Genomic DNA, 230,686 nt, shown 5'->3' on the forward strand with positions numbered 1-230,686 from the left:
CGAAGGACGTCGTCGCCCGCGTGGGCGAGGTCCACAACGAGATGCCGGAGGGCTTCCAGGTTCACAAGAAGCTCGGTCAGCTGGTCAAGAAGCGCTACGAGATGTCGACCAACGGCAACATCGACTGGGGCTTCGGCGAATTGATCGCTTTCGGTTCACTGCTCATGGACGGCATCCAGGTCCGCATGTCGGGTCAGGACGTCCAGCGCGGTACGTTCGTCCAGCGCCACTCGGTTCTTCACGACACCCAGTCGAATGCCGAGTGGGTTCCGTTGCGGAATCTGGCAGACGACCAGGCCAAGTTCATGATTTACAACTCCCTGCTCTCTGAGTACGGCGTCATGGGCTTCGAGTACGGCTACTCCGTGGAGCGTCCGGACTCGTTGGTCATCTGGGAAGCTCAGTTCGGCGACTTCTTCAACGGCGCACAGACCGTCATTGACGAGTTCATCTCCTCGGCCGAGCAGAAGTGGGCACAGCGTTCCTCGCTCGTACTCATGCTCCCGCATGGTTACGAAGGCATGGGCCCGGACCACTCGTCGGCACGCATGGAGCGTTTCCTGCAGATGTGCGCCGAGAACAACATGACGATTGCCGTGCCCTCCACCCCGGCCAATCACTTCCACCTGCTTCGCCGCCACGTGTACAGCAGGCCGCATCGGCCGCTGGTGATCATGACGCCGAAGCAGTTGCTGAGGCTGAAGGCCGCGACGTCGAGCGTCGAGGACTTCACGGAAGGCGATTTCCAGAGGGTCATTCCGGACCAGGCTGGACTCAACGATGCGGACGTCAACCGCGTCATCCTGGTCTCGGGTCGTCTGTACTACGACCTGATCGCGCGGCGGGAAAAGAAGAACGCGAATCGGACGGCCATCGTCCGGGTCGAACAGCTCTATCCGCTCCCGCTCGAGGAAATCAAGGAGCAGCTGTCCCGTTATCCGGAGGCGGAGGTTCTGTGGGCACAGGACGAGCCAGCCAACCAGGGCCAGTGGCCGTACCTGACGACGTCCTTGCTTCCTCTCCTGGACCGCGACATCCGTCTGGTGTCCCGCGCGGCCTCCGCGTCGCCTGCAACCGGTACCGGCAAGCGCCACCAGGCCGAGCTCGAGCATCTCGTGCAGCAGGCCGTCGAGCAGTAACCGGCATGTCGCCGTCGAGCCCCTGCTCTCGCCGTGGTTCCATGGTGGGAGCGGGGGCTCGGACATGCGGAGACCTCAAAGAACGTTTATCGTTACGTTAGATGCGATCGTTGGACTCCCCCTCGACGGGTTCCCATCGGTCTGACGCCGGAAACAACAGAAAGATTCTCGTGGAGCAACGAAACATTCGGATCGTGGCGGTCGGAGACGACTTGCTGGCAGGTATTGGTGACCCGCGCGCCCTCGGGTGGTTCGGTCGTGTCATGGCGCGCACACCGCAGAATGTGGCACCCGTGGTCTCGTACAACCTGGCAGCTCCCGGTGAGGGCAGCGAGACGCTGAACGAGCGCTGGTTCGAGGAGGCGAGTCGGCGTTTTGCCAGCGGAGCTGACAATCGTCTCGTCGTCGCCCCTTCGACCTTCGACATCGATACGGGCCTCACCAGCGCGCGCAGTCGCCTGAACCTCGCCAACATGGTGGATCTGGCCTCCCAGAACAACATCAAGGTCCTGGTCGTCGGTCCCCCGCCGACCCTCGACTCCGAGCGCAACCGACGCATCGCAGATCTTTCCGCGGCCTACGCGGATGTGACCACGCGCCGCCGTCATGTCTACGTCGACACGTTCAACCCCTTGCAGCACCACGAGCAATGGCGTCAGGACCTGGCGGCGAATGACGGCCGCCCCGGGCAGGCCGGGTACGGGTTGATGGCGTGGCTGGTCCTGCACCGCGGCTGGTACTCCTGGCTGCAGCTGCCCGAACAGCACTGAACGCACATCACACCCGGACCCCGGGTGAGAATGTGCACCCGGCTCGTAGGATCTGGCACAATTGAACACAGTGCCCAATGTCCCGTGTCCGTGCCTACGCACGGAGACGGTCCGCACTGGGCTGACCAGCACCATGGCCGCACGTCGCACCATCGGGCGACGATGCGCGGAAGGAGGCTCATATGAGCAAGCGTGGACGCAAGCGCAAGGATCGCCGTAAGAATTCAGCCAACCACGGCAAGCGCCCCAACTCCTGAGCAACTGACCTCAGGATCCCGGCCAGCCGCGGAGCCGCTGATCACCTCGTGACCAGCGGTCCGGTTGAAAGCGAAGGGCTGAGATGCATTCATGCATCTCAGCCCTTCGCTGTATCCGGGCCCGCACCATTGCGGCCCTCTTCGAACCGGAGGCCCCGAGGGTCGAACCGGAGGCCCCGAGGGCCCGTCATGGACCGGCCCGTTCCCGCGTCACGAAGCCATCGGGCGATCCGTGGGGTCGGACGGCTTCTGTGTCCCGAGACCGGAGTGGTCGTGTTCGGTGGACTCGGTGCTGTCCCGGAGGGAGTCGATCCTGTGCAGGATTGACTGCTTGAGCTCGTCCGGGGCGTGCTCGCAACACGACCGCTTGACCGCGGTACGGATCACGCACTCGAGGTCGTACTCCCTCGCACAGGTCTCACACTCGTTGAGGTGGGTGCAGATGTCTTCGATGTCTTCCGCGGAAAGAGCGCCGTCGAGGTATTCGTAGATCCGTTGGATCTGTTCGTCGCGGCACCCGCCGCTTTCCTGGCAGTCTGTCATAGTCCTTTCCTTCCTCACGATGGGCGTTCTCACCGCTGTTCGGCGCCCTGGGCGCCGCTCGAATTCTTGTTCTTCCGGGTTCCCGACGACGCCTTCCGGCCGCCCTCGGTGCTGAAACCCAAACCGGAGGCGTATTCCGCCAACTGCTCGCGCAGGAGCCGCCGTCCCCGGTGCAATCTGGACATCACTGTCCCGATCGGAATGTCGAGGATCTCCGCGATCTCCTTGTAGGCGAACCCTTCGACGTCGGAATAGTAGACGGCCATCCTGAAGTCCTCGGGCAGGGACTGCAACGCGCTCTTGACGTCCGAATCCGGCAAATGTTCGAGGGCCTCGGACTCTGCCGACTTCAGCCCCGACGAGGTGTGAGCCGAAGCCTGGACCAGTTGCCAGTCTTCCACCGAGTCGGTGTTCGCCTGGTGAGGTTCACGTTGCCTCTTGCGATAGAGGTTGATGTACGTGTTCGTCAGGATCCGATACAGCCACGCCTTGAGGTTGGTCCCGGGCTTGTACTGGTGAAAGGCGGAGAAAGCCTTGGTGTACGCTTCCTGGACCAAATCCTGCGCATCCGCCTGGTTGCGAGCCATGCGCAAGGCGGCAGCGTAGAGCTGATCGATGTACTGCATTGCTTCCCGTTCGAAACGAGCCTTGCGCTCCTCGTCCGATTCACGGGACAGATCGACTGAGTCCACGGATTCCTTCCGCTTGGGCCTGCTGATGAATTCACCCCAGTCTAGAAGGTTTGGCGGCTCAGATGCTCGGCGCGTCGGATTCGACGGCGTCTCGACGGTGGCGACCACCTAGCACCCCTTCCCCAGTTCGGTTCCATAAGCTTGTCGTGGATTGCAACGGCACCGGACCGCGTTGTATTCCGACACATTCGGCCGATGTTCGCAGGAGAAGAAACGGCACGGCAGCTTGTACGTTCGTTGGCCCCATCACATAGGATGATGGAGAACCCACGGGTTGGCGTGCGGCATCCCATCGATGCCGGGGCGCGTCAGCCCACGTTGAGGAGGAAACATGACCATTGTTCGCAAGCTCGCTCGTCCCATCCTGGCGGCTTCTTTCATCTACAACGGCGTCAACCGCCTTCGCACCCCCGAGTCGACCCAGCACCTGAAGCCGGCGATCGATGCCGCGGCGAAGGCCTCTCCGCAACTCGCGCCGTTGCGCGGCCAGGAACGCCTCGTCGGTCAGGCCATCGCCGCCACGCAGGTCGGTGCGGGTGCTCTCTTCGCCCTGGGCCGCTTCCCGCGTCTCTCCTCCACGCTGTTGCTGGCCGCCGGTACGATCAACGCTTATGTCGACTTCGTGAGCGCCGAAGCCGACACGAAGGAACAGAAGGAAGCCCGCATTGCCGACGGCGTCAAGAACGCGTCCCTGGTGGGAGCGGTCGCGCTGACCTCGGTCGACACCGAGGGCAACCCGTCGCTCGCGTGGCGCGCCGGCAAGCTCAGCGAGGACGTCAAGAAGAAGTCCAACAAATTCGGTGACGATCTGAAGAAGAAGTCCGACGACGTCTTCGGAAACTGATGCACGCCGTGCTCGGACGCGGTGATCGTCCGTGATGCCATCGGGGGCCCGTCTTCGTACGGGCCCCCGATGGTGCTTAAAGTAAGCCATGTGCCCTGACGCAGACATCGACACCGAGGTAGATTCTTGACCCTTCCCGCAACCGGCGATTGGCCCGCTCCCCAGGTCCTCCCGACCACTTCCTGGAATGCACGAGTCCGCGTGCCCGGTTCCAAATCACTGACGAACCGGTATCTTCTTCTCGCCGCTGCAGCGGACGGCCCCAGCACTCTCCGCGGGGCCCTCGACTCCAGGGACTCCGCGCTGATGATGACCGCCCTGGAGAGTCTCGGAGCGAAGTTCTCGAAGGACGGCGGAACGGTGCGGGTCACGCCGATTCCGGCCGGAGCCAACACGCGCGGTGATGAGATCGTCGACATCGATACCGGCCTCGCCGGAACCGTCATGAGATTCGTGCCCCACCTGGCCGCGGCCCTGAATGTCCCGGCCGCCTTCGACGGGGACGAGGGCGCACGCCGTCGCCCGATGGCTCCGATCATCGAGGCCCTCCGCCAGCTGGGGTGCGAGGTCGACGACGCGGGAACCGGGACCTTGCCCTTTACCGTTCGATCACGACCGGCAGAACCTGTCCCCGAGGACATCTCCCCTCCCCCGAAAACGGTCCGGATCGACGCGAGCGCCTCGAGCCAGTTCCTTTCCGCGGCCCTGCTGACGGGATGTTTCCTGAGCGGCGGGTTGCGCCTCGAGCATGTCGGCAATGACGTCCCTTCCCTCCCCCATGTGGAGATGACCGCGCAGACGCTCGCCGAATACGGCATCGAAGTGCGTACCGAGGGACCGACCGCCTGGACCGTGCTTCCGGGCGTACCGCACGCCCACGACGTCGCCGTCGAACCGGACCTGTCCAATGCGGGCCCGTTCCTTGCCGCCGCCGTGGTCACGGGCAACAGCGTCGTGATTCCGGACTGGCCGTCGGAGACCACCCAGGGTGGCGACCAATGGCGCCGGATCCTCCCCGAATTCGGCGCCCGGGTCCGCACCGACGGTTCGGACCTGGTCGTGACCGGCCCGGAAGGCGGCGCTCGGGAGGGCAGCGTGCCCGGCGTCGACCTCGACCTGTCCGAGTGCGGTGAGCTCGCACCGACGGTCGCAGCCATCGCGGCGGTCGCATCCGGCCCGTCGCGGTTGAGGGGTATCGGCCACCTGCGCGGTCACGAAACGGACCGGCTCAAGGCTCTGGTCACCGAAATCGATCGACTGGGCGGCGAGGCCGAGGAAACCACCGATGGTTTGCGGATCACCTCACCCGCACGGCACGGAGACTTGTTCAGAACCTACGAGGACCACCGCATGGCCACGGCGGGGGCGGTGATCGGCCTCGTGGTCCCCGACGTCGTCGTCCAGAACGTCGAGACAACCTCCAAGACCTTGCCTGGATTCACCGGAATGTGGGAGGCCATGCTCCGCGGAGGGGACGTGTGATGCGTCGTCGTTCGTCGGGCAATTGGGACGAATCGGATGTACGGATCCGTGCCAATAAGCGGGGCTCTCGCCCTCGAACCAAGGACAGGCCGGCCCACGAGGACGCCGTGGTGGGTCGGGTCGTGACCGTGGACCGTGGCCGGTACACGGTCGACCTCGGCTCTGACGGTCCGGGAACCGAAGTCACGGCGGTCCGCGCCAAGGATTTGCGCCGCGTTCCTGTGGTTGTGGGCGATCTGGTCGGACTCGTGGGCGACACCTCAGGTGCGGAAGGGTCTCTGGCCAGACTCGTCAGGGTCGAGGACCGTGCCACGGTCCTCCGTCGCAGCGCCGACGACACCGACCCGGTCGAACGGGTGGTAGTCGCCAACGCGGGACAGCTCGTCATCGTGGTCGCCGCGGCCAACCCGACGCCGCGCACGGGGTTCATCGACCGCAGCATCGTCGCGGCCTACGACGCAGGTCTTGAGCCCGTGCTGTGCGTGACCAAGACGGACCTGGGCGACCCGACTCCCCTGCGCGACTACTACGCCGCAACGTCGTTGAGGATCCTTTCGAGTTCGCCCGAACGTCCTGAGGAGGCGGCGGCTCCGGCGGGCCGACACGAGAGCCTGCCCCTCAACCCGACCATGATCGAGGCCATGCGGTCGCTCCTCGACGGCCACGTCAGCGTGTTCCTGGGGCATTCCGGTGTCGGCAAGTCGACGCTGGTCAACGCGCTGGCCGGGACTTCCCGGTCGACCGGCGGGGTCAACGAGGTCACCGGACGTGGACGTCACACCTCGTCGTCTGCCCTGGCCATATCTCCTCCCTGGGGCGGCATCGGCACCTGGGTCGTGGACACGCCCGGCGTCAGGTCATTTGGTTTGGCGCATGTTCCCAAGGAATCCATCGTCGAGGCCTTCGAAGATCTGGCCCCCGGATATGCGGACTGCCCCAAGGGGTGTACGCACGCGGCCGACGCCGCCGGGTGCGGGATCCAGGGGCTCGTGGATTCGGGACGCGCAGGATCGTGCGGAGCGCGGCGGCTCGAATCACTACGTCGCCTCCTGGGTGTCGCGGCCGAGGACGGGCTGGACCAGATGAAGGAGCTCGGCACGACGACCTGACCGGGTGGTGTCCCACGCATGGGATAGCCTGGAATTTATGAATTCAGTGAGCCCCTACAACGATGACATGCGCCTGGCGCACGTCATGGCCGATGCGGTCGACCGCTACACGCTCGGGAAATTTCAGGCTCAGGACTTCACGGTCGAGACCAAGCCGGATCTGACTCCGGTGACGGATGCTGACCGTGAGGCCGAGGAGCTGATCCGCTCCCACCTGTCCCGGGCACGTACGCGGGACGCCGTCGTGGGCGAAGAATTCGGTTCGACCGGTTCCTCACCCCGCCAGTGGGTCGTGGACCCGATCGACGGAACAAAGAACTTCGTGCGGGGTGTCCCCGTGTGGGCCACCCTGATTGCCCTGATGGATGAGGGAAAGCCGGTCGTCGGCCTGATCTCGGCCCCGGCGCTGCAACGTCGTTGGTGGGCCGCCGAAGGCAGCGGCGCTTTCACCGGCCGTTCGATTGCCAAGGCACGCCGAATCGGCGTCTCCGAGGTCACCTCGCTGCGCGACGCGTCCTTGTCCTTCTCGTCTCTCTCCGGTTGGAAGGACCTCGGCCGACGCCAGCAATTCCTGGACCTTGCCGATGAGGTCTGGAGGGTCCGCGCCTTCGGGGACTTCTGGTCCTATTGCCTCGTGGCCGAGGGTGCCGTGGACATAGCCTGCGAGCCTGAACTGAGTCTCCACGACATGGCGGCGCTGGTTCCGATCGTGACCGAGGCCGGCGGCCGCTTCACGTCGCTGGATGGCACGGACGGTCCCCACGGAGGAAACGCCGTCGCGACGAACGGGCATCTGCACCATCGCGTCCTGGAAAAACTGGCCGCCGAGGGACCGGAGCCGGCGGCGTCCGAAGAAGTCGCCGAGGACGAGGCCTGACCCCTTCCTGAAACGGTCGGTTCGCACCGTTCCGTACCCGCAGACATAGCGAGGCCCCGTCACCGAGTGGTGACGGGGCCTCGCTGTGTCTGCGGGAAGCGAATGCTCGGAGAAATCAGTAATCCGATTCCATGTAGGAATTCACGCATTCTTCGAAGCCTGCGCTGTTGGCCGCGGAGTATCCGCCGCAGTGTTCGGCCGCCTCGTTGGCGACCGAGAAGCCGATCGCGAAGATCACGCCCAGAAGCACGGACAGGATGACGCCGATCGCGCCCAACACGATGCCGATGATCGGCATGGCCTTCCCCGCACCCGGGGTCTTGGCCAGTTTTCTGATGGCGACGATACCGAGGACGATCGCCACGATTCCGGCGAGGCCGGGGAGGACCAGCCAGCACAGAACCACGCTGGCAATACCGCAGATCAGGGCAGCCAGGCCCATCCCCCAACCGTTCGGGCGATCCCCGGCACGCGCTGGATACTGCTGGTAATTCGGTTGGGCGTAGTTGCCCGGCTGGTACTGGGGTTGGTTGTAGTAGCCGTTCTCCCCCTGCTGACCGTAGCCGTTGTCCTGAATGGGCTGGTAGCCACCCTGCTGGCCGTACCCGGACTGGCCCTGTTGCCCGTACCCGGGTTGGCCCTGCTGGCCATACTGTGGCTGAGCCTGCCCGGGCTCGCCGTACTGACCGTATGAGGGTTGCTTGCGCCCCGACGGCGAGCCCTCATTCCCGTAGGCGCCGTACTGGGGTTGCTCGCGGTTCTCCGAACCGCGCCACGGGGTGGAACCGCCCGCGGATTCCTGGGGGTCGTTCTGGCCGAACCGCGGGGCTGAGCTGCTGCCTCCGGACTCCGGTTCGTGGTTCTCAGATGAGGGGTTGTTGGTCACGGTGACTTCTCCTCGTTTCCGTTGGCTCGACGCCCGTCTTTCCATATGTCAACTATTTATTATTCAATCACACCGGCCCGTGGCCCGGGGTACAACAATGCCCGGCTCCCCCGAGGGGGAGCCGGGCATTGAGCGAGTGGAGATGCGGGGAATCGAACCCCGGTCCGATGCAGCTTTGCCAGGGTTTCTCCGGGCGCAGTTCGTGTCACGGTGTTTTCGGCTCCGGCACTCCCACGAACGGGTTGCCGCCGAACCTATCCGCACAAAATGTTCACCAGCCCCCTACGGAGAGGGACTGGAGCAGTGGCTTTCTCAACTGATACTAGGAACCGGGTCGAAAGCGAACCCGGGCTAGCAGACTGCTCTGGCTACTTACGCAGCGAGAGCGAAGTCAGTGCGCTTTTCAGATTTGGCACTTATTGTTTTGCAGAGAACGTTTACGAGATGACCCTGCATTCTCGGCCCGCTTCACCTGCCGCAACTGGCATCGTCGAAACCGATCATCCCCATATGCTATTTTCAAACATCCCATCGGATGACTGGGTTGCCTGTCGGCACCCGCCCCGTCCGGGCCTTTTCACTATACTCCGTCCACGAGCCCTTGAAAACCCCACGCCGCCAAGCCTCGATCCGTCGACCGAGGCCACGCGGAGACCCGGAGCCTTCGGATCGACTAGACTTGACGAATATGGCTTCCACCGATTTCTCCGCAGCGCTCAAGGATCTCCGCGCCACCTATGCCCAGATCGAGCAGGTCAGCGACGTCGAGGGTCTGCGCGCAACGATCGCGGACCTCTCTGAGTCCGCAGCCGCTCCGAACCTCTGGGACGATCCCGAGGCCGCGCAGAAGGTGACCTCCGAGCTCTCCCACCGGCAAACCGAACTGGATCGCTTGGAGAAGCTGTCCGGGCGGATCGACGATCTCGAAACGATGGTGGAGCTGGCCCAGGAGGAAGAGGACTCCGACCTCCTCGCGGAGGCGGAGTCAGAACTCGTTTCCGTGCGGAAGGCTCTGGCAGACCTGGAGATCGTGACCCTGCTGTCCGGCGAATACGATCCCAGGGAAGCCGTGGTGACGATTCGAGCGGGAGCGGGCGGCGTCGACGCCGCTGACTTCTCCGAAATGCTGATGCGGATGTACTTGCGCTGGGCGGAGAAGCACGGTTACGCCACCAAGGTCCTGGATACCTCGTACGCCGAGGAAGCCGGCCTCAAGTCCGCGACCTTCGAGGTCAAGGCGCCGTATTCCTTCGGTCGGCTGTCCGTGGAGGCGGGGACGCACAGGCTCGTGCGCATCTCCCCCTTCGACAATCAGGGACGTCGTCAGACCTCGTTCGCCGCGGTCGAAGTCATCCCCCTGATCGAGCAGACGGACAGCATCGAGATCCCCGAGAACGAAATCAAAGTGGATGTGTTCCGCTCCTCCGGCCCGGGTGGGCAGTCCGTGAACACCACGGACTCGGCGGTGCGCATGACCCACATTCCGACCGGCATCGTCGTGTCGATGCAGAACGAGAAGTCGCAGATCCAGAACAGGGCCGCGGCCCTGCGCGTGCTCCAGTCTCGGCTGCTCCTCCAGCGTCAGGAGGAAGAGAACGCGAAGAAGAAGGAACTCGCGGGTGACGTCAAGGCCTCGTGGGGCGACCAAATGCGGTCCTACGTGCTGAACCCATACCAGATGGTCAAGGACCTGCGGACCAATCACGAAGAGGGCAACCCCAGCGCCGTCTTCGATGGATCCATCGAAGAATTTATCGATGCCGGAATCCGTTGGCGCGCCAGTGGGCGCCACACGGATCATTCATAGACCATTCGCCGATGCCCCGACGGGCAGAAGAATCAGATCAAGACTCATGGCCACAAAGAACGACGACGGGCGCAAGGTCATCGCGACCAACCGCAAAGCCCGACACGATTACCACATCATCGAAACCTACGAAGCCGGAATCGCCCTCATGGGCACCGAGGTGAAGTCCCTCCGTGATGGAGGGGCCTCGATTGCCGACGGCTTCTGCCAGCTGACCCGCGGTGAACTCTGGGTCGAGAACATTCACATCGCCGAGTACGGCCGAGGCTCGTGGACCAACCACGAGGCCCGACGCCGCCGCAAACTGCTCCTGCACCGCCAGGAACTCAACAAGCTGGATCAGAAGTCCCGGGAGACCGGTTACACGATCGTGCCCCTGCAGCTGTACTTCCGTGATGGGAAGGCGAAGATCGAGATCGCGTTGGCCAAGGGCAAGCGCGAGTACGACAAGCGGCATGCATTGCGCGAGGCACAAGACAAGCGCGAGGCCGAGCGCGCCATGCGCTACCGCAATCTCGCTTAGGAGACGGTGGGTCCCGTGGGCGGCTCCTGTTGCGTGTACGCCCGTTGCCGCTCTCGGGCTCCCATGGTGATGTGCCGCAAGTCCGTCATCTGTTCGCCGAACCTGGACCCCAAGGCGAACACAAAACCCCTAGGTGGCCCTAGGTACCTGAGGAAAGGCGGCAGGCCGCCACACCTCAAGAATCTGGTCTATCTTGCGCAGTGCCAGCACAACGGTCAACACCGCGTAACCCACCGCTTCTTACTAATTGCCCTACACCTTGGCGCAAGGCCGACTAGGCTCAAACAAACCAATCTATATTATCACCCCCTCGAAAACAAAAAATTAGTTGCATATTGTCTACGACTAGTTTCGATTACTAATCGTCACATGAATACCACTAATGTCACGACCGCGTTTCGTGCATCCACCACTGTCCATCATCATGCACTTCACATTCCCCCTTACCCACAGCTGCCGCCGAGTATTGGCAGGTTAGCTTATCATCGTACGGTCCATGGATTACTTCTTCTGAAGCGCTAGCAGGCGAAAGCGCAACGAATCCAAGCATCGTAGCGCCAGCAACCACAGCTGAAGTCTTACCAATTGCTTTAAGCATCCCAAACTCCTTAACTATTGGCGATCTATCATTACGATGCCGACAGTATCTGATGCCACTCGTGACGTCAATCCTGACTCGCGTATCAGAATGATTAAATATTGCAGATTTTGGCCCCACGCGATTGGTCAATTCGTAAATAATTCCCACTTCAAGATTTCCATGTACTGGAATCGATGACGATTTCACATTCCTAAGTTTGGGATCACATATACTCGCCCACCCTCGAATTCATCTCCCTCTAGCCAACCCCTCCCTTCTAATCCGATGCCCAAATCCAGAACCACGCAGTCAGAAGGAGCTCCGCATCGCCTGGACGAATGGAGGGGAGCACGACACAAAATGCGCTTGCATCGCACACAAGGACGCATCGCGTCTTACTCCATACATCTAGATATTCTCAGTGAAACCGGCCAATGACCTATCCACCTCTCCGTGCCCCATCGACTCCACCTTGGCCCACCCAAAACGCAGTGTGTTTACTTCCGGGTTTGCCTCGTTCACCGAGCCGAATCACCTGCACGCCACGCCCAAACAGAAAACTACCCGGCTATAGTCACCCATGCACAAGTTTTCCAAGATTGCATTCGGGCACGAATTTAATCAGAAATAATTCGCAGAGCACGACTCCTTCACCAGCTATCGAAACACTCTGATTTGTTTAAACCATTCTCACATTAGGTCGGTTTGTTCCCAGAGAACGGATTTGCGCACTGGCCACCCCGATCACCCTTGCCATAAACAATATCCGAACAATTGTGGTTCCATCCAACTTAGGATTGAAAGTGTTCATCATGCACCAGGACACCTCCCGTGCGAGACTAGATATAAGCACTCCGAGGTACTATAGACTATTAAGTGAATTTTGCTAGATATTTATGAATATTATGGAAACATAGCCACCATCCACTGGAAAAGAAATAATTTTTTATCCTAGTAACGACGGGCTGGCGAAATAATACCTTGTTATCTAATATCGAATGGTATGCAACCATCTATGCCGAGCATCTGGCGCTTTATCTCAAACTAGAGATCTAGTGCACTCATTTTTTCCTGTTCCAATGTCACCCAATTACTATAGCAAAGTGGTGAGAATATAATTTATTTTTGGAAGACATATCTCTGCATCGTCGAGTTCTATCAGCACATGCTATTCGATTCCTATCAATTTATTGTCAAGGAGTGCGCCCGAACGAAGATTCATTTTGTATCGTTGGTAAATTGGCGTTACAGAGGCTGTAGCTACCCTAGGAGGTCCCGCCTCAATCCTGCGAGAAATCTCCCTGAGTGTACGCCCGTTGCCGCTCTCGGGCTCCCATGGTGATGTGCCGCAAGTCCAACTGGTCATCGAACCCGGACCCCAACGCGCCCGCCACCACGCCCATGGACGCACTGAGCCACGCGATCGCCGAATAGTTGACCAGATCAACGTCACCGCCGATCACCGTGGCCATGAATCGCGGATCGATGACGATCACCCCCGCCACGAAGATGAAGACCCAGAGGACTATATACAGGGTGACCACGCAGAAGACAAGGGTCGTGACGGTCGATAGGTTGTACAGGAGCACGATGACCGACAACCTGTCGTATTTGGGTCGTTCCCACAGACGGTTGCTGACCAGCAGCCAGCCGACCATCGAAATGACGGCCAGCACCGAGATCACGAAAAGGCGCCCCGTACTGAGCGCCTCCGACATCTGCCAGATCGAATTGTAGAAAATACCGAAGGCCCCCGTGGCCGAGGCGGCCGCGAGCGCTCTGGAGAGTTTGGGTACGGTACGCCACGGTTCGTTCGCCATGATCACACCCATGACGGTCCGCGGCAGGCCCGTGCGAGGATCGGCCAACATGATCTGGCTCGCCCGGTCGTCACGGACGACCCATTTGCCCCAGCCGTCGTCGACATATGTCTCGGCAACATGCTCATCGCTCATGAGCCGGTACGCGCAGTCCGTCACGACCCTCATCAGCTTGGATTTGGTGGCCCAGGCCCCCAACGTGGGGCAGGAAATCACGGCCACGCGTTCTTCCGGGTAGGCCTCGGCAATGAGTGGGCGCTTGTCCAGATACCTCGGAATCTCCGTGAGGAGGATGACGACGTCGACCCGCCCTTCCGACAGATGTTCCACGACCCGGGTCTCCAGGGTGTTGTCGGGGCGAATCCTGATGAGCTCGCTCTGAGACTCGACCCGGACCTTCAGAGAGGAAAGGGCCTGGAGGCGGCTCTCCAGGGAATCCTGGATCGCCGAGACCCGCCCGGTGGGCAGGCCGGGGTCGGCAATCACGTACACAACCATCTCAGTCGGGCCCGGCACATTCGTCATTGCCAATACTTTACTCCTGCCCGGCGGCAGAATGAGAAGTGGCCCACTGTCAACATGACAGTGGGCCACAAAACGGTCGTTGCGATCCGGTGATCTACCCGTCGGGACGCAAGTGGCTGACGGCGTCACGGATGTCGCCGTCCTCCACGATCTTTCCGTTCTCGAGCACCACGCCGCGTTCGCACAGGCGCTTGACCATGTCCAGATCGTGGCTGACCACGATCAGCGTCTTGCCGCGCTGGGAGAGTTCCTTGATCTTCTTGATGCACTTCTTCTGGAAGGGTTCGTCTCCCACTGCCAGAATTTCGTCGACCAGGAAGATCTCGGGGTCGGTGTGCACCGCCACGGCAAAGGCCAGCCGCAGGTACATACCTGAGGAGTAGAACTTCACCTCGGTGTCGATGAACTGCTCGATCTCGGAGAACTCCACGATCGAGTCGAAGTTCTCGTCGATCTCGCTCTTGGTCATGCCCAGGATCGCGCCATTGAGGTAGACGTTGTCGCGCCCGGTCAGGTCCGGGTGGAATCCGGCGCCGACCTCGATCAGGCCGGCAATCCGACCGCGGGCGTGGATGTCTCCCTGGTCGCCGTGCATGACCCCCGAGATGAGCTTGAGCAGGGTGGACTTGCCGGAGCCGTTGAGCCCGAGCAGGGCGACCCTCTCCCCCTCGTGGATGTCCAGGGAAACCCCGTCCAGGGCGTTGAACTTTTCCGACAGGTCGCCCTTGCGCCCCTTGAGGAGCCAGACAAAGGCTTCCTTCATCGATCTTGTGTGCCGCAGAACGAAGCGCTTGACCAGGTTGTCGATCTTGATGACCACCGGTTCCGTCGAGGGAACGTACGGCGGCATCGGCTTCGAGAGTTCAGGATCATTGTCGAGCCAAGACACGATGAATCAGAGCTCCTGGGCGAAGTTGCCCTCGAACTTGCGGAAGAGCAAGTCGCCGACAACGACGGTGACGATGGCGATGACCACGGCAAGTGGCGTCCACAACGAAAGCAGATGCGGGGGAACGTGCCACTCGTATTCCAGGGTCGGATACCAGAAGGCGTAGTGGAACAGCTCCACGGACACCGTGATCGGGTTCGCGAGGTACAGGTGAAGAAGCCATTCCGGGGCCTTGTCGGCCACGCGCTCCCAGGCGTACATGATCGGGGACACCCAGGTCAGGACCATCAGGAGAAGATCCACCAGGTTCTCCGAGTCCCGGAAGAACACGTTGGCCACGCCGAAGATGAGCCCCAGTCCGTAGGCGAACGCGGTGAGAATGCACATTCCGACGACGGCGCACGCGACCTGAATCGGGTTCGGGTGCCAGCCGACCACGAAGTCCGCGATCAACAGGACCAGCAATTGCGGCGCGAAGTGGATGAGACCCACCCCGATGGTCGAGACCGAGAACAGTTCTCGGGGCAGATAGATCTTCTTGATCAGGTCACCGTTGCCCACGAAACAGCGGGCACCGTTCCCAAAGGCCTCACCGAAGTAGTTGATGAGCACGATTCCGGAGAACAGGTAGACCGCGTAGTTCTCGAGATTCTTGTTGAGGTCCAGGAACACGCCGAGGGCCAGATAGAAGACGATGAACTGCACGCCCGGCTTGACGTAGGACCAGAGAATGCCGAGGATCGAGCCCCGGTAACGGACCTGGAGTTCCTTGTCCACCAGGAGTCGGAGGAGGAAGGTGTGCTTGGGGACGTCCAGGATGCCTCGGCCACGGCCGGGCCTCCGGAAGTCTCTGTTGGCTATTTCTGTGGTCATCGTTTGAGTTCGGAATCCGTATGCTGATCGAAGGTTTGTTTCCAGGCTTCGAGTGATGTGATGCGGGATGCCGCCTCACGATACTGCTTCCTCAGGGAAGGCCAGTTCCGCAAGATGTCGGCGTGCAGCCGCGTCGCTTCGAAAAGCTTGTTGCGCAACTGCTCCGGCTGGCGACGGTACCACGACACGGCGGTGCCCTCCGCGTTGGAGACCAGGGCCGAATCGTATTGGGACATACGCCACCAACGGTTGTCCTGGTGCGCAATGTGTGCCTGAGGATGCTCGTGGGTTTCTTCGTCCACGGGCTTGACCAGCTGCTTGGTCACCGTCTTGAGCGCCCAGGGAACGAGCGTCTTGTACGACGGTGCCTTGAATCCCCGGCCGTTGCGCGGAGGCTTGTTCATGTGGGGTTCGGGGAACTCCTCGATATCCTCCTTGAACTGGGCGTCCGAGTACTGCTTGGTCAGTGCTCGAATCTCCGGGAGCCGCTGGGGCTGGATTTCGTGCAATCGGTCCGGACCGGCCAGCACATCGCGCAAGGCCATGATGCGACCGTGTTCGGTGAAGTACTGCATCGAGATCAGATGCTTCACGTCGGCGTAGGACGATTCCCGCAAGAGCCGGCCGCCACGCTCGTACGGCGAGTGCAGGAGTGCCGCGATGATGCGGTTACGAATATGGAAGTAGGCCTGCCACCCGACCAGGTCGTCCTTGTCGATCCAGGACACGTGCCACACTGCGGCACCCGGCAACGACACCGTGTGGTAGCCCGCCCGCTTGGCGCGGAGCCCGTATTCGGCGTCGTCCCACTTGATGAACACGGGCAACGCGAGCCCGAGCTCCTTGATGATCTTGGTGGGGATGAGATCCATCCACCATCCGTTGTAGTCCACGTCCACTCGGCGGTGCAGCCACGGGGTGCTGCGCAGGTTCGACTTCATGAAGTCGTGGCCGAGGGTCTGGTCCTCGTGCGGCAGGTCAGGCTGGAACCGGTAGGTGTTGACGATCTCGCCGAAGGTGTGGAGCACCGTGCGGTTGTAGAGGTCGAACATGTGCCCACCGACGATGGTCGGCTTGCGGCACAGGTCGGCAAAAGTCAGCAACCGGATGATCGACTCGGGCTCGACGACGACGTCGTCGTCCAACAGCAGCGCGTAGTCGCTGCCGTTCTGGACGGATTCGTACATTCCGCGGGAGAACCCGCCCGAACCGCCCAAATTGGACTGGTTGATGATCCGCAGCTTGCCCTTGAGGCTCGCCGCGACCTCTTCGAAGTCTTCCTCGTCCTGGACCTTCTTGTTGCCCTGGTCAACGATGAGCAACTCTTCGATCGCGTCCATGGCCTCGGGAGACTGTGCCAGCGACCGGAGGTTGTTGAGGCAGAAGTCAGGCTTGTTCAGCGTGGTGATCTCGAGGGTGATCCGGCCCGGTTCCAACGTGGCGTCCGTGTATCCCTCCCAGTCCGCCTTTTCCAGAGTGAGCGAGTCATTGCCCGCAATGAGGTCGAACCAGTACCAGCCGCCGTCGCCGAAGGGCTTGAGGGGAAGGTCGAAGGTCGAATGGGTCTTGCCCGCCACCCGGCGCGAGTCCACCCGCTGGAGCGATCCGCGAGCGTTGGACTTGTAGATGATGACCGTGCCTTCGCCCTGAGTATGGACGGACAGCCGGATGTCATCGATACACGTCCACCGCTTCCAGTAGGAGGCGGGAAAGGCGTTGAAGTATGTCCCGAAGGACAGGCGAGAGCCTGCGCGAATCAGGGTCGATCTCCGGTCAATGAAATCTTCCGCGTGGGCTTCCGACGAGGCCGACGAGGACCCCGAGCTGTCCTGGTCCGAGGACTTCTTCTTTCCCGTGGGAAGCGAGTCATCGGTTCCGAGGGCACCGTTCATGGTCGACAGCTGTACGCCCGCCGTCTGACCGGAGTCGACGTACAGCGGAACGGTGTCCATCTGTTCAGCCGGCGGGAAGATGACACGCTGTAGCGTCTTGATGATTTCGGGCTTGGATTCCGTCAGATGATTGCTCATGCGTCGACTCCCCCGCTTTCGAGCTTGGCCCCGCCTTGGAAGTGCGGCTTGATTTTGTTGTCGAACATGGACAGTGCCGAGCCGATGGCCATGTGCATGTCCAGGTACTTGTAGGTGCCGAGGCGTCCGCCGAAGAGGACGGACTTCTCCCCGCGAGCCAGGTCCCGGTACTTCAGAAGCTTCTGGCGGTCCAGATCAGTGTTGATCGGGTAGTACGGTTCGTCGCCCTTGTCGGCGAAGCGCGAGAACTCCCGCATGATGACCGTCGCGTCCTTGGTGTAGTCGCGCTCGGGGTGGAAATGGCGGAATTCGTGGATGCGGGTGAAGGGAACGCCCTCATCCGGGTAGTTCATGACGGAGCACCCCTGGAAGTCCTCGATCGGCAGAACTTCTTCTTCCAGGTCAATGGTCCTCCACGACAAGTCGCCCTCGGCGAAGTCGAAGTACCGGTCCACGGGGCCGGTATAGACCACGGGCACCTGCCCCAGGACCTTGGACCGTGAGAACTCGTGATTGTCGTTGAAGAAATCGGTGTCGAGACGGACGTCGATGTTGGGGTGGTCGGCCATGCGCTCGAGCCAGGCCGTGTATCCGTCGACCGGCAGTCCTTCGTGAGTATCACTGAAGTAGCGGTTGTCGTAGGTATACCGGACGGGCAAGCGATTGATGATCGAGGCCGGAAGGTCCTTGGGATCCGTCTGCCACTGCTTGCCGGTGTAATGCTTGATGAACGCTTCGTAGAGGGGCCGTCCGATGAGCTGGATGCCCTTGTCGTTGAGGTTCTCCGGGTCCGTTCCGGCGAGTTCTCCGGCCTGTTCCTTGATCAGGTCGCGAGCTTCCTGCGGGCTGTAGGCCGAACGGAAGAACTGGTTGATGGTCCCCAGGTTGATCGGCATGGGGAAGACTTCGTCATTGTGGCGCGTGTAGACGCGGTGGACGTAGTTGGTGAACTGAGTGAACCGGTTGACGTATTCCCAGACCCGCTCATTGGACGTGTGGAACAGGTGAGCACCATACCGGTGGACCTCGATCCCCGTCTTCTCTTCCTTCTCGCTGTAGGCGTTTCCGCCGATGTGCGAGCGACGGTCAAGCAGGGCAACCTTGAGTCCCAACTCGGTAGCCGCTTGCTCGGCGATGGTCAATCCGAAAAGACCAGATCCTACGACCACTAGATCTGCGTTCACGCAAAACTCCTGTTGCTCTTGAGCCGGTGCCCGAGGGAGGCCCCGACTGACCTGTCCGTTCCCGACCGGGGTGCGGGCACGGACCTCTCGACTGTGATCCTAGTAGAAAGCACGCGACGACCATTCATCTGCCGGTCCGTCACACCTCTTCACCGGGAGTCCCGACCTACCAAGCTACAACACGGCGAGGAAACTTGCCTCGATCCCCAGCGGATGGTCAGCATGAATTTCATCCGGGCTCCGACGTGCAGTAATGAGCCGGTTCATCCACAGTCCCGAATTCTCGGGGATTGCGGGGCGAAAATGCACAATCTCGCTCCCTCGCCAGGATGTCATCCCCCATTCATGCCTCACCGGCATTCAATCAGCATATGGAACTGACTCTTGCCGTGTTCGATCCTCAGACATCCCTCAGCTGGCCCCTCAGGATCTCCGGCCGCGCGGGGACCGCGGGAGCACTCGTCGGAGAAATTCTCAGCGAGCGCGTCGGCTGGAATGCTTCGTGGTACATCGGCGACCTGCCCCTGGACAGAACGAGCCTCGGAACGGCCCCACTGGTCGACGGAGCCGTGGTCCGGGCGCGTCCGCTCGCCGAGGACGGCGACCACACGGCCAGACTGTCCATCGCGTGCACGGAGGGATTCGGGGCGGGTTTCAGGGCACGCATCGGTCGAGGGACCCACGGTGTCGGGCGTGACGACGTCGAGATCCGATTGGAAAACCCTCACCTGCCGCCGTGTGCGGCTTTCCTCTCCGTCAGCGGAGAGAGCGTGACCCTTCGACCCGTGGGCCGTCTCAGTGGCATCAGGATCCTGCCCGGGCACCGTCTCGGGATCCACGGATCCTCGCTGGTCGTCGAGGACACGCAGCGGCACGTCACCCGCGCTGCTTCACACAGCCCCATCCCGGCCCAGGACGTCCGGTTTGCCGATCCTTCCCAGGGCTGGTCCCTGATGCTCGCGACGAGCCTGATGCCGGTTGCCTTCGGCGCCGTGGCCGCGTGGCTGTGGGGCATGTGGTTCATGATGCTCTTCGGCGCCATGAGCGCACTGGTCAGTGGGACTCATTGGCTCACGAGAGGCGGTGGAGCGGCACGGAACCGTCGTCGTCTGCATGAGGCTCGGGTCAGGGAGCTGGATGTCCTCGCGCAAGCGGTCCCTCCTGTAGGCCTCAGGCTGGCCGACGCGGTGGGCCGCATCGAAGGCACGTTGCCGACCGGGCTGAATGAATCGAAAGATACGGCATCCCCCACGTCAATGGGCAACGAGCTCTGGGTTCGTTGGGGACGCGGGAGCCGCCACCTGCATATCTCGCCGAATACGCCATCACCCGGTCCCCGGGTCAAGGACATGCCGCTGGTGACCAGCTTGTCTCTTCCGCATGTCCTGGTCATGAGCGACGGCGTGCGTACCGACGGTCTGCCGGCGCTCATCGGGCACGCCCTCGCCGAGCATCTCTCGATCGAGTGGGCCGGGTGTGCCGGGGATTGCACGATCTGCGCCGAGTTCTTGCGTCGCTGGGGCCGCATCTGCGTCTCGGCTTCCGGCAGAGGTTCAGGACGCACCGGCGCCGTCCTGCAATTGGCCTGCGTGCGCCGCGGGGTCCGTGCCGGCGAGGAAGATTCGATGCCCGCCTTGTGGACGGTTTATGTCGGTGTGGAAACGGATCCGGTCCCCGCCGGCCCGGGCTGGCGAGGAATAGTGATCGTACCGACACAGCGGGGCCTCAGGCTGGTACCGCACGGCGATGCGGGCGGACGGTGCCTGGGCCTTTCGAACGGGTCCAGTCTCGAATGCCATTCCCCGGACGTCCCGGCCTCGGGCGTGCTCGAACTCCTCGCTCAGGGACCCCTCTCGAATGGGTCGGCGCGTGGAGACGCGGTCTGTCTCATGTCATCGCGGGAAGATCTGGCCGTGGAAACGGCCCCGACCCGGTGGAACAGGACGCGTTTCGACCGCGCTCTGCACGCGGACCTCGGGCGGGCGCCGGCTTCGGGCACTCCCCTTGTGATCGATCTCAACGACGTCGGACCACACTGCGTGATCGCGGGGGCGACCGGATCAGGAAAATCCGAGTTCCTGAGGAGCCTCGTGCTGGGTATGGCCTTGCGCTATCCGCCCGAACGACTGAGTTTCGTGCTCATCGATTTCAAGGGCGGGGCGAGTTTCGGCCCCTTGTCCCGGCTGAAACATGTTCACGCGACCCTGACCGACCTGGATGAAACAGCTGTCCTGAGGGACTTGGCATTTCTGCGCGCCGAGCTGCGCCGCAGGGAAGCTCTGTTTGCCACGGTGGGCGCCCGCACCTGGATCGAATATCTCGAGCGCTGTGCGACGAAGGCTGGCCCGGAGGAGGTGCTCCCCGAGATCGCCGTGGTCGTGGACGAATTCCGAGTGCTCGTGGACTCATTTCCCCGAGCCATGGACCGGCTCCTCCATATTGCGACGACGGGCCGATCGCTTGGTTTTCACCTCATCATGTCGACCCAGAGGCCCCAAGGAGCCATCTCCCCCGACATCCGGGCGAATGTCTCAGTGAATGTCTGTTTTCGCGTAGCTTCGGATGCGGATTCCATCAGCGTGATCGGGACGCCACAGGCTGCGTCGTTGCCCTCCGGAGGTCCTGGACTCGGTCTCGTCAAGGCGGACGGCGTCGTCCTTGGATTCCGCGCATGGTTCGTGGACCGCTTGCCGGCCCTGCCTCCTGCCAGACCGCGCATCGTCGAGGACCAAACGCCTTCTCCCCCGGGCGACCCGGTCGTTCGAGGAGCTCCCCCAGAGGCCCTGATAGGCGACGATATTGCTCGCTTCGGGGACCTTCGTCACCCAGGGCGGGTCCCCCTGCGCCTCGTCGTCCCGCCCCGATCCACGCAGGTCGATTGCTCCGAGCGCCTTCTGCCCCCGCCGATCGGTACGGATCCGGGCCAGTATCCGTCCGGTCTGTTCCTCGGCCTCGGAGAGGCGCCGGCACAGGCATGGCAAGGTCCCCTGTTCTGGCGAGCGCGCGACCACGGAGTCCTCGAAGTGGTTGGAACGGTTCCTCAGCAACGAGCGTTTGTTGCACGTCTGGTCCTGTCCGCTACCCACGCCTCGTCCGTGGTGTACGTGCTTGCCGCTGACGAGGCGACTCGGCTCGTGTGCTCGAGTGCTCGTCACGCTGGTGCGGACCTCCGAGGCATCGCAGGTTTGGACGACCCTCTCTTCGTTCTCGAAGTCTTGCGGTGTCTGGAGACCGTCATCTCAGGGGGCAACCGACCCGGTCCGCTCGTGATCGTCCAGGGACTGGACCGGCTCCTCGAAGATTTTCTGTCACGAGGATACGATCTGAGCGCCGAGATCCTGAAGCTGCTCACCGCCGGGGACGCACCGTGTGATCTGGTCCTGCTCGGCACCAAGAGGGTCCCGCCGGAGCTGAGACCGTACTGCTCATCCCATGTTTTTGCGCACCGTCCCGAGAGCAATGAATTCAGGGTGGCACACCCCCGCGAGAGCCTGGACATCCTTGCCGAATTGTCGATCGTGGACGGACGGGTGTGTGAAAATCGCGGTCCCGTGGGTCTCAACGCCCCGCCCGAATCCTTGTTCAACAAGCTTTCCGAGGCCGTCAGCAGGATGTTCGCCCAAGACGATGCCGACCGCAGTCCGGCCCGAATGCGTCGTTCACGCCGCACTCCACCAGCAGACATGTGCGAGCTGCCCCGATTCAGGAGGCTCGACTCGGAGCTGTCCTGGACTCCGTCCGGCGATGCGGGGCGGGGCCGTGCCCATCCGTCGAGGGCGCTTCACGACCCGGCAGACGAGTCCACCGCCACGTCCGAATCGCCCCGAACAACGGAGGTTCTGCTCGGGGTCTCATCCCCACTCTTCGAGGAATGCAGAGCCCAGGTGCACCAAGGGGAAGGTACCGCCTTGGTCTACTCGACGTCCGGTGGCGAGCAGAGACTGATCGACGCGCTGGAAGCATTCAATCCACATCTTCAGCTCAGAGTTTTCGGTCCCCCGGACAACATCCGGCACGCGAAGCCGGCGGAGCCGGACTCGAAGAGGATCACCGGAGCGGGTGCCTGCTTGGCCGTCGTGAGGAATGTTCCCGCGTGGACGGTGGCGCCTCGTCACATCATTGCGGACATCATTGCCTCTCACGACGCGTGCATCATGACTTTTCCGATGGACTCTTCCGCCACCGTCGCCTCACCATGGACCGAAACAATCCGCAGTGCACATTCCGCGATCTTCGTGGGTCCGCTCAGTCATGGCTGCGCGAGCTTCCGGGCGGAACCGGTTCCTCCGCACAGACTGGCTCTCGACCAGACGGAAGGCCTCCTGGTGGAACGGGGATCTTGGACAAGGTTCAGGATTCCCGCTGTTCGGCGAGGAGGACCCGTGCCCCGGCATTCGTTCCGGTCAGCGTCTCGCGGGGAGGTCGTTGGCCCGCAACAGATGGTTCTGGACCGGAGAACTGAACAGCAGAATCCCCACGAGCACCCCATAGGCCACGGGAAGCAGCGCCAGGAACAGGCCCCACACGGAAATCATTTGCATCGAGATCACAATCAGGAAGACCTGGGTGAGCAAAATGAGGGCCCGCGGCCACAGGCTCCCCTTCGTGACGCTTCGGGCAGCTCCGAGGAGCCATAGGCCGTATCCGATGTAGAGAAGCGACATGATCACGATGGCCCCGAAAGGCATCGCGTGGTCCTGGAAGAAGACCTCGACGGTCTGCACCAAGCCGGCGACAACCAGCCCCAGACCCTCGAGCGCAACGAGTACCGCCAGTACGACAACAGGCAGAGACGGGCGCTGCGAGGAGGGTGATTCGGGCCCGGCATCAGGCCGGGTACGGTCCGAGGGGGTGTCAGTCATAACCTCATTCTAACGAGGTCATCCAGCCTCCCCTGTCGCACCGATTTCGGGACCGGATCCTATCTATGGCGCGGGACACACTTTCCGTGTCAAGCACTGCCGCGGGTGAGATAAAACATCACGTGTGGCGTCAACCTGTCGCTGGTTTCCCTTGTTCACGAGAAGTTTACGTGCGAACCTTTAAACAGTTCTCGGACAAGCCCCCTGATCTTGGGGGCTCTTTATTTGTATCACTCGCCCTGGGGTCCGCACTGGCCGCTCAGGGCGAGGCATCACATGTGAAACAAGGAGCGTGCATCGATGGATTGGCGCAGTCGCGCAGCCTGTCTCGAAAAGGACCCTGAGCTTTTCTTCCCGGTCGGGAACACCGGTCCGGCCCTCCTGCAGATCGAAGAGGCAAAGGCCGTCTGCCGCAGCTGCACCGTCATGGACACGTGCTTGCAGTGGGCCATGGAAACCGGCCAGGATTCGGGAGTCTGGGGAGGAATGAGCGAGGACGAGCGACGCGCCCTGAAGCGCCGCGCTGCTCGCGCCCGTCGCGCCTCCTAGGCGCTGCAACAGATCCTCAGCGCTCCTCAGGGAGCGAACGCCCCCGGCAGATCCTTTCTGCCGGGGGCGTTTCTCGCGCAGACAGGCGTTACAGTTCAGGACCGCCGCACGCGCTATGCTCTGTCGACCGAGCCCTCGGGGATGTGGGCCGTGATGACGACCTCCGTCCCACCGCCTGCACGCGGGCGCCACACGATGGAGCCCTTCAACTCGCTGGCCACCAGCGTACGAACGATCTGCATGCCCAATCCCTCGCCGTCGGACGGAGGGCGATACGCAGAGACCCCGGACTCCTCGATATAGCTGACGCCCATGCCGACGCCGTTGTCCCCAATCGTGACCACGAGCTCCTGCCCCTCGCCCGTCTCGGTCCGCTGACCGTCCAAGGTGACAGTCCCGGATTCTCCGTCCAACCCGTGCTCGACCGCGTTCGCGACGACTTCGTTGATGATCAGCGCCAAAGGAGTGGCCAGCTCACTGGGGAGGTGCCCGAACTCCCCCGTCATCTCCGTAGAGACTGCCTGTCCGGGGGAAGCGACTTCCGCCGCCAGGTGGAACTGCCGGTTGATCAGATCGTCGAAATCGACGTTCTGGGTCAGCCCCTGGGACAGCGCCTCGTGCACCATGGCAATCGTGGCCACGCGCCGCATCGCTTGTTCAAGCCCCTGTTTTCCTTCGGGCGATGACATACGGCGTGCCTGAAGCCTCAGGAGCGCCGAGACGGTTTGCAGGTTGTTCTTGACCCTGTGGTGGATCTCCCGAATCGTCGCGTCCTTGGTCATGAGCTCAAGTTCCCGACGACGCAGTTCGGTCACATCACGGCACAGGAGAAGCGCGCCGAATCGCTCTTCCCCTCGACGGGTCTGACGCCTCAGCGGGACCGCCCTGAAAGTGATGCTGACCTTTGTTGTGCTGACCTCCCCCCGCCACGGCATGCGGCCCGTCAGAACCAGGGGCAGGGTCTCGTCCGCCTTCTCGGCCGCAGGAAGCAGATCCCTCGTGAGCTCGGCCAGCAAATTGCCCGTGAGAGCGTCGGCAAACCCGAGACGCCGATAGACCGAAACCGCGTTCGGGGACGCGAAAGTGACTCGACCCTCCGCGTCCAACCGGATCACCCCATCGCTGACTCGAGGATTGCCCCGCGATGCTTCATTGGACGAGCTGAAGTCCGGCCACGCACCTCGAGCCACCATGCTGAGTATTTCGCGTGCGGTTTCCCGGAACACCGTGTCGAGCCGACCTTGCATGCGCCCCGACTGCTCACCGTGGTGCAGGGAGAGCAGAGCCACGGTGCGACCATTGCGAACCAGCGGGTAGAGCACGACCCTCATGGTCGACTCCGCGTTCCAGTCGACGCGGTCCAAAAACTGTGTTGCCTGGTCGAACCAGCACGCTCGAGCTGCCGCCTCGACCTGTGTGCTCATCCGCAACCCGACCATGTCCCGATGGAACACAGTCTGCGTCGTCGAGGGCCGGACGTGCGCCATACCGGAGAACCCCGCGTCCGGGGCCGGGCCGCCTTGCCCCCGCCCGCTCCTCTCGCTCGACAGGAACTTTTCCGGGAACCAGAGGACAAGGTCCCCCTGCGCCAGATCCGCGATCATCTGCCAGTCGCCCACCAGGAGGTGGAGCCATTCCGAATCCCCCGGGCCGAATTCGCCGGTCTTGAGCAGAGGTTCTGCGAGCGTCATGTCGTCCTCGGGATAGAAATCTGGCGGTCAGCCTCCATCTTAGGTGCCCAGCACCGCGCCTGTCCTCGCCCGTCCGCAGTCCGGCCTCCGGACCGCCTGGCGATTGCAACCAGCGACTTGCCGGACGGCACGGCCCGAGATATACACGACCTCAGCAATGGACTCGGAACCACAAGACTTCTCATCGAAGGGATTTCCCCCATGGTCGCGCAACGCTTTCTCACGCTGGTCGACGTCGCCGAGATCCTGAACGTCTCGGTGTCACAATCACGTGCCATGGTCCGTTCGGGCGAGCTGCCGGCCATCCAGGTGGGAGGCCGCGGACAATGGCGCGTCGAGCGTGCGGTCCTGGAGGAGTACATCGCCGAGGCCTACCGCCGGTCGGCCGCAGTCACGGGGTCCCAGCACGCCGACCAGACCTGAAAGCCCGCCCGAGCGGACGGCCCCGCCCGGTTTCTCATGATCAGCGAATCACCGCCTATTGTTGCACTTGCTGTATTGCATGACACTCTGATTTTGAGCGCTTACGGGTTATCCACAGGTCTTTACGAGGGGCGGGACTGGCGGTAAATATAAGGGGCATCTACTCGCATCAAACGGCATCAAAGGACTTCCACGATGGCCACGAGCTCTCCACGGCGCCATGTCCGACCAACCATGTCCAACCATCCGTGTCGAGAAATGCTCCACGTGGCTCGTCGTCCCAGTGGTGCCGCAGCAAGCCTCCGGTGCCGGGTCCCGGTACACAGATACCCTCGCTGCCCGCACCGTACAGTTCCGCCACGGTCGGCGGCCGAACCGGGCTCATCCAATGCGATACGAGCGCGGTCGTCCCCTCAGATACCACTTGGGCGGGCGTCCCGAACCGATCGGGACGCCCTGAGCGTTCGCCCGCAGGGTGAGCCTCATCAATCTCCTGTCATCACGAAAGGATCTCCGATGAGTTCACGACCGGAACACTATGGACGACGGCGAATCACCAGAAGGGGCACCGTCCTGTCCATCGAAAGTCTGCGGGGCACGCCTCGTGCACATCCTGAGGGTCCGCCCCCGTTCTACAAGTGGCGCAACCGCACCACGGACTACCGTGAGGAATTGCGCCGCGTTCACGCGATTGCGGGTGCCATGGGAGTCGCCATCATCGAGGTGGTCTCGGGCAAACGCTCCTCGAGCCAATTGAGCCGCTGGGTCCATCCGGAAGTCCTTGACCGCATCGAAAGACGGGCTCACCTCGAGACCGCCGAGCATGCCGTCGTCTCCGAGCCTCCATTCGGGGGCAGACGGTTCGACTCGGAGAACCTGAGGCCTCGGCGGGTACGGGCCATTCCGGTGGGGAATGACGAATACGAGGCCAGCGTGGTCGTGGACAACGGGGAGAGAAGCCGGGCTCTGGCCCTACGCATCCACAAACCCAAAGGACAGTGGCAGATCATTCAGGCGGAAATCGGGTAGGAAAAAGAGGGCCGGGACCCGAATGGTGCGGGTCCCGGCCCTCCTGGTTGGCCGTACGAGCGATGGATTCGACTCGAGCCAGCCGGCTACTTACGCTTTTTCCGGCCCTTTTTCTTGGCGCCGGCGCCGCGGGATGCTCCTGACACGGGGTTCTCCGTTTCCGAGGAGGACTCCCCGCCCTTCGAAGAATCGCGCGTCGAATCCGTCCCGGACGAATTCGCGCCCGCGCCATCCTCTTCCGGGTTGGCCTCGACGTGTGATTCCTCGCCGCCGTCCTCGCTCGGTGCCGAGAAGCGGAGGAACTTGGGCTGCTGCGGAATGGTCAGGGCCTGAGAGGACATCTGGGTACGTTGCTTGGTCAAGTCCAGGTTGAACAGGTACGCAACCGTCTCCTCACGAATCGCATCCATCATCGACTGGAACATGGCGTAGCCCTCGCGCTGGTATTCGATCAACGGATCGCGCTGGGCCATGGCCCGCAAACCAATGCCTTCCTTGAGATAGTCCATCTCGTAGAGATGCTCGGGCCACTGCCGACCGATGACGGACAAGACGACCCGACGCTCAATGTTGCGCATCGCGTCGGAACCGACCTCTTCCTCACGGGTCTCATAGATGACCTTCGCATCGGAGAGGATCTCCTGGATGAGTTTCTCCTGGGTGATCTTCGAACGCCCACCGACCGAGTCCTCGAGCTCCTTGATCGAAATGCTCACGGGGTAGATGGTCTCCAGGGACTCCCACAGGCGTTCGAGGTCCCAGTCCTCGGCATGCCCCTGTTTGGTCTTGTCCTCGATCGCCGAGGTGAGGACCTCTTCGATGAACTTCTGGATCTGCTCCCGGATGTCATCGCCCTCAAGGATCTTGGCTCGGTCCGAGTAGATGGCCTCGCGCTGACGGTTCAGAACGTCGTCGTACTTGAGGATGTTCTTGCGCTGCTCGGCGTTCCTGGCCTCAACCTGATTCTGGGCCGAAGCGATCACTCGGGTGACAATACGGTGCTCCAGAGCGGTATCGTCCGGTGCGCCGGCCATGAGACGGGCCGCGGCCGCACCATTGAACAGACGCATGAGGTCGTCCGCCAAGGAGAGGTAGAAGCGTGATTCGCCAGGGTCGCCCTGACGGCCCGAACGCCCACGCAACTGATTGTCGATGCGGCGCGATTCGTGCCTTTCGGTGCCCAGCACATACAGGCCGCCGAGCTCGGTGACCTCATCGTGCTCCTGCTTGGCCGCCTGTTCGCACTCGGCCAGGACCTCGGGCCACTTGGCCTCGTACTCCTCGGGTCGCTCCTGGGAGTCGTACCCAAGCTCCGTCATCCGGTCGACGGCATCGAACTCGGCGTTGCCACCGAGCATGATGTCCGTACCGCGTCCGGCCATGTTCGTCGCCACGGTCACGGCGCCCTTGCGACCCGCCTGAGCGACGATGGCCGCTTCTCTCGCGTGGTTCTTGGCGTTCAGGACGTCGTGCGGAACGCCTTCCTTGACCAGCAGTTTGGACAAGTATTCGGATTTCTCGACGCTCGTGGTACCGACCAAAACTGGTTGGCCCTTTTCATGGCGCTTGGCGATGTCCTTGACCACAGCCGCGAACTTCGCGACCTCATTCTTGTACACGAGGTCAGGCTGATCCTTACGGATCAGTGGCTTGTTCGGGTCGATCACGGCAATGCCGAGCTCGTAAGTATTGACGAATTCCGCGGCCTCGGTCTCGGCCGTACCGGTCATGCCGGAGAGCTTGTCATAGAGGCGGAAATAGTTCTGAAGAGTGACGGTTGCCAGGGTCTGGTTCTCGGCCTTGACCTCGACCTGCTCTTTGGCCTCAATCGACTGGTGTACGCCTTCGTTGTACCGACGGCCGGGAAGAATGCGCCCGGTGTGCTCATCCACGATCAGGACTTCGCCCTTGAGGACAACGTAATCCTTGTTGTTGATGAACAGTTCCTTGGCCTTGATGGCGTTGTTCAGGAAGCCGATCAAGGGCGTGTTCTCGGACTCGTAGAGGTTGTCGATCCCCAAGTGGTCCTCGACCTTCTCGATGCCGCTCTCGAGCACACCGACGGTCTTCTTCTTTTCATCGACCTCGTAGTCCTGATCCTTCACGAGGGTTTTGGCCACGCGGGCAAACTCGTTGTACCAGCGGTTGGCCTCTCCCGCGGACGGACCGGAGATGATCAACGGAGTACGCGCCTCGTCGATCAGAATCGAATCGACCTCATCGACAATGGCATAACTGTGGCCCCGCTGGACGCGTTCGTCCACGGTCCAGGCCATGTTGTCGCGGAGGTAGTCGAAACCGAACTCGTTGTTCGTTCCGTACGTAATGTCTGCCTCATACTGTTTGCGGCGGACCTCTGGGGTCTGTTGCGCAAGGATGACACCCGTCTCCAGACCCAGGAACCGGTATACACGGCCCATCAGATTGGCCTGGTATTCGGCGAGGTAGTCGTTGACCGTCACGACGTGCACGCCCTTGCCCGTCAGGGCGTTCAGGTATGCGGGGGCGGTGGCCACGAGCGTCTTGCCCTCACCGGTCTTCATCTCGGCGATATTGCCCAGGTGCAACGCGGCACCACCCATCAGCTGGACATCGTAATGACGCTGTCCCAGGGTCCTGCTCGCTGCCTCACGGACGACCGCGAAGGCTTCGGGAAGGAGAACGTCGAGGGATTCGCCCTCCTCGACACGCTTCTTGAAGGAGTCCGTTTCCGCGCGCAACTCCGCGTCCGTGTACTCCTTGAAATCATCTTCCAACGAGTTGATGGCATCGGCATAGACTCTCAATTTCTTGAGCAGTCTTTTGTCCCCTGTGCGGAGAACCTTTTCCAAGAAGGATGCCACGTGCACTTACTCCTAGTAGCTGATGAGATTCCGAGTTCGACGGCCGCATCCGCGGCTCGCCTGACGGCAACCGAAGGTTTGACCTCGACAGCCCAGTCTACGCAAGTGTAAACATGCCGGCTGGGTTTTGCCTCAGAAGAGAACAAATTTGTGGACCGCAGACGAATCGCCCGGGCCGCGTGGCCCGGGCGACGCGTCAGCCGTGATGAGAAAGGAATTATCCTTCGGGAACCGACTTGTAGAGCCGCGTCTCATTGAGACCCTCGGGAGGGGCGTCGTCGCCCAGGACGATCACTCCGTACGTCCAACCCTTGCGACGGTACACGGCAGCTGGCTGGTCCAATTCGGCGTCGACGAACAGGTAGAAATCGTGACCGACGAGCTCCATCCTGTCCACCGCCTGGTCAACGGTGATTTTCTCTGTGGGAAATGTCTTGCGGCGAATCTCGACCGGCGGAACATCGTCAGTCAGCGGGTATTCCGCATCGAACGCATCGCCCTCTCCATTGTCCGAATTCTTCTCGAGGACAATTTCCTCGATCGGGACCTCTCCCCCGGATGACCCATCGATCACGGGAATGGACCCCGTGGCCTCGGACACGGAGACCGGCCGGTGGTGGCCGCGGTGGATCTTCCTGCGGTCTCGGGCTCTGCGAAGCCTCTCCAGCAGCTTCGAGTAGGCGTCCTCGAAAACAGCGAATTTGTCCGAGCCCTGCGCTTCGGCGCGAAGGACCGGACCCTTTCCTTGGACCGTGATCTCAACCGTCATGGCCTGGGGGCCGTTCCCCACTTTGCTGACCTTGATGTCAATGACGTCCACGCGCTCGTTGAGCTTCTCGAACTTCTCGACCTTTTCCTCTGCATACTCCCGAAAACGATCCGGAACCTTGACGTTGCGTCCGTATACGTTGAGTTCCACGATGACCTCCCGTGGTTGGGCGAGGTGAGGTCTTACCGGCCTGCGAGCCGTGCTCGGGGTTCCTCGAGCCTCACGGGGAGAGGATCTGACCGTCTCCTTGACTCAACGTTAATCGACCGACGATCTTTCGTCACCCATCCGCAGGATGTGACGCGCTGAACATCGGGCAATTCTTCCCCGGTAGGCGAACACTCGCGAGCACGGCGGCTCCGACCACTCGGCCGCCGGCAGCCTCGACCGCTCGCACCGATTCCCGCAAGGTGGATCCGGTCGTCGCCACGTCATCGACGAGGATGCACGGACGGTTGCCCAGATCCGGGCGCAGCCCCATCACCCCCGCGAGGCCGGGCAAGCCGATCGTCATGGACGACGCCGCCCTGGCAGAGCGCTCACGTGCGCTCAATCCTTTCTGGCCCACGGCCCGGCGAACTCGGGAGTCGAGGACACCGTGCGTCGGACGACGCCGCGCCATCAGCACGGGGGCCACCTTCGAGCGTGCGCTGCCCTGTATTGCGCTGAGGGCCGATCTGGGGGCCGTCGCTCGGCGGGCCAGGACCTCACTGGGCACAAATCCGCGCCGTCGAAAGGCCCGTGCCGAGGAGGGCACCGGGATGATCACGGGCGCCTGCCCGGCCCGCGCTCCTGAGGACTGCGTTCCTTGTCCCTCGACCTGCCGAAGCAGGGCGGCCAGGCCCCGGCCCAGCGCCCGCCCCAGAACCGGCGCGGTGTCCAGCCGGCCCCCGTTCTTGAAAGCCAGAATGAGTCGGGCAAACTCGTGGCGGTAGGCACCAGAAGCTATACACAACCGGTCGGACGGCCAGTGCGGAAGCACCGGAGCAACATTGACGGGATCAGCCGACCATCTGTGCACGAGCGCCCTGCACACGCGGCAGACGGGGCCCCGACCGAGGCCGCACACGGCGCAGGGCTGAGGAAGGATCACCTCGATGGCGTCCGTCAGCGTACCGGCGACCGCCGCGGCAGCGGCGTCGTAGGTCCGTCCGTCACGCCACATTCCCACCTCACACCCCAGCCCATCAATGGATTGACGCCATTATGGCCTGTCGTGTGGTGCGGCCGTCAGAGATCGGCCCATTGTGGACGACTCGTTCACTCCGCGTAGGACAGGTCGCGAACCTTGGTATCCACCCGCGTCCAAGAGGTTCCCGTCAGAATGTACGTGTCCCCTCCGGTCTGCGCGTAGACGGATTCTCGCCCGTTGCCACCGGTGATGTGCTCGATGTCCGACAGGCCGTTGACATCGTGGGTGTCCCCCGAGAGAGACACGGTCTGCACGCTGCCGTCTTGGGTATTTGCCGTCACGACCTCGGTGTCGGAAATCCACGCGGCCTGAGTAGCATTATGGGTCGTCCCCACGCGCAGAGGCTCCCCCAGGCTTTCGGGAGCACCCTGGTCGTCCCGTTTGATCCCGCTGATCCACACACGTGAGTCGTCACCCTCGCCCGTGACGATCAGTGCCCTGGAGGCATCGCGGGAGACCTTGAAGGACTGGATGTGCTGGCCCTTGAGCCAGTCGGCGCCAATAGTCTGCGGGTCTTGACTGTCGCCTCGTGTGTTCCACGCGTACACGGAGCCTTCGGAACCACCGGCCCACACCCACTTGTTGGCATCGATGCTCGGGGCAGTGATGTTTTCGTCCGTATCGGCGTCCATCGACTTGCCGTTGGTCGACCGGACGCCGAGGTGGTTGCGGTCCGAATTCGTGTATGCGTACAGCCGGCGATCCGTGTCCATGGTCGGCATGCTGGGCTCGACGTCGTTCGGTTCGAGTCCCGAGACCTTGCGGGACTGCCCGTCAGCGTACGTCACGAGTTGCCCATCCAGGACCCCGACTTGAGGGCTGGGAACCTGGGGGTTCACGGAGGCAGGCCGGTAGTCGGCCACCTTCCCCGTTTCCACGGCTTTGTCGTCGACCGACAATCGCACGCTGTCGACCGAGCTCGTGCTCTTCAACGTCTGCTCGAGTTGGGTGTTCATCCTTTCGAGCGTCAGCTGGTTCGCGTCGGTGACCCCTTCACCGGACAGCCCCACCTCGGCGGAGGAGTTGCTGACCGGAACCGATTGCCTCATCAGATTCGTCCCCGCCGGAATCGCCGAGACGACCGAGCCTTCCAGATACGGTGCCGGGCCCTGAAGCAGCACGCGCACAACCGACGTCGCCACCGTCGAACGGTTGGCGAACCAGCGGATGTCCGGCACGGCGTAGCTGAACGTCGGATCGTAGAAGTAGAGCGTGAACGAACGGAACAGTTGCTCGAATTCCTGCCGCGAGACGATTGTTCCATTCGGAATTTCCGAAATGCGCCACTGCCCGTTGACCTGCTGGAACTTCGCGGTGATCTTCTGTTGGTCGGGGTCCCTGTACGACGTCGCGATGCCCCTCCCGTCGATCGACGTCGACACGTTGACCTCCGCCGTCGCCTGCTGATCGCCGTCCTTGGCGTCGATCGAGACGTCGTTGCTTCGCACGAGCGTCCGATCCTCGGGCTTCCACGTCCCGGCAAGCTCCGTGGTGAGATACTCGCGAGCCACGGAGTAGTCGTTCTCGACGCCGGTCCCGGCCTTGAGGAAGCCGCTGAGAATATCCTTCGGTGAGGCCCCCTTCTCCGGGCCCGAAGGGTTGAACGCGGGGGCCGTGGACGAAGCCTGGGAATCGGGTTCGTTGTAGTGGTAGACCGGCCCGCTCGTCGGGATACGTCCGCACCCGACGACCAAGAGTCCGATGGCGGTCGCACACGCGACGGCGCGTACGGCCGACGACCGACGCCGCCGGGGAGCCTGAGGTCTGTTTCCGCTCATCATTCGGTGTCCTCCTGCGAGCCTTCGGAGCCCTCGTCCTCCGCGCCGCGGTCCTCGACCTCGGGGAGCGAAGCGGGCGTGTCCGGTACGCCTTCGGGCGGGAGCCCCAGCGGCGAGTCACCGGCCGGGCGCCCTCCACGTTTGGGCAGGGTCAGCCGGAAGCACGCGCCGTGCTCGAGCTGTCCCCACGCTTCCAGCCGCCCTTGGTGCAATCGTGTGTCCTCCGCGGCGATGGACAGACCCAGGCCGGTGCCTCCCAAAGTCCTCTTGCGGGAGGGATCCGCGCGCCAGAACCTGTTGAACACTTCGCGAGTCTGCTCGGGGGTCATGCCGACACCGTGGTCCCGAACGGCCACGGCGGCGTCGAGCTCGTTGCAGGCGATGTAGACGTCGATCTGCCGCCCCTCCGAGTGCTCGATCGCGTTGACCAGCAAATTTCTCACGACGCGCTCGATGCGACGAGGATCCATCTCCACGGAGCACCGTTCCTCGGTCCCGTGGAGCCGCACTTCCAATCCCTGCTTGTCCAGGTGGGGCCGGACGGACTCCACGGTGTCTTCGACCAGATCTGCGAGGTCCACGGTGCTCGAGTCCAAGGTTGCGGAGCCCGCATCGAAGCGGGAAATCTCCAACAGGTCGGACAGCAGCGACTCGAAGCGATCGACCTGGTGGTACAGCAATTCCGTGGATCTTTGGAAGGAGGGATCCATCTCCTCCCGGCCCCCGTACAGCAGTTCTGCGGCCATCTTGACCGTGGTCAGCGGCGTCCGCAGCTCGTGGGAGACGTCCGAGACGAATCTTTGCTGCATCTTGGACAGGGTTTCGAGCTGAATGATCTGTTCCTGGAGGCTGTCGGCCATGTGGTTGAAGGAATTTCCCAGGACCGCGGCCTCGTTCTCGCCCCTCACCGCGACTCGTTCGTTGAGATCTCCCCGGGACAGGCGCTCCGCCGAACGCGCGGTCTGGGAAATCGGCCGAATCACGGAGCGCGTCACCCACCAGACGATCGTCGCAACGAAGATCAGAAGAATCGCGAACCCCGCCACGATCACCAGCTGGATGTAGTCCAGGGTCTTCTGGGAGGACGAAAGATCGTAGACAAGGTAGAGCGCGTAGTCGTTGCCCTGGTTCAGGTGCACCTTCGTACCCACGAAGAGGACCGGGATTTCCGCCCCGTCCCCGTTCGCCTGGACCTTGGACGACTGCCAGAAAACACCGTTCTGCGCCGCGACCTGTTTCTGCAGGTCCTGGGGAACGGAGGACGACGTCATCCAGTCGTTCTGGCTCAGGGGCCCGACATATCCCTGACCCTGGTGGTAGTCCACGGGGATGAGTATCCACTGACGTTTCGCGTCAGCACCGTGGTTCTCAAGGATGGTGAGTGTCTCGCGCATGAGCGACTGGACTTCGTTCTGGTCCGAGGCCACCGCATTGTCGAAAATTTTCTGCACATCGGAGAAACCGCTCGACGACTCCTCCAGGGCCTGCTCCTGGCGTTCTTTGAACAGGCTGTTGGCGATCTGGGTCGAAAGGAAGTTGCCGGCAAAGATGAACGCCACCAGGGCGAGCGAGGTCGCGACGATCACGGCGGAGAACTGGAGAGACTCCCGCCGCCGTCTGCGAATTCCTCGGAAGAACGCCGGAACAGCGCCCAGAAGGCGCCGTCCTGCGCTGCGTGGTGTGTGCTTTGCCATGTCCTCTTATCGACGCACCTGGCTGGCGTTCGCCTTGTACCCCACCCCGCGGACGGTCTGAATGAGATCCGGCTTCTCGGGGTCCTTTTCGATCTTTGCCCGGAGCCTCTGGACGTGGACGTTCACGAGTCTGCGGTCGGCGTCGGAATCGTAACCCCAGATCCGGTCCAGCAGCAGGTCGCGCGAGAGCACCTGCCCCGGTTCCTGGGCGAGGTTGACCAAGAGGTCGTATTCGAGCGGCGTCAAACGCACCGTGTCCTCACCGCGCGTGACGGCGCGGCCGGCGAGGTCGATGCTCAGGTCGCCGATATCGATGCGTTCACTGGATCGGGTTTCCCCAGTCCGCAACCGGGTCCGGATGCGGGCCAGGAGCTCTGCCGGCTTGAACGGCTTGGCAATGTAGTCGTCGGCACCGGCCTCGAGCCCGCGAACGACGTCTTCCGTATCGGATTTGGCGGTCAGCATGATGACCGGAACGTCGGAGGTCTCACGGATGCGTTCGCACACCTGGATGCCGCTCATCCCCGGCAACATCAAATCCAACAGGATGAGGTCCGGATCGTAGCTCTCGAAGGCGCTGACGGCGCGGTCTCCGGCGTCGCAGAACGTGGGTTCGTAACCCTCGTTGGTCAGGACGATGCCGACCATCTCGGACAGGGCTTCGTCATCGTCCACTACCAGAATTCGCGCCTTCACTCGCGCTCCTTTCAAGATCTCCTGAGGCTGACCGCGTCGGGTACAACACCACCAGGTTGAGGTCGACATGCTGTTCTCTTCAACATTACGCGACGAAACAGGCCAACGCTCCGACAGCCGCGCGGCCGCACCAGGACCGATCCACGGTCGGGGCACGTGGTCTCATTCACGCGACAGGTCGAGCAATCCTTCGGCAACCGTCGCGCTCCGCCGGTGAACTTCGGTTCCCCTGAGGGGAGACAGGGTCACGAGATCTTCGGCTTCCTCGATGGTGACGGAAGACAGCTCCTCCGCCCCCAGCCCGAGATCCCGCCAGGTTCGCCAGAAGGAACGGACGGTATCGACCGTGCGGTCCTCGTCTCCGATGCCGGTGATGCCGAGCCACGCTTCCTGCCCCCGATCCACGACGCCGGCGATGCCTTCCCACTCGGCGCTCCCCCGACCGAGTGGCCTCGCGGCCACGCCGTGAAAGTGCTGCCCGAATTCCGGGTCCGGGAGGGGGCCGTCGACGTCGAGCACCGCGTCGATTCCGAGGTTGTCGCACGCGACAGCAAGGTCGGAGAGGAACCTGTCGGCCTCGGCCCGTGGCACGGCGCGCAAGGTGCGGTATCCGCTCGATGTGGGAATTTGTCCGGCCAGGGCGTGCTCCAGGTGAGGCTCGAGCCACCTGATCACCAGTGCTTCTCCCTCGACGGCCGTCCTCAGCGCCTCGGACAGTGCGGCAACTCCTTCGGTCAAGGACTCGGCAAGTTCCCGCCGGGCCCCGTGATCGCTGAGAACAGCTTCCCCGTTGCTCAGACCGAGGTCCGCACCCAGGCTCACCGGCCCGGTGAGCGATACTACGGTCACCCCCTGGTGGCCGCTGCCTTCCGCGCCGACCACGTCAGCCAGTATGTTGATATCGCTCCGGAGTCGTGAGGCTGCGGCCACGGACTCGTGGCTCGGGCGCGAGGTCAGACGCCAGCCGAACGGCTGCCCGTCCGCGAACAGTTCCGCGAGGCATGACACGGTACGAGCCGTACGGGATGCCGCAAATCCTCGCTCTTCGAGCTCCGGAAACGGCGCCCGGTGCGGAGACCCCAGTTCGCCGCGTGCCGCAACCACGGCCTCGTGAAAATCGGTTCCCGCAAGGCGGCCTCGTGACGAGGCGACGATTCGACGCGTAGACGGCGCCGGATCAGTTCTCCCAGGCATCGCGTTCATTCTCTTTCACCCGTTGCATCGCGATCACGGTTGTGGTCCTCGGCGATGCGCTCATGGTGCCGAATGACCTCGCTGATGATGAAATTGAGGAATTTTTCCGCGAACTCCGGATCGAGCCGGGCGCTTTCGGCAAGCCTTCTCAGACGATCGATCTGGGCTGCTTCCCGGTTGGGATCACCTGGTGGCAATTGATACTGGGCCTTGAGGAACCCGACCCGTTGGGTCGCCTGGAATCGTTCCGCGAGCATGTGGACCAACGCCGCGTCGATATTGTCGATGGTGCCGCGCATCCTCAGCAATTCTTCGAATACGGCGGGATCGACGTCGTTCAGAGAACTGGCGCGGGCGTCGAAGGGTTCGCTGGGCTCAGAGTTCTGCGTCATAGTCAGACAGTCTACGGATGGTGAGGGGCCGGCCGCATGCCGGCCGTGCGGTCGGCGAACCCGAACCCCAGCTGCCCCGCTAGTGTCCCGCGATGTCCGGGCGGGAGAGCGAGTAGGCGCGGTTGATCGTCGCCTGCCCCAGGACGCGGGTCCCCTGGTAGATGACGACCGTCTGCCCGGGTGCTACTCCGCGCAAGGGTTCTTCGAGCCTGACGACCAGCTCCCGGGAGGGCTCACCATCGACATCCCCGATTTCCAGATGGGCTACGGCGGGAACGGGATCGGCATGCGCCCGCACCTGGGCGAGGATCTCGAAGGATTCCGACACCGCGCCGGGCTGGTCCGTCCCGGCGTCGAACCGCTGCGCCTCGGGCACCGGAAGCCCGGCCCAGGTTTCCCGGATTCCGCGGATCTCGTCGACGGCCAGCATTTCTTTGGAACCGACGACGACCTCGTTCGTCTTCGGTCGGATTTCGAGCACGAATCGCGGCTTGCCGTCAGAGGCGGGCCGTCCGATCGAGAGTCCCTTGCGCTGGCCCACGGTGAAGGCCCGGGCGCCCCGGTGGGTTCCCAAGACCTCGCCGGAGGTGTCCTTGATCTCGCCTTCTTCCAGGTCGATTCGCTCTTCGAGCCACCCCCGAGTATCGCCGTCGGGGATGAAGCAGATGTCATGCGAATCGGGCTTTTTCGCGATCGAGAAACCGCGTTCCTCCGCTTCGGCCCTGACCTCCGCCTTGGTGGGGGTCTCGGCCAGGGGGAACATCGAATGTTTGAGCTGCTCATGGGTCAGCACACCCAAGACATAGGACTGGTCCTTCGCCCAGTCCGCGGCACGATGGAGTTCCACGTTCCCGTCCGGGTCCTCAACCAATTTCGCGTAATGACCCGTGCACACGGCGTCGAATCCGAGGGCCACGGCCTTTTCCAGGAGGGCGGAGAACTTGATCTTCTCGTTGCAGCGCATGCAGGGATTGGGCGTCCGGCCCTGTGCGTACTCGTCGATGAAATTGTCGACGACGTCTTCCTTGAAACGATCGGAGAAGTCCCAGACATAGAACGGGATGCCCAGTTTGTCGCACACGCGGCGGGCGTCCATCGAGTCTTCGATCGTGCAGCACCCGCGGGATCCGGTGCGAAGCGTTCCGGGCATGCGGGACAGAGCGAGATGGACGCCGACGACGTCGTGTCCCGCATCGACGGCCCGCGCCGCCGCAACTGCGGAGTCGACTCCCCCGCTCATCGCTGCCAATACCCTCATGCGCCCTCTTCCTGCCTCAGTCTGGTCACGAGCCTCGCCACGGTACAACGTTCTCGTTCCGCATGCTATTCCTTCGATCACGTGCGAATTGTGTGCGGTTTCTCCGTACGGCGGGACGGTTCCGTCTCAGCTCCAGGGGCCGACCGGGGCATGGTCGGCCATGCCGGCCTTGGACGCTTGCTCGTAGGCCGTCGGCAGGGCGTTCAAGAGGGCGTCGACGTCGGCCTCCGTGGTGGCCGCCCCGACCGTAAACCTCTGGGCCCCGCGAGCCGTCACTTCATCCACTCCCATGGCCAGCAGGACTTCGGAGGGGCGGGGAACCCCGGCGTTGCAGGCCGAACCCGTGGAGGAGAGAACGCCGTTCATGTCCAGCAGGAAGAGCAGGGAATCACCCTCGCAACCCGGGAAAGTGAAGTGCGCGTTGCCGGGAAGTCGACTCCCCGGAGACAAATCGGTGGGACCGCGCAGAACCGCTTCGGGTATGCGTGACTGAACGCCGTCCACCAGACGATCGCGAAGCCTCCGGATCCGCTCGGATTCTTCGCCCAGTCGATCACTGGCTTGTTCCGCGGCGATACCGAATCCGACGATCGCGGGCGAGTCGATCGTTCCGGAACGCACATCACGTTCTTGCCCGCCCCCGTGGATGATCGGAGCCAACGGGGCATCACGGCGCGCGACCAGGGCGCCGATGCCCATGGGGGCGCCGATCTTGTGGCCCGAGACAGCCATGGTTGCGCACCCGAGGGCGGAGAAGTCCACCGGCACGGCCCCGAAGGCCTGGACCGCATCGGTGTGGAAGGGAACCTCCGCACGGGCACACACCGAAGCGAGCTCTGCGACCGGTTGGATGGTTCCGACCTCGTTGTTCGCCGTCATGACGGTGACGAGCGCCACGTCATCGGTGCGTGGGCTCAGCCGCGTTTCGAGATCCTGCGGGTCCACCCGCCCCTCGGCGTCCACCTCGAGCCATTCGACTCGTGCGCCTTGGTGTGCCTCGAGCCAGAGCACCGCGTCCTTGACGGCGTGGTGTTCCACGGTGCTCAAGAAGATGCGGTTGCGCTCGGGCCGGTTCTCGCGCCTCTTCCAGTACATGCCCTTGACGGCGAGGTTGTCCGCTTCCGTACCTCCGGAGGTGAAAATGACCTCCGCCGGGTCTGCTCCTACCGAACGGGCGATTCGTTCTCTCCCGGTTTCCACGGCCATGCGTGCCCGACGCCCTGCTGCGTGCAGGGACGAGGCATTGCCACCGATTCGCATCTGTTCGACCATGCCCTGCAACGCATCTTCGTTGACTGGTGCCGTGGCCGCGTTGTCGAGATAGACGCCCTGCACTGCGGTTGCTCCTTCGGTCGTGCCCTGGGAGATGTTCATAGCGGTCGCCGGACCGCTGTCCGCCCCCATTCTAGGTACCCCGTCCCGGGCTCGGGCCGCCAGGGCTCGAGGGGGCACGGCTAGAATTGATCGACGTGTTCAATATCCTCTTCTACACCCCCGAAATACCAGGCAACACCGGGAATGCCATTCGTCTCGCGGCAGTCACGGGAGCCCACCTCCACTTGGTCGAGCCTCTCGGATTCAACTTCTCCGACGCCCACCTGCGGCGCGCCGGACTCGACTACCACGATTTGGCGGCCATGACGGTTCACCCCGATGTGGAGACCGCGTGGCGCGCACTGGACGGGTCACGCATGATCGCTTTCAGCACACGGGGCACCAAGAACTTCGCCGATGTCCGCTACGAGGAAGGCGACACCTTGATGTTCGGTCCCGAATCGGTGGGCCTGCCCGACGAGGTTCAGGACAGCCCCCGTATCGATGAGCTCGTGCGCATTCCGATGCTCCCCGGACGACGTTCCCTGAACCTGGCAAACTCGGCTTCGATCGCGGTCTACGAAGCATGGCGTCAGAACGGGTACGGCGGCCTCCTGTAGCCGCGGGGCGGCCCAGATCCTGCCCAGGTCCTACTGGCCGGACTCGGCGGCGTCCCCCAGAGTCACGTCGCCGTCCGTGGCCTGCCCATTGCGCGAGTAGCTGATATCCACCTTCTTGCCCGCGGAGGCCTCGCGAACCGCGGCCGTCAAGGATTCGGCATCCGAGACCGCGTGGCCGTCCAGTTTGTTGACGACGTCGCCCGCCTTCAGCCCGGCCTTGTCCGCCGGCGACCCCGAAACCACGTTCTTGATCACGGCCCCGTTGGTGAAGGAGCTTTCGGAGGTGTTTCCTTCCGACGCGGGGCTGGACGACACGCTGGCTCCGAGGTAGCCGTGAGAGGCCTGGCCGTGATCGATGATCTCCTGGCCCACCCGCTTGGCGTAGTTGATCGGAACCGAGAAGCCCACACCGATGTTGCCCGATGCCCCCTGCTCGGAGCTGCTCCCGCTCGATTGTCCCGCGGAGGCAATGGCGACGTTGATGCCGATCACCTCGCCCTTCGAGTTGACCAGGGGCCCACCCGAGTTGCCGGGGTTGATGGCAGCGTCTGTCTGCATGACGTTCAGGGCAATGGTCTTGTCGGACTGGCTCTTCGAGGTCCCTCCGTCCTTGTCGGGGAACTGGAATCGGAAAGGAGAAGAGCTTCCCTCGGAATCGTCCTGATTCGCATCCGATTCGTCGGGCGCCGCCGATGAAGCGACGGAGATCGTCCTGGACAGGTTCGAGACGATTCCGTCCGTCACCGTGCCGTCGAGACCGAGCGGCGCGCCAATGGCAACGGCAATATCCCCGACGTTGAGATTGCTCGAGTCGGCCATGGAGGCCGGAGTCAGGTCGGCCCCCTGGGGATCGATCTTGATGACGGCCAGATCGGACGTTGGGTCCGTACCCGTGACCGTTGCCTTCTTGACCGTTCCATTGGACAGCTTGACCTGGATCGATGCGTTGCTCGTGGTCCCGTCCAGGGTCACCACGTGGGTGTTGGTCAGGATATGGCCTTGGTCGTCCAGGACGACCCCGGAGCCCGACCCACTCTGGGAGCTTCCGGAAACCGAGATGGTAGCAACGGACGGTGAAGCCTTCTGGGCCGAGGCCGAGACAGCGTTGACGGAGTCCTGGTTGTTGACGATGGTCGTCTTCGACGAGGAAGAATTCGACGCGGATGCAGAATTATGGTCGAGGAGGGCACCAGCCCCGACCGCGGTGCCACCTCCGACCAGTGCGGCCAGGACCATGCCGCCGATCAGCATCCCGGTCCCGAAGCGACGGGACCCGCGGCCTTCTCCCGCATTCTCGGCGTAATAGTTCTGATCGGGGTAGGCACCACCCGCGTAGAACTGACCATACTGGCTCGAACCGTACTGGTACCCCGGCTCCCCGCCTCCCGGTTGGCCTGCGTCATAGGGCTGGGACCCGCCCTGGTTCCGTCCCCTGGCCTCATGGCCGGATTCGTACTGGCTTCCCGTCGCCCAGGCCCCGGAGCCCGGAATCGGACGAGTGGACGTGTTCTCGTCCGTCCCACGCCCGGCGTCCGAAAACTCTCCCTGGCTCCCATCATGCGCGGGAGGCTGGTGGTCGGCACCCTCGTCGGCCCTCCGGCCCGGATTCTTGCCGTACTCATCGGGGTTCTGGGACATGTCATGCCTTTCATCTCAGCGATCGGAGCGCGACCCGGCCGCGCTGCACTCTCTGGTGCGGGAAGTGAGGATCTTCCTCGACTATGGCCCATCGGACTGAGGCCAACTTGTGCGAATTCTGGATGTTCCCTGAGACACGGTGGAGGCCGATTGCCAGCACGCTCTGGGCGAAGAAACTGTGGATACCCAGTCGGCCCGGGCGGGCCTTCACCTAGACTGGTTCCCAAGATCCGACAGGACCAACCCAGCGAGGTTCCCCATGAATCCGGCCATCCATCCGTTCCTCACGGCCGCATCCGGTCTCGTGGCATTGCCGCCAGACGGCTGGGGTGTCGGTGCGACCACGTTGGTGGGAGCACCCGCGGCCGCCGGCGTCGGCAGCGCGTTCGGAGCGGGAGCCGGCGTCGTCTTTGCCCTGGTGATCATCGGGGCGGCAGCGTGGTGGTTCCTCTCCTCCAGGAAACGGAAGAAGACGCAGCGCGAACGGTACGATTCGGCGCAATCCCGGTATGGCACCGCGGCTCCCCGGCAGACGGAAGAGATCGCCCGCTTGAGGTCGCGGGCCGGCAGCCTGCTCGTGGAGACGGACGACGTCATCGCCCGGAGCGAGCAGGAGATTGCCTTCGCCGGGGCCCAATTCGGTGAGGACCAGATCCGTCCCTTCCAGACGGCTGTCGAACAGGCCAAAGGGCACATGCGCCGGAGCTTCCAACTTCAGAAGCAACTCGACGACGAAATACCCGATTCCGAAGAGGATCAGCGCGCCTGGCTCGAGGAGATTGTCCACGGTTGCGAGGATGCCCAGGAATCCCTCAAGAAGCACGAACAGAATTTCGCCGACTTGAGACAGCTCGAGCGCAATGCGCCCGAAGCGCTCGAGTCCTTGCATCGGGAGATTCGGACCTGGCGGGACAGAATTCCCGATACGGAAGGCCGTCACACCGAATTGATGGCCTCGTACGCCCCCGAGGCAACTGTTTCCGTATCCGACAATCCCCGCCAGGCCACCGATCGTCTGGACTTTGCGGAGCATGCCGCGACCCGGGCACAGGACCTGCTGAATGAAGGAAACACCTCGGACGCGGTGGTCAGCATACGATCGGGCGAGGAGGCCGTGGGCCAGGCACAAACACTGGTGGATTCCATTGACCACGCCCGAAGGGATCTCGACCAAGCGGATACCGCCCTTCGCAAGGCAGTCGACCGGGCAACCTCGGATCTCGCGGAAGCCCGTTCCCTCATGGAGCGAGGGACCTTCGCCGACCTGGCAGGCCCGGCGGCGAACGTCGAGACCGTGGTCGCCGATATCGAGGAACAGCGCACCCAGGGGCCAATCGATCCGCTGACGCTCTCCAGCCGTTTGGCCGAATCGAGGAAAGAGCTCGATCGCGGTCTGGAGAGCGTGCGGAACCAGAACGAACGCGACCGAGCGGCCAGGGAAACGCTGGCCCACACCATGGTGTCCGCACAAGCACGCCTGACCTCGGCCTCGGACTATGTCAGGGCTCGCCGTGGTGGAATCCAGGCGGAAGCCAGAACGCGGCTGGGCGAGGCCGAGAGAAATCTCGAGGAGGCGGAGAGCTTGCGCCTGTCGGATCCTTCGGGCGCTCTGAACCGCGCGAACCAAGCCATCCGACTGGCGGAAGACGCGCAGCGGATGGCTTCCGGCGACGTCGACGACTTCACTCGCCGCGGGTACGGCCCGGAGCACTGGAACGGCTCGGCCGCTTTGGGCGGGATCTTGTTCGGGTCCGGGTACGGGAGGCCCGGTAGAACCGGCGGGATCGGCGGCCCAGGGATGGGCGGACCCGGGATCGGCGGCCCAGGATTCGGAGGAGGTTTCACCGGCCAGGGCCTGTGATGCCGATTCTTCGACACCCCCGAGTCCGCTGTCTCACCACTGACCCAGTACCAGAGCAACGACCCACGGAACGCGAGGCGTGCATTCGCCTCCACACCCAGAAAAGAGGAAAGCAATGACCAAGCAATCAATCTTCGGTCGCGTGGCCCAACTGGCGAAGGCCAACATCAATGCGCTGATCGACTCTGCCGAGGATCCTCAGAAGATGCTCGACCAGATGGTGCGCGATTACAAGAACAACATCGTCGAAGCCGAACAAGCGGTCGCCCAGACCATCGGCAACCTGCGCATGTTGGAAGAGGACCACGCCGAGGACATCAAGGAAGCCGAGGAGTGGGGGCAGAAGGCCGCGGCTGCGTCCTCGACCGCCGACCGGTACCGTGCCGACGGTGATACGGCAGGTGCGGACAAATTCGACAATCTGGCCAAGGTTGCGCTGCAACGCCAGATGACCTCCGAAAAGGAAGCGAAGGACGCCGAGCCGCAAATCGCCGCTCAGACAGAAACGGTCGAAAAGCTCAAGGACGGCCTGAACAAGATGCGGTCCAAGCTCGACGAACTCTCGAGAAAGCGCGACGAGCTCAACGCACGTCAGAAGTCGGCACAGGCCCAGAGCCAGGTCAACGATTCCCTGCGTGCCTTCGACATGATGGATTCCACGAGTGAGGTCAGCCGTTTCGAGGACAAGGTTCGCCGCGAGGAAGCCCGAGTGCGTGGCCAGGAGGAACTCGCCTCTTCGTCCTTGGATGCCCAATTCGAATCCTTGGAGGACTTGTCGCAGCAGTCCGAGGTCGAGGCGCGGCTCGCGGCCCTGAAGAACAAGGGCAACTGACCCAGCCACCACCCGCTTACCGTGGATCATGGGCGTCGGGAGCCGAGCGCTCCCGACGCCGCGCCAGCCACTCGCCCATGTCCGTGCAGGAGGAACACTGTGAATACCGACGCCGCCGTAGAGCTGGACGCCTACCAACCCGTCTGCGGGTTGTTCTCCGCGCTGTCCTCCCCCGCCAGGGCGGCCACGATCCATCTCCTGAGCGAAGGCGAGAAGACCGTCGGTGAACTCGTGGATTTGTTGGACATTTCCCAACCGCTGATGTCCCAGCATCTCCGCAGTCTCCGCGAGGCCCACCTGGTTACGGGGCGCCGATCCGGACGATCGATCTATTACAGCCTGGCGGACGAGCACGTGGCACACGTCTTCCTCGACGCCCTCAACCACAGCCGTCACGTCGAGGACTAGGGGCCCAGCCCGTCGTAGCGTGTCGCGCCGTGGCTGGGATCATTGGATACTCAGTCAGTACGTCAGGCAGTGCCCGAGCACCGCCGGCAACCATTCGTCGGCGTAGGTGTTCTGCGTGGCCGATCGTGGCCCGGTGTTTCCGCGGGCTCGCTGGGGCACCCTTGGTGTTAAAGCAAGAAGGTCACGTCAGCCGAAGCTGACGTGACCTTCATTTCGTTGCGGGGGCAAGATTTGAACTTGCGACCTCCGGGTTATGAGCCCGGCGAGCTACCGAACTGCTCCACCCCGCGGCGACCTGTTCTACTATACGCACGCTCCGCCACCGCCGCAAACCACAGGGCGGGATTGTGCCTGAGCTCACCTTTCGGGGCCTCGAACCCCGAGCTTCCCGACGGAGGCTCGGGGTTCGACCATCGACTATTTGCCGTTCTCTCCTTGGGCGCCATCGGCCTTGAGGGCGTCGTCGAGGGCCTTGTTCAAACGGTCCTGGGCCTTCCCGTAGGCCGCCCAGTCTCCGTTCTTCATGGCCTCCGAAGAATCCTGCATGGCCTTGTTGGCCTCGTCCAGAGACTTCTTCAGGTCCGGGGACTCTCCTCCGCTCGAACTGCCTCCCTCGGAGCCGCCTTCACCGGCGTCGGCTTCGGAGCTGTCCACGCCGGCGTCTTGCGCCGTCTGGGCACCGGACTCGCCGCCGAACAATTTATTGAGCGCTTCATCCAGGGTCGGCGCGAAACCGACCTTCTCCCCGAAACCGACCAGGACGCGGCGGAGAGTCGGGTAGGACGCGTCTCCGCTGGACTGGACGTACACCGGCTGGACGTACAGGATTCCTCCACCGACGGGCAGCGTCAGAAGATTTCCATTGACCACTCGCGAGGCACCCTGGCGGAGTAGGTTGAGCTCCGTCGAGACTTCCGTGTCCGAGTCGAAGAGGTTCTGCGCCTGTCCCGGCCCCGGGACCACGGAGTTCCGCGGCAGCTCCAGAAGGTCGATCTTGCCGTAGTCGGGGTCCTTCTCCCCGTCCTTTCCGGTACCGGCGTCACCATTGGCCGAGACGAATCCATACATGACGTTGCGGGTGTTGGAATCCGACTGCTGCGGGATGAACGAGCTCGTCAGCGAGAACCTGGTCCTCTGGTCCCCCGGCATCTGCAAGGACATGTAGTACGGCGGCAGGTCCTGGGCCTCGTCCTGAGTCGGGTCCTTCGGCGTCTGCCATACGTCGTCGTTCGCGTAGAAACTGTTCGCGTCGTCCACGTGGTACTTGTTCAGCAGTTCGCGCTGGACCTTGAACAGATCCTCGGGATACCTGACGTGATCGATCAGGTCCGCGCTCATGTCCTTGTAGGACTTGACGGTCGTCGGGAAGACCTTCTGCCAGGACTTCAGCACGGGATCCTGATCGTCCCAGGCGTACAAGTCCACCGAACCGTCGTACGCGTTCACCGTTGCCTTGACCGAGTTGCGGATGTAGTTGACCTTGTCATTGGGCAGAGCCTTGCTGCCTCCCGCCTCGGTCTGGGAGTCCTGCGTCGCGTCGCCCAGGGAGGTCGGCGTCGAGTACGGGTAACCGCTCGACGTCGTGTAGGCGTCAACCATCCAGACCACTTTGTTGTCCACGATCGCAGGGTAGGGATTTCCGTCCACGGTCAGGTAGGGAGCAACCTTCTTGACGCGATCGCCGGGATCGCGATTGTAGAGAATCTGCGAGTCAGGTCGTACGGCATCCGAGAGCAGCAGATCCGAGGACTGGTACTTGATGGCATACGCCAGGCGGTTGAACCAGTTCCCCAACTTCGGGCCACCGTCGCCCGAGTACGTGTACTTGGCATCGCCAGAGCCCTCGTCGTCGGCCGACTGGGGCCGGTCCAGCTCGAGCTTGGGGTCATCATCGGAGCCGCCCGCGATCGAGTAATCGGGCGAGGACTGCCCGAAGTAGATGCGCGGTTCGTAGTCTTCCGAGATGACGCCCTTGGCTGCGATGCCCTCCTGCATGAACTTCGGTTTTCCGTCCGCCTCGACTTGGTTGCCGTAGGCGGCCACGACGCCGTACCCGTGCGTGTAGACCACGTGCTGGTTGTACCAACCCTGGTTCTGATCCGGGTTGAGCTCACGGGCGGAAATCACCGTGTCCTCGTTCTTGCCGTCCACGTTGTACCGGTCGACAGCGAGGGTCTTCCCGAACTGGTAGTAGGGCCTGAACTGCTGCAACTGAGCGAACGAGTTGGACACGACATTCGGGTCCAGAAGACGAATATTGGACACGGTCGGAGTGTCACCGTCCAGGGCGCCTTTGTCGGTGTCCACGGTCGCGTCGTAGTCCTGCGTCTTCAGGTCGCTCAGCCCGTAGGCGCTGCGCGTCATGTCGATGTTCCGCTGGATGTACTCGTTCTCCATCGATTGTTCCGTCGGAGTCACCTGGAAGCGCTGGACGACCCAGGGATAGAGACCGCCCGCGACCAACGAAACGACCAAGAGCATGGCCGTTCCGATCAGGGGAAGCCGCCAGCGACCGGCGAAAGCCGAGTAGGCGAAGAGAAGTGCCACGATGAGCGCGGCGATGGCCAAGATGGCATTCGTCGGCATCACGGCGTTGACGTCCGTGAACAAGGCACCGGTCCAGGATCCCTTGTTGGACAGCAACGTCGAATACCTCGCGAGCCAGAAGTTGGCGGCAAGCACGAGAAGAAGAATTGCCGCGATGATTCCCATCTGGACCTTGAGGGCCTTGGTCGTGGAAATGCCTTTCTCGTGCACCACGATTCCGCCGTACAGGTAGTGGGTCACCAACGAACCCACGGCCGAAAGCACCAGCACCGTAATGAGGTAACCCGCAATCATGCGGAGGAACGGCAACGTGAACATGAAGAAGGACATGTCGAAGCCGAACTGCGGGTCCTTCTCCCCGAAAGGCTCCTGCATGAAGAACAGCGCGACGGTATCCCACTGGGCCAGCATTGTGAGCCCGCCGAATAGCCCCAGGACCACGGGGATCGCGACCATCAGGATCCGTCGCATCGGCTCGAGGGCCTGCTGGTACCTTTCCATGTTCTGGTTGAACACGGATTGCAGGTCCTCCCTCTCGGAACCTGCCTCGGATTCCTCGTCACCCTTCTTCGGCTGGGCCTGCAACTTCTCGGAGGGACGCCGGGTCCAGGCGAATCTCAGGCTCAGCCACAGGGCAAGACCCATGACGGCGGCGCCTACCGCGAAAACGGCGATCTTGATGATGTTTTCCCGGACGAACACCCCGATGTATCCGAGCTGCCTGTACCACAGGACTTCCGTGTAGACCTGGGAGACGTAGACGAACGCGATGACCAGAGCCACGACGATGATGAACGTCGTCAGAAGCGGGCGCTTCCTCCGGCCCGAGGCTCCGGACTTGTTGCGAGGTGTACGTGGGGCCGATGATCCTGTCGTCACGGGAATCCTCAACTAGCGGTGCGGTGGATGAGCGAAAGGGCGAATGCCGTTCTCACAACACGGTCGGCCCGATCTCACCGATCGGAAAACCGTGAATTAACATTTTGCCTTTTTTGTGTGCGCAACTCCACTTGTGACCTGGGGAATTCCGTCATGGAACGGCACGGGCCGACGTCGTCGTGATTCAGCCGGTGCACTGGGGCAAGGACGATGGGTCCTCGCCCTGCCCCACCTTCTCGACGGCCTGGGCGGCGTCGTCGATGGTCGAGACGCTGACGACGGAGAGTCCATCAGGAATGTGGCCCTTGACTTCGTCGCAATTCTCCGAAGGCGCCAGGAAAATGCTGGCACCGTCGTTCTTCGCACCGATCATCTTCTGCCGAATGCCTCCGATCGGCCCCACTTTCCCCTGGGCATCAATCGTGCCCGTACCGGCAAAGTGTTTTCCGCCGGTCATCTTGCCGTCCGTCATTTCGTCGATGATTCCCAATGTGAACATCATGCCCGCGCTCGGTCCGCCCACGGAGTCCAGGCCGTAGTCCACGTGGAAGGGGAAGTCGTAGTCGGACTTCAGATACAGCCCCAGTTGGTAGTCCCCCGTGGCGCCGTCCTTCTTCGGGGTCACCGTGACTGTCTTCTCCTCACCTTCCTTGCCGTGCGAATAGCCGAGGTTCACGGGGGCTCCCTTGCCGTCGGCGAGCGCCTGTTTGAGCTGGTCGTAAGTCTTAAGCCGCTCCCCGTCGATGGATCGCAGCACGTCACCCTTGGAAAGTTTCGCGGCGCCGTCCTGGGTGGAACCCTGAACCGTGAGTGTCGTCGAATAGTCCAGATGGAGATATTTGGCAGCGGCGGCCTGCGCTGAATTCTGCGAATCCGTCATGTCGGCCGTGTTCTGGGAACTGACCTGCTGCTGGGTCATTGTCGGCTCATAGAGTGCGGCCGCGGGAAGTGCCGTGGCGTCCTTGTTGAACCAGGCACTCAGCACGTTGAGGGCGCTGGTGGCGCCGTTCGGGCCGCCAGCAACGTAGACCGTCGTCATGTCGAGATTTCCGTCGGTCGGGTACGTGGGGTGTCCCGAGATGGACAACAGCTGTTTGCCCTTGTATTCGCCGATGGTATTGAACGTCGGACCAGCGCCCTCGGTCACGAAGTCCGGCGGAATCAGAGCCCCCGCCGCGACCAGTCCCAGAGTCGCCACACCAGCGACCGTTCCGAGCTGCGGACGGCGGATCTTCCTGGAACGCAGGAATCTGGTCTTCGGGTGGGACATCCGGGGGCTCTCTCGCATCGGTAGGACTAACGGCCTCGCCATGTTAACGCACCGACCTGTATGCTCGGCCCGGTATCGCCAGAACGGTTGCCCCAACTCAAGGCGTCTCTGTGCCATGAGCTGAAAATTGGGGCCCAGGACTGACGCGTTCGAGGTCGGTGCCGTTTAATGGGGACCGAGAAGACACGCCGTGGGCTTACGGCCTCACGGCAACCGACGACCACGAGGTGTCATGAGTACGAACAATCCGTACAACAACGGCAACAACGACGACAACGAGGACAACCCCTTGGAGGAGTTGTTCCGGAAGCTCTCCTCTGGTCAAGGCATCAACCCGGAGGATCTCCAGGGAATGGCCATGCCGGTGGACCCAGCGATGATGTCCGGGATGTTCGCCCAGATCCAGTCCATGATGTCCGGGATGAATTCTGACGGCTCAGCGAACTGGGGGCAGGCCCGCGAGCACGCACGCCGTCTCGCCTCGGCCGAGAAGGACCCCTCGGTGACCAGCACCCAGAAGTCCGCCGTGAAGGACGCCGCCCAGCTGGCGCAGCTGTGGCTGGACCCCGTCATCGATTTCGACCGCGCGGCTCTGGCCGACGAAGCGTGGTCGCGGAGCGAATGGATCGAGAACTGCTTCGACACGTTCCGTGAGATTTCCGAGCCCGTGGCGAATTCGGTCACCGAAGCCATGAGCGAAGCGCTGACGCAGCAGATGCCTGACGAGATGAAGTCGATGCTCGGCCAAGGGGCGTCCGTGATCGGTGGGATGAGCGGCATGATGTTCGCAATGCAACTCGGCCAGGCCGTTGGGGAACTATCGAAAGAAGTCGTGTCCTCGACCGATATAGGCCTTCCCCTGTCTCCCGGGCGATCGGCGTTGCTCCCGTCCAACATCGCGGACTTCGGCGACGGCCTCGACCTGCCGGCACAGGAAGTCATGCTCTTCCTGGCCGTGCGCGAAGCCGCCCACATCCGGCTGTTCCACGCCAATCCGTGGTTGCGGGAGAACATTCTGGACCTCATCACGCGGTACTCCCGGGGAATACACGTCGACATGGACCGGATCGAAGAGGCAACCCGGGACATGGATCCCATGAACCCGGAGTCCCTGCAGGATGCGTTGTCGGGAGACATTTTCAAGCCGACGCTGACGGAGGACCAGGAGGTCACGCTTCGTCGCTTGGAGACCCTGTTGGCCCTGGTCGAGGGGTGGGTCGATCACGTCAGCACCCAGGCGACCAAGAACCTGCCCAGCTCTGCCGCCCTGACCGAGACGTTGCGGCGTCGCCGTGCGGGCGGGGGCCCGGCGGAGAAGGCCTTCGGGTCTCTGATCGGTCTTGAGCTGCGTCCTCGGCGTCTGCGCGAGGCTTCCCAGTTCTGGAGGGGCTACGAGGAAGAGCACGGTGTCCAGAAGCGCGATGCCCTGTGGGAAGCACCGGAGAACCTGCCCACCGATGAGGATCTGGATCACCCGGAGAACTTCGGTTCGGCCAGGGACCTCTTGCACGCCAGCGACGAAGAGATGGACGCCGCTCTGGAGAAGTTGCTTTCGGGCGGCTACGACGACCAGCCGGGTGAGCCCGAGGACGGCGAGGATTCCGACCCGCAGGATGGCGACGACTCGGACGATCAGCCTCGAAACGACTAGACACGTAGAAGGGCCGCGCGGCGTCCCGACTTTTCCCTTCAGCGCCGGCCCCGTTCAGGCGGGGTCGGCGTTCGTGTCCTCGAAACGGTTCCTCTCGAACACCATCCCTTCCAGGAAGGCCTTGGCCTGATCTGCCTGCGGGAAGAGGGCTTCGAGTTTCCTGAAGCGCCCGTTGTGCGATGCCTCGATCAGGTGGCAGAGCTCGTGATGGATCACGTAGTCGAGAACGTATTCCGGCGCGGACCAGAGGTGATGGGAGATCCTGACCTTTCCGGTGGCCGGAGTGGTCGATCCCCAACGGGTGTTCTGATTCGTGACCCACGCGATAGAGACGGGTTTGACCCTGTCGTCCAAGTAAGACCGAGCCACATGCGCGGCCCTCTCCTCGAGGTACGTGTCTGTCCGCCTGGGGTCTTCGCGACGTGCCGAGCGCTCGGCCAGCAACTTCGGGAGCAACCGACGAAGATACTCGCGGGCCATGGACGTCGTCATCCCTGCCGGGGCGAGGAGAACGACCATCTGCCCTTCCCACCGTGCCGAGATCGTCTTGCGCCGCCTCGCGGAACGCCTGATCTCCACCTCTGGCTGTGCTCGGGTTGCGGCGAGCCGTTCGCGTGAAGGAAGTCCTGGCATCAACGCCAGTTTACCCGTCCGGATCAGCACGCGAAGTTCGCGATGCCGGGCTTCCCCTCCGATCGATCGGCAACCTGTGGAGAACCCCCATTGCCCGTCCGAACCCGGCAGAGTAGTGGTATGACCGTCCACCATTCCCCGACCCAGGATCGTCCGGCTGGAGGCCCCGGCGATCTTTCGTGGCGCCCCACGCGCCGGGGCCGGCTCGCACAACCCGTTCCGCTGTTCATCGGGTTACCTGGCGGGGTGGCCGACGCCGTGCTGGTCTACACGCGACTCACCGGCATTCTGCCTTGGGTGCTTGACCGTACGCCCGTGGACGAACTCGACCTCCTCTCGGCAAGCTACCGTCCCCTCCACCGAGGGCGGCCTCGCACCAAGTGCCTGATGTGGGCGTTGTCCCAGCACATTCCAGAAGTCCTCGCCCGGGGAGGATCTCGCCCTGAGGACCCCTACCTCCAGGCGCCTCAGCATGCCGACGAGGGGCGGCACGATGGATCAGCTCGGATGACCGGGCTGGTGGTCAGGCCCGACGTCGTCGTCGAGACCTGCTGGCCCGGTCAAGTCACCTCGTGGGACTTGCCTGTGGCCCCCGAGGTGCCTTGTCTCCAGCTCTTTCGTGACCCCGCAGGAATCATTGGCGCCCGATCTGCGACAACATGGGAACGTCGCCGATGCCCCGACTGTCTGGAACGTGCCCGGGCCGACCGCGAGGCCGCCCAGGCGGGGCTCTCGCCCATGAGCATCGTGGCGCTCATGTGCGCGGTGGCCACGGGCCAACGACGAGGTCCGGACGCACAAACAGATGTCGCGTGGCCAGACTGCGTATGTGCCTTGGGTTCCGGCGATCTGGGTCCGGATGCGGTGGGTCCGGAAGCAGTGAGCATGGCGGCGCCGAACGCCGGCGACCTGGATCTATCCGTACATCCGTGGGGCGATACCGTCGAGAAAGCGTGAACGCTTCCGATGTGCCCGTCCTCCGGGGGTCCGGGACAGTGACCAGGAAAGGGAGAGCCGTTCACGGGCGCGGGTGATGCCCACGTAGAGCAGGCGACGTTCCTCGTCGATTTCGTCTCCGGTTTCGGCGAAACTGATCGGCATGAGCCCCTCACTGAGTCCGCACAGGAAGACCGCGTCCCACTCCAGGCCTTTGGCAGAGTGCAACGACGCGAGGGTCACTCCGTTCATGACCGGTGCATCCTGATGCGCTATTCGCCGCGTGAGGTCCTCGACCAGCATGGACATGGTGAAGGCAGATTCCCCCGACCCGCTCTTCTCTTCGTGGGCCGCCGCAAGCCGGTCCGCCAGCGACACCAGGGCGGCCAAGGATTCCCACTTCGACCGCACGGAACCGGTGCTCGCCGGAGGCTTGTCCTTGTATCCGAGCGAGGCCAGGCAATCTCTGACCAACTGGGGCGCCGGCTCCTCCCCCGCGGCACGCGCCGACGAACGGATCTGGAGGATGGCCTGTTTGACTTCCGGGCGGTTGAAGAACTTTTCCGTGCCCCGCAATTGGTAACCGATGCCGGCATCGGTCAGCGCCTGTTCAATGGCCTGCGACTGGCCGTTGGTCCGGAACAGGACGGCGATCTCCGCCGGATCAATGCCGTCCTTCGAGATCAGGTCCGCTATGTCCTCCGCGATCCCCGCTGCTTCTTGTTCGTCGTCCGCATACTCGAACCAGTCGGCCTCGGGACCGCTCGGGCGCTGGGCCTGCAAGTCGAGGGGCGGCGCCCAGGCTCCCGGGGTCGCATCGCGCGCGGGCTTCCTCGTGGTGAGCAAGCGATTCGCCAGGTTCACGACCTGCGGCGTGGACCGGTAGTCCCGAACGAGTTTGATCACGGTGGCATCGCGGTGACGTTGAGGAAAGTCGAGAAGATGCTTGGACGTGGCTCCGGTGAAGGAATAGATGGTCTGCGAAGCATCGCCGACGACGCACAGTTCGTCGCGGCCCCCCAACCAACTGTCGAGCAACCTTTGTTGCAGGGGTGAGACGTCCTGGTACTCGTCGACCACGAAATGCCTGTACTGCTGGCGCACGGCCGCAGCGACAGCGGGGTCTTCTTCGAGAATCGCCACGGTCGCAAGGAGGACGTCCTCGAAGTCGATGGCGTTCCGCTCAGTCTTCAGGTCCTCGTACCCGCGCATGACGCGTGCCATCCCGACCGGCGTGAACCCGGTCGGCAGTTCCCGGTCGACCAGGTGCTCCTCCACCGTGTCAGGGGTCAGCATCGACACCTTGGCCCACTCGATCTCAGCGGCGAGATCGCGAACGATGGCCCGGTCCGTGGTGAATCTGAGGCGCGAAGCCGCCTCAGTGATCAGTTGCGCCTTTCCCGAGACGAGCTGCGGCGGCGTTCCGCCCACGGCTTGCGGCCAGAAGTATTGGAGCTGCCTGAGGGCCGCCGCGTGGAAGGTTCGCGTCTGAACTCCCTGAGCACCCAGCGAACGCAGCCGGTTCCGCATTTCGTTCGCCGCCCGGGAGGTGAAGGTCAGGGCGAGAACCCGCTGACCGACGTAGGCGCCCGACGCGATGCCGTACGCAATGCGATGCGTGATCGCACGCGTCTTGCCGGTACCCGCACCGGCCAGGACACACACGGGACCCTGCAGGCTCGTGGCTACTTCACGCTGCTCCGGGTCCAGCCCCTCGAGGATCTGATCGGGACTCGGAGGATCTCCCGGTAGCAACAGTTCGGTCGCGGTTTTCAGCGCTGAGTCGCCCCCTCGGAATCATTGGTGGGATCCTGCCCCGTCGTCCCGAAATCTTCCGATGTCTCCGGCGGCTGAGGCAAAGGTCCACCGTACCAATCGGCGATGAGGTGATGGGCAATCGAAACCCGGTCCGGGAGACGCAGCTCGCCGCTCCTGACAGCCACCTCCAACTCGTCCCGGGTGAACCAACGAACGCTCGAGATTTCCCGTCCGTCGGGTTCCGCCGAGTCCAGACTCTCCGCGCGGGCGATGAAACCCACCATGAGGGATCTTGGGAAAGGCCACGGTTGGGATCCCATGTACGTCGCCTCGCCGATCTCGACGCCGGCCTCTTCTCGGATCTCCCGCGCTACAGCGGCTTCGAGGGACTCTCCCGCCTCGACGAAGCCGGCGAATGTGGAGTACCTGTCTTCTGGCCAGGCCACCGAGTGCCCGAGCAGAAGGCGGTCGACGCCGTCGTCGTCGGTGTGCACCACGGCCGAGATCACGGCCGGGTCGGTCCGAGGGAACAGCTCCCGACCCTCGGCATCGCAGACGCGCGCCCACCCGGCGGTCTCGGGGTGGGTCGGAGACCCACAGGATGGGCAGAACGTGGAGCTCTGATGCCAATTCATGAGCGCGATCCCGACGCTCAACCACGTGCTCTCTTCCTGCGGGAGCACCGGGGCCGCATCCCGGAGCCCCAGCCAGTCCGTAGCGTCCTCCACGGCCCCCTGCGGATCGGCGTCCTCGGGCCATGGATCCCCCGCTTGGAGGTCTTCGGGCCTGGTGCGGGGAGCTCGGCCCAGGAGGATCGGAGACTGGTCTGCGGAGGTGCCCAGATACGCCACGATGTCGGCGTCGTCGGTGGTGCCCCACGCGATGCGGATGCCGCCGTCAACCTTCCGTGTGCGAACTTTTCCCTGGTCAAGGACCAGAACTCTGGTCGAGGGATCGCTCAGAGCTGAATCTACGAGCTCGCCCCTGTCCTGGGCGTCGTCAATGCGCCGAATCGGGTATGTCCCCAGCAAATCCGGCCCCAGCGGGGGTGTGGGCTGTGTGACAAAACGGGGGTTCACGTGATCAGCCTGCTTTCATGTGTCTCTAGTACCCTGAACGAGTGAAATTAACACCGTTAACGTTAGCCGCTATGGCCTCGGCAGGAGTGCCGGGCCTCTTCCCCGTGGCCGCGTACCCGTACGAGGACGACAACCCGGACTACGGTTCGGCGCTCGTGGTCGACTCCGCACGGCAGCGGTGGATTGTTCGTGCGCCGCAGAACCACGAGGCGAGTGTCCGGCTCGAATCCGAGCATGTCATTCTCCACTCCTTCTCGCCCGGACTGCGGGCACGGTTGCCCTTCCAACTGCCCACCGTGGTGGGTTCGGCCGACAGTCGTGGGCTCAAGACGTTCGTGTATCCCGAGGTACCTGGGGAGGTCCTCGACATCGAGGAGCTTGCCCGCCGCTCGCACGTCGTCTCCCCCGAACGCGAACCGTTGGCGACGCAACTGGGGAAGATGATCGCCACGATTCATACGCTCCCAGCGGAGATGGTCCAGGAAGCGGACCTCCCGATCTATTCCAATGAGCAGTGCCGGCGCAGGATGCTGTCGGAACTCGATCGGTCCGCGAGCACCGGCAGGATCCCCTCCGCGCTGTTGCGCCGGTGGGAAGCGTGGCTCGAGGACGAATCGATGTGGCAGTTCCGGCCCACCGCCGTCCACGGAGACCTCACCGAGGACAATCTGGTCCTGGACGGAACGCTCCTGACCGCCGTGCGAGGGTGGCACGACCTCCATGTGGGCGATCCGGCGATCGATTTCTCCTGGCTCATGAGTTGCCCTGACCAGGAGTTCACGGATGCCATTATTGAGGTCTATTCCGTCCAGTTGCCTCATGCTCCCGATCAGCACCTCCTCCGCAGGGCCTATCTCCACGCAGAATTTGCGTTGGCCCAGTGGCTGGTGCGCAGTCTCGAACAGGATGACCGGGAGTCCGTGGACGAAGCGGTCTCGATGCTCCGGGCCTTGGAATCCGATCTTCGCGAATCCGGTGCGCTGAGCCCTACGGCCCCTGGCACGACCTCCGGGTCCTCGGAGTCGGAGTCCTCCACCAGCCGGCACGAGGAATCAGAGAGCACTACCGGGTCCACCCCGTCCGGTTCCTCGGCTGGCACCCGGCAGGACGCATCGGACGCCGGTGGGACGGCTTCGGGTCGCGGCTCCTCACGTGCCACACCCAGTGAGGACCCGACCGGGCCGATGCCCACGGTCCATCGCGAGTAGCGCTTCCTTATTTGTTCGGGGGCGATCCTGCCCTGACCCGTGCCAGCAGTTCTGACAGTTCGGATTCGTCCGCGATCGACGGCGGGGTGACGGTTTCTCCGTGCGCCACGTAGTAGAACGAGGCGGAGATTTCCGAAGGATCTATTCCGTGCAGTCGGGCGAACCCCAATGTGTACACCGCCAGCTGGACGGCCTTGTGCGACAAGTCGTCTCCACGGGGCACCCGGCCGGTCTTCCAGTCGACGAGTTCCCAGCGTGTCCCGCCTTCGGGGTCCGAGGTTCGGAAGACGGCGTCGATCCGTCCACGCACGGTGAACCCTGCGACGGGTGTCTCGATCGGGTACTCGACCGCCCATGGCTGCCGGTCGTACCAGGGACTCTGACGGAAAAGTTCCTGGAGCGCCGACAGGCCGGCGTCGGCATCCTCTCCGGCCGTCGGGTCCTCCCCGAAGTCGAGCATGCCGGTCGTTCCGTAGTGGTGCTCGACCCATTCGTGAAAGCGGGTTCCCGCACGAGCCGATGTTTCGGGCCGGCGAGGCATCGGTCGACGCATCTGCTCAATGACCCTGTTCGGGTCCTGGGCGAGGTCGACCACCAGCGACGCACTGACGTGAGCGGGGATCTCGGGTTCGGAATCCCGTTCCCCGGTGGCCCGATGCAGGGCAAGAAGCAGATCGGTTTCCTCGGCCCAGGTCTGGCTGTCGGGAAGGCCCGCCGGATCCGCGCCTGAGGATCCCCCGGAGGCTCGTCCCGACGTCGCCGGTTCGGCGTCGTCCGGTATGTCCAGGTGGGCCATGACCAGGGAGGCTGCCCGTTCCACGTCCGGCCTCCTCGAGACGGCGGGCTCGTCGTCCATCCCGCCCTGTCCGGAGCCAGGCACGGAGGCGAGGGCGTCGAGTTCTTCCTCCGAGTCCCACTCTGTGACGACGGGTCGTGCCAATGGATCGAACGGCCACAGAGCGGCCTGAATCATTTCCCTCTGAGGATTTGATGCCCCTTCTTCCGGCATCTTCGCCTCGTGGATCGTCTCCGGGGTCAGTGAGTCGGGTCCCGAGATCTGCATCACCTCCTCCAAGAACCTCGAGACGGTATTCGGCGTGGATTTGGTCCCGCTCCAACGGCTCGAGGACAAGAAGAGAACATCGCGTGCCCTGGTCGTGGCCACGTAGGCCAGGCGGCGCTCCTCCGCGATCGTTCGCGCCAGGTTGTGTTCGCGGAATACGGCGCCGAATTCCTCCAGCTCTTGCGTCGAGCCACAATCCAGCTCGATCTGAGGCAAATACCTCGCGTCACCCCGCATGGACCAGGGCAGAGCGCCCACGCTGGAAAACCACGAGTCCACGGTGCTCGAGGGGAATCCACCTTCCGTGAGTCCTTGGACGTAGACCTCGTCCCACTCGAGCCCCTTGGCGGCGTGCGCGGTGAGGATCTGAACTGACGATGAGTCGGAGGGCTGCACGGGCATGGGCAGGCCGGACTCCTCGGCGACGGCCGCATCGAGCCACGCGAGGAAGGCGGTAACGCCCGTGGCCGAGGAGGTCACGGTGTAACGGTGCTCCTTGAGATCCGAGAATGCGGCGGCGTCATCCTCCGCCCCGGAGCCCACGCTCGCGCCGGCCTCGAGGCTCGCGGCCAGCCGAGGAGCGCTCGAACAATAGTCAGCGGCAGCCTGGTAGAAGGCATCCACGTTCTCCCTCGCCTGATGGACGTCACGGCCGGGTTTGGACGCGAGCTCAATGTCCAGCATGGTCACTCGTTCGATGTGATACATGAGGCTCATCAGGTCCTCCCCCAGGTACCCTCGGAGTTCTTCGAGCTCCGCGTTGAGTCGTTCGAGGCGCGTGCGGGCCTCCGCGCTGAGTGAGCGGCCGGCGGCCGAAGTCCATCCGGGTTCGGGAAGCGTCTCGAGGGCTTCCACAAGACTTGAGCCCTCACTCTGGTCTCCGCCGCCCCGGAGGAGGGCATCGAGGCGCTGCGAGGCCTTTTGGAATCGCTCGTCGGATGCGTCCCCGCCCGTCGGGTCCTCGCCCGGTCCTTGACCTTCGGGGGTCGTGAGGTCCTCTGCCATCCCCGAGAGCACCGCAGTCCGACGACGACGGGCCAGGAATCGGGCCCAGTCGTTCAATGCCATGAGGTCTCGAGGACCGATGCGCCACCGGGCACCGGCCATGATTCTCATCAGAGAATCCGACCGCGACGGATCCGAAAGGACGCGAAGCACAGCAACCATGTCGGTGACTTCGGGGGTCTCGAGAAGACCCCCGAGTCCGACGAGCTGATACGGGACGGCTTGACGTTCGCATTCTGCCCGCACGGTCTCCATGTGGCGGCGGGCACGGCACAGGACGGCCGCACTCGGTACGGGGCGACCTTCCCGTTGGGCATCCGTTCTGTGCTCGGCGATGGTTCCCACCATGGCTTCGGCCTCCCGATGGTCGCTGTCCCAGACACCGCACAGGACCCGTCCATCCGGCGCCTCGGGTCTCGGCGCGAGATCCGGCACCTCGACCATGGATTCGGCCCGCACCCAATCGCCCCTGGTCGACAGCGGCTGAGCGATGGTGTTGGCCGCTTCGAGGATACGCACTCCGTTGCGCCACGCCGTCGTCAGATAGTCGGCTTCCTCGTGTACCGACGGGAAGTACCGGTAGAAGTCGAAGAGTTGGCCTTCCGAGGCCCCCCGAAACCCGTAGATGGACTGTTTGGGGTCTCCGACGGCCATGACGGAGTGTCCGTTCCCGAAAAGATTGGAGAAGAGGACCATTTGGGCGTGGGACGTGTCCTGGAATTCGTCCAGAAGCACGACGCGATAGAGCTGGCGCTGCTCGGCGCTCATGCATTCGACTCCCTGTGCCATCGTCGCCGCGTGGGCCAGCAGGTCGCCGAAGTCCATGACCTGCATCGCCTGTTTCACCCGGTGATATCTCTCGACAAGGCGAGCGACCAGGAGTTTCTGCTCTAATTTTTCGACGAGGGTTCCACGCAGTTTCTCCTCCTTCTTGAGCCGCTTGGGGTGGTTGTTCGGCAGGTTCCTCAGGGTCACCAGCGAGTCCTGGCAGTAGGTCACCACCTCGGCCGGCGAGCGCAGGTGTTCTGAGCATTCCCCGGACAATTGCAAAACACTCGCGACCAGCGTCGAGGCAGCGGGGACCTTCTCAGGAAGGTCGCCGTCCCAAGCCTCCACAGTCTGTGCGACCAACTGGTAACACTGGGCTTGTCCGAGTTGCGTCGCATCCTTCTCTATCCCCATCCGCAATCCGTATTCCGAGACCAGTGACTTGGCGTACGCGTGGTAGGTGCTGACGGTCGGGTCGAGAATGGGTTCGTCGCTCTCCGTTTCGGGCTGGTACAGGCCCTGCTCCCGGAGTACGGCGAGCCTTTGCGTCATGCGATGGCGCAATTCCGCTGCGGCCTTCTTGGTGAAGGTGACCCCGAGGATCTCGTCGGGTCTGGCGTAACCGTTGACCACGAGCCAGACGACGCGGTCGACCATGGTCGCAGTCTTGCCCGACCCGGCGCCGGCGATCACGAGACGCGGGGCTGCGTCCGCGCTGATGATGGACGACTGTTCCGCGGTCGGCAGTGGCTGTCCGAGCGCCGTCGCGATGTCCTCCGGAGAGTACTTTGCCGAGTGTGTGAAAGCGGATTCGTTCACGGTTGAGTGACCTGCCTCCCTGATGAGCACAGTGGACAAATTTCGGGCAAACGGCATGTGAGACCGAAGCCTCCCGAGGACTCGTGGTGCCGGGCCTGGAACCTCTCGTGGGCCACCAGCTCGACGCAGGTTCGAATCAGTTCCACGGCCCAGGAGTCATCCTTGTCCAGGGCATCTTGGGACTGAAGCTTGTACCCCTTGGTCGAGGTGCCCAGGTGGACGAGCGCCGCCCCTCCGGACAGCTCGGTCAGTCCTGCGCCGTCGAAGACCAGGGGCTCCTCTCGCGGCCGTTCCCGGCCGCCCTCATCGAACATTTCCCTTCCCGCACCGGCCTCCAGCGCGACCTGGTATGCGGCCAGTTGCGGATGTTCCAGGACCTCCGCCGAGGTGGGCGCGGTCTTGCCGGTTTTGAGATCGATGACGACGTATCTGCCGAGTTCGTCGATTTCGAGCCGGTCGACCCGGCCGGAGAGCAATGCGTCTCGGGCCGGTCCCGGAACGAGTACGGTGAATCCGCCTTCGACCCCGACCAGTTTCCTGTGGAGGGAGAGTCGGGAATCCACGGCATACGCCGCGAATTTCCGGATCATGGTTACCGCGCGCTCGTAGAGGACCCGGGTCTCCCACGTATCGGGCAGACCGAGGTCGCCGAATCTCTCGCGCAACTCCTGCTCGAGTTCGTGTCCGGACGCTTCCGGCATGTCCCGGGCGAGCTCGTGGATGAGGTTTCCCACCGACCGAGACAGGTCGCTCGCGGGCTCGCCACCCGCGGAACTGACAAACCAGTCCACGGGGGATCTCTTGATCGTTTCGAGCTTCGAGGGTGACAACGGAACCGGATCGGCAGGGTTCAAGGGTGCCCGGTCGTCGGACAGCGGGGCCAAACCCCACCAGTCCCTGGGGTGCGCCCCTGGGATCCCGGCCCTTTCGCTCGAACCGTTTTCCCCGTCCGTGGGAGAGCTATCGGGCCGGTGTCCGTGGGACTCCGGGCGTGGCTCCGCCGGTTCACGAGCAATCTTCGCCAACTGCTGGGCCGCCCTCTCGGCCACCTCGGGGTGTTCGGCGGACTGGGCCCACAGCCGAAGTTCCGCGATCAGGCCTCTCAGCGTCATCGGCCGGCGCACCGGTTCTACCTCGACTCGGGACATGACACCGGGGTCGAGGATGTCGAGGAATTCACTCGGTTCGTCCTCGTCATTGGATACCGCACTGACTACGAGAGCTGAGGACGAACGACTGACCGCCGTGGCGAACATCCGCAGTTCGTCATACCGAGTTTCCCTGAGCCGATTTCGCCGTGTCACCCGTGCTGCTTGTTCGACGCCCAGGAGGGCGATATCGGATAGTTCAGGTGTGTTCAGAAGACCCCCACGCAGGGTGGTATTGGGCCAGGTGCCTTGCTGGACGGAGGCGATGTGAACCCATCCCCACTCGTGACCGGCCGAGGAGGCCGGGGTCACCAGAGCAACCGATGCTCCGCCAGCTGATCGGGGTGCCAACGTGTCCATCGGCAGATCCTGGCTGTCGATGTACTCCAGGAATTCTCTGGCTCCTGCACCCGGCTGTTGGTCGACGTAGCGCTCGGCCGCCTCGAACAGTGCAAGAACGGCGTCCAGGTCTCGGTCGGCCCTCTGGGCGGCCGGGCCCGAGCCCCGGGAGTTCCGAAGCCATTCCTGTGCCAGATCGCTGGCCTCCCAGAGCGCCCACAGGACGGTCTCCGCCGTCGAGTCCGTGGCCCCCATGGCTCGTCTGCCCGCGGCGAGAACCCTTCTCAGCCTGTCCAGCGGCACTTGGGCCCGCTCCTCGAAGGTCCCGGTCCGGGGGCCTCGCCGTCCCCGAGACGTCTCTGTGCCGTCCGGGGACGTGTTCAGCACGGCCAGAAGAAGTTCGTCGCTGGATCGAGTCCCTCCCGACCGCAATTCGGCGGCCCGCAGCGACTGTCGGATCCTGCGAATCGTCGTGGGACTGGCGCCGCCCAAGCGCGAGGACAAGAGGGACAAGACTCTGGGCAGATCCGCCTCGGTTTCCTCGCCCGCCGCGAGCCACAGTGCATCGAGGAAGGGCCGAACGGCGGGTTCTTCGCGCAATGGGGCTTCGGCCACCGGTATGGACACAGGGATGCCATCGGATTCCAGGTGACGTTTGATCCTCGACAAGGAGGCACCGTCTCGGACGATCACGGCCATGTCATCCAGCGGCCTTCCGCCCCGGATGTGTTCCTCGAGGATTCCCTGGGAAATCAACCGGAGCTCGTGCTGAGCGGAGGCGGTCAGTCGGATCGCAAGTTGCCCCGTGTCCGCACGAGCCGTCACGTCCGGCGCCGGCGACCGATCGTGCCGGGCCCTGGCCACCACCGGAATCCGCTCCGCAATTCGGCGGAATGCCTCGGCGAGCCGCGCCGGCATCCGGTGCTGGTGCTCGAGCCGCCGCGTGTGGATCTCAGGATAGGCCCGCAACCTCCGGGACAGATCGGACAGCACCTCAGGACGCGCTCCCCTGAATCCCTGGACCACGGTATCCGTGCAGGCCGTCATCACGAGTTCCGGCGGATTCGCGGCGCCCGCCGGCACGAGAGATTCGAGCAACCGCATCACCGCGGGTGTTGCCTCCTGCAGGTCGTCCACGAGAACCAGTCTGAGGCGCTCGTGCTCCTTGGCCAGAAAATCGCGGTGCTCCTCCAGGAACTCTGCGGCCTGATGGATCAAGGCCGAAGGATCATAGGCCTGAGGCATTCTCAGCCGCCTGAGCTGCTCGTACTCCACACGGAATTCCGAGGCCGCGATCCACTCCGGGTGATTCAGCAACTCGCCCAATTCTCGGACCCGTGCCGGGGTCAGATCGAATTCCGCACAACGATCGAGGAATTCTCGAATCTCCCTGCGGAACCCTCGCGTACTCATGGCCTCGGTCAGGTCCTGGGGCCATCCGGGCCGGGCGCCCAATCCCTCCGCATGGGCCCGAAGCATCTCGCCGATCAGCACGTCCTGCTCCGGACCAGCCAGCAGCCTCGGCTCGAAGTCGACTCCTTCCAGAAGCCCTTCCGCGTGGCCCCGCCGCAACAGATCGAACGCATAAGAGTGCCAAGCCCGCGCCGGCGGCGAGGACACCGTGGCCGAGAGTTTCTGGGAGAACTTTTCCCGCAGGGAATCCGCAAGCGTCCGCGTGGGTGCCAGGAGAAGGACCTGTTCGGCCGAAGATCCGTTGCCTTCGCCCCTGGAAACGTGGTCCAGTGCGCGATCGATCAAGGCGGTGGTCTTGCCCGTTCCGGGGGCGCCCAGAATCAGGTCCGCGGCCGAAGGGCGTGACCGCTGGTGGCTCATGGCCGGTTCGTTCAGGCTCATGTGACCATCACACCACGGCGGACCGACAAGTTAAGGCCCTTTGAGGTCAAGGCCCTGATCGGAACGAAATAAGTGACGCGCGAGTCAGGAGCGAGTCCGGGTACGGTGGTGATCATGACGAGCGACGCACCGGCCGGAACGCGGCCATGGACGCAGTGCCCACGTGCCACTTTCGATCTGGAAACCACGGGCCCGAATCCGAGGACGGCGCGCATCGTCACGGCGTCGCTGATCCTCATTGCCCCCGACGGCGAGGTCCTCCGGCACGGCGAATGGCTCGCCGATCCCGGTGTTCCCATCCCGGAGGAGGCCGCCGCAGTACACGGCATCACGACCGAACACGCTCAGGAACACGGTGCTCCTCTCAAACAGGTGGTCTACGAACTGGCATCGGCTATCGGCGGCCTGTTCTCCGACGGCGTCCCGATCTTCGCGTTCAACGCCGTGTACGACTTCACCGTGCTCGCCCGCGAACTCCGCCGCTGCGAGATGCCCGACCTCACCCCGTACCCGGTCCTCGACCCTCTCGTGTTCAACAAGAAGGTTGACAAGTACCACAAGGGGAAACGCACCCTGAGCAACCTCACCCGGGAATATGGGGTCGAACTGGAGAACGCCCACACCTCGGCGGCCGATTGCTTGGCCACCGAGAGGTTGGCCGGGGCAATGACCCGGAAGTATCCCCAGCTGGACATGCCAGCCGGGGAACTTCACGATCTTCAAATCGGCTGGGCCAGGGAACAGGCCGCGGACCTCCAGGCGTACTTCGACAAAATCGGCAAGACCTCGAAGGTCAACGGCGACTGGCCCGTCCAGCCGGACGGAGAGCGCTCCTAGCGGGGCCTCTCCGACGACGCCGCGGCGCGGGCCGCGGCCGGCAGTGCGGAGACGATGCGGTCCATCGCGGCGTCGTCGTGAGCGGCCGAGAGGAACCAGGCCTCGAAGGGCGAGGGCGCCATGTATACGCCCGAATCCAACATCGAATGGAAGAAAGCGGTGTAGCGGTAGGACTCGGACGCCTTGACGTCCTCGTAGTTCCGCACGCCGTTCTCGCCCGTGCCGAAGGCCACGGAGAAAATGTTTCCGGCCGTCTGGATCGAGTGCTGCACCCCTTCGGCGTCCAGAGCCGCCCCAACTTCTTTCCTGAGGTGTGAAGAGGCACGATCGATCGTCGAGTAGACCTGGCCGGTTGCGTTCCGCAACGTCGCGATTCCCGCCGCAACGGACAGAGGATTCCCCGAGAGCGTTCCGGCCTGGTAGACGGGGCCGTTGGGTGCCAGGTACTCCATGATCTCCCGACGCCCGCCGAGAGCGGCGATGGGCATCCCACCACCGATGACCTTGCCGAAGGTGTAGATGTCAGGGGCCCAGCCTCCCTCCTCGGCGGAGGTCAGGCCCCAGTATCCGGCCGAGGAAGCGCGGAAACCGGTGAGGACCTCGTCGAAGATCATGAGGGCGCCGAATTCCTGGGTCAGCTCGCGCAGACCGGCGTTGAACCCCGGTCCCGGAGTCACGACCCCCATGTTGCAGGGGGCGGCCTCCGTGATCACCGCGGCGATCTCGCCGGGGTACTTCTCGAAGGCGGTTCGGACCGCGTCCAGGTCGTTGTACGGGACCACGATGGTTTCGGCGGTCGTCGCCTGGGTCACGCCGGCCGATCCGGGCAGCGAGAGGGTCGCGACGCCGGACCCCGCCTCGGAGAGCAGAGCGTCCACGTGGCCGTGGTAGCAACCAGCAAACTTGATGACCTTGTCGCGGCCGGTATACCCGCGGGCCAACCGGATCGACGTCATGGTCGCTTCGGTTCCCGTGGACACCAGGCGAACCTGATCAATAGCGGACCCCTTCGTGGCCGACCGGTTGATGCGGTCGACCACGGTCTCGGCCAGCTCCGTCTCTCCCACGGTCGAGGCCCCGAAGGACAGACCATGGTCCACGGCGGTATGCACCGCTTCGATCACGGCCTCGTGCCGGTGCCCCAGAAGAGCGGGGCCCCACGAACCGACCAGGTCCACGTACTGGTTGCCGTCGGCGTCCTTGACGTAGGGCCCTTCGGCGTCGACGATGAACGGCGGCGTTCCGCCGACGGAGTTGAACGCGCGGACCGGCGAGTTCACCCCGCCCGGGATGACCCTCTGGGAGCGTTCGAAGAGTTCCTCGGATACGGTCAAGATGTCCTCCTGCTCAGTGTGATGGTGTTCTGTCGCGGACCCTATCGCTTGCCCTGGCTCAGCCACTGGGCAACCTCGGTCGCGTAATAGGTGAAAATGAGGTCTGCCCCGGCACGCCGCATTCCGGTCAGGGCCTCGAGCACGATTCGCTCACGCTCAACCCAACCGTTGGCCGCGGCCGCCTCGATCATCGCGTACTCGCCCGAGACCTGGTAGACCGCGACGGGCACGGTCGACAGGTCGGCCACTTCGCGCACGACGTCGAGGTAGGCCATCGCCGGCTTGACCATGACCATGTCCGCTCCTTCCTCGAGGTCCAGCTGGGTCTCGAGAACGGATTCGCGCCGATTGGCCGGGTCCTGCTGATAGGTTTTCCGATCGCCCTGCAAGGACGAACCGACGGCGTCGCGGAACGGACCGAAGAACGCGGAAGCGTACTTGGCGGAGTAGGCCATGATCGAGACGTCCTGGAAGCCCTGCTCATCGAGAGCCTGGCGGATCCCTGCGATCTGCCCGTCCATCATTCCGGACGGGCTGACCACATGCGCTCCGGCTCGGGCCTGGGAGACGGCCATGCGCTCGTAGAGGCGCACGCTGCGATCGTTGTCCACCACGGTCTCGCCCGTTCCGTCCACGGTCAGCGGTCCGCAGTGCCCGTGGTCGGTGAACTCGTCGAGGCACGTATCGGCCATGATGACCACCTGATCTCCGAATTCCCGCCGCACGGCCGCGATTCCGCGATTGAGGATTCCCTCGGGATCCCACGCGGCCGACCCTTCCGAGTCCTTGTCCTCGTCCCGAGGAACTCCGAACAGATCGACGCACCTGACGCCGGCATCGACGGCGCTTCGCACGGCCTCCACCAGGGATTCGACGGTGTGCTGGTACTGGCCCGGCATCGACACGATCTCAGTCGGCTGGTCGATGCCGTCACGGACGAACAGCACCTGGATCAGGTCTTCTGCGTGGAGTCGCGTCTCCGCGATGATGTCCCTCATGGCCGGGTTCGTCCGGAGCCGACGCGGCCTCCGGACCAGATCCAGATTTCCTGACGCGGTCGTATCGCTCACGGTCATCACTTCTTTCCTGCTCAACTCGTGTGTGTCGTTTGGTGTTCGTCGTACCCGAAGACCCGGGACACCGTGTCCGTCAGGTGCGCGGCCGATGTCCCCGGGGATCGGATGGCTTCCAGGCCCAGTTCCCGGGCCGTGCGCTCGGTGGTGCGCCCGATGCAGATCACCGGAACCCGGATGGGCCCCAAGCCCGCAAGCGTCTCGAGCAGTCGGGGCGAGGTTGCCACCACGGCGTCGATCGCATCCGGCCCCTCGGCCCGGAGGCACTTCGACGTCGCCTCCCGCCCGAGCACGGGCGCCGGACATGGTTGGTCGGTCTGCCCCTCGAGGAGAGGCCGCGCCGCGGGAAACGGTACCTGCTCGTAGACGGTGGCTTCCCGGACCCGATGTCCGCGATCGCGCAAGCCGTCCACCAGTTCCGTGCGGGCCGGTTCGCCGTGCACGCACAGCACGGATTGGTCCGCTCCCTCCCCCATAACTCTCGTCCATTCCTCCAGCATTCCCGCCGCGCTGTTCTCTCGCGGCGGATTCCGAACGGTCAGGCCCGAACTCATCGCGGCCGCTCTGGTGGCATCGCCGACGCACCAGACGCGGGCGTGCCCGAAGAGTTCTCCCAGCGAACGCGCCGAGTGCTCGCGCGTCAGGATGTCGGAGGCCCAGACGCCGTTGGCGCTGGTGAAGGTCACGACGTCGTAAGGCCCTCCGGACAGAAGGCCGAACGCGTCCGATCCGGCACGTCCTGAGACCGCTTGGGCCTCGGACAGGGGGCTCACGACGGGAGCGAATCCTTTGCCCGTCAGCCCCTCAACCAGCTCGGCCGACCGCGCCGGCGTGCGCGTCACCAGGACACGCGGCGCGGCCGCGCCCTCCCGGTCCGCGGCGTCGACCTGTCGGGTCACTCGATCGTCAGCTCCGTGAACTCGGCCGCGCCACGCTCCAAGAGAACTTCGGCGGTCTCGGTCCCGAGGGCCTTCGCGGCATGCTCATCGCGAACCGGCGCGGACCTCGTTTCCCGGAGGGTCTCCGTACCACGGGGGTCGGCGACGACGACGTCGAGCGTCAGCGACTCTCCGTCCACCCGTGCATGGGCCCCGATGGGTGCCGCGCAGCCTGCCTCGAGCCGCAGGAGCAGGGCGCGTTCGGCCTCCACGGTGAGCCGCGCCTCGGCATCATCGATCCGGGCAAGGGTCGTCATCAACTCCGCTTCGGTGTCCCGGGTTCGGTACTCGATGGCCAGGCAGCCCTGGCCCGGCGCCGGAAGAACCTTCGTGGGATCCAGGTACTCCGTGACGACGTCCTCGAGGCCCAGCCTCTGCAGGCCCGATGCAGCGAGGACGACGGCGTCGAGATCGCCGTGGGTTCCTCGGCCCACGCCCTTGTCGTTCGTGGCGTAGTGCTCGAGACCGGCGACTCGGGACAACCGTGTTCCCACGTTTCCGCGGATGTCGGTGACCGAGCAGTCGGGGCGCAGAACACGGATCTGCGCGGCCCTCCGGGGAGACCCCGTTCCGATGCTCGATCCTGGCGGCAGGTCGTCCAGACGCAAGCCGTCCCGAGCCACGAGCACGTCACGAGGATCGCCCCTGGGCGGGTAGACGAGCGACAATTTGCCTTCGAACAGGTCCTTGGTCGGCAGGTCCTTGAGCGAGTGGACCGCCACGTCCACGGCGCCACCCAGCAATTCCTGCCGGAGCGCCGCCGCGAAAACACCCGTCCCTCCGAGTTGGGCGAGCGGCCCCGAGGTGATGTCCCCCGTTGTGGTCACCGTTTTGAGCTGCGCGTCCTGTCCTGCCTCGACCAACATGTCCGCCACGGACTGGGACTGGGTCGTTGCCAGCGCGGAACCGCGCGTTCCCACCAGGACCCGGGTCATACGGCCTCGGAGTCCGCGGCCGCCCCGACCGGGTGGTCGGCGATGACAGGCTTGGGGTTCTTGAGCCGTGCCGGGAGGCAACAGTTGGAATCGCACTGATCGAACCAGCCCTTGCCCCCGCATGCACTGACGCGTAGGGCGTCGAGTTCTCGGGGGTCAGTGCTGGGGGCCGTCTCGACGAATCGGGAAGCGATGAGGTCGCGCAGTGACCGCACGTACGCCGGGTGCGTGCCCGGCGTCGGCGTCCGGACGGCCTCGAACCCGAGGTTCTCGCAGGTTTCCATGGCCTCGGTGTCCAGGTCCCACTTGACCTCCATGTGGTCAGAGACGAAACCCAGGGGAACCATGACCACGCCGTCCACGGAACCTTCCAGCGCTTCCAAAGCATCATTGATGTCTGGTTCGAGCCACGGAGTCGAGGGCGAGCCGGACCGGGATTGGTACGCCAGTTCCCAGTCGCAATCGGTGAGTAGTTCGGCGTCCGTTTCCTCGACGAGGCGCAGTACGGAACGAGCGGCCTGGAGGTGCTTCTCGACATAGGCCGAGCCTCCTTCGTACTCCACACCGCGTGGGCCGGCCTCGTTGGCCGCGGTCGTCGGCACCGAGTGGGTGCAGAACACGATACGCACCCGGCCGTTGCCGGCAGCGTGCTTGTCGCTCGCGCCGATCCTCGCCTTGACCTCTCGAATGCCCTGCGTGAGGCCCTCGGCGAAGGACTCGATGAAGCCCGGGGCGTCGTAGTGCTGACGGAGCTTGTCGATCCGGAGGTCTTCCCCGAGGCCGAGCTTCTCGAGGGCGATGCCGTAGTCCTCGCGGTACTGTCGGCAGCTCGAATAGCCGGGATAAGCGCTGGTGGCCAGGACGAGGAGCTTGCGATACCCCTTGTCGTAGGCTTCCTGGACGACGTCGGCGACGTACGGTTCCCAATTGCGGTTCGCCCACAGCACCGGCACGTTCGGACCGTTCTCGGCCAACTCGTCACGCAGGGCCTGGAGCAGCTGTCGGTTCTGTTCGTTGATCGGGCTGACCCCGCCATTGGCACGGTAATGGGTAGCGACTTCTTCGAGGCGCTCGTCCGGGATCCCGCGCCCGGCCGTGACATTGCGCAGGAACGGAATCACATCATCCTGGCCTTCCGGCCCGCCGAAGGACGAAAGGATCACGGCGTCGTAGTTCTCCGGAGCCTGCGAGCGCGTCCGGTCGATGGTCTCCTCGGAGACGAAGCCGTCGGCGTCCTCGAGTGACTTCGGGCCGTTGCTGGCCGTGTTGTCGGGATCGGTCCGGTTGGGAATCGGGTCGATGCGGGTCAAGCTCATCGGAGCACCTCCACCACATCCTCGGCACCGATCCTTCGACCGGTGTAGAACGGGGTCTCTTCGCGCACGTGCAGACGCGCCTCGGTGTTGCGGAAGTGGCGCATGAGATCGACCAGATCGACGAGCTCCGGGGCCTCCAGGGCCAGGACCCACTCGTAGTCGTTGAGTGCGAAGGTCGCGATCGTGTTGGCCAGAACCTGCGGGTAGTCGCGCCCCTTCATGCCGTGGTTCTTGAGCATTTCGGCCCGATGCTTCTCGTCCATGTAGTACCAGTCCCATGAACGCACGAACGGGTAGACGCAAACCCAGGCTTCGGGGTCCTTCCCGCGCGCAAAGGCCGGAGCGTGGTTCCTGGTGAACTCGGCGTCACGGTGGACACCCATGGTCGACCACACGATCTCGGTACCCTTGAGGGCCTCCGTCCTGCGCAGGTCCCTGACCGCGGCCTGCAGGTCCTCGGGGTTGTCCGCATGGGTCCAGACCATGATGTCCGCGTGGTCGCGCATTCCGGAGACGTCGTACAGTCCGCGGACGACGACGCCGTCGGACTCGAGCGACTCCACGGTCTTCTTGAGTTCCTCCGCAGCCCCATCCGACGGGGCCGTCTGAGCATCGTTCCGACGCGCGAAGACGGTGTAGAGCGCGTAGTAGAGGCGATCGTCCCCAGAGGCCGCGCGGTCCGCGCCTGCCTGCGAGCTGCCAGAGTTCTGTTCAGTCATCAACTGACCTGTCCTTTCACTGCGGGCGCCTTGGTCGCAAGGCGCTTCATGCGTCTGTGGTTACAAGATTCCGACCGGGCTCGGCCCCTCGCGGGCCGCCGGTCGACCGACCGTAGCTCACCCAAGATCGAGATCGGCGATCGTCTCTCGCGTGTCCGGAACCAGGGAGGCCAATCCGGTACCGGAGAGCCAGGCGCCGACGGAAGCGACCCGGCTGAGTTTCGTGAGGTTCTGGCGGAACGCCTTGACCTTTTGGGCGTGGCCGATCGAGACCTGCGGCATCGCCGTCTTCCACCGGACGACGTCGGCCCCCTGCAGGTATTTCCGGCTCAGGCTGGTGCCCATGATCCGGGAAGCATCGTGGAGTGCGAGGCTCATGAGCTGTTCGTCCGAGAGGGTCAGTTCCGTGATGGACTGCCCCTGCGACGTCGGGCCGCGACCATAGGAGAGCCGCAGAATGTGCCGGTGCTCCCCCACGCGGTCGGCGATCCACTGCCACTTGGCCGTCATGTGCGTCAGGGCCTTGGCCCGGACGGTCCTGACACGGTCGCTGACCAGAACGCCGGTGCCCCGCGGCGCGGAGTCGAGCGCGGGTGCGTCCAGGACCAGTGTCACGAGTGCGATCTCCGGCCCGCGGCGCACCTCGGGCAACAGGTCGCTGTCCAGGTGGGGCCCCAGCAGGCGAACGGTCGTGGGACCGTCCGTGGCCAGGACCAGGACGTCGGCGGTCAACGCGGCCCGTTTTCCCGCGGACCCCTCCTGACGCCGGATCGCGATCCAGTTCTGCGTGACCTCGTCACGATCCACCGCGATCACGTCGCATCCTGCCAGGAGGCGCACCCCGCGACGGGTCAGGTCGTTGACCAGCGCTTCGGAGAGTTGGTTCATTCCGCCCACGAGACCGGCCACCTGGGATCCGGCGGGCGAGTTCGCTCTGAGTACCGCCGCGGACGCACCCAGAGAACCGTAGGTGCGGATCCCCTCTCTGAGGCCGGGTGCCACGGCGTCGACGTCGAGCTCGTTCGGGTGGGTCGAGTGGATGCCCATGGTCACGGGGGCGACGAGGCCGTCGACGACGTGCTGCCCCATCCGTGCCTTGACCAGGCCTCCGAGGGTCTTCTGATGGGCCCCGACCGAAGAAGGCAGGTACCGGTCCATGGCTGCTCTGCGCTGGCCGGCAGCCGTGAGCGCGGGACGCAAATCGGAGTCCTGCGGATTCGCGGGAATACCGAGGATGCCCGAGGAGGGCATGGGGATCGGACCGCTGGGCAAGTACAGCCATGATCCTGCGCGCGAGGGGGTGGTCCGCGCCTCTCCCAGGCCGAGATCATCGATGAGTTCTGCAACCGAAGCATTGCGCGTCGCGTACGATTCGGCCCCCGAGTCGAGAACCGTGCCGGCTACCTGGTGCGCGCCGACCGCTCCTCCGAAGTGGTCCCGGGATTCCGTGAGCACCACGCGCAAGCCACGATCGGCAAGTTCGCGGGCAGCCAGCAGGCCGGATACACCGCCACCGACCACGAGCGCGGTCCGGGCCTTGCGGGAACGAACCGCGTCCGGGGCATGGGCCGATGAGGAATCGACCGACGCCTCGGGGCTCTTGAGGGTGCTGGCCTGGTCCGGGGTGACTTTCTGAGGTTGGGATGCCATCGACGCTAGCTTTCGTGTATGAATTCGACGAGCCGGGTCAGTACGGCGGGGTCCGTTCCCGGCGGGACGCCGTGCCCGAGGTTCACGATGTGGGCAGCGGCGGCCTTACCCTTCGAGAGTACGTCCATGGTGTGCTTCTGCAGAACACCCCACCCCGCGTCCAGCAGGGCCGGGTCAATATTTCCCTGCAACGGCGTATCGCGGCCCACTCTCTCCGCGGCCCGGTCCAGGTCAATGCGGTAGTCCACGCCGACGACGTCCGCGCCTGCCTCCTTCATCGCCACCAGGAGCTCACCCGTGCCCGTGCCGAAGTGGATCCGTGGGACTCCATAGGGTTCGACCGCGGCGAGGACCTCCGCCGAGTACTTCATCACATGTTCCCTGTAGTCACGCTCGGGCACGGAGCCCGCCCACGAGTCGAAGAGCTGAACAGCGCTGGCGCCCGCCTCGATCTGCGCGCTCAGGAACTGGGCCGAGACTCTGGAGACCCATCCGGCGAGTGCGTCCCAGGCCTCGGGATCCCGGTACATCATGGTCCGGGGGCCCAGGTGGTCCCGGCTCGATCCGCCCTCGGCCATATAGGCGGCCACGGTGAACGGTGCTCCGGCGAATCCGATGAGGGGCGTGCCGCCGAGCTGTTCGACGATCAGTGCGACCGCCTCGCGAATGGGGTCGAAAGCGGAGTTCGGAACCTCGGGCAACTCGGCGATCCGCTCCATCGTGTCGAAGGGCGTGCCCATGACCGGGCCCTTGCCCGGCAGGATGTCGACGTCGAGTCCAGCCACCTTGAGCGGGACGACGATGTCGGAAAAGAAGATCGCGGCGTCCACGTGGTGCCGTCGAACGGGTTGCAGTGTGATTTCTGACGCGAGGGAGGGTGTCAGACACGACTCGAGCATGTTGGTGCCTTCCCTGGCCGCCCGGTATTCGGGGAGGGAACGCCCGGCCTGCCGCATGAACCAGACCGGTGGGTGTTCGGGCCTGTCACCGAGCATGGCCCGGATCATGGGCGAGCGGTCCGTGCCCGCCGCGCGCAGAGGGTGTTCGGAGGGCAGGCGAGAGAGCTGCGCCTCGGTCAACATCGGCCGGGGCGCGTGGTTCGGAGTCGTCATAATGATTCCATTGTGCCAACTTGCCGGACCGTTTTTGTGGACAGGGTGTCATCACGGGAACGGAGTCGCGAGAGTCACTCCGAGCGTGTTTCGCGGTCTCTCGGGACGTGGTTATTATGAGTGAGTCGTGGTTTTGTTTTCGCTGGTTTCATCGCACAAGAACGTTGACCTGAATACCGTCGCCACGTTGACGACGGGCGTCGGGGCGGTCGGTTCTGCCCTCGTGCAGGAGGGTCCGCTCAAGGGCCTCGTGACGCTCTCGACCTGCAACCGACTCGAACTGTACGGTGAGGCACTCGCGACCGACGACGTCGACCGGGCCATGGACGCCATGGTTGCCACCATTTCCGACGCCACGGAGCTCGACGAATCCTTCGTCCGCGGGTCCTTCGAGATCCTCCGGGACGAAGACGCCGCATCCCATCTCTTCACCGTGGTCACTGGGCTCGAATCTGCCGTGGTCGGCGAACGAGAAATCACCGGGCAGGTGCGACGAGCCCTCATGAACGCTCGCGAAGAAGGCTCGGCGTCGGGCGAGCTCATCCGCCTGTTCGAGGCCGCGGCCAGGACCGCGCGAACGGTCGGGACCGAGACCGCCCTCGGCGATCGGGGCAGGTCCATCGTCTCCGTCGCCCTGGACCTCGCCGAAGAGGTTGCCACCACGCCGTGGCAGGAGGCCCGCACGCTGGTCTTCGGCACGGGCGCCTACGCGGGTGCCACCATGGCTGCGCTCAGCGCACGAGGTTGCCACAACGTCTGGGTGTACTCCGCATCCGGCCGCGCCGAGGAGTTCACCGCGAAGCGCGGGGGAACACCCGTGACTGATGCGGAATTGGCTCAGGCCATGACCGCGTCCGACGTCATCATCGGTTGCAGCGGCGGATCGGTCCCCTTCTCTTCGGAGACGTTCCCAGAAGGCAACCACATTGTCGTCGACATGGCCCTGACCAGAGATTTCGATCCTTCCATCGCTGACCTCGAAGGTGTCGAACTCATCACCCTCGAATCCGTGAGGCTCGCCGCGCCGGAGGAGGCCAACGAATCGGTGTCGGCGGCCCGTACGATCGTCGAGAAGGCCACCCGCGAGTTCAGGGCACACAGGAACCAGCAGAACGTGGACGATGCCATCGTGGCCCTGAGGCGTCACACCATGGCGGTTCTGGACGCCGAAATGGACAAGGTCAGGCACCAGTACGGATGCGGCGCCCAGGCGGATCAGCTCGAATTCGCGATGCGTCGCATGATGCATTCCCTGCTGCACACACCCATGGTCAAGGCTCGGAAACTGGCCGCGGAAGGGCGCGAGCAGGAGTTCATGGACGCGATCGAGGCTCTGTACGACATCACCGTCCCGGAGCCGGCCGCAGAGGATTTCCCTGTCGAGGACACCACACCAGCAGGACACGACGTCGCGGAGCAACAGAAAGCGTCCTGACAAGGGCAAACAAGTCTTATAGTAGTGTCCTGGACCCGGACGGCGTGGTCACGGGACGCCCATGGTCCGACTTTGCCGCCGCCACCCGCGGTCCTTGTTAATGCGGCCGAATCGCCATGAAAGGACTGCCCCCTCCCATGTCTGGCTCGTCAGAACTGTCGCCACGATATGAGTTCGGTACCCGAATGCCGGGGCCCCAACGACGTCGTCAACTGCTCTCCGTGGCCCGAGCGCACTTTGCCGCATACGGCTTCCACAACACCACGATGGAAGACATCGCCGAATCCGCGCGTGTGTCCAAGCCGGTTCTCTATCAGCACTTCTCAGGGAAGAACGAGCTGTACTGTGCTGTCCTCGAGTCGGCCATCGAGCTGTTCGAGAACCAGGTCATCACTCCCCTGCTTCGCGACATCGGGAACAAGACCCGGACCAAGGCCATGATCGCGAACTTCATCGACGTTGTCATCAATGATCAGGACGTGTACCGGGTTCTGTTCGAATCCGATGCGCGGGCCAATGAATCCGTCGCTGAGAAGCTCGACGGCCTCGTGGCGCGGGTATCGCGGCGCTTGGGTCGCACGCTCAGCGAAAACAGTGACCTCGACGACGAGGATTGCGACTTCCTGGCCCAGACCCTTGTCGGCCTCGCCATTTCTGCGGCCCGCATCGTCTCCACCACGGAGTGTCCCGACAAGCAATTGCGTCAACAATTTCTGTTGTTCAAACTCGTCTGGCGGGGCCTGGAGAACGTCGACAAGCCTTGGGAATGACTACCGCGCTCAGCGAAATCGGGGCGACCTTTGCACCAGCGCACTCGCGGGTTGAGTAGGCTGGGGCTCGAGTCTCGTTCCCGCCATGATCGCAGGAGGAATACGCATGGAAATCAAGATCGGTATCAAGGACGTTGCCCGCGAGGTCGTCGTCGAATCTGACCAGACGCCCGAGTCCGTCCAGAAGCAGGTCTCCGAGGCGCTGGCCAACGAGAGCCTGCTCGAACTTGCCGACTCGAAGGGCAACATCACCCTCGTCCCCGGCGCCTCGATCGGCTACGTCGAAATCGGCGCGGAGACGCGTCGCCACATCGGCTTCGGCCCGTTCAGCGAGAGCTGAGCAGCCTACCGCAATCCGCTGGCCGGAGGGAGGACCCGCCCGAATCGGGCCAGGTCCTCCCTTCGTTTCGTCCAGCGGGATAGAATGAACCCTGGATGCCCGGTCGTTTCCTGTTGAATTGACGTCCGCCTCGGGGCGCCACCTCGGATTTCGAGGAAGCGCGCCTCACCCGATGATTGTTGCGATCGGCTTCCTACCGATCCTTCGACCGTTGAGGCCGAACGCCCGCACCACGTGCGCAGCCGACCTCCGCGTGACGGTTCCCAACCGTCCGCCCTGCGGCCACCCCATCGACCGAGTGGAGCTCATCCCCGTGAACCAAGACAACGATCCGGAAACCACAGTTCTCGAAGAAACCCCCGACACCGTGCAGCGCGGCCTGGAAACCGAGGCCGGCGAGGCCCCAGAGGTCCGCCCGGAGGAAGACAAGACCTTCGCAGATTTCGGAGTCCGCGAGGACATCTGTGAGGCCCTGGCCGAGAAGGGGATCACCCACCCCTTCCCCATCCAGTCCATGACCCTGCCCGTGGCCCTGTCGGGCCAGGACATCATCGGCCAGGCCAAGACGGGTACCGGCAAGACCCTCGGCTTTGGCCTGCCGGTGCTCCAGCGCGTCGTCGGCCGCGAGGACGCCGCTTGGGCTTCCCTCAAGTCCCCCGGCGCACCCCAAGCACTCATCGTGGTTCCCACGAGGGAATTGGCCGTTCAGGTCGGCAATGACATCTCCGTGGCGGCACGGAAACGCAATGCCCGGGTCGCCACGATCTACGGCGGACGCGCCTACGAACCACAGATCGCGGAGCTCGAGAAGGGCGTCGAGGTCGTGGTCGGCACCCCTGGTCGCCTCATCGACCTCCACCGGCAGAAGTACCTCAACCTCCAACAGGTGGGGACCGTGGTCCTGGACGAAGCCGACGAAATGCTCGACCTGGGGTTCCTGCCCGACGTCGAACGTCTTCTCGCCTCGGTGCCCGAAGTTCGCCAGACCATGCTGTTCTCCGCAACCATGCCTGGCCCGGTCATCTCCATGGCCCGTCGCTACATGTCCCACCCGATGCACATCCGGGCTTCGACCCCCGATGACGAAGGCGCAACCAAGAAGGACATCCGCCAGGTCATTTACCGCGCGCACCCGATGGACAAGGACGAGCTGATCGCCCGGGCGCTGCAGGCCAACGGCCGTGGGCGAACCATCATCTTCACCAAGACCAAGCGCGCCGCCGCCCGCCTCTCCGACGAGCTCGTCAAGCGCGGTTTCGCCGCGGGAGCGATCCATGGCGACCTCGGCCAGGGCGCCCGCGAGCAGGCTTTGCGTGCGTTCCGGAACGAAAAGGTCGATGTTCTCGTGGCGACCGACGTTGCCGCCCGCGGCATCGACGTCGAGGACGTCACGCACGTGATCAATTTCCAGTGCCCCGAGGACGAGAAGATCTACCTGCACCGCATTGGGCGTACCGGACGCGCGGGCAACAAGGGCACGGCGATCACCCTGGTGGATTGGGACGACGTCCCCCGGTGGTCCCTGATCAACCGGGCGCTGGACCTGGGCGTTCCGGAGCCGGTGGAGACATACTCCTCGTCGAAGCACCTGTTCGCCGACCTGGACATTCCCGAGGGAACCAAGGGAAGACTGCCCCGCAACAAGCGCACCCACGCCGGCCTGGAGGCCGAAGAAGTTGAGGACATCGACGGCGATGACCGTCGTTCCCGTTCCGGCGGCGAAAGCCGTGGGAAGGATCGTTCGTCCGGCCGGTCTTCGGGCTCGCAGTCCAGGAACGGTGGCCGCGGTGGCCGTCGCCGCTCGGAGAATCCTTCGCAGGATCCTCGCGAGGGCAACGGGCGCGGTCGCCAGCGTTCCGACGGCGGATCCGCCGAATCCGCTGGCCGTGGCGGGGATGCTCCTCGGCGTCGTCGGCGTCGGCGTCGCACGGGTGGTGCGTCGGGCTCGCAGGCCTCGTCGGCCGAGTAGCCCCGGCTCCCGTGGGAATCGAGCTGAACGACCAGGACTTGGTGATCCGGGGCGACAACCGGGACGTCCTCGCGGATCTGCCGGCCGAGGCCTTCTCGATGATTTATGTGGACCCGCCCTTCAACACCGGGCGGGCCCAGGTCCGACGCGGCCTCCGGAACCACCGTGTGGATCCGGAGGACGCCGATCGGCTCGGCTTCAAGGGACGCGGATACAAGAGCGTCCTCGAATCCTTGTCGCGCTACGACGACGCCTTCGAGGACTACTGGTCCTTCCTGCTCCCCCGCCTGGAATTGGCTCGTGACCTGATGACGGAGTCCGGGACGTTGTATCTCCACTTGGACTATCGGGAGGTCCACTACGCCAAGGTCATGTGCGACATGGTTTTCGGCCGCGATTGCTTTTTGAACGAAATCATTTGGGCCTACGACTACGGTGCCCGGGCAAAGAGACGCTGGCCCGCGAAGCACGACAACATCCTGGTCTACGTCAAGGACCCGAATAAGTACCATTTCGACTCGGCCGAGGTGGACCGGGAACCTTATATGGCTCCGGGCCTGGTAACGCCGGAAAAAGCCGCCCGGGGCAAATTGCCGACCGACGTGTGGTGGCACACGATCGTGTCTCCGACGGGCAAGGAGAAGACGGGGTACCCCACGCAGAAGCCCATGGGTCTCTTGCGCAGAATGGTGGCGGCGTCCTCCCGGCCTGGAGACTGGTGCCTGGATTTCTTCGCCGGTTCGGGCAGCCTGGGGGCCGTGGCCTACGCGCTGGAGCGCCGTTTCGTATGCATTGATTCCAACGATCAGGCCATCGAGATCATGCGCAACCGGCTTCCCCACGCCCGCGTGATCGGGGACTGACCGGGCCCGGCCGCCTCGACGGTGCCTAGCGAGGAGACCGCGCCTGGGCTCTGATGGTTTCCAGAGCCTGCGGCTCGGTCGTGTTCTCGCCCAAACGATTCGGTTTTCCCGCGCCGTGGTAGTCGCTGGACCCGGTGACGATCAGCCCGTGTGTTCGGGCGAATTCCAGGAGCCACTGCCTGTCCTCGGGGCCGTTGTCCCGGTGATAGACCTCCACTCCCGCCAGACCGGCGTCGACCATTTCCTCGAAGACTTCCGGGCCCACGGTCCGTCCACGCTTGCTCGCCAGCGGGTGGGCGAACACCGGGACTCCCCCGGCGCGCCTCACGAGCGACACTGCGAGCGCCGGATTCGGCGCGTAGTGCGGAACGTAGTACTTACTTCCCGTGGTCAGGATCGTGGCGAAGGCCTCGGTACGGTTCCGACATACTCCGGCCGCGACCAGGGCGTCCGCGATATGGGGGCGACCGACCGTCGCGTCGGCGTTGACCTGGGCTTCCACGTCCGGCCATGTGATGGGAAAGTCTTCGCCGAGCCGTTCGACCATGCGTCGTGCCCGAGTCAGGCGCGCCGCTCTCGACCTGTCGATTTCGGCGCGCAGTTCCGGATCCTCGGGGTCGTGCAGGTAACTCAGGAGGTGCACCGAGATACCGTCTTCCGAGGCGCAGGTGACTTCCGTCCCCGGAACGAAGTCGATGCCGCAGGAAGAAGCTTCCCGTGCGGCCTCTGCCCACCCTGCGGTCGAATCGTGGTCTGTCAGGGCAACGGCGGTCAGGCCCGCCTCGGCCGCTCTGCGGACGACGACGGCCGGGGGCTCGGTTCCGTCGGAGACGTTCGAGTGGGTATGGAGATCAATGCACACGGGACCAATCTACTCGGTGCCCGGGAGGCGACGTCCGAACTCGGGCGATATTGTGGAGTCATGACTTCGAACAATTCCCCGGAAACCCAGGAATCCGCCGACCAACAGCCTCTCGAGGAACGGGTCGGCAACCGCTCGCAGCCGCCGCGATCGAGCGCTTTCAAGGATTTCATGGGCACCCATTGGGCGCCCTCGAACAAGCCGCTCCCCGAGCGTGCTTCGGTGGCCGATCACGCGGCCCGGCGTCGTGCGGCGTTGTCCGCGAAATTCCCCGGCGAGCGTCTGGTGATTCCGGCCGGACCGTTGAAGACGCGGTCCAACGACACGGACTACCGTTTCCGCCCCCACTCGGGCTTCGCGCACATGACCGGTCTGGGCGTCGACCACGAGCCGGATGCTGTGCTGATCCTGGAGCCGCTGGACGAGCCGGCGGCGGACGGCTCGAACCACGAGGCGACCCTGTACTTCCGTCCGCTGGCCGGGCGCGACTCCGAGCAGTTCTACGCCGACCCCCGCTACGGCGAGTTCTGGGTCGGTCCCCGGCCCACGCTGCAAGAGATCGAGTCCGAGTACGGCATCCGGTGCCAGGACCTGTCCGACGTCGAGGTGGCCATCACCAAGAACGCCGGCCCTCAGGCGCTGGGCGGCGTGCGCGTGCGTCTGTTGCGCGAGGTCGATCTGAACGTCGATGCCCTCGTGGACACCTCCCGCCTGAACACGAGCGTGGATCTCGAGGAGTCCGATTCGCTCGACGGCCAACTGACCGAGGCCCTGTCCGAGTTGCGCCTCGTCAAGGACGAGGAAGAGATCGCGAACCTTCGTCGCTCGATTACCTCGACCAAAGCCGGCTTCGAGAATATCGTCCGGGCTTTCCCTCAGGCCCGCGAGCATCACCGCGGTGAACGTATCGTCGAGGGCGCGTTCTTCGCCGCCGCCCGGGCCGAGGGCAACGACGTCGGCTACGAAACGATCGCCGCCTGCGGCAACAACGCCACGGTGCTTCACTGGATCCGCAACAACGGAGTCGTGGAAGACGGCAAGCTGATTCTGGTGGATGCCGGCGTCGAGGATGACACGCTCTACACGGCGGACATCACCCGGACCATGCCCGTCGACGGTACGTTCACCGCCGTTCAGAAGAAGATCTACGATGCCGTGCTGAAGGCCTCCGACGCCGCCTTCGAGGCCGCCGTTCCCGGCAACCGGTTCCGCGAAGTGCACGCGGCCGCGATGAAGTCCCTGGCTGAGTCCTTGGACGAGTGGGGGCTTCTCCCGTGCTCGGTCGAGGAGGCCATTTCGGACAACGGGGGCCAGCATCGCCGGTGGATGCCGCACGGTACGAGCCACCACCTGGGATTGGATGTCCACGACTGTGCACAGGCCAAGCGGGATCTTTACCTGGACGGAGTCATCGAGCCGGGCATGGTCTTCACGATCGAGCCGGGCTTGTACTTCAAGGAAGACGATCTGGCCGTGCCCGAGGAGTACCGCGGCATCGGCATCCGGTTGGAGGACGACGTTCTCATCACCGAGGACGGCCCCGAGAACATGAGCGCGGGGTTCCCGCGGACGACGGAGGACATCGAGTCCTGGATTGCCGAGTTGTCCCGGTAGCCCTTGTCCGTCACACACCAGCGCCCCCGGTCCTCGAGGACCGGGGGCGCTGGTGTGTGATCAGGAGTGTGGCGACTTCCGCTTGTCACCTCCGCATCGGGGCCTCAGAGGCCGGAAGAGTCGGGGCGCCGTCCGTCGTCGGGAGCGGATCCCCCCATCGGTGGCTCGTCCCGACGCTCGGTATCGCCGGTCCCGGCCGCATCGGCGTTCTTGGTCCCGGCCTCGTCGGAGCGGATGCCGAAGCGGGGACGCCCGTCGGGAAGATCTTTGAAATCCCGGGCCTGTGACCGGTCCGGGGTCTCCGCGGCTCCGTTGTTCCCGGCAGGGTTGTCCTGTGACGAGCTCTCCGTGGCATGCGGTGGCGGGGTCTGGGAATGATTCGGTTGCTGCTGTCCTGGGGCCGCCTGTCCCCATGGCCCCTGGGGCCCGTGCGAGCCGTGCTGATTGGTCGGACGGTCCCCCGAGCCCTGCGGACTTCCCGGAAATTCCGATTGCTCGTTCGCGGCGGGGCGGAAAGTCGGCGCCGAACGATGACCGCCCAACAGGCGACGCGCCTCGCCCGCCTCCTGGGGCGCGCACACCAGATCGTAGCTTCCGGCGACCAATTGGCCCACGGCAGTGAAGCTGCGCTGCCCACCGCGCCGTGAATAACCAACGATCGAAAGGATCATCCAGAACGCGACACCGAGCGGGATGGACGTCAGGAAGGCAGAGAGGGGCGATTCCCGTCCGAAGGCCATGAGCAAGGCGCCGAGAACAACACCGTAGAACAGTCCTTGGAGAGCCCCCGAGGCCGCAACCCTCGCGTAGGAGAGAGTCCCCACAACGTGTTCGACCTGGCGGAGGTCCGAACCGACGATCGCGAGGTTCTGGACCGGAAAGCCGCGTTCGGCCAAAAGGTCGACCGCGCCCTGGGCATCCTGGTATTTGGAGAACTTGCCCACGGTCACGGACCCCGCGAGTTGTTCGGTCCGCAAGGCGGCGAGTCTGGACTTTCCGGAATTAGCCATAAAAACCATTTTCCCTGACTCCAGCCTTGACCGCCAACCATTCTCGTGGGTATCGCCACAGGTGAACCGGCGGGATGATACTGGCCGGGATATGTGAGTACGCTGTTGCAGTGAGCAACGTTCCGAGCAGAATATTCATCGCAAGGCTCCTGGGCCTTGATGTCTTCGATCCCGTGGGCGACCGGTTGGGGCGCCTGCGGGACGTCGTCGTGCTCAACAGGGACGCCAAACGCAAACACCTGCAACCGCTCGTGGTGGGCATCGTCGTCGAGGTCCTGGGGAAGAAGCCCGTCTTCGTGCCGATGACGCGCGTCAACAGTATGGACGCGACCCAGGTGATCGTAACCGGCCTGGTGAATCTCCGCCGCTTCGAGCAGCGAGGGGCGGAGGCGCTCGTCATCGGTGAGCTCTTCGACCGCAAGGTCCACTTCAAGGACAATTCGGGCGAGGCAACCATCGAGGACTGCGCCATGGAGCAGACCAAGAACGGCGACTGGAAGATCACCGAGCTGTTTGTCCGCCGGGCCGGTACCACGGGCCGCTTCGTCCGACGCAAGAACGAGGCCTTGGTGGTGGACTGGGAGGACGTGGTCTACGGGACCGCGATGGACCCCCAAGGTGCTTCGCACTTCCTGGCGACCCACGAGGACACCCAGCCCGCCGACCTGGCGGATGCCCTCCACGACCTCAACGACAAACGCATGCTCGAAGTTGCCGAGGAACTCCGGGACGAGCGACTCGCGGACGTCCTCCAGGAGCTCCCCGAGGAGGACCAGGTGCGTATCCTCTCCAGCCTGGACATTCGCCGTGCGGCGGACATCCTCGAGGAGATGGAACCGGACGACGCCGCCGACCTGCTCAATATGTTCACCGACAACCAGCGCGAGGCGCTCCTGGAGCGGATGGAACCCGACGACGCCGAGGACGTCCGGAGGCTTCTCGAGTACGAGGAAGGAACCGCGGGCTCGCTGATGACACCGGTGCCGATCATCCTTCCCCCGGAAGCGACCGTTGCCGAGGCCCTGGCCCACATCAGGCAGGAGGAGATTCCCCCGGCCGTCGCCGCCGCGGTCTTCGTCTGCCGCCCTCCCCTCGAGGCTCCCACCGGCCGATACATCGGCATGGTGCACATGCAGGAGCTCCTGCGTCTCGCACCACCGGAACCCGTGGGAAACATCATCGATCGGAGCATCGAACCGATCCCTGACGTCGCCTCCTTGGAGGATGTCTCCCGAGTCCTGGCGACCTACGACCTGACCATCATTCCCGTGACCAATGAACACGATCGCCTCGTCGGCGCCGTGACCATTGACGACGTTCTCGACGCGCTCCTCCCCGAGGATTGGCGCACCAACGACGACGGCACCCCCGTCCGAAAGGTGGGACGCAAATTTGAGTGAGACGACCAGAAATCGCCGCACCCGCGATACCCACCGTGCCGGTCTGGACACGCCGCTCGCGAGCAAGCCCAAGTGGTACCAGAGGTACCAGCCGAACCCCGAAGCTTTCGGCGTGATGACCGAGTCCTTCGCGCGCTGGATGGGCACTCCCCAGTTCCTCGTGTGGATGACGATATTCGTGGCCGTGTGGCTTGGGTGGAATACGTTGCTGCCCGAGTCGTGGCAGTTCGACCCTCGCGCGCTGAACTTCACGCTGCTGACGCTCATGCTGTCCTTGCAGGCGTCCTACGCGGCTCCTCTCCTCCTGCTCGCCCAGAATCGACAGGACGACCGTGACCGTGTGGTCGCCGAGGAGGACCGTCAACGGACCCAGCAGAACCTGGCGGACACCGAATACCTGACGCGGGAGATTGCGGCCCTGAGGATCGCGCTCCGGGAAGTCGCGACCCGCGACTTCGTTCGTTCCGAGATCCGGGATCTCATCGAGGAGCTCGTGCAGGATTCCCGTGGCCAGGAAACGAACAGTGGTGGGGCCGACGGTAATGCCCCGCATTCGTCATCGACGGACTCGGACAGGCACCGCAGTTCCGAGCCAAGGACCTCGATTCTGGACATCGTGACCACGGACGGTGACGGCGGCAGCCATGCGAGTTCCACGACCGATCGAGATGCCCGGGACCCACACGTCCCACGGGAGACCCATGAATGACGCATTGCGTGCGGCGCTGTCCACCGTGATCGACCCCGAGTTGCGGCGGCCGATCACCGAGTTGGGAATGGTGACCGACGCCGAATTGGACGGGACCACGGCACGGGTCGGTATTCGGCTGACCATAGAAGGTTGCCCGCTCAAGAACACCATCCAGGACGACGTCCGTGAAGCCGCCCGGTCGGTGGACGGTGTCGAGACGGTCGAGATCGACCTCGGCTACATGGACGCAGAGGCACGCAACCGCCTCCGCGACCAGCTCGGCCATACGAAGACCAATCCCTTCGCCGACCCGGCCAATCTGACCCAGGTCTATGCGATCGTGTCCGGCAAGGGCGGCGTCGGCAAGTCGACCGTCACGGCGAATATCGCCGCGTCCTTGGCCTCCGAGGGATTGTCCGTGGGAATCGTCGACGCCGACGTGCACGGTTTCTCGATACCCGGGCTCCTGGACATCACTCAGCCGCCGACCAAGCTCGAGGACATGATCCTTCCTCCGGTCGTGGAAGTTCCGGCCTCGCGCCGGGTTGCGACGGGACAGGACGACGTCCCTGGATCGATCCGGGTCATTTCGATCGGAATGTTCCTCGAGGACAACCGGCCCATCGCATGGCGTGGACCCATGTTGCACCGTGCGCTCGAGCAGTTCCTGACCGACGTCCATTTCGGCGACTTGGATGTCTTGCTCCTGGACCTTCCGCCAGGAACCGGGGACATCGCGATCTCGATGTCCCAACTGGTCCCGAACGCTGGCCTCGTGGTGGTGACCACGCCCCAGCCCGCGGCGGTCAACGTCGCGGAAAGGGCCGGAACGATGTCGTTGCAGACCGGGCAGAAGGTCGTCGGCGTCGTGGAAAACATGGCGGCCATGGTCATGCCGGACGGGACACGCATGGAGATGTTCGGCTCCGGCGGCGGAGCCATGCTCTCGGAGCGCCTGGGACAGGCTCTCGGCGCTGAGACGCCCCTGCTCGGATCGGTTCCGTTGGACTCGGCCCTCCGGGAAGGCGGAGACACGGGCGTGCCCGTGGTGTGGTCTGCCCCGGAATCTCCCTCGGCCCGAGCTCTCTCCGATGTCGCAGACGGAATCAGGAAACAGAAACGAGGGCTCTCCGGGCGAAGGCTCCCCCTGGACCTGGGTTGACCCGGCGACGGCTCGCGCGGCGAACAGAGCGGGCAGAAAAAGACCGGACGGTGGATACCGTCCGGTCGGGCCCGAGTGCCGCAGTCCGTGCTGCGTAGGGGTCAGGTTGCTTCCGTGTCGTAGGGGGCGAGTTGTCCTGGGCTCAATCGTGTTGTGTTGGAAGCAGGCGGCGCAGAGACCTTGTCCTGTTCTTCCTGCTGTTCCTCGTCGTCTTCCAACAGTGCCTCGCGCACGATCCGGCGCGGATCGTACTGTCGGGGATCGTAGGCCCTCCAGTTGATGTCCGACAGTTCCGGTCCCAAGGTTTCCTTGAGATCATCCTTGGCACCCGCGGCCGTGCGTCGCAATGACTTGATGAGGTCCTTGAGCTGCCGAGCGTACTCGGGCATGCGCTCAGGACCTATCACCACGAAAACGATAATGGCCAAGACGACGAACTCGGCCCCGTTGATTCCAAACACACCAGCACATTACCAGTCCCCGATGGGCCGGAGCCGATCATTGTGATCGAGGTCCGAGTGCGCCTGATCGACCGCTGGGCGGCCGCTCCGTCCCCCTCCCTACTGCGTGATGGGGTCGAGACATTCCTTGAGGTCCTGGGCCTCGTCCTTCGTGATCTCGAGAACCAGGCGGCCACCGCCCTCGAGGGGAATCCGCATGATGAGGGACCGACCTTCCTTGGCGACTTCCATGGGTCCCTCGCCGGTCCTCGGCTTCATCGCGGCCATTGTTTCTCCTTGTCGGATAGACGCTATTCGCCGAGGAGGTTCGAACCTCGGTTCATCAATGATAGCTCGATCACCTTAACAACCGATGGTTACCTGCTCCGCCGGGCTTACGGCGGGTAGTCGCCTCCGCTGGGCAGTTCCTTCCAGTGCCACAGCCAACCGACCCAGATCAGTTGGCCCAGGGCCGCCCCGATGACCAGTGTTGCCCGGTATGCGCGCGATTCGGACAGGGCCACCAGCGGCGCGGCCAGAGGGAAAACCGGAAGGAGCAGGCGGAAGGTCGAGGACTGAGGGAAAAGGAAAATCAGCAGATATGTGACGTATGCGTAGCACCAATACCGGATGTTGCGCGGCAACGTCGTCAACACCACGCGGCTGTGCATGACCCAAAGGAACCCGAGGACCAGCATCAGAAGAATGAGTGGGCCGGGAGCGCCGAAGTAGTTCAGCGACTGGTCGATCCAGGGCTGCACGGGCAGCAAGTGCTCACCGCGCCAGGCCGTCTCGGTCGATGTGTAGGCGTCGTATCGCCCGGTCGCAATCCAGGCGATCCCGGGCCAGGCCAGGGCGCAGACGCACGCGAACAGCGCGACGCCCAGGTATCGAGCGGTTCGTCGGAAGGAGGCGGCGAAGCGAGCGAACCCTTCCGTCGAGGAGCGTTCGCGATAGGCCAGGACGAAACGGGTCAGCCACCAGAACCCCAGGGCGGCCGCCATGGGCACCCCGACCGGTCGGGACAAGCAGGTAGGGATCAGCACCAGCGAACAAATGACCAGATTTCCTCGCACCAGGGCCAGGAGGAAGCCGGCCAGGAACATGAGGTTCATGGATTCCGCGTAAGGAACCTGGAGGATCGGTGCGATCGGATTGAGCAGGACCAGCGCCGTGGACCACAGGGCGAACCGATCGATGCCGCGTCCGGGCTGCTTCAGTCCGAGGCCGTGGAGGATCCGACGCGGAGAAACGTACTGTTCCCCGCCGGCGTCCTCGGACCGAGAGGCCACGGCCCGAGCCGAGGTGAAGAGGCCGTACAGAAGAATTGAGGCGACGGCTCCGCAGGCGATGGACACCAGTCCCCCGGCGGCAGGCCACGAGAGCCCCGTGACCCTCATGAGACCGGAAACGGTCATCGGGAACAACGGGTAGAAGGCCCAGGGGTTCTGATCCACGCTTCCGGACAGGTCCACCGGAAGCGTGCTCGGATACCCGACCTGCGCAATGTGCCGGTACCAGTCCCCGTCCCAGATGGCGATGAATTCCAGGTAGCTCATCGGTCCGGACCCCCAGGGGCTGGACTGTTGCTGGCGCCCGACCAGGCTGAAGACGACCCAGCCCCAAATTCGGGTGGCGGCGTAGACGCCTACAACCCAGACGAAGATCGGAGACCCGAGAATGCGTTGCCGGATCCGTTCGACGCCGTCGGCGGCGAACCGGCGTACGGGCGTCACCTGGTGCCGAGGCGACCGGCCGGGCGGTCGACGTCAGGGGTCTTGCGACCGTCTTCCAACGGGCCTCGTTCGGGACCGGGGCAATCGATGCCGTCTCGGGAAACGTATTCAGATCCGGAGAGCCGGTCCGCGCCCAGGACGGCGCACGAGATGAGCACGGCCGCCAGAATGACGAAAGTCAGTCCCACCAGGATAAAATTCATGCCTCCATTCTGGACCATGAGTTCAGGAAGTGCCTCGATGGCCGGCCCGCCCGAGTCGGGTCAGCACCTCGCGTGCGGCGGTTCCCAAGGGCTGCCCCAGGAGACCGCGTGTGAGCCACAACACTGGTATAAATGATTCTCATCACCTTTCACTCGATCAGCATGAGGTATTCGATGAGCACTGCACCTCCAGACGGTGGCACCGCAGCCATTTCCCAAGCCGGCGCCGAAGTTCGGCTCTCAGGCGTCAACAAGTGGTTCGGGGACCACCACGCCCTCCAAGACATCAATCTGACGGTCACACCGGGTGAGGTCGTCGTGCTCCTCGGCCCCTCCGGTTCGGGAAAATCGACCCTCTGCCGGACCATCAATCGGTTGGAGACCATCGACTCGGGATCCGTTCAGATCGACGGCGCGGAGATTCCCGCCGAAGGCAAGGAATTGGCCGAACTTCGTTCGGAGGTGGGCATGGTCTTCCAGTCCTTCAACCTGTTCGCTCACAAGTCCGTTCTGGACAACGTGACCATGGGCCCCATCAAGGTCCGAGGCAAGTCCAAGCGGGAGGCCAGGGAACTTGCGGAGGCCTTGCTGAAGAAGGTCGGCGTGGTCGACCAGGCGGACAAGCTGCCCGCCCAGCTCTCGGGAGGGCAGCAGCAACGCGTGGCGATTGCCCGGTCCCTGGCCATGCGGCCCCGAGTCATGCTCTTCGACGAACCGACCTCCGCCCTCGACCCGGAAATGATCACCGAGGTACTGGACACCATGGCCTCCTTGGCGAAGGAAGGCATGACCATGATCGTGGTGACCCACGAGATGGGTTTCGCGCGTGAGGCGGCGGACCGAGTGGTGTTCCTTGCCGATGGCGTCATCGTCGAGGAGAACACCCCTGAGGAATTCTTCACCAATCCGCAGTCGGATCGCGCCAAGGACTTCCTGGGCAAGATCCTCAATCACTGACTACCGATCGTCATCGTGAAAGGAGGAATCGTGCGCCAACGCAAGCGGGTCGCGTTCAGGGCACTCGTCCTGGCAATGATTGGGTGTCTTTCCTTGGCCTCGTGCGGTGTCGGACACTCGGACCACCGCATCCGCATCGGCATCAAATTCGACCAACCGGGCCTGGGATATCAGGACGGCACCGGATACTCCGGATTCGACGTCGACGTCGCCACCTACCTCGCGGGGAAACTCGGTTACTCCCCGGACGAGATCGAATGGGTCCAGTCGCCCTCGGCCAACCGCGAGAATATGCTCTCCAACCACCAGGTCGACATGATCGTGGCCACCTATTCGATAACCGACAAGCGCAAGAAGTCCGTGGACTTCGCCGGTCCGTACTTCGTTGCTGGACAGGACCTGCTCGTCCAGGAGTCCAACGCGGACATCCACGGACCGGACGATCTCAACGGCAAGAACCTGTGCTCGGTCCAGGGGTAGACGTCTGCCGCCAAGATCAAGGAAAAATACGCCGAGAACGCCAACCTCGTGGAACTCAACAGCTACGCCGAGTGCATCGGCGCGTTGGAGGCAGGCCGCATAGATGCTCTGACGACGGATGACATCATCCTGGCGGGCCTGGCCTCGACCGGCACCAACAAGGGAAAGTTCAAGCTCACGGGCCAGACCTTCACCGAGGAGAAGTACGGCGTGGGACTGCCGAAGGGCACCCATCGGTGCCCAGAAATCTCGAAGGCCATCACCTCCATGGTCGATGACGGCTCCTGGGAGAAGTTCGTCTCGAAGAATACCGAGGGGTCCGGTTACGCATTCGACGCGAAAACCAATCCGCCGAAACCCACGGAGGGGTGCGCATGAGCTACTTCGACCAGTTCTCCCGTCTCTTTGCCGACTACGACGTCGTCGGAGCATTCTGGGTCAATATCCAGCTGACTTTCTGGGCGGCCGTCTTCGCGTTCCTGGTCGGCGCAGCCGTCGCGCTCATGCGGATTTCTCCGGTGCCCAGCCTGCGGTTGCTCGGCGGAGCCTACGTCCACGTTGTGCGCAACACACCGCTGACCATTCTCATGGTCATGGCCGTTCTGGCTCTGTGGACACAGATGCACATCACGCTCTCCGCGGACTTCAAGCAGAATTTCTTCAATTTCGCTGTGGCAATGCTGTCGATCTACCACGCGGCCTTCGTCTGCGAGGCGATCAGATCGGGGGTGAATACCGTGCCCCTGGGGCAGGCCGAGGCTGCCCGCTCGATCGGTCTGGGGTTCCTGCCCACGGCTCGCCTGATCATCTTTCCGCAAGCCATTCGAGGGGCCATCACACCACTGGGCAACGCCTTGATCGCTCTGACCAAGAACACCACGGTCGCGGCCGCCGCGTCGGTCGCCGAGGCCTCCGTGATGATGAAGAAAATGATCGAATTCGACTCAGACGTGATCTTCGCGATCTTCATGACCTTCGCTCTCGGGTTCGTGATCATCGTGATTCCCGTGGGCCTGATGACCACGTGGGCGTCGAGGAAATGGGCGGTGAAGCGATGAGCACCCAGAACGCACTCTTCGATGCGCAGGGCCCCAGGGCCCAACGCCTGACCCGGGTCTTCAATGTCATTGGCGCGCTGGTGATCGCTGGAATCATTCTGCTCGTCCTGGTCCGATTGGACCGGCAGGATCAGTTGACCTGGGACCGCTGGGCGTTCCTGTTCACCGGCGACGCGTGGGCGCATCTGTTCCTGCCCGGCCTTTGGGGCACGCTCAAGGCCGCGTTCCTTGCAGTCGTGACATCGGTGGTCTTCGGTCTGGTCTTCGGTATGGGCCGGCTCTCCCCGATCCTCCCGATCCGTTGGATCTGCACCGTGGTCGTGGAGTTCCTGCGGGCCGTACCGGTCCTGATCATGATGATCTTCTTCTGGCTGTGGTTGGGGCATACTTCCGTGATCAACCCGAATCATCTGCCGTTCTTCGCGGTGGTTCTGGGACTGACTCTGTACAACGGCTCGGTCATCGCGGAATTGGTCCGCTCGGGCGTCCACCAGTTGCCCAAGGGCCAGAGTGAAGCAGGGCTGTCCTTGGGGCTGTCCTCCGGACAGGTGCTGCGAATGATTCAACTGCCCCAGGCCCTCGTGGCCATGATGCCGGCCCTTCTGAGCCAGTTCGTGGTGATCCTGAAGGACACCGCGCTGGGTTACATCATCACCTACGGCGAACTGCTCGATGCGGCCAAACGGCTGGGAGCGGCCCATTCGATGCTTCAGGCCCTCATCGTGGCGGCCCTGCTCTTCATCGTGACCAATGTTCTGCTGACCACCCTGGCCCAGTGGCTTTCCCGTTACCTGAGCCATCGGGTGGGCGTCAGGGCCAAGATCTGATCCTGCTCGCTCAACCGGTGCGATGCCGCCCGTCCCCTTGCGGGGACGGGCGGCATCGTCAGTTCGTGCCTGTCAGTGTGTGATCGGGTCTCTCAGGCCGTCAGCCACCGTTCGAGGGCGTCCAAACATGCGTGGACTTCGGAGGCGAATACGTGTTCGTCGTCGGAGTGAGCCAGCAGAGCGTCGCCCGGGCCGAAGTTCACCGCGGGAATTCCCAGTGCGGAGAATCGGGCGACGTCGGTCCACCCGTACTTGGGGTGCGGGGTGGCGCCGACGGACGAGACCAGGTCCTTCGCCAAGGGGGCATCCAGCCCCGGCCGGGCCGCGGGCGAGGCATCCACGATGTCCAGCTCGTACCCGTCGAAGATCCGGTGCATCCGCGCCGTGGCTTCCTCCAACGTCTTGTCCGGGGCGAAACGGTAGTTGATGTGGACGTTGCACGCATCGGGAATCACGTTCCCCGCGACTCCCCCGTCGATCTGTACCGCGTTGAGTCCCTCTCGGAACTCGAGCCCTTCCACGATCACGCTCTCCGGCTGGTACTGCTCCAGAATGCGCAGCAGGTCTCCCACCTTGTGGATCGCGTTCTCTCCCATCCAGGCGCGCCCCGAATGCGCCGCGGTCCCGGTCGCGTGCACCCAGAATCTCATGGTTCCGTTGCATCCGCCCTCAATCCGGCCGTCGGTGGGCTCCAGGAGGACGGCGAAGTCGGCGTCGGTCACGAGTTCCGGCGCAACCTCAAGGAGTTTGCCCAGGCCCGAAGCGTCGCTGGAGACCTCTTCGTGATCGTAGAAGACGTAAGTAATGTCCCGGGACGGGTCGGTCAGCCGGGCGGCCAGAGCGAGCTGGACCGCGACGCCGCCCTTCATGTCGGTGGCCCCGCGGCCGAAGAGAACCTTGCGGCCGTCGATCTCGTCCCACTCGGACGGCACGGTGCCTCGCGCACCGTCGGTTCTTGGCAACGGGACGGTATCCACGTGACCGGCCAGGACCACACGTTCGGGTCGCCCCAGATCCGTGCGGGCCACGAGGGTGTCGCCGTGCCGGTGGACCGTGAGGTGCGCGAAGCCTTCCAATGCCCGTTCGATGGCTTCGGTCATCGGCCCTTCGCTGTCCGAGACCGAATACACGTCCAAGAGGTCGGCCGTCAGCTCGGCGACGTCCTTCGTCAGGTCCAAGTCGGGGACGGTTCCTTGATGCGGTGCGCTGTCGGGAGTCATGCACTCACCTTAGCGTCGTCTTACGTTTCGATATGAATGATTCCCGGTCTACGGATGTCGGGCGCGGTTTTCGTAGACTGGTCATTATGACTTCAAGTACGAGCGCCGAATACGCAGCCGGATTGGGCTTGGCCACCATCGTGGCCTCAGGTCCCGACGAAGGACAGGTCCTGGATGTCTGGTATCCGACCCCCTCCCTGTCCGAAACCGCCGACACCTCCGTACGGGAGGATCTTGAGGCCGCGCAGGGCTCCGACACGGCCCGCAACGTGGAGTTGCGCGTCGTGGAGACCACGGCGACCTTGCAGGAGAACCCCTCCGACGCGGCCGACGCCTACCTGCGGTTGCATGCGCTGTCTCACCGTCTCGTGCAACCCAACTCGATCAACCTCGAGGGCATCTTCGGCAAGCTCGCGAATGTCGCTTGGACGAACTTCGGTCCCGTCCTGGCCTCGGACCTCGAACGGGCCCGCCTGGCGCTGCGTTCTCGCGGTCACGTGACCGTCTATTCCGTGGACAAGTTCCCCCGCATGGTCGATTACGTGGTGCCCAGTGGCGTCCGCATCGGTGACGCCGACCGCGTCCGGCTCGGCGCCCATCTCGCCGATGGCACGACCGTGATGCACGAAGGCTTCGTGAACTACAACGCGGGGACCCTGGGGCACGCCATGGTCGAGGGACGCATCAGCCAGGGCGTCGTCGTGGGCGACCATACCGACGTCGGTGGGGGCGCTTCCATCATGGGCACACTGTCCGGTGGCGGGAAGGAACGCGTGCGTCTCGGAGAGCGCGTGCTCCTCGGAGCGAACGCCGGCGTGGGCATCTCGCTGGGCGACGACTGCGTCGTCGAGGCCGGCCTGTACCTGACGACCGGAACGCGGGTCACCGTGGTCACCGATCAGGAATCCAAGGTGGTCAAGGCCGCCGATTTGTCCGGAACGTCGAACCTGCTCTACCGCCGGAACTCCCAGACCGGAACCGTTGAGGCCATCCCGCGAGCCACCGGCACCGTGGAGCTCAACTCGATCCTGCACGCCAACTGAACCACAACCTTGAGGAATCAAACATGAAGATCATGGTGACCGGCGGTGCCGGATACATCGGCAGCCACACCGTCCTCGCCTTGCTGGAAGCAGGGCACGAGGTCGTGGTCATGGACAACCTGGCCAACTCGTCCCGTACGTCCTTGGAACGCGTCGGCGAATTGGCCGGAGGCAAGACGATCGAATTCCACGAAGTCGATCTTCTCGACGCCGCGGCGATGCATGAGCTCTTCGCCTCGACCCGGCCCGAGGCCGTCATCCACTTCGCGGGCCTCAAGGCCGTCGGCGAATCGGCCGAGAAGCCGCTGTGGTACTACACCACGAATGTTACGGGCACGATCAACCTGCTTCAGGCCATGGAGTCGGTCGGTTGCCGGTCGATCGTATTCTCTTCGTCAGCGACCGTGTACGGCGCCCCCGAAGAGATGCCACTCACCGAGAAGCTGCCCATGGATGCCCAGTCCTGCTACGGCCGGACCAAGGAACACATCGAGGACATGCTGATTGATTTGGCCCACGCGGACGATGCGTGGAACGTGGCGCTCCTGCGGTACTTCAACCCCGTCGGCGCGCACGCTTCGGGACGAATCGGAGAGGACCCCACGGGTGTCCCCAACAACCTGTTGCCGTTCATCGCGCAGGTCGCCGTGGGACGCAGGGACAAGCTGAAGGTCTTCGGCAACGACTACCCGACCCCGGACGGGACCGGGGTTCGGGACTACATCCACGTTGTCGACTTGGCCGATGGCCACATCAAGGCCTTGGACGCCATCTCGGACCGGGGCGGGTTGCACACCTGGAATCTCGGAACCGGCAATGGCTATTCGGTTCTCGAGGTCCGTGACGCGTTCGAGAAGGCGTCCGGCAAGGAGATCCCGTACGAGATCGTGGATCGTCGCCCCGGCGACGTCGCCGTGTCCTACGCCGATCCGTCCTCCGCCCTGGCCGACCTCGGGTGGTCCGCGACCCGCGACATCGACACGATGTGTGCCGATCATTGGCGTTGGCAGGAGAACAACCCGAACGGGTACGCGAGCTAGCACCCGCCCGACCCTGGCACCCGCCCGCCCCTGGACGGCCTCGTTCATGGGGCCGATCCGCACGCCGCTCCCGGAGTGCGGGGGCGGGGGGCGAGTGCGGGGGGCGGGTCCTGCCGCGGGCTGTTCAGTGGCGGTTACCCGATTCGGTGTCGCTTTCCCACCGTTGGAGGACGCTAAAACCTCACCTGTTGCGGGCTGTTCAGTGGCGGTTACCCGATTCGGTGCCGTTGTCCCACCGTTGGAGGGGGTTAAAACCCCACCTACGGGCGGAAAACGCCTCGCCATCGGGCAACCGCCACCCAAAAGCGCACCAACCCCACAAGCAACCGCCACCCAAAAGGGCTCCCCGATCTCATCTCACGGCCCGCGGCGCGCCCCCGCACGAAGCCCACCCTCCTTTAACGCACCACGGGCCGCCGTGTGCAGACCGGGTCATTCGGCGACCCGATGCGCACGCGACGGCCCGAAATCATCGGATGTGCGTCACTACCTCATGAATTACTCGACGCCGGGGTAACGACGCTCCGTTTCGCCCGTGTAGACCTGACGCGGTCGACCGATCTTGGTCGAGGGGTCCAGCATCATTTCCCGCCACTGTGCGATCCAACCCGGCAGGCGACCAATGGCAAAGAGAACCGTGAACATCTGCTCCGGGAAGCCCATGGCCTTGTAGATCAGACCCGTGTAGAAGTCGACGTTCGGGTAGAGCTTGCGCTCCACGAAGTAATCGTCCGCCAGGGCCTTGTCCTCGAGGCGCATGGCGATATCGAGCAGCTCGTCGTCGCCACCCATCTTGCGGAGGATCTTGTCGGCGGTGGCCTTGACGATGCGGGCGCGCGGGTCGTAATTCTTGTACACCCGGTGGCCGAAGCCCATCAGGCGGACGCCCTCTTCCTTGTTCTTGACCTTCTCCATGAAGTCTTCGGGGCTGATGCCCTCGGACTGGATGCTGCGCAGCATGTTCAGAACGGCTTCGTTGGCCCCTCCGTGCTTGGGACCGTACAGGGCGTTGATACCGGCGGAGACGGAAGCGAACATGTTGGCATCCGACGAACCCACCAGGCGCACCGTGGAGGTCGAGCAGTTCTGCTCGTGGTCGGCGTGGAGGATCAGGAGGAGGTTGAGCGCCTCGGCGATCTCGGGATCCACCTCGTAGTCCTCGGCCGGAACACCAAAGCACAAACGCAAGAAGTTTTCGGCGTAGTTGAGATCATTCTGCGGGTAGAGCATCGGCTCACCCTTGGACTTCTTGAAGGCGTACGCCGCAAGGGTCGGGACCTTGGAGAGCAGGCGGATCGTGGAGACCTCGACCTCGTGCTCGTCGTGCGGGTCGAGGGAGTCGCTGTAAAAGGTCGACAGCGCCGATACGGCGGAAGCCAGGACCGGCATCGGGTGCGCGGTGCGCGGGAAACCGGAGAAGAAGATCTTCAGGTCCTCGTGGACCATGGTGTGCGTGCGGATCATGTGGTCGAATTCATCCAGCTGCTGCTGCGTGGGCAATTCACCGTAGATCAGCAGGTAAGCAACCTCGACGAAGCTCGCCTTCTTCGCGAGGTCCTCGATCGGATACCCGCGGTACCGCAGAATTCCGGCCTCACCGTCGATGTAGGTGACGGCCGACTGGACGTTCGCGGTGTTCATGAACCCGGGATCGTAAGTGACGTATCCGCCGGTTTCGGAACGGAGCTTAGCGATATCGAAAGCTCCGAATCCGTCGGTCGGTTCGACGGCGGGGCAGTCGACGCTCGTACCATCAAAAGTGAAGGTCGCTTTATCGGTCATATTTCCTCCCGTTTGCGTGTGTCCTCCGTCGATCCGTTGGGGCTCGAGGGGTTTCCTGGGGCCGACACAAAATCGCCGCCCCTTCCGCAACGGTGAAGGCCGCGGGCGTGGGCGGGGACACAAATTTCCTCTGTATAGCCTACCCTTTGCCGACACATCGTCACGAATCATCCCAACGATATGCAGAGACATTTCGCGGCGCTTGACGCGCGGCTCCGACGCCTTTCCGTGGTACGCCGAAACGTAGCCGTGCGCACCGGAATCCTCGGGCCGGCAAATGATGCCGGCCACGGGGAATCAGCCGCGCGCCAACCTCCGTACGGCGGCGTCGATCCGTTCGTCCGTCGCCGTGAGGGAAATACGGATGCGTCCCTGTCCATGGTCGCCGTAGAAAACGCCGGGCCCGACGACGATCCCCAGGTCCGCGAAGCGGCCTACGCTGGTCCAGGTGTCCTCACCCATGGACCCCCACAGGTACAAGCCCGCCTCGGAGTCTTCAATCCTCATGCCGTAGTCCTCGACCGCGGGCTTCAACGCCTCGCGACGTCGCCGGTACCGGTCCTTCTGCTCCCGGACGTGCTCGTCGTCACCCAAGGCCACGGTCATCGCGTCCTGGACAGGCCTCGGGACGATCATGCCCGCGTGCTTGCGAGAGTTGATGAGGTTCGCGATGATGCCCGGGTCACCGCCGACGAAGGCAGCTCGATAGCCGGCAAGGTTGGACTGCTTGGACAGGGAGTACACCGAGAGCAGACCTGTCAGGTCGCCGCCCGAGACCGTGGTGTCCAGAATGGACGGCACAGCACGGCCACCGCGGGCTTCGTCCCAGTCTCCCCAACCCAGTTCCGCATAGCATTCGTCGGAGGCGACCACGGCGCCGAGCGCACGTGCACCTGCCACGAGCCGGCTCAGCGATTCCGCGTCCCGCACGCTGCCGGTCGGGTTGCCAGGAGAGTTGATCCACACGAGCTTGACCTGGGATCGGGTCTCGGCGTCGAGGGCCGACAGGTCGTCCGCCGCGACCGCCCGCGCCCCGGCCAGAGTCGCGCCGATGTCGTAGGTCGGGTAGGCAACGACGGGACGGACGACGACGTCGCCCTCCCCCAGCCCGAGCAGGTACGGCAACCAAGCCACCAGCTCCTTGGAACCGATCGTGGGCATGACCGAGGACTCGTCCACACTGTCTGCCCCACGGCGACGCCGGTACCACTGGGCAATGGCTTGGCGGACCTCCACGGTTCCCTGCGTGGTCGGGTACCCGGGGGCGTCGGCGCCGTCGGCCAGCGCGCGGCGGACGATCTCCGGAGTCGGATCGACCGGCGTACCGATCGACAGGTCCACGGTTCCGTCCGGGTGCGCGGCCGCACGCTCGCGATACGGCGCCAGAGCGTTCCAAGGGTAATCAGGCAGGCTGAGACCGAAATCGGGCATGGGTCGCGGTCCTACTCCTGGTTCTGGGGCGGAAGGTCCGCGATGTACTTGTGGTCGTAGTCGAGGGCACCGGTCCGGGCGGCTCCGCCCGGGGATCCCAGGTCATCGAAGAAATCCGCGTTGACCGAGGTGTAGGTCTCCCATTCTTCGGGGACGTCATCCTCGTAATAGATCGCTTCGACCGGGCACACTGGTTCGCAGGCACCGCAGTCCACGCACTCATCCGGGTGGATGTAGAGGGACCGCTCACCTTCGTAAATGCAGTCAACGGGGCATTCCTCGACGCAGGCGCGATCTTTGACGTCGACGCAGGGCTGGGCGATTACGTATGTCATTCAAACCTCTCATCGGTACCGGGTCCGCCGGTCGTCGCGGTTCGGTTCGTTGCTCCGCGGCAAGTCTGTTGAACCATCAGTCTAGTCGGGCTCGACGCGCCGTCCTACCCGGGTCCCTCCACTGTATGGGGTATCACTGACCGGGAGCCCGGCGGTTAAGATCCATGAAGTCTTGACGAAGATTAAGCGTCTCGCGACTTCAGGATCGTCCTGTTGGAAATCCACTGCCCGATCATGGTCATGACCAGGATCCCCAATATCCAGGCGATCCCGACCTGCCCGATCGGGACCTTCGGATTCGGGATCACCAACAACGAGTCGGAGCGTGCGTAGACGAAGAACCCGATCTCGATGAAAGCGACGAGCCCGGGCAGAACCGTGGCCCACGATCGACGGGTGTAGTGGGAAATCCAGAGGGTCCCGCTCAAAACCAGCAATAAGGCCAGACCCAGGCCCCAGGGCAGGTACCAGCCGGAGAAATAGCTGATCGAGGCATGGAACATGGTCCCGATGAATCCGACCACCAGCCCGACGCCGGCACCCGCGATCACGGAATTGACCGGCCCGGCGGCCACGTCATCGGGGTCCTCCTGGGACACGTCGATCGATTCGGCGAGGAGCCGGTAGGACTCCGCCGCACTGATGTTCTGCTCGATGTTGTTCGAGTAGTGGAAGCTCATGCCCTCGCCCACTTCGACCTGGGTCTCGTGGGCGGCCATCGCGGTCTTCTTGGTGGCCGCATCGCCCTCGACGACCGCTTGCCGACGGTCGTCGTCCGGATCGGCTTCTCCCTCGACGCCCCAGACCAGCAACGGCTGGGCCTTGCGGGAGAGCATCCCGAGGGCCTTCATGGTGGCCTCGTGGGTCCGCCGGTGGTCGGGGTGACCGTACCCGCCATCGACGTCGTAACTCACGACGACGTCGGGCCGGACCTTTTCGATCACCCGGGCAATGGCTGCCGCCGATTCCTTCAGCGGCGCCCGCGTCAGGCAGTCGGATGCCGCATTCGCGGCCGACGTCGCCCTCCCGTGCCTTCCCCAGGACATACCGGAATCCCGGAAGTATCCGGGGCTGCGCCGCCGTTCGGCGAACCAGTGGTTGCGAACACCGAGTTCGCGGCAGGCCGCTTCCAATTCGGTTTCGCGGAGCGCCCCCAGCGCGTCCCCGGAATCGTCGTCCGGACGCTTCCGGATGTCCAGGTCGGCATGCCGTTCACCGATGACCTCCCCCATCTCGCCGCGAGACATCGTCAGCAAGTCCACCGCGGCCCCTGCCCGGGCGTAATGGCTCATCGTCGCGCCCGTCGACGTGGATTCGTCGTCAGGGTGCGCGTGGATGAACAGCATCGTCACGTGCCGCGGGTCCATGGACTCCGGCAGGAGCGACGCCAGCGCGTCCGGCGCGGTGTACTCGGCTTGTTCGGGGTAGAACGGCTCGGGGTGGGAACCGTGCGTTGAGGGAGTTGTCATCGGTGAAGGCGTGCTGTCCGGTACCTCGATCTAGTTGGCGCGGTTGCGTGCTCGGAACGCACGCACGCGCTCGTGGGCGTCCAGGATGACCTTGCGGATGCGGATCGCCTCGGGCGTGATCTCGACGCATTCGTCCTCGCGGGCGAATTCGAGGCATTCCTCCAGCGTGAGCTTCCGCGGAGGCGTCAGGTTCTCGAAGCTCTCCGCGCTGGCCGAACGCATGTTGGTCAGCTTCTTCTCCTTCGTGATGTTGACCTCCATGTCGTCGGCGCGTGAGTTCTCGCCCACGATCATGCCTTCGTACACCTCGGAGGTCGGCTCGACGAAGAACGTGCCGCGTTCCTGAAGGTTCATCATCGCGTAGGGGGTCACCACGCCCGCGCGGTCCGCGATCAACGATCCGTTCGTGCGGTACTCGATGTCGCCCGCCCACGGTTCGAAACCGTCGGCGTACGAGTTCGAGATGCCCGCGCCACGGGTTTCGGTCAGGAACTGCGTGCGGAACCCGATCAGCCCGCGAGCCGGAACTCGGAATTCCATGCGGACCCAGCCGGTGCCGTTGTTGGTCATGGTTTCCATACGGCCCTTGCGGGCCGCCATGAGCTGAGTCACCGCGCCCATGTATTCGTCCGGAACATCGATCGTCATGTATTCGATGGGCTCGTGGACCTTGCCGTCGACAATCTTGGTGACGACCTGCGGCTTGCCCGCGGTCAGTTCGAAGCCTTCACGGCGCATCTGCTCGACCAAGATGGCCAGCGCGAGCTCACCACGGCCCTGGACTTCCCAGGCGTCGGGACGCTGCGTCGGGAGGACGCGGATCGACACGTTGCCGATGAGCTCCTTGTCGAGGCGGTCCTTGACCTGGCGCGCGGTGACCTTGGCGCCTTTCACACGACCCGCCATCGGCGAGGTGTTGATGCCGATGGTCATCGAGATTGCGGGCTCATCGACCGTGATCAGAGGCAACGGATCCGGGTTCTCGGCGTCGGTCAGGGTCTCACCGATGGTGATGTCCTCGATGCCCGCGACCGCGACGATGTCGCCGGGGCCTGCTTCTTCGGCCGGCACACGGTCGAGGGCCTTGGTCTTGAGCAACTCCGAGATACGGACGTTCTTGAGCTGGCCGTCCTGGCGCGCCCAGGCTACGGTCTGCCCCTTCCTGAGGGTTCCGTTGAAAACGCGCAACAGAGCAAGACGCCCCAGGAAGGGCGAGGAGTCCAGGTTCGTCACGTGGGCCTGCAGGACGCCTTCAGGGTTGTACGTCGGAGCCGGGACGTGATCCATGATCGTCTTGAACAGGGGTTCGAGGTCCTCATTGTCCGGAATCTCACCATCGGCGGGCTGATCGGTCGAGGCACGACCCGCCTTGCCGGAGGCGTAGACCACGGGGACGTCGAGAACAGCGTCGAGATCCAGGTCGGGGACCTCGTCCGCAAGGTCGGAGGCCAAGCCCAGGAGCAGGTCCATGGTCTCGGAAACGACTTCCTCGATGCGGGCGTCCGGACGGTCGACCTTGTTCACGACCAGGATGACCGGAAGCTTCGCCGCGAGTGCCTTGCGGAGCACGAAACGCGTCTGCGGCAACGGGCCCTCTGACGCGTCGACGAGGAGCACGACGCCGTCGACCATCGACAGGCCGCGCTCGACCTCGCCACCGAAGTCGGCGTGGCCCGGGGTATCGATGACGTTGATCGTGACCGTCTCGCCGTTCGAATGCTGACCCGAGTACTCCACGGTGGTGTTCTTCGCGAGAATCGTGATGCCCTTCTCGCGTTCCAGATCACCGGAGTCCATCACACGATCTTCGACGTCCGCATGGTCAGAGAATGCGTGGGTCTGCTTGAGCATGGCGTCCACGATGGTGGTCTTGCCGTGGTCAACGTGGGCCACGATCGCGACATTGCGGATGTCGGTGCGCGTAGCGGTGCTGGAAGTTTCAGTCATACGATAAGGCTCGCTTTGCTGGTCAGTGGCTGGGGTGACGTCATGGGATGCCACAGCGTCGGCATAATTTTCAGGCGCGATCTAGCGCGACCTCTAGGGCCAATGTCCATCATAGCCGCATCGTCAAACGCCGAGGCCCGGGCCCCGACCTGTGGTGGCGGGCGCCCGGGCCTCGGACTCGGCTCCAGACCTGGTGTCAGGCGGCTTCGGGCGGGATCATGAGTCCCGCACCCGGGATGGCCGCGAGCAACTTCTGGGTGTAATCGGTCTGCGGGTCCTCGAACACCGCATCGGTGGATCCGGTCTCGACCATCTTGCCCTTCTCCATCACGCACACCCGATCCGCGATCTGGCGGACGACCGCCAAATCGTGGGTAATGAACAGATAGGTAAGGCCCAATTCGGATTGGAGTTCGGCCAGAAGGTTCAGGATCTGCGCCTGCACGAGGACGTCCAAGGCCGAGACGGCTTCGTCGCACACCACCAAGTCAGGGTTCAAGGCCAGTGCCCGCGCGATCGCAACTCGCTGACGCTGTCCCCCCGAGAGTTCGTTGGGGTAGCGAGCCATCATCGATTGTGGGAGCTGCACCTGGTCGAGCAGGCTCTTGACCTTCTTCTCGCGTTCCGCCTTCGAACCGACTTTGTGGACACGCATGGGCTCTTCGATCGTCCGGAAGATGTTGTACATCGGATCCAGCGAGCCGTAGGGGTCCTGGAAAATCGGCTGAACACGTCGTCTGAACTTGAACATCTCCCGGCCCCTGAGCCCGGCGATATCCCTGCCGTCGAAGGAAATGCGGCCCCGAGTGATCGATTCGAGCCCCAAGAGCATCCGCGCGATGGTGGACTTGCCGGAGCCGGATTCGCCGACCACCGCCGTCGTCGTCCCGCGCGGGATCGTGAACGAGACGTCGTCGACCGCGGTGAACTGTTCGGACTTGCCCCAGGCGCCTCTGAGTTTGAACACCTTCGACAGGTTTTCGATCTGGACGAAATCTTGTTGCAGCGAGGCCTGGATTTCTGTTTTCGGTCGCTCGGCGAGCAGTTCGTCGGTCTCCTGTCCCGTCTCCCTCGCCACCTGAATGCGGCGGGAGGCCAGAGACGGTGCCGAATCCACGAGCTTCTTGGTGTACGGATGCTGAGGATTCTGCAACAGGTCCAGCGCCGGTCCCGCTTCGACGACCCGCCCTTTGTACATGACCACGACCTTGCGTGCGCGCTCCGCGGCCAGCCCGAGATCGTGCGTAATCAGCAGAACCGCCGTCCCCAGGTCCTGGGTCATCCCCTCCAAGTGGTCGAGAATCGTTCGTTGCACCGTCACGTCCAGCGCGGACGTCGGCTCGTCGGCGATGAGCAGGCGCGGCTGGCAGGAAAGCCCGATGGCGATGAGGGCACGCTGTCGCATCCCGCCCGAGAATTCGTGCGGGTACTGGCGTGCGCGACGATCGGCGTCCGGAAGTCCGGCCTGTTCGAGGACGCGACTGACATCCTTGTCCGACGAAGGAAGACCGTTGGCCTTGAGGGTCTCCTTGACCTGGAATCCGATCTTCCACACGGGGTTCAGATTGGACATGGGATCCTGTGGAACCATGCCGATCTGGTTTCCGCGGAGTTTGATCTTCTCCGATTCGTCGATGTGGGTGATGTCCTTGCCGTCGAAGAAAATCTGTCCGCCGGAGATCCTGCCGTTGCTGGGCAGGAGCCCGATGGCGGCCAGGGCCGAGGTCGATTTGCCCGAACCGGATTCCCCGACGATCGCCACGGTTTCACCGGGCATCACCGAAAAACTCGATTCCTTGACGGCCTCGACGTCGCCCGTGCTGGTGGAAAACGTGATTCCTAGGTTCTTGATGTCCAGGAGTGGTTGTGATGTTTGTTCGGTCATGGGTCACTTCTTCCGGGACTTGGGGTCGAGAGCATCGCGCAAGGCATCGCCCAGCATGATGAAGCTCAGAACCGTCAGGGACAGGGCCAGGCCCGGCCAGAACACGGGCATCGGGTTGGAGCGGAAGGCATCCTTACCGTCCGAGATGTCATTTCCCCAGCTCATGACTTCCGGTGGCAGGCCAATGCCCAGGTAGGACAGCGTCGACTCCGCGACGATGAATGTACCCAGGGAGATGGTCGCGATCACGATGACCGGCGCCATGGCGTTGGGGATGATGTGCCTCAGCAGTACGTTGAAGGAGGAGACTCCCAGGGATCGGGCGCTCGTCACGTAGTCGGCGTTGCGGACCTCCACCACGGCGCCACGCATGATGCGAGCGACCTGGGGCCATCCCAGTAGCACCAGGATGGCAACGAGCGTCCACACACCGCGGTTCTCCCGGAATGCCGGGAGCTGCATGATGACCAGCGCACCGAGGATGAGGGGCAGAGCGAAGAAGATGTCGCCCAGGCGGGCCAGGACGGCGTCGACCCAGCCACCGAAATAACCAGCGATCGCGCCGATGATTCCGCCGATGACGACGACGCCCAGCGTCGCGAAGAGCCCCACGGTCAGCGAAGCCCTGGTTCCGGCGATGACGCGCGAAAACACGTCGCACCCCTGGGCCGTGAACCCCATGATGTGGCCCGAGGACGCCTTGCCGTTGGAATTCTGGAGAAGACACTCGGCGCTCGAGGGGTCCTCGCTCCAGAACAGCTGCGGGAAGAACGCGATGGCAACCGCCAGGACGATCAGCAGAACCGAAATGATGAACGTCGGCTTGGTCCTCAACTGCCGCCAGGCATCCCGCCAGAGGCTGAGAGGCGCTTCATCGGTAACGGTCGAGTCCGTCGCAGCGACGGGGGTCTCGTCGATATCGGCGATGTAGTGTTCGACGGCGAGCGCGGAGCCCGGCAGGTCCTTTTGGTTTCCCGCGACGGCATGCTCGGCGGCCTCGGGCTGGAGCCGCTCGCGCGTCGATTCGGTCATGCCCTCGTTCTGGGAGGGCGCGGTGTCAGAGTTTTCGTATTTATGCATAGCGGATCCTCGGATCGAGCCAGGCGTAGAGCAAATCAACCAGGAGGTTGGCCACGCAGAAGATCAGGACCATGATCGACACGATGGAGACCACGGTCGGCGCGTCGCCCAGGGTCAGGGCCTTGTAGAGCTGTGAGCCGATTCCGGGCACGTTGAAGATGCCTTCCGTGACCACGGCGCCGCCCATCAGTGCCCCGAGGTCCGCGCCGAGGAACGTCGCGACCGGGATCATGGAATTGCGAAGAATGTGCACGCGGATCACTCGTCCGCGTGTCAGGCCCTTGGCCGTTGCGGTACGCACGTAGTCGGCGTTCGCGTTCTCCGCGACCGACGTTCTGGTCAGGCGCAGGACGTAGGCGAAGGACACCAGACCGAGCACCACGGCAGGCAGAATCAGTTCTCCCCAGCCGGCGGCTCCGGAGACTGTGGGCTTGGCGATTCCGAGCCGCACGCCCACGAAGAACTGGAGCATGAAGGCCAGGACGAAGATCGGGATAGCGATGACGATGAGGGAAATGACCAGAACGGTCGAGTCGAAGAGCTTGCCCTTTTTGAGCCCGGCGTAGAGGCCGAAGACGACACCGAAAATTCCCTCGAAGACGAGGGCTTCGATGGCCAGCCGCGCGGTCACGGGGAAGGCGTTCTCGAGGATCGATCCGATTTCTCGTCCGGAGAAGTTGACTCCCAGGTCACCGGTGAAGAGGCCGCCCAGGTAGTTCACGTACTGGACCAGGAACGGATCGTCGAGATGGTATTTCTCGGTCAGCGCCGCCGCGACGCCGGGGGTGCAGCCCTTCTCGCCGCAGAGGGCAGCCAGGGGGTCTCCCGGGAGCATGAAGACGAGGAAGTACACCAGGAGGGTTGCCCCCAGGAATACGGGAATGAGTTGGAGGATTCGCTTGAAGAGGTACCACAACATGGGTCAGATCGTCCCCTGCCCTGTCACGTCGGCGCATGGCCGCCCTGTGGTTGCTTTGATTGTCATAGATATCTGCCTCTGAGGGGAAGAGGAGATGGAGGGCCGCCGGGCGACCCTCCATCTGCTGTTTTGTCAGGCCGTTTCCGGCAGGGTCACGAGGACTTCTCCACGTCGAAGTACATCGGAGTGCCGTTCCAGGACGCCTTGACGTTCGAAACGCTCTCCGACCAACCGATGTTGGCCTGCTGGTACCACAACGGAATCGCGGGAAGGTCCTCGAGGAGCATCGAATCTGCTTCCTGGAATGCCTTGTTCGCCGCGTCCTTGTCCTTCGCCTGGAGGCCTTCGTTCAGCTTCTTCTCGAACTCCGGGTTGTCATACTTGGAGTCGTTCGAGTTGGCGCCCTTCGTGTACGTGGGCTCCATGAAGTTGTAGAGCGACGGGTAGTCGCCCAGCCAGCCGGACCGGACGGCACCGGTCAGTTTGCCGGAGGTCGCATCGGTGCGGACTTCCTTGAAGGTCGAGTAGGACTTTCCTTCAGCCTCGATGCCCAGGTTGTTCTTGATCTGGTTGGTCACGGCGTCGACCCATTTCTTGTGGCCACCGGCGTCGGCGTTGTAGGCCACGGTGAACTTCTCGGACGTGTCATAGGGCTGGATCTTCTCGGCCTGCTCCCAGAGCTCTTTGGCCTTGTCCTTGTCGAACTTGGTGTTCTCCGAGTTCTTGACGTCGTCCTTGTAGCCTTCCAGCACAGGTGCCGTCATGTCCGTTGCCGGCTTCCGGGTACCGTTCAGGATCACCTTGATGACCTCGTCACGGTCGATAGCCATGGACAGGGCCTGACGACGCAGCTTGCCGGCTTCGCCGCTCCAGTTCTTGAGGTAGTACGGAATCGCAATGGTCTGGTTTCCTGCGTACGGCTCGTCCAGGCTGCGGTCGCCCAGATCGTCCTTGTAACTGCCCAAGGCCGAGGTCGGGATCTGTCGCAGGACGTCGAGGTTGTTCGCCAGAAGGTCCTGATACGCGGTATCCGGGTTCTGGTAGAGCTTGAAGGTGACGCCACCATTCTTGGCCGTTTGCGGGCCGTCGTAGTCGTCATTCTTGACCAGGTCGATCTGGGTATTGTGCTGCCAGGCACCTTCCTTGGCCATCTTGTACGGCCCATACCCCACCGGGTTCTCGCCAAAGGCCTTCATGTCCTTGAAAGCGGATTCGGGCATCGGCACATACGCCGAATAGCCGAGCCGGAGGTTGAAGTCAGACTGCGGGGACTTCAGCTTGACGGTGAAGGTGTTGTCGTCCACCACCTGCAACCCGGACATCTTGTCCTCTTCGGCCCCTTCCTTGGACACATCGTCGTATCCTTCGATCGGGCTGAAGAAGTTCGCACCGGATTGTGCGTTCTTGACGGCGGCACCGTAGTTCCAGGAGTCCACGAAGCTCTGAGCGGTGACCGGCTCGCCGTTGGTGAACTTCTTGTCCTTCTTGATCTTGATGGTCCAGTTCTGGTTGTCGTCGGAGTCGATCGACTCTGCCAGGTCGTTCTGCGGCTTCCCGTCTTCGTCGTAGACGATCAGACCGCTGAAGATGCTTCCGACGACGACGCCGCCACCATTTTCGGATGTGTTGGTCGGGACCAGGGGGTTCTGGGGCTCGACGCTGTCAGCGGTGATGATCGCCGAAGAATCTGTTTCTCCGCCGCCTGCGGTGCCGCCCCCGCAACCGGAGAGAGCGAGAACGGAGATCGCCGCCACGCTCGCGAATGTGGAAATGCGCGAAAATCGCATTTCTCCTCCTAGGAGTGATTGATCAGTGTGACAAACGCGCTCGATGCACCCCTGGCGAAGAGGGCCAGCCTGCCGCTGACTAGGCGATAGTTGTGATGCATGACACGTATGAAAGAAGTGTAGACCACAACTGTTGCGCATTTGTAACCGCACGGTTTCCCGAATGTCTTCCGACCGCGCGGCAGGCGCGATACCGCGCCACACGGAGGCAGATGAGGATTTTCCCGGCGTGTCGAAGAGATTCCATGCGATCCCCAAGGTTCTCCGAAGCTCGGGCTCATGCGTGATCGAGGTGCCGCCCGTGCGACGCCTCAACCTCGACTTACCACCAGACACACGGAAGGCCCGCCCCCTGCCTCGGGGACGGGCCTTCCCATCACGTGCTCGACGGAACGAGCGGGCGGCGTGAGCCGCGATCAGTCGTCGAACGACCTCCACGGCAGCTTTCCGGATTTCTTCTTCTTGCCGTCAACCTTGGTGGTCATTCCCGTTCGCGCCTCCACCGCGTTCTCTGCGGCTTCGGCGGCCTCAGCCTCCATGCGGTCGTTCCACTGCTCCTCGAGCTGAGAGAAGCTGGCTTCGACCTGACTGTTCACGTTCTCCGAAATCTCGTCGGCGAGCTCGTTGCGAACCTGACGCCGCTGAGCCCGGATGAACAGCCGATGTTCGGCCTGCAAGGACTTGAACAGCGAGATGCACATGAACACGATGACGATCGAGAACGGTAATGCAGTGAGGATCGAGATCGTCTGAATCGCATTCAACGAGTTCTCTCCGCCGGCCCAGAGCAGGGCGGTCGCGGTTCCTCCGGCGATCAGGACCCAGAAGACCCGGACCCAGGTCTTGGGATTCGGCGATCCGGAGGACGAGATCATGCCCAGGACCAACGCGCCGGAGTCGGCAGAGGTCACGAAGAAGACGATGATCAGGATGACGGAACCGAAAATCAGCACCCCGGAGGCCGGCAGGTCCTGAAGCATCGTGAACAGAACGCCTTCGCTCTCCAGGTCCACGAGGCCGCCCTTGCCGAAGAGCTCGGTGTGCAACGCGGTGCCGCCCATCACGGAGAACCAGAAGAAGGACATCGCAGCGGGGATCAGGAGAACCGCCAGGACGAATTCACGCACCGTGCGTCCGCGGGACACTCGGGCAATAAACATGCCCACGAAGGCCGACCAGGAAATCCACCAGCCCCAGTAGAAGGTGGTCCAGGTTCCCGCGAACTCCTGGCCTTCGGAGCCGTCGAAGGCGAAGGTCGAGGCCGTCATCTCGATGACGTGCTGCAAGTAGTTGCCGATGGACTGGACGAACTCGCGGAGCAGGAAGACCGTCGGGCCCATAACCAACACGAACAGAGCAATGATGGCCGCCAGAACCAGGTTGCCGTTGGACAACCACTTCATGCCCTTCTCCAGGCCGGTGACCACGGAGAACAATGTCACCGCGGACAGCACGATGATGATCATCGTGTATCCCAGATTGCCGGTGGCCTCGATGTTGAGGAATCCGAGGCCGGAGGCGATCTGCATGACGCCGAGACCCATGGACGTCGCCACGCCGAAGAGCACGCCCACCAGGGCGACGATGTCGATGATGTCGCCCCAGACTCCGCTGATCCGGTCACCGAGCAACGGCTTGAGCGAGAAGCGAATGGACAGGGGGAGCTTCTTCCTGTGGGCGGAATAGGCGATGGCCATTCCGACGATCACGTAAATGGCCCACGGGTGAAGGCCCCAGTGGAGGAAGCTCCACGACATGCTCTGCTGGGCCAGTTGCTCCTTCGATCCCCCAACCTCGGGCGGGGGCGACGCGAAGTGGGCAATCGGCTCGGAGGCGCCGTAGAACACCAGGCCGATACCCATGCCGGCCGCGAACAGGAATGCCATCCAGGTCATAAAGGAATAATCCGGCGTGGAATCGTCCGGACCCAATTTGATGTCACCCAACCGACTGAACCCCAGGTACAGAGCAAATACCACGAAAATGGCCACAATAGCGGTGTAGTACCAGCCGAAGTATCCGATGACGTCCGTCTGGAGGGCCCCGAAGACCTCGTTGGCCTGGTGGGGAAAAAGCATAGTGATGCCAATAAAAAGGGCCATCACGATAGCTGCGGGAATGAAAACTCGCTTGTCGATCGCGCCGCGCTTCATCTTGTCGCGCAGGCGATCGGGCACTCCCCCAACCCGTATGTCAGGTTTTCTGGTTAAAAAGTTAGCCATGCAATCCTCTTTACGTACCTCATCAAGTAATGCGTGCAAGTGAGTTTTCGTCCCACCGAAATATTTAGTGATATATGCCACAAATTATCGATGGATGAAGCTTGCATAATGCAAGCACACTTACGAGTAGTGTACCCGGCAGTTAGATTAGTGTGTCAACTTTCGGGTGGCATGACGGACCCGCGCGGGCCCCTCCTCCCCCTGTCCGACAACGATCAACCTGTGGAATATCCGAGCCCGCCATAGGACAATGGGGGCATGAGTGCACCACAGATTCCCGACATCACCTCCACCGACTCGTGGAAGGAGCTTGAGCGGCACAAGGCCGAGTTGACACCCGACCTGAGGACCTGGTTCAACGAGGACCCGCGCCGGGCCGAGGAGTTCACGGTGGAAGCGGGCGACCTCGTCGCCGACCTTTCGAAGAACCTTCTGACCCCGCGCACACGCGATCTGCTCCTGCAGCTGGCCGATGCGGCCGACGTCGAAGGCCGACGCGACAGCATGTTCGCCGGTGAGCACATCAACGTGACCGAGGACCGCGCCGTTCTTCACACCGCCCTGCGGCGCCCGGAGGGAAGTGAACCGAGCCTCCGAGTCGACGGCCAAGACATCGACGAAGACGTCCACGAGGTCCTCGCAAAGGTCTACGACTTCGCGGATCGAGTCCGATCCGGAGAATGGACGGGAATCACCGGCCGCCCTATCGAGACCGTGGTCAATATCGGTATCGGTGGATCCGATCTCGGCCCGGTCATGGCGTACGAGGCGCTGAAAACTTTCGGTCAAGATGGTTTGACGGCCCGGTTCATTTCGAATATCGATCCCACGGACGCGGCCGAGACCGTCGCGGATCTGGACCCCGAGACCACTCTCTTCATCGTCGCCTCCAAGACCTTCGGCACGCTGGAGACCCTCACGAATGCACGCGTCTGCAGGACCTGGCTCCTCGATCGCCTCAAGGAGTCCGGAGCTCACGAAGGCTCGGACAATGACGCCGTGGCCAAACACTTCGTAGCCGTGTCCACCGCCCTCGACAAGGTGGAGGCCTTCGGGATTGATCCGGAGAACGCCTTCGGTTTCTGGAACTGGGTCGGAGGCCGTTATTCCGTGGACTCCGCGATCGGAACGTCCCTGGCGATCGTTCTGGGCCCGGACGCATTCGAAGAATTCCTCGCTGGATTCCACACGATGGACGAGCATTTCCGGACAGCGCCCGCGGAGAAGAATCTCCCGATCCTCATGGGGCTCCTCAACGTCTGGTACGTCAATTTCTTCGACGCATCATCGCACGCCGTGCTTCCCTACGATCAGCACCTGCACCGCTTCCCTGCCTACCTGCAGCAGCTGACCATGGAGTCCAACGGCAAGTCGGTGCGGTGGGACGGCACCCCCGTGACCACCCAGACCGGCGAAATCTTCTGGGGTGAACCGGGCACGAACGGCCAGCACGCCTTCTATCAGCTGATTCACCAGGGCACCCGGGTCATCCCGGCCGACTTCATCGCCTTCGCGAATCCCAGCCATCCCGTCAAGGATGGCGATACGGACGTGCACGAGCTCTTCCTGGCGAACTTCTTCGCCCAGACCAAGGCCTTGGCCTTCGGCAAGTCTGCGGATGAGGTCCGGGCGGAAGGCACCGATGAGGCTGTTGTTCCGGCCCGAGTTTTCTCCGGAAACCGGCCGACGACGTCGATCATGGCACCCGAACTGACTCCTTCGGTCCTGGGCCAGCTGATCGCCCTCTACGAGCACATCACCTTTGTGCAGGGCACGATCTGGGGCATTGACTCCTTCGACCAATGGGGAGTGGAACTCGGCAAACAGTTGGCCAAGGACCTGGCCCCGGCGGTCGGCGGCGACACCGCCGCTCTCGACAAGGAGGACTCCTCGACCAAGGGGCTGATCTCCTACTACCTCGAACGGCGCACGAGGAAGTAGTCACCCTCGTGACGAGAAGCCCGTGACCTGAGCGGACAACAGCGCGCCGGCCGTGGAGAGTTCTCCGCGGCCGGCGCTGCGTGTCACATCCCCACGGGTATCCGTGGCGCGAGGCGGCAAACGCGTGCGTCTTTCGCGACACCATCCGGACGAGACTGCCACGTCGCGCGGGAAGGACCCCATCCGGCGAGGCCAAAGGCTCGCGGCCGTACGGGCGGCAGTCTGGGCGGGCATTCGCCCACCCATCACATGAATCTCTCCATCACCACGTGCTTCGAATGCGCTCACGCATTCCGCGCGGCCCGCTCGATCAGCAGAGGGAAAACGCAGTCACGGGTCAACGGTGCAATATCACCGTCCCGAAGAGACTCTTCGGGGCGGCTCCACCTCAGTTCCTCGATCTCCGCCTGAGGAGAAATGTTGGCGAGGTCGTGGTCTCCCCCGGAGTTGTTCCACAGGAAGACCTCGCCCACCAGCTCATGCCCTGCCTCATTGGCCGCCTGGGTCTCCCACCGGCCCAGATACTCCAGCGCCTGCCGCGGGATGTCCACACCGAGCTCCTCACGGACTTCCCGAACTGCCGCGTCGAGCGCCGACTCCTGCGGTTCGGGTTTGCCTCCGGGGAACATGAAGCTGTGGGTTCTGCGCTTGCGAACGGTCAGGACCCGACCCTGCTGGTCCGTCACGACAACTGCTGAAACGGTGATTCGTGGCATGACCCCACCTTATTGCCCCACAAGGGGCCGGACGACGCCGCGTTTCGTCGGCGCACGTCTCGTCGTGGAGGTCTGCCGCTCTTGTCTCGCGCGGTGCCGCGCTTCGGCCACGGGCTCGAGGGACATGGCGCGAGGCGTCATCAACTGGTTCATCGATGAGGTCCGAACCGGCGGGTCCGGTATATTGGCCCATGGAAATAACCCTCGAAATCAAGCAGGGAGTACGCCGAAAACTCATGTCGAAGATCATCTACACCCACACCGACGAAGCGCCATTGCTGGCGACCTACTCATTCAAGCCCATCGTGGAGGCGTACGCGAACAGCGCTGGCGTTGATATCGAGACCCGGGACATCTCGCTCGCCGGCCGTATCCTCGCCCAGTTCAACGATGTCCTGCCCGAGGACCAGCGGGTCAATGATGCCCTGGCCGAATTGGGAGAGCTGGCCAAGACCCCCGAGGCAAATATCATCAAGCTGCCGAACATCTCGGCTTCCGTGCCCCAGCTCAAGGCAGCCATCAAGGAGTTGCAGGCTGACGGCTACGACCTGCCGGACTACCCCGACGAGATCAAGTCCGATGCGCACGCCGATGCCCGAGCTCGCTACGACAAGGTCAAGGGATCGGCCGTCAACCCGGTACTGCGTGAGGGCAATTCGGACCGCCGCGCCCCGCAGTCGGTCAAGAACTACGCCAGGAAGAACCCGCACACCATGGGCGCCTGGTCGAAGGATTCCAAGACCAACGTCGCGACCATGGGCGCCGACGACTTCAAGTCCAACGAGCAGTCCGTGATCATGCCCTCGGACGACACCCTGACGATCCGCTTCACCGGCGAGGACGGAACGCAGACGGTCCTCAAGGACGGCCTGAAGGTCCTCAAGGACGAGATCATCGACGGCACCGTGATGCGCGCGGCCGCTCTGGACGAATTCCTGGCTGCCCAGGTTGCCCGTGCGCGCGAGGAAGATGTGCTCTTCTCGGTTCACCTCAAGGCGACGATGATGAAGGTCTCCGATCCGATCTTGTTCGGGCACGCCGTCAAGGCCTACTTCTCGGACGTCTTCGAGACCTACGGCGACAAGCTCGCCGCCGCCGGCCTCTCCCCCAATAATGGTCTGGCCTCGATCCTGAACGGACTGGACCTCCTCGACGAGGAGACTGCCCAGGGCGTCAAGGAGGGAATCGAGCGCGGACTCGAGGAAGGCCCGTCTCTGGCGATGGTCGACTCCCGCAAGGGCATCACCAACCTGCACGTTCCCTCTGACGTGATCGTGGACGCGTCCATGCCCGCCATGATCCGCACGTCAGGCCACATGTGGGGCGCCGACGACGACGAACACGACACCCTCGCGGTGCTCCCGGACTCCTCGTACGCGGGCGTGTACCAGGCCGTGATCGAAGACTGCCGCGAAAACGGAGCCTTCGATCCGACGACCATGGGGTCGGTCCCCAACGTCGGTCTGATGGCCCAGAAGGCCGAGGAATACGGTTCCCACGACAAGACCTTCGAGATCGAGGGCAAGGGCGTCGTCGAGGTTCTGAACGCCGCGGGAGAGGCTCTGATTTCCCACGAGGTCGAGACCGGCGACATCTGGCGTGCGTGCCAGACCAAGGACGTCGCGGTGCGCGACTGGGTCAAGCTGGCCGTCCGTCGCTCGCGCGACTCGGGTACGCCCGCCGTGTTCTGGCTCGATGAGGAACGCGCCCACGACAGGAACCTCATTGCGAAGGTCGAGGAGTACCTCAAGGAAGAGGACACGGACGGCTTGGACCTCCGCATCCTCTCGCCGGTCGAGGCCACCAAGTTCTCGATCGACAGAATCCGACAGGGGCTCGACACGATCTCCGTGACCGGCAACGTGCTCCGCGACTACCTGACGGATCTGTTCCCCATCCTCGAGCTCGGGACCTCGGCCAAGATGCTGTCCGTCGTCCCGCTCATCAATGGCGGCGGCCTGTTCGAGACGGGTGCGGGTGGATCGGCACCGAAGCACGTGCAGCAGCTTGTTGAGGAGAACCACCTGCGTTGGGATTCGCTCGGTGAGTTCCTCGCGCTGGCCGCTTCCTTCGAGCACTTGGCCAGCACGACCGGAAACGACCGTGCACAGATCCTCGCGGACACGCTCGACGCGGCGACCGGCACCTTCCTCGAGGAGAACAAGTCCCCCTCGCGCAAGGTCGGGGAAATCGACAACCGCGGCAGCCACTTCTACCTGGCCACCTACTGGGCCGAGGAATTGGCGGCCCAAACTCGGGACAAGGACCTCGCGGAGCTCTTCTCCGGAATCTCCGAGAGCCTGAAGTCGAATGAGGACCAAATCGCGCAGGAGCTGCTGGCCGTACAGGGCTCCCCCGTTGAGTTGGGAGGCTACTACTGGCCTCAGGATGCCAAGGCCGACTCGGCCATGCGCCCGTCCGAGACCCTCAACGGGATTCTGGACCAGCTGACGAAGTAACAGTCCGAGCAACAAGGAGGGCCTCGAATGCCGCGGCATTCGAGGCCCTCCTTCGTTCTGCCGCCGCCAGGTCCTCAACGGTCTGTCCGCCCCACGGCAAGTGCCCCGGGGCTCGACATCACGAGCCCCGGGGCACTTGTTGTCTGGGACGAATCCCGGTTCCCTTACCGCTGGTCGCGGCGGTTGCCTTCCTCGTCCACCTCGATTTCTTCCTTGCGGACCTCGCCGGAGACGGTCTCGGTCTCCTCATGGGACTGCTTGCCGACGTGAACGCGCTCGGTCGCGACCGTCTCGGTGTCGACGACCGGCCGCTCCTCGTATGCCGTGACAGAAACTTCTTCGTCCTGGCCGAATTCGTTGCCATCGACCGGCTGGTGCGCCTCGGGCGAGTCCGGGTCGATCTTGGTGCGCTCGACCTGTACCTCCTCGCGGCGAACCGGGACCTCCACCGTTTCCGTATCCGTGGTCACGTGCTTGCGCAAGCGAACCTGGCCGGTTTCCTGGCGCTCGGTCTGGTCGGTCGCGGCCAGACGTTCTTCGTGGGCAACGACGTCGTTGTCCGATGCGCCGTGGCGACCGGTTCCGGCCTGTCCTGCATTTTCGGTCCTATCCGTGGTTTCGGACTGGCCCGAGACGCCGTCGCGGGTGTCCGCGGCCTCGGGCTGACCGCTGCTGTGACGTCCCGTGCCCGCCTGTGCCGAATCGCGGTTGTCCGCGCTACCGGCTGCCGCAGTGCCAGCGGCGGCTGTGCCCGCAGCGGCCGTGCCGGCTGCCGCGGTGCCAGCAGCGTTTCCGGTCTCGTCGCGGCTCTGCTCGGTTCGAGCGTCTGCGGACTGGTCGCCGCGGGCCCCGTCCTCGTCACCATGACCCGAGGCATCGCCGCGTCCGGAGGCATTGCCATCGAGCGAGTAGTACTCGTAGATGCGCTGTTCCTCGTCGGGGCTCAGCGAGCCATCGTCATCGATGTTCGGGGCGTCCTTGACGAAGTCCTTGTCGAAGGGGACCGTCAGTCCCTTGTCGGAGGCTTCTGCCTGGTTCAGTGGAACGAAGGTTTCCTTGGAACCGAACAGACCCGTATTGACGGTTGCGAACGTGGGCTCATTGGTCTGGTCGTCGAGATAGATCTCGCCAACCTTGCCGATCTTCTCGCCATTGTTTCCGTACACCGTGCTGTTGCGCAGGGACTCAATGTTCTGGTTATTGGTCATGGTCACTACCTTCTTTTGTTGGTTGGACGAAATTACCAATCCACATTTGAAATCAAATGACTTCGGCTTATGCGTTCAATCTATCCACATGCGAACCCGTGGTCAATGATTCGCCGAGCGGCTAGGGAAGATCCCAGGTTGGGGCATCGGATTCGCTGCGATATTCGCTCGCGTTCATCCCCCGGCCACGTGCCGGATACCCTCTTTGACAGAATGTCGATCTACGTCACACTGCCGCATATTTACGCGTTTGAGTCGGAACGAGTCGCTCGTCTTCGGGCAATTGTCAGACTTTGAAATCCACGTCACGATGCGCAAAAGAGCCCGGAGCCGCATCGACGAGGTCGTCGGTACGGTTCCGGGCTCGTCCCGCATTCGATCGGCGCTCGGCCCGCCCCTTAGTGCAGTTCGACGCCTTCGCGCGCGAGCCTCTTGCGCTCCAACGGCAGGAAATCTCCCTCGTGGAGGCTCGATTCGATGTCCTCGAGACTGCGCCCCCGGGTTTCCGGCACCCGGTAGTAGATCACGATCCACGCGATCACGTTGAGCGCCGCATACACCATCATTGCCCCACCCGGCGACAGGAAATTGACCAAGGTCAGGGCCGTGGAGGTGACCACCAGATTCGATCCCCAGAGCGCCATGGCGTGAAGGCTCGTGGCCGAGGTGCGAATTTTCAATGGATACAGCTCAGAACCCATGAGCCAGCCGACCACTTGGATGCCGCCCGCTTGGAACACCATGAACAGCATGAGGAAGATCAGCATCAGTGGGATGTTCGGGTGGTCGCCACCGATGAACAGGGTCAGGCCGAAGAGCGCAATCCACAGGGCGGCGAAGGGCAGGGTCCACAACATGAGGGTCCTGCGGCCCATCCGGTCGACGATGAACCTGCCGACTGCCGTCATGACCACGTACACGAGACCGACCATCACGTTGATGCTGAGCCCGATATCGGACGGCAGACCCACGTGCGTGAGGAGCGTCGGGGTGTAGTAGATCATCATTTCCAACCCGGTGATCTGGGTGAAGACGGCCACGGCGACGCCAGCGATGATCGCGGGGCGCATCCACTTCTCGCTCAGCATGGCCGACCATTCGCTCTTGGCGGCCTGCCTCTGCTCCTCTCGGCGGGTCTTCTCGATCTCGCGAATTTCCGTCTTCGCCGATTTTTCGCTCGGACGAACCCATTCGAGAACCTCGGTCGCCGTGTCGACTTCACCCTTGCTGACCAGCCAACGCGGACTCTCCGGCAGCGGAATCATCCCAAGCACCAGAACGATCGCCGGGATCGCAGCCACCACGATTTTCCAATGCCATTCGACGTCGCGGAGAAAGAAGTTGACGAGCGCCGCCGAGAGGATACCGACGCCGATCGCAATGTTGAAGAAGGTCACGTAGCTGCCGCGTTTGTTCTTGGGCGCCAGCTCGGAAATATACGTCGGGATCGTTTGGGTCGAACCACCCACGGCGAGACCGAGAAAGAAGCGGCTGGCCATCATGACGTATGGGTTCGGGGAGATGGCACAGAATACGACGCCGGCCACGAAGACGGAGGCCACCGCCATGATGGTCACGCGACGTCCGAAACGACGGGCGAAGAAGCTCGCCCCCAGTGCTCCGACCACGGCACCGGCGAGAATGAACGAGGTGATGAACTCGGCCGTGACACCGTGTTCACTGACGCCGTAGTCGTCGGCGATCTGGGCCAGGGTCCCGGAAATGACGCCCGTGTCGTATCCGTAGAGAAGCCCGCCGAGAGCCACGAGCAACGATGCGGAAATGACCCTCAGCCGTGCAGTCCGGCGAGGTTCCTGACTCATCGCTGCGGAGCGCAACTGGCCCGTGTCCGGGGAGTGTGATCCCTTCCCCTCGGGTGACGGAGAAGATGAACTTTCAGTAGTCAATCGTGTCCTCCTGACAGCACGTCGGACTGAATTCACTTCCGGACCGTACCGAGGAGCCGCCACTCTTCCGACCAACGGGCTCCACCTGTCGATCCGGGAGCGGTGCAGAAAGGCGGTGCGCCGCAGAATACGTGGTCTGCGGCGCACCGCCTTGTGCTTACTCCAAGGTTAGCAACAGGAAATTCTCATCGACAAGAGTCCGTGCGCCCTCCACGGGCGGCGCCGGGGAGTCTCCGCGGAGCTCGCCCGCCGCGTCGCCCCCACGTCGGCTCGGGGCGTCGGCCGGATCAGGCTTCGGTCTTCTGAGGCTCCAGGGACTGCACATCGGCATCCATCAGGGCAACGGGCTTCGAACGGGTCACGAGCTTGTGCACCAGCCACACCAGGAGGAATACCGGCAGACCGATGTAGGAACTCAGCACATGGAACAGCTCACCGTTGAACACGGCCTGGTAATTCTGTCCCAGAATCACCACGATGCAGAGCGCGAAGGCAACGATGGGCCCCAGCGGGAACAGGGGCGCCTTGTACGGGAGATCCTTCAGGTCATAACCCTGGGCGACGTAGGCGCGCCTGAATTTGTAATGACACACCGCAATACCGACCCACACGATGAACCCCGAGAGGCCGGAGATGTTGACCAGCCACGTGTAGGCCGCGCCCTCGCCGATGACGGCTGTGATGAACCCTGCCAGCCCCACCGAGGCGGTCGCGAGCAGAGCCGGCATGGGGACGCCGCGCTTGTTGACCTTGCGGAAGATCTTCGGGGCCTTGTCCTCCAGCGCCAGCGACAGGAGCATGCGGGCGGAGGCATACAGGCCAGAGTTTCCGGCGGAGAGGATCGCCGTGAGGATCACGGCGTTCATCAACGAGGCGGCGAATGCGATGCCGGCCCGCTCGAAAACAAGAGTGAAGGGCGAGAACGCGATATCGGACTCGTTGCTTCGCAACAGATTCGGATCGGTGTAGGGAATCAGAAAACCGATCACGATGATGGCGCCGACGTAGAAGAGCATGATGCGCCAGAAAACCGAGCGCAGGGCCTTGGGGACGTCCCGCCGGGGGTTCTCGGCCTCACCGGCCGCGACACCGATCATCTCGGTCCCTTGGAAAGAGAACCCCGCAATCATGAAGACGGAGATGATCGACAGGAAACCACCGTTGAAGGGGGCTTCCCTCTCGGTCCAGTTCGAGAAGCCCGGAGAATCGCCGCCGAGGATCCCGAAAATCATCAGGACGCCGGCCACCAGGAAAACGATGACCGCCGCGACCTTGATCGCGGCCAACCAGAATTCTCCTTCGCCGTACGCGCGCGAGGACATGGCGTTCAAGGCCGTGAGAAGGACCAGGAAGACGCCGGCCCAGACCCAGCCGGGGACGTCCGGAAGCCAGAAGGACATGATGAGACCAGCAGCCACCAATTCCGCCGCAACCGTGATCGCCCAGTTGAACCAGTAGTTCCACCCCATGGCGAAGCCGAAGGAGGGGCTGACGAACCGCGTCGCGTAGCTCTGGAAGGATCCCGCGATGGGAAGGTGGGCGGCCATTTCGCCGAGCGACTGCATGAGCAGCAGGACCATGATTCCGATCACGGCATAGGCGGCCAACGCACCGCCCGGGCCGGCGCTGGCGATCGTGCCGCCGGAGGCGAGAAAGAGACCGGTCCCGATGGCGCCGCCAATCGCGATCATCTGCATATGACGATTGCGGAGGCCGCGCTTGAGGCCTTCTGATGTGAAGGATTCCAGCTTGTCGTCACTACTGGACACGAATACCCCCGAGGGTCGAACGCCAAAGTCAAACTAGGTTACCACCGGATCCGTGAGTTGCGGCGGTTTCCGGGACGAGGCCGGGCGCATCGATCCCCGCAACTCGGCGGCTACCTGGGCAAACGAATGGCCCGCCACGGCGCCTGAGCGCCGGTGCGAGCCATTCGGAAAACCGGTTCGGCGGGGTGCCTAGCCGCGCGCGGCAGCCATGGCCGAGTCGTAGTCCGGTTCCTCACCGATCTCGGGGACCAGCTGGGTGTGGACGACTTCGCCCCGCGGGCTGATGACGACGACAGAGCGCGCCAGGAGCCCCTCCATCGGGCCATCGGTGATGCGCACGCCGTAGTCGTCTCCGAAAGTCGAGCGGAAACCCGACGCCGTGACGACATTGTCGATGCCCTCGGCACCGCAGAAGCGGCCGAGGGCGAACGGAAGATCGTTCGACACGCATACCACGGACACGTTCTCGAGGCCGGCGGCCTCCTCATTGAACCTGCGGACGCTGGCCGCGCAGACTCCCGTGTCCACCGAGGGGAAGATGTTCAGGACGATGGCCTGTCCCTCGAAATCGTTCTCGGTGACCTCGCCGAGATCCGTCCCGGCCAAGGTGAATGCTGGCGGCGTCGTCCCGGTTTCGGGCAGTTCGCCCGAGGTCTGAGTGGGGTTGCCCTGGAAGGTGATTTCAGCCATGTGTATTCCTCTGTCTCGTGACGTCGTTGTGCTCGGCGATGTATGGCGCCTAGTTGGTCTTCTCGGCTACCTGGCGCTGGATGCGGGACAGCATGCCGCTCATCCCATTCAACCTCAAAGGGCTCACGGCCTGTGTGAGGGAGAGCCTCAACGGCAGGTCGGAGGGGACGCCCGCGACGACGTCGGCCGACGCGCCGTCGAGCCCCTCCTGCAGGATCCCGGCGAAACCACGGGTCGTCGGAGCCTCCGGCGGGGCGGAGAAGTACAACCGCACGGTGTCATCGTCCTCGACCTCGGTGACCAAAAAGATCGGCGACTGACACTCGGGAACCGGCTCCAGAAGTTCAGGGTGGTCCTGAAACCTGGACGGCAGTTCCGGCAGGCCATTGCTGAATTCGAGGAGGAGCTGCAGACGGTCCTGCGGCGGCAGTTCCGCGAATTCGTCCACGATCTCCTGAAGTGCTGCGGGGAGTTCGGTTGCGGTCTGGGTCATGATGCTGCGGGGGCCTCTCCTGGTTCGTCGCCCTGAACGATGGGCACGCGCACGGCGTTGCCCCATTCCGTCCAGGAACCGTCGTAATTGCGGACATTGTCGAAGCCGAGCAGGTGCTCGAGCACGAACCACGTGTGGCTCGATCGTTCACCGATGCGGCAGTAGGCAATGATGTCCTGATTCGGTTCGAGTCCCAGTTCCTGCTGATAAATGGTTCGCAGTTCGTCGGCGGACTTGAAGGTTCCGTCCTCGTTGGCCGCACGGGCCCAGGGCACGGAGCGTGCGGTAGGAATGTGGCCGCCGCGCAACGCCCCCTCCTCGGGGTAGTTCGGCATGTGGGTTCGGCGACCCGTGTATTCGTCGTCGCTGCGGACGTCGATCATGGGCACCGTGCCGATGCTCTCGCGGACCTGGGGCAGGTAGGCGCGAATGCGCGCGTCGTCGCGAGCGACCACCGGATACTCACCGGGAGCGGGCGAAGGAACCTCGGTCGTGGTCTCGCGCCCTTCCTCGATCCACTTGGCCCGTCCGCCGTCCATGAGGCGAACGTCTTCGTGCCCGAACAGCGTGAACACCCACAGTGCGTAGGCGGCCCACCAATTCGACTTGTCGCCGTAGACCACAATGGTCGAGTCCCGGCCAATGCCCTTGTCCGACATGAGCCGCGCGAAGGCCTCGCCGTCCACGTAATCGCGCGTCACCGGGTCGTTGAGCTCCGTATGCCAATCGACCTTGACCGCGCCCGGGATGTGCCCTGTCTCGTAGAGGAGCACGTCCTCGTCGCTCTCTACGACCACAACGTCCGGGTCCTTGGCGTGCTCCGCGACCCACTCCGTGCTCACGAGTCGTCCCGGATGCGCATAGGCGGTGAACTTCGCACTGGTGTCATTCGGTACTGGCACTTTTCCTCCATCGGATCGTGGGAATTCTTCTTGAGGGAACGCGCGCGGCGACCTCTGTTATTCCCGAATCTACAGCTTTCGCCCGCGAGACGCTTGGGGTCATGTTTCGCACTGTGACAGGTGCTTACCCGCACCGGTCAAAGGCTCCTACGCTGAAATTCCAGTCAGACAGACCGTCGGGAACGACGAGAGCCACTCCCCTCGCCGAATTCCGAATGAGAGACACCCGAACGTTTCGAACGAGGAGCAGGATGAGCCAGCGTCAAGTGCACCTTGCGGCACATTTCCCCGGTGTCAACAACACCACCGTGTGGTCGGATCCCCAGTCCGGCTCCAACATAGATTTTTCCAGCTTCGAGCACTTCGGTCGGGCGGCCGAACGCGGCCTGTTCGACTTCGTGTTCCTGGCGGAAGGCCTTCGTCTGCGCGAGCACAAGGGCAAGGTCTTCGACCTGGACACCGTGGGTCGTCCGGAGACCGTCACGGTCCTCTCGGCCCTGTCCGCCTTGACCCGCCGTCTCGGTCTGGTGGGAACCCTCAGCGCGACTTTCAACGAGCCTTACGATCTGGCCCGCAAGCTGGCGACTCTCGACCACGTCTCCGCGGGGCGGGCCGGCTGGAACGTGGTGACCACGAATGATGCATTCACCGGTGAGAACTTCCGTCGGGGCGGGTACCTGGATCGTGCGGACAGATACCGCAGGGCCGTGGACTTCATCCATGCGGCACGCAGCATGTGGGATTCGGACGCGGGACCCTTCGATTTCTCATCCGAATTCTTCTCGATCTCCGGAGACTTCCCGGTACCCACGAGCCCGCAGACCCACCCGGTTCTTTTCCAGGCCGGTGACTCACCGGAGGGCCGCGACTTCGCGTGCGCCAATGCCGATGCCATCTTCACCCGTCACTCCGGGCTCGAGGACGGCAAGGATTTCTACGCCGACATCACCGAGCGTCTCGCCCGATTCGGGCGGTCCGAGGACGACCTGAAGGTTTACCCGGGGGTCACCTTCATCATTGGTGACACCCACGAGGCCGCGGCCGAACGGTCACGTTCGGTCGCCTACCAGCAGGTCTCGGGACCAGGTGCTATCGCGTTCCTCGAACGGCAATGGGGCAAGGACCTGAGCTCCTACGACCCGAACGGTCCCCTGCCGGACATCGAGCCCGACGACGGTTCGGGCAATCTTTCGCAGGGAAGGGTCCAGCACGTCAAGGATCCACGCCCTCTGATCGAGGAGTGGCGGAAGCTGGCCAGGGACAAGAACCTGTCGATCCGCGACCTCGTCGTCGAGGTCTCCGCACAACACGCGTTCGTGGGAACCCCCGATGAGATCGCCGCACGCATGGACGAATACGTCCAGGAGCGCGCCGCCGACGGGTTCATACTGATTCCGCACCTGACCCCCGGTGGACTCGACGAATTCGTCGACACCGTGGTCCCGGCGCTTCAGGCCCGCGGTGTCTACCGGGACGAGTACCCCGGCGATACCCTCCGCGACAGCATGGGCCTCCCCGGACCCACGCCGGCGGGCCAGTGGGCGGCCGCGCGGGAAGCCTCCGATCAGCCAGTTGGAAAGTAGGAAAGACATCATGAACTTGCCTCTTGCCGTGGCCATTGCCCCGCAGGCGACCACGGAATTCGACGCACTCGCCTCTGTGGTCCGGCACGCGGATTCGACGGTCGATGGAGAGCTCCCGGTCCGGTGGCTGGTGCTTCGAGACGATTTCCTGTCGGGTGCGGATGCCCTGACGGTCTCGGCGTGGCTCGCCCCACAGTCGGAGGGCATCGAGCTGGTTCCGGAGGTTCCGGTCACCCACAACGAGCCCTTTCACGTCTCGACGGCCACGGCTACGCTCGACTTCGCGTCGACGGGTCGGGCCGGGTACTCCCCTTCGGTCCAGACCGATGCCTCCGCCGCGGACGCCGTCGGCAGACGTTCCGCGGCCGATCCGGATGCGGCCTGGCGTGAAGCCGGCGACATCGACGACGTCGTCCACCGCCTGTGGGCTTCTTGGGAACCCGATGCAGTCATCCGCGACGAGGCCACGGGTCGCTTCATCGATCGGGACAAATTGCACTACGTGGACTTCACGGGCACCGATTCCGTCGGCGGCGAATTCACCGTCAAGGGGCCCTCGATCACTCCTCGGCCGCCGCGCGGCGAGCTGCCGGTCCTCGTTCGCGTGTCCGACGACGCATCCGCGCGGGCCGCGGCGCGGTTCGCCGACGTCGCCGTACTGGACGCCGATGCGTTCACGGACGCCGCGACCGGTCAACGCCTGCTCGACGCGGTCGCGACCGGTCCTGCCCGCCCAACGGTGTTGCTGTCCGTGGCGCTGACCGAAGAGGGACGGACCGCTCGTGGCGAGGCCACGGCCTCGGTCCTGTCCGCCTTGGTGGACGAGGCGAATGAGCTGGTGGGAATCGAGTCTGCAGTGGAGACCACGGACGTCGCCGGCGTCGAGGGGATCCTTCTCGATGCTCCCACGCCCGAAGCCGCCGTCGCGGCGCTGTCCGGTGGCGAGCGGGCGAACTGACGTGAACGCCACGATCGTCTTCGTGGGAGGCGGCCCGAAGACCACGGGGATCCTTCTGTCCCTCGCAGCCTCCCTGCGCTCGGATTCCTCACGCGGCGGTCCTTTGGACATCCATGTGATCGACCCGTACCGGGTCGGCGGCGGTCGGATTTGGCGACACGAGCAGTCCCCGACGCTGTGGATGAATTCCGTCGCTCGAGACGTCACTATCTTCCCGGATTCCGATGCCTCTCTGTCCGCCGCCCCCGTGACCGGCCCCGACCTCGCGACCTGGGTCGCACGTGAAGGCCGCGATGAATTGGAGCGGCGAGGACTCGGTCCTGACGCCGACCGGCTGGCCCCGAACAGTTTCGCCCCGCGACAGGTTCAGGCCGCCTATTTGTCCTGGGCCTTCGACCGAGCCATCGCACACATGCCCGAGAACGTGCGCGTCCACGTGCACCGCTCGACCGCGTCCCGCATCGTGCCCTCGGAGGGGCGGCGCAGGGTCGTCCTGGACGGCCCTGGGGGCGAGGATGGCATCACCGCAGACGTGGTGGTCCTGGCCCAGGGGTTCATCGAAATCATGGACGACCCGGACACCACGGCCATGAAGTCCGCGGCCGAGCGGCACGGGCTGACCTACATCGCTCCCGGATACACCGCCGACGTCGATCTCTCTTCCCTGCTCCCCGGCCAGGACGTGCTCGTGCGCGGGTTCGGGCTGGCCTTCGTGGACGCGATGATGATGCTGACCGAGGACCGGGGCGGAGTCTTCCGTGGGGAGGGCAAGGGCACGCGGTACGTGCCGTCGGGCCGGGAGCCGATCCTGTGGGTCGGCTCCCGCCGAGGCGTGCCCTACCGCTCCAAGCTCGGCTATCTTCCCGAAGGAATGCGCGTGGGTCCGACCCGCTACATGACGCGGGAAAATGCGGCGTCGTTGGCCACAGAGCGCGACGCCGACGCGCGGGCGGCGCTGAGCATTCAGGGCGACATCATGCCGCTGGTCGATATGGAATTGTTCGTTGCCCACTATTCCGAACTGGCGTACCGGCACCCGGAGCGCGTCAACTTCGACAGCGACGACGTCCGGGACAAGGGCGACGAGTGGTGCGCCCTGTTCCTTGAGGGCCGTACGGACGATGCAGCCGACGCCCGTGCTGCAGCCGATGACTGGGCCCGGGAGCACACGCCCGATCCGCGGGATCATTACGATCTCGACAGCATCGACCGCCCTCTGGGGGGCATGGAATTCGGAAGCGTCGCCGACGTCGAGAGCACGGTTGCCCAGCACGTACGCCAGGACATCGATCGCGCCGCCGACCCGGCGTGGTCCCAAGACTCGGCGCGCTTCCATGCGCTCGTCGGGGCCTACTACGTGGTCCGTGAACTCGTGAGCCAAGGTGCTTTCTCGGCCGAGGACAGGATCCGGAATTTCGACGCCGGGTTCCACAGCCTGTTCTCCTATATCGCCTCCGGTCCCCCGCCGCAGAGGCTCGAGAACCTGCTTGCCCTCCACCGGGCCGGGCTGGTCCGATTCCTGGGCCCCGACATGGAAGTGGGGCTGCGCCACGGCCGCTTCGAAACGACTGCGGGTTCCTGCCCAGAGACCATCTCGGCTCCGAGCCTGTTCGACGCGCGATTGGCCAGGATCAGCGCCGAGCGGGCCAAGGACGAACTCCTCCGGGATCTCATCGACCGAGGCGAGCTCAGGCTCGAGAGCAGCGGTGGAGCGGCCGCAAAGTTGCTGATCGATTCGACCAACCGCGCCCTCGACGCCTCCGGCGAGCCTCAGGACGATCTCCTCATGGTGGGCCCATCGGTCGCCGGTTCGGTCGAGGAAGCCTTCACGCGGCCGGGAACCGACGCCCACGTATTCCGGGACAACGAACGGCTCGCACAGCGGCTGCTGACCACGGTGCAGCTCGCATCGCCGGCAGGGGTTTCCTGAACCGGGTGCCGCGATCTCGGGAACCTTTCTTACCCTTTCTTGTTCCCCACTGGGCGGAGCAGGTCTGGGCGAATTCGCGAGGGAATGCCACCTCGTGGGACACGCCCTCCCGCCCCGGGGAGGCGATACATGGGGCAGCGCCACGGACGACGAGGCGGCGGCCAGCGTTCCCCTGTACTGCACGGTTCTGCGATCATTGATCGGCGCCCGACGCGTCCTCACATTCCTTTGACTCAAATCACACTCGGACAGTCGACCGCCGCATTGCCGCCTGCTCACGGTGGTGGCACAATCATCCTTCGTGAATACGACATGTGGTTCTCATTCGGACCATTTTCCCTCGTCAAATAGCGATTCTTCACCGGAGGACGAACCACTTCCGGAGGATCGACAGCACCCGGGGAATGACCCCCACCCGGAGGCCGGCACCAAGAACCGGACCATGGCCCTTCCTCTCGACGCACCCCGACCTCGGTCCAAGGCCCCTCTGGCTCTCGTGGTCGCCGCGATGGGCGTGGTCTTCGGCGACATCGGGACCAGTCCCCTCTACTCGATGCAGACGGTTTTCAGCATTCACGGTGGCGCGGTCCGTGCGACGTCGGAGGACGTCCTGGGCGTGATTTCGATGGTCATCTGGTCCCTGCTGCTCATCGTGACCCTTGCCTACATCGGATTCATCCTGCGCGCGGACAACCACGGCGAGGGCGGCATCCTGTCCCTCGCGGCCCTGATCCGGCACAAACTCGGCAAGACCTCGCACCGGGCAGGTGCCGCGGTCATCCTCGCGATCATCGGAGCCTCCCTCTTCTACGGCGACTCCCTGATCACGCCCGCCATCTCCGTGATGAGCGCGATCGAGGGGATCGAAGTCGTGGATCCGGGATTCGCCGAGTACATCGTTCCCCTCTCCGCGCTGATCCTCACCGGTCTCTTCGTCGCCCAACGATGGGGAACCGGCAAGATCGGCACGGCTTTTGGACCGGTCATGGTCATGTGGTTCCTCGTCCTGCTTGTCCTGGGCCTGCCCAAGATCGTCGAGAACCCTTCGGTTCTCCGAGCCCTCTCGCCGACCTACGCCATCGCCTTCGCCCTGGACAGACCCTTCATCGCCTTCATTGCCCTGGGAGCGGTGGTCCTGGCCGTGACCGGTGTGGAAGCCCTCTATGCGGACATGGGCCACTTCGGCCGCCGACCCATCATGCTGGGCTGGCTGTATCTGGTGCTCCCCGCCCTGGCCGTGAACTACCTCGGCCAGGGGGCGATGATCCTCGACAATCCGTCGACCATCACCAACCCGTTCTTCAACCTTGCCCCGCAGTGGGCAAGAATCCCCCTGGTGGTTCTGGCTGCCTGCGCGACCATCATCGCTTCCCAGGCTGTGATTTCGGGGGCCTTTTCCGTGTCTCGCCAGGCCACCCGCTCATCCCTGCTTCCGCGATTGCGCGTTGTGCAGACGTCGCGTGAGCAAGGGGGCCAGATCTACATGCCCACCGTGAATCTCTTGTTGTTCCTGGGCGTCCTCACGCTCGTGTTGGTCTTCCGTTCCTCCGGAAATCTGGCGGCGGCGTACGGGCTGTCCGTGACGGGGACTCTTCTGCTCGAACTCTCCTTGTTCCTGCTTCTGGCCCAAGCCGTGTGGAAATGGCCCTTCGTCAAGATCGCAGCGCTGGCTGTCTTCGTCGGCGGCCTCGAGATTCTGCTGTTCGGCGCGAATGCGGCCAAGGTTCTCTCCGGCGGCTGGCTGCCGTTGCTCATCGCGGCGTGCTTCGTCGTCGTCATGATGACGTGGAAGCGCGGGTCACGCATCATGTGGGGCCGGAGGGCGGCGATGGAAGGTCCCGTCGAAACCTTCACCGAGCAGCTCGGGCGGTCCACCGTCCAGCGCGTTGCCGGGCTGGCCGTGTATCCGCACGGAAATCCCGCCACGGTTCCCCTGGCGCTCCGGAGAAATCTCGAGTCCAATCACGTGCTGCACGAGAACTGCGTGGTCATCACGATGAAGAACATCGGGGTCCCACATGTCCTTTCCGACCAGCGGATCACGGTCTCCCACCTGGGAGAGCCGGGCAACGGCATCGTGCACATCCTGTGCAAGGTCGGATTCAACGATTCCCAGGATGTCCCCCAGGCGCTTCGACTGGCGACCATGGAACACCCAGAACTTGGCTTCGACCCGTCCGAGGCGATGTACATGCTCTCGGTGTTCCGCATCGAACCCGGGCAGGACAGTTGCATGCCGCGGCCGCAGAAGACGCTGTTCCGGTTCCTCGAGAAATTCTCGGCAAATCGGACGCAGGCCCTTCACCTTCCTCCGGAACGGACCACGGTCATGGGTGCCCAGGCCGAACTGTAGGCGGGAAGGGTCATCACCTCAGCGAGCGCGCTCCCGGAGGTACCGACGGGCCTTCGGGGTCTCGATGAGGATCATCGTTCCGCCGAGGACCCACAACGGGATCTGAACGGACATGGCCGCTTTGAAGCCTTCGAGGGAATAGGTGTCCGGGGTTCCGGCGTGCATGAGGTCGAGAACCAGGCCGATGCCCAACACGGTGATCAGCGCCGCGCTGAAGCCACCCATGTTGACCAGGCCGGTCGCGACGCCGCGCTGACGTTTCGGCGCGTGGGTTCGCACGATGTCGAACGCGACCATGGACAGCGGGATCCCGACGCTCATGATGACGCCGTAGACGGCGGTGACCCCGAAGGGTGCCGTACCGGGCCAGATGAGCAGGACCAGCCAGGATGCGAACATGACGAGCACGCCACCGAGAGCGAGCATCACGCGGTGTTCGGAGTACTTGGAGAGAATCGGCCCGAAAAGCAGCGCGCCGACCATGGAAGCCACGATGGCGATGTTGAGGATCGTGTGGGCCGCGGCGTCGGAGTATCCCAGGCCGCCCGTCAGGAACGGGGTGCCCCACAGGAGCAGAAAGCTGTCCGGCGCGAACATGGTCGAGAAGTGGACCCAGAATGCCAGACGGACGCCCGGCCGTTTCATGAGGGAGGCCACGGCCGGTCGGATGCCGCTGGATCCGGGCCCGACCACCGGCAGGACTTCCGTGAGAATAATCGGACCAGTATCGGCCTGGAAGGTGGTTCCGGCGGTCTGGATGTCGGTTTTCCTGCCGGTCAGGCGCTCGAGGATGGTTCCGGCCCCGGGGCCGTCCCGCATGGTGATCGCGACCAGGAGCAGGATGACGACGCCGATGGCCGTCAGGCTCGCGAACCCCGAGAACCACCCGAAAGCGCCGATCACGGCGGCCAGAGGTGCCACGGCCACGAGCTGACCGACTTGCCCGGCGAGACCCGTGATCTGGTTGACGAGGGGGGTCTGCTTCCGTGTGAACCACTCGGCGACCAGTCGAACCACGGACGTGAAGATGCACGCATCCCCCGCACCGAGGAGGATGCGGGCGAAGATGGCGACGGGGATCAGGCTGGTCGTGGCCAGGACGAGTTGGCCCACGGCCATGAGGAGCATGCCCGAAGCGATCACCCACGAGGTGCCGAAGCGGTCCAGGCACACCCCCACCGGGATCTGACACAACGCGTACACGACGAGCTGAAGCACCAGAAACGAGGACAGAACCGTTGCTTCGGCCCCGAAATGCTCCTGGGCCGCGGGCCCGAGGGCTGAGAACGAGCTCCTGTTGATCAGGGCCAGCATGTATGCGGCCAGGCCAACGCCCCACATCAGCCATTTGATATGCAGTCTCCGGGTCATCATGGGTTGACTGTATCGTCCCAAGTGACCTGGGGGTCCAGAGGTGACGCATCCTTTCCGCTCGGCGTGCCGCGGCCGACGCCGTTGTCGCCCCCGGGTGCCGATGGAATCAGGCGGTCATGTCCAACACGATCCGGCCGCGTACTCCCCCGGCCTCGAGTAGACGGTGCGCCTCCGCCGCTTCGGCCGCCGGGAGGGTTTCGGCGACGCGCAGGGTGAGGATCCCGTTCTCCGCCTGGTCACGAAGGGTCGAAAGCATGGCCCGGTCTTCTGCCACGTCCCAGACCATGACCGGGTGTACGTCGATCCCTCGGGCGCCGTCGCCCTTGTAGCCACGGAAGGTGGCCACGGCTCCACCGTCCTTGACCGCCGGGAGGACCTGCTCCGACTGGATCGAGGCGTCAGCCAAGCCATCGACGCCGGAGGGGAAGAGATCGCGGATGCGGTCCGCAACATCATTGCCGCGTCGAACGAGGTGATCTGCGCCGAGGGTCCGCACGAGATCCTCGTCCTTCTCCGCCGCGTCGGCGACGACGTCCAACCCGTCGGCTTTGGCGAGCTGGATGATGTACCCGCCCAGGGTTCCTGCCGCTCCGGTCACCGCCAGGGTTTGGCCGGGTTCGAGACCCAGAAGGTCCAGTGCACGCCGTGCGGTCAGCGCGTTCATGGGCAGGGTCGAGGCCGCGGCGTCCGAAGCGTTCGACGGCGCTCGGACCACCGACCCCTGAGGCAGAACGATCTCTTCCCGATATGCGCCGTGCTGCCCTCGGGGCTGGACGATGCCGACCACGCGGTCTCCCGGTTCGAGATCGGCGTCGGTGTCCGGGCCGAGTTCGACCACGGTTCCCGCGATATCCATGCCGGGAACGTCTCCGGGGTCCTCGGCCCGATCAGCCTTCGACCGCTGCCCGGCGCGAACGCCCGTATCGGTCGGACTCACGGCGAAGGCCGTCACCGCGACGCGGATCTGTCCGGGCCCGAGGTCTTCTGCCGGAACATCGATGGGGTGGAGGGCATCAGGCCCTCCGTACTGGGTTACTCCGTATGCACGCATGTATTCGGTCTAGCACCGGAACTGCCAAGCCTCAATGGTCGTCGGTCATCCTGCGCAATCGAAAGGTCCGCGTCGCAGCTCCGGACGCCCGCGTACAGTGGGCACCATGAGCCCCAACGTCCCGGACCACTTGGCCAACCGCGAACGGTCGTCGTCGAACGTCTGGGAACCGTGGCGGGCCGCATCGCCCCTGGACGGCCGACGGCCGTCGAAAAAGGAGCTCGGGGACGCGATTGAGTCCGGTCTCGGGCGCGAGGACGTCTTCCCCTGGCCGCGGGACGAACAGAACTCCGGGTGGATTCGATTGCTCGTCGTCGGCATCAACCCCAGCCCATGGACCGCTGCCGTGAATGCTCCCTTCGCCCGGCCCGGAAATCGTTTCTGGTCCTCGCTCGAGGAAGCGGGGATTCTTCCGACGCGCGTCGATGCGTCGCGGGGGCTCTCACGGGAGGACGAGCGGATGCTGACGGACCGCGGGATCGGGGTCACCAACTTCGTCCCCCGCCCTTCGGCTCGTGCCGACGAGCTGTCCGTCGAGGAGCTGCGCGACGGCGGGGCCGACCTCGTCACCCGCGTGCGCACCATCAGGCCACGGGCCGTCGCGGTCGTGGGTATCACCGCGTACCGTCAGGCGTTTTCGATGCCGAAGGCCGTCATGGGCCGCCAGGAGACGACCGTCGTGCCGCCAGGCTGGCCTGACGACGTCGAGCTGTGGGTTCTCCCCAATCCGAGCGGACTCAACGCCCACGAAACCGTGAGCTCCCTGGCCGAGAAGTGGCGCGCGGTCTGGGAGTCCGCCGCCCCAACCGGCCACGCGTGGGCGAGGCCTCAGGCCAACGCGTAACGACGCACTGGCCCGAGGCCTCGGTCTGCGCCCGGGACAGGGAACGACCCCCGTCCGGAGTGATCACCGGGTCGTGTACCCGCCGTTGGCGAAGATCGTCTGCCCCGTGATCCACCAGCCGTCCGTGGCCAGGAACCGCACGATCGGAGCGATGTCCTCGATCTGCGTCAGCTGATTGCCCATGGCCTGGGACTTGTGGAACTCGACGCGCTCCGGCGTCTCCTGACCGTAGAAGAACGGGGTGTCCATGGGACCCGGTGCCACGGCCGTCACCGAAATTCCGCGCTCAGCCAATTCCTTGGCGGCCGCACGCGTGAAGTGCTCGACGGGCGACTTGCCGCCGGCGTAGGTCGAGTACCCATCGGTGAATGCGGCGAGAAGCGCCGTGACGATCGTGACGATCTTGCCCCCATCGGCCAGGTGCTGCCCCGCTTCCTTAATGAAGAAGTAGGCCGACTTCGAGTTGATGTCGAACATCGAATCGTATTCTTCTTCGGTGGTCTCCGCCATCGGTTTGCGCAGAACCTTGCCGACGGTGTTGACCGCGACGTCAAGGGTGCCCAGGGCCTTCTCGGCGTCGTCGAAGAGGCGGGTCACGTTCGCCGGAACGGTCAGGTCCGCTTGGAACATTTCGGCACGGCCACCGGACGCTCTGACGGCATCCACGGTCTGCTCGGCATCCGAACGGGTTGCCTCCGAGTTGAAGTGGACGGCCACGTTGGCCCCGGCCTCGGCAGCCTGCCGGGCGATGAGGCCGCCCAGGTTCTTGGCCCCGCCAGCAATGAGAACGTTCTTCCCTGACAATGTGTGCTCGCTCATCACGCACCTCCATATCGCTGATACATGTTCTTATAACGTTGCTATATTCGTTACCATAACAGCATGGCTGACACGACGGAAAGAGGCACCAGGGATCGATTGATCCTCGCGGCGGGGGCCCTCGTCGCCGCATCACCCGGCGAGGAGTTTTCGCTGCGCGCCGTGTGCGATGCTGCCGGCGTCAAGATGCCGACGCTGTATCACTTCTTCGGATCGAAGCAGGGGCTCATCGACGCCGTCGTCGACTACGGTTTCGATCTCTATCTGGGCAAGAAGTCGTCCATGGAGTCATCCGGGGACCCGATCCAGGACATTCGCGAAGGCTGGGACGCGCACGTCGAATTCGGGCTGGCGAATCCGGGCTTTTACACGCTGATGTACGGAACGGTCAGCCCTGGACACTCGCCCGCACCCCAGGACAAAGCAGCGCGTCTTCTCCGCGAGCTCACGGCACGGGCGGCCGAGCAGAATCGGCTGGCGGTTCCCTCTGAGCAGGCGGCCGCGCACATCCTGTCGACGAACATCGGCGTGACCCTCCGGCAGATCATTCTGGCCGAAGCGGACCCGGAGCTCTCGGCGGCCGTACGCGAAGGAGTTCTGGCCGCGATCACGGATACCGCGGGGCCGGAACGGAACCCGATTGCCTCGACTATTGAAATTGCCGCCTCACAAGCCGATACGCTGGGGAGCACCGAGACAAGATTGCTGATCGAATGGCTTACCGCCCTCGAACGTGCGAAAGGAACCTCAGCATGACCGAGAACAACCAGGATCGCCAGCCGACACCGGACCGAGCAGAAGACAACGCGTTCTTCCCGTCCCCCTACTCCCTCTCCCAGTACACGGCCCCCAAGACCGACTTCGACGGCCTCGCCACGGAGGAGAAGTACACCGGCGGCCGGTGGAGGGTGCTCGTCATCGCAACCGATGAGCGCTACATGCACATGCGCAACGGCACGTTCTTCTCCACCGGAAATCACCCGGTCGAGACGCTCCTGCCGATCCATCACATGGCGGAGGCCGGCTACGGCATCGACGTCGCGACGACCAGCGGCGGCCCCGGCAAATTCGAGTGGTGGGCCTACCCCCAGGAGGACGACGCCGTCGCCTCAGCGTGGGAGGCAACCCGAGAGAAGTTCAAGTCTCCGAAGAAGCTCGGATCGGTCGTCGCGGACGGCCTGGATGACTACGCCGCCGTGTTCGTTCCCGGTGGCCACGGTGCCATGAACGGGATCCCGGACAGCCCCGAGGTTCGGGATGTCCTCGAGTTCTTCCTTCGGAATGACCGTCTCGTCGTCACGCTCTGCCACGGGCCCGCCGCTCTGCTCGCGGCCGGAATCGATCGGCAGAGCAACCCGTTCGCCGGATTCGAGATTGCCGCCTTCCCGGATTCCCTGGACTTCGGCGCGAACGTCGATATCGGATACTTGCCGGGCGAAATGCCCTGGCGGCTCGGGAAGAGGCTTGCGGAGGCCGGCCTCACGATCACCAACGACGACATGACGGGTGCCACCGCACGCGATCGCAACCTGTTGACAGGAGACAGCCCCTTGGCCGCACATCAGCTGGGCAAGGAAGCCGCACTCGCGCTGTTGGAGACCTTTGGCAACTGACTGAAAACCGCCGACCCCGGCATCATTCCTGGATCGCGGCGGGAAGGGTCAGGATCTCCGCTCCCCTGTCCGTGATGGCGATGGTGTGTTCGGAATGAGCGGTTCGGCACCCGGTGGCGCTGCAAAGCGTCCACCCGTCCGGGTCCTCGGCCAAGCGGTCCGTATCCACCATGACCCACGGCTCCAAGGCGAGGAGTAGCCCCGCGCGCAATTTCTGACCGCGACCGGGGCGACCGTCGTTGGCGACATGCGGGTCCTGGTGCATCGTGGTGCCGATCCCGTGCCCGCCGAATTCCATGTTGATCGGGTATCCGGCTTCCCTGAGGACTGCCCCCATGGCGTGGGAGATGTCGCCGATGCGCGCCTTGGGAGAAGCGGCGGCGATCCCGGCCGCGAGCGCCCGCTCGGTGGTGGCGATCATGCGCTCGTCCTCGGGTTCCGGATTGCCGCCGACGACGAAACTGATGGCCGCATCCGCGGCGATCCCGTTGAGGCTGACGGCGAGATCAAGGGTCAGCAGGTCGCCCTCGGCGAGTCTTTGATCGTGCGGGAGCCCATGGAGAACCGCGTCGTTGACCGAGGTGCAGATGTAGTGGCCGAAGGGACCGTTGCCGAAGGACGGGGCGTAATCCACGTAGCAGGACTCGGCGCCGGCATCGACAATCATGTCTCGCGTCCAGCCATCGATGTCGAGAAGATTCGTTCCGGGCCGGCCCCTGTCCCTGAGTGTCTGGAGAATTCCTCCCACCAGACGCCCGGATTCGCGGGCACGGGCGAGCTGGCTGGGGCTGAGTATCTCCGTCATGCGGACCACTGTACAGGTAGGCCATGAGGACGTTCTTGCCGTCCATGAGGCCGGCCCGTCCCTTGGCTCCAGCCCGCCCGTCCCGCCACGAGGGGCATGAGATCTCGGATGCAGGCGGACACGTCGCAGGCTGACCCCACGGCGGGCAACCAACGACGTCGGCCCTCTACGGACGCAGCCTCGGGCGGTGGATTTATCGTTCCGCCGAGGCGACCCAGTATTCGCGGAATTTGCCGTTGTCGACGCGAAGGATGTCATTGCCGAAGAAGCCGTAGACGGTCCCGTCGGTCATGGTTCCGGTGCCGGCCCAACGCCCGGCGACCATGTCGCCATCGACCAGCGGAGGCACCTCGATCTCGAAGCTCAGGTCGGAGAACATCCCCTTGGTCTCGGCAAGAATGTCGGCCAGTCCGTCGGGTCCATAGACCTCCCGACCGGGCCAGTGTCCGATGAAGTCGTCCGTCACGATCTCCGCGGCGACTTCGCGCAGTGCCTCGCGGTCGAAGGGCCCGTTCCACAGCCGCTGGACCCAACGGTAAAAAAGTTCCTTGTTGTCGCCCATGTCACTCCTTCCGTGCGTCTGGCCATTCTCACACGGGCTTCCGGCCTGTTGGCGCAGTCCGCAGAATTTCGGCCGAGCAAATCCGCGGTCTGTCCGACGGCGAGTCTCGGCCTGGGCGAACGGAAGGTCGGTCAGTTGCTCAACGACCGGGTACTACGGTCCGCGCCATGGCCCCGTCGGCCGTCCAGGTCCGACCAAGGTCTCGGGGCGAAGTCAGGACGCGGAGGCCGGAACTCAATCGGATACCCTCGCAGACCAGTCGCTTCCGACCGCGAGGTCAGACGGATGCACTCGACGATGAACAGATCCCGTCAAGCACGAACGCGGTTCGGCGATCATAGTCGGCGCGAGGTGGCCGCCCGCCGTGCTTGAGCGCCAGGGCGTTGTCTCGGGCGAGTGCCTGAAAGTCTGCGGCCATGAAGTCATGAGCCAGGACGCCTGCGGCACGCCCTTGTGCGACAAGGCTGTCATGGAAGTCCGTTCCGGCATGGCACAGGGCGAGCAAGGGTTCGGACTCGCGATATTCCTGAAGAAGGACATCATTGACTGCCGGAAGTCGATACTGCAGGTCACGGAGCGCAGCGATGTAACCGCGGATCCGCTCTCGAATGCCGACGACGGACCGTGCATCCTCGATGACAGCCCGCAACTCGGTCGCGACGACGTCGTCGATGACGGCGTCAATGAGCCCCACTCTCCCACCGAGCCGATTGAAGATCGTCGCCTTGCTCACCCCAGCGGCCGCGGCGATCTCATCGAGGGACGCCGAGAACCCCTGCTCCCGGAACACCCGAACCGCCGCATGCAGGATCCGATCGACGTTTCGACGGGCATCCGAACGGAGAGCGGACGCACCTCGGGAATCGGACACGACGCGACCTCCTTGGCAGCCGACGATTAACTTGATCGCAGTAGTCAACTTAGTTCAGGATGGAGTCACCGCAAAGTTGATCTCCTGGGTCAACTTCAATCTCGCCACGTGCCGGACGTGGACCACGAGAGCGACATCGGGTCACCGGCCCCACGAAAGGACTTTCAGATGCTCATCGTCACCGGAGCTACAGGCACCCTCAACGGGGCCACCGTCGACCAGCTCCTCAAGCGGATTCCACCACACCACATCGGCGTCAGCGTCCGTGACCCCGCACGCGCCCAGCACCTCGCCGACCGAGGAGTCCGCGTACGACGGGCCAGCTACGACGACCCTCAGGCCCTGCGTCACTCGTTCGCCGACGCCGAGCAAGTGCTCCTTGTGTCCTCCAGCGACCTATCTTCTGACGTCGTCGCACAGCACTACAGGGCAATCGATGCCGCCGTCGACGCGGGTGCTCAGCGAATCTTGTACACGAGCGCCCATGGGACAGCTTTCGACACGCCCTACCCGCCGCTCGGGATCCATGCCGCCACTGAACAACATCTCGCGGCGTCCGGAGTCGCCTGGACCGCACTGCGCAACGGCTTCTACGGCGACCCGTCCCAGTTGCTCGGTGCGTGGCAGGAAACAGGAGTCATCGCGATGCCCGCCGACGGCCCCTTCTCCTGGATCGATCGACGCGATGCCGCGGAGGCCGCCGCTGCGATCCTCACGGCTGACACACCGTTGGACGGCCCGATTGACCTGACGCTGCCCGAGCCGGTCACCCTCGCGGACTTCGCCGCTTCCGCATCCGAGATCACCGGTCGGCAGATCGACCGTGTCGTCGTCGACGACGAGACATGGGTGGCCGACGCAATGAGCAATGACGTTCCCGAAGCGGTCGCGCGATTCACCCTGTCCATGTTCCAGGCAACCAGGAGCGGGCATTTCTCGGGTTCGGACCCCACGCTCACGCGCCTGCTGGGGCGCAAACCCCGTAGCATCACCGATCAGCTTCGTGACCTGGATGTCCGGTGACGCATCGGCCGTCCGCCAGACATCGAACAGGAAGCACGTTGCGTCTCGATGACCTCTCGAAGGTGTCGTGTAGCGGCATCACGATAGACGGCGCACCTGGATCCGTATCTACCGGCATTTTTCACCGGTGGTTTCGGGGCGGCTCAACCCCTGGCGTTGATCGGAGATCCGGATCGAGGAGGTGTTGCTGGCAGTCACTCATCACATCGGCGACGGTGGAAATATTGTGAACCAAGCCACGAAGCAGGAGGATGCTCGCGGTCACGCATGAACCCATGGTCGGCCAGATCCATACGATTCGAACCTTCCGAGTCACTCGTGAAGGGATATTGACTGGTCTTCATCTCGACGATTTCCTGTGGTCCGACGGTGAGGACATCGCGGCCCGTGGCCGCAGCCAACGAGTTGCAGGCCGATTCGGGGCTCACCCCCCCCCGGATCCGCAGTGTCGATACGGGCTCCAGAACTCCACCGCCGCCTTGCCCGAAACCGCCCGCCCCGTCACGGGAGGGGTGGGTCAGCCGGTTGGCATGAGCCACAGGAAGCTCGGCGATATCCCGTCCAGCACGAATCGCATGTCCAACGCCACGCTCAATGCTCGGATGCAGCGGCAATGCGTACTGCTATGCCGTCAAAAATCACCTCAAGGCCGTCCAAAAACCCCCGGTTCGACTCATCGTCCTGCTCTGGCTCATGCCCCAAGGCACCGGATCTCAGCATTGCTGATGTATGCGGAAATTGGCCTGAGGACACGACCTGATACAAGGCCTGGCCGTATTCTCTCTCGCCCTCAGATTGGCTCTGGCCTGGGTCTCGCCCCTGCTCCAACTCGTTGTGCAACAGGGCTGATTGGCGCACGTACCCGCTGAGCAAGGTCAGGATCGCAAGTTTTTCCTCCCAGCCCAGCTTGGAACAGGCCAGCTGGGCAAGGCCTCGCTCCAACCAGGCAATCTGGTTCGGCCCAGATGGTGCCCGATAGATGGGAACGCGGGGTAGCCAAGGTCGATCCTGGTACAGAGACCAGAGGTCCAGGGCCCACAACCGTAACCCGTCTCGCCATCCCGACGTGATTGGCGCAGGACCTTGCGGTACGCCGGCGGCATCAAGCATGAGTTGGAGCAGTTCGTATTTCGAGCCAATGTACCGGTACAGCGACATGGGAGTGACACCAAGCTCCTCAGCCACCTTGGACAATGTCGCACCATCAAGGCCATCACTATCTGCAAGTTGAACCGCCGTGTTGACCACTGTCTCCACATCAAGGGTAGGCCTGCGTCCCCGCTGTGACTCGACCGGCTGCAGCCTCCACAGTCGTTGCAAGAATCCAGGTACCTGACCGTCTGTCATCGCGTCACCGCCTCCTCGTCACTCGCCCAAGCCTACAACGGTCGCAGTATACGGTGTATAGTTTATGCCGTATACTAAATGGCATGAATCAACATGCACCTCCATCAATCAGCCCGAGCAGGGCACGAGTACTTGACGTGGACGCCCTCCGAGGCTTCGCCCTCCTGGGAATTTTTTTCGTCAATATAACCTTCATGGCTTCGGCTTATCCGGGCAATTTGGTCAATGACCCACAGTTCGCGTCATCTACTGATGTCGTAGCTCGCTTTTTGACCACGACATTGTTCTCGATGAAGTTCTACCTGCTCTTTTCGTTTCTTTTTGGGTACAGCTTTGTCTTGCAAATGGAGGCAGCAAACCGCGCCGGAGCATCGTTTGTTCCGCGCATGGTCCGTCGAGTCGTAGGGCTCTTCGCTATCGGCGTCGGCCACATCGTCTTGCTTTATGGCGGGGATATCCTCACCACCTATGCCGTAGTTTGCCTGATTCTCTTGGCCATGTTTCGAATCGGTGACCGGGCCGCATTCGTTGTTTCAGGGGCCATCTACGCTTTCGTCATACTCTCCCTGGTCATCAGCGCTGCGTTCATTGACCGTTCGTCATTTATGCCACCCCATGACGAGGCGTTGGTCAATGCCTCCGCTCAAACCCAAGACATGCTGGGTGGACCAGCTGAGATAATTGGTCAGCACATCGCGGGGGTAGGTTTGCTAGTTGTCCAAAGCATTTCTCTTCAGGGTCCCACTGCCTTGGCCATGTTCCTGATGGGCATGGTGGCAGCCCGGCGACAATTGTTCGCGGGATTGGCTGGCAGAGCCTCACTCCTGCGTCGAACCCAGGCTATTGGGTTCGCCGTCGGTTTGACTGGCGGAGTGGTCTTCGCCCTCCTCGGCGGCGACACGAACACGTGGGCGACTGCCGCGAGTGTCATCACAGCACCTTTCCTGTGCGCAGCGTACATGGCCACGCTGGTGCGCATCATGCATGCATCCTCGGGCGCATGGGTGGGCAAGGTTTTTGCACCGGTTGGCCGAATTGCCTTGACAAACTATCTTGGACAATCATTCGCAGGACTTCTTCTTTTCTCTGGAGTAGGCCTTGGCTTGGCGGGAAAGATTTCTCCGCCTCTCCTGATGGTCCTCGCAGTGGCGATTTTCGCCCTCCAAGCAGCAATCAGCGCCTGGTGGCTAAGGAGTCATCGTTATGGGCCAGCCGAGTATTTTTTGCGGTGGTTAACGAACTGGAGCCGCCCATGAGGTTGGCAGGAAGCAAATGAGGGCCAAGGGATCGCTTGCTGGCCATTTGACGGGCACACCACGCATTCACCTCAAGTAGTGCTCACAATGATGCCACCGTGGCGAGTCAGCAGTTGAGCCTGGAGAGTCATGTGCGATGACGCTCAGGATGGTTCACCAATATGTCCGCCAGGGGCCCGGGTCATCGTGGACCTCTCGCCCGGACTGCTGGCCACCGTGGCCCTGACTTGGTTGGCACTGGTTGCAGTCGCAGTGACTCTGCTGATCCGTGTCTCGATCACCCGAGCCTGTGCCGACCAGCGCCGGATCGGTCAGAACTTCTTCAGCGTGTTCAAGCGCGAACTGGCCGAAGGTCTCGGAGCCTTCGTCTTCGCACCCAGCCCAGGCCACCCCTGCCGACGAAAAGTAGGAAGACCGCATCAGGTGAGCCCGATAGAAAAACCCGTAGTCGATCTGCATGATCTTGCTGAGCGAGTACGGGATCTTCCTGGATCGTTTGACTCACCTATTAGTCCGTTGTCTCGTTGGATAAAAGAAGGCCATATCAAGCATGTTGACCAGTCTGCGAGGATCGAGAACATGAAACTGAACAGCAAGGCAGCTACCTTTGTCGTGGTGGGCGTGATCCTTGCAGCCTTGTTGTGGGGCTTCATCAGCGATCGAGTATTCGAGACCGGACCGGCACTTATCTCGTGGGTTGCCGGCCTCGTGGTCCTGGGAAGCATCGGGCGTCTGATCGTGAACCGTCTGGAACGACGCGAGTTGGCGAAGTTGCAACGCGAGAACGAACGAACAGGCGCGTCATCGACCGAGTCGCAGTGACAGAACCACACCACCAGCAGGAGTCACGATGGGCAAGCAAGTAGTCCAATGCGAACACGGTGGATACTTCACCACAACGTAGATACCCGGTGTCTCCCTCTCCGATCTGAGAGCCGGCGCCGACAACAGGATCACCTACTGCCCTATCCACCATCAGAACGAGACGATCAAGCGAATCAAGGACAAAGACATCACCCCTCAGATCCGGAGCGCAGCACAGCGGTACGAGTCATAGAACTGTTGTCAGCACCACTCCGTCGATAATTTCGAGGGGACCAGCCGACCACAGCATGATGTGATGTCATTGCGCAGGGCATCACATCATGTGCAGGGCTCAACTCGTTCCGGCAGGTCAAACCTCCCCCGTCTCCTTGTCGTGTTGTACGATGACGGGTTCCCCACCACGGAACGCGATGATCGCTCCACCGACCCTTGCCAAGGGAGTCGATCAGGGACATGGCAGACCGACGCAACGAGAAGATCCCCCGCCCGCACGGCACAATGGTCCACGGAAACACCCAACACTGGCTGGAGTACTGCGCCGGCGGCGACACCACCTGCATGGTTCCTGATCAATCCGTCATCTTCCGGGCCCCTCAACGAAGGTCTCACCAAGAAGACGAGGCGATCCATCTGAAAAAGACGTGCCGTCAATCTTTTCGAGCCCTTAATGAATGCCCCCCCCCCCAAAAAAAAAGATGAGGCAATAGTGGCCAATATTAACCTACGGAGGAGGTACAGGACGGGAGAAAATTTCCTTGGGCATGCCATTGAGCCGCAGTAATACTTTGTGTATAGATTTGTGTGTCAGCGGAGCATGGGCCCCACTACCCAGCAGGTTGGAAGACGCGATCCGCCAACAACTCAAGATCAACTACTTTGACACACTGATCTGCGTGTGCGGCTTCGTCACCTACGAAGTCGTGTCGATCCAGTCGATCATCGACCAGTTCCGGCGCCATCGCAGGAAGCACGCCGCATACACCCCGGTCCTGGCCCGAGGCCACGTAAGCGCCCGCGACCTCTACCCTGCCGCACACAGCGGACTGCGGCGCACCAACTGCAGGCTCAGCGAGGATCCTTACGCGGTTTTTGGGCGATGTCCTGCAACTCACCTCGAGAGTTGCTATGGCCGATCAGGACGACCACACCGGTCACAAGCAAAGCTAAAGGACTATAGGCGACCAGCGGCCAGACCTGACCGGTTCCCACACTGATCAGCGTCGCCCCAATGAGGGGCGGTGTCACCGAACACGGCAGTGCCTATCTCCCGGACGGCGCTCACCCCGCTGTAGCGTACGTTGGAGTTGAACATTTCCGAAACCAGCGTTGCCATCGGGCCGAAGATCGCATCCTTGAGAATGGGTAGCCCGATGATGATCACCAACCAGATCAGCAGCGTGCTTCTGGACTGCAGCATTAGAAAGAACGGAAAAGTGTACAGAAGCGTCAACCCGACCCCGCCGACCATCACCACTCGACGGCCAATCTTGTCCGAAAGCCACCCCAGAAGGGGATTGTGACCAGTTCGAAAGCAGCGACCACACCGATCGCCCAGAGCAGCACGGACTTGTCGATCTTAAGCTCCGAGGTGCCGTAAGAGAGGACGAAGGGTTGAATCAGGCACCCCCCCCCATACGCTGACCCCATGGTCACTCCAATGATTCGCAGAATCGCCCCGGGATGCGCCTTCGAGGCCTTCAGCAGCGGGAAGCGGGCGATGCCCGATTTCTTCTGCAGATCGTCGTTCAATGGGCTAGGTGAGGCCGCCAAATTTGAAGCCACCCTCTGGTCCGTGGACGCGCCCACGACACCATGGCAGTGGTCGAGGCCAGGGATAGCTTGCAGTGCCAAAACTGAATTCTTACTCTCTCAGGAGAAGCTCATAGTTGCTGTACCAAGGGGTAAAGCACACGACAGTGGAGATTGCTAGGTAGTTCAAGATCTCGATCAATGACCTACATATGGGCATGGGGAGTAGTTCATCGATCACCACGTCATTGCAATCACCAACGTATTTACCTGCGATGGGCTAGCTACCGCGCTTAGGGGTTCGTCTGGTCGTTCAGTAGTTGCGCCGTTTTAACGTCCGTAACCAGATGCGTTATGAGTCCCCCCTTCAACGCACTGGATAAGGCTGTCACCTTCCTGGCACCACATGTCACGCATACACGGTAGCGGCTGGCTCGGAGACCTTCTAGGTCTGGGCCACTTGTCCGGCGGTTGAATTCAATGTCGTGCGACGATCCGTCCTTTCGGAAGTACGTTGCCGAGATTTCACCGACACATTGCTCGAATTCGAGTTCTCGGGAGTCTTCCGTGCCGACGTAGTAGCCGGCCAGATAGGGGCCGTTGGGCAGGTTGTCGTCTAGCGTGCCGACGTTGAAAAGGACAAGGTCCGCCGTCTGTTGCAGGCGCCGGATTCGTGCAATGCTGCGTTCGGAAAACAGCGCGTCACGCGTCACGGGCGAGTCGAAGAAGAGCGGCACAGGGAACTGCTGGACGTACGCGTTGAAAGCAGTGCCGAACCTTTCCATGATCAGATTGGAGTAGTGGATCCCGCTGGTGATGGAGTTGCCGAATCCGTTGAGTTGAACAACTTGGCAATTGACGGTCGATTTGGGGGTCAGGCATCTACTCACCGAATCGATCATGGTACCCCAAGAAATGGCGATGACCATGTCGGACTCCAATAGCTCATGAACGAGATGCGCACCGCGTAAAGCAACCGCGTCAAGGCTTTCACCTACGTCCGACGATCCAGTGGGAACCACCGTACAGCTTTCTAAGCCGTATTCGTCCTTCAGCCTATTCTCGATGACCAAGTCATTGGATTGTCCTGGACGGACTCGGACTTCGATGAGTCCGACCTCTTTAGCCCAGCTGAGCAGGCGGGAGACCGTTGAACGCGACATACCAAGAGCCCGCGCTATCGCCTGCATTGTTTGCCCTTGGGCGTAATACTGCGACGCGACTTCGAGGGCTTTGGCCCGCTTGTCGTGGAGATACGGGTCCCAATTCTCGCCAGTCTGAGAACGCGTCATGTGGCGTTTCCACCCACTTCGTCATCGAGCTTCGAGTGCTCCTGGGTGAAAAGCAATCTCACATCCAGGATCTTACTAGCCATTGTTGGGGGCAGTTCAGTCAGCTTCAAGCACCCCATCCGGCTTGCACTTCTGGGGGTCGACAAAGTCCATGTCACGTCGATCGGGTGTACCGACAACCCCGACGATTGCTATGACACACAGTACGATCATGACCACTGACAAAGCCCAGGTGCCGGATGTCAGGTTACTGAGCCAGGCGAAGATAAACGGCAACGTACCGCCGATTGCAGCGGATGCGACTTCGCGACTGAACGCCATTCCCGTGTACCGGACGTTCGTCTGGAACATCTCCGCCAACATGGACTGTTGCGAGCCCAGCATAAGGTCCAGAGCAAAGGTCAGCACCAAAACTATGGCGAACCAGATCGCGATCGTATTTTTGGTGTCGAGGAGCCAGAACATCGGGAAGGCAGCCAGGACCGTCAGGGTCGCGCCCGCGATGAAGATCCTCTGTCTGCCGAATCTGTCGGAGAGATAGCCTGCCAACGGTATTGTCGCGAGCTTGATGACATTGGCGATGAGCAAACCAATTGTCCCGATGGAGGCGGCGAGACCTAGATTGTCCGTGATGTAGGTCAGCAGATAGACACTCGGCACGTAGGTGGCCACGTTTGGCCCAATGCTCAAAAGCAATCCCCGAATCACTGTCTTCGGCTCCGTCTTGAACACTTCCACAATGGGCGCTCTGGCCTGTGATTCCTGTTCCTCCACGTTGCGGACGTAGACCGGAGTCTCCGTGAGCTTGGCTCGGAAGTAGAGACCGACTACGACGAGCACACTGCTGAACAAGAATGGCACTCGCCATCCCCACGCCAGGAATGCCTCCTGCGGCAGAAACGTGAACGGAGTCAGTACGATCGCCGCGCCGGCAGCCCCCAGCCCGTTGCCTGCATTTGGCAATGCCGTGAAGAAGCCTCTCCGCGACTTGGGTGCATATTCTGCGGCCATCAGGGAAGCGCCTGCTAGCTCGGCTCCGGCACCCAGACCCTGCAGGATTCGGAGGAGAACCAAGAGGATCGGGGCTGCGACTCCGATTGTGGCATAGGAGGGAATTAGGCCCATGAGCGTGGAGGCTGCACCCATGAGGATGACCGTCGCGGTGAGCACGGGCTTGCGTCCAATCTTGTCACCGAGGTGGCTGAAGATGATTCCGCCAAACGGTCGGGCGAAAAAGCCGACCGCAAAAGTCGCCAAGGACTGAAGCACCCCGGCAGCCGGGTCACCCGATGGGAAAAACACGTGGCCAAAGACTACGGCCGCCGCGGTTCCGAACAGCAAGAAGTCATACCATTCCATCGCGGTACCGATGACGCTCGCGGCTACAACTCGATTGCGCATGGATCGAGAATTGTCCATCTTGCTGGTCTTCATGTCATGCCTCCATCGGTACCTTGTAGCCGGGCCCGAGATAAGCACCCTGTGCAGTGAGACGATGTTGCAATTCTTCAACATCTACCTCGACCGGATTTACGCCGTGATCGATTGCTAGTCCAGCGGCCTCGCCGGCGGCCTGACCGATCGCAAAGGCCGGTGGCATGACGCGCACCGCCGCCAGAGCCTCGTGCGTTGCAGATATACAGCGACCGGCGGCGATCACACCAGTTAGTGAGATAGGGACAAGCGAGCCATAAGGGATCTCATAGATATTCGCGGTCGCCGGCAGCTCATCATCGAAAGGTCCCTGCGTGCTTGAAGGACTGTGAATGTCCGCGGGATACCCGGCAACGGCGATGACGTCGTCGAAATGTCTCCCTTCAACCAGATCGCTGAGGGTCAACGTGTACTGCCCGGTAATTCGCCGCGACTCGCGCACGCCTACGGTTGCGGCGGTCTCGGTGACGCGTGCCCGTTCCAGGCCGGGAAGCCGATCGTGGAAGAACCTCATAAGTTCGGGGATCTGGTGGCGTGTGATGATTTCTGCGGCGGTGAGGTCTGCCGATTTCGTACCGTCCTTGCCCAAGACCCGCGTTGTGTTGATACTCCAGACACCGGGCTGCATGGTTTTGAATAGCTGGACTCCGCGGCGGGGAAGATCATAGGTGCCCTCTTCCTGTGCCTGTTCCACCAAGTGCTGGTAGGGGAAGTGCTCATCGGGATTTCGCCGTTTGTACTCTTCTACGGCCTCATCGTCTACATCTGCTATGCGGAAGAAAACGGTCATCGGCTGAGTCAGCCCGTCCTCGGTGCGTCCAAGCTCGAACTTTCCCCCACCGTGCGCGACGACATCGCCATCCCCGCTGCAGTCGATGGTGATTTTGGCCGGTAAGAACGTCAGGCCCTCTTTGCTCCCCACGATGACGCCCCTGACGTCCTCATTCTCGACAACGGTATCGACCACAAAACTGTGAAGCACGATGTCGACGCCAGCCTCTTGGCACATGTCCAGAGCCTCGAGCTTGGCAACCTCCGGGTCAAACGGTGTGACGGCCTCGTGGCCAAACTTCATGAACCCAGCGTATGGAGTCCCTGACTTAGTCTTGGAAGGGTGCACAGCCGCACCCTGTTGTTCTAGTCGCGTAATGAACTCGTCGAAGACCCCCCGTACCAGTTGGACGGAACCGTCCAGAGAAAAAGATGTCATGCAGGGGTTGACCATGCCCGCTGTCAGGTTCCCTCCGAGGAACCCATACTGTTCCACGATTCGAGTAGTCTTGCCAGATCTTCCCGCGGCTATTGCCGCCGCCAACCCGGATGGTCCACTGCCAACCACCAAGATCTCGGTTTCCGGCGCGACAGAAATCTTCTTCTCGTAATCCATGGTGGCCATCGTGCGCTTACCCTCTCACTATCAAAGACTGGTTCACCGTCTGCAACGGTTTTCTCAAGCTAGTGACCACGTTCGGGAGGTTCAATAACTTTGAACATCCGTGCGATATGCACACCTAGCCGGCGACGGGACCGGATGCACCCAGGGCTGAGACAGGGGGCTTCTCCGAGCCCGGCGATCAGCGCCTCCAGATCCAAGCGAACATGCGTTGCATGAACTGGCCAGCCCCACGCCACGGGCCAGACCAGGTTCGAACGCCTGAGAGGTCGGAAGCTACATCTCGAACAGGTTGAGGGGAACGTGCCGAGCCGGTGCTCATGCAACTTCAGGGATGCTCCTGGATGCCGCTCTCGTTGGATGCAGTGCCTCAATACCAAGCAGATGACCGTCCGTCATGCTGCATACATAAACACGGCCGATCGACGAAGCCGCCCTCGCAAACCGGCACCCACCCTCCACTGACTTCAAGAGGCCCGAAGGGTTAAGACCAATACTATAAACTTTGAATTATTGGAGCAACATGTCACCGAATCATAACAGTTTTACGCGTAAAGTAAACTTTTGATAACGGGAACCATCTGCTATTGATTCTATTTTGTGGATCACATAGCTTATTTACGTGGCTCGAAGAGATTCGCCTACTTGCAATTTCACTGACGCACACCAACCGAGAATAGGTATACTGCGAAATGAAAATTTCACACCCCAAGTCTCTGACAGCTGGCACAATCATTGTTTCTCTGGCACTCTCGGCGGGTGGCCTCGCGCCCGCCATGGCCGCCAGCACCGCCGAATCCAGCACAAATGTCGCACAGTCGGCTTCCACCGGACCGGACGGCCAGATATCGGAAGAACAGTTTCAGCACTCGATGCGGGCTCTCGATCAGCTTCCCGAGGATCTGAAGACCGCGGATCCCAAGACGACACCCAATTACGAGCAGAGACTCACCGAAGCCATCAACCAAATTGAGGGCAATCAGGTCGGTGGGGCTACCACGTACGTGAACTGGGTATCCTGCGGTGCGGCCCTGGCGGGTGTTGTGGTCCAGTATGGGGTTCCGGTGGCCAAAGTCGTCAAATGGCTCAAGGAAGGATATAAAATCTTCGGCGGTATCAAGGGCCTGATTACCGCAATCCGTAGCGGTGCTGCGGCTGCCGAGATCGGTGAGGACGCAGTCAGTGTGCTCGAGGGAGTGCTCGGGGTCAACGGGGTAGTCTCTGCCTGCAGTTAGAATAGTTGTCGCTTACGTGCGCCCCGAGAGGCTTTTCCGCCTAGTCTCGGGGCGCACCGTCTTTTGGAGGTGTCATGTCATTCGAGCCAGTTTCCCTCAAATACGCGTTGTCGGGATCAGCCGTTATCGGTGCACTGAACGCAGTTCCTGCTTTTATCGCAATTCTGGTCCTCAATTTCGCTCTCGTTCGAGGACCTGCACGATTGAGTATCGGCTCGGAAATCGCCATTGCTGTTCTGGTCGGAATTTTGGGGACCTGTTTGACCACTGTGATGAACCGTCACGAACAAGTCAAACAGCAAAAGACTATGCCTCATGGGACCCTTGTTGCCGTGACAGAGCTTGCCGGTATGACAATAGTAGGTGCCATCGTCACGCCCCTGTTCGGGATGGATCCTCGGTTCATTTGGGTAGGTGCCCTCGCCGGGCTGTTGGGAGCTATGCCTAGCTTCTTCGTGTTGTCTCCTTGGAAAGAGACTGCGTCCGAAGAGGACTTTCAACAGCGCAACAAGGAGTTCGGCGAGATGACTCGGCAGACGGCCCAGGAGTACAAGGAAGAGCTCCGACAGAAACAGCAGGCCAAGACTAGAAATAATCAAAACGACCCCTGGGACCAGGGCGCGAATCAGGATTGGTGGAAGTAGACGCTTGCAAGGCGATGGACGCCGAGCGTAAACCAGCCTGCTGGCCACTGGTCGCTAGCTCTTGGTCGTACGCTCCTTCAATTTCGATCAGTTTGCCGAACGATGGAGCCTGTGTGCAGATAGTGTTTTACATCATCTATTTCAACTGGTTCGATTCGCCCCGGGCAGTAGCGCAGCGTGACTCTCCGTGCAACAGTGCGGGCAGATAGATAACACCAACGAGGTTTTGTGGTGGGACCGTGACAATCCCGGAAAACGCTCAGATACCTGCAGACTGAAATTGTTTTTTTACCGTGTGTTTATGGGCTCTTCACAATTCGGGGTGTAGGTGTGGTCTGAATCCGCCGGCTTCGAGGAGTGCGCGGGCGATGTAGTTGGTGAGGTTGCGGAAGCCGAGGGCCAGGCCACGCAGGTGCTCGAGGCGACCGTTCACGGCTTCGGTAGGTCCGTTGCTCGTGCGCGGCCGGTCGAAGTAGGCCAGGACGTCGCAGGCGCGTCTGGTCAGGGTGCGGCCGAGCTTGCGCAGTTCTACCAACGCCTCAGGCACACTGTCGGCGAGGGCGTCGATCACGGAGCTCATCTCGACGCGGCCGGCTGCCCGGTCGGGGTGACGGTAGGCGGAGATCATGCGCTGGTAGATCCCCCAGGTGCACTCGACTTGCACGTGCCGGTCCCCAGCGAAGAGCTTGTCAAGGCGCTCGTGCTGGCGGTCGGTGAGCAGGTCAGCCCCGGTGTGCAGGGTCCGCCGCGCGGTGTAGAGCGGGTCGCCCTTGCGTCCGCGGTGTCCGTGCAGTTCCTGCTGGACTCGGCGGCGGCACTCATCGAGAGCGTCCCCGGCCAACCGGATGACGTGGAAGGGATCCATAACCGTGACGGCGTCCGGCAGCTCCTCGGTGGTGGCGGTCTTGAAGCCCGCGAACCCATCCATGGCCACGACCTCGATCCCATCGCGCCAAGCCTGGTCCCGCTCGGCCAGCCAGTCCTTGAACGCCTTCTTCGACCGACCTTCGACCACGTCCAGCAGGCGTGAGGGCCCGGTGCCGTCCCGGACCGGGGTGAGGTCGATGATCACGGTGACGTACTTGTCACCGCGCCGGGTGTGCCGCCACACGTGCTCATCGACCCCGACGACCTTGACACCGTCCAGGCGGGTCGGGTCCTCGATGAGCAGACGCCGGCCCTCAGCCAGGACCGCGTCGTTGGCGGTGTTCCACGCCACGCCCAGTCCTTCGGCAACTCGGGCCATCGACAGGTGGCCGACGACGATCCCGACCAGACCCCACCGCAGGCCGGCGCGGGAGATCTTGGCCCGCGGCGGCGCCGCAGCGGTGGTGTCCTGACGCCACACGTGCGAGCACTCCTTGCAGCGGTAGCGGCGCACGGTGAGCACCAGCGTGGTAGGGCGCCACCCGAACGGCTCGTGCGCCAACTCCCTGCTCACCGTGTCACGGGGCACGCCCTGGCAGCCGCACCGCCTGCACCAGTCGTCCGGCTCCACGACCCGGCACGCCAGCACGGACCGGTCAGGCTCGAGCAGCTGGCCGGTGACCTCCAGACCGAGGCCGTCGAGGCGGGTGAAGGTAGTCAGGTCAGGGCGCGTGAAGGTAGCGTCAGGCACGTCGAGGTCTTCCGGACGGGTTGTGTGAGAACTCCCATCATCGGAAGACCTCGACCCTCACCCCGACACCGACGCGCCGCCCCAGGTCGCACCACAGCTACACCCTCATCTGTGAAGAGCCTGGTAACGCCATCGGACGGACGTCATTGGGGCCCTGCCCCGCTGGGCACGCTGCCACCGGGCTCGGGACTGCCGCTCGGCCTTGCGACGGACTTCGCAACGCGCCAGGGCGGCGAGCCTCGTCGTCATGAACTCGTCGTCGGCCGTCGCGAGGTCGAGCTCATCGTTCGTGGAGACGGCCACGAGGTTGTGGTCGACGAGCACAACGAAGTCCTGGAGACTACGGTGCAGCCTGTCAAGAACGACGCCGACGACGGTGTCGATCTTGCCGGCGTCCGCATCGGCGAGCATCCGTGCCCAGCCCGAGTTCGGGCCACAGCTCTTCGCCGCGGAGAGCCCGTCGTCGACGTACTCACAGATGATGACACAACCCTCGTCTTCGACATGCCTCCTCCGGCGAGGCAGCTGTCGGTGGATGCCATCCGGGCCAGCCTTAGACTGACGCGCGTACAGGGATGCACGACGAGGAGGCTTGGCATTCATGCAACGACAGTAGTTCGGTTTGCACTTCCGACTGATTATCGAGAATATCTGCCCTATTACCGAGCGCCATCTACATCGGCTTGATCGACAACCGAACATGCTCCCGCTCGTCTTCAGTCAGCCCGTAGAGATCGAATAGCTGTTCATCGATTTCATCCGTCTGCACTGTCCAGTCGATACTGGATTCCGCCGACACGTCAACCTGAGGCACAAAGCGATACGTCTGTTTCGTCCCGTGCTGACTAATCTTTGCTTTTGCATGGAGAAAGCGGGCGAACCTCGTTTTCAGGAAGGCCACGAGGTTGCCAGCGGTCTCTTCCGTGAGCTCGAGATTACCACCCATGACGAGGAACGTCTCCGAGCACACAGTGCCAGGCGCCACGACGAATGCGTTCTGGTTGTCGTCGCTCAGTTCAGTCGCGATGTTGTTCGCATAAGGCGTGAACACCTTCCATCGATCAATCCAGTCGTGGCGGGCACGAACGTGTTCGAGGTCGATGTACCCGACCTTCTTTGCCTTGCCGAAGCACCGCACCGGGTTCTCCATCCCGCTCGGACTCGAGCGGAACTCAGGAGCATTGACAATGTTTCCCTCAAGACCGAAGGGCTTCCGCGATGAGACTTGATCTTGGAAGGAGACGAACCCTTCCGACTGAGTTACCTTCTGGACAATCTCCATCCCCTTCGAATCGCGAAGGAAGATTCCGAGACCGAAGGTGTTCAGCGGCCGAGTCGCTTCGAACTCGATTCCGCCCTCGCCTCGAGTGAGGACACGAGTCCCGCCGGACTCGTTGGCGTCGTAATTGGTATCCCGCAGGAAGAAGCAGACGCCGCCTCGATTGTTGGTGTCTGGGAAGACCTCATCTGGCCGTGGATAATCATGCAATTCTTTGATGTGCGGATCCGAGAGCATCTGGTCTCTGAAGTCACCCAACTGCTTGCCCCCGGTGTACCAGCGGCTTGGGATCACGAACGTCATGAACTCGGGACCCAATGCCAAGGCAGCATTAACGAAGTGCGGATAGATTGCCCTGGCACTGGCCTGGGCGCCTCCGTCACTGACCTGGTAGGGCGGGTTTGCCACGACAACACCAAATTTCACTGGGCCACTTCCTTCGTCGAACACAGCACCGAGGCCGCCGTCTACATTCAAATCGTAAGTCGTAAACCCCGTGGCAATGTTTTCCACATTCATCCCGAGGACTTCATAGAACCGTCTCGTGAACTCGTAGGCTATGCCGGACGTCGGCACAGAATAAATCACAGACTGCGCAACGGATGGATCCACCTCGAGATCTTCCACCAAGCGCTGATAGAACGCGAAGGCGAATTCCCCCGACTTGCTCGATACGTCGAGCAGCTTCTCGCCCCGCTCCACCAACGCTCGGAGGCGTTCGGCAGGGATCCGCCTTACCATCTCCTGGCAGAGCCACAAGGGCGTTCGAACTTCAGCATCGGAGATCCGGGTGAACTTCCCGAGTGCGCGCTCAGCTCTCTCGATAGGAGTGAGCCGCTCTTCCCGTGCGAGATGCGAGATGTTCTGAATCTTGTAGTCAAGACTGTTCAACTTGAACGGGTCAAAAGCCTTGTGGATGGAATCAAGAATCGATCGTTCGAGCTCAAGATTGTTTGCGATCCGAACATTCTCGCCTTCATCGATGATATCGATAACGTCCTGTAGCGACGCGACCTCGGCCGACGTGAGCATCGCGAAGAAGAGGATGCGCTGATAATAGGTCTGGAGCTTCTTCGCGAGCGACTTGACATCGTCCTCGTCGTTGCGCGAGCCGCGGGGAGGCCTCGGAGGCCGATCGCCACCTCCGTCGCCCCCTTCAGACTCATCGTCGAGGTCGAGGTCGACTTCTTCACCGTCGAAGGGATTGATGTTCATCCCGCCCCGTGAACCGATCTCCGCCTGCTGTTCGATCACCTGGCGAATCAGGTCGTTGTCCAGCAGGCCGAGGTCGACTGGCACGTCGCGCGCTTCGTCCTCGATGCTGCGACGCAGGTTGTACTCTCTCACCGCATCGAGGATGTTGGTCGGTTCGACTTCCGCGAGGCGGTTGCTGTTGATCGTCACCACTGGCGAGATACGCAGATCCTCGTGGAGGCGCTCGACGAGTCTGGCGTTCCCGGTCTCTTCGGAGTTCACGTTCGACATCAAGGAACGCAACTCTTGCATCTGGAACAGACGCGCCGGGTCGAAGTCCACCAGCAGAGTCTGCGGTTTGAGATTCTCCTTGATGACTTCTGCGCCATCCGGGGTCGCCAGCTCACGCACGTGCTGACTCTGCAGGCGGAAGGTAGCCTGGTCGTACTCCTGAGGCGAGGCCGTGTCCTTGAGGTACAGCATCGTGTCCCACTGCTCGACCGTGCTGCCCGTGAGCATGCGGTTGACCGTGAGGGTGAGCGTCTTCCGCCCCTCGCCGTCCGCTCGCGCGATCGCCTGTTTTACGTGTTGGGGATTCGGGTACTTCTTGGTGCTGTCGACGCCGGAGATGTTGATGATCTCGTACTCGTCCAAGTTCTTGAACGAAGACGCGTTCTGTTCGACGAGCGTCTGCATCGCGTCGCATGACGCGCGGTACGGGAGCACCATCACCAGGTGCCGGCACATCCCACCCTGCTTGATCTTGTCGTAATCGAGGAATCCCAGCAGGTTCTCGTCCTCCTGGGAACCATCGATCACGCGCAGCAGATCGAGGATCTCGGACTCGTGCTCGAATCTCTTGTGCGCGCCGCTCTTGCGATCGGCGGTGAGACTCTCGGGCTTGAGCAGAGCAGTGAACGCGTATGTGTCGCCGTTTTTTTTCAGCGCTTCGAGCTTGCGGCGAGACGACGCGTTGGGATTGAACGCGAATCGGATCATCTGCGGGAAACCGAAGTACGGGTTCTTCCACTCATCTTCGTCAGGATTTCCCTGGTCCCACAGCTCTTGCTCCCGGACGATGTCAGCGAACTGAACGAAGGCGATGATGTCCTCCGGCTCGAACTCGCCCCCCATCAAGATGCGATAGGGCGAACCGGATAGGTGTAGACGGATCTTCGCGTTGAGCACCTTGAGCTTGTCCTGGGCGTCCGCGAGCTCGACACGATCGTCTTCTGTCTGGACGATCGCGGCTTCCTTCTCGACGGGCTGGTTCGCCTCGCGCAGCACTGCGCCGTATTTCTCAGCTCGTGCACCGAAGTGCGTCTCATCGACGATCAGGAGGTCAATCTCGCTGCTGAAGACTTCCTCATGCTTCTCCTTGAGCTCTTCGCCCTGCAGATCCTGAAGCGTGAGGAAAACGACGACGCAGTCGTTCTCTGCGCGGGCCGTGCTGATCGCGTCCTCATCAGCCAGCAAGTCGTCCGCGTCGAGAAAGACGTTGCCCGCGAAGTTGCCCGCGGACTCGACCGTCTGCTTCCACTCACCTTTGACGTCCGCCTTCGCCGATACCACGAGCACTGTCTCCGCCTGCATGCGCTTCGCGCACAACAGGGACGTGAATGTCTTGCCGAAGCGCATGACGGCGTACATCAGCAGGTTCGTCCGTCCTGCATCGACGGCGGCCGCGAAGCTGTCGAGTGCCGCCTGCTGGTTCGGCCGAGGCACCCACTCCGCCCCACGAGCGAACCGGAAGGTCTTGCGCAGGCGTTCGGACGCGTCGAAGAAAACGTAACGCCCACCATTGTCCTGGTGGTCTCGGTGAATGTCCTTGATAGCGAGCTCGACGTCCTCGGAACTGGCGCTTTCAAAGAACTCGGTGCTGTAGTAGACGTCCGGAGCCAAAGCATCCCGCTCGATCCGAGAGAGACCGCGCTCCTGCGACAGGAACTGGTGGACCGAATGATCGCGGAAGTAGACGTCGTCGGCCACCGACGCGGAGCCCTCGAAGTGCTGCTGCAGGTCCGGGTAGTGTTTACGCCACTCCTGAAGGCGTCGCCGCACTGGCCGGTAAGTATCACCGACCTTGAGGAAATTCGGTACGGTATTTGTGCTGAACGCGTAGATGTGCGGGCGCACCCGACCAACGATCAACCCGTCGACTACATCCAGATTCTCGATCATCTCAGCCCTTGTTTAGCTCGCCAGCTCGGAGTACGTGTGCTTCTTCTTGGCCCGCCAATCTCGGATCACGCACTTGTGGTCAGGGGGATCGTCGAAGTCGCCGAACAGGGGAAGGAGCCCTGTGTCTAGGGGCAGCGCCTGGAGCGGCGGTCGCCCGGTCCGGGCATCCATCTGCCATACGTTCCACGAGATCACGCTGGCGATCGCGACCAGCTCGGCGCTAGAAGGTTCTTGCCCCAGCGCAGCCAGCGAGTATTCGGTGTAGGACGCGAGTAGGTTTTCGCGCGCCAGAAGGAGACTGTCACCTTGGTACTCGAATCCATAGATGCTCTCGAAGGCGCGCCGCGCCCACGCGCGCCACTCTGACGCATCCGCAGCGTTCTCCGAAACGACCCGAAGCTTGCGGTCCAACAGCCCAATCCGACGTTCCAGTTCGATCGGTTCACCAGTCGCCGCGTCGTACCGGCTGACGAGGTACGGCGCCTCACCACATGCAGCCTCCATGCGGCGCTCGTCCACATATTTCCTCCACGTGCGACGTCCGCGAGGCTCGAAGTCGACCTTCGACGGCTGCAGGTCCCAGCCCTTCGCTGTCGACCGATTGAACACGCCAGAGCGGCCGAACCACGCGTCATCAACACGATTGTTCTGCTCGTTGCACAGCCACGACGGCGTGAAGACTTCAGCCTTGTCCTTGGTGCGGTCCCAGCGCTGCTCCTTGGACTTCTCGACTCGGGGCCGGATAACGCCTTGATGCGTCCCCGTGATCGAAGAGACGGTGATCTGCGAGGAGGGATCGTAGCCGTCTCCGAGCGCCGCGTAGTGGTCGGTTGCCCAAATGATCTTGCCGCCGGTCGTACGGTCGACCAGGAGAAGCTCCAGGACTTGCGGCGAGATGTCGATGATCGCGTCTTCGCTCACGTCGATGTCGAGCATCGCGCCCCACTGAACGGCTCCGTGATTCGCCACTGTCTCCATCTCCTGCTGAGGCGGACGCTCGTCGTCCCTGGGCACGCGTAGACGCTTAGTCGGCGCATCCCAAAGCCAGAACTCACCAGGAATCGAGTATGGGGCTGTGTCTAGAATTGCGTGCATCCGCACATGTCCCTACTTCTTCCCGCCAGAGGTTAGTCCGCTACGAAATTCCACCGCATCACCATCAATACCTTGTTTGAGAATGGCCAGCGGGAAGCGTTCTATCACCCTCGCTGCCAGTTCTTCGGTGCGGTTCTCGATGTCGTCAGGGGTCCAAGACTCCCTCGTGGCCAGGTCAGCGTTCAGTGACAGTCCGTTTCGATAGCCGATGTGCCTGCCCTTTGCGTCCTGGCGGTCGCGCTTCTCAGGGAACGACTTGTTGCCGAGGTTGCTGTTATACGCGGTAATGGTGAGGTTGCCGAGCCTATGCTTGTGCTCCTCCTGAACCTGGGCAGCGACCTCCTCGCCCCCGAGCATCTCCTTCCACTCAGCCGGAAGGTTCTCGCCCTGCGGGAGGATGTGCTCGATCGTCCAGACGAAACGGTTCTTTTCCTGACGCCACAGGTCGACACGCGTCTCCTTGGTCATGGCGTCCTCGGCCAGCGTCGCGAGGACGAACCGGGCGACGTCGCTGTTCTCCTCGTAGATTCGCCCCAGGAGGCGGGTGCGGAACTCCTCGTCGGACACTGAGGCCGCACTCAGCTTCTCCCCGACGATCTCCACCACATCGCCGCCTCGGGCATCACCCACAGCGTCGATGGTCGTCATAAACAGTTTCGCCAGTGCGTGCGTCTGCGGGTATCCCGTGAGGTTGCGTCGGACAAAGAAGCTCGTGAGGCGGTCTACGACCGTCTCGATGTGTGCATCTGTCAGAACCAGATCGGACTGCTTCGATATCAGCCACATGAGGAGCACGTAGGACGGCGCGCCCTGAGCGCGCATCAGGCGTTGGAACGACCGGTCAAGGGTTGTCGGCTGATCGAGTTCAACGACGCAGTTGATTCGCCCGTAGATCTTGCTCGCCGTCACCAGCGAATCGATGACGCGTTTGAGGCCCTGCTCGAGAATTTTCTCGTAGACCCTGATCAAGTTGGACTTCGTGGCGACCGAGGCGTTTGAGACTTCGGGCAGCTCTGATTTGAACGCGTTGTAGTAGTGGCGGAGGAAGCGCTCCTGGGTGGAGTAGCTGTCACCGAGGCTGGTCAGCATGTCGTTCCAGTGCTTGAACGCCTCGTCGACGTCCATGATCTGCTTCTTCTCCGACTCGGCGAGAAGGTGGTTCTTGATCAGGTCCACCGGTGAGAGGGGCATCCCACGGTTGTTCAGGGACTCGAACAGCACGAACGCGTCCGCGTGGTTGGCCACCTCGATCTTCACGATCACCGCCTGCAGGGCCGCCTCATGCACCCGCAGGGCCGCCTCCGGCTGTGTGATCTCCTCAGTCTCGGCGAGCCTCTGGATCGCGGAGCGGAAGTAGCGGTAGCACTTGGCAATCCTGCGGCTGGGGAAGTACGGCTTCCATTCTCCCTCCACCGGCAGGCCGGCTTCCTCGAGCACCTTGCGGAAGTCGGAGAGGTTGTGGCCCTGCTTCTGCGGCGTCACCCTCGGCTGCTGGTCGGCTTTCCGCACCAACTGCCGACCGAGGTTGATGACATCCGTTCGTGTGTCGTCGTCGAGATCGTCGAGGTGCTCCTTGAGTACCGAATAGACGGCGGCCAACAACAAGGTGAGCGTCGTCAGTCGCTGCTGCCCATCGATGACCTGCAGGATGTTGCCCTCGAGCGTGTCCGTGGTCTGGTCGAGCGTGATGATGGTGCCCAGGAAGTGCGCGCCGTCGGCCTCGATGAGATCTTCGAACAGGTCTTCCCAGTGGGACTTATACCAGGAGTACTCGCGCTGGTAGGGCGGGATCCGGTACAGCACGTTGCCTTCGTGACTGAACAGCGTGTGCACCGGATACTGGTTGGCAGATTTGATCATCGAGACCCCCCCAGCTCACGCGCCCATAAGTGGCTGACCTCTCCGTCGATGAAGTCGCGGACCCTGGCGTGCAGGTTGCGTGATTCTGTCACTTCCTACCCCCAGAGGTTAGTCCGCTACGGAACTCCACCACGTCCCCGTCCTGCATGACGTAGTCCTTGCCTTCCATCCGGACCTTGCCGGCGGACTTGGCTTCGGCCATCGAGCCCAGGGAATCCAGGTCGCTGTAGGAGACGATTTCGGCCTTGATGAAGCCGCGTTCGAAGTCGGTGTGGATCACGCCGGCCGCTTGTGGGGCGGTGTCGCCCTTGTTGATCGTCCAGGCGCGGGCCTCCTTGGGGCCGGCCGTCAGGTAGGTCTGCAGCCCCAGGGTGTGGAATCCGGTACGAGCCAGCTTGTCCAGGCCGGACTCGTCCTGTCCGGACATTTCCAGCATCTCGCGCGCTTCGTCCTCGTCCAGTTCGACGATGTCGGCCTCGAGCTTCGCGTCCAGGAACACGGCTTCGGCCGGGGCCACCAGATCGCGGAGTTCCTGCTGACGCTCCTCGGATTGAAGGACGCCGTCGTCGCAATTGAAGACATAGATGAACGGCTTGGCGGTGAGCAGGTTGAGCTCGCGCAGGTAGGAGGTGTCGAGCTTCGCCCCCGCGGCACCCCGGAAGATGGTTTCTCCTTCTTCCAGGATCTTCTGGGCCTGCTGGTACGCCTCGAGCTGGGCGGCGTCGCCCTTCTTGATCTTGACCTGCTTCTCGAGACGCGGGATCGCGTTCTCCAAGGTCTGCAGGTCGGCCAGGATCAGCTCGGTGTTGATCGTCTCCATGTCGGAGGCGGGGTCGATCTTTCCGTCCACGTGGACGACGTCGGGATCGTCGAAGGCCCGCACGACCTGCGCGATCGCGTGCGCCTCACGGATATTCGCGAGGAACTGGTTGCCCAGCCCCTCGCCTTCCGAGGCACCCTTCACGATTCCCGCGATGTCCACGAAGGACACGGTCGCCGGAAGGACCCGCTCGGAGGAGAAGATCTCGGCGAGACGCTCGAGCCGCGGGTCCGGCAGATTCACCACACCCACGTTCGGCTCGATGGTCGCGAACGGGTAGTTCGCCGCGACGACGGTGCTGCGGGTCAGTGCATTGAAGAGGGTCGACTTGCCCACGTTGGGCAGCCCCACGATTCCGATAGTTAAAGCCACGGTGCCCTATCCTACCCGCCACATCGGCAGAGGTCATGGCGGCCCTCGAGGCCCCCGCAACGAACGGTCCGGACGTGCCGCGCCCCAGAGGTTGTTCGCTCCACGAACGGATGCACGGAACGCCCGTCGCTACCGGGTCAGCTCCGGGTGGTCTCAGTCCTCGATCCGCATACTGACGTCCGTCTCGTGCTCCACGGTCCGGGACACGGTGCAGTCCTTGGTCCGGGCCAGCTCGACCAGGCGAGGAACCATGGAGGCGGCTTTGTCACCCACCTCGCCCTCGGGAAACTTGACGGAGAAGGACAGTTCGATATCGCGCATGCGGCTTCCACCGCTCTCGTCCTTGTCCTTGATCCCGCTGGCGACGACCCGGAACTCTTCCGGTTCGGACCTGCGCGACGTCACGACGTCGACGTCGATCGCCGAGCATCCGCCGATCGCGGCCAGCAACAGCTCGACCGGGCTCATCAGCCCCTCGCCCTGCCCGAATTCGACGGCGTCCCCGGTTGCGTTGGTCGCACGGTAACGGGTCTTACCGAGCCTCTGTACTTCGACCGAACGGTAGCCGGGATCCTGCTGGCGTGCTGACTGGTCATCCATGTTCTCGCTCATGTCCTCATCCTGCCCGCCCCCGGTACCCCTGACAAACGTCATGGACAAACGGTGACATCCCGTATGCGTCCGCGCACCCGAAACCGGCGAATCTTGAACCATGAACGACATGGTCATCGAGGCCCATGGCCTCATCAAGAGTTTCAAGGACGGATCCGAGCGGATGTTCAACGCCGTGGACGGCGTCGACGTCGAGGTCGGGTCCGGAGAGATCATTGGGCTCCTGGGTCCCAATGGGGCCGGGAAGTCGACGCTCATCGACATGCTTCTGGGGCTGACCAAACCCTCGTCAGGGACGGTCAGAACCTTCGGGGGCACCCCGCACTCGGCCATCGCCGACGGAAGGATCGGTGCGGTGTTGCAGACCGGCGGCCTGTTGCCCAACCTGACCGTCCGGGACACGATTCGAATGATCGCGGCCACGCATCGGAACCCGTTGACCCTGGACGCGGTCCTGGACCAGGCGGATTTGACGCATGTGGCGGACAGGAAGGTCGTCAAGTGCTCAGGGGGCGAGCAACAGCGCATCCGCTTCGCGTTGGCGATCCTCTCCTCCCCTGACCTGTTGATTCTGGACGAACCGACCAGCGGCATGGATGCCAATGCTCGCCACAAATTCTGGGAATCAATGAAGACCCAGGCCAGCAGCGGGCGCACCATCGTGTTCGCGACCCATTACATCGAAGAGGCACAGAACTTCGCCCAGCGGATCATCATGGTCGGCAATGGACGCGTCGTCGTCGACGGCCCGACCGCCGACGTGCGCGCTCATGCCTCCCCGAGCCAGGTTTCGGCTGTGCTCCCCGACGACGTCGAGGTCTCGTCCCTGCCAGGTGTCCGCTCCTTCGCGACTGATGGGGACCGCACCACGATGACCACCAATCAATCGGACGAGCTTGCCCGCCATCTGCTCACCCGAACGGATGCCACAGACCTCACCATTTCCGCAGGCTCTCTCGAAGACGCATTTCTCGCCCTCACCACGGATCGAGTCGAAGACTCCTTCGCCGGATCCGAGCACACCCACTGACCGGGAGGAAAACCATGAATATTGCAGCCTTCACGCTCATCGATCTCCGCAGGACCCTCGCCGACCGTTCCGGCGTCGTCTTCTCCGTGATCCTTCCCGTGGTCTTCTACCTGCTCTTCGGAGCGATGCAGGATTATGCCGAGGCTCCGTTGAACAACGGCAATACCGCCGCCTACGTGATGATCGGGATGGCGGTCTACGGTGGCGTCGTTGCGGCCTGCGCCACGACCGGCAGCGTCGTCGTCGAACAATCGACGGGGTGGGGCCGCCAGTTGGCTCTGACGCCGCTTCCCACACCGGCGATGCTCGCGTCGAAGGGAGTCATCATCCTGGTCCGTGCGCTGCTCCCCGTGCTTGCTGTGAACATTGCCGGGCTGTTCACCCAAGCCGATATGCCTGCCGGTGAGTGGATCACATGCGCTTTGCTCACCGTGATCGTCGCGCTCCCCTTCGGCTTCTACGGGATGATGTTCGGGTTGCTCTTCCGCTCGGAATCCGCGGTCTCGATCTCCAGTACAGCGTTGGTCATCCTGTCCTTCATCGGCAACGCGTTCTCACCCTTGCCGGAGTTCCTCATGGGGCTGTCACGCCTCACTCCGCTCTACGGGGCATCAAGCCTGGCACGTTATCCTCTGACTGATGGCATCCAGGCCATCAGCGACGGAAGCGGCACCGTCACCGACCCGTTGTGGTATGCCGTGGTCAACGTCATCGCGTGGACACTCGTCTTCGCCGGGGCGTGTGCCGTCCTGAGCCGTCGACAGAAGGAACGCAAGTGAAACCCGAGAGGCCCCGGTTCCAGGCGATCCGGGCGGTGCAGGCCGGAATCTGGCTGGTCTTTGTGGCCTTCGCGGTCATTCCGCTCTTCTACCTTCAGCACACGCCGCTCGGACTCGGTTCCGGTTTGGCGTTGATCGGCTTGTTCTGCGTGGTCTACACCGGAGGCTTCGGCTACTCCGAGCTTCTGACACGACGCCGTTACAGGCTGTACTGGTGCTGGATCGCACTCATGGCACTCATCGTTGTCGCGCTGTCTCTCCTCATCGGGCTCAGTGTGGTCAATCTGACCACTTTCTTCGCCGCGGCGTTCTTGTTCTTGCTTCCGCCCCGCGCCGGAATTGCCCTCACCTCCGTTCTGGTGGCCGGAACGAACGTCGCCGTCCTTCTGGCCGCCGATCCCAAGGCTTTTCCCTACGTGCTGAGCGGCACCCTCTTGGGCCCGATCATCGTTCTCGTGATCGCCGTCGCCGCACGGAGGGAAGACGTCGAGAACCGCCTCCGCCAGGATCTTGCCGTCTCGACCGAGCGCGAGGCCGTCGCCCGCGACGTCCACGATCTGCTCGGTCACTCGTTGACGGTGATCAATCTGAAGTCCGAGGTCGCGGCCAGGACGATGGAATCCGATCCCGAGAGCGCCCGACGAGAGATCCTGGAGATCGCCCGGTTGTCCCGGACGGCGCTCGCGGACGTTCGGTCCACCGTCACACGCCTGCGCCAGCCCGATTTCGCGGGCGAGATCGACGCCGCCGGCAAGGCTCTCGCGACCGCGGGCATCACGGCGGATCTCCCGCCGTCGCCATCGGCCCACGAGGTTTCGGGCGTCAACGCATCCCTGTTCTCGTGGGCGGTGAGAGAGGCGGTGACCAACGTGGTACGGCATTCGGGTGCTTCGCGTTGCTCCGTCATACTGACACCGGAAAAAATACAGATCACGGACGACGGCCTGGGCATCGGTTCGGACTTCGGCAATGGACTGAACGGCCTGCGCGAGCGGGTCGAACAGGCGGGCGGGGAACTCGTCGTCGAAACCGTAGTGCCCCGCGAGGATCTGCTCGACGGCGAGTATCCGGGAACCCGAGTCCTCATCACCATGAATGGCGATCGCTCCCCCTTGGAGGAACCATGAGCACCATCCGAGTTCTCATTGCGGACGACCAGGACCTCGTCCGCGGCGCCCTGGCGGTCCTGTTGGATTCCGAACCCGACATCGAGGTGGTCGCCCAGGTCGGTCGCGGCGACCAAGTGCTCGACGCCGTCCGAAGCTCTTCGGTCGACGTCGCCCTCCTGGACATCGAGATGCCGGGAGGAACCGGCATCGAGGCGGCCGAGCTCGTGCGGGATGCCGGCCTGGGCTGCGAGGTCATCATCGTGACCACGTTCGGGAGACCCGGCTATCTGAAGCGGGCCCTGTCCGCGGGAGTCCGGGGCTTCGTCGTCAAGGACACTCCCCCAGCCCAACTTGCCGAGGCAGTCCGGCGAGTGGACTCCGGTTTGCGGGTCATCGATCCGTCGCTGGCGCAGGAGTCTCTCTTCAGCCCCGAGAATCCCCTGACCGACCGGGAGATCGAGGTCTGCCGGTCGGCTCAGGACGGATCGAGTGTCAAGGCCATCGCCTCCTCCCTGAACCTGTCGAACGGGACGGTCCGCAACCACTTGTCATCCGTGATCCGGAAAACGAACGCCAACAACAGATTCGAGGCCGTGCGTCAGGCCCAGGACAGCGGTTGGCTGTGAAGGAGGAGCAGCGACAGGCAGTCACGAGAGACTCCGGCCCCCATCGCTTGTCCTAAGTTGTCAGTCCGTACTGGCACAGTGGAGTCATGACCGGATTGCCTCTTGTACTTTCAGCTCTGCTGGCCCTCGTGATCGGGGGCGTTGTCGGATTCGTGCTCGGTGCACGCTCGCGCACGTCGGGTGGCGATCTCGCCGAAGAGAACTCTCGTCTGCGCAGCGATCTGTCGGCCGCCCAGGAGGGCAGGGAACAGTTGGCCCAACGTGTGGAAAGCCTGGAGAACCGCGCCCGCACGGACCAGGATGTCCTGCGCGCTCTCGCGCCCGTCAAGAACCAGCTGGCCACGGTCGAACAACAGGTCCGGCAGATGGAACGCGAGCGCGCCGACCAGTTCGGCTCCGTGAGAGAGGCCTTGGAGGTCTCCCGCCGCGGTCAGGAGGAACTGCGCGAATCAACGCACCACATCTCCAGCGCCCTCCGATCCACGACCGCTCGCGGCTCGTGGGGAGAGGCTCAGCTGCGGCGCGTCGTCGAGGCGGCCGGTATGGAGCGCCACGTCTCCTATTCCGAGCAGGTGGTCTCCGAAGTCCGGGACGAATCCGGGGAGACGCGTCGCCTGCGTCCGGACATGGTGGTTGCATTGCCTGGCGGCAAGGAATTGGTTCTGGACTCCAAGGCTCCGTTGGACTCGTATTTGGAGTCCCAGGAAGCAGAGGAGGAATCGGAAAAGGCCGCCTGGGAGGCCAAACACGCCAAGGCGGTTCGCTCCCATGTGGATGCCCTGTCTTCGAAACGATACTGGGAAGCACGTGAGACGTCCCCCGAGATCGTATTGTGCTTCCTTCCCATGGAATCGGCCCTGTCCGCGGCGCTCCGTTCCGATTCGAGCCTGCTGGACTATGCCTCATCGCGCGGGGTCGCCCTGGTATCGCCGGTGTCTTTGCTGGCCTCGCTCAAAGCGGTGGCCCTCACGTGGAGGCAGGAAGCGGTCTCGCAGAACGCCCGGGAACTCTTGGCTCACTCACGTCAGCTGTACGAAAGGCTCTCGAGCGTCGGTGGTCACCTGAAAACCATGGGGCGGGCGCTGAACCGCACCGTCGAGTCCTATAACTCGATGTTGGGTTCCCTGGAGTCACGCGTCTTCGTCACGGCACGAAAGATCAACGAGTTGGATCCGACCGCCCCTTCGGACGAACGTCTCGAGGCCTCTCCCGTGGAAACGGCTCCCAAGCCTCTGAGCGCCCCGGAGTTCCATGAAGGCGGCCCTGGGCCGGAGGACCGGCCGACCTCCTAGAAGGTATGGGATTCGTTCGTGTGACGGGAAGCGTCCATGACGTGGATGATCACCAGGATCAGCGCGATCCCCAACCCCACGCCCAGGCTCGTCAGGGCCCATGCCTGGACATTGGACGTCAAGGCATCACCCATGTGCTGCGCGATGAGCCCGCCAGTGCCCTCCACGGTGTCGAGCTGGGCGTGGAAGCGGGACGCCAATACGGTCATGCTCACCCACGTGACCAAACCGGTGGCCGCCGCAACCAGAGCGACGAACAGTGACTTGCCGCGAGGAGCCACGAGCGCCGACACGAGAGCCGCCACCACAGCAACTGCCCCGAAGGTGGGAGCCACGGCGGCCAGGGACTGGGCGGTGTGCAAGAAGTGGGCCATGGCGCCCTCCTCGCCCGAGGAGGGCGCCTCCTCCAGCTCGATCCGGGCCGTATCGTCACCAAGTCCGAGGTCAATGTGGACCGCGTTCTCCACCTTGTCGTTGACCGCCTGGTAGATCGGGGTCGCGTCAACCACGAGAGTCGAGGACGGGTCATCACCGAAGTTGCTCGCGTGGGTTTCCTTGGCCGTTTGCTTCCATGTCGACCGGAAATCCTCGGAGTCGACCACGCCCTTGACGGTCGAGTGCATCAGACCGAAAGCACGGTCCTTGGCCCAGCTTTGGAGACCGGGCAGGCCCCCGATCGTCGACCCGTCGCCCACATACTGCTGCACGGAATCCGAATCCATGATCTGCTGGGTCGCGGCATCCGCCAGGTCGGAGCGGAATGACTCTTCCTGGATCACGTCATCGGCACTCGACACGAAATGGGACTCGTCGCCCACGGACTGCTGGAACCACGCCAACAACAGCGTGAGGGTCGCCAGGCCGACCGCGAGCACCGCGGCGATGACAGAGAACACCCAGCGAAGGGTCGTGGGAACGGAACGTGGCATGGGACTACCGTAATCGTTCGTCGAAAACGCCGCTGTATTCTCATCCACAGAATGCCGAAGGTCCTTATTCTGTCGGTCAGTCCTGGTAAACATTGACCATGAGCAATCCGCGATCCCCTGACGAATTCGATCCCGCGACCTCGTCCTCAGAAGCCGCCGGGGACGGCCAGAAGGCTCCATTGCCCCAACTCGCCCGGGACACCAGCCCGGACAACCCCTGGCCGTTGCATGTGCTCTCGACCAAGATGAATCAGTACATCGCACGGTGCGATCCCAGTTGGGTCGAAGGCCAAATCATCGAGCTCAAGAAGCGGGCTCGGGTCACATACGTGACCCTTCGGGACCTGCACGAGGAAGTCTCCGTCCCGGTGAGCCTGTTCCAGTCTGAGGTCGCCCGGTTCGATGGCGATCTGGAACACGGTATGCGCGTGGTCGTGCGTCTCAAGCCCGACTTCTGGAAGAAAACCGGGCGATTGTCCATGGTCGGCAGCGGAATTCGTCAGGTCGGCCTGGGAGACATGCTGGAGCGCATCGAACGTCTTCGTCGCAAACTCCAGGCCGAAGGCCTGTTCGACCCGGCCACCAAGAAGCCGTTACCGGTTCTCCCCCACCGCATCGGTCTCATCACGGGGCGGGACTCGGACGCGGAGAAAGACGTCATCCGGAACGCACGGTTGCGCTGGCCCGCCGCGGAGTTCGAAGTCAGGGAAGTCGCCGTGCAGGGTGTGACGGCCCTGGCCCAGGTCACCAAGGCTCTTCAAGAGCTGGACAAGGATCCCGCGGTGGATGTCATCGTCATCGCCCGCGGCGGTGGCGCGCTCGAAGACCTCCTCCCCTTCAGCGAGGAGGAGATGCTCCGCGCCGTTTTCCGAGCCGAGACTCCCGTAGTCTCCGCTATCGGTCACGAGGCTGACCAACCTCTTCTGGACCATGTCGCCGATTGGAGGGCCTCCACCCCCACCGACGCCGGAAAAACCGTGGTCCCGGATGTGGAGGAGGAACGCCTGCGCATCAACCAGGCACGCGCCACGACCGAGCGTGCCCTGCGCATCTTCATCGAGCGCGAGTCGAATGGGTTGCACCAGTACCGGTCCCGCCCGGTCCTGGCCAACCCGGAAACCATGCTCATGGCTCGCGAGGAGGAAACGGATACCGCCCGAGAACGGGCATTGCGAGCGGTGAGGGTCGCCATGGACCGTCACGTGGATTCCGTCGCGCATTTGCGCTCACGCGTCAGGTCGCTCTCCCCGCAGAATACCCTCGACAGGGGGTACGCCGTGGTGCAGAACTCGGACGGATCCGTGGTGCATGATGCCCAATCCCTCGCCCCGGATTCCACAGTTACTGTTCGCGTGGCCTCGGGCGGTTTCGACGCCTCGGTCACCACCATCAAACGCGACGACCCTCGCGACCAAGCCGATTAGATCCTCCAGATCGACCACACACCGTATTCGCACATCCGCAAACGCCGGAAGGACAATCCATGCCGAATGAAGACTTCACTCCCGTCGAGAACCTCAGCTACGAACAGGCACGGGAGGAGCTCATGGGAATCGTTTCCAAGCTCGAATCGGGCGCCTCAAGTCTCGAGGACTCACTGGCCCTGTGGGAGCGCGGGGAAGCACTGGCCCAACGCTGCGAGGAGTGGTTGGACGGAGCGAAAAAGAGACTGGACGCGGCGAAAGAACGCCGCGCCCAGTCCGGTGGAGAAACGAGCGAGTGATGGACTGGGCTCCGCATCGATCTTCGGAGCCCCAGCCCGTCAGGCCCGCTGTCCGTCAACTCTGGTGGTAGCCGCTCAGGAACTCTCCGATCCGGTCCAGGGCCGTATCGAGCGTTTTGACGTCCGGAAGGGTCACGAGGCGGAAGTGGTCGGGGTCCTTCCAGTTGAAGGCCGTTCCGTGGCTGACCAGGATTTTCTGTTCCTTCAATAGGTCCAGCGCGAACTGCTCGTCGTCGACGATCCCGAACTTCTCCGCGTCCAACTTGGGGAACAGATACAGCGCACCCTTGGCCTGTTCGCAGCTCACACCGTCGATCTGGTTGAGCTTCTGATAGGCAATGTCCCGCTGTTCGCGGAGTCTGCCACCAGGCAAGATCAGGTCGTTGATCGACTGGTATCCGCCCAAGGCCGTCTGGATGGCATGCTGCGCAGGCACGTTGGCGCACATGCGCATATTGGCCAGGAGCTTGATGCCCTCGACGTAGTCCTCCGCCTTCCACATCGGACCCGTGATCGCCAACCACCCGGCCCGGTAGCCCGCCACGCGGTATGCCTTGGACAATCCGGAGAAGGTCAGGCACAGCACGTCCTCACCGGTGAGGGTCGCGGTATTGACCATTTCTGCGTCGTCGTACGTGATCTTCTCGTAGATTTCGTCCGAGAACAGGATCAGGTCGTGCTCCCTCGCGAGATCCACGATCTGCTGGAGGGTTTCCTTGGAGTACACGGCGCCGGTCGGATTGTTGGGGTTGATGATCACGATGCCCTTGGTATTGGGCGTGATCTTCGCGGCGATGTCCTCGATATCCGGGTTCCAGCCGTCCTCTTCGGAACACTGGTAGTGCACCGGGGTTCCGCCGGACAGGGCAACGGACGCCGTCCACAAGGGATAATCCGGTGTCGGAACCAAGATCTCGTCACCCCGGTTGCACAGGGCCTGAAGGGACAACGTGATCATTTCCGAGACGCCGTTTCCGATGTAGACGTCGTCGGTATCGAGGTTCCTGATCCCCCGAGTCTGGTAGTACTGCACCACGGCGGTCCGCGCGGAATAGATACCCCGCGAATCGGAATACCCCTGCGCCTCAGGCAGGTGCCGGATCATGTCCATCATGACCGCGTCCGGCGCTTCGAAACCGAACGGCGCCGGGTTGCCGATGTTCAGGCGAAGGATTCGGTGACCCTGCGCCTCCATCCTCTGGGCTTCCTCAAGTACCGGTCCTCGAATGTCATACAGGACGTTGTTCAGTTTCGTCGATTGCCGGAATTGTGCCATGCGATTCAGCGTACCCTTCGTCCGAACGTGTACTGATGTGTGTCACGTTAGCCTTCGCGAAGGTTTCAGATTATCCGAACCGGGGCCGCCACACAGCGCTGTGCGCGCATGTTTCGACATGGTCCGACTCGTCAGAAGCCGTTCTCTTTGAGCCAGAAGTCGGCGGCATCCTGGGGAGAGATCGGCTTGTCCCCGGTCGTGAGCCGGTTGAGGAACACCAGATCCCCCGTTCCCAGCTTGGCGGAGAGGTCATTGACCGCCGACTTCGCCGAATCGGGCAACTCCCCGGATCGAACCACGGGAACCACCTCCTGTGCGATGAAATTCGCTTTCGGATCCTCCAGGACCACGTAATTGTTGTCCTTGACGGCCGCCGATGCCGTGTACAGGTCCGCGACGTCGATGGTGCCGTCGTCCAGGTCGTTGGAGAGCTTCTCCTGATCGTCCTCGTGCTTGAAATTATTGGGCGCGCACCCATAGAGCTCGTTGAGCCCCTTGTTGCCGTACGACTTGACCTCGAAACCGTTCGGCACACCGAATTTGAGGTCCTGGCAGTGATCCGCCAGATCATTGATCGTCGAGAGTTTGTACTTCGCCGCGGTGATCTGGTTGACCACCAGGGCATCCTTGTTCTCCGCGGAGGATGCGTTGAGGGTGGTCACGCCGTCGGGAAGCACTTTCGGCAAGGTGGACGAGATATCGCTGCTCGACATCCCGTGCACATTGAAGGCTGCGCTCGGGCTGGGTGTGGGGGTCGGCGTTTTGCTGGCCCGGGGATCGCTCGCGTCGCTCTGGTCGGAGGAGGGCGACGCCGTGGCCTTCGGGTTCTTGCGACCACCGTCGGTCAGGGACAACAACAGGTTCCCGGAGTAGTCCGGGGTGAGATCGACGGAATTCTCGTCCCCTTTGGCCATCTGGTTCACGACGTCGAGGCGATCGTCGGGAGAATCCACGACCTCCGTGCTGTACCCGGACTTCTGCAACACCCCGGCGTACAGGTTGGCGATAACCTCCGACTCGTGAGTCGTCCCCTTCCCGATGCGAATCGTCCGGAAATCGGACGCCGAAGGATCGGGGTTCGCTTCCCCTCCGCCGGAACACGCGCTCAGGACCGTCACGAGTGCGGCCATCATGGCAAGGAACGGCAGCATCCAACGCTTCACTTCAATCTCCTCGCGGAATTCTCGGGGCGGGGCTCGCAGCCCGCTTCAGTAGGCCAGACCGTAGTGCTCGGCCGCGACCTCGACCAAGGATACTTTCCGAATCTGGGGCAAGTCCTCCAAGGGGATCCAGGCGACGTCGTCGGTCGAGCCACCGACGTCGATCACCTCCGCTGAGCCACCGGTGATGTATGCCCGGTAGAGGATCCGAAGGCTGTGGAAGGGACGGTCGCGCCCGTCGTCGTAATACTTGCTGTCCACCCCGAGGATTCCGTCGAGTCGCACTCCGTAGCCACTCTCTTCGTAAACTTCTCGGATCACCGCGTCCTCCGCCGTCTCACCGATTTCCAAGCCACCGCCGGGGAGGGTCCACCCGGCTCTCTCGGGGCGCTTGTCTCCCGTCCAATGGGTCAGCAGGATCTTGCCCTGTTCGATGATGACCGCATAAGCGGCGGGTCGCGTGTCCATGTCGAGAGCCATGGCCACAATCCTAGTTGTCTCGCGAAAGGCACGCGTCCAGGATCTCTTGAGCCGATATTTGGCGCCGTCACACGGTGGTCTCCTAAAATTTGAGTCATGAAACTTTCCGCCGCGGACTCCGGCAACATCCTCACGGACGTCTCGAGTTTGGACTTCTGGCTCGACCACCCACTGCGCATCGTCCTGATCTTCCTGATCGCTCTCTTGGTCAATATTCTGGCGAGGACCGTGATCCACAAGGTCACGGACAGCATCGCGAAGGGAACGAAGGCGCGGGTCGTTTCCAAGAAGAACAGCAATGGCCCCCAAGAGTGGGTCGAGGACGCGGTCACAGCCCGTCAGCGTCAGGCCCAGAGGGCCAAGACGGTGGGTTCAGTGCTGCGTTCGGTCGCAACCATCGTCATCTGGACCATCGCGGTCCTCATGATCATCTCGGAACTCGGATTCAATATCGCACCGGTCATTGCCAGTGCCGGGATCGCCGGTGTTGCGCTCTCCTTCGGTGCACAATCGCTCGTCAAGGACTACTTGGCGGGCGTCTCGATCGTTGCCGAGGACCAACTCGGCATCGGTGACGTCGTCGACCTGGGTGAAGCCAGTGGCACCGTCGAATCGGTGGGATTGCGCGTGACTCAGGTGCGCGACGTCGAAGGCACGTTGTGGCACGTACGCAACGGCGAGATCCTTCGCGTCGGCAACAAGTCACAGGGTTGGGCGCGGACCATCGTGGACGTGCCCGTCCCCTACAGTTGCGACATCGACCACGTGACAAGCCTTTTGCTCAAGGCCGCCAAGAAGGTCAAGAACGAGACCGAAATCGGTCATTCCGTTCGTGGCAAGCCCGAGGTGTGGGGCGTCGAGGAGATGACCGGCGAATACCTCACCATGCGCATCGCCATGCGCACCGCACCATTGCAGCAGTGGGACGTGGCCCGCGTGCTCCGCGTCTACGTGAAGTCGGCCCTGGACGGCGAAGGCTTGCACATTCCGTTGCAGAACCAATCGGTGATCCACGGGACTCAAACCATGCCGATCGTCTCCGCCAGGTCCAACGGGCCTACCGCTTCTTCGCCCGCGACGACGTACGAGACGTCGTCCCAGAACGATTCTTCCTCGAACTAGTTCGGCCCGACGGCGCCCGGCCCGGTTTCCCGCGAACCGGTGCCGGGCGTTCTTTCTTTCTCCCCGATTGCCGGCTGGCGTTTTCCGCTGTGCTCGAGGCGCCCCGGGAGCTGGAGGCCTTTCGGCCTCGCGCGATGCCCACGAACTCTTGAAGGATCTCTTCGTCCTCCGGTGCTCGATTCCCCCTGTCGTCACGGAGCCACACGAGGTCAACCGGCCTCGGCGGCATGTCTTCGACCACGCGGTAGGTCAGATCCTTCCTGTGGTGATGCCTGGCCACGGACATCGGCACGATCATCAGCCCGATCCCCGCGGCCACCAATTCGATGCCGTCCGAGGTATCCCTCATACTCGGCAGTCTCCTCGGATTCTGCACGCGATAGCGGCTGCTGGCCTCCGCCCATTCGGGGATCGATGTGGGGTCCTGCATCATGAACTCCTCGGCCAGTTCTTCGACGGGGACCTCGTCCAGCAAGGTCAGCACATGGTCAACGGGAAGAACCACCACGGGCTTCTCTTCGAACAGGCGAACCGCGTGGAATTCCGTGGCATCGGGGCGGCCATGCTCGTCGTCCGGCCGAAGCAAGGCCATGTGTGCAGCAGATGATCGAAGGGCTTCCACCCCGACGCCTTCGTTGAGGGCCAGCCTGGTAAGGGGTGTGATGTTCCCGAATCGTTCGTCCCACCTGGAGAACCATTTGTCGGGCATGATCCCGGGCACGAAACCGACCGTGAGTCCATCGCGCGGCGGGCCGAGGACATCGGGGCGCTCCGGCGCATCGGCCGCCGGTACGGCGTCGTCAGGCTCGGTGGATCCTCCTGAGGGGGTGTCTGTCATGCTGACAACCTACCAGCGGCGCGGGAAGGATCGGGTCCCGTCCCGAGTTGTGCCAACGGCACCGGCGGAGTACGGTAGAGGGGTTGCTTGGGGCTATAGCTCAGTTGGTAGAGCGTTTCGTTCGCAATGAAAAGGTCAGGGGTTCGATTCCCCTTAGCTCCACTCCACAAGAGCCGAAACCCTGTTCCGTATGCCGCGGGGCAGGGTTTTTGCTTGCCCACGGCCCTTTACCGAACCCCTCAGGGATCCGGGACTTCTCGTGTCTCGAGCCCTGCCCGCCGTGGCCAGAACTTGAGCGTCAGAACGGCAAGGAGCACGACGCCGATCGCGATCGCCGCAAGCCAAGGCCTCTGGAGCCAGGCCCACACCACGGCCATGCCGACCGTGCCGTAGACAACACCCCAGATCAGGGTTCCCACGAGCATGGCCGGAATCCACCGTATGAGCGGCATACGAGTGAATCCCGTGACCCCGATGACGGCAGTCTGAAATCCGACCGTCAGAAAACAGGCCGGCACCGCAAGAATCCCCCACCGATTGACGAAAGCCTCGGCGTGTTTGTAGACGGACGTCTCGAACGCGGGTGCGAGCCGCTGCACATGGCGGCCGCCGGTGGCGACGACGCGGCCCAAGCCATAGACGAGGCTGGTCCTGAGGACTCCGATACCCCAGAAAAAGAGGATCGCTGTTCCCAGATCCAGGTTTTCGATCCACGCTCGCATGAGAACCAGCCTACCGAACATTGCCCGACCCCTAGCGTGCGATGAGCCACTCACTGAGCCAACCCTTCATTGTGAGCACCCAACGCACCGGGGCCCCCGGCCCCCAAACGGTCGAAATGCATGAGCTTGATCACGTTCAGGCGCCTTCCACGGCACGCAGATCCCCAAGATTGCGGGCGGCATACTACTTAGGGACAGCACGTCATCAAGAAAACACAGGCAAACCTAATTTCGGGGTAGCGCACCCGCAGACCATTAGGTAATGTTTTTATTACCAAATAGCCGGGAGGCAAACCTGGAACGGTCTGCTGAACAGCAGACTTACAGCGGTCGGCGCCTCCAGTGAGTGAAGACCTTCTTCCTGTGTGTGATGCAAAGAATGGGCCCCGGGTTGTCCCCCGGGGCCCATTCGATTTAATTCAGCCAGGACCAACTGACCGTGTTCATCAGCGTCAATCCGTCTTCTCGATGCGGTCCATGCCCTGGGACAGCGTCTCCCTCAGCCGCAACATGGTTTCTCCCTCCAGGAGCCCCACGCCGTACCTGTCGAGCTCACGACGCTGGAAGACCCGCCCAGCCCGCGAAAGCCACTCGTGGGCAGCGTGCAGATCCAGGCAACGCCCAAGCCTCGACTGCAACGACCTGGCTCTCTTGGCCGACTTCTTCGCCTTGTCCACGCGCTTCTTCGGCAGAGCCGATTCCTCGTCGAGGGCTTCGACCGCGTACCGCAGCGACTTGGCCGCCTTCCGGACATCGTGGACGTGCTCCAGGGCCTCGTCGATGGTCGGCTCATCCAGGTCCATCACACGGGACCGACGCCGGTGCAGACGCGATTCCAGGTTCTCCAGGATCGCTTTGCTGACCTTCTTCGGCGACCACTCCGAGGCGACCTCGTCCAGACGGGGTTGAAGAACGAATGCACGGAGGTCCTTCATCAGGTCAAGATGCTCGGGCGAGGACAGCCGGTTTCGTGCCGTGCGCAGGGCGTCGTCCTCGTCCTCGCTCAACAGGTCGAGGATCTCCTCTCGGGTTCCGTGGGTCAGGCCTTCCCACTGGTACAGCCCTTCGAGGATCTGCCGAGCCACTTCGAGGTCGCGCGCAGGGCCCAGGTTCTCGCCGGTTGTCCGCAGGCCTGCGGACAGCCGCCCCTCCGCATCGTGGTCGATCACGCCTCGCAGGCCCCTGAGGAGGCTCCGAATCCCCCTGAATCGAATACGCAGCTGATGCACCGCGTCAGGGACTCCGGCACGCACGCCCAGGTCCAGGGCCGGCACGTCGTCCAGGTATTCACCGATGAGGTGCGCGATCAGCAATTGTGCGGGGCCCAACTTCGGCCCCTCGTCGTCCTTGCGGCGTTTCGGGGCCGCTATTCCCGCGGCTTCGTCGAAAGCTCGGTCCTGCCCCAGCGCACGGGAAATCTTGGCGACCGACGTCGAGGGGCCGGCGCCGGCTGCCTCCAGGACGTTTTCGACGTCGCTGAAGATCTTCTCCTGTTTCTTCCGGCCGAGGTCGTCCACGAGGAGCTCGACCTCCCACTCCTGCCACGAGCGCTCTACCCCCGTGGCGTGGTCGTAGCCGCGCACCGTATCGTCGCACAGCTCAGCGACGGCGCGCCCGTCACCGTCACGCAGAAGGGTGCGGAGCCGACGCGTCGAGAGTCTGGCCACGGGTTCCAAGGGTTCACCCAAGGTCACCCCGGACAGCATGTTCTTCACCGCGGCGGGCATGGACTCGGCGTCCTTGAGCAGATCGAAGTGTACTTCCTGTCGGCCGTCGCCGAGGGCGAACTTGATATGCCAGCCTTCGTCGTGGCCGCCAAGGCGGCGCCTGACGACGACGCGGTGCCGAGCCAGGCTCCCCGCGGCGGTGTCAAAGTAGGTGGCGTCCAGGTTCTGGGTCTCTGCTTCGGTATCCGCGACGAGCCTGGTGAGTCCTGTCAGGTCCGGACTCCCGGCGTCGGCCGTGGCCGCCTCGTATTTCCGTTCGATTTCCTGCTGTGTCGTACTCATGCCGTGTCAGTGCTCTCCGATCTGGGCTGTCCTGAGACGAACCCCCGCGGTTCAGGAATTGTGGAGCCTCTCATGGATACCACAAAGCCCGCCGGTTTCCCGACGGGCTCTGCACGTTTCAGCGTGACGGTATCAGGCGCGACGACGAGACAGGACGTCGTCGAGATTCAGCACGCTGTCCCCCTTGCGCGCGGCCTCTTCCAACGTCGAAGACGATGACTTCGGCTCTTCCGGAACCTCAATCGGATCCGGTGTTTCGCGCCGAATCTCCGGGGCATCGACATACGTGGGCTTCGGCACCTCGACCGGCGACCACTCGCTGACGACCGGCGTGAAGGCCACCGGCTTGCCCGCTGCCACGCGTCGAGCCTGCTCACGCAGGTACTCGATGTCCATGCCTTCCATCCCGTTGTCGTCCACAAAGGGCACCTCGTCGACCGTCGCGATGGGCGACGCCGTGTCGGACTGTGCCTGCGTTTCAGTCTCGCGGGGTTCCACGGAACCGGCCTGCGCCGCCCCGTCGTCGAGGAAATTGCGTGGCCGCTTGACGACCAGCCCCTCGCCGCCGACGTGGAGGCTTTGGCCACCGTGGTCGACCGACCGGCCGTGTTCCGCAGACGTCGCCGTCGGCTCCGTACGAGTCCCCGATTCCTCGTGCCTCTGGCTCTCGTTGACGCTCGCCTGGTCTACCCCGCGGGACAGAGCTGCGACGTCGGCCGAGCCGGCGTCACTGGGCGCGGTCGTCGACGGCGCTTCCTGTGGGAGCGTTTCGCTGTGAGACCGCAACGATTCAGCATTTCGGCCTTCCGCCACGAAAGAAGTCGATCTGGTGGGGCGCCCCGAGCCCATGAGGCCTCTGTCGGCGAGGGCCAGATAGCGCAGACCGCCGAAGGCACCTAGCCCTACCAGAAGCAGGAAGACGGGCACGGGCCAGGCGATGGCTGTGAAGGGGGCGGCGACGGCCGTTACGATGCCGATCACAATGGCCAGGAGGCCGACCACAGCGGCGGCTGTGCGTCCAACACGAATGCGCGGTGCCGAAGCGGTCTGCCGTTCAGTGGCGGCGCTGGACTTCTTCGGGCGAGGTACGCGGACACCTTCGCTGCGCGTCTCTTCCTCGTAGACCACGGAGGACTCCGGCGGTGCGGCGTGGGGGGCCGCCGCCGAGGAATTCTTCGGGGACTGGGTACTGTTCATGTCATTCCTTTGACGCAGTAGCACGTTGTCCCGGGGGAAGGCGGGCACTGTGTTGTCCATGATATCCGGGGCCACGACCTGCGCCATGACGGCGGGGCGACGGCGGCGTTCGAAACTGCGCACCGACCACGCGACGAGAACGAAAGCGACGATCAACAGAAGACTGGACGTCGAAACCCATGACAACAACACGGTTGTAGTTTACAGGGGTCGAAGCGTGGTCCAACCCACTGTGTCTGGGCGTGTCACCTGATATTTCGCCGTATTCATTCGATACAAACCCTGAGTCCGGGGCTCATGAATTCCGGATCTCACGAAGAATGCGGGGCCTCATCCGAGACCCCGCATTCTTGATTCGATCTTTGGTTCAGTCAGAGGCCTATTCGTCCGGAAGTGACGCGACGAATTCCTTCAGCCAGGGACGCAGGCCGGGGCCCAGGTCCTCGCGCTCCGCGGCGAGAATGACGTTGGCTTTGAGGTAGGAGAGCTTGTCGCCGGTGTCGAAACGGCGTCCTTTGAACACCACACCGTACACGCCTTCGCCTTCTCCCTCGCCCTGTCCCAGGGTCTCGAGAGCGTCCGTCAGTTGGATCTCGTCACCGCGCCCGGGGGGCGTCTCCTCGAGAACATCGAAGACTCGGGGGTGCAGCACGTATCGACCAATGATCGCCAGGTTGGACGGTGCTTCCTCCGGCTTGGGCTTTTCCACCATGCCGGTGACCTTGACGTACTCCTCGCCCTCGACCGTCTGGACCGCGGCACATCCGTAGGCGCTGATCTGGTCCTGGGGAACCTCCATGAGAGCGACGACGCTACCGCCGGTCTTCTGCTGGGCTTCGATCATCCGCTCGAGAAGATCCTCGTTCTCGTCAATGAGGTCATCGCCCAGGAGCACGGCGAACGGCGAATCGCCGACGTGGGTTTTCGCACGAAGAACCGCGTGACCCAGGCCCTTGGGATCGCCCTGGCGCAGATAGTGCAACTCCCCCAGCGCGGTGGCGTGCTGGACCGACGCGAGAAGATCATTCTTGCCCGAGGCCTCGAGTGACGCCTCGAGGTCAGGGATCCGGTCGAAATGATCCTCCAATGCGCGCTTGGAACGGCCCGTGATCATGAGAATGTCATCGAGGCCGGCGGAAACGGCTTCCTGGACCACGTACTGGATGGCCGGGCGGTCGACGACCGGAAGCATCTCTTTGGGACTGGCCTTGGTGGCCGGCAGGAACCGAGTGCCCAGTCCTGCGGCCGGGATCACAGCCTTGGTGACTGGTTTCTGTGAATCATTTGCGGTCATACCTCTCAGAATAGCTGAGGACCTGCGAAAAACCTTGGGTTTGTCACAGCAGGTTTATAGTCCCGGATAAGCCGTTGCTGTGAAGAACGGGTCATTGGTTCTCGCGTGTGGACCCAATTCGCCGGGCACGTCGTCGTGCGGAAAGCCATTACCCTGATTATCTGGGCTCCGGCCCAACCCATGCGAGGAGGACCACTCATGAACGATTCGTGTGCACCCCGCTCCAAGAGCGATCTCAGAGTCCGTTTGTTGGATGCCCGTGCCCACAGGCAGGCTTCCGCTCCCGGCGCGGAGAGCGTTTCGGAAGCTTTTCGTCGGTTGCTGGGGGAACACATCATTCGTCACACGCCTTCGGAGGCGACGGTGTGCGCGTACCTGCCGACTTCCGGGGAACCACCGATCGAGTCTGCCCTCGAGGAAGTCCACGCTTCCGGGCGGAGGGTCCTCGTGCCGGTGACGAGGCCCGGACGCCTCCTGGACTGGACCGCTTGGACCCCTACCGTCGACGTCGTCGAAAGCCGGTTCGGTATCAGGGAGCCGGTCGGACCAAGGTACGGCCCCGATGCTTTTGTGCGGGCCGATCTACGGCTGATACCGGCTCTCGCGGTGGACCGCTCCGGTTTTCGCCTGGGCTACGGTGGCGGGTTCTACGACGCCGCCCTTTCGGCCGTTCCGAGCGTCCCACGGCCCACGGCGAATGTGGGCGTATGTTTCGCCGCCGAAGTGCTGGAAGCGGGTTCGGTCCCGACGGAGCCGCATGACGCGCGGCTGGACTTGGTGTGCACGGAACGCGGATTCACTCGGATCGGGAACTGGCCGTAATATAGTTCCGCCGCATCCCACGAACTCAGAGGAGACTGCTCATGCCCGTATATGCGTATGTGTGCAAGAACTGTCAGCACGCATTCGATATTCGCCAGGCCTTTACGGACGACGCACTCAAGGAATGCCCCGAATGCCGGACCGAGTCCCTGCGCAAGAAATTCAACACCGTGGGCGTAAGCTTCAAGGGCAGCGGGTTTTACAGCACCGATTCCAAGCCCTCCGGATCCGGAACTTCGGACGGCTCGACATCGACGACTTCGTCGTCCGAGGCCTCGGCGTCCGGCTCGTCGGCATCCAGCTCGTCGGCCGGCGGCGACTCCTGACCGCTTCACAGAGCTAGACTTCCAGGGTTCTCGTCCGTCCACAGCGACGGCTCTCCGGCCCGCATGGCCGGTGAAATGCACAGTGCCCTGTCATCCCGGACCGCGCGCACGCCGATAGTCATTCTGCCGTGACAGTTTCGGTCCATGCTCCTGTTCCGGCTCCGTCCACCGTTCCGCCGCCGCGTACGTCCGACCGTTCCGCTGGGCGTCAGAATTCGTTCGCATCTCAGCCGTCGGGCACGCCTGCTCGGCACTGTCCTGTTGATCGCGGCGACCTTTGGCAGCTGGTTCCTGCCGTCCCATCCATCGAGTCCCGAGGCCCAGATCCTGATCGCGAAACGTCGGCTCGACCCAGGTCATCACCTCTCCTCCGACGATATCGAGGTGGTCGCGGTCCGAGGCGAGGGAGCCGATTCCTTGCGTGAGAGCACTCCCCCACTCGAATCGGTCGTCGGGGCCAGACTCGCGATCGCGGTTGACCGAGGCCACCAGGTCACGGGGTCGATGACGGCCGCCTCGGATCTAACGCGCGATCTTCCCCAGGGAACGGTGGCGGTTGCCTTGCCTGTCAGGGATGCAGCCTCGTTGCGGCACCTCGGGAGGCTGGCCCCCGTTGATTTGTTCGCCCATGGTGACGACCACGAACGGCTACGGGCTCAAGGCTTTCTGATCATGCCGCCGGAGAGCACCACGGACTCGGGCCCAGGCTTCTCGAACCAGGCGCCGGATTCCATCCCTGGAGGCAATCTCGCGTTCTTCGCCGTCCAGCCCGATGTTGCCGAGGAGCTCGCCGGTGTGCACGAGGAAATCGTCGTCGCGGCCACAACGCCGGTGAATCCGGAGGCTGCGAGCCGGTGAATCCTTCGCCGGGCGACGAACCGTCACACCACGGTCAGTCCCAGTGCGGGGGCCGTTGTTCGCGCAACCAGCGTCCACGGGCGTCGTCGCCCCGACCCGGGGAGGTCGCCTCCGTGGATTCGGTCGCGCCCCGGCTTCGGCCACGCTGCGAGCCTCGACCCTCCGTTTCCGGGGTGGCTCGTGTGTCCCCGAGACCCGCCAGCCGCTCGGGCTCTCCTTGGCTCACCGTGCTACCGCCCGTGGCCCTCCGCGGGCCCCGATGGCGGTAGCGCTTCTGCTTCCCCGGATCCCGGTTCGAATCGGAAGTCACCCGCGAACCTGGGGTTCGAGGCCAAGGTATCCGAGGATCCGGTCCGCTACGGACTGTGGATCGGTGAATACGTCCACGGCCCACAAGGACACCTGGTTCCACCCCGTCCTTTCCAGACGCTCGGGCTTCAGGCGGGACCTTTCGCGCACCGAGAGCGCGGCATAGGCTTCCGTCCCATCACTCGAGAGGGCCACGGGAAGTCGCATCGCGGAAGAGTCACGAGTCTCGGGATTCCCGGAGGTTCGTGCTCTGGGGCTGAGGACGGCCCCGGCCGACATCGACTCGGCATGTGCCGTGGCCACCGCGTCGACTTCTTTGCCCGGAGTCACGGAAACATCAGCCCCCGCGCTTCTCAGACGCCGCACCAGATCGGCGAGAAGCCAATCGGCCTTGTGCTCATCCTCTGCCGCGTCGTACACGGACAAGAAATCGCTGCCGGCATGCTCCGGCGGAAGAATGGCCGCCTGTCCCGAATCCCCGCGGTCCCGGGAAGCCTCGAAGGAGGCCAGGAAACGTGCCAGATCCTTGACTCCCGTTCTCAGATCCGCGGCCTGAAGCTGCGCCAGACTCAAGGAACTCACGATCCGAGTGTGGAACCGGGCAGTCGTCATTGCTTTCACGAAACGTTGGCGGCCGTGCTGGTCAGCAAGCTGCCCGAAGTGGGAGGAGCGCGAACCGGCTTCAGCGGCAACGCCCAGACTGAATATGACCCTGTCGCGGCGCAATCCCTGAGACCGAGCGAGATCCAGAACCCGGAAGGGTTCTTGGCCAGGCTCGAAGAATTCCCGGAGATCAGGCCGAGATTCGAGACCTCGCCTGACGGCCTCGGCAATGCGTGCCGCGTGGCGCGTTCCGGCGGTCAGAACGGCCAGGGACTGTCGCGGGTTCTGGGATGCGTGCTCGAAGACCATCTCGGCAACGGCGAGAACCTCCGCCTTGGGCGACTCGATGACGGGTGCTCCCACCCGATCGTCCGGTTTTTTCCGAGTGAGGTAGTCGACGTCCAACGACCGAATCCTGCTGACTGCTTCCTCCCCGTACGGCATGGTCGAGAGGGCGCCGTCGTAGAAATGGTTGTTGAGGTACGAGACCAGTGACTGGTCCCGGCACTCATGCACACGATCGAGGGTGAGGCCCGGCAGCATCTGGCCGAGAACCTGCATCGCGGATTCCACGGGGTCCTCCGACGGGGGCTGTTCGTTCCCGGTCGTTGGAGACACAATGAACGGTTGCGGGTACCCGGCGTGGTCGTCGCCGAACGCAATCACCTGGCGCGTACGGGACAAGGCAGCAAGGCACGCCCCCAACGGTGTCGACTCGGCGTCGAGGACTATGACGGCATCAACGTGGGCCGACTGAGGCACCGTGCGGCCGACGCCGAAGGGGCTGGACAGCCACACGGGGAGCAGTCCCGCAACCATGTCGGGAGCCTGATCCAAGTATTCGCGGAGATGGCACGGCGCACCCTTGAGCATCCGCCGGAATTCTTTGGCCTGGAGGGGTTTGAGAGACACCCGACGGTTCCACCCACGGGCCGCGTCGTAGCGGACCCTGGCAGGCCCGGAAGCAACGTGCGCCACGTCGGCCCGGCGGAACGAGGACTCCACCTCGGTCAAAGTTTTGCCCCTGACCAGGTTGACCTCCGGGCGTTCGAGCATGATCTCGAAGGCAGATTGCCACCACGCCAGGTCCAATTCTGCGGCAACCTGGTCCGAAGGGACGTGTCGCTCTTCCAGATCGGACAGCAACTCTCCCAGACCCTTGCCACGCAGAATGTGCATCAGTTGCTCCCGCTCGGGCAGGGTGTCCAGGAGGATGCGGTCGTTCGCCATGGCCTCGAGGGTTTCGACCAGATCCGGAAGAGGCAGCGTGAAATAGTCCTTCCGGGCTGGGCTCTCTTCCATGACGATCGACAAGTCGGACAGGCCGTCGGCCACCTGCGCATAGGATCGCCCGATGGTCTCGAGATTTCCGGGCAGGCTGACCGTTCGCTCGTCCACGGCCCAGGTCTGCCACTGCTCCCGTTGCGCCTGGACCTCGATCAGGGCCTGGTGCAGATCGGAAATGTGCACCTGCGGAACGATGTATTCCTTGGCCGCCCTGCGGAGACGCGAACGCTGAATAGCCGACATGTCGATGCCGCGTTCACGGCGCCAGGTCGAGGTACCGGTCGCCGCGATCAAGTCGGTCACGGGCCGGTCGAAGATGTCACCGTTGAACCGGGAGAGGGAGACTCGGATTCCTTCGAGCAGGTCCAGTTGCTTCTTCCAGCCGGCCAGAGTCCTCTCGGGGCGGAGGCCGATGCTCTCGAAGCCTTCGGTGATGTCCTTGCGCAGGGTTCGAGTCGTCTCCAGGAGGGTACGCACCAGTGCACGTGCTTGCTTGGTCTCTTCGGTGTTGACCAAGGTGGCCCCGAACCAGGGCGCCTTGCGCGTCGACGGGTTGAAGGCGCGCAACTCTGCGGCCCTTTCCAGTTGCGCAACGGTTTCCGCACGATCAACCGTCGCGTCCATGACGCCACGCTTGAATCGCACGCGGGTCGACGGCGCCTCATCCTGTGAGGTCAGTTCGGCAAGGGTCTGCATCGCCTGCAACGGCGTCACACCCCAGCGTTCGTCACGCCAGTGCAAGGAGTCGATGTGCTCGATCAATTGGCGCCGCGTGCTACGGATTTCATCGTGCAAACCGGACAGCCGCGGTTCAACGGCACGCTCGTGACTCACGATCGTCTCGACCAGTTTTCGGTGAAGGTCCTCCGGTTCGAGGTCTTCGCCGAGTTCGAGCGTGAGGTCCGAAAGCTCGAGTTCCGAGAGTCTGCGCCGCACGTTCTGAAGCGTCTCCCTGCGTTCGGCAAGGAAGAGCACGGACTTTCCTTCGGAGACGAGGCCCGCCGCGACGTTGAGGGCCGCACGCAGGTGCTGGGTCCCCGCCGGTGAGGTGACCGTCATCGACTCGCCGGCCCTGGCCCTCTGAACCAGTTCGGAGACGGTGTCATCGGCGTCGTAGACCAACGTCTCGTCCGCCGGGTCCACGTGGTTCGCCGGAGCCGGTGACGACGTGAATTCGCGTTTCTCATACGACTCGTCGAGCCGGATCCGGTTCAGGTCCGAGAGTTCGCGAAGCAGTCCAGAGGTCGCGGTGCTCGGCAGTTCCCCCACGGTGTCCGCGAGGTCCGCGAAGGTCGAGATCACGGTCCGCGATTCGATGTGCATGCCGGGAACCTTCATGCACGCCGAGCGCATGGCCTCCAGGACCGCGTCCGGGGTGAGTCGTGAGCCCGAGGTCGCCGTTCGGTGCACCCCTTGCTCGAACAGATCGATACCGAATTCTCTGCGTAGTTGGCGGGCCATCGCAGGGTTGAGGCGGGCCGGCCCGTTGATGCGCAGTTCGAAATCGTCGCCGTCCGGGTGAGGGTTGATCGTCACGGGCGCCAGAAGGATGGGTGCTATGTGCCGCCGCTCACCGCGTGCACCATCCGGTGTCCCTGAAGGATTCTTGGTAGCGAACCACGACGCCGTTCCTGCGGCGAGGAAGCCCGCGTCGAGGCCATGGTCCGCGTCGAGTTCGAAAACCTTGCCCCGGATAGCGTGCGCGGACCGAATCCCGTTCGAGAACTCCGCTCGGTCGCGAAGAATCGTGGACAAGCGGGTTCTGCGACCGGACAGCAGCTGGGCGTAACCCGACGGATTCGAATTCGACAGGTCGATATGCACATTGTCGACCGGGTTGAAGTCCAGGAGCGCATCCGGTCCGGTGTACACATCCACTTGTTTCAGCCACCGGTCGAGACGCAGTTCGTCACGATCGGTAGGGGCATCATCCGTCGACGCGTCGGGTTGGTGGCCCGCCTTCGCACCGGAGTGAACGTGCTCGTCTCCGGCTCCAGGGTCCTCCGTGGGCGAATCCGCGCCGTCCGACTTCTCCCCGACCGGTTCTCCATGAGTGGTGTCTGTGCCTGATGTGCTCGCCTCGGGGTGGTCCTCCTCCGTTGCGGCGCCTTCCTCACTGACCTCCGGGTCGGCCGCCGCCGTGACCGTCACGCCGCCGAGCGATGCCACGGACTCGGGACGCGTGGCGTCCGATGCGTCGTCTCCGACCTGCTCGACCTGGAATTCCTGGGACGGCGTGCGCGAGGCGTCCTGGTCCGACGGCTCACGGCCGTTGTCAGCAGACTCAGACTCTTGCGGGCTCGCCCAGGGCACGGATGAGGTACTGCGGTCCGGGGCCCCCGAATTATCCTGCTCGTTCTGGTCGGCGGAGTGTGGCTTCGTCACGTTGTCTCTGCTTCCGGTGTGGTCGGCGTTGTCTTCGCACGTGGTTGCCGCGCGGGAACCGCGCGCCCTCTCTATAGTAGAAGCACACCGAGCGGATTGCGTTGCAGTTCCCCATGTCGTTGTGCTCAGACACGTGTGGCCCGGCCCCGGTTTCCCGAGGCGGGCCACACGTGCGTCCAAGACCGAGGCGGTCTCAGAAAATTATTCCCATTCGATCGTTCCCGGAGGCTTGGAGGTCACGTCCAGAACCACCCTGTTGACCTCCTGGACCTCGTTGGTGATCCTGTTCGAGATCTTGGCCAGGAGATCGTAGGGAAGCCTGGACCAGTCGGCAGTCATCGCGTCTTCCGAGGAGACCGGCCGGAGAACGATCGGATGCCCGTAGGTTCGGCCGTCGCCCTGGACACCCACCGAACGCACCTGCGACAGCAACACCACCGGCATCTGCCAGACTTCGTTGTCCAGTCCGGCCTTGGTCAGCTCGGCTCGAGCGATGGCGTCTGCGGCACGCAGAACGTCCAGATTCTCACGCGTCACCTCACCGATCACACGAATCCCAAGACCGGGGCCGGGGAACGGCTGTCGTGCAACGATCTTCTCCGGGACTCCGAGCTTCCGGCCGATGGCACGAACCTCGTCCTTGAACAGCGTGCGCAAGGGTTCGACCAAGTCGAACGCGAGGTCCTCGGGGAGGCCACCCACGTTGTGGTGGGACTTGATATTGGCGGCGCCTTCGCCTCCACCGGACTCGACGACGTCCGGGTACAACGTTCCCTGGACCAGGAACTTGATGTCCTCCCCGCTTCCTCCGAGCTCGGCAACGAGCTTGCGCTGCGCGTCCTCGAATGACCGGATGAACTCACGACCGATGGCCTTGCGCTTGTCCTCGGGGTCCGTCAAACCTTCCAGAGCCGAGACGAACCGATCCGATTCGTCGATGGTCACGACCTTGATACCCATGGTCTCGGCGTAATCCTGCTCGACTTGCTCACGCTCACCGTCGCGCAGAAGACCGTGATCAATGAAGAAACAGGTCAGCTGGTCGCCGACGGCCTTGTGTACGAGTGCTGCCGCGACCGAGCTGTCGACTCCGCCGGACAGTGCGCAAATCACCTTGGCGTCACCGATCTGTTCACGGATCTTCTCGACCTGCTCGTCGATCACGTTGCCTGTGGTCCAGGTCGGCTTGAGACCTGCGACGTTGAACAGGAAGTTCTCGAGGATCTGCTGGCCGAAATCCGAGTGCTTGACCTCAGGGTGCCACTGCACGCCTCCGAGCTTCTTCTCCTCGTTGACGAATGCGGCCACGGGGGCCCCTTCGGTGCTCGCCAGGACCTCGAAACCGCTCGGCGCCTCGGTCACGGAGTCGCCGTGGCTCATCCACACGTTCTGCGCCACCGGCGTGCCTGCCAGGAAGGAGACCCCATTGCCGGTCAGGGTCGCATCCGTTGCGCCGTATTCGCGCAACCCGGTGTGGGCCACATGGCCGCCGAGAGTCTGCGCCATCACCTGGAAGCCGTAACAGATACCGAACACGGGAACACCGGATTCGTAGAGCCGACGGTCCCCTGCCGGGGCTCCCTCGGCGTACACGCTCGACGGGCCTCCGGAGAGCACAATGGCTGCGGGGTTCTTGGCGAGAATCTGCTCGGTCGGCATCGTGTGGGGCACGATCTCCGAATAGATGTTGGCGTCACGCACACGGCGTGCGATGAGCTGGGCGTATTGAGCCCCATAGTCGACGACCAGAACGGGGCGATCTTCCAACTCGGGTGTCGCCGAGGAATCGGATTGGGTCACTGCCATACTTTCGATGTTGTCGGGTGCGGAGAAATTGCCCCTGGTGCGGGGCCCGATATTTTCAGTCTAGAACACGATGTCGGCCGAATCCGGGCCGGCTGGGCATGCACTGTCGGTGCTGGCCCGGATTCCCCGGCGCGCTCAGTATCTTTTTGCGGACTTCGGGTTCGCGGCCACCTGGGCGACCGTCTCCCGATGGATGCGTCGCTCGACGATGAAGGACAGGAAGGGGACGACACCGCCCAGCGCCATCACGATCAGCTGCGGGAGCGGCCACCTCATGAGCAACCAGAGACGGAAGCACGCAAGCAAGTAAATCACGTAGAACCAGCCGTGAATGATCAGGACGCCGGTCGAGATGTTCAGGCCGCCAGTGAGATTGCCCGTATCCCTGTTCAACCATCCCAGGGCGACGTTCTCTCCCGTGGACGCGTTGGTGGCACCGGCCATCAGGTCGAACCCGAAGATGTACCTGGTCACCATTTCGACGACCAGCAGCAACAGGAACGTTCCGGAGATCCAGGCGCAGTACTTGTAGATCGCGAGCGCCCCGCGGATCTGTGCCTGAGTCCCGCCGAACTTCCTGCGGGTCGCCCGGACGTTGCCTGCCTTCTGCGGTGTGGCGTCCGCGGGCAGCGGGACCCTCTTGCCGTCCGTGCGCTCCACGGGTTGGGGCTGGTTCTTGGGCGTTGGCTTATCGGCCACCTTGGTCACCTCGTTGATTCTCGTGTGTGGTCCCGACCGAGGCTTCGGCGGACGAGTGCCCGCCGTCGGGCTCATTGATTTCCTCGGCGACGGGTTCGTCGAAGTAGTAGTACTGCCGGTCGTCGGCGTCGTAGTAGTAGTACCGGCCCGTGGACTCCTCGTAGAACATGTTGCCTTCCCCGGCCGGAAGGATCTCGTAGTACTTCTCAGGGTGAATCATGCGTTCGTGTGAGTCGGCCAGCATGCGCCACCACAGATAGATCGCGAAGAGAGCGAAGACGACCCACTCGATCGCGTAGAAAATATTAAGCCAGTCCACGGAATGGTCCACGACCTGCTCGGTGTGGATCCGGCTGAGCTTGTCGTGAGGCTCGGTCAGCCCGGCGTCCTTGTCCACGTGTCCCTCGGCATCGACCGGGGCCGGCTGGTCGGCCGGTGATTCGGAGACCGCCGCCACGGTTCCGGCGTACAGGGGTGTGTCCCATACGTTGGCCAATTGGGCGGTCGCAGCAGATCCCAGGGCGCCCTTGGTCTTGGTGTCCTTCGACGTGACCGGGGCTTCATTGGCCACCAGACGGCCGATCACCGTGACGTCGCCGGACGGTTCAGGGCTGAGCGCCTGGGTGTCGCTGTCCGTGGTGAACCCCCGTGCCACCGGAACGGCGTAGTCCTGGCCCTCGGATGCCGCATCGGAGTCCAGTCGGAACTCGCTGACGACCCAATACCCCTTGGTTCCGTCATTGACTCGTCCCTCGACCAACCGGCTCGAGTCCTCGACGTAGTGGCCGTTGGCCTGAACCATCGAATCGGCCTCGGACTGGAGAACCGGATCCTGCGGGTCGGCTACGTCGCGGAGCGGCTGGACCACTTCTTTGCCCGGATCGGCATTGATCTGTCCCGAATCCGCGGATCCCAGTTGCCACTTGCTCAACAGCATGAACCCCGTCGACATCGCCAGGGCGAGCAGAAGCGCACCCAACCATCGTGGGGTAAGAGCTAGTTTGAGCACGGCGTCCAGCCTATCTGTCCAGCCTGGGATTTCCCCAAGTCATCCAGGGGCCGAGCAGCCTCGTCGCGGCGCCCGGCCCATGGGTCGTTCAGTACTGGGGGCGTCCCGTCAGGACAACCTCGGAACGTTGAAATTCCTTGAGCGTCGAATATCCCGTGGTCGCCATGGCACGCCGCATGGCGCCTATGAGGTTCGATGTTCCGTCCACGTGGTGTGACGGGCCGTAGAGAACCTCTTCCAGCGAGCCGACCTGGTTCATGGGGGTTCGGGTTCCCCGGGGGAATTCGTGGTGGTGTGCCTCAGGTCCCCAGTGGTATCCGCGTCCGGGCGCTTCCTTCGCCCGGGCCAGGGGTGCCCCGATCATGACGGCGTCGGCACCCATGGCCATGGCCTTGATGATGTCGCCGGACTGGCCGAGACCCCCGTCCGCGATGACGTGCACGTACCGTCCGCCCGATTCGTCCAGGTAGTCGCTGCGCGCGGCGGCGACATCGGAAATCGCTGAAGCCATGGCTGCGTGGATGCCCAGTGCCCTGCGGGTTGTGGTGGTTGCGCCTCCCCCGAAGCCCACGAGGACTCCCGCGGCGCCCGTTCGCATCAGGTGGAGAGCGGGTGTGTAGCCGGCGGCTCCCCCGACGATCACCGGCACGTCGAGCTCGTAAATGAACTTCTTCAGATCCAGTGGTTCCTGATTCTGGGACACGTGCTCGGCGGAGACCGTGGTCCCGCGGATCACGAAAAGGTCCGTACCGGCGTTGACCACCGTCTTGTAGTACTCCTGGGTTCGTTGCGGGGTCAGGGATCCCGCAACCACCACGCCGGCGTCCCGAATCTGGGCCAGCCGCTCGGTGATCAGCCCTTCCTTGATGGGTTCCGCGTAGATCTCCTGCATGCGACGGGTCACATGCGACATGTCGTCACGCGCCAACAGGGAAATTTCCTCGAGGTACGGTTCGGGATCCTCGTACCGGGTCCAGAGGCCTTCGAGGTTGAGAACTCCGACGCCGCCCAGTTTGCCCAGGGTGATAGCGGTCTCGGGCGACATGACCGAGTCCATGGGCGCACCCAGGACGGGTGTCTCGAACTTGAAGGCATCGATCTGCCATTCGGTATTGACGTCCCGCGGGTCCCTCGTGCGCCGGGCGGGCACGAGAGCGACGTCGTCGAGCGAGTACGTCCGGCGGGCACGTTTGGAGCGCCCGATTTCGATGTCGTTGGTCAAGATCTTCCTTCCGTACGCCCCTGCACGGGCGTGGCCGAATCAGCGGCGGTAGTTGGGGGCCTCGACGGTCATCATGATGTCGTGAGGATGCGATTCCTTGAGACCGGCCGGCGTCACTCGCACGAATTTGCCCTTGTTCTTGAGTTCTTCGATGGTCATCGAGCCCACGTAGAACATGGTTTGGCGCAGACCGCCCTCGAGCTGGTGAAGCACAGCGGACAAGGGTCCCCGGTAGGCGACCTGCCCTTCGATGCCCTCAGGGATGAGCTTGTCCTCGCTCTTGACGTCCGCCTGGAAGTAGCGGTCCTTGGAGAAGGAGGCCTCCTTGCCACGCGTCTGCATGGCTCCGAGAGAGCCCATCCCGCGGTAGGTCTTGAACTGTTTCCCGTTGACGAAGATGAGGTCGCCCGGGGATTCATCGCAACCGGCGAGCATGGATCCGAGCATCACGGAGTCGGCACCCGCGACCATGGCCTTGCCGATTTCCCCGGAGTGCTGAAGGCCTCCGTCGGCGATGAGCGGAACACCGGCGGGAATCGTGGCCTTGGCCGATTCATTGATCGCGGTGATCTGCGGGACGCCGACGCCGGCAATGATGCGGGTCGTGCAGATCGACCCGGGGCCGACGCCGACCTTCACGGCGTCTGCGCCTGCATCGACAATGGCCTGTGCCCCTTCGCGCGTGGCGGCCTGTCCGCCGATCACGTCGACGTGTGCGGCGGACGGCTCCTTCTTCAACCTGGCGATCATGTCCAGCACGCCCTGCGAATGTCCGTTGGCGGTGTCGATGAACAAAGCGTCCACACCGGCGTCGATCAGGGTCATGGCCCGCTCGAAACCGTCACCGAAAAATCCCACCGCGGCACCGACCCGGAGCCTGTCCTCCTCGTCCTTGGTCGCGTTGGGGTACTGCTCGGTCTTGGTGAAGTCCTTGACGGTGATGAGGCCGGTCAATCGTCCCTGGTCGTCGACGAGCGGCAGCTTCTCAATCTTGTGGGAGGCCAACAGCCCGAAAGCCTCGTCCTTGGTCATGCCCTCGTGGCCGGTAACCAAGGGCATCTTTGTCATGATTTCGGCGACGGATCTTGTTTCGATGTCCTGTTCGGAAAGGTACCGGGTGTCCCGGTTGGTGATGATGCCCACGAGCTTGTCTTCGCTGTCCACGACGGGCAGCCCTGAGACCTTGTAGTGGCCGCACAGATCATCGAGCTCGCGCAAAGTTGCGTCCGGCGAGATGGTCACGGGGTGGGTGATCATGCCGGACTCGCTCCGCTTGACGCGGTCAACGTGCTCCGCCTGGTCATGGATCGAAAGGTTGCGGTGAATCACGCCCATACCGCCGAGTCGAGCCATGGCGATGGCCATCCGGGAATCGGTCACGGTGTCCATCGCGGCGGAGATGATCGGGGACTTGAGACTGATCCTCCTGGACAGGCGCGTCGTCGTGTCCGCATCCGACGGGTTGACGTTCGTGTTCCCGGGAAGCAGGAGGACGTCGTCATAGGTCAGACCGGTCAGGCCGAAGGGGTCATCGGACAGGGCTGTGGGCTGGGTCAAGAGAATGGGACCTTTCACGTCGCGCGTCTCGGTACGAGCCTCTCGGCGCCCCGAGCTGTTGCCTCTCATCATAGGACGTTCGGCAACCCGAACGCTCCCCCGCACCCCGCCCAGGTGACGGAGACCATGCAGCCGGCTCCGGGGAGGTCACCGGGAGCTCGCATTCCGCATCGCGGTATCGAGCCTGTCCCCCACCATGTGCTTCATCGAGTCGACATACGTCGCCGTCAGGTGGTTGTTGTCCAGGTACGTGTAGACGTTGCCGATCTGCGCTGGGCAGCTGCGACCGGGGCAGACCAGGTCGAGCAGATCCAGGGGCGCAAACCCATGGATCTGTTGCGCCCATTCCGCGGTCGGATTGGTTTGCCCCAGGGGGCTCGGGAACGCGCAGCCGGCGACCCCGTTGCGTGCCTCGCAGTCGGCATGCTTCTCCGCAAAACGCGGCACGTCCCGCACGCCCACGACGTCGATGCCTCGCCGGGTCCATCGCTCAACCTGCTGTCGCGTCTCCGGCCGGACGACCTCGCCGACCCCGCCGACGGTCGAGTGCGTGGCCAACATCAGGAGCACGTCGGGCTTCTGAGCGCCGATGTACTCTTCGGTGTGTCTCATCCACTGTGCGCATTGCGCGGAAATCCTGTCGTTCAGGGCCACGCTCGTGAATTGGCACCCTGGTGCGCGAACGAAGGTCAAGTCCCACCCGTTGCGGCGGGCGGCATCGGCGATCGCCGGAAGCAGCATCTCCATGTGGCTGTTGCCCACCGCGACGACGTGCCGGCTCGGTCGATCGGCGCGATGGTAATTGAGGCATTGGTCGACCTCGAGACCTTTCAACGCTTCCGGTGGATCGACGTCGCGGCAAGGCGTCCCACGGACCACCTGCCACGACCAGTCGTCGGCGCGTTTGGCCGGTGTCGGGAGGATGGCGGCGTCGTCGGACCCTTCGTACCGGAACCCCGGGAGAAGCGCTCGAGCCCCAGGATTGTTGTTCACGGATTCGGTTTGTGCGACCCGCGCTTCGGAGGCGATGCGCGCATCCCACACGCAGGCCGGCCCCACAGCCAGGAGCATGCTCGCTGCGATGACGAGCAGGCCTCTCCGGCGCCTCGCGTCCGCCCAGGACCAGCGACGCAGCGGTCGTTCGACGACGCGGGTCAGGACCCACGCAATCACCGTCGCCATCGTGAGCAGCCCAGTTCCGGCGAAGAATCCCGCCTTTTCCTGCCCCGTCACGGCCAGATAGAACACCAGCAGGGGCCAGTGCACCAGGTAGAGGGCGTAAGACGCCGACCCCAGGATCACCAGTGGCTTCCAGGTGAGGATTCTTTCGGCACCCCAGCGCGTTCCTGAGGGTGTACACGCGATGACGAGGCACGCTGCCACGGTCGGCCACAGGGCGACGAACCCGGGGAACTTGCCCTGCACGTCCAGAAGCGCGCCGCAGAGCAGGATGGCGACCAGTCCCGTCCAGGAGAGGACCGCGGCGAGTGAGCCACGGACGGTGATGCGTGTGCAGACGATGGCCAGCAGGGAACCCAACGCGAACTCCCACAGTCGCGCCCAGGTATTGAAGTAGGCCCCGCTCTGGTCGACGGCCGTCTGGTGCACCGAATAGGCCAGTGAACCCAAGAATATGGCCAAGAACATCAAGGCCAGGATCCTGCGAGCACGAGCCTGCAGGCAGCGGACCATGAGGCTCGTGAGGCAGAAGAGCAACGGCCAGACCAGAAAGATCTGCCCCTGTATCGAGAGGGACCAGAAATGACGGAAGGGCGACGCCGCCCCGGAGTCCGAGGCATAGTAATCCACCGCGTGGCCGATGGAGTACCAGTTCTCGCCATAGAAGAGGACGGCGAAGGCCTCTCGGATGGCAGGGACCCACCGATCGGCCCCCAGGAAGAGTCTTGAGCCGAGCAGAGTCAGCACAACGGTCACCACGGCCAACGGGACGATGCGCTTGAATACATGTACCCAGTACCGGGTCACCTCGCGCCACCCCAGTGCGGCGCCCCTCTGAATCCGGTCCACGAAGGACGCGGTCATGAGGAATGCAGAGATGAGCAGAAACACGTCCACGCCGCCGGAGACCCGACCGAACCAGACGTGGTATGCGGCGACCAGCAAGACGGCAAAGGCCCGCAATCCCTGGATTTCGGGGCGGAACGCGCGCCGACGGAGCGCTGTGTTCTGGTGGCGCGGGGTACGTCGATGCCACGGCGCGGTGGACCCCTTGACTTGCCTGGGCGAGGGCACGGTTTTTCCTCAGTTCGGTGCGATTGCAAACCCATCGGGATTTGCACGACTGATGCTCCTCCCCCGGAAGAGAGGCGCTGGACAGGTGAATTGTACTTGCCGGTCCGGAAAATCCGTAGTTGCGGCCGCGCCCGAAGCCCATGGGGATTCCGGCGCGACCGCGAACGGTCTCACTCAGGTCAGGAGGCCTGCTCACCCGCCTGCGCCATCGCATCCTCGGAAACCTGCGCCGCATCGTCGTACCTCTGGTCGAAGAACTTCTGCATGCTGCGCACGTACGTGGCCGTCAGGTGGTTGTCGTCGATGTAGGTGTAAATATTGCCCACCGCGGGCGGGCAGCTTCCGTCCGGGCACACCAGATCATCCATGTCCAACGACCCGTAACCGGGGATCTCCGTGCGCCACGCGGACGTCGGGTCCTCGGTCCCAGCGGTCGCGTGCGGGAAGGTGCAGTCCTCAAAGCTGTTCTTGTTCTCGCATTCCGTGTGGGACTGCGTGAAGCGTGCGTTGTCCCTGATGCCGATGACCCCAACGCCTTCGCTCGTCCACTTGCGCACTTGGTCCTCGGTGCCCTCGCGGATGCCTTCGGCGGCGCCGTCATAGCTGGAGAAGGTGGACTGGATGACCAGGTTGTCCGGGTGCCAGTCCTGGATGGCGTCCTCGGCCCGCGGGAGCCATTCCTGGCACGCGCCCGAGAACCAGTTGTCCTGGGGGCTCGTGAAGAAGCAGCCGGGGTGTCGCACGAAGGTCAGGTCCCAGTTGTCGTCCTTGGCCTTCTGCTTCAATGCCGTCATCCACTGTTCCGTGTGACTGTTGCCCACCGCGACGACGTGCTTGCTCGGATGATCCTGCTTGACCACCCGGTAGCACTCTCCCCCGGAGAGGCCGTGCATGTCCTTCTTGAAGTCCTTGTCCTTGTCGCACTGTTCCCCCAGACCGTTGACCTCGGCGAAGTCGTTGCTCCGGGTCAATGCGGTCGGAAGCAGACCAGGATTGTCATCACCCTTGTAGGTGTAATCCGGATCAAGGATCTCGGCGCCTGGGTTGTTCTTGTCCGCGTTGGCCTCGATCTTGTGGGTCACGTAGGCGATGCGGGCCTGCCACGCCAGAACGGACCCGACGCCGAGCGCGATGCACCCGAGAATCACCACGCCAGCGCGCCACCGCTTGGTTTCGGCCCACTTCCACTTGCGGATGGGCGTATCGACCAGCTTCGTCAGCACGTAGGCCAGGCCGATGGACAGCGCCAGGAGGACGACGCCGGAGAAGAGCCCGGCCTTCTCTCGTCCCGTAATGGTCAGGTAGAACACCAGCAACGGCCAGTGGACGAGGTACAGGCCGTAGGAGTTGGAGCCGAGCCAGACCAGCGGCTTCCACTTGAGCAGACGATCGGCTCCCCACTTGGTGGTCGACTGCCCGCAAATGATGATGAAGCTCGCGGCCAGCGTGGGCCACAGGGCGATGAAGCCAGGGAACTGGCCCTCGACGTCCAGGAGGGCGCCGCAGGTCAGAATGGCCAGCAGGCCGACCCAGTTCAGGATCGCGGCCACGCCGGTACGAACACGGATCCAGGGAAGCACGATGGCCGCCAACGAGCCCATCGCGAATTCCCAGAGCCTGGCAAAGGTGTTGAAGTATGCCGCGGTCTGGTTCGAGTACGTGTAGTAGACCGAAAAAGCGAACGAGACCACGAAGACGACCGCGAAGATGGTCGCCAGAACCGGCCGAACCTTGGTCCCCATCTTGCGGACCAGAAGGCTGCCGAGCGCGAAGAGCAGAGGCCACATGATGAAGATCTGGCCCTGGATGGACAGAGACCAGAAATGCCTCAGAGGCGACGCCGCGCCCGAGTCCGACGCGTAGTAATCCACGGCGTTCACGATCGAGAACCAGTTCTCGTAATAGAACGTCACGGAGAATGCCTCGTGCATGATCGACAGCCATCGGTCCGGAGACACGAACAGCCGGGTCAGCACGAGGGAGCCTGCCACGATGATCGCGACGAGCGGCATGATTCGCTTGAAAACGTGGAACCAGTACTTGGTCAGTTCCGTCCAACCGATGCGGACTCCGCGCTCGATCTTGCCCGTGAAGGACAGTGTCATCAGGAACGCGGAAATCATCAGGAAGACGTCGACGCCGCCGGATACCCGGCCGAACCAGATGTGGTAGATCGCCACCAGGAGCACGGCAAAGGCGCGCAGTCCCTGGATTTCGGGGCGGAAAGCCCTCTTTCTGCGAGGTGCGACCTCTGGGGCTTGGCCGCCTTCCGGGGGCGGGACCTGTCCTGTCGTCCCGTTCGATTCAGTCATTCAAGATCCTGTGTCGGCCTCGGCAGAGGCGGTGTTCTTGTCGATTCGTGCGATGCCAGCAATCGGTATCGGTCCTGCAGGTCAGCCCGTAGCCCGGCGCTCGGTCACGAATGTCCGTGGAGCGGATGCGAGCGGCCCGCGGGCAGACACGAGTTTTCATCCTATTCGTCTGACGCGCAAAATTTCGTACCCGTGCTCAGGCTCGCCACCCGGGATCCGCGAGGAAACCCGAAGACACGACATGTGCCACCGTCCGACGCCGGGAACACCCGCCCTCAGGCTGGATTTCAGCGAGGACCGGCGACCCGCACCGCGCGGCGACGAAACCGAGCAACGTGCCATCGCGAGATGGCCTGAAGAGACAATACATTGCATTGCAACTAAATCGTCGCACGGACCCACACACACAGGAACGCCCCCGCGCTCTCACAGAGAGCGCGGGGGCGTTGGGACGAGGACCTGGAATCAGGCCTCTTCCTCTTCCTCCGGCTTGTCGACAACCAGAGTTTCCGTGGTCAGGACCATCGATGCGATGGACGCCGCGTTCTCGAGCGCGGAACGGGTGACCTTGACCGGGTCGATGACGCCGGCCTTGATCAAGTCCTCGTACTCGCCGGTCACAGCGTTGTACCCCTGGCCGGCATCGAGGCTCTGGACGCGAGACGCGACCACGTAGCCGTCCTCCCCGGCGTTGTCGGCAATCCAGCGCAAAGGCTGAACGAGCGAGCGTCGAACGATGTCGACCGCCGTCCGCGCACCCTCGGTCTGGAGCCCCAGGTCCGAATCGAGCGCCTTGGCCGCGTGGACCAGGGCAGATCCACCACCGGCGACGATGCCTTCTTCGAGCGCGGCCCGGGTCGAGGACACGGCGTCCTCGATACGGTGCTTGCGTTCCTTGGCCTCGACCTCGGTCGCAGCTCCGACCTTGATAACGGATACACCGCCGGACAGCTTGGCCAGGCGCTCCTTGAGCTTTTCGCGATCCCATTCGGAATCCACGCGCTCGATCTCGGAGCGGATCTGGGCCACGCGTTCAGCAACGTCATCGGCAGAACCGTTACCGTCCACGATGGTCGTGTTGTCCTTGGTCACCGTGACGCGGCGGGCCTGGCCGAGCTGCTCGAGGGTCACGGAATCCAGGGTGATGCCGAGCTCGCTCGTGATGACCTCTCCACCCGTCAGGACCGCCAGGTCCTGCATGATGGCCTTGCGACGATCGCCGAAGCCAGGAGCCTTGAGGGCCACCACATTCAGGTTTCCGCGAAGCTTGTTGACCACCAGGGTGGACAGAGCCTCGCCGTCGACGTCCTCGGCGATGATGGTCAGCGGCTTCTTCGCCTGAACCACCTTTTCCAGCAAGGGCATGAGGTCGGCAATGGCCGAGATCTTGCCCTGATAGATCAGGATGGCCGAGTCCTCGAGGACAGCTTCCTGCCGTTCGGCGTCGGTCACGAACGACGGCGACAGGTAGCCCTTGTCGAACTGCATGCCTTCGGTCACGGACAGCTCGATCTCGGTCGAGGAGCCGTCCTCGATGGTGATGACGCCGTCCTTGCCGACCTTCTCGAATGCTTCCGCAAGGAGCTCGCCGATCTGCTCGGACTGGGCCGAGATGGCGGCAACGTGCGCGACCTCGGCACCCTCAACCTCGCGGGCGTTCTCCAGCAGACGCTCGGACACGGCCTTGACGGCCGCCTCGATGCCCGCGCGGATTTCGCTCGGTGCCGCACCAGCGGCCACGTTGCGCAGACCCTCATTGACGAAGGCCTGAGCCAGAACCGTTGCGGTCGTCGTGCCGTCACCGGCGACGTCGTTGGTCTTGGTGGCAACTTCCTTGGCCAGCTGAGCGCCGAGGTTCTCGTACGGATCGTCAAGCTCGACTTCGCGGGCGATCGTGACGCCGTCGTTGGTGATCGTGGGAGCGCCCCACTGCTTGTCCAGAACGACGTTGCGACCACGGGGTCCGAGAGTCACCTTGACCGTGTTGGCGAGCTTGTCCACGCCGGCCATGAGAGCCTTGCGGGCTGCGTCGTCGAATTCCAACTGTTTTGCCATGAACTACATGACTCCTTACACAGGTCTAGAAAAGTGCGGGTTCGTCGAAGTCTTACTTCTCGACGACGGCCAGCACGTCACGCGCCGAGAGCACGAGGAATTCTTCGCCCGAGTACTTGACCTCGGTTCCGCCGTACTTGGAGTAGATGACGACGTCGCCTTCCTGGACGTCGACGGGGACGCGGTTGCCCTTGTCATCGACACGACCGGGGCCAACCGCCACGACCTTGCCCTCCTGGGGCTTTTCCTTGGCGGTGTCCGGGATGACCAGGCCGGATGCGGTGGTCTGCTCAGCCTCCACGGGCTGAACGACGATACGGTCCTCGAGGGGCTTGATGGAGACGGACATGAGTGACCTTCTTCCTTGGATGGATCAATTCTTGGCGTGAGCCGTGAAGGGCGTGCCAACCGTCGTCGCGGTGCCGATTGAGCGCCAGGCCCATTTAGCACCCTGACTGCCAGAGTGCTAAACATGACTCTATTCGGAGGGTTAGCAGAGGGTCAAGACGAGTGCCAAGTTTCGCCCTCAGCGGTAAGGATGACGCCGAACGAGGTTCACCTGGCGGCCGATACAGTGGTGGCGTGACGCATTCATTCACCCCCGATCAGCTCTCCGCCCTGGACCGGATGGACTACCGCGAAAGCGACGCACTGGCTCTCTCGAGCTCCCTCCGGAAACAGGGCTTCACGGCGGAACAGGCCGCCGACATGCTGACCCAGGCCAAACTCCGTGTGCAGGCCCGATCCAAGTTCGGGGAAGACGCCCAGCGCATGGTGTTCACTCGTTCCGGACTCGAGCAAGCCACGCGCCGCGCCGTCTCACTGTGGCACGCGCGAAGGTTTCGGGACGCGGACGCAGGGCCGGTCGCCGACCTCGGGTGCGGCATCGGCGCGGACTCGGCAGCTTTTCTCCGCGAGGGACTCCCGGTGGTCTCCTACGACATCGATCCCGAGACCGCGTCGATGGCCCGGCACAACCTTTCCGCCCACCGCGGGTCCGAGGTTCGCGTGGGTGACGTGACCGAGCTCGATCCTGCTTCTCTCCGCACCAAGGACGGTACGGCGATCCGTTCGCTGTGGCTCGATCCCGCGCGTCGAGACACGGCGGACGGCCAGGTTTCCCGCCTGTTCGATCCGGAAGCCTTTGCGCCGCCGTTCTCCATGATACGTCGCTGGGCCGAGACGGGAATGCCCATCGGCGTCAAAATGGGTCCCGGGATGGATCGGTCCGAGATTCCTGAGAACGCCGAGGCCGAGTGGGTCAGCTGTGGCGGCGACGTCGTCGAGGTCGTTCTGTGGTTCAATGCGCTCGCCCGTCCTGGGATCAAGCGTTCCGCAACCCTGCTCGGGGCGGATCCGCTGGAGCCGGAGGTGTTGGCCCAGTACTCTTCGGATTCCGGATTCGGGAAGGCCTCCGGGGAGGCCCCTCCCGTCGGTCCCCCGGCTGATTTCCTCTACGAACCCGACGGCGCGGTCATCCGGGCCGGGCTCGTTGACCACCTGGTGTCTCGGGTCGGAGGACACCTCCTCGATCCCCGGATCGCCTATTTTGTTTCAGACCAGGGCGCCGACCTGCCCGGAGCGACCTGCTGGGTCGTCGACGAGATTCTGCCGATGGGTACGAAAGCTCTCAAAGCCTGGGTTCGAGAGAACGGAATCACCGGTTTGACGATCAAGAAGCGAGGGGTCGACGTCGTCCCGGAAGCATTGCGACGTCAATTGCTCGCCGGGAGCTCTTCGAAAAAGAAGAAGTCAGCCGGGAACCGCCACGCGACGCTCATCCTCACGCGATGGGAATCCCCCGAGTCGGAACATCGAGCGGCTTTCGTGGTTCGTCGCGCGCATCCGTGAGACCGTGCCGGGACGAGGCTCTGGTCCTGCGTGAAGCCGCGTGTCGTCCAGGCTGGATACGCCGTACCGTTCGCCTCCCTCCCCGCTAAGATGAATTGACCCCGACACGGGAGGACCACCATGATCACTTTTTCCAGCTCCGGTCAGTCGAGCCTGGGCGTCGAATGGGAAATTGCCCTCGCCGACAGGGAATCGGGCGATCTCCTTCCGGCGGCCGCCGAGCTCATCCAGGCCCTGGAATCCTCCCACCCGGAATACATCGACCCCGAGGGCCTCGCGCCGCAGATCACGCGAGAGTACCTGTCCAACACCGTCGAGGCGGTCACGGGTGTGTGCTCCACGGTCGCCGATGCGATGGACCAGCTCACTCGGCTGGCTGATGCGCTCCGAGCGGAAGCAGATCCGCTAGGAGTCGACCTCTACTCGGCGGGGACTCATCCGTATGCCCAGTGGAGCGAGCAGCCGGTTTCGGAGAAGGACCGGTACCAGAAGGTCCTCGAGCGCACTCAGTACTGGGGCAGGCAGATGCTGGTCTACGGAGTCCATGTGCACGTGGGCGTCGATTCCCGCGACAAAGCTCTTCCTTCGGTGAATCAGCTCGTCAACTATTACCCTCATCTCCTGGCATTGTCGGCCAGCTCTCCGTACTGGATGGGCGTGGATACCGGCTATGCCTCGCAGAGGGCCATGGTTTTCCAGCAGATCCCGACCTGCGGAATTCCGTACCCGTTCGAGAAGTGGTCCGAGTACGAGGACTACATCGATCGGTCGATCGGTGCAGGAATCATTGCCGAGGAATCGGAGAACCGGTGGGAAGTCCGCCCGGTGGCCCGGTACGGAACGGTCGAGATGAGAATCTGCGATGGGCTGGCGACCACGGAGGAAATCGGGGCGATGACTGCCCTGACCCAGTGCATCGTCGAGGAAGTCTCCCGCACCGTGGAGGACGGCGGTCACGTGGAGCTCATGCCCCGGTGGCTCTCGGAGGAGAACAAGTGGAGGGCCTCACGGTACGGACTGGACGCTACGGTGATCGCCGACGCCGCCGGAACGGTCCTGCCCCTGCGCAAGCATTGCACCGACCTCGTGACCCGGCTCGAGCCCATCGCCCGGGACCTCGGTTGCGCCGCGGAGTTGGCCGGTGTGCACCGGATGATCGAACGTGGACCGGGGTACGAACGCCAACGCCGTGTCTTCGAGGAGAACGGCCGAGATCTCCGGGCCGTGGTCCGTGACACGGTCGATCTGACGCGGTACGGATACCGAGATTCATAGTCCGATCGGGCTGTCCGATCGGGCCGGAAGGGGGCGCATGTCCCGTCCCGGATGCGCCCCTCCCCTGATCAGGCCCTGAGGGACACCGTGGTGACTGGCAGCGACGGGTCCGCGGTGAAGTCGAATCCGCTGGGTGCCACACCCGATTGCACGAGTCTTGCTCCCAACGCCGCGACCATAGCGCCGTTGTCGGTGCACAGGGAAAGCTTCGGCACAACAAGCCGGATCCCATGGTCCGAACACCGCTCGGCGACGAGCTCTCTCAGCCTCGAATTCGCGGCGACCCCGCCACCGAGCAACAAGGTATCGATGCCGTTTTCGGTACAAGCAAGCATGGCCTTGGACGTGACGACGTCGGCCACAGCTTCCTGGAACGAAGCCGCGATGTCCGCGACGGGTACGGACTGGTCATGGGCTTCGAGGCCCTCGACGACGCGAGCCACGGCGGTTTTCAGCCCGGAGAAGGAGAAGTCGTAGCGATGGCTCCCGGGGTCCTGAACGGTTCCCATATACTTTGCGGCCGTCAGCCCCCGCGGAAAGGTGAAGGCCCGGGGGTCCCCCGATGCGGCGGCTGAATCGATCGCGGGTCCTCCGGGATAGGACAGTCCCAGGACCCGGGCGATCTTGTCATAGGCTTCGCCCGCGGCGTCGTCGAGCGTGGAGCCCAGCAGCGTCACATCGCCTGAGATGTCCGAGACCTTGAGTATCTCCGTGTGTCCGCCCGAGACCAGAAGGGCCCCGAGCCCCGAGAGCAAGGGGGCCCCAAGCTCGGTGGTTCCAACCGAAGTCGCGCTGTCCTCCAGGAGACCTACTCCGACGTGGGCGACGAGGTGGTTGACGGCGTAGAGGGGCTTGCCGGTGGCGACCGCGAGCGCCTTGGCGGCGCTGACCCCCACCATCAGGGCGCCGGACAAACCGGGCCCGCTGGTCACCGCGATGGCGTCCACCGCGTCCATGCCGATGCCCGCTTCATCGAGAGCCGCGTCCAGCGCCGGAATCATGGCCTCCAGGTGAGCGCGAGACGCGATTTCCGGAATCACACCTCCGAATCGCGCGTGCTCGTCCATGGACGTGGAGACGGTGTTCGTCAGGAGGCGCCGGCCCGCCACGATCCCGATGCCTGTCTCGTCGCACGATGACTCGATCCCGAGGACGATCGGTTCGCGGGGTGTGGATGTGGTGATCAACGGTTGGATCCCTCCGAGCGTTCTGCGCCGGCCTTCAGGTCGAGGCTCATGATGACGGCGTCGACGCCGCCCTGATAGTAGCCCCGGCGTTCATGTATAGGTTCGTAGCCCAGGAACGTGTACAGCCCTTGGGCCCTGGGGTTGTCGGCGCGGACCTCCAGCATCATGGTCTCAGCTCCCATGGCCCGTGCCTGCTCATGCATTCTGTTCATGAGCCAACGGCCGATCCCACGGCCTTCGTGGCCCGGTCGAATGGCAACAGTTTGCACATCTCCCGTGTCCGCAACGGCCATCATTCCCGAGTAGGCGATGAGCTCGCCTTCGGCTTCGACCACGGTGTAGCGACGCGCGGGATGAGAGATCTCCGCGAGGAACATGTCGATGGGCCACGCGTCCTCGGGGAAAAGCATTGACTCGAGTTCGTGAACGGCTTCGAGATCGTCCAGTTCGGCGGTGCGAGCGGAGTATCCGGCCGGCAGGGTCTCGGACTCGACCGGGACTTCGGCATCAGAAACAGAAGGCGTGGGGCGCGGGCCGATGCTGGGCTGGGTCATCTGGTGGCCTTCTTCCTGTCGGAGGGCACACGGGCATCGGATTCCCTCAGGTAGAGGGGCGATGTCGATTCCAGGGTGGTGTCCAGACCGGTTCGCAGCGCAGAGGCGACCAGAAGTTCCGCCAACGGTTCGTCCTGATCGTGTCCGGCCAGAGGCGTGAGGGCGTCGGCGTAGAGCTCGGCACCGCGACCGGCCATGGGGATCTGGGGATCCAGATCTCCGGCAGGTCCGACGACGGGTCCGTGAATCCTCGTATACCCTGTCGCGCCGGTTCCGTGGTCATCCGTCAGGCGATAGACGGCGCTATAGACCTCGCGACGACGAGCGTCGGTCGCGACGCCGAAAACGGAGTGCCCGGCGGAAGCGGCGTCATGAAAACTTCCCTCTGCCACGGCGTCCGGACTGACGACGCCGCGAACAGGGACTATCCACGCCCACCCCATGGCTCTGGCCGTCATGATGCCCGCACGCAGGCCCGTGAATGGCCCGGGACCCACTCCCGCGAGAATCAGGTCCAGATCCTGCCCGCGGATGCCGGAATTCTCCAGGAGGTCACGGACGCCCGGCGCCATGGCTTCCGCGTGCGATCGGGTGTCATGGGTCCGGAAGCTCCCGAGGACTTCGAGTCGGCGGTCGTCCGGGGCGCCATCGACGACCGGAACCCTAACCAGGGCGCCGCTGGCAATGGAAGATGTATCGCAACCGAGAATGAGCACGTCCCCAAGTCTACTGGCGACGAATTACTCTTCGGCCGCTGCCCGGATTTTGTGGACGAGTTGTTCGATTTCCGGCTCGCCCCACCGGCCACCGGTGAAGGAAATAACGGCCCGTCGGGGATCACGGTCTTCCTCTTCGCCCTCGACCAACGGCGCATCCGAGCCCTGCGAGCGGATCAGCGTGATCTCCACCCGAGACTCACTCAGGTGTTCGACCAGATCCCGCCCCCATTCGACGACCGTCACGGAGCTGTCCATGGTGTACTCGAGATCGAGGTCGTCGATCTCCTCCGGGCTGGACAGCCGGTAGGCGTCCACGTGCACCAGGTCCGGTCCGCCGGGACGCGCACCGTCCGAATCGTTCGGGTGTATCCGGGAAAGGACGAACGTCGGGGAGATCACCTCCCCGCGAACACCTAGTCCGTCGCCGAGGGCCCGGGTGAACGTCGTCTTTCCCGCACCCAATTCGCCGGTTAGCACCACCAGGTCACCGGACCGGAGGTTCCCCGCGAGCGTGTGCGCGACTCGGGCCGTCGCCTCAGGGCTGGCGAGCTGCACATCGAGTTCGGCCTGCCGGGACTGTGTGGATGGGGACTGGTCATTGGCGTGGCTCACGCGTTGTCCTCTCGCAGATAGATGCGGTCGACCCGTGGGGAGATTCTCGTCACGATCTCGTAATTGATGGTTCCCGCGGCGTCGGCCCAGTCATTGACAGAAGGGTTGTCTCCGGATCCGAAGAGGACGACGGGCGCGTGCAAGTAACCCAGGGACGGGTCGGAGAGGCCCGGTCGGCCCAGGTCGACGACGAGCTGGTCCATAGCGATTCGCCCCACCTCCGGGTAGGTGGCCGCTTCCGCTCCCGAGGGATAGATCCTCACTGGTCCGCCGGTGGCGACCCGCGGCACGCCGTCCCCGTATCCAAGGGGTATCAGGGCCAAGGTTGTGGGTCGCGACGTCGAGTACCGCAACCCGTAGGAAACCCCCTGTCCGGCGGGGACCTCTTTGACGGAGCTGACGAAGGTCTGCAGGGTCATGGCCGGTTTGAGCCCGAACTCCTCAGGCGGCGTCCCAGGAATCGGAGACAGCCCGTAGAGGGCGACGCCGACTCGAACGGCGTCGGCCGTCATGCGGTTGGCCTCACCCCTCGCATAGCGACCCGCGGTCAGAATGCCCGGGCTGTTGGCGACGTGCAAAAGGTCGGGAGCCAGGCCCGCTTCACGGGCCTGACGCACGGCGTCGTCGAACTTGTCGAGTTGTTCCTCGGTCTCGGAACGGTCGGGCTCGTCGGCGACGGCCAAATGCGAAAAGATGCCGGTGACCCTGATCAGGCCTTTCGCCTCGAGTTCGGCGGCCCGCCCGACCAGCCCCGGCCATTCCTCCATGGTGCAACCGTTGCGGCCGAGGCCTGTATCGATCTTGAGGTGGACCTTGGCCGGCGAACCGACGGACGCCGCCGCCTCCGCGGCGGACTCAAGGTCCCATCCGGAGGCGCCCAACTCGATGTCCTGCTCGATGGCCGCCTCGAAATTCGTGGCGCGCGTATGGAGCCAGGCGAGCATCCGGCCGGATACCCCTTCTGCGCGCAGTTCGAGGGCTTCCCGAACATGCACCAGCCCCAGAGCATCGGCCCCGGCATCCAGGACGGTCCGCGCAACGGGCAGAACCCCATGGCCGTAGGCATCCGCTTTGATGATCGCGATGAGCTTCGCCGTGCCTGCGAGTTCCTTGATGCGCCCCACATTGGACGCGATCGCCGCCAGATCAATCAGGGCGGCACGCTCGGGCAGCGCCTGATCGGCAGGAAAATCGATGGACTGCCCCGGTCCGGGGACGGCGGACGTGCCCGTGGTCGGGCCACTGTTCAGTTCTGCGGATGGCATGGGGTCATTCTCTCACCTTGCGGCCCTCCGCCCGACGATGTGAACTCCGGGGGAGGTCGAGCGACCGCCTGCCCGGCCCCGCGAGCGAGCGGTCGGGTGACGTACTGTTGACAGCGTGGGCATTTCGGGCGCGAGCGAGCAAGAGTCAGTACATCTTTTCAGCATGCACACCTCTCCCCTGGCCCAGCCGGGCGACGGCAACGCGGGTGGCATGAACGTCTATATCGCGTGTCTCTCGCGAGCGCTCGCGGCCCGAGGGTTTCGGGTCGAAGCCTTCACTCTCGCGACCGACCCCGCGGAGGTCACCGACGATCCGCATCCCGACCCATCGATCGAGCAGGTCTCCACGGCCCGTCCCGAGCCCGGCGTCGTCGTGCACACCTTGTACCTGCCCAAGGCTCTGGGCGCGGCCAAAGAGGATCTGCCCGTCCTGACCGAAGACTTCGGACGGGCATGCGCGCGGTACTCACAAGACAACTCCCTGTCCCCCGATATAGTCCATGCCCACTATTGGTTGTCCGGCGAGGCCGCAACGGCCTACCGCGAGGAGTTGGGCACGAGCGCACCACTCGTCCTGACCTTCCACACGACCGCACGCGTCAAGAACCTGCACTCGCGTCACGGTGAAAACCCCGAACCGGAGGAACGCGCGTCGGCCGAACAGCGCCTCACGGCCCTCGCCGATGCGGTGGTCGTCAACACGCGGTACGAGGCGGAGCAAATGCGCGACCTCTACGACGCCGCCCCCGAACACCTGCGCGTCATCCCGCCTGGTGTCGATACGGCGGTATTCCGCCCCACATCGGAGGAAAGACTCCGCAGGTCGGCGACAACGGACCCCTTCACCGTGCTTTTCGCCGGTCGCCCCCAACCCCTCAAGGGCCCGGAGATCCTGATCGAGGCCGTCGCTCTCGCGGCAGAAGAAGTACCGTCGATCCGCTTGGAAATCCGGGGAACAGCACCGGAGGACTACATGTGCTCCCTTCGCGCCCTGGCGTACGAGCGCGGGATCCTGGACCGTTGCCTTTTCGTGCCGGCCAGCGGCCGGGAACAGCTCGCGGATGCCTTCCGTCAGTGCGACGTCGTCGCGTGCCCTTCCTCTTCGGAAACTTTCGGTCTCGTGGCCCTCGAGGCCCAGGCTTCGGGCGCTCCGGTCCTCGCCTCGGACGTCAGCGGGTTGCGGGTCGCCCTGGACGACGGACGAGCTGGGGTCCTCGTCCGGCGCCGGACTCCCGACGCGTGGGCACGGGAACTCGTCCGTGCCGCGCACTCACCCGACCTGTTGCAGCGGCTGTCCGCTTCCGGATTGGCCCACGCGCGCAAGCTGACGTGGGACGACGCCGCTCGCCGGACCGCAGGCCTGTATGCGGACCTGCGCCGCCACTGATCAGTACCGTACACACCGTTACTTCACACCGTCTGCGAAGGAGAAACATGACCGCCGAAGACCTCAATGCCCTGGCCGACCACCTGGAGACGACTCGCATCACGGGTGAGGTCGCTACCGCCCGGGAGGTCAACCTCGCTCATATCACCGGCTTTCTCGAAGGCAACGAACACCTCGAATTCGGCGTCGATCTCACGCGGGAGTGGAGCTGGGACGAGGTCTTCGACCTGATGGTCGCGCGGTGCGGCATCGTCGCCGACCGAAATCACGTCGAAGGTCAGGACACCATCGGGACTGACCTGTGCATTCGCGGCTTGAGACGGTACCGCGAGCGTTTCCGCCAGGCCGTGGGCGCCGGAGATTCCATCCTGTTCGCCACCGGTCACCCTGCGGGCCTGTTCCCGATCTACCAACACATGGCCGACGCCGCCCGCCGAGGGGGCGCATCCGTGATCGGCATCGAGGAAGGCATGGAGTTCGACGGGGGCGACATCCGCCAGATCAATAACGTTGCCATGTTCCAGCAGTACGGCTCGCTGGCGCATACCCACTTCCCGCACCCGATGCGCCTGGTGCTGGAACAACTCTCCGCCCGAGGCACGCGCCCCGATTTCGTGGTGGCAGACCACGGATGGGCCGGAGCCGCTGCTTCGGCCGGCATTCCCACCATCGGAATCGCGGATTGCAACGATCCGGGACTGTTTGTTTCCGAAGCACAGGAGGCGCTCGAAGTCTGTGTTCCGATGGACGACAATGTGGTCCCGCACCATTACTCAAAAGTAACCAACTACATAGTGGATGGACTCCTCTCCTCCAACGACGTCGGGCTATAGTAGCGATGCATACTCTTCGGTAATATTTCGCCGTTTCGCACGAACACGGCGATCTGTTGCGTTTCGACATGTTGCGGTAGGGGGATCCGCTGACAATGACGACTATGTGGGGCTCGAACGCGCCCAAAAAAGTGCCGGTGGCCATCGCTTCGGGGGATTCTGATCCGGCGGCCGGCTCGGTGGCCGAGGTGGCGACGATGTCGCCCCGAGCCCAACGAATGACGTGGAACACCAAGGCCGTCCAGGTTTTGTCCGTTACGGACGCGATCGCGATCGCGATCGCCGTGTTCGTCGCCCAAGCACTTCGATTCGGCGCGGACCTCGACGAAACACTGCCCATCCGGGGCAACGATCCGATCGCGTACGGCATCATTTCGTCGGGGCTGGGAATCATCTGGTGGGTCACCCTGTGGCTCGGGGGCGCACGGACCTCGCGCATCCTCGGGGCCGGCAATGACGAATATCGGAAAGTCGTCACGTCTTCCTTGTGGGTCTTCGCCGGAATCGCAATTCTTGCCTACGCCGTCGGAGCCCAGCTGGCACGCGGCTACGTGTTGATCGCCGCTCCCCTGGGCATACTCTTGCTTCTGGTCCAACGCCTCATGTTCCGGACGTGGATCGTTCGACGCCGCTCGCTGGGACGGGCCCTGATCCGGGCCTTGATCATCGGTGACGCCAAGTCCACGGCCCACCTGGTCGAAACCATGGACGGCGCCCGCAATTACGGTTACGTTCCCGCGGGCATCTATTTCGCCGGTCTGCCCGATGCGCAGAAACTTGCCGCTCACCGCGACGTCCCTCTGCTGGGCCACAGCACGGAACCGGAAGAGATCCTGCGCGTGGTGCGGGAGCACGCGATCGACGTCGTCGCCATGTCGACCGGGCACCTCATCTGGCCGCGGAACATGCGCAAACTGGGATGGTTGCTCGCTGACGAGCATGTCGGCCTCATGATGGCGCCCGCGCTCACGGACATTGCGGGACCGCGTTTCCATATGCAACCGCTCAATGGCCTTCCCCTGATTCACGTGTCGACGCCCCGCATGAGGGGTCCCGCCGCATTCGTCAAACGCCTGCTCGACATCGTCGGGAGCGCGCTCGGGTTGCTGCTGCTCTCACCTCTGCTGGCACTGCTGGCACTCGTGGTCAAGCTGGATTCCCCACACGGGCCGGTGTTTTTCGCCCAGAAGCGCGTGGGGCACCACGGGTCCACGTTCTGGATGTACAAATTCCGCTCGATGGTCCCCAACGCGGAGGAGCTCAAGGCCCAACTCATGGACCGAAACGAGGGCCAGGGAGTTCTGTTCAAGATCGCCGACGATCCGCGAGTGACCCGCGTCGGGCGATTCATGCGCCGCTATTCGCTGGACGAGTTGCCCCAGCTGTGGAACGTGCTGACCGGCAACATGTCTCTCGTCGGCCCGCGCCCGCCCCTGGACGATGAGGTCCGCCGGTACGAGGAGGACGTCCACCGCCGCCTTCTGGTCAAACCCGGTATTACCGGCCTGTGGCAGGTTTCGGGCCGTTCCGACCTTTCCTGGGAGGAGTCAACCCGGCTGGACCTGTACTACGTGGAAAACTGGTCCGTCATCGGCGACATCATCGTGCTGTGCAAAACCGTGCGAGCCGTGTTCACCGCCGTAGGAGCGCACTGACCAGCCGTCACCGTCCGGCCAGGTTCCCCAACGCCTGGGGAATCCGGTCCGCGGCCACGGTCGGCGGCACCGGTCCGGGAGCGACCCGGCTCATGGCGCGCTGAACCAGTAGACCAGCAGCGGCGACGCGCGCCCAGGCGTCGTGGTCGGCGGGGTCCGCCTGGCCGTTCTCGACGCGTGCCGCGTACGCAGCGACGCCGGCTCCGAGGATGCCGGTCAGGGTATCCCCCGAACCGGCCGTCGCGAGCCAGAAGCTGTTTCCGGAATGCACCCACGTGCGCCCCGGGCCCGCCACAACCGTGGTCGGGCCTTTGAGGAGGACCGTCCCGCCGAGGACCGTCTGTGCTGCGCGGGCCCACACCAGCGGGCTGGACTCTATGGTCTCCCGAGACGGATACCCCTGCTCGGGGAATTCCTCGCGAGGCCAGCCCGCTTCCTCCGCGGCCTGTCTCAACGGTTCGGCGCCCTTGGAGTTGAGTCGGGAGAACCATTCGAGTGCTTGCTCGAGTTCACCCGCGTGCGGCGTCATGACAATGTGTGGACCCGAGCGCGAGTCGTCGGCCGCGTCGCGGGCGAGAATATCGATGGCAGCGGCGTCGGCGACCAGAGGAAGCCCGGAATCCAGCGCGGCCCGGATATCGTGTTCGCGCACCGACCCCGTGGCCCCGGACCCGATGGCCCACGCCTGAACCCGGTCGACGCCGACCGCCTCGGTACGCACGGCTTCCGGGCAGGCCACCGCAACGGTCCCGGCAAGGAAGTCGCCACCGGTATACCGAACCATCCCGACACCGGCGTTGATCGCCGCCCGGAGGCACATGAGCCCTGCGCCGGGAAAATCGTCGCTGCCAACCACGGTGCCCAGGACGCCCCGGGAGTACTTCTGATCCCCTTCACGCGGCGTCGGCCACACGGTGGGGAAATCCGAATTCTGCATGACCTCGGCGTCGGCTTCGGGGAGATCCTCGCCGATTCCGAGATCCAGGACAACGATGCGGCCGACAAGGCTACGACGTGGGGTGGCGACGAGCCCGGTCTTCGCGCCGATGAAAGTCACCGTGACATTCGCGGGGAGAACCGGACCGTGGACCCGCCCCGTGGTCGCGTCCAGCCCCGAGGGAACATCACACGCGATGACCAGGGGTTTCCGGTCGGGGCTCGTTGCTGCCGACTGACCATGCCGCGCACCGACTGCTTCGACGACGTCGCGCGCGGGGCTCCTCAGGCCGCCTCGGCCGCCGGTACCAAGAATTCCGTCGATGATCAGATCCACCCGATCCGATTCGTCGACGACACTGCGTACAGCATCCGATTCGGACATGCCGGAGACCCGGAGCACGTGTCCCCCAGCCCGGGTGAAGGCTTCCAGCCCCTCATCGTGACAACCGTCGGCGAGGAGGGCGGCGGTGACCTTCATGCCCTCCGAACGCAGGTACGCTCCCGCAAACAGAGTGTCACCACCATTATTGCCTTTGCCGACCAGCAACAACGCGTGCTTTCCGAAGGATGTTCCCGTGCGTTCGGCCAAAAGTCGTGAAGCAGTTTCCCCGAGCCCATGAGAGGCCCGGTCCATGAGAGGAACTCCCGCTTTCAGATGCGGTTTCTCGGTCTGCGTGATGTGTTCGGCGGTGTAAGTCCTCAGCCCCACGTCGTCTCCTCGAGTCGTTGCGCAAGAAGCAGTTCTTCTTCATTCAAGCGTTCCGCAATCACACTCGCCATGGCTACCCCGCCATCGTGGGTAATGCTGACATGCCACCTGTTGATGCCGAGGTGTTCGGCGGTTTCCCGAATCGTACCCGTGACCACGAGCCTCGGGGCACCGTACCGGTCCTTGCGAACCCAGCAATGCCTCCAGATCATCCCGGGCGGGGCGTGCAGCGCCTTGGCCACCGCCTCCCTGACCGCGAAACGACCGGCCAGGGAACGGGCCGGCAGGTCGTGTTCCTCCCGGGTGAAGAGCCGATCGCGCAATCGAGGTGTGCGCTGAATGATTTCGGCGAATCGGTCGATATCCACGACGTCGACTCCGGTTCCCATGATCAACGCGGAACTCCTGTTCTTCTGGTTCGGGTACCCGGGAGACGAGAGAACGCCCGCCGCATGACTGCAACGGGCGTTCTCCAGGGATCACCTATTCCACGGTGACCGACTTGGCCAGGTTACGCGGCTGATCGACGTCGTAGCCCTTCGCACCGGCGAGAGCACACGCGAAGACCTGAAGCGGCACGGTGGCCAACAACGGCTGCATCAGGCTCGGAGCCTGAGGCACGTAGATGATGTGGTTGGAGTACTGTTTGACGTCCTCGTCACCCTCCTCCGCGATGACGATCGTGATGGCCCCACGAGCGCGGATTTCCTGGATGTTGGAGACGATCTTCGCGTGCAGGGAATCACGGCCCCGCGGAGACGGAACGATCACGAAGACGGGCTGACCCTCCTCGATCAGGGCGATCGGACCGTGTTTGAGCTCCCCGGCCGCGAAACCCTCGGCGTGGATATAGGCAATTTCCTTGAGCTTGAGCGCTCCCTCGAGGGCGACCGGGAAACCGACGTGCCGTCCGAGGAACAGCACCGAGGATGCATCGGACATCTGCGTGCCCAGGTCCTGGACCTGTTTCTCGTTGTCGATGACTTCCTGGACCTTCTCAGGCATCTTCTGTAGCTCGTCGAGGATCTCGATGACCTCGTCCGAGTACATGTTGCCGCGCAACTGGGCGAGATAGAGGCCGAGCAGGTACGCGGCGGTGATCTGTGCGAGGAACGCCTTGGTGGAGGCCACAGCGATCTCGGGACCCGCATGGGTGTACAACGATGCGTCCGATTCGCGAGGAATCGACGAACCATTGGTGTTGCAGATGGCGATGACCTTGGCGCCCTGTTCGCGGGCGTGGCGGATGGCCATGAGCGTGTCCATGGTTTCTCCGGACTGGGAAAGCGCCACGACCAAGGTCTTTTCGGTCACGATCGGATCGCGGTAACGGAACTCGTGAGCCAGCTCGACCTCGGTGGGAATCCGGCACCAGTGCTCGATGGCGTAACGGGCGACGTGCCCGGCATAGGCCGCAGTGCCACAAGCGATGACGACGATCTTGTCGACGGAACGCAGCACCGACTCGTCGATGTGCAGTTCATCCAGGGTCAGGCGCCCCTTCTCGTCCAAGCGGCCAAGGAGAGTGTCCCGGACGGCCGCCGGCTGGTCGTGGATCTCCTTGTCCATGAAGGACGAGAATCCGCCCTTCTCAGCCTGGGTGGCATCCCACTTGACCTCGAACGGCTTCCCCTCTGCGGGGTTCCCCTCGAAGTCGGTGATTTCGAAGTCCTGGGCCGTGATGGTCACCATCTGGTCATTGCCCATCTCGACGGCTTGTTTCGTGTAGTCGATGAAGCCCGAGACATCGGATCCCAGGAAATTCTCGTTCTCCCCGATACCAATGACCAAGGGCGAGTTGCGTCGCGCCGCGACGATCCGGTCCTCGTGTTCCTCGTGGACGGCCAAGAGGGTGAAGGCACCGTCCAGACGCTGGCAGGTCATGCGCATCGCGACGGTCAGATCGTGGTCGGCGTCGTTGTTGTAATAGTCCGCGAGGAGGGTCGCGGCGACTTCGGTGTCGGTTTCGGACACGAAGTCGTAACCTTTGCCGCCGAGTTCGGACCGCAATTCGGAGAAGTTCTCGATGATCCCGTTGTGCACGACAGCCAGACGACCGTGGTCGACGACGTGCGGATGGGCGTTCGCGTCGGTGGGTCCGCCGTGGGTGGCCCACCGGGTATGGCCGATGCCGAGCACGGCATTCGGCAACGGATTCGCCTCGAGTTCGGCATCCAGGGCGGCCACTTTGCCCGCCTTCTTGCGATTGCCGATGCGGTGATCGGCGACTACGGCGACGCCGGCCGAGTCATAACCGCGATACTCGAGTCGACGAAGCCCTTCGAGCACGACGTCGAGTGCATAGTACTGACGTTCGGACGAGCCGGGCTCGCCTACATATCCAACGATTCCACACATGTGCTCATGTTATCCCACGCCAGAGTCTCATGCCGTCCGCTCGGGAGTGACACGGAACGCGGCCCCGCTCCCTGGCGGGAACGAGACCGCGTCAGACTGGCCCCTGGGGCGATTCAGGCTCGGGCGAACGCCTCAGTCAGAGGTTCGTACAGCGGGTGAGCTGCATCAATTCCCGTCCATTCCGTCACCAATGAATCGGTCGCGGCACGGTCACCTCGCGCCTCGGCCAAACGCCTGCGCATCTCGGCCGACTCGGCGTCCTCGGGCACGTCGAACTCCAGGGCCGCACGGATGGCGGCGACAAGCGCTTCAGCCGGATGCCCGTTCTCGGCGAGTTCGGCGGCGGGCCCGACGAAGCGCTCTTGGCGCGAGATCTTGCGCAAGGGTGCGCGCCCCACCCGATCTACGGTGTCCGGAAGGTGCGGGTTGGTAAACCTCGTCAGGATCTTCTCCACGTACTGTTGCTGTACCTCGGGTGCGAACCCGAATTTCTCGACCAGCAACTGTTTCGTTTCGGCCAGAACCGACTCAACCTTTGCGCGCACACCCGGATTCTCGAGTGCATCGGAGATCTTGGATATTCCCGCTCCGAATCCGAAGTAGGCCGTCGCAGCGTGTCCGGTATTGACCGTGAACAGCTTGCGCGTGATGTACGGGGCCAGGTCGTCGACCCACGTGACTCCAGGGATGTCCGGTGTTGCCGCGCCGAACGGAGCTGAGGTGACGGCCCACTCGTGGTATGTCTCCACGGTCACGTCGAGACCCTGCCCAGGTTCCTGGTTCGGCACGATGCGGTCCACCGCGGTGTTCGCAAAGAGTGCTGCCTCATCGGCTTCCGGATACACGGCCCGTACCGCGTCGGCCAGACCATCGGTCGCGTTGATGGCGTTCTCACAGGCCATGACGGCAACTTTGCCTGCGCCGGAGGCGGCTCGCGCCCGGAGACCTTCGGCGATCGCGGGCGCGATGAGCTGAAGCACCGTGGGCCCTACGGCCGTGGTCACGATGTCCGCGGTTCGGATGTGTTCCGTGAGCGCCTCGGGCTCCGTGGCCGAGTTGACCCCGGAAAACCCTGTGACACGAATATCGCGGGCTTGGGTGCCCACCTCGTGCACCGTGTACGACTCCTCGGTGTTGAGTGAGTCGATCAGGGGTTGTGCCACGTCGGCGAACACGAGGTCGTAGCCGGCCTCGTGGAGCAGTACGCCAACGAAACCACGGCCGATGTTCCCGGCCCCGAAATGCAGTGCTTTCATGCGTTGACCTTTCCGAAGATCTCGAGGATCTCCTCCGGAGTGCTGGCGGCCTCGAGCTGGGCCACGGATTCCTTGTTCGAGAAGATTTTGGCGACTTTCTGGAGCAGGGACAGGTGCTCTCCCCCTGCCCCGGCAATGCCGATGACGAAGCGAGCGGTCTTGCCGTTCCAGTCGATTCCTTCGTCATAACGCACGAAGGACATTGCCGAAGAATGAATGGCCGACTTTGCGTCGTTGGTTCCGTGAGGAATGGCGAGACCATTGCCCATGAACGTCGAGACGGATCCTTCGCGTTCGTGCATCGAGTCGATATAGGAGGCATCGACCTTCCCGGTGGTCACCAGGAGTTTGCCCGCCTCGTCGATGGCATCGTCCCTGCCGTCCGCGGTGCCACCCAGGATGATCGAGGACGTGGAAAGTATCTCCTGGTCCTCGCTTCCCTGAGCGGATCCTGCGGAGGTTTCGGAGGATGCCGCCGTCGTCTGGCCGCTGTCGCCTTCTCGCTGCTGGCTGATCAGGTCGACGATTTCGTCGTAACGCGGCGAGCTCATGAAGTTGTCGACGGCCACGTGCGTTGCCGAGGGAGTCGGCGCCGCGGCGCGGTCGGCCAAGTCCTCGTGACTGACCAACAGATCATAGTCGTCCGTCAGCGAGTTGATGGCCTTGTTGACCACAGTGACGTCGCCGCCATACCCCGCGTCCTTGATTTTGTTGCGCAGAACGGAAGCGCCCATCGCGGAGGACCCCATACCGGCGTCGCACGCGAAGACAATCGACTGGATCCTCGAGTTCTTGGCCTGGTCGCCCCCGAGGGCTCCGGCGACGGAGGACTTCTTGCCCTTCATCCGTTCCATATCGGCCGTCGCTTGGGCCAGGTCATCCTCGACCTGCTTCGACGCCCTGAGAATCACGGAGGCGATCACCAGGGAGACGATTGTGGCAGTGATCCATCCGAAGGTAACCCCGAGCATCGCGTTCGGGGGCGCATTCACATACAGGAAGATCAACGACCCCGGTGCGGCCGGCGAGCGCAGCCCCGCGTCGAACAGCAGTTCCACAAAGACCCCGGACATTCCTCCGAAGATGGTGGCGAGGAGGAGCTGCGGCTTCATCAGAACGTACGGGAAGTAGATCTCGTGGATGCCGCCCAGGGCGTGGATCAGCGCGGCGGCCGGTGCCGATGCCCGTGCGCTGCCACGACCGAAAATGATGTAGGCCAAGAGAATTCCCAAGCCGGGCCCCGGGTTCGATTCCAGAAGAAACAGGATCGATTTGCCCTGTTGAAGAGCCTGGTCCGTGCCCAGCGGGGTCAGGATCCCGTGGTTGATCGCGTTGTTGAGGAACAGCACCTTGGCGGGCTCGATCAGGATCGATGCCAGAGGCAGGAGACGAAGGTCGATGAGCCACTGGACGGCCACACCGGCGGCATTCATCAGAAGGTGCATGATCGGAGCGAGCCAGAACATCGAGGCAATGGCCAGTGCCGCACCGATGATTCCCGAGGAGAAGTTGTTGACCAACATCTCGAACCCGGGTTTGATGCGCCCTTCCATGATCTGGTCGAACTTCTTGACGACCCACGCGGAGAGCGGCCCCATGATCATGGCCCCGAGGAACATCGGCGACCCGGGGTTGTCGCCGATGAAGACCGGGCTCGAGGTCGCGATGATGACGCCCATGGTGGCCACGGCGCCAACGACGCCGCCCCGGACATCGTGGATCAACTTACCGCCGGTGTACGCGATCAGAATCGGCAACAAGTACGTGACCATCGGGTTCAGGACGGCGTTGATGTGCTCGTTGGCGAAGGGACCCTGCCCTCCGCCCGGATCGTCCGACCAGAGGAACAACGCCGTCAGCAGGCCCCACGCGATGAAGGCACCGATATTCGGCATGATCATGGAGGAGAGGAAGGTTCCGAATTTTTGCACGCGGACGCGCGCCCCGACCTTCTTCTTTTCTGTGGCTTCAGTGGATGCGGTTGACACGATGACTCCAGATTCGACGGGGCGTCCGGCCTGGGGTTCCGAAGCGCCACCGGTTCCGCAGGGAAACCGCGCTCCGAAGCCGAGACAGCGGCTGCGGGCTCACCGGCTTTCGAATGGACCATACGATTTCCGGCTTGGCAGTAGCATAACCGCTTGCGCACCTGGCGAAGTACCCCTGTGGACCGAATCCGTCCTCGCAATGAATTCGGACATGGCGCGCGAATCGCCGTACACTTTTTTCAATGAGCCAAGCGACGGCGGTATCACGCACTTCTCCGTTCGTGTCGCTGGACCGGGAGACCTGGTCGCGACTGTCGGACGAAATCGATGTACCACTCTCATCGACAGAGATCGAAAAACTCCGTGGCCTGGGCGAGACCCTCGATGTCGAGGAAGTCCGTCAGGTCTACCTTCCCGTGTCCAGGTTGTTGAACCTGTATGTGAATTCAGTCGGGGAGCTGAACCAGAAAACGAATGACTTCCTGCACGAGCACCATCAGCGGACGCCGTTCGTGATCGGCGTCGCCGGCTCGGTGGCCGCTGGCAAGTCCACCACGGCCCGTCTCCTCCGTGCCCTCATGAGTCGTTGGCCGACGACGCCGAATGTTCAGCTCGTCACCACGGACGGATTTCTCTACCCCAATGCCGAGCTCGAGGCCCGGGGACTCATGCAACGCAAGGGCTTCCCCGAGTCCTACGATCGTCGGGCACTCCTCCGCTTCGTCTCCGAGATCAAATCCGGAGCCCCTGTGGTCACGGCCCCCAAGTACTCCCATCTGACGTATGACATTCTCCAGAACGACGAAACGGTGGTCACCCGACCTGACGTTCTCATCGTCGAAGGGCTCAATGTTCTGGCGCCGGCGCAATTGCGCCCCGATGACAAGGCCGCCCTGGCCTTGAGTGACTTCTTCGATTTCTCGATCTACGTTGATGCGCGAACCAGTGATATCGAGCAGTGGTATGTGGACCGGTTCCTCAAGCTGCGCGGCTCGGCCTTCACGGATCCTGACTCCTACTTCCGCAAGTACGCGAACCTCTCCGACGAGGAAGCACGAAGCACCGCACTCGATATTTGGCGTCGAATCAACGAGCCGAATCTACTGCACAACGTGCGTCCCACGCGGGGGCGGGCCAAATTGATCCTTTCGAAGGATGCGGACCATTCGACGCGACGCGTTCTGTTGCGAAAAAACTGATCGGTCCGCCGGCTTCCTCTGTCGCCGGTTCTCGACGGGGCAGTGTGTGACGGACCGACACGAATTTCTGCATTTCCCGATGCGCATTTACCCAAGTCTTGGTTAGGATTGTCCGCATGCTCAAAGGTTTCAAAGATTTCATCATGCGCGGCAATGTCATCGACTTGGCAGTCGGTGTCATTATCGGCGGGGCGTTCAGCACCGTCATCAACGCCCTCGTCGAGTCGGTCATTATGCCGGCCATTTCCATGCTCGTGGGTTCGCCCAATTTCGACGATTTCCTGGTCTTCGGCCAGATCAAGGTCGGGGTCTTCCTGACCGCGGTCGTCAACTTCTTGCTCATTGCAGCGGCCCTCTACTTCTGCATCGTCATGCCCATCAACGCCATGAATGCCCGTCGTGCCCGCAAGCTCGGCCTCGAGGAGGAAGACGAAACCGAGCCGGAGGTCGCCCTGCTGACCGAGATTCGCGACGCTCTCATCTCCAACAAGAACGTCACCGGCGCGTCCTCCTACGTCGACCCTGAGGCCAACAAGGGCTAGACTCCGCCGGATGCCGCCGTCGAAGAATATTTGCTGCCGCGGCGCATTTCACAATCAGGAACCACGAAGGCCCGGCACCGATTCATCGGTGCCGGGCCTTCGTCTTTGGTAGACGCCGAGGGCGAGTCCGTTACGGCGCTGTCACCAGCGCCAGTTCCTTGGCCACGACGTCCGCCAATCGTGCCGCGTGCCGATCCACGGTCTCCTGATCGGGGCCCTCGACCATGACTCGGACCAGGGGCTCGGTACCGGACGGGCGCAGAAGAACGCGACCGTCCTTGCCGAGTTCCTCTTCCACGGCCTTAATGGCGTTCTGGACGGGTTCGCAGGTGCCGGTGGCTGCCTTGTCGACGTTCGGGACGTTGATCATTGTCTGAGGCGCACGCTCGAATCTGTGGGACAGCGTCGACAGGGAGAGCCCTGTGCGACTCACCTCGGCGGCCAGGTGGAGCCCGGTGAGAATGCCGTCGCCCGTGGTGGCATGGTCACTCATGATGACGTGACCCGACTGTTCGCCGCCCAGGGTGTATCCGTTCTCGTTCATAGCCTCCAGGACGTACCGGTCCCCCACCTTGGTGCGCACCATCTTCACCCCCTCGGATTCCAGGTACTTCTCCATACCGAGGTTGGTCATCACGGTCGCCACCAGTGTGTTGTCCTTGAGCTTCCCCGCGTCCCTGCGGGCCAGCGCGAGAACCGACATGATGGTGTCCCCGTCCACGATCTCGCCGCGTTCGTCAACGGCCAGGCAACGGTCGGCATCGCCGTCGTGAGCGATCCCGAGGTCCGCGCCCAGCTCCTTGACCTTGGCCTGGAGGCCTTCCAAGTGAGTGGATCCGACACCGTCGTTGATGTTCGTACCATTCGGTTCGGCGGCCACGACATGAACCCGCGCGCCGGCGATACGGAAAGCGTCCGGAGAGCATCCGGAGGCAGCACCGTTCGCGCAGTCGACCACAATGTTCAGCCCATCCAGCGAGAGCCGGCCGGGCAACGTCGACAGCAGGTGCGTGACGTATCTGTCCTCGGCGTCGGAGAAACGAGAGATCTTGCCGACCTGGCCACCGTCCGGGAACCGGAAGTCCTGCGACCTGAAGAGGGCTTCGATCCTGTCCTCCACGGCGTCAGGAAGCTTCTTCCCGCCCCGCGCCAGGAACTTGATCCCGTTGTCGTAAAAGGGGTTGTGCGAGGCGGAGATCATGACGCCGAAGTCGGCCTCCAGATCCGCCACCAGGTAGGCCGCAGCGGGCGTCGGAAGCATCCCGGCGTCGTAGACATCGACCCCCGAGGACGCTAGACCCGCCATGATGGCCGCCCCGATGAACTCACCGCTGACGCGGGAATCATGGGCGATGACCGCCTTGGGTCGTTCCCCACCGGGAACCTGGTCGAATCCGAGTACGACGGCGGCGGCCTGGGCCAACTCCAGCGAAGAGCGTGCGCTCATCTGCTCGCTGTTGGCGCGCGCACGCACACCGTCGGTTCCAAATAATCTAGACATCGCAAGACATTCTACGCATGTGAGCCGCTATCCTCAGATTTGACCACCGGAAACCCATCCCGGTTATTGCCTTCCTCGGATTCGAAGACGTCCGAGGCCTGGCCCACGATCAGTGGGTCGGGAGACCCAACCACCTCGTGATCCTTGTTCGGGTACTCGAATTGGGACAGCACGTACCTCATCGCCTCGAGCCGGGCTCTCTTCTTGTCATTGGATTTCACGATCGTCCACGGGGCATCGCCGGTGTTCGTGTAGAAGAACATGGCTTCCTTGGCCTCGGTGTAGTCATCCCACTTGTCCAGCGACGCCAAGTCGGTCGGGGAAAGCTTCCACTGACGCACGGGATCGGTGCGACGAGCCTCGAAGCGGGCCACCTGTTCGGCGCGGGTGACCGAGAACCAGAATTTGATGAGCTTGATTCCCGAATTGACCAGCATCCGCTCCAGCTCGGGGGCCTGCCTCATGAACTCGTAGTACTGCTGAGGGGTGCAGTACCCCATGACGCGTTCAACACCGGCCCGGTTGTACCAGGACCGGTCCATCAACACGATTTCGCCTCCGGAAGGAAGGTGCTGGATGTATCGCTGGAAGTACCACTGGGTCTGTTCGATCTCAGTCGGCTTTTCCAGGGCCACGACTCGCGATCCACGCGGGTTCAGATGCTCCGTAAACCGCTTGATGGAACCGCCTTTTCCGGCGGCGTCACGGCCTTCGAAGATGAGAAGAATCTTCTGGCCCGTCTCTTTGACCCACAACTGGAGTTTCAGCAATTCGATCTGCAGGGCACGCTTGGCCTTCTCATACTCCTTGCGCTTGAGCTTCTCCTCGTACGGATAGCCGATCTTCCATACTTCTGAGGTCGAGTGCTCCTTGTTCAACCGGTGCTGCAACGAAGCGATCTCGTCCAGCTCGGCGGCGTAGTCCTCCGTCACGGACACTCGCCTCTCCTGCTTTTTCAGGGCCTCGGCAACCGCCGGTGTGGCTTCCTCACCGCTGGACCGGTCTCGGGTTCCCCGGACCGTGACTTGTTCTGCTGCGCGTCGGCTCGCTTCGGAAACCTGAGGTTCGGCAGCGTGGCGCGTTGCCTCTGCGCCGGAAGACTTGGACCCCTTGTTTCGATGAGTGTTCGACATTGAACCTCTTTCCTTTCCCCAGTGCGGACACGCTCATTTTATGCGCTCTCCGGCGCAGACCTCGCACCGGAGACCTAACCGATACCGGGGCGGGCAGCTTCTGAGGCCCCTGAAAACGCAAAACCCCTCGCCGCCCAAGGGACGACGAGGGGTTGAGGAGTGCTCCGGAAGCTTTAGCGCTTGGAGAACTGCGAAGCCTTGCGGGCCTTCTTGAGACCAGCCTTCTTGCGCTCGATGACGCGGGCGTCACGAGTCAGGAAGCCGGCCTTCTTCAGGGCCGCACGGTTGTTCTCGAGGTCGATCTCGTTCAGTGCACGAGCAACGCCGAGACGCATCGCGCCGGCCTGGCCGGAGGGGCCACCACCGTGAACGCGGGCGATGACGTCGTAGGCACCCTCGAGCTCGAGGAGCTTGAACGGGTCGTTCACTTCCTGCTGGTGCAGCTTGTTCGGGAAGTAGACGTCCAGCGGGCGGCCGTTGACGGTCCACTGTCCCGATCCGGGGACCACGCGAACGCGGGCGACGGCCTGCTTGCGACGACCGACGGCAGCGCCCGAAACAGTCAGGGCCGGCCTTTCGGTCGGAGCGGTCTCGACGACGGGTGCGGAGGACTCAGAGGTGTAGCTAGTCGCCTCCACGCCCTCGGTGTTGATCTGGTCTTCAGTATCCTGAGCCACGATTTCTCCTTGTAGTTGTCTTCGTAGGCCCGACTACTGGGCGATCTGCTCGAACTCGTAGGTCTTGGGCTGCTGAGCAGCATGCGGGTGCTCGGCACCGGCATAGACCTTGAGCTTCTTGATTTGCTCGGCCGCGAGCTTGTTCTTGGGAAGCATGCCCTTGACGGCCTTCTCGACGGCCTTGACCGGGTTCTTCTCCAGCAACTCGGTGTAGGAGACGGAACGCAGGCCACCCGGGTAACCGGTGTGGCGGTAGGCGCGCTTCTTCTCGAGCTTGGCGCCCGTCAGGGCAACCTTCTCGGCGTTGATGATGATGACGAAGTCACCGGTGTCCAGGTTGGGAGCAAAGGTCGGCTTGTGCTTGCCGCGCAGCAGTGTTGCGGTCTGGCTGGCAAGGCGACCCAGGACAACGTCGGTGGCGTCGATGACATGCCACTGGCGATCAATGTCGCCGGGCTTCGGAGTGTACGTACGCACGTTAATTTGCCTTCGTGTCGGAATTATTCAGTGGCGCTAGTTGGGTGTCACGCCAGATCAGGTGCGCTCGAAGGGGTCTGGGTGAGGGCCAGACAACATCCGTTCCGTCCCGAAGTCTCGCCGTTGAACTCATCCCTCTGCCCTGCAACTGGGCGGATAAGACACAACGCATGAACCGAGGTGGGACACGCACAACAGCTAGTAACTATACCGGAGTATCTGCGCTTAATCCACAGCCACGAGTCACACCACCGCGATTTCGCCCACATCAGTCGTTCGGAAACCGCGCATCATAGTGTTTGCTCAACGCTCCGGGCGCCGGGAACGAGTCCTTCGCGCCCGCGGACCCCACTCATTCGGGTCGGCCGGATAGCTGATGGATTCGAGAACCAGGCCCTCCGGGGGCGCCAAACGGACGCTGGAATCCCGGGCGGGCGTCTCGATCCTGGAATCGAGCCACTCGAAGCCGCGGACACCCTGTGCCACGAGGACGCAAGACCCCACGATCGACCGGACCATGTTGTGGCAGAAGGCGTCGGCGCTGATTCTCGCTTCGATCAACCCCTGGTCATTGCGCTCGAACCGTACCGAATGCAGGTCCCGGATCGTCGTGGCTCCAGGACGGGGCTTGCAGAAGGAGAGAAAATCGTGGAGACCGAGCAGCCGCTCCCCTGCCGCATTCAGCACATCGACGTCCAGCGGCTCACGACACCAATACGCCGTTGTCCTGTTCAGGGGGCCCTGTCTCGCCAGGCCGTCTGCGATCCGATATGTGTAGGACCGCGACAGTGCCGAAAAACGGGCATCGAAATCCGACGGCACGGCTCTGGCCACACGAACGACGACGGCGCCCAAGGCCGCTCCTCGCGCTCCCGGGCGCAGCGGAGGCGCGACCGCCGACAGAACCCGGGCCAGGGCTCCGTTCATCTTGCGCACCAAGGCTTGCTCAGGGGTATCGGACTGCCCGTCGCCACTCTTACCGCGTCTCGCGGCCAGCCCCTCCCACGCGGAGTCGGGCACGTCAAAATGCACGACCTGATGATCTGCGTGCACACCCGCATCGGTGCGTCCGGCGACCGTGAATCTCACATCATGACGCAGAACCAAGCGGGCTGCTTCTTCCAGGCAGCCCTCGACCGTCACGAGCGAGGGCTGCTTGGCCCAACCCGAAAAGACCGAACCGTCATAGGCAAGGTCCAAACGAATACGCCGAATCATATGGCTCCCCTCCCGGGCCGCCGACTGGGCACCTGATCGCACCTCGGCGCCCAGGGGTGAATCGGCCCCAAGGGTCAGGCCGGGGGCCGGATTCTCGTCGTTGCGGCTGGATGCTCGGGTCTCGGGAGATGCGCCGTCGTTCTCCGCAGGGGTCATCGTTCTTCCTTCATGCTGGGGTTCGGCACCATCGAAGAAATGGCCCCGTCCACCACGGGTGGACGGGGCCATGAGGACCGCGTGCAATGCACGCGAGAGCGGTCCCTACTCGGAGACCTTCTGGGCTGCGGCGCCGCCTGCCGGCGCGTAACCGGCGGCCACGGCGGACTCAGCGTTGTCGAACCAGATCTCGGCGCGGGTGCTGGTGTACCAGCGCGAACCGGGAACGTGGTACTTCATCGAATCGCGGTTGCCCTTGACCTCGAAGCCTTCGGGAGCCTCTCCGGACTCGAGCGGAGCGTGGGCCCCTGCAGGGAGGTCCGAAGCGGCGGCCGGGGTGGCAGCCTCTTCGGCGGCGGGCTCTGCGGCCGCAGTCTCAACCGGGGCCTGAGCGGACTCAGCGGCGCCGGACTGGTTTGCGGTTGCGGCAGCGTTGGCCGCCTGCGTAGCTTCGTCCACCACGGACTTGGATGCAACGGGCTCCATGACGAGCTCGATGACGGCCATCGGAGCATTGTCCCCCTGGCGGGCACCGATTTTGGTGATCCGGGTGTAGCCACCGGGACGATCCGCCATGGCCGGAGCAATGGTCGTGAACAGCTCGTGCACAACCGACTTGTCGGTCAGGGAACGCATCACGCGACGGCGAGCGGCCAGATCTCCGCGCTTGGCGAAGGTGATCAGGCGCTCGGCCACGGGGCGAAGACGCTTGGCCTTGGTCACCGTGGTGGTGATGCGCTTGTGCTCGAAGAGCTGCTGGGACATATTCGCCAGAATCAGGCGCTGGTGAGTGGGGCTGCCGCCGAGGCGCGGCCCCTTGGTGGGAGTAGGCATATCAGTTTCTCTCCATTGGTCATGGTTCCCGCGAAATCACCTCGTGGGGACCAGAGATTTGATGTTGGCTGTGGTCGGCTGGTCACCGCCCGAGGGGTCAGAAGGAGTCTTCCTCGTCGACTTCTTCGGCCTCGGCCGCGCGAGCCGCCAGGTCGAAGCCCGCAGGCGAATCCTTGAGGGACATCCCCAGCTCAGCCAGCTTGTCCTTGACCTCGTCGATGGACTTGGCACCGAAATTCCGGATATCCATCAGATCTGCCTCGGAACGCGTCACGAGCTCACCCACAGTGTGGATGCCCTCACGCTTCAAGCAGTTGTACGAACGCACGGACATGTCGAGGTCCTCGATGGGCAGTGCCATGTCGGCGGCCATGGACTCGTCCGCGGGGGACGGTCCAACCTCGATGCCTTCGGCCTCGGTGTTCAGTTCACGAGCAAGACCGAACAGCTCGACCAAGGTGCTTCCTGCGGAGGCGACGGCATCGCGCGGGGCGATGGCTTCCTTGGTCTCGACGTCGAGCACGAGGCTGTCGAAGTCGGTGCGCTGCTCGACACGGGTCGCTGCCACGCGGAAGGTGACCTTGAGGACCGGGGAGTAGATCGAGTCGACGGGGATCCTGCCGACCTCGGACTCACCGGTTCCGGCCTTGTTCTGCGATGCCGAAACGTAACCACGACCGCGTTCGATCGTGAGCTCCGCGTTGAAGCTGCCCTGAGCGTTCAGGGTTGCGAGGTGCAGGTCCGGGTTGTGGATCTCCACGCCGGCCGGAACCTCGATGTCTGCCGCGGTCAGTTCACCAGGACCCTGCTTGCGCAGGTAGGCGATGACCGGTTCGTCGTTTTCGGACGAGACCGACAGCTGCTTGATGTTCAGGATGATCTCGGTGACATCTTCCTTGACACCGTCCACGGTCGAGAATTCGTGCAGCACGCCGTCAATACGGATGCTGGTCACGGCGGCACCGGGGATCGAGGACAGGAGCGTGCGACGCAGGGAGTTGCCCAGCGTGTAGCCGAATCCGGGTTCGAGGGGCGAGATCGTGAAGCGCGAGCGGTTGTCCGCTACAACTTCTTCACTCAGGGTGGGGCGCTGTGCAATGAGCACTGATGTTTCCTTTCAGCGAGCATCCGCTATATGACGCAACACAGGTTGGGGAAAACAAGGGATAAGGGGCCGCGGTTGCGACTCCCGGATGCCTCATGACGAGAGCCATGAGACCCAGGCCTGCGATTCCCAAACACGGGATACACCAGCCTGGCGGACGGCTACGCCTGAATCAGACGCGGCGACGCTTCGGGGGGCGGCAACCGTTGTGCGCGCTCGGGGTCACATCGGAGATGGACCCGACCTCGAGGCCGGTGGCCTGGAGCGAACGGATAGCGGTTTCGCGGCCCGAGCCCGGACCCTTGACGAACACGTCAACCTTGCGGACGCCGTGCTCCTGAGCACGCTTTGCAGCGGACTCGGCAGCCATCTGGGCGGCGTACGGGGTCGACTTGCGCGAACCCTTGAAGCCCATTTCACCGGCCGAAGACCACGAGATCACGGCACCCGAGGGGTCGGTGATCGAAACGATGGTGTTGTTGAACGTGGACTTGATGTGCGCCTGACCGGCAACAATATTCTTCTTGTCCTTGCGGCGAGGCTTACGAGCGGCCGCAGCACGAGTCTTTGGGGGCATTAAAAACTTCTCCTACGCGAAAGTGTGATTACTTCTTCTTGCCGGCAACCGTGCGCTTCGGTCCCTTGCGGGTACGCGCGTTGGTCTTGGTGCGCTGTCCGTGCACGGGAAGGCCGCGGCGGTGGCGGAGTCCCTGGTAGCTGCCGATCTCGACCTTGCGCCGGATGTCGGCGGCCACCTCGCGGCGGAGGTCGCCCTCGACCTTGAGGTTTTCCTCGATGTAGTCACGCAGCTGAACGAGCTGGGCGTCGGAGAGGTCCTTGACGCGGATATCCGGGCTGACGCCCGTGTTGGTCAGGGCCTCGAGTGCGCGGGTCCTACCCACGCCGTAAATGTACGTGAGAGCAATTTCCACGCGCTTTTCGCGGGGAAGATCCACTCCTGCGAGACGAGCCATAGTGGCGGTTCTCCTTGTAGTTGATCCAGAGGTTTACAGCATCACTGCCCGGGTTTCCCCGGTCTCCGGCCTCTGTATCCGGAGGTATCCCACTGATGCGGAGCGGTGCCTTTTCCTGGGTGCCGGCGGTGACCGGCTGCGTCGAGAGCTGTTAGCCCTGACGCTGCTTGTGGCGCGGGTTACTGCAGATAACCATGACCACGCCGTGGCGGCGGATCACTTTGCAGCTATCGCAGATGGGCTTCACGCTCGGCTGAACCTTCATCGCTTTCCTTTGCGTTGTTGCAACTTGTAGTTGTTACGGGATTCCACGCGTCGTCGAATCCCGTCCACGCAGACAGGCACCACCCTTGAGGGGCGGTGCCCTTCACACTCCGCTCGAGGCGGGCATGAGATCTACTTGTAGCGGTAGACGATGCGACCACGCGAGAGATCGTACGGAGAGAGTTCAACAACAACACGATCCTCGGGAAGGATCCTGATGTAGTGCTGACGCATCTTTCCGGAGATGTGTGCGAGGACCTTGTGGCCGTTGTCCAGCTCAACGCGGAACATCGCGTTGGGCAGAGCCTCCAGCACAGAGCCCTCTATCTCGATTACGCCGTCTTTCTTGGCCATATCCTCCGCTAACGTCGGTGCCCCACGCAGTAGGCGAGGAGCAATTGAATGATTCTTTCTGCCGCCTCGGCGCGCAGTGCGCGCACACGGCAGACACAACCAACACACAAGTGTACGCCATACCTGGCGGTATGTTAACTCCCAGCTACTCCGCGAAGGGCTGTGATGTTCCTCGCCAGACAGCTGGTCCGTCAGCTCGCGGCAGCGAGCTGTCCGCAGGCACCGTCGATGTCGGAGCCGCGCGTGTCACGAACGGTGGTCGGGATGCCGTGCGCACGAAGACGCTCCACAAAGTTCTGTTCGACACCGGGGCGCGACGCCGTCCATTTTGATCCCGGTGTCGGGTTGAGCGGGATCGGATTGACGTGGACCCATCCTCGGCCGCGCTGGGCGAGCTTCTTGCCGAGCAGGTCCGCTCTCCAGCCCTGGTCGTTGATATCTCTGATCAGCGCGTACTCGATCGAGACCCTACGACCGGTCTGGCGGTAGTAGTCATAGGCCGAGTCCAGCGCTTCATCGACCTTCCACCGGTTGTTGATGGGAATGAGTTCGTCACGCAACTCGTCATCCGGGGCATGGAGGGACAGCGCGAGCGTCACGGGGATGTTTTCCTGGGTGAACTTGTACATCCCGGGAACGAGACCGACCGTGGACATCGTGATGTTCCGGGCCGAAATGCCCATCCCCTCGGGCGACGGGTCGATCAATCGACGCACCGCGCCCAGAGAGGACTTGTAGTTCGCGAGGGCCTCCCCCATGCCCATGAACACGATGTTCGAGATGCGCAGCGGTTTGGTTTCCTCCGGGCCGTCGTCGGCTCCGTCCAGTCCGCTCATCTTCTTGACCATGCGAGCCCCCGCGACCACCTGCTCGACGATCTCGGCGGTCGAAAGGTTGCGGGTCAGTCCGGCCTGACCAGTCGCGCAGAAGGGACAGTTCATGCCGCAGCCCGCTTGGGACGAGATGCACATCGTCACCCTGTTGGAATAGCGCATGATCACGGACTCGACCAAAGCACCGTCGAAGAGGCGGTGCACCATCTTGAGGGTGTCGCCGCCGTCGGCCTCGAGAGTGTTAACTGTCGTGAGCAGGTTGGGCATCGCGTCCGCGACAATCTGCTCCCGCGAGTCCGCCGGAAGATCGGTCATTTCCTGAGGATCGTCCACCAGGCGCTCGAAGTAGTGTTTGGAGAGCTGGGAAGCACGGAAGGGTTGGTGCCCCAGTTCCTTGAGGAACTCCTTGCGCCCGGCAAGATCCATGTCGGCGATATGGCGCGGCGGCTTACCCCGACGGGGTGCCTTGAGCAGGATCTTTCCCGGTTCGGGTTTCGCGGTGATCTCTACCGGGGTAGAAGTCTCGGATGACACGGAGGTGCCCCTCTTCCTGTGTGCGGTGTGTGATGCGATGATCAGTCGGGAATCGGGGCCACGGTGACCCCCAGCGCGGCCAGCTCATTCGCGCCGCCGTCTTCTGCGGTGAGAACCCAGATGCCGTCCCTGTGGAAGGCGACCGAGTGCTCCCATTGGCTGGCATGCGAGCCGTCGACGGTTCTGACCGTCCAGTCGTCGTCGAGGACCTCGGTCTGGGTCGATCCTGTCACAAGCATCGGTTCGATGGCCAGAGCCATTCCCGGCTTGATCCTGGGACCTGAATCACGCGTCCGGTAGTTGGGAACGTCCGGCGCCATGTGCATTTCGGTTCCGATGCCGTGGCCCACGTATTCTTCGACGATTCCGTAGGTTCCGCCGGCTTCCTTGCGGACGAAGGACTCGATGGCCGCTCCGATGTCCCCTACACGCTGGGCTGAGGCCGCCGCGGCGATCCCCCTCCACATGGCGGCCCGCGTCATCTCGGAGAGGTCCGTGTCCTGGCGGCTTGTCTCGCCAACCAGGACTGTACGGGCGGAGTCACCGTGCCACCCATCGACGATCGCTCCCCCGTCGATGGAGACAATGTCACCGTCCTCGAGCGGCCGATCGTTGGGGATGCCGTGCACCACGATGTCGTTCGGCGAGGCACAAATGGCGGCCGGGAAGCCGTAATAACCCAGAAAATTGGAGGTCGCGTCGTTCCGTTCGAGAACGTCGCGAAAGGATCGATCCAGTTCAGCGGTCGTGACACCGGGGGCCGTGGCCTCCACGGCTGCGTCGAGAGCCTGGGAGGTTACGACTCCGGCGCGCACCATCGCACGCAATTCCTGATTGGTCTTGTACTGGATTTTTCGTCGACCGAACATGGGCACGGCTTTCCGGGAGTAGGGATGGTTTGGCGCTGACCGGCGGGCGGATCTCGAACGCAAGGCAGACGACCTGAGAGACGTGCGGGCCCCTGACCAGGAGGGTCAGGGGCCCGCAGCCGGCGCTGCCTGAGCGCGCTGTCGAAACTACCGGACTGCGGCCAGCAGACGATCGGTCACGTCATCGATGCTTCCGAGGCCGTCCACCCGGGTCACAATGCCCCGGGCTTCGTAGAGTCCCACAATGGGTTCCGTTTCCTCGGCGTAGACGTCCAGGCGGTGCCGGATGACCTCTTCGGTGTCGTCGCTGCGACCCTGCTGTTCCGCACGTCCGAGCAGGCGCTGGACAAGCTCCTCGGTGTCGGCCGTCAGGAGGAGCACCCCATCGATCTTCTGACCGAGGTCCTCGAGGATCGAATCGAGTTCCTCCACCTGCGCGGTGTTTCGGGGGTATCCGTCCAGCAGGAAACCCTGTTGGGCGTCCTCTTGACCGAGACGGTCACGCACCATGCGGTTGGTGACCGAGTCCGGTACCAGGTTGCCGGAGTCCATGTACTGCTTGGCCTCGCGGCCCAGGGCAGTCTCTTCCTTGATATTGGCCCGGAAGATGTCCCCGGTGGAGATGGCCGGGACGGACAACTCCTCCGAAATCCTGGCGGCCTGAGTTCCCTTGCCGGCGCCTGGCGGCCCGACGATGAGCAGACGATTCATCGCAGAAGTCCTTCATAGTGTCGTTGTTGCAACTGCGCATCGATCTGCTTGATGGTGTCCAGACCGACGCCGACCACGATCAGCAACGAAGTGCCGCCGAACGGGAAGTTCTGGTTCGCGTTGAACATCACCAGTGCGATCAGCGGGATGAGCGCAACGATCCCGAGGTACAGGGAGCCCGGAAGCGTGATGCGATTCAGAACATATCCAAGGTACCTTTCGGTGGGCCTGCCCGCACGGATGCCGGGAATGAAGCCGCCGTACTTCTTCATGTTGTCCGAGACTTCCTGCGGGTTGAAAGTGATGGACACGTAGAAGTACGCGAATCCGACGATCAGCAGGAAGTACAGGATCATGTAGAGCGGATGGTCGCCCTTGACGAGGTTCGAGTTGATCCAGTTGACCCATTCGGGTGGCGGCGTACCGTCCTTGGGGGTCGCGAACTGGCCCACGAGCCCAGGCAACATGAGCAACGACGACGAGAAGATCACGGGGATCACGCCGGCCATGTTGACCTTGAGGGGAATGTACGTCGTGGTACCGCCGATCGTCCTGCGACCGACCATACGCTTCGCGTACTGGACAGGGATTCGTCGTTGGGACTGCTCCACGTAGACGACCGCGATGATCACCAGCAGGCCGATGCCAAGGATTGCGGCGAAGACTCCCCAACCCTGGGTCTTGAAGATCTGGCCGAGGGCCGACGGGAAAGAAGCTGCGATCGAGGTGAAAATCAGCAACGACATTCCGTTGCCGACGCCCTTCTCGGTGATCTGCTCACCGAGCCACATGATGAGGCCCGTTCCGGCGGTCAGGGTCACGATGATCAC

Annotated in this window: 190 protein-coding genes, 2 tRNA genes, 1 other RNA gene and 2 pseudogenes (2 of these 195 running past the window's edge); 70 read left to right on the plus strand and 125 right to left on the minus strand. The window is 63.3% G+C overall.

The window, feature by feature from the left end; all coding sequences use genetic code 11:
- The 3 genes from AB0Y14_RS03270 to AB0Y14_RS03280 all read left to right on the plus strand — a co-directional run.
- On the plus strand, nt 1–1,139 hold the final stretch of the coding sequence (locus AB0Y14_RS03270; protein WP_436588812.1) for a multifunctional oxoglutarate decarboxylase/oxoglutarate dehydrogenase thiamine pyrophosphate-binding subunit/dihydrolipoyllysine-residue succinyltransferase subunit. The gene continues 2,719 nt to the left of window position 1, outside the view; only the last 1,139 of its 3,858 coding nucleotides appear in the window; its start codon lies off the left edge, out of view; its stop codon occupies nt 1,137–1,139.
- 170 nt (nt 1,140–1,309) lie between these two features.
- Complete coding sequence (locus AB0Y14_RS03275) at nt 1,310–1,909, plus strand: GDSL-type esterase/lipase family protein (protein ID WP_129314137.1); 600 nt, start codon at nt 1,310–1,312, stop codon at nt 1,907–1,909.
- A 182-nt stretch (nt 1,910–2,091) separates the two neighbouring features.
- Nucleotides 2,092–2,166 (plus strand): 50S ribosomal protein bL37, encoded by a 75-nt coding sequence (locus AB0Y14_RS03280; RefSeq protein WP_371858574.1) that lies wholly within the window; start codon nt 2,092–2,094, stop codon nt 2,164–2,166.
- Nucleotides 2,167–2,463: 297 nt separating this feature from the next.
- On the opposite strand, the pseudogene rsrA reads toward AB0Y14_RS03280, so the two are convergent.
- Nucleotides 2,464–2,709 (minus strand): annotated as a pseudogene (gene rsrA, locus AB0Y14_RS03285) (mycothiol system anti-sigma-R factor); the annotation flags it as partial.
- 29 nt (nt 2,710–2,738) lie between these two features.
- Nucleotides 2,739–3,401, minus strand: a complete 663-nt coding sequence (locus AB0Y14_RS03290; RefSeq protein ID WP_238692249.1) for a sigma-70 family RNA polymerase sigma factor — start codon at nt 3,399–3,401, stop codon at nt 2,739–2,741.
- 331 nt (nt 3,402–3,732) lie between these two features.
- On the opposite strand from AB0Y14_RS03290, the gene AB0Y14_RS03295 reads away from it, so the two are divergent.
- The 4 genes from AB0Y14_RS03295 (at nt 3,733) to hisN (ending at nt 7,713) form a co-directional block, all read left to right on the plus strand.
- On the plus strand, nt 3,733–4,245 hold the full coding sequence (locus AB0Y14_RS03295) for a DoxX family protein (protein ID WP_436587821.1): 513 nt from the start codon (nt 3,733–3,735) through the stop codon (nt 4,243–4,245).
- Nucleotides 4,246–4,371: 126 nt separating this feature from the next.
- The gene (gene aroA / locus AB0Y14_RS03300; RefSeq protein WP_436587822.1) at nt 4,372–5,727 is read left to right on the plus strand and encodes a 3-phosphoshikimate 1-carboxyvinyltransferase; all 1,356 of its coding nucleotides are present in this window, start codon (nt 4,372–4,374) and stop codon (nt 5,725–5,727) included.
- Nucleotides 5,727–6,836, plus strand: coding sequence for a ribosome small subunit-dependent GTPase A (gene rsgA, locus AB0Y14_RS03305; protein WP_436587823.1), 1,110 nt, complete (start codon nt 5,727–5,729; stop codon nt 6,834–6,836). Before aroA ends, rsgA begins: the two co-directional genes overlap by 1 nt.
- A 37-nt stretch (nt 6,837–6,873) precedes the next feature.
- Entirely contained in the window at nt 6,874–7,713 is an 840-nt protein-coding gene (gene hisN / locus AB0Y14_RS03310) for a histidinol-phosphatase (protein WP_436587824.1), read from the plus strand.
- 115 nt (nt 7,714–7,828) lie between these two features.
- Here hisN and AB0Y14_RS03315 read toward each other — a convergent pair whose 3' ends face one another.
- Both AB0Y14_RS03315 and ssrA read right to left on the minus strand, forming a co-directional pair.
- On the minus strand, nt 7,829–8,599 hold the full coding sequence (locus tag AB0Y14_RS03315) for a DUF4190 domain-containing protein (protein WP_436587825.1): 771 nt from the start codon (nt 8,597–8,599) through the stop codon (nt 7,829–7,831).
- A 134-nt stretch (nt 8,600–8,733) separates the two neighbouring features.
- Nucleotides 8,734–9,107: a transfer-messenger RNA gene (gene ssrA, locus AB0Y14_RS03320) on the minus strand.
- Between the two features lie 180 nt (nt 9,108–9,287).
- Here ssrA and prfB point away from each other — a divergent pair.
- Together prfB and smpB are read left to right on the plus strand one after the other, a co-directional pair.
- Nucleotides 9,288–10,406 (plus strand): peptide chain release factor 2, encoded by a 1,119-nt coding sequence (prfB, locus tag AB0Y14_RS03325; protein ID WP_436587826.1) that lies wholly within the window; start codon nt 9,288–9,290, stop codon nt 10,404–10,406.
- A gap of 46 nt (nt 10,407–10,452) precedes the next feature.
- Nucleotides 10,453–10,929: an SsrA-binding protein SmpB gene (gene smpB / locus AB0Y14_RS03330; protein WP_436587827.1), complete on the plus strand. Its 477-nt coding sequence runs from the start codon at nt 10,453–10,455 to the stop codon at nt 10,927–10,929.
- A gap of 1,860 nt (nt 10,930–12,789) precedes the next feature.
- On the opposite strand, the gene AB0Y14_RS03335 is transcribed toward smpB, so the two are convergent.
- From AB0Y14_RS03335 to glf, 5 genes are all read right to left on the minus strand, one after another.
- Nucleotides 12,790–13,854, minus strand: a complete 1,065-nt coding sequence (locus AB0Y14_RS03335; protein WP_436587828.1) for a hypothetical protein — start codon at nt 13,852–13,854, stop codon at nt 12,790–12,792.
- 94 nt (nt 13,855–13,948) lie between these two features.
- Nucleotides 13,949–14,704, minus strand: coding sequence for an ABC transporter ATP-binding protein (locus tag AB0Y14_RS03340; protein ID WP_436588813.1), 756 nt, complete (start codon nt 14,702–14,704; stop codon nt 13,949–13,951).
- 45 nt (nt 14,705–14,749) lie between these two features.
- Complete coding sequence (locus AB0Y14_RS03345; protein WP_436587829.1) at nt 14,750–15,616, minus strand: ABC transporter permease; 867 nt, start codon at nt 15,614–15,616, stop codon at nt 14,750–14,752.
- Nucleotides 15,613–17,646: a glycosyltransferase gene (locus AB0Y14_RS03350; protein ID WP_436587830.1), complete on the minus strand. Its 2,034-nt coding sequence runs from the start codon at nt 17,644–17,646 to the stop codon at nt 15,613–15,615. The genes AB0Y14_RS03345 and AB0Y14_RS03350 overlap by 4 nt, the downstream gene beginning before the upstream one ends.
- The gene (gene glf / locus AB0Y14_RS03355) at nt 17,643–18,830 is read right to left on the minus strand and encodes a UDP-galactopyranose mutase (protein WP_436587831.1); all 1,188 of its coding nucleotides are present in this window, start codon (nt 18,828–18,830) and stop codon (nt 17,643–17,645) included. Before glf ends, AB0Y14_RS03350 begins: the two co-directional genes overlap by 4 nt.
- Nucleotides 18,831–19,201: 371 nt before the next feature.
- On the opposite strand from glf, the gene AB0Y14_RS03360 reads away from it, so the two are divergent.
- The 3 genes from AB0Y14_RS03360 to AB0Y14_RS03370 all read left to right on the plus strand — a co-directional run bounded on the left by AB0Y14_RS03360 (nt 19,202) and on the right by AB0Y14_RS03370 (nt 24,241).
- A complete protein-coding gene (locus AB0Y14_RS03360; RefSeq protein ID WP_436587832.1) occupies nt 19,202–23,467 on the plus strand; it encodes an FtsK/SpoIIIE domain-containing protein in 4,266 nt (1,421 codons plus the stop codon).
- Between the two features lie 54 nt (nt 23,468–23,521).
- Nucleotides 23,522–23,644 (plus strand): hypothetical protein, encoded by a 123-nt coding sequence (locus AB0Y14_RS03365; protein ID WP_436587833.1) that lies wholly within the window; start codon nt 23,522–23,524, stop codon nt 23,642–23,644.
- Between the two features lie 348 nt (nt 23,645–23,992).
- Entirely contained in the window at nt 23,993–24,241 is a 249-nt protein-coding gene (locus AB0Y14_RS03370; RefSeq protein WP_030014762.1) for a WhiB family transcriptional regulator, read from the plus strand.
- Between the two features lie 113 nt (nt 24,242–24,354).
- On the opposite strand, the gene AB0Y14_RS03375 is transcribed toward AB0Y14_RS03370, so the two are convergent.
- Nucleotides 24,355–25,932, minus strand: coding sequence for a sensor histidine kinase (locus AB0Y14_RS03375; RefSeq protein WP_436587834.1), 1,578 nt, complete (start codon nt 25,930–25,932; stop codon nt 24,355–24,357).
- Between the two features lie 201 nt (nt 25,933–26,133).
- On the opposite strand from AB0Y14_RS03375, the gene AB0Y14_RS03380 reads away from it, so the two are divergent.
- Together AB0Y14_RS03380 and AB0Y14_RS03385 are read left to right on the plus strand one after the other, a co-directional pair.
- Nucleotides 26,134–26,355, plus strand: coding sequence for a helix-turn-helix domain-containing protein (locus AB0Y14_RS03380; protein ID WP_436587835.1), 222 nt, complete (start codon nt 26,134–26,136; stop codon nt 26,353–26,355).
- A 516-nt stretch (nt 26,356–26,871) separates the two neighbouring features.
- Nucleotides 26,872–27,384, plus strand: a complete 513-nt coding sequence (locus AB0Y14_RS03385; RefSeq protein ID WP_436587836.1) for an Rv3235 family protein — start codon at nt 26,872–26,874, stop codon at nt 27,382–27,384.
- Nucleotides 27,385–27,470: 86 nt separating this feature from the next.
- On the opposite strand, the gene secA is transcribed toward AB0Y14_RS03385, so the two are convergent.
- The 10 genes from secA to AB0Y14_RS03435 all read right to left on the minus strand — a co-directional run bounded on the left by secA (nt 27,471) and on the right by AB0Y14_RS03435 (nt 40,574).
- Entirely contained in the window at nt 27,471–30,227 is a 2,757-nt protein-coding gene (gene secA / locus AB0Y14_RS03390; protein WP_436587837.1) for a preprotein translocase subunit SecA, read from the minus strand.
- Nucleotides 30,228–30,444: 217 nt separating this feature from the next.
- On the minus strand, nt 30,445–31,146 hold the full coding sequence (gene hpf, locus AB0Y14_RS03395) for a ribosome hibernation-promoting factor, HPF/YfiA family (protein ID WP_436587838.1): 702 nt from the start codon (nt 31,144–31,146) through the stop codon (nt 30,445–30,447).
- 130 nt (nt 31,147–31,276) lie between these two features.
- The gene (locus tag AB0Y14_RS03400) at nt 31,277–32,161 is read right to left on the minus strand and encodes a ComF family protein (RefSeq protein WP_436587839.1); all 885 of its coding nucleotides are present in this window, start codon (nt 32,159–32,161) and stop codon (nt 31,277–31,279) included.
- A gap of 95 nt (nt 32,162–32,256) precedes the next feature.
- Nucleotides 32,257–33,969, minus strand: coding sequence for an LpqB family beta-propeller domain-containing protein (locus AB0Y14_RS03405; protein WP_436587840.1), 1,713 nt, complete (start codon nt 33,967–33,969; stop codon nt 32,257–32,259).
- Entirely contained in the window at nt 33,966–35,660 is a 1,695-nt protein-coding gene (gene mtrB / locus AB0Y14_RS03410; protein WP_436587841.1) for an MtrAB system histidine kinase MtrB, read from the minus strand. The genes AB0Y14_RS03405 and mtrB overlap by 4 nt, the downstream gene beginning before the upstream one ends.
- A gap of 6 nt (nt 35,661–35,666) precedes the next feature.
- On the minus strand, nt 35,667–36,356 hold the full coding sequence (gene mtrA, locus AB0Y14_RS03415) for an MtrAB system response regulator MtrA (protein ID WP_129314115.1): 690 nt from the start codon (nt 36,354–36,356) through the stop codon (nt 35,667–35,669).
- Nucleotides 36,357–36,518: 162 nt separating this feature from the next.
- Nucleotides 36,519–37,550, minus strand: a complete 1,032-nt coding sequence (locus AB0Y14_RS03420) for a hypothetical protein (protein WP_436587842.1) — start codon at nt 37,548–37,550, stop codon at nt 36,519–36,521.
- Between the two features lie 5 nt (nt 37,551–37,555).
- Nucleotides 37,556–37,942, minus strand: coding sequence for a chorismate mutase (locus AB0Y14_RS03425; protein WP_436587843.1), 387 nt, complete (start codon nt 37,940–37,942; stop codon nt 37,556–37,558).
- A gap of 79 nt (nt 37,943–38,021) precedes the next feature.
- Nucleotides 38,022–39,200, minus strand: a complete 1,179-nt coding sequence (gene mnmA, locus AB0Y14_RS03430; RefSeq protein WP_436587844.1) for a tRNA 2-thiouridine(34) synthase MnmA — start codon at nt 39,198–39,200, stop codon at nt 38,022–38,024.
- Between the two features lie 126 nt (nt 39,201–39,326).
- Nucleotides 39,327–40,574: a cysteine desulfurase family protein gene (locus AB0Y14_RS03435; RefSeq protein ID WP_436588814.1), complete on the minus strand. Its 1,248-nt coding sequence runs from the start codon at nt 40,572–40,574 to the stop codon at nt 39,327–39,329.
- 95 nt (nt 40,575–40,669) lie between these two features.
- Between AB0Y14_RS03435 and AB0Y14_RS03440 the strand changes: the two genes are divergently transcribed.
- Entirely contained in the window at nt 40,670–41,134 is a 465-nt protein-coding gene (locus AB0Y14_RS03440; protein ID WP_436587845.1) for a tRNA (cytidine(34)-2'-O)-methyltransferase, read from the plus strand.
- Between the two features lie 30 nt (nt 41,135–41,164).
- Here AB0Y14_RS03440 and AB0Y14_RS03445 read toward each other — a convergent pair whose 3' ends face one another.
- Nucleotides 41,165–42,772, minus strand: a complete 1,608-nt coding sequence (locus tag AB0Y14_RS03445) for a S1C family serine protease (protein WP_436587846.1) — start codon at nt 42,770–42,772, stop codon at nt 41,165–41,167.
- 259 nt (nt 42,773–43,031) lie between these two features.
- Here AB0Y14_RS03445 and AB0Y14_RS03450 point away from each other — a divergent pair, with 259 nt between their 5' ends.
- From AB0Y14_RS03450 to AB0Y14_RS03460, 3 genes are all read left to right on the plus strand, one after another.
- A complete protein-coding gene (locus AB0Y14_RS03450; RefSeq protein WP_436587847.1) occupies nt 43,032–44,633 on the plus strand; it encodes a TPM domain-containing protein in 1,602 nt (533 codons plus the stop codon).
- 115 nt (nt 44,634–44,748) lie between these two features.
- Nucleotides 44,749–45,465 (plus strand): PspA/IM30 family protein, encoded by a 717-nt coding sequence (locus AB0Y14_RS03455; protein WP_436587848.1) that lies wholly within the window; start codon nt 44,749–44,751, stop codon nt 45,463–45,465.
- A gap of 99 nt (nt 45,466–45,564) precedes the next feature.
- Entirely contained in the window at nt 45,565–45,873 is a 309-nt protein-coding gene (locus AB0Y14_RS03460) for an ArsR/SmtB family transcription factor (protein WP_436587849.1), read from the plus strand.
- Between the two features lie 216 nt (nt 45,874–46,089).
- Here AB0Y14_RS03460 and AB0Y14_RS03465 read toward each other — a convergent pair.
- The 3 genes from AB0Y14_RS03465 to AB0Y14_RS03475 all read right to left on the minus strand — a co-directional run bounded on the left by AB0Y14_RS03465 (nt 46,090) and on the right by AB0Y14_RS03475 (nt 50,569).
- Nucleotides 46,090–46,163, minus strand: a tRNA-Met gene (locus tag AB0Y14_RS03465).
- Nucleotides 46,164–46,290: 127 nt separating this feature from the next.
- Nucleotides 46,291–49,299: a UPF0182 family membrane protein gene (locus AB0Y14_RS03470; protein ID WP_436587850.1), complete on the minus strand. Its 3,009-nt coding sequence runs from the start codon at nt 49,297–49,299 to the stop codon at nt 46,291–46,293.
- 184 nt (nt 49,300–49,483) lie between these two features.
- Nucleotides 49,484–50,569 carry a YlbL family protein gene (locus AB0Y14_RS03475; protein WP_436587851.1) on the minus strand — a complete coding sequence of 362 codons (1,086 nt, stop codon included), beginning with the start codon at nt 50,567–50,569 and terminating at the stop codon, nt 49,484–49,486.
- Nucleotides 50,570–50,801: 232 nt separating this feature from the next.
- On the opposite strand from AB0Y14_RS03475, the gene AB0Y14_RS03480 reads away from it, so the two are divergent.
- The gene (locus tag AB0Y14_RS03480; RefSeq protein WP_436587852.1) at nt 50,802–52,220 is read left to right on the plus strand and encodes a zinc-dependent metalloprotease; all 1,419 of its coding nucleotides are present in this window, start codon (nt 50,802–50,804) and stop codon (nt 52,218–52,220) included.
- Nucleotides 52,221–52,274: 54 nt separating this feature from the next.
- Here AB0Y14_RS03480 and AB0Y14_RS03485 read toward each other — a convergent pair whose 3' ends face one another.
- Nucleotides 52,275–52,853, minus strand: coding sequence for a M48 metallopeptidase family protein (locus AB0Y14_RS03485; protein ID WP_436587853.1), 579 nt, complete (start codon nt 52,851–52,853; stop codon nt 52,275–52,277).
- Between the two features lie 120 nt (nt 52,854–52,973).
- Between AB0Y14_RS03485 and AB0Y14_RS03490 the strand changes: the two genes are divergently transcribed.
- Nucleotides 52,974–53,810 carry a hypothetical protein gene (locus AB0Y14_RS03490; RefSeq protein WP_436587854.1) on the plus strand — a complete coding sequence of 279 codons (837 nt, stop codon included), beginning with the start codon at nt 52,974–52,976 and terminating at the stop codon, nt 53,808–53,810.
- Here the strand turns inward: AB0Y14_RS03490 and AB0Y14_RS03495 are convergent.
- Both AB0Y14_RS03495 and nudC read right to left on the minus strand, forming a co-directional pair.
- Nucleotides 53,769–55,544 carry an ATP-dependent helicase gene (locus tag AB0Y14_RS03495; RefSeq protein ID WP_436587855.1) on the minus strand — a complete coding sequence of 592 codons (1,776 nt, stop codon included), beginning with the start codon at nt 55,542–55,544 and terminating at the stop codon, nt 53,769–53,771. The two genes, AB0Y14_RS03490 and AB0Y14_RS03495, sit on opposite strands and share 42 nt — an antisense overlap.
- Before the next feature lie 17 nt (nt 55,545–55,561).
- Nucleotides 55,562–56,626 carry an NAD(+) diphosphatase gene (gene nudC, locus AB0Y14_RS03500; RefSeq protein ID WP_436587856.1) on the minus strand — a complete coding sequence of 355 codons (1,065 nt, stop codon included), beginning with the start codon at nt 56,624–56,626 and terminating at the stop codon, nt 55,562–55,564.
- Nucleotides 56,627–56,697: 71 nt separating this feature from the next.
- On the opposite strand from nudC, the gene AB0Y14_RS03505 reads away from it, so the two are divergent.
- A complete protein-coding gene (locus AB0Y14_RS03505) occupies nt 56,698–57,834 on the plus strand; it encodes a phosphotransferase (RefSeq protein ID WP_436587857.1) in 1,137 nt (378 codons plus the stop codon).
- A gap of 7 nt (nt 57,835–57,841) precedes the next feature.
- Here AB0Y14_RS03505 and AB0Y14_RS03510 read toward each other — a convergent pair whose 3' ends face one another.
- Both AB0Y14_RS03510 and AB0Y14_RS03515 read right to left on the minus strand, forming a co-directional pair.
- Complete coding sequence (locus AB0Y14_RS03510) at nt 57,842–61,489, minus strand: ATP-dependent helicase (protein WP_436587858.1); 3,648 nt, start codon at nt 61,487–61,489, stop codon at nt 57,842–57,844.
- Entirely contained in the window at nt 61,486–64,830 is a 3,345-nt protein-coding gene (locus AB0Y14_RS03515) for an ATP-dependent helicase (protein ID WP_436587859.1), read from the minus strand. The genes AB0Y14_RS03510 and AB0Y14_RS03515 overlap by 4 nt, the downstream gene beginning before the upstream one ends.
- 114 nt (nt 64,831–64,944) lie before the next feature.
- Here AB0Y14_RS03515 and AB0Y14_RS03520 point away from each other — a divergent pair, with 114 nt between their 5' ends.
- Nucleotides 64,945–65,667, plus strand: coding sequence for a 3'-5' exonuclease (locus tag AB0Y14_RS03520; RefSeq protein ID WP_436587860.1), 723 nt, complete (start codon nt 64,945–64,947; stop codon nt 65,665–65,667).
- Here the strand turns inward: AB0Y14_RS03520 and hemL are convergent.
- The 8 genes from hemL to hemE all read right to left on the minus strand — a co-directional run bounded on the left by hemL (nt 65,664) and on the right by hemE (nt 74,744).
- Nucleotides 65,664–67,001 carry a glutamate-1-semialdehyde 2,1-aminomutase gene (hemL, locus tag AB0Y14_RS03525; protein WP_436587861.1) on the minus strand — a complete coding sequence of 446 codons (1,338 nt, stop codon included), beginning with the start codon at nt 66,999–67,001 and terminating at the stop codon, nt 65,664–65,666. The two genes, AB0Y14_RS03520 and hemL, sit on opposite strands and share 4 nt — an antisense overlap.
- A 41-nt stretch (nt 67,002–67,042) precedes the next feature.
- Nucleotides 67,043–68,044 (minus strand): porphobilinogen synthase, encoded by a 1,002-nt coding sequence (gene hemB / locus AB0Y14_RS03530; protein WP_436588815.1) that lies wholly within the window; start codon nt 68,042–68,044, stop codon nt 67,043–67,045.
- 47 nt (nt 68,045–68,091) lie between these two features.
- Nucleotides 68,092–68,973: a uroporphyrinogen-III synthase gene (locus tag AB0Y14_RS03535; RefSeq protein WP_436587862.1), complete on the minus strand. Its 882-nt coding sequence runs from the start codon at nt 68,971–68,973 to the stop codon at nt 68,092–68,094.
- Nucleotides 68,970–69,947 (minus strand): hydroxymethylbilane synthase, encoded by a 978-nt coding sequence (gene hemC, locus AB0Y14_RS03540; RefSeq protein ID WP_436587863.1) that lies wholly within the window; start codon nt 69,945–69,947, stop codon nt 68,970–68,972. The genes AB0Y14_RS03535 and hemC overlap by 4 nt, the downstream gene beginning before the upstream one ends.
- Nucleotides 69,944–71,263 (minus strand): ferrochelatase, encoded by a 1,320-nt coding sequence (locus AB0Y14_RS03545; RefSeq protein WP_436587864.1) that lies wholly within the window; start codon nt 71,261–71,263, stop codon nt 69,944–69,946. Before AB0Y14_RS03545 ends, hemC begins: the two co-directional genes overlap by 4 nt.
- On the minus strand, nt 71,260–71,982 hold the full coding sequence (gene hemQ / locus AB0Y14_RS03550) for a hydrogen peroxide-dependent heme synthase (RefSeq protein WP_436587865.1): 723 nt from the start codon (nt 71,980–71,982) through the stop codon (nt 71,260–71,262). Before hemQ ends, AB0Y14_RS03545 begins: the two co-directional genes overlap by 4 nt.
- Nucleotides 71,983–72,099: 117 nt before the next feature.
- Nucleotides 72,100–73,632 (minus strand): protoporphyrinogen oxidase, encoded by a 1,533-nt coding sequence (gene hemG, locus AB0Y14_RS03555; RefSeq protein ID WP_436587866.1) that lies wholly within the window; start codon nt 73,630–73,632, stop codon nt 72,100–72,102.
- 5 nt (nt 73,633–73,637) lie between these two features.
- Nucleotides 73,638–74,744, minus strand: coding sequence for a uroporphyrinogen decarboxylase (gene hemE, locus AB0Y14_RS03560; protein WP_436587867.1), 1,107 nt, complete (start codon nt 74,742–74,744; stop codon nt 73,638–73,640).
- A gap of 127 nt (nt 74,745–74,871) precedes the next feature.
- On the opposite strand from hemE, the gene AB0Y14_RS03565 reads away from it, so the two are divergent.
- From AB0Y14_RS03565 to AB0Y14_RS03585, 5 genes are all read left to right on the plus strand, one after another.
- A complete protein-coding gene (locus AB0Y14_RS03565) occupies nt 74,872–76,179 on the plus strand; it encodes a glutamyl-tRNA reductase (protein ID WP_436587868.1) in 1,308 nt (435 codons plus the stop codon).
- Between the two features lie 137 nt (nt 76,180–76,316).
- Complete coding sequence (locus tag AB0Y14_RS03570) at nt 76,317–76,949, plus strand: TetR/AcrR family transcriptional regulator (RefSeq protein WP_436587869.1); 633 nt, start codon at nt 76,317–76,319, stop codon at nt 76,947–76,949.
- Nucleotides 76,950–77,055: 106 nt separating this feature from the next.
- Nucleotides 77,056–77,289: a DUF3107 domain-containing protein gene (locus AB0Y14_RS03575; protein WP_436587870.1), complete on the plus strand. Its 234-nt coding sequence runs from the start codon at nt 77,056–77,058 to the stop codon at nt 77,287–77,289.
- A gap of 367 nt (nt 77,290–77,656) precedes the next feature.
- On the plus strand, nt 77,657–79,258 hold the full coding sequence (locus AB0Y14_RS03580) for a DEAD/DEAH box helicase (protein ID WP_436588816.1): 1,602 nt from the start codon (nt 77,657–77,659) through the stop codon (nt 79,256–79,258).
- Between the two features lie 11 nt (nt 79,259–79,269).
- Nucleotides 79,270–80,121: a DNA-methyltransferase gene (locus AB0Y14_RS03585; protein ID WP_436587871.1), complete on the plus strand. Its 852-nt coding sequence runs from the start codon at nt 79,270–79,272 to the stop codon at nt 80,119–80,121.
- A gap of 25 nt (nt 80,122–80,146) precedes the next feature.
- Here the strand turns inward: AB0Y14_RS03585 and AB0Y14_RS03590 are convergent, their stop codons facing one another.
- Complete coding sequence (locus AB0Y14_RS03590; RefSeq protein ID WP_436587872.1) at nt 80,147–80,983, minus strand: PHP domain-containing protein; 837 nt, start codon at nt 80,981–80,983, stop codon at nt 80,147–80,149.
- Between the two features lie 60 nt (nt 80,984–81,043).
- Between AB0Y14_RS03590 and AB0Y14_RS03595 the strand changes: the two genes are divergently transcribed.
- Entirely contained in the window at nt 81,044–82,597 is a 1,554-nt protein-coding gene (locus AB0Y14_RS03595; RefSeq protein ID WP_436587873.1) for an aminopeptidase P family protein, read from the plus strand.
- A gap of 104 nt (nt 82,598–82,701) precedes the next feature.
- Here AB0Y14_RS03595 and AB0Y14_RS03600 read toward each other — a convergent pair whose 3' ends face one another.
- Nucleotides 82,702–83,607 (minus strand): general stress protein, encoded by a 906-nt coding sequence (locus tag AB0Y14_RS03600; RefSeq protein WP_436587874.1) that lies wholly within the window; start codon nt 83,605–83,607, stop codon nt 82,702–82,704.
- A gap of 110 nt (nt 83,608–83,717) precedes the next feature.
- On the opposite strand from AB0Y14_RS03600, the gene AB0Y14_RS03605 reads away from it, so the two are divergent.
- The 3 genes from AB0Y14_RS03605 to AB0Y14_RS03615 are packed head-to-tail and all read left to right on the plus strand — an operon-like array spanning nt 83,718 to nt 86,860.
- On the plus strand, nt 83,718–85,007 hold the full coding sequence (locus AB0Y14_RS03605; protein ID WP_238692244.1) for a magnesium transporter MgtE N-terminal domain-containing protein: 1,290 nt from the start codon (nt 83,718–83,720) through the stop codon (nt 85,005–85,007).
- A complete protein-coding gene (locus tag AB0Y14_RS03610) occupies nt 85,000–85,716 on the plus strand; it encodes a DUF1003 domain-containing protein (protein WP_436587875.1) in 717 nt (238 codons plus the stop codon). Before AB0Y14_RS03605 ends, AB0Y14_RS03610 begins: the two co-directional genes overlap by 8 nt.
- Nucleotides 85,709–86,860 carry an Mrp/NBP35 family ATP-binding protein gene (locus AB0Y14_RS03615; RefSeq protein WP_436587876.1) on the plus strand — a complete coding sequence of 384 codons (1,152 nt, stop codon included), beginning with the start codon at nt 85,709–85,711 and terminating at the stop codon, nt 86,858–86,860. The genes AB0Y14_RS03610 and AB0Y14_RS03615 overlap by 8 nt, the downstream gene beginning before the upstream one ends.
- Nucleotides 86,861–86,961: 101 nt before the next feature.
- Here the strand turns inward: AB0Y14_RS03615 and AB0Y14_RS03620 are convergent, their stop codons facing one another.
- From AB0Y14_RS03620 to AB0Y14_RS03635, 4 genes are all read right to left on the minus strand, one after another.
- Nucleotides 86,962–87,321: a Sec-independent protein translocase TatB gene (locus AB0Y14_RS03620; protein ID WP_436587877.1), complete on the minus strand. Its 360-nt coding sequence runs from the start codon at nt 87,319–87,321 to the stop codon at nt 86,962–86,964.
- A gap of 99 nt (nt 87,322–87,420) precedes the next feature.
- A complete protein-coding gene (locus tag AB0Y14_RS03625) occupies nt 87,421–87,588 on the minus strand; it encodes a DUF3117 domain-containing protein (RefSeq protein WP_129314081.1) in 168 nt (55 codons plus the stop codon).
- Between the two features lie 107 nt (nt 87,589–87,695).
- The gene (locus AB0Y14_RS03630) at nt 87,696–89,036 is read right to left on the minus strand and encodes a hypothetical protein (RefSeq protein WP_436587878.1); all 1,341 of its coding nucleotides are present in this window, start codon (nt 89,034–89,036) and stop codon (nt 87,696–87,698) included.
- Nucleotides 89,033–89,239, minus strand: a complete 207-nt coding sequence (locus AB0Y14_RS03635; RefSeq protein WP_436587879.1) for a hypothetical protein — start codon at nt 89,237–89,239, stop codon at nt 89,033–89,035. The genes AB0Y14_RS03630 and AB0Y14_RS03635 overlap by 4 nt, the downstream gene beginning before the upstream one ends.
- Before the next feature lie 174 nt (nt 89,240–89,413).
- On the opposite strand from AB0Y14_RS03635, the gene AB0Y14_RS03640 reads away from it, so the two are divergent.
- The 4 genes and pseudogenes from AB0Y14_RS03640 (at nt 89,414) to AB0Y14_RS03655 (ending at nt 92,561) form a co-directional block, all read left to right on the plus strand.
- Nucleotides 89,414–90,196 carry an amino acid ABC transporter ATP-binding protein gene (locus AB0Y14_RS03640; RefSeq protein WP_436587880.1) on the plus strand — a complete coding sequence of 261 codons (783 nt, stop codon included), beginning with the start codon at nt 89,414–89,416 and terminating at the stop codon, nt 90,194–90,196.
- 75 nt (nt 90,197–90,271) lie between these two features.
- A pseudogene (locus tag AB0Y14_RS03645) lies at nt 90,272–91,054 on the plus strand (glutamate ABC transporter substrate-binding protein).
- Nucleotides 91,051–91,734 (plus strand): amino acid ABC transporter permease, encoded by a 684-nt coding sequence (locus AB0Y14_RS03650; RefSeq protein WP_436587881.1) that lies wholly within the window; start codon nt 91,051–91,053, stop codon nt 91,732–91,734. Before AB0Y14_RS03645 ends, AB0Y14_RS03650 begins: the two are co-directional and overlap by 4 nt.
- Nucleotides 91,731–92,561 carry an amino acid ABC transporter permease gene (locus tag AB0Y14_RS03655; RefSeq protein WP_436587882.1) on the plus strand — a complete coding sequence of 277 codons (831 nt, stop codon included), beginning with the start codon at nt 91,731–91,733 and terminating at the stop codon, nt 92,559–92,561. The genes AB0Y14_RS03650 and AB0Y14_RS03655 overlap by 4 nt, the downstream gene beginning before the upstream one ends.
- A 92-nt stretch (nt 92,562–92,653) precedes the next feature.
- On the opposite strand, the gene dapE is transcribed toward AB0Y14_RS03655, so the two are convergent.
- On the minus strand, nt 92,654–93,781 hold the full coding sequence (dapE, locus tag AB0Y14_RS03660; RefSeq protein ID WP_436587883.1) for a succinyl-diaminopimelate desuccinylase: 1,128 nt from the start codon (nt 93,779–93,781) through the stop codon (nt 92,654–92,656).
- An 86-nt stretch (nt 93,782–93,867) separates the two neighbouring features.
- Here dapE and dapD point away from each other — a divergent pair, with 86 nt between their 5' ends.
- Both dapD and galE read left to right on the plus strand, forming a co-directional pair.
- On the plus strand, nt 93,868–94,824 hold the full coding sequence (gene dapD / locus AB0Y14_RS03665; protein ID WP_436587884.1) for a 2,3,4,5-tetrahydropyridine-2,6-dicarboxylate N-succinyltransferase: 957 nt from the start codon (nt 93,868–93,870) through the stop codon (nt 94,822–94,824).
- A gap of 23 nt (nt 94,825–94,847) precedes the next feature.
- Nucleotides 94,848–95,864, plus strand: a complete 1,017-nt coding sequence (gene galE, locus AB0Y14_RS03670) for a UDP-glucose 4-epimerase GalE (RefSeq protein ID WP_436587885.1) — start codon at nt 94,848–94,850, stop codon at nt 95,862–95,864.
- A 498-nt stretch (nt 95,865–96,362) separates the two neighbouring features.
- Here galE and AB0Y14_RS03675 read toward each other — a convergent pair whose 3' ends face one another.
- The 10 genes from AB0Y14_RS03675 to AB0Y14_RS03720 form a co-directional block, all read right to left on the minus strand.
- On the minus strand, nt 96,363–97,646 hold the full coding sequence (locus tag AB0Y14_RS03675; protein WP_436587886.1) for a citrate synthase: 1,284 nt from the start codon (nt 97,644–97,646) through the stop codon (nt 96,363–96,365).
- Nucleotides 97,647–97,943: 297 nt separating this feature from the next.
- Nucleotides 97,944–99,077, minus strand: a complete 1,134-nt coding sequence (dapC, locus tag AB0Y14_RS03680) for a succinyldiaminopimelate transaminase (RefSeq protein WP_436587887.1) — start codon at nt 99,075–99,077, stop codon at nt 97,944–97,946.
- 11 nt (nt 99,078–99,088) lie between these two features.
- Nucleotides 99,089–99,412, minus strand: a complete 324-nt coding sequence (gene fdxA / locus AB0Y14_RS03685) for a ferredoxin (protein ID WP_436587888.1) — start codon at nt 99,410–99,412, stop codon at nt 99,089–99,091.
- Nucleotides 99,413–99,594: 182 nt separating this feature from the next.
- On the minus strand, nt 99,595–100,881 hold the full coding sequence (locus AB0Y14_RS03690) for a PIG-L family deacetylase (RefSeq protein WP_436587889.1): 1,287 nt from the start codon (nt 100,879–100,881) through the stop codon (nt 99,595–99,597).
- A gap of 30 nt (nt 100,882–100,911) precedes the next feature.
- The gene (gene typA, locus AB0Y14_RS03695) at nt 100,912–102,828 is read right to left on the minus strand and encodes a translational GTPase TypA (RefSeq protein ID WP_436587890.1); all 1,917 of its coding nucleotides are present in this window, start codon (nt 102,826–102,828) and stop codon (nt 100,912–100,914) included.
- A 196-nt stretch (nt 102,829–103,024) separates the two neighbouring features.
- The gene (locus AB0Y14_RS03700) at nt 103,025–104,713 is read right to left on the minus strand and encodes a dipeptide ABC transporter ATP-binding protein (protein ID WP_436587891.1); all 1,689 of its coding nucleotides are present in this window, start codon (nt 104,711–104,713) and stop codon (nt 103,025–103,027) included.
- Between the two features lie 3 nt (nt 104,714–104,716).
- Nucleotides 104,717–105,745 carry an ABC transporter permease gene (locus AB0Y14_RS03705; RefSeq protein WP_436588817.1) on the minus strand — a complete coding sequence of 343 codons (1,029 nt, stop codon included), beginning with the start codon at nt 105,743–105,745 and terminating at the stop codon, nt 104,717–104,719.
- 40 nt (nt 105,746–105,785) lie between these two features.
- Nucleotides 105,786–106,712 (minus strand): ABC transporter permease, encoded by a 927-nt coding sequence (locus tag AB0Y14_RS03710; protein WP_436587892.1) that lies wholly within the window; start codon nt 106,710–106,712, stop codon nt 105,786–105,788.
- A gap of 152 nt (nt 106,713–106,864) precedes the next feature.
- Nucleotides 106,865–108,499 carry a peptide ABC transporter substrate-binding protein gene (locus tag AB0Y14_RS03715; RefSeq protein WP_436587893.1) on the minus strand — a complete coding sequence of 545 codons (1,635 nt, stop codon included), beginning with the start codon at nt 108,497–108,499 and terminating at the stop codon, nt 106,865–106,867.
- 416 nt (nt 108,500–108,915) lie between these two features.
- Nucleotides 108,916–110,721 carry a BCCT family transporter gene (locus tag AB0Y14_RS03720; RefSeq protein WP_436587894.1) on the minus strand — a complete coding sequence of 602 codons (1,806 nt, stop codon included), beginning with the start codon at nt 110,719–110,721 and terminating at the stop codon, nt 108,916–108,918.
- 258 nt (nt 110,722–110,979) lie between these two features.
- Here AB0Y14_RS03720 and pgi point away from each other — a divergent pair, with 258 nt between their 5' ends.
- On the plus strand, nt 110,980–112,662 hold the full coding sequence (pgi, locus tag AB0Y14_RS03725; RefSeq protein WP_436587895.1) for a glucose-6-phosphate isomerase: 1,683 nt from the start codon (nt 110,980–110,982) through the stop codon (nt 112,660–112,662).
- A 284-nt stretch (nt 112,663–112,946) separates the two neighbouring features.
- Here pgi and AB0Y14_RS03730 read toward each other — a convergent pair whose 3' ends face one another.
- Nucleotides 112,947–113,378, minus strand: coding sequence for an NUDIX hydrolase (locus tag AB0Y14_RS03730; RefSeq protein WP_436587896.1), 432 nt, complete (start codon nt 113,376–113,378; stop codon nt 112,947–112,949).
- A 236-nt stretch (nt 113,379–113,614) separates the two neighbouring features.
- On the opposite strand from AB0Y14_RS03730, the gene AB0Y14_RS03735 reads away from it, so the two are divergent.
- Complete coding sequence (locus AB0Y14_RS03735; protein ID WP_436588818.1) at nt 113,615–115,837, plus strand: NADP-dependent isocitrate dehydrogenase; 2,223 nt, start codon at nt 113,615–113,617, stop codon at nt 115,835–115,837.
- Nucleotides 115,838–116,001: 164 nt separating this feature from the next.
- Here AB0Y14_RS03735 and AB0Y14_RS03740 read toward each other — a convergent pair whose 3' ends face one another.
- From AB0Y14_RS03740 to AB0Y14_RS03765, 6 genes are all read right to left on the minus strand, one after another.
- Nucleotides 116,002–117,045 (minus strand): PRC and DUF2382 domain-containing protein, encoded by a 1,044-nt coding sequence (locus AB0Y14_RS03740; RefSeq protein WP_436587897.1) that lies wholly within the window; start codon nt 117,043–117,045, stop codon nt 116,002–116,004.
- A gap of 398 nt (nt 117,046–117,443) precedes the next feature.
- Nucleotides 117,444–118,868 (minus strand): sugar porter family MFS transporter, encoded by a 1,425-nt coding sequence (locus AB0Y14_RS03745; RefSeq protein ID WP_436587898.1) that lies wholly within the window; start codon nt 118,866–118,868, stop codon nt 117,444–117,446.
- A 371-nt stretch (nt 118,869–119,239) separates the two neighbouring features.
- Nucleotides 119,240–120,649 (minus strand): amino acid permease, encoded by a 1,410-nt coding sequence (locus tag AB0Y14_RS03750; protein WP_436588819.1) that lies wholly within the window; start codon nt 120,647–120,649, stop codon nt 119,240–119,242.
- A gap of 261 nt (nt 120,650–120,910) precedes the next feature.
- Nucleotides 120,911–121,411, minus strand: a complete 501-nt coding sequence (gene tpx / locus AB0Y14_RS03755) for a thiol peroxidase (protein WP_436587899.1) — start codon at nt 121,409–121,411, stop codon at nt 120,911–120,913.
- A 49-nt stretch (nt 121,412–121,460) separates the two neighbouring features.
- Complete coding sequence (locus AB0Y14_RS03760) at nt 121,461–121,904, minus strand: SufE family protein (RefSeq protein WP_436587900.1); 444 nt, start codon at nt 121,902–121,904, stop codon at nt 121,461–121,463.
- Entirely contained in the window at nt 121,901–122,806 is a 906-nt protein-coding gene (locus AB0Y14_RS03765) for a sulfurtransferase (protein ID WP_436587901.1), read from the minus strand. Before AB0Y14_RS03765 ends, AB0Y14_RS03760 begins: the two co-directional genes overlap by 4 nt.
- A 251-nt stretch (nt 122,807–123,057) precedes the next feature.
- Between AB0Y14_RS03765 and AB0Y14_RS03770 the strand changes: the two genes are divergently transcribed.
- The 4 genes from AB0Y14_RS03770 (at nt 123,058) to AB0Y14_RS03785 (ending at nt 129,630) form a co-directional block, all read left to right on the plus strand.
- Entirely contained in the window at nt 123,058–124,389 is a 1,332-nt protein-coding gene (locus tag AB0Y14_RS03770; RefSeq protein WP_436587902.1) for an LLM class flavin-dependent oxidoreductase, read from the plus strand.
- A gap of 10 nt (nt 124,390–124,399) precedes the next feature.
- Nucleotides 124,400–125,347: an LLM class flavin-dependent oxidoreductase gene (locus AB0Y14_RS03775; protein ID WP_436587903.1), complete on the plus strand. Its 948-nt coding sequence runs from the start codon at nt 124,400–124,402 to the stop codon at nt 125,345–125,347.
- 1 nt (nt 125,348) lies between these two features.
- The gene (locus tag AB0Y14_RS03780) at nt 125,349–127,277 is read left to right on the plus strand and encodes an FAD/NAD(P)-binding protein (RefSeq protein ID WP_436587904.1); all 1,929 of its coding nucleotides are present in this window, start codon (nt 125,349–125,351) and stop codon (nt 127,275–127,277) included.
- A gap of 442 nt (nt 127,278–127,719) precedes the next feature.
- The gene (locus tag AB0Y14_RS03785; RefSeq protein ID WP_436587905.1) at nt 127,720–129,630 is read left to right on the plus strand and encodes a potassium transporter Kup; all 1,911 of its coding nucleotides are present in this window, start codon (nt 127,720–127,722) and stop codon (nt 129,628–129,630) included.
- 18 nt (nt 129,631–129,648) lie between these two features.
- Here AB0Y14_RS03785 and AB0Y14_RS03790 read toward each other — a convergent pair whose 3' ends face one another.
- A complete protein-coding gene (locus tag AB0Y14_RS03790; protein WP_436587906.1) occupies nt 129,649–131,004 on the minus strand; it encodes an MFS transporter in 1,356 nt (451 codons plus the stop codon).
- Nucleotides 131,005–131,110: 106 nt separating this feature from the next.
- Complete coding sequence (locus AB0Y14_RS03795) at nt 131,111–132,055, minus strand: quinone oxidoreductase family protein (RefSeq protein ID WP_436587907.1); 945 nt, start codon at nt 132,053–132,055, stop codon at nt 131,111–131,113.
- A 106-nt stretch (nt 132,056–132,161) separates the two neighbouring features.
- On the opposite strand from AB0Y14_RS03795, the gene AB0Y14_RS03800 reads away from it, so the two are divergent.
- A complete protein-coding gene (locus tag AB0Y14_RS03800; protein WP_436587908.1) occupies nt 132,162–132,899 on the plus strand; it encodes a mismatch-specific DNA-glycosylase in 738 nt (245 codons plus the stop codon).
- Nucleotides 132,900–132,962: 63 nt separating this feature from the next.
- Here the strand turns inward: AB0Y14_RS03800 and AB0Y14_RS03805 are convergent, their stop codons facing one another.
- Entirely contained in the window at nt 132,963–133,718 is a 756-nt protein-coding gene (locus tag AB0Y14_RS03805; RefSeq protein WP_436587909.1) for an SDR family oxidoreductase, read from the minus strand.
- Between the two features lie 63 nt (nt 133,719–133,781).
- Here AB0Y14_RS03805 and AB0Y14_RS03810 point away from each other — a divergent pair, with 63 nt between their 5' ends.
- Nucleotides 133,782–134,474: a TetR/AcrR family transcriptional regulator gene (locus AB0Y14_RS03810; RefSeq protein WP_436587910.1), complete on the plus strand. Its 693-nt coding sequence runs from the start codon at nt 133,782–133,784 to the stop codon at nt 134,472–134,474.
- Nucleotides 134,471–135,331 carry a glyoxalase III HchA gene (gene hchA, locus AB0Y14_RS03815; protein ID WP_436587911.1) on the plus strand — a complete coding sequence of 287 codons (861 nt, stop codon included), beginning with the start codon at nt 134,471–134,473 and terminating at the stop codon, nt 135,329–135,331. Before AB0Y14_RS03810 ends, hchA begins: the two co-directional genes overlap by 4 nt.
- A gap of 22 nt (nt 135,332–135,353) precedes the next feature.
- Here hchA and map (AB0Y14_RS03820) read toward each other — a convergent pair whose 3' ends face one another.
- From map (AB0Y14_RS03820) to AB0Y14_RS03830, 3 genes are all read right to left on the minus strand, one after another.
- Nucleotides 135,354–136,136, minus strand: a complete 783-nt coding sequence (map, locus tag AB0Y14_RS03820) for a type I methionyl aminopeptidase (protein WP_436587912.1) — start codon at nt 136,134–136,136, stop codon at nt 135,354–135,356.
- Between the two features lie 193 nt (nt 136,137–136,329).
- Nucleotides 136,330–136,698 (minus strand): ester cyclase, encoded by a 369-nt coding sequence (locus tag AB0Y14_RS03825; RefSeq protein ID WP_436587913.1) that lies wholly within the window; start codon nt 136,696–136,698, stop codon nt 136,330–136,332.
- A gap of 277 nt (nt 136,699–136,975) precedes the next feature.
- On the minus strand, nt 136,976–137,569 hold the full coding sequence (locus tag AB0Y14_RS03830) for a TetR/AcrR family transcriptional regulator (RefSeq protein ID WP_436587914.1): 594 nt from the start codon (nt 137,567–137,569) through the stop codon (nt 136,976–136,978).
- 168 nt (nt 137,570–137,737) lie between these two features.
- Here AB0Y14_RS03830 and AB0Y14_RS03835 point away from each other — a divergent pair, with 168 nt between their 5' ends.
- A complete protein-coding gene (locus tag AB0Y14_RS03835; protein WP_436587915.1) occupies nt 137,738–138,592 on the plus strand; it encodes an NAD(P)H-binding protein in 855 nt (284 codons plus the stop codon).
- 591 nt (nt 138,593–139,183) lie between these two features.
- On the opposite strand, the gene AB0Y14_RS03840 is transcribed toward AB0Y14_RS03835, so the two are convergent.
- Nucleotides 139,184–139,939 (minus strand): TetR/AcrR family transcriptional regulator, encoded by a 756-nt coding sequence (locus AB0Y14_RS03840; protein WP_436587916.1) that lies wholly within the window; start codon nt 139,937–139,939, stop codon nt 139,184–139,186.
- 83 nt (nt 139,940–140,022) lie between these two features.
- On the opposite strand from AB0Y14_RS03840, the gene AB0Y14_RS03845 reads away from it, so the two are divergent.
- Together AB0Y14_RS03845 and AB0Y14_RS03850 are read left to right on the plus strand one after the other, a co-directional pair.
- Nucleotides 140,023–141,195: a DUF418 domain-containing protein gene (locus AB0Y14_RS03845; protein ID WP_436587917.1), complete on the plus strand. Its 1,173-nt coding sequence runs from the start codon at nt 140,023–140,025 to the stop codon at nt 141,193–141,195.
- 186 nt (nt 141,196–141,381) lie between these two features.
- The gene (locus tag AB0Y14_RS03850) at nt 141,382–142,017 is read left to right on the plus strand and encodes a hypothetical protein (protein WP_436587918.1); all 636 of its coding nucleotides are present in this window, start codon (nt 141,382–141,384) and stop codon (nt 142,015–142,017) included.
- A 1,174-nt stretch (nt 142,018–143,191) separates the two neighbouring features.
- Here the strand turns inward: AB0Y14_RS03850 and AB0Y14_RS03855 are convergent.
- From AB0Y14_RS03855 to AB0Y14_RS03875, 5 genes are all read right to left on the minus strand, one after another.
- A complete protein-coding gene (locus AB0Y14_RS03855; RefSeq protein ID WP_436588820.1) occupies nt 143,192–143,488 on the minus strand; it encodes a hypothetical protein in 297 nt (98 codons plus the stop codon).
- On the minus strand, nt 143,488–143,769 hold the full coding sequence (locus AB0Y14_RS03860) for a hypothetical protein (RefSeq protein WP_436587919.1): 282 nt from the start codon (nt 143,767–143,769) through the stop codon (nt 143,488–143,490). Before AB0Y14_RS03860 ends, AB0Y14_RS03855 begins: the two co-directional genes overlap by 1 nt.
- 293 nt (nt 143,770–144,062) lie before the next feature.
- Nucleotides 144,063–145,061, minus strand: coding sequence for a sugar-binding transcriptional regulator (locus AB0Y14_RS03865; protein ID WP_436587920.1), 999 nt, complete (start codon nt 145,059–145,061; stop codon nt 144,063–144,065).
- Between the two features lie 96 nt (nt 145,062–145,157).
- Nucleotides 145,158–146,495: an MFS transporter gene (locus AB0Y14_RS03870; protein ID WP_436587921.1), complete on the minus strand. Its 1,338-nt coding sequence runs from the start codon at nt 146,493–146,495 to the stop codon at nt 145,158–145,160.
- Between the two features lies 1 nt (nt 146,496).
- Nucleotides 146,497–147,882, minus strand: coding sequence for an FAD-dependent oxidoreductase (locus AB0Y14_RS03875; protein WP_436587922.1), 1,386 nt, complete (start codon nt 147,880–147,882; stop codon nt 146,497–146,499).
- Between the two features lie 698 nt (nt 147,883–148,580).
- Here AB0Y14_RS03875 and AB0Y14_RS03880 point away from each other — a divergent pair.
- Both AB0Y14_RS03880 and AB0Y14_RS03885 read left to right on the plus strand, forming a co-directional pair.
- A complete protein-coding gene (locus AB0Y14_RS03880; protein WP_436587923.1) occupies nt 148,581–149,123 on the plus strand; it encodes a hypothetical protein in 543 nt (180 codons plus the stop codon).
- A gap of 74 nt (nt 149,124–149,197) precedes the next feature.
- A complete protein-coding gene (locus AB0Y14_RS03885) occupies nt 149,198–149,767 on the plus strand; it encodes a hypothetical protein (protein ID WP_436587924.1) in 570 nt (189 codons plus the stop codon).
- Between the two features lie 310 nt (nt 149,768–150,077).
- On the opposite strand, the gene AB0Y14_RS03890 is transcribed toward AB0Y14_RS03885, so the two are convergent.
- The 7 genes from AB0Y14_RS03890 to AB0Y14_RS03920 form a co-directional block, all read right to left on the minus strand.
- Complete coding sequence (locus AB0Y14_RS03890; RefSeq protein ID WP_048680651.1) at nt 150,078–151,385, minus strand: ISL3 family transposase; 1,308 nt, start codon at nt 151,383–151,385, stop codon at nt 150,078–150,080.
- A 105-nt stretch (nt 151,386–151,490) separates the two neighbouring features.
- Nucleotides 151,491–151,988: a recombinase family protein gene (locus AB0Y14_RS03895; RefSeq protein WP_436587925.1), complete on the minus strand. Its 498-nt coding sequence runs from the start codon at nt 151,986–151,988 to the stop codon at nt 151,491–151,493.
- A gap of 70 nt (nt 151,989–152,058) precedes the next feature.
- Nucleotides 152,059–156,039 (minus strand): Eco57I restriction-modification methylase domain-containing protein, encoded by a 3,981-nt coding sequence (locus tag AB0Y14_RS03900; protein WP_436587926.1) that lies wholly within the window; start codon nt 156,037–156,039, stop codon nt 152,059–152,061.
- Between the two features lie 12 nt (nt 156,040–156,051).
- Nucleotides 156,052–157,053 carry a hypothetical protein gene (locus AB0Y14_RS03905; RefSeq protein WP_436587927.1) on the minus strand — a complete coding sequence of 334 codons (1,002 nt, stop codon included), beginning with the start codon at nt 157,051–157,053 and terminating at the stop codon, nt 156,052–156,054.
- 93 nt (nt 157,054–157,146) lie between these two features.
- Nucleotides 157,147–158,994 carry a DUF262 domain-containing protein gene (locus AB0Y14_RS03910; RefSeq protein WP_436587928.1) on the minus strand — a complete coding sequence of 616 codons (1,848 nt, stop codon included), beginning with the start codon at nt 158,992–158,994 and terminating at the stop codon, nt 157,147–157,149.
- Between the two features lie 88 nt (nt 158,995–159,082).
- The gene (gene ychF / locus AB0Y14_RS03915) at nt 159,083–160,186 is read right to left on the minus strand and encodes a redox-regulated ATPase YchF (RefSeq protein WP_436587929.1); all 1,104 of its coding nucleotides are present in this window, start codon (nt 160,184–160,186) and stop codon (nt 159,083–159,085) included.
- A 153-nt stretch (nt 160,187–160,339) separates the two neighbouring features.
- Entirely contained in the window at nt 160,340–160,798 is a 459-nt protein-coding gene (locus AB0Y14_RS03920; protein ID WP_129313976.1) for an OsmC family protein, read from the minus strand.
- Between the two features lie 100 nt (nt 160,799–160,898).
- Between AB0Y14_RS03920 and AB0Y14_RS03925 the strand changes: the two genes are divergently transcribed.
- From AB0Y14_RS03925 to rmuC, 5 genes are all read left to right on the plus strand, one after another.
- Nucleotides 160,899–161,828, plus strand: a complete 930-nt coding sequence (locus AB0Y14_RS03925; RefSeq protein ID WP_436587930.1) for an ABC transporter ATP-binding protein — start codon at nt 160,899–160,901, stop codon at nt 161,826–161,828.
- Nucleotides 161,829–161,842: 14 nt separating this feature from the next.
- The gene (locus AB0Y14_RS03930; RefSeq protein WP_436587931.1) at nt 161,843–162,607 is read left to right on the plus strand and encodes an ABC transporter permease; all 765 of its coding nucleotides are present in this window, start codon (nt 161,843–161,845) and stop codon (nt 162,605–162,607) included.
- Nucleotides 162,604–163,734, plus strand: coding sequence for a sensor histidine kinase (locus AB0Y14_RS03935; protein WP_436587932.1), 1,131 nt, complete (start codon nt 162,604–162,606; stop codon nt 163,732–163,734). Before AB0Y14_RS03930 ends, AB0Y14_RS03935 begins: the two co-directional genes overlap by 4 nt.
- The gene (locus AB0Y14_RS03940) at nt 163,731–164,342 is read left to right on the plus strand and encodes a response regulator transcription factor (protein WP_436587933.1); all 612 of its coding nucleotides are present in this window, start codon (nt 163,731–163,733) and stop codon (nt 164,340–164,342) included. Before AB0Y14_RS03935 ends, AB0Y14_RS03940 begins: the two co-directional genes overlap by 4 nt.
- A gap of 86 nt (nt 164,343–164,428) precedes the next feature.
- Nucleotides 164,429–165,634 carry a DNA recombination protein RmuC gene (rmuC, locus tag AB0Y14_RS03945; protein ID WP_436587934.1) on the plus strand — a complete coding sequence of 402 codons (1,206 nt, stop codon included), beginning with the start codon at nt 164,429–164,431 and terminating at the stop codon, nt 165,632–165,634.
- On the opposite strand, the gene AB0Y14_RS03950 is transcribed toward rmuC, so the two are convergent.
- Nucleotides 165,631–166,563 carry a hypothetical protein gene (locus AB0Y14_RS03950; protein WP_436587935.1) on the minus strand — a complete coding sequence of 311 codons (933 nt, stop codon included), beginning with the start codon at nt 166,561–166,563 and terminating at the stop codon, nt 165,631–165,633. The two genes, rmuC and AB0Y14_RS03950, sit on opposite strands and share 4 nt — an antisense overlap.
- Nucleotides 166,564–166,661: 98 nt before the next feature.
- Between AB0Y14_RS03950 and xseA the strand changes: the two genes are divergently transcribed.
- Entirely contained in the window at nt 166,662–167,987 is a 1,326-nt protein-coding gene (gene xseA / locus AB0Y14_RS03955; RefSeq protein WP_436587936.1) for an exodeoxyribonuclease VII large subunit, read from the plus strand.
- A gap of 59 nt (nt 167,988–168,046) precedes the next feature.
- Entirely contained in the window at nt 168,047–168,286 is a 240-nt protein-coding gene (locus AB0Y14_RS03960; protein ID WP_436587937.1) for an exodeoxyribonuclease VII small subunit, read from the plus strand.
- Between the two features lie 55 nt (nt 168,287–168,341).
- Here AB0Y14_RS03960 and AB0Y14_RS03965 read toward each other — a convergent pair whose 3' ends face one another.
- The 3 genes from AB0Y14_RS03965 to AB0Y14_RS03975 all read right to left on the minus strand — a co-directional run bounded on the left by AB0Y14_RS03965 (nt 168,342) and on the right by AB0Y14_RS03975 (nt 171,202).
- A complete protein-coding gene (locus AB0Y14_RS03965; RefSeq protein ID WP_436587938.1) occupies nt 168,342–169,562 on the minus strand; it encodes a pyridoxal phosphate-dependent aminotransferase in 1,221 nt (406 codons plus the stop codon).
- Between the two features lie 131 nt (nt 169,563–169,693).
- Entirely contained in the window at nt 169,694–170,725 is a 1,032-nt protein-coding gene (locus AB0Y14_RS03970) for a glycine betaine ABC transporter substrate-binding protein (protein WP_436587939.1), read from the minus strand.
- 45 nt (nt 170,726–170,770) lie between these two features.
- A complete protein-coding gene (locus AB0Y14_RS03975) occupies nt 170,771–171,202 on the minus strand; it encodes an NUDIX hydrolase (RefSeq protein WP_436587940.1) in 432 nt (143 codons plus the stop codon).
- Nucleotides 171,203–171,298: 96 nt separating this feature from the next.
- Here AB0Y14_RS03975 and AB0Y14_RS03980 point away from each other — a divergent pair, with 96 nt between their 5' ends.
- Nucleotides 171,299–172,324, plus strand: a complete 1,026-nt coding sequence (locus AB0Y14_RS03980; protein WP_436587941.1) for a mechanosensitive ion channel family protein — start codon at nt 171,299–171,301, stop codon at nt 172,322–172,324.
- Here AB0Y14_RS03980 and AB0Y14_RS03985 read toward each other — a convergent pair.
- A complete protein-coding gene (locus AB0Y14_RS03985; protein WP_436587942.1) occupies nt 172,260–173,162 on the minus strand; it encodes a LysR substrate-binding domain-containing protein in 903 nt (300 codons plus the stop codon). The two genes, AB0Y14_RS03980 and AB0Y14_RS03985, sit on opposite strands and share 65 nt — an antisense overlap.
- Nucleotides 173,163–173,251: 89 nt before the next feature.
- Here AB0Y14_RS03985 and AB0Y14_RS03990 point away from each other — a divergent pair.
- A tRNA-Ala gene (locus AB0Y14_RS03990) sits at nt 173,252–173,324 on the plus strand.
- Between the two features lie 77 nt (nt 173,325–173,401).
- On the opposite strand, the gene AB0Y14_RS03995 is transcribed toward AB0Y14_RS03990, so the two are convergent.
- The 4 genes from AB0Y14_RS03995 to galU all read right to left on the minus strand — a co-directional run bounded on the left by AB0Y14_RS03995 (nt 173,402) and on the right by galU (nt 178,384).
- On the minus strand, nt 173,402–173,884 hold the full coding sequence (locus AB0Y14_RS03995; RefSeq protein ID WP_436587943.1) for a DedA family protein: 483 nt from the start codon (nt 173,882–173,884) through the stop codon (nt 173,402–173,404).
- A gap of 452 nt (nt 173,885–174,336) precedes the next feature.
- Nucleotides 174,337–175,893: a CHAD domain-containing protein gene (locus tag AB0Y14_RS04000; protein ID WP_436587944.1), complete on the minus strand. Its 1,557-nt coding sequence runs from the start codon at nt 175,891–175,893 to the stop codon at nt 174,337–174,339.
- 132 nt (nt 175,894–176,025) lie between these two features.
- Nucleotides 176,026–177,282: a hypothetical protein gene (locus AB0Y14_RS04005; protein WP_436587945.1), complete on the minus strand. Its 1,257-nt coding sequence runs from the start codon at nt 177,280–177,282 to the stop codon at nt 176,026–176,028.
- Nucleotides 177,283–177,469: 187 nt separating this feature from the next.
- Nucleotides 177,470–178,384 (minus strand): UTP--glucose-1-phosphate uridylyltransferase GalU, encoded by a 915-nt coding sequence (galU, locus tag AB0Y14_RS04010; RefSeq protein WP_436587946.1) that lies wholly within the window; start codon nt 178,382–178,384, stop codon nt 177,470–177,472.
- Nucleotides 178,385–178,582: 198 nt separating this feature from the next.
- Here galU and AB0Y14_RS04015 point away from each other — a divergent pair, with 198 nt between their 5' ends.
- The 3 genes from AB0Y14_RS04015 (at nt 178,583) to AB0Y14_RS04025 (ending at nt 180,390) form a co-directional block, all read left to right on the plus strand.
- Nucleotides 178,583–179,206: a 5-formyltetrahydrofolate cyclo-ligase gene (locus tag AB0Y14_RS04015; RefSeq protein WP_436587947.1), complete on the plus strand. Its 624-nt coding sequence runs from the start codon at nt 178,583–178,585 to the stop codon at nt 179,204–179,206.
- A 41-nt stretch (nt 179,207–179,247) separates the two neighbouring features.
- Nucleotides 179,248–179,532 (plus strand): FmdB family zinc ribbon protein, encoded by a 285-nt coding sequence (locus tag AB0Y14_RS04020; RefSeq protein WP_436587948.1) that lies wholly within the window; start codon nt 179,248–179,250, stop codon nt 179,530–179,532.
- A 144-nt stretch (nt 179,533–179,676) separates the two neighbouring features.
- Complete coding sequence (locus AB0Y14_RS04025) at nt 179,677–180,390, plus strand: SAF domain-containing protein (protein WP_436587949.1); 714 nt, start codon at nt 179,677–179,679, stop codon at nt 180,388–180,390.
- A gap of 34 nt (nt 180,391–180,424) precedes the next feature.
- On the opposite strand, the gene AB0Y14_RS04030 is transcribed toward AB0Y14_RS04025, so the two are convergent.
- The 11 genes from AB0Y14_RS04030 to groES form a co-directional block, all read right to left on the minus strand.
- Nucleotides 180,425–180,700 carry an ATP-binding protein gene (locus tag AB0Y14_RS04030; protein ID WP_436587950.1) on the minus strand — a complete coding sequence of 92 codons (276 nt, stop codon included), beginning with the start codon at nt 180,698–180,700 and terminating at the stop codon, nt 180,425–180,427.
- Nucleotides 180,697–184,974: a hypothetical protein gene (locus AB0Y14_RS04035; RefSeq protein WP_436587951.1), complete on the minus strand. Its 4,278-nt coding sequence runs from the start codon at nt 184,972–184,974 to the stop codon at nt 180,697–180,699. The genes AB0Y14_RS04030 and AB0Y14_RS04035 overlap by 4 nt, the downstream gene beginning before the upstream one ends.
- A gap of 201 nt (nt 184,975–185,175) precedes the next feature.
- Nucleotides 185,176–186,774, minus strand: a complete 1,599-nt coding sequence (guaA, locus tag AB0Y14_RS04040) for a glutamine-hydrolyzing GMP synthase (protein ID WP_436587952.1) — start codon at nt 186,772–186,774, stop codon at nt 185,176–185,178.
- 141 nt (nt 186,775–186,915) lie between these two features.
- Nucleotides 186,916–187,410, minus strand: a complete 495-nt coding sequence (locus AB0Y14_RS04045; protein WP_436588821.1) for a DUF3817 domain-containing protein — start codon at nt 187,408–187,410, stop codon at nt 186,916–186,918.
- 58 nt (nt 187,411–187,468) lie between these two features.
- Entirely contained in the window at nt 187,469–188,488 is a 1,020-nt protein-coding gene (locus AB0Y14_RS04050; RefSeq protein ID WP_436587953.1) for an SURF1 family protein, read from the minus strand.
- An 88-nt stretch (nt 188,489–188,576) separates the two neighbouring features.
- Nucleotides 188,577–189,710: a GuaB3 family IMP dehydrogenase-related protein gene (locus AB0Y14_RS04055; protein WP_436587954.1), complete on the minus strand. Its 1,134-nt coding sequence runs from the start codon at nt 189,708–189,710 to the stop codon at nt 188,577–188,579.
- Nucleotides 189,711–189,749: 39 nt separating this feature from the next.
- Entirely contained in the window at nt 189,750–191,267 is a 1,518-nt protein-coding gene (gene guaB / locus AB0Y14_RS04060; RefSeq protein WP_436587955.1) for an IMP dehydrogenase, read from the minus strand.
- Nucleotides 191,268–191,414: 147 nt separating this feature from the next.
- Entirely contained in the window at nt 191,415–193,520 is a 2,106-nt protein-coding gene (locus AB0Y14_RS04065; protein ID WP_436587956.1) for an acyltransferase family protein, read from the minus strand.
- A gap of 179 nt (nt 193,521–193,699) precedes the next feature.
- The gene (locus tag AB0Y14_RS04070) at nt 193,700–195,832 is read right to left on the minus strand and encodes an acyltransferase family protein (RefSeq protein ID WP_436587957.1); all 2,133 of its coding nucleotides are present in this window, start codon (nt 195,830–195,832) and stop codon (nt 193,700–193,702) included.
- 465 nt (nt 195,833–196,297) lie between these two features.
- Nucleotides 196,298–197,887 carry a chaperonin GroEL gene (gene groL, locus AB0Y14_RS04075; protein ID WP_129313948.1) on the minus strand — a complete coding sequence of 530 codons (1,590 nt, stop codon included), beginning with the start codon at nt 197,885–197,887 and terminating at the stop codon, nt 196,298–196,300.
- A gap of 52 nt (nt 197,888–197,939) precedes the next feature.
- Nucleotides 197,940–198,236: a co-chaperone GroES gene (gene groES, locus AB0Y14_RS04080; RefSeq protein ID WP_129313947.1), complete on the minus strand. Its 297-nt coding sequence runs from the start codon at nt 198,234–198,236 to the stop codon at nt 197,940–197,942.
- Between the two features lie 233 nt (nt 198,237–198,469).
- On the opposite strand from groES, the gene AB0Y14_RS04085 reads away from it, so the two are divergent.
- Complete coding sequence (locus AB0Y14_RS04085; protein ID WP_436587958.1) at nt 198,470–199,738, plus strand: class I SAM-dependent methyltransferase; 1,269 nt, start codon at nt 198,470–198,472, stop codon at nt 199,736–199,738.
- Nucleotides 199,739–199,858: 120 nt separating this feature from the next.
- Nucleotides 199,859–201,013 carry a glutamate--cysteine ligase gene (locus tag AB0Y14_RS04090; protein WP_436587959.1) on the plus strand — a complete coding sequence of 385 codons (1,155 nt, stop codon included), beginning with the start codon at nt 199,859–199,861 and terminating at the stop codon, nt 201,011–201,013.
- A 68-nt stretch (nt 201,014–201,081) separates the two neighbouring features.
- Here the strand turns inward: AB0Y14_RS04090 and tsaD are convergent, their stop codons facing one another.
- Genes tsaD through alr form a run of 5 tightly spaced genes read right to left on the minus strand, consistent with a single transcriptional unit; the run spans nt 201,082 to nt 205,350 of the window.
- The gene (tsaD, locus tag AB0Y14_RS04095) at nt 201,082–202,200 is read right to left on the minus strand and encodes a tRNA (adenosine(37)-N6)-threonylcarbamoyltransferase complex transferase subunit TsaD (protein WP_436587960.1); all 1,119 of its coding nucleotides are present in this window, start codon (nt 202,198–202,200) and stop codon (nt 201,082–201,084) included.
- Nucleotides 202,197–202,754: a ribosomal protein S18-alanine N-acetyltransferase gene (gene rimI, locus AB0Y14_RS04100; RefSeq protein ID WP_436587961.1), complete on the minus strand. Its 558-nt coding sequence runs from the start codon at nt 202,752–202,754 to the stop codon at nt 202,197–202,199. The genes tsaD and rimI overlap by 4 nt, the downstream gene beginning before the upstream one ends.
- The gene (gene tsaB / locus AB0Y14_RS04105) at nt 202,751–203,470 is read right to left on the minus strand and encodes a tRNA (adenosine(37)-N6)-threonylcarbamoyltransferase complex dimerization subunit type 1 TsaB (RefSeq protein WP_436587962.1); all 720 of its coding nucleotides are present in this window, start codon (nt 203,468–203,470) and stop codon (nt 202,751–202,753) included. The genes rimI and tsaB overlap by 4 nt, the downstream gene beginning before the upstream one ends.
- A 24-nt stretch (nt 203,471–203,494) precedes the next feature.
- Nucleotides 203,495–204,085 (minus strand): tRNA (adenosine(37)-N6)-threonylcarbamoyltransferase complex ATPase subunit type 1 TsaE, encoded by a 591-nt coding sequence (gene tsaE, locus AB0Y14_RS04110; RefSeq protein WP_436587963.1) that lies wholly within the window; start codon nt 204,083–204,085, stop codon nt 203,495–203,497.
- The gene (alr, locus tag AB0Y14_RS04115) at nt 204,082–205,350 is read right to left on the minus strand and encodes an alanine racemase (RefSeq protein ID WP_436587964.1); all 1,269 of its coding nucleotides are present in this window, start codon (nt 205,348–205,350) and stop codon (nt 204,082–204,084) included. Before alr ends, tsaE begins: the two co-directional genes overlap by 4 nt.
- A 163-nt stretch (nt 205,351–205,513) precedes the next feature.
- On the opposite strand from alr, the gene AB0Y14_RS04120 reads away from it, so the two are divergent.
- The 3 genes from AB0Y14_RS04120 (at nt 205,514) to AB0Y14_RS04130 (ending at nt 209,225) form a co-directional block, all read left to right on the plus strand.
- The gene (locus tag AB0Y14_RS04120) at nt 205,514–206,737 is read left to right on the plus strand and encodes a glycosyltransferase (protein WP_436587965.1); all 1,224 of its coding nucleotides are present in this window, start codon (nt 205,514–205,516) and stop codon (nt 206,735–206,737) included.
- Between the two features lie 47 nt (nt 206,738–206,784).
- Nucleotides 206,785–207,570 carry a phosphatase gene (locus AB0Y14_RS04125; protein ID WP_436587966.1) on the plus strand — a complete coding sequence of 262 codons (786 nt, stop codon included), beginning with the start codon at nt 206,785–206,787 and terminating at the stop codon, nt 207,568–207,570.
- A 95-nt stretch (nt 207,571–207,665) separates the two neighbouring features.
- A complete protein-coding gene (locus AB0Y14_RS04130) occupies nt 207,666–209,225 on the plus strand; it encodes a sugar transferase (RefSeq protein ID WP_436587967.1) in 1,560 nt (519 codons plus the stop codon).
- A gap of 7 nt (nt 209,226–209,232) precedes the next feature.
- Here the strand turns inward: AB0Y14_RS04130 and AB0Y14_RS04135 are convergent, their stop codons facing one another.
- From AB0Y14_RS04135 to AB0Y14_RS04155, 5 genes are all read right to left on the minus strand, one after another.
- On the minus strand, nt 209,233–210,873 hold the full coding sequence (locus AB0Y14_RS04135) for a bifunctional ADP-dependent NAD(P)H-hydrate dehydratase/NAD(P)H-hydrate epimerase (protein ID WP_436587968.1): 1,641 nt from the start codon (nt 210,871–210,873) through the stop codon (nt 209,233–209,235).
- Nucleotides 210,864–211,268, minus strand: coding sequence for a holo-ACP synthase (locus AB0Y14_RS04140; protein WP_129313936.1), 405 nt, complete (start codon nt 211,266–211,268; stop codon nt 210,864–210,866). The genes AB0Y14_RS04135 and AB0Y14_RS04140 overlap by 10 nt, the downstream gene beginning before the upstream one ends.
- 88 nt (nt 211,269–211,356) lie before the next feature.
- Nucleotides 211,357–213,231 carry a glutamine--fructose-6-phosphate transaminase (isomerizing) gene (gene glmS, locus AB0Y14_RS04145; protein WP_436587969.1) on the minus strand — a complete coding sequence of 625 codons (1,875 nt, stop codon included), beginning with the start codon at nt 213,229–213,231 and terminating at the stop codon, nt 211,357–211,359.
- 113 nt (nt 213,232–213,344) lie between these two features.
- Entirely contained in the window at nt 213,345–214,487 is a 1,143-nt protein-coding gene (locus AB0Y14_RS04150; RefSeq protein ID WP_436587970.1) for a mannitol-1-phosphate 5-dehydrogenase, read from the minus strand.
- Nucleotides 214,484–216,475 (minus strand): PTS mannitol transporter subunit IICBA, encoded by a 1,992-nt coding sequence (locus AB0Y14_RS04155; protein WP_436587971.1) that lies wholly within the window; start codon nt 216,473–216,475, stop codon nt 214,484–214,486. The genes AB0Y14_RS04150 and AB0Y14_RS04155 overlap by 4 nt, the downstream gene beginning before the upstream one ends.
- Nucleotides 216,476–216,717: 242 nt before the next feature.
- On the opposite strand from AB0Y14_RS04155, the gene coaA reads away from it, so the two are divergent.
- The gene (gene coaA / locus AB0Y14_RS04160; protein ID WP_436587972.1) at nt 216,718–217,674 is read left to right on the plus strand and encodes a type I pantothenate kinase; all 957 of its coding nucleotides are present in this window, start codon (nt 216,718–216,720) and stop codon (nt 217,672–217,674) included.
- 116 nt (nt 217,675–217,790) lie between these two features.
- On the plus strand, nt 217,791–218,216 hold the full coding sequence (gene mscL, locus AB0Y14_RS04165; RefSeq protein WP_436587973.1) for a large conductance mechanosensitive channel protein MscL: 426 nt from the start codon (nt 217,791–217,793) through the stop codon (nt 218,214–218,216).
- Nucleotides 218,217–218,346: 130 nt separating this feature from the next.
- Here mscL and glmM read toward each other — a convergent pair whose 3' ends face one another.
- The 15 genes from glmM to secY all read right to left on the minus strand — a co-directional run.
- The gene (glmM, locus tag AB0Y14_RS04170) at nt 218,347–219,717 is read right to left on the minus strand and encodes a phosphoglucosamine mutase (RefSeq protein ID WP_436587974.1); all 1,371 of its coding nucleotides are present in this window, start codon (nt 219,715–219,717) and stop codon (nt 218,347–218,349) included.
- A gap of 11 nt (nt 219,718–219,728) precedes the next feature.
- On the minus strand, nt 219,729–220,850 hold the full coding sequence (gene ppk2, locus AB0Y14_RS04175; RefSeq protein ID WP_436587975.1) for a polyphosphate kinase 2: 1,122 nt from the start codon (nt 220,848–220,850) through the stop codon (nt 219,729–219,731).
- A gap of 173 nt (nt 220,851–221,023) precedes the next feature.
- Complete coding sequence (gene rpsI, locus AB0Y14_RS04180) at nt 221,024–221,527, minus strand: 30S ribosomal protein S9 (protein WP_436587976.1); 504 nt, start codon at nt 221,525–221,527, stop codon at nt 221,024–221,026.
- Nucleotides 221,528–221,560: 33 nt separating this feature from the next.
- Nucleotides 221,561–222,004 (minus strand): 50S ribosomal protein L13, encoded by a 444-nt coding sequence (gene rplM, locus AB0Y14_RS04185; RefSeq protein WP_436587977.1) that lies wholly within the window; start codon nt 222,002–222,004, stop codon nt 221,561–221,563.
- 303 nt (nt 222,005–222,307) lie between these two features.
- On the minus strand, nt 222,308–223,378 hold the full coding sequence (locus tag AB0Y14_RS04190; RefSeq protein WP_436587978.1) for a tRNA pseudouridine synthase A: 1,071 nt from the start codon (nt 223,376–223,378) through the stop codon (nt 222,308–222,310).
- A 105-nt stretch (nt 223,379–223,483) separates the two neighbouring features.
- Entirely contained in the window at nt 223,484–224,212 is a 729-nt protein-coding gene (gene rplQ, locus AB0Y14_RS04195; protein WP_436587979.1) for a 50S ribosomal protein L17, sunset domain variant, read from the minus strand.
- 97 nt (nt 224,213–224,309) lie between these two features.
- On the minus strand, nt 224,310–225,317 hold the full coding sequence (locus AB0Y14_RS04200) for a DNA-directed RNA polymerase subunit alpha (RefSeq protein ID WP_436587980.1): 1,008 nt from the start codon (nt 225,315–225,317) through the stop codon (nt 224,310–224,312).
- A gap of 172 nt (nt 225,318–225,489) precedes the next feature.
- A complete protein-coding gene (gene rpsK / locus AB0Y14_RS04205) occupies nt 225,490–225,894 on the minus strand; it encodes a 30S ribosomal protein S11 (protein ID WP_129313924.1) in 405 nt (134 codons plus the stop codon).
- A gap of 28 nt (nt 225,895–225,922) precedes the next feature.
- Entirely contained in the window at nt 225,923–226,291 is a 369-nt protein-coding gene (gene rpsM, locus AB0Y14_RS04210; protein WP_436587981.1) for a 30S ribosomal protein S13, read from the minus strand.
- Nucleotides 226,292–226,442: 151 nt separating this feature from the next.
- Nucleotides 226,443–226,556: a 50S ribosomal protein L36 gene (gene rpmJ / locus AB0Y14_RS04215; RefSeq protein ID WP_030014999.1), complete on the minus strand. Its 114-nt coding sequence runs from the start codon at nt 226,554–226,556 to the stop codon at nt 226,443–226,445.
- A gap of 131 nt (nt 226,557–226,687) precedes the next feature.
- Entirely contained in the window at nt 226,688–226,909 is a 222-nt protein-coding gene (gene infA / locus AB0Y14_RS04220) for a translation initiation factor IF-1 (protein WP_129313922.1), read from the minus strand.
- 191 nt (nt 226,910–227,100) lie between these two features.
- Nucleotides 227,101–228,276, minus strand: coding sequence for a 23S rRNA (adenine(2503)-C(2))-methyltransferase RlmN (rlmN, locus tag AB0Y14_RS04225; protein WP_436587982.1), 1,176 nt, complete (start codon nt 228,274–228,276; stop codon nt 227,101–227,103).
- A 41-nt stretch (nt 228,277–228,317) separates the two neighbouring features.
- The gene (gene map, locus AB0Y14_RS04230; protein WP_436587983.1) at nt 228,318–229,145 is read right to left on the minus strand and encodes a type I methionyl aminopeptidase; all 828 of its coding nucleotides are present in this window, start codon (nt 229,143–229,145) and stop codon (nt 228,318–228,320) included.
- Nucleotides 229,146–229,292: 147 nt separating this feature from the next.
- Complete coding sequence (locus tag AB0Y14_RS04235; protein ID WP_436587984.1) at nt 229,293–229,856, minus strand: adenylate kinase; 564 nt, start codon at nt 229,854–229,856, stop codon at nt 229,293–229,295.
- On the minus strand, nt 229,853–230,686 hold the 3' portion of the coding sequence (gene secY, locus AB0Y14_RS04240; RefSeq protein ID WP_129313918.1) for a preprotein translocase subunit SecY. The gene runs 477 nt beyond the window's last position; only the last 834 of its 1,311 coding nucleotides appear in the window; its start codon lies beyond the right edge, outside the window; its stop codon occupies nt 229,853–229,855. The genes AB0Y14_RS04235 and secY overlap by 4 nt, the downstream gene beginning before the upstream one ends.

It is taken from the genome of Rothia sp. HC945 (assembly GCF_051370785.1).
GTDB lineage: Bacteria > Actinomycetota > Actinomycetes > Actinomycetales > Micrococcaceae > Rothia.

Bases quoted from the DNA above. Each gene is read 5' to 3' on its own strand.
- AB0Y14_RS03570 (WP_436587869.1), top strand. From the start codon at position 76,317: ATGTCTGGCTCGTCAGAACTGTCGCCACGATATGAGTTCGGTACCCGA.
- coaA (WP_436587972.1), top strand. From the start codon at position 216,718: ATGAGCCAAGCGACGGCGGTATCACGCACTTCTCCGTTCGTGTCGCTG.
- AB0Y14_RS03435 (WP_436588814.1), bottom strand. From the start codon at position 40,574: ATGAACATCTCCCAGGGCACGACCGAAGGAGCAACCGCAGTGCAGGGC.
- hemC (WP_436587863.1), bottom strand. From the start codon at position 69,947: ATGACCCGGGTCCTGGTGGGAACGCGCGGTTCCGCGCTGGCAACGACC.
- smpB (WP_436587827.1), top strand. From the start codon at position 10,453: ATGGCCACAAAGAACGACGACGGGCGCAAGGTCATCGCGACCAACCGC.
- AB0Y14_RS04025 (WP_436587949.1), top strand. From the start codon at position 179,677: ATGCTCCTGTTCCGGCTCCGTCCACCGTTCCGCCGCCGCGTACGTCCG.
- AB0Y14_RS04235 (WP_436587984.1), bottom strand. From the start codon at position 229,856: ATGAATCGTCTGCTCATCGTCGGGCCGCCAGGCGCCGGCAAGGGAACT.
- AB0Y14_RS03750 (WP_436588819.1), bottom strand. From the start codon at position 120,649: ATGCAGATGATCGCGATTGGCGGCGCCATCGGGACCGGTCTCTTTCTC.
- rpsK (WP_129313924.1), bottom strand. From the start codon at position 225,894: ATGCCCCCAAAGACTCGTGCTGCGGCCGCTCGTAAGCCTCGCCGCAAG.
- hchA (WP_436587911.1), top strand. From the start codon at position 134,471: ATGACCGAGAACAACCAGGATCGCCAGCCGACACCGGACCGAGCAGAA.
- AB0Y14_RS03870 (WP_436587921.1), bottom strand. From the start codon at position 146,495: ATGAAGACCAGCAAGATGGACAATTCTCGATCCATGCGCAATCGAGTT.
- AB0Y14_RS03785 (WP_436587905.1), top strand. From the start codon at position 127,720: ATGGCCCTTCCTCTCGACGCACCCCGACCTCGGTCCAAGGCCCCTCTG.
- AB0Y14_RS03675 (WP_436587886.1), bottom strand. From the start codon at position 97,646: ATGACCGATAAAGCGACCTTCACTTTTGATGGTACGAGCGTCGACTGC.
- AB0Y14_RS03895 (WP_436587925.1), bottom strand. From the start codon at position 151,988: ATGAATGCCAAGCCTCCTCGTCGTGCATCCCTGTACGCGCGTCAGTCT.
- AB0Y14_RS03980 (WP_436587941.1), top strand. From the start codon at position 171,299: ATGAAACTTTCCGCCGCGGACTCCGGCAACATCCTCACGGACGTCTCG.
- AB0Y14_RS03490 (WP_436587854.1), top strand. From the start codon at position 52,974: ATGACCGTCCACCATTCCCCGACCCAGGATCGTCCGGCTGGAGGCCCC.
- AB0Y14_RS03705 (WP_436588817.1), bottom strand. From the start codon at position 105,745: ATGACCGAATCGACGCGCGAGCGGCTCCAGCCCGAGGCCGCCGAGCAT.
- AB0Y14_RS03790 (WP_436587906.1), bottom strand. From the start codon at position 131,004: ATGATGACCCGGAGACTGCATATCAAATGGCTGATGTGGGGCGTTGGC.
- AB0Y14_RS03625 (WP_129314081.1), bottom strand. From the start codon at position 87,588: ATGGCCGCGATGAAGCCGAGGACCGGCGAGGGACCCATGGAAGTCGCC.
- AB0Y14_RS03845 (WP_436587917.1), top strand. From the start codon at position 140,023: ATGAATCAACATGCACCTCCATCAATCAGCCCGAGCAGGGCACGAGTA.
- AB0Y14_RS04015 (WP_436587947.1), top strand. From the start codon at position 178,583: ATGAACGATTCGTGTGCACCCCGCTCCAAGAGCGATCTCAGAGTCCGT.
- AB0Y14_RS03480 (WP_436587852.1), top strand. From the start codon at position 50,802: ATGAGTACGAACAATCCGTACAACAACGGCAACAACGACGACAACGAG.
- fdxA (WP_436587888.1), bottom strand. From the start codon at position 99,412: ATGACATACGTAATCGCCCAGCCCTGCGTCGACGTCAAAGATCGCGCC.
- AB0Y14_RS03910 (WP_436587928.1), bottom strand. From the start codon at position 158,994: ATGATCAAATCTGCCAACCAGTATCCGGTGCACACGCTGTTCAGTCAC.
- AB0Y14_RS04120 (WP_436587965.1), top strand. From the start codon at position 205,514: ATGCACACCTCTCCCCTGGCCCAGCCGGGCGACGGCAACGCGGGTGGC.
- AB0Y14_RS03385 (WP_436587836.1), top strand. From the start codon at position 26,872: ATGAGTTCACGACCGGAACACTATGGACGACGGCGAATCACCAGAAGG.
- AB0Y14_RS03745 (WP_436587898.1), bottom strand. From the start codon at position 118,868: ATGAGTCAGGAACCTCGCCGGACTGCACGGCTGAGGGTCATTTCCGCA.
- AB0Y14_RS03370 (WP_030014762.1), top strand. From the start codon at position 23,993: ATGGATTGGCGCAGTCGCGCAGCCTGTCTCGAAAAGGACCCTGAGCTT.
- AB0Y14_RS03775 (WP_436587903.1), top strand. From the start codon at position 124,400: ATGAACTTGCCTCTTGCCGTGGCCATTGCCCCGCAGGCGACCACGGAA.
- AB0Y14_RS03635 (WP_436587879.1), bottom strand. From the start codon at position 89,239: ATGAATTTTATCCTGGTGGGACTGACTTTCGTCATTCTGGCGGCCGTG.
- AB0Y14_RS03505 (WP_436587857.1), top strand. From the start codon at position 56,698: ATGGCCTCGGCAGGAGTGCCGGGCCTCTTCCCCGTGGCCGCGTACCCG.
- AB0Y14_RS03575 (WP_436587870.1), top strand. From the start codon at position 77,056: ATGGAAATCAAGATCGGTATCAAGGACGTTGCCCGCGAGGTCGTCGTC.
- pgi (WP_436587895.1), top strand. From the start codon at position 110,980: ATGAGTGCACCACAGATTCCCGACATCACCTCCACCGACTCGTGGAAG.
- AB0Y14_RS03545 (WP_436587864.1), bottom strand. From the start codon at position 71,263: ATGAGCTTGACCCGCATCGACCCGATTCCCAACCGGACCGATCCCGAC.
- glmS (WP_436587969.1), bottom strand. From the start codon at position 213,231: ATGTGTGGAATCGTTGGATATGTAGGCGAGCCCGGCTCGTCCGAACGT.
- AB0Y14_RS03450 (WP_436587847.1), top strand. From the start codon at position 43,032: ATGAATCCGGCCATCCATCCGTTCCTCACGGCCGCATCCGGTCTCGTG.
- AB0Y14_RS03960 (WP_436587937.1), top strand. From the start codon at position 168,047: ATGCCGAATGAAGACTTCACTCCCGTCGAGAACCTCAGCTACGAACAG.
- AB0Y14_RS03835 (WP_436587915.1), top strand. From the start codon at position 137,738: ATGCTCATCGTCACCGGAGCTACAGGCACCCTCAACGGGGCCACCGTC.
- AB0Y14_RS03650 (WP_436587881.1), top strand. From the start codon at position 91,051: ATGAGCTACTTCGACCAGTTCTCCCGTCTCTTTGCCGACTACGACGTC.
- AB0Y14_RS03810 (WP_436587910.1), top strand. From the start codon at position 133,782: ATGGCTGACACGACGGAAAGAGGCACCAGGGATCGATTGATCCTCGCG.
- AB0Y14_RS03335 (WP_436587828.1), bottom strand. From the start codon at position 13,854: ATGACGAATGTGCCGGGCCCGACTGAGATGGTTGTGTACGTGATTGCC.
- dapD (WP_436587884.1), top strand. From the start codon at position 93,868: ATGACTTCAAGTACGAGCGCCGAATACGCAGCCGGATTGGGCTTGGCC.
- AB0Y14_RS03425 (WP_436587843.1), bottom strand. From the start codon at position 37,942: ATGACGCAGAACTCTGAGCCCAGCGAACCCTTCGACGCCCGCGCCAGT.
- AB0Y14_RS03795 (WP_436587907.1), bottom strand. From the start codon at position 132,055: ATGCGTGCATACGGAGTAACCCAGTACGGAGGGCCTGATGCCCTCCAC.
- mtrB (WP_436587841.1), bottom strand. From the start codon at position 35,660: ATGGCAAAGCACACACCACGCAGCGCAGGACGGCGCCTTCTGGGCGCT.
- AB0Y14_RS03400 (WP_436587839.1), bottom strand. From the start codon at position 32,161: ATGTGGCGTGACGGACGGACCTACGACGCCGCTGCCGCGGCGGTCGCC.
- AB0Y14_RS04125 (WP_436587966.1), top strand. From the start codon at position 206,785: ATGACCGCCGAAGACCTCAATGCCCTGGCCGACCACCTGGAGACGACT.
- AB0Y14_RS04090 (WP_436587959.1), top strand. From the start codon at position 199,859: ATGATCACTTTTTCCAGCTCCGGTCAGTCGAGCCTGGGCGTCGAATGG.
- AB0Y14_RS03880 (WP_436587923.1), top strand. From the start codon at position 148,581: ATGAAAATTTCACACCCCAAGTCTCTGACAGCTGGCACAATCATTGTT.
- AB0Y14_RS03715 (WP_436587893.1), bottom strand. From the start codon at position 108,499: ATGCGATTTTCGCGCATTTCCACATTCGCGAGCGTGGCGGCGATCTCC.
- AB0Y14_RS03375 (WP_436587834.1), bottom strand. From the start codon at position 25,932: ATGACGCTCGCAGAACCTCTGCTCAAGACCGGCGAATTCGGCCCGGGG.
- hisN (WP_436587824.1), top strand. From the start codon at position 6,874: ATGAATTCAGTGAGCCCCTACAACGATGACATGCGCCTGGCGCACGTC.
- AB0Y14_RS03360 (WP_436587832.1), top strand. From the start codon at position 19,202: ATGGAACTGACTCTTGCCGTGTTCGATCCTCAGACATCCCTCAGCTGG.
- glmM (WP_436587974.1), bottom strand. From the start codon at position 219,717: ATGTCTAGATTATTTGGAACCGACGGTGTGCGTGCGCGCGCCAACAGC.
- rimI (WP_436587961.1), bottom strand. From the start codon at position 202,754: ATGACCCAGCCCAGCATCGGCCCGCGCCCCACGCCTTCTGTTTCTGAT.
- AB0Y14_RS03740 (WP_436587897.1), bottom strand. From the start codon at position 117,045: ATGACCAATAACCAGAACATTGAGTCCCTGCGCAACAGCACGGTGTAC.
- AB0Y14_RS03825 (WP_436587913.1), bottom strand. From the start codon at position 136,698: ATGGGCGACAACAAGGAACTTTTTTACCGTTGGGTCCAGCGGCTGTGG.
- AB0Y14_RS03840 (WP_436587916.1), bottom strand. From the start codon at position 139,939: ATGACAGACGGTCAGGTACCTGGATTCTTGCAACGACTGTGGAGGCTG.
- AB0Y14_RS03690 (WP_436587889.1), bottom strand. From the start codon at position 100,881: ATGACAACTCCCTCAACGCACGGTTCCCACCCCGAGCCGTTCTACCCC.
- AB0Y14_RS04130 (WP_436587967.1), top strand. From the start codon at position 207,666: ATGACGACTATGTGGGGCTCGAACGCGCCCAAAAAAGTGCCGGTGGCC.
- dapE (WP_436587883.1), bottom strand. From the start codon at position 93,781: ATGACTCCCGACAGCGCACCGCATCAAGGAACCGTCCCCGACTTGGAC.
- AB0Y14_RS03445 (WP_436587846.1), bottom strand. From the start codon at position 42,772: ATGTCCCAGAACCCCGATGAGTACGGCAAGAATCCGGGCCGGAGGGCC.
- AB0Y14_RS03885 (WP_436587924.1), top strand. From the start codon at position 149,198: ATGTCATTCGAGCCAGTTTCCCTCAAATACGCGTTGTCGGGATCAGCC.
- AB0Y14_RS03875 (WP_436587922.1), bottom strand. From the start codon at position 147,882: ATGGATTACGAGAAGAAGATTTCTGTCGCGCCGGAAACCGAGATCTTG.
- AB0Y14_RS03350 (WP_436587830.1), bottom strand. From the start codon at position 17,646: ATGAGCAATCATCTGACGGAATCCAAGCCCGAAATCATCAAGACGCTA.
- AB0Y14_RS03485 (WP_436587853.1), bottom strand. From the start codon at position 52,853: ATGCCAGGACTTCCTTCACGCGAACGGCTCGCCGCAACCCGAGCACAG.
- AB0Y14_RS03420 (WP_436587842.1), bottom strand. From the start codon at position 37,550: ATGCCTGGGAGAACTGATCCGGCGCCGTCTACGCGTCGAATCGTCGCC.
- AB0Y14_RS03615 (WP_436587876.1), top strand. From the start codon at position 85,709: ATGAATGACGCATTGCGTGCGGCGCTGTCCACCGTGATCGACCCCGAG.
- AB0Y14_RS04150 (WP_436587970.1), bottom strand. From the start codon at position 214,487: ATGAAAGCACTGCATTTCGGGGCCGGGAACATCGGCCGTGGTTTCGTT.
- AB0Y14_RS03800 (WP_436587908.1), top strand. From the start codon at position 132,162: ATGAGCCCCAACGTCCCGGACCACTTGGCCAACCGCGAACGGTCGTCG.
- ppk2 (WP_436587975.1), bottom strand. From the start codon at position 220,850: ATGTCGAACACTCATCGAAACAAGGGGTCCAAGTCTTCCGGCGCAGAG.
- map (WP_436587912.1), bottom strand. From the start codon at position 136,136: ATGACGGAGATACTCAGCCCCAGCCAGCTCGCCCGTGCCCGCGAATCC.
- mnmA (WP_436587844.1), bottom strand. From the start codon at position 39,200: ATGAGGGTATTGGCAGCGATGAGCGGGGGAGTCGACTCCGCAGTTGCG.
- AB0Y14_RS03940 (WP_436587933.1), top strand. From the start codon at position 163,731: ATGAGCACCATCCGAGTTCTCATTGCGGACGACCAGGACCTCGTCCGC.
- groES (WP_129313947.1), bottom strand. From the start codon at position 198,236: ATGTCCGTCTCCATCAAGCCCCTCGAGGACCGTATCGTCGTTCAGCCC.
- AB0Y14_RS04190 (WP_436587978.1), bottom strand. From the start codon at position 223,378: ATGACCCCTGCGGAGAACGACGGCGCATCTCCCGAGACCCGAGCATCC.
- AB0Y14_RS03855 (WP_436588820.1), bottom strand. From the start codon at position 143,488: ATGGTCGGCGGGGTCGGGTTGACGCTTCTGTACACTTTTCCGTTCTTT.
- AB0Y14_RS03600 (WP_436587874.1), bottom strand. From the start codon at position 83,607: ATGGCTAATTCCGGAAAGTCCAGACTCGCCGCCTTGCGGACCGAACAA.
- AB0Y14_RS03405 (WP_436587840.1), bottom strand. From the start codon at position 33,969: ATGATGAGCGGAAACAGACCTCAGGCTCCCCGGCGGCGTCGGTCGTCG.
- rsgA (WP_436587823.1), top strand. From the start codon at position 5,727: ATGCGTCGTCGTTCGTCGGGCAATTGGGACGAATCGGATGTACGGATC.
- AB0Y14_RS03770 (WP_436587902.1), top strand. From the start codon at position 123,058: ATGAGCCAGCGTCAAGTGCACCTTGCGGCACATTTCCCCGGTGTCAAC.
- AB0Y14_RS03965 (WP_436587938.1), bottom strand. From the start codon at position 169,562: ATGGCACAATTCCGGCAATCGACGAAACTGAACAACGTCCTGTATGAC.
- AB0Y14_RS03735 (WP_436588818.1), top strand. From the start codon at position 113,615: ATGTCGAAGATCATCTACACCCACACCGACGAAGCGCCATTGCTGGCG.
- AB0Y14_RS03455 (WP_436587848.1), top strand. From the start codon at position 44,749: ATGACCAAGCAATCAATCTTCGGTCGCGTGGCCCAACTGGCGAAGGCC.
- AB0Y14_RS03345 (WP_436587829.1), bottom strand. From the start codon at position 15,616: ATGACCACAGAAATAGCCAACAGAGACTTCCGGAGGCCCGGCCGTGGC.
- AB0Y14_RS03475 (WP_436587851.1), bottom strand. From the start codon at position 50,569: ATGTCCCACCCGAAGACCAGATTCCTGCGTTCCAGGAAGATCCGCCGT.
- prfB (WP_436587826.1), top strand. From the start codon at position 9,288: ATGGCTTCCACCGATTTCTCCGCAGCGCTCAAGGATCTCCGCGCCACC.
- AB0Y14_RS03995 (WP_436587943.1), bottom strand. From the start codon at position 173,884: ATGCGAGCGTGGATCGAAAACCTGGATCTGGGAACAGCGATCCTCTTT.
- AB0Y14_RS03710 (WP_436587892.1), bottom strand. From the start codon at position 106,712: ATGTTGTGGTACCTCTTCAAGCGAATCCTCCAACTCATTCCCGTATTC.
- xseA (WP_436587936.1), top strand. From the start codon at position 166,662: ATGAGCAATCCGCGATCCCCTGACGAATTCGATCCCGCGACCTCGTCC.
- mscL (WP_436587973.1), top strand. From the start codon at position 217,791: ATGCTCAAAGGTTTCAAAGATTTCATCATGCGCGGCAATGTCATCGAC.
- AB0Y14_RS03595 (WP_436587873.1), top strand. From the start codon at position 81,044: ATGACTTCGAACAATTCCCCGGAAACCCAGGAATCCGCCGACCAACAG.
- hemQ (WP_436587865.1), bottom strand. From the start codon at position 71,982: ATGACTGAACAGAACTCTGGCAGCTCGCAGGCAGGCGCGGACCGCGCG.
- AB0Y14_RS04000 (WP_436587944.1), bottom strand. From the start codon at position 175,893: ATGAGTACGACACAGCAGGAAATCGAACGGAAATACGAGGCGGCCACG.
- AB0Y14_RS03720 (WP_436587894.1), bottom strand. From the start codon at position 110,721: ATGGCTAACTTTTTAACCAGAAAACCTGACATACGGGTTGGGGGAGTG.
- AB0Y14_RS03925 (WP_436587930.1), top strand. From the start codon at position 160,899: ATGAACGACATGGTCATCGAGGCCCATGGCCTCATCAAGAGTTTCAAG.
- AB0Y14_RS03900 (WP_436587926.1), bottom strand. From the start codon at position 156,039: ATGATCGAGAATCTGGATGTAGTCGACGGGTTGATCGTTGGTCGGGTG.
- AB0Y14_RS03380 (WP_436587835.1), top strand. From the start codon at position 26,134: ATGGTCGCGCAACGCTTTCTCACGCTGGTCGACGTCGCCGAGATCCTG.
- AB0Y14_RS03805 (WP_436587909.1), bottom strand. From the start codon at position 133,718: ATGAGCGAGCACACATTGTCAGGGAAGAACGTTCTCATTGCTGGCGGG.
- AB0Y14_RS03655 (WP_436587882.1), top strand. From the start codon at position 91,731: ATGAGCACCCAGAACGCACTCTTCGATGCGCAGGGCCCCAGGGCCCAA.
- AB0Y14_RS03640 (WP_436587880.1), top strand. From the start codon at position 89,414: ATGAGCACTGCACCTCCAGACGGTGGCACCGCAGCCATTTCCCAAGCC.
- dapC (WP_436587887.1), bottom strand. From the start codon at position 99,077: ATGCCCGATTTCGGTCTCAGCCTGCCTGATTACCCTTGGAACGCTCTG.
- AB0Y14_RS03520 (WP_436587860.1), top strand. From the start codon at position 64,945: ATGACGAGCGACGCACCGGCCGGAACGCGGCCATGGACGCAGTGCCCA.
- rpmJ (WP_030014999.1), bottom strand. From the start codon at position 226,556: ATGAAGGTTCAGCCGAGCGTGAAGCCCATCTGCGATAGCTGCAAAGTG.
- typA (WP_436587890.1), bottom strand. From the start codon at position 102,828: ATGACTGAAACTTCCAGCACCGCTACGCGCACCGACATCCGCAATGTC.
- AB0Y14_RS03295 (WP_436587821.1), top strand. From the start codon at position 3,733: ATGACCATTGTTCGCAAGCTCGCTCGTCCCATCCTGGCGGCTTCTTTC.
- AB0Y14_RS03930 (WP_436587931.1), top strand. From the start codon at position 161,843: ATGAATATTGCAGCCTTCACGCTCATCGATCTCCGCAGGACCCTCGCC.
- AB0Y14_RS03700 (WP_436587891.1), bottom strand. From the start codon at position 104,713: ATGACCGAACAAACATCACAACCACTCCTGGACATCAAGAACCTAGGA.
- tpx (WP_436587899.1), bottom strand. From the start codon at position 121,411: ATGGCTGAAATCACCTTCCAGGGCAACCCCACTCAGACCTCGGGCGAA.
- rplQ (WP_436587979.1), bottom strand. From the start codon at position 224,212: ATGCCTACTCCCACCAAGGGGCCGCGCCTCGGCGGCAGCCCCACTCAC.
- groL (WP_129313948.1), bottom strand. From the start codon at position 197,887: ATGGCAAAACAGTTGGAATTCGACGACGCAGCCCGCAAGGCTCTCATG.
- galE (WP_436587885.1), top strand. From the start codon at position 94,848: ATGAAGATCATGGTGACCGGCGGTGCCGGATACATCGGCAGCCACACC.
- AB0Y14_RS03985 (WP_436587942.1), bottom strand. From the start codon at position 173,162: ATGACAGACACCCCCTCAGGAGGATCCACCGAGCCTGACGACGCCGTA.
- map (WP_436587983.1), bottom strand. From the start codon at position 229,145: ATGTTCGGTCGACGAAAAATCCAGTACAAGACCAATCAGGAATTGCGT.
- rmuC (WP_436587934.1), top strand. From the start codon at position 164,429: ATGACCGGATTGCCTCTTGTACTTTCAGCTCTGCTGGCCCTCGTGATC.
- AB0Y14_RS03920 (WP_129313976.1), bottom strand. From the start codon at position 160,798: ATGAGCGAGAACATGGATGACCAGTCAGCACGCCAGCAGGATCCCGGC.
- AB0Y14_RS03730 (WP_436587896.1), bottom strand. From the start codon at position 113,378: ATGCCACGAATCACCGTTTCAGCAGTTGTCGTGACGGACCAGCAGGGT.
- infA (WP_129313922.1), bottom strand. From the start codon at position 226,909: ATGGCCAAGAAAGACGGCGTAATCGAGATAGAGGGCTCTGTGCTGGAG.
- hemE (WP_436587867.1), bottom strand. From the start codon at position 74,744: ATGACGACTCCGAACCACGCGCCCCGGCCGATGTTGACCGAGGCGCAG.
- rpsM (WP_436587981.1), bottom strand. From the start codon at position 226,291: ATGGCTCGTCTCGCAGGAGTGGATCTTCCCCGCGAAAAGCGCGTGGAA.
- AB0Y14_RS03760 (WP_436587900.1), bottom strand. From the start codon at position 121,904: ATGACCCAGACCGCAACCGAACTCCCCGCAGCACTTCAGGAGATCGTG.
- AB0Y14_RS04020 (WP_436587948.1), top strand. From the start codon at position 179,248: ATGCCCGTATATGCGTATGTGTGCAAGAACTGTCAGCACGCATTCGAT.
- alr (WP_436587964.1), bottom strand. From the start codon at position 205,350: ATGCCATCCGCAGAACTGAACAGTGGCCCGACCACGGGCACGTCCGCC.
- AB0Y14_RS03340 (WP_436588813.1), bottom strand. From the start codon at position 14,704: ATGCCGCCGTACGTTCCCTCGACGGAACCGGTGGTCATCAAGATCGAC.
- galU (WP_436587946.1), bottom strand. From the start codon at position 178,384: ATGACCGCAAATGATTCACAGAAACCAGTCACCAAGGCTGTGATCCCG.
- AB0Y14_RS04070 (WP_436587957.1), bottom strand. From the start codon at position 195,832: ATGACTGAATCGAACGGGACGACAGGACAGGTCCCGCCCCCGGAAGGC.
- hemG (WP_436587866.1), bottom strand. From the start codon at position 73,632: ATGGCATCCCAACCTCAGAAAGTCACCCCGGACCAGGCCAGCACCCTC.
- AB0Y14_RS03950 (WP_436587935.1), bottom strand. From the start codon at position 166,563: ATGCCACGTTCCGTTCCCACGACCCTTCGCTGGGTGTTCTCTGTCATC.
- AB0Y14_RS03975 (WP_436587940.1), bottom strand. From the start codon at position 171,202: ATGGCTCTCGACATGGACACGCGACCCGCCGCTTATGCGGTCATCATC.
- AB0Y14_RS03865 (WP_436587920.1), bottom strand. From the start codon at position 145,061: ATGACGCGTTCTCAGACTGGCGAGAATTGGGACCCGTATCTCCACGAC.
- AB0Y14_RS03515 (WP_436587859.1), bottom strand. From the start codon at position 64,830: ATGAGCCTGAACGAACCGGCCATGAGCCACCAGCGGTCACGCCCTTCG.